Source organism: Pseudoalteromonas sp. 1CM17D, from assembly GCF_023161805.1.
GTDB lineage: Bacteria > Pseudomonadota > Gammaproteobacteria > Enterobacterales > Alteromonadaceae > Pseudoalteromonas > Pseudoalteromonas atlantica.
Genome location: NZ_JALNTP010000007.1, coordinates 1 through 230,686, shown reverse-complemented (window position 1 = coordinate 230,686; position 230,686 = coordinate 1). Strand labels below are relative to the sequence as shown.

Sequence of the window (230,686 nt, the reverse complement as noted above, 5' to 3'; positions counted from 1 at the left end):
CAGTAATGGTCGCGCTAGCAGGTTGTAGTGACGACGACAAAGACGAAAATAATATTCTCGCGGTAGATAACACCATTGCAGTAGGCTCTGAGCAATGTGTTAATGGCGGCGTAGAAACCCAAACTGGCGTAGATACAAACGGCAACGGCGTGCTAGATAGCGACGAAGTTACCTCTTCTAACTTAGTGTGTAATGCACCTGCTACGTCACTTACCAGCGAGCAACTTGCCACCCTAACTACTAACGCATGGTATGGCGATGCACAAACAAAGCTTGCGGCAACACAGCAAGCTAATAGCGAAGTGGTTACTGAGTCTGGCAAAGCGAAAAACGTTATATTATTCGTTGGCGACGGCATGGGTATTTCTACCGTAACAGCTGCACGTATTTTAGCAGGCCAGCTTGAAGGCGGTTTAGGTGAAGACTACCAGTTAAGCTTTGAAAAAATGCCGTACTCAGGTTTTGTTAAAACTTACAACGTAGATGCACAAACGCCCGATTCAGCAGGCACAATGACGGCAATGGTATCAGGTGTTAAAACCGATGTGGGCGTAATTGGTGTAGATGAAGACATTGAACGCGGCGACTGTGCCACGGTAACAGGCAACGAACTGGTTACCTCGTTAGAGCTTGCTGAAATAGCCGGTAAAGCAACAGGTCTTATTTCAACCGCACGTATTACCCATGCAACACCTGCAGCAACGTATGCTAAATCGGCTGACCGTAACTGGGAAGATAACTCAGATATGCCAGAGGGCACAGAAGCCTGTGAAGATATTGCATCGCAACTTGTTAACTTTGAAGCCAACTTAGAGTCGCGTTATGCGGGTATTGATGTTGATGGCATTGATGTTGTAATGGGCGGCGGACGTCGTCACTTTTTACCAAAAGATGAAGCAGCAAACTCAGCCGATGCAGTAAGCGCAGTAGAAGGCGACCGTACTGATGGCCGCAACCTAGTAACCGAGTGGCAAACAACTTACCCAAGCGGCACTTACGTTATGGACCAAACCGGTTTTGATGCAATTAGCGACGATGCCACTAAAGTATTTGGTTTATTTAACGAATCGCACATGCAATACGAAGCCGACCGCGCAAACGATGTAGCGGGCGAGCCGTCGCTTAGCGAAATGACCGAAAAAGCAATTAACGTACTCGATAACAACGACAATGGCTTTTTCTTATCGGTAGAAGCAGGTCGTATTGACCACGCGCACCATGCGGGTAATGCCTACAATGCCCTAAACGACACAGTAGAATTTGCAAAAGCTGTGCAAGTGGCAATGGAAAACACTAACCCAGAAGAAACGCTAATAGTAGTAACTGCCGATCACAGCCACGTATTTACTATTGCAGGCTACCCTAAACGTGGTAACCCAATATTAGGTAAAGTTGTTGCCGTAGGCGAAACCGAGCCAAGCCTAGCTGCCGACGATATGCCATATACCACAGTTGGCTACACCAACGGTGGCGGCTTTAGAGATTTAGGCGATGAAACCGATGCCGATGCAGGTTATGCATTTGCACCTGTTACAGGGCGTGTAGATTTAACCGATGTTGATACAACTTCAGCGGGCTTTCACCAAGAGGCACTTGTACCACTTGGCTCAGAAACTCACGCAGGTGAAGATGTTGGCGTATACGCAATGGGCCCAGGCGCTCACTTAGTTACAGGCACTAACGAGCAAAGCTTTTTATTCCATGTAATGGACTTTGCGGCTGATTTAGTAACTACCGCTGATGAAAAAGTAACGCCATAAGTAATTTAATACGTACGCTCAGCACATAAAGTACGTATTAAAAATGAGGTATATAAAACAACTCGTACGCTGTGCGAGTTGTTTTTTTATGTCATAAAAATGCCACTGTAAATGGGTATGGTAATGCCTATTACAGTGACGTTTAAATAAGAGATAATTTAATGAAACTAGCATTATTTTTAATGGCAACACTTGCCAGTACCAGTACCCTAGCGCAGCAATGTAATATTGATAGCGCGCATTTAAAAGCCGACTATAAAATTACCAATACTCATAAAAACGAGCAAAGCACGCAGTCACTTACGCTTTGGCGAAACAACACACAAGTTGCGCATCAGCGTGAGGTAATTACTGAGCTTTGGCAGCACTTAGCTAACAAGCAAATTCGCCCAATTCGTTATTTTAATGCCCAACAACGCGGTATTGAATATCAGCCATCTGAGGTACTCGGTGTACAAAGTTGGAGCGCTAAAAATCAGCTGGTGGATACGCATTTAATCGAAAAAATGACCCTAGTTAACACCCAAAGCAGCGGCTGCGATGAAGTAAAAAACTACACACTTTCTGAGGGCGGCAACCAATTTAAACTCGCTTTATTTACCAAATCAAACTTGGTTAAAAGCTTTAGCGTAACCAATAAAAAAAGCGATACCCATACTTTACTAAGCCTTAATGAAGTAAACAGTAATAAAGCAGAAATAACCGCACAGTTTGCCAAATGGGATCGCTTTCAAACCACCGATTATGCCGACATTGGCGATAACGAAAACGACCCGTTTTTAGCAAAAATGATTAACCTTGGTTTTATAGAACACGGCGCAACGGGGTTTTATAATCAGCAAGGTAAAGTGATTCAAGGCGGGCACCATCACTAGGTTTTAGCGTTTTTAAATGCAGTAGCTCATAGCTGAAAGGATGATCGGTTATGAGTTACTTCACGAGTTAATACAGTCGCAACCATCAAGTAATACTTTCGGCTACCTTCCTCTTACTTCTAAAGCAACTCTTGATTTCCAACATATTTATAGTTGGCAATAATTTATACAATTTGATACTAATACAGGTTCATAGAAATGCTTTCTAAAACTAAATGATAGAGCACTTAAATTTATTCATTAGTTTTTTATACAAAGGCATTAATGCCTCCTTGAGTAATTTACCATGAAAACATTTAGTCAGAAGACACGAAAAAACATACAGGCTTGTTGCATGGCTCCATTTGTAATTTTTCCTGCACTATTAGTACTATTTCTGATTGGATATGGTTATTCGCTGGCTACCGGTTACGTGGTCTCTACAACAGGCTTTGAAGCTGGGGTTTTGATGGCGTTTATTGGATGGCTTTTAGCTGGCTTATTAACTCTTTGTTATGGTTTGCCGATAGCTTTGTTGCTTCAACATTTTAATAAATTCAAACTTCGTTTTTTACTCCCTTTAAGTTTAGTACCCACTTTCATAGTATTTTTAGCCAGTAAATCAGAGCATGGGGTGCTATTTATCTATGCTTATAGTTCAGCTATTGTGGCTTTGGCTTACTGGTTTATATTCACAAGGCAAAAGGTGTGGGGCGTAAAATAATGCAAAAGTTAAATGTGCCAGTAGATTGGATTGAAAGCTCTACTCCCGTTCAGCCTGGTCTCTATTTCGTTGCATGTAGATATAAGACTGGGTTCGGCTCTTACGATTATCTAAATTGGGATGGAGAGAAGTGGCTTAAAGCTGACTCAATAAAGGTTGTTGGTTGGGTTTCCCTAGGAGATTTTTTGGGCTTAATAAATGCTGGTTGGCCTATGAGTGATGACTTAGATAAAGAGCTTGAAGAGCCTAGTAATAAAAATAAAGAAAAATTTAAAGGACATGAAGGTGAATTTTTTGAAGTTGAGTAACATACAAAGTTAATTATTTAGAAGTTTTGCCTCTTAGCGAGGCAATACCATTATCTCTAAAAACTCAACTACCTAGCACTACTCAATATGAGAATCATCAGGCTTTTTAGGTCTATCAGCTAGCTCTGTTAGGCCGTCTTCACAGTCGCCGCTATCGCAGGTATTTAAATCACTTTGTGCCTGCTTGTCTTGTTGCAGTACTTGTTTTAAATCTTCCATACGTTGGCGCACGGCTACGCCGTAGCTGGCGTCGTCGCCCCACAGTTCGGCTAGTTGCAATACAGCAGCGCGGTCGTGGTCTCTAAATAGTTTTCCGGCGCGCTGGGCATCTTCTTTATTGTTACCTAATAGCTCTAATGCATCTACCGCTAGGTTAATGGCCGAGTCGACCGTTTCACGGTTAAAGGCATCTACTTTTAAATTAAGTAATTGATAGGCGTGGCGGCGGTCGATAGCGCGGGCAACAATTTTAAGCTGCGGGTAGTTTTTATGCGCAAGCTTAATAATTTCGAGGGTTTTGTCTGCATCGTCTATTGCCACAATTAGCATTTGTGCGGTGTGCGCGCCTGCGGCTTCAAGAAGTTCTTGGCGGGCAGCATCACCATAAAATACGGTATTGCCAAAGCGGCGTAGGAGTTCTATTTGGCTTGGGCTGTGATCAAGTACAGTAATGTCGTAGCCTTGGGCGTGTAATAAGCGCCCCATAATTTGCCCAAAGCGCCCGTAGCCTGCAATTATAACGTGTTTAGCACTGCTAATTTGCTCGGGCTTATCAAACTCGGGCGCGCTGTTACTGGTACGTTTTTGTAGCTGCTCGTAAGCCATTAATAACAGTGGCGCAACCAACATTGAAACAGCCACCACTAACGTCACTAGGCTTGTTTGCTCTGGCGTTAATATGCTTAATGTAGTGGTTACACTTAAAAGTACAAAAGCAAATTCGCCGCCTTGAGCCAGCGCTAGTGCAAACAGTAAACGCTGCTTTTTACTAATATTAAAGGTGATGGCAAGGGCAAATAAAATGCAGGCTTTTACTACAATAAGCAGCGCAACGAGTGCAATAACGGTTGTAAATTCATCCGCTAATAATTCAAAGTTGATTGATGCGCCAACAGTGATAAAAAATAGCCCTAACAGTAGGCCTTTAAAGGGTTCTATGTCGGCTTCTAGCTCGTGTCTAAACTCGCTTTCGGCAAGGACTACACCGGCTAAAAATGTACCGAGTGCCGGAGATAAACCAATACTTTGCATTACAAGGGCAATCGCCACCACTAAAAACAGCGCAAAAATAGTAAATATTTCACGCATGTGGGTTTGTGCTATGTATCTAAATAATGGCGCCGACACATATTTTCCGCCGGCAATAATAGCGGCGATAACCGCTACCGATACGCCAACTTGTTGCCATACCGGCCAGCTTGCAATAATGGAGTCGCTAATGTCTTTTGAGCTACTTTGCGGCGCAAAAGCCAGTAGTGGTAGGAGCGCTAAAATAGGAATAATGGCGATGTCTTGAAACAGCAAAACCGAGAATGCATTTTGCCCGGCTTCTTGCTTTAGCCAGCCTTTTTCTTCAAGGCTTTGCAGTACAATAGCGGTTGATGACAGCGCCAGCATTAAGCCAATGGCGAGGGCGGTTTGCCAATGCATGGTAAAAACCCAATAACAAAACGCAAAAATAGCCGCGGCGGTAAGTACGACCTGTAAGCCGCCAAGCCCTAATATTGAATGGCGAAGCTTCCATAAACGGGCTGGTTGTAGCTCAAGGCCAACCAAAAACAGCATCATCACTACGCCAAACTCGGCAAAGTGCATTACATCTGTTTGATCGCCCACAATACCCAGGGCGTAAGGGCCAATTAGTATGCCCGCAATTAAATAACCAAGTACCGAGCCAAGTCCCACTCGCTTGGCAATAGGTACAGCCACTATGGCCGCCGCTAAGTAAATTAAAGCTATTTCTAACACGCGTATATCCTAATAGTATCAAGGCTTTTAGCATGGCTTAGTGGCTTTAAAAATACAATGGGTCATGTGGCTGAAAATGGATCATTTAGTCATAATTAATCGGCGACTTTTACTGGGCCGTTAATGTTATCAATGCTTACATCGCCAGAGCCCGATTCGGTAATGGTAAGCCCCTTAGCGTGGTTTACACGAATGTCGCCCGAACCATCTTCAATGGTTACGCTTGCTTGCACGTGCTCAATGACTAAATCGCCAGAGTTATCGTCTACATCAACCGCACCATTAATATTATTAATGGCAATGCTGCCTGAGCCGTCTTCAACAGTTAAGGTGCCGCGCACATTACTAATACGCATATCGCCCGAGCCATCATCAACAACTGCATTGCCGCTAACATTATTAATATTTACGCTGCCAGAGCCATCGGTAATCGCTAAGTTACCGGTGATGTTTTCAAGGGTTATATCGCCTGAACCATCTTCAATAGTAAGGTTTTTAGCGCTGTTGATAGATAAGCTACCTGAGCCGTCTTCTATATCTATATTATTTTGCATGGCGCTTATTGCAATGTCGCCAGAGCCATCATCAATATCGAGCATTAAATTACTTGGCACGGTAACCACTAAATCAATGTGTGGCGATTGGCCGCTGTAAAAACGCATACCGCTGGCAGTATTATTGTTAGCAACTAAGGTAGCTTGTTTGCCGTTTTGCTCAAGGGTAAGCGTGTATTCGTCTTCAATGTCGGCGGTAAAAATTGTGGCATCTACACTTATGCTGGTGGCATTGGGCGAGCCTTTTATTTCAAGAGAGCCTGCACCGCTTAATACGTTTAAGTATTCTAGGTTATTACTTGGCAGTGATAACTGCTGAGTTTGTTTTACTGAGGCAACGCTTGGCGATATATGAAACACACAGCCGCTTAATAATAAAATGCCGCCAATAAGTGAAAGTGGTTTTGTAATGTTAGATACAGTTGATGAACTCATGTTTAGTCCTTTGTGTTTGTTATTTATGCATGTTTTGTATAAGCATAGTAGAGCAAAAACGAGACCAATTGTAAGTCATTGATTTTATTGGGGCGAGATGTGTTTATGAAAAGTGGATTTACTAATAAGTGGTTAAATACACTAAGAAGTAATTAAAAAAGGATGCACATGGCATCCTTTTTAAGTGTTTGCTTTTAGGTTATTTATTAAAAGCTGTAAGTAATATTACCGTATAGGAAACGTCCGTCTAATCCGTACGGTGCATATGGCGTGTACGGGAATATTTGGCCAAAGTCAGAGTAACCAATGTTATCTACTGTTGCTTGTGGGTACTGATCGAACAAGTTATTTGCACCTACTGCAAACTTCCAGTATTCGTCTGGGCGGTAGGCCACTTCTAGGTCGGTGATCCATTTAGGGTCAATGTACTCATCGCGATCGGCGGTAGTTGAAATATCAGCCACTTCACCGTAGCGCGTTGCACGAAGGGTGGTTTGCCATTCGTTAAAGTTCCACACTGCTGATAGGTTCCATTTGCTATCTGGTGTGCCTTCTTCAAAGCGGCCTACTTCGCGACGTGCAAATACAACGTAGTCGTCACCTAGTGAGTTTAGCTCGCTTGGGTTGTCGTCTACGTGCGTTACTTCGGTATCGTTAAAGTTAGCCGCTACGTTTAAGCGTAAGTCACCTAAATCGCTTAAATCTAAGTTGTAGGTAGCAACAATATCAACACCTTGCGTGCGCGAGTCGATAGCGTTAGTAAAGTAACGTACGCTTTCTGTGTTTAGCTCGCCGGCATTTTGCAGTATTTCTACTACAGCATCGCCCTCTAGGTTTTCAGACAATACAATACGGTCATCAATATCAATGCGGTAGGCATCTACAGTTAGGCTAAAGCTGCCTTGTGTGTACATAAAGCCTGCCGTTACGTTTACTGACTCTTCGGCATCTAGTTGTTCAGCACCTAGCGCTTGCGCTGCCGCTGAATCGGTAGGGAATAAACCCACTTCAAACGGTTGGTTGTTCTCAAGTACGGTAGAGATTTGGCGGTACGAGCTTTGCGCAAGTGATGGCGCACGGAAACCTGTGCTAATTGCACCACGCAATGATAGGTTTTCGTTAATGCTGTAACGTGACGCAAGCTTTGATGTAAACGTATCGCCAAAGTCGGTGTAATCTTCGTAGCGACCCGCTAAAACAAGGTTCCAGTCTTCTGTTAGGTAAGTATCAAACTCAACAAATACCGCTACGTTATGGCGGCTTTCATCGGTTACGCTTTCTGGGCCAAAACCAGCTAATACTTGAGCGCCACCGGCAGCAATTGGATTGCCATCGCTATCTAAAGCGGTAATGTAAGAGGCTTCTTCGCCTTGCTCAATTTTGTAGCTTTCGTGACGGTATTCTGCACCTACAGTAAAAAATACGTCATCTGGCAAGCCAAAATCTAGCACTGTATTTGCCGTAGCGTTTACTAAAAACTGATCGTAAACCAATGCACCGTTGTCAAATTCGGTTGGGCTGTCGGCACCTAGAGATGTATTTATACTATTTACAACCCCAAAGCCAAAGTCGTTGCGGCCGTAGTTGGTACTTACATCCCAAGTCCATTCGCCAGTTTCGCCTTGCAGGCCTAGGGCAAATGAGTAATCTTGTACGTCGGTTTCAATTTGCGGTAAAAAGCCATCCGGATACACTTCTAACACGTTGCGGCTGTCTTTTGCACGGCGGTAAAAACCACCTGAGTTACCTTCGCGTTTTGAGTAGCTACCAAACGAGTACAGGTTATAGCCGTTATCAAAGTCGTAACCCATGTTGTAAAACAGTGCGTAGTCTTCAAGCTCTGCTTTACCAAAGCGGTGGTTGTAACGGTCGATAGTAAATTCGCGTGGGTCTAGGCTGCCATCTTCTAGGCGGTCGTATTGCTCGCGCGGGTCAAAGCCTGAGCGCTGAGTAGAGTCGTTATCGCGATACTCAATTGATACGTTTACAAAGCCGTTATCTAAAAGCTCAAAACCAGAGTTTGCGCTAATTGTACGGCTTGCGCCGTCGTTTACTTCGCGGTCGGCACCGGTATTAAAGGCAAGGTTGCCATCGGCATCTGCGTAGGTGCTTTCTAGCTGAGGTACGCCAGCCATTTGGGTGTCGTACTCGCCGTAGGTTACGCTTACGCTGCCCCCTTCTGAGGCATCTTTAAGTACAATGTTAATTACACCGGCAATGGCGTCTGAGCCGTATTGCGCTGCTGCGCCATCACGTAGTACTTCTACGCGTTTAATGGCTGAAGTTGGGATCATGTTTAAGTCAACAGCGGTAGAACCACGGCCAACAACACCCGCTAAGTTTAATAGCGCACCAGCATGGCGGCGTTTGCCATTAATAAGCACTAGGGTGTGATCGGGTGCTAAACCACGTAATACAGCCGGTTTAGCGTGGTCTGTACCATCACCCATGGTGGCGCTTGGGTAGTTAAAGCTAGGTACTTGGTTTGCCAGTATTTGGCTAATTTCTAGCTGACCCGTGCTTTGCATATCACCACTGGTAATAATATCTACAGGTACGGTACTTTCGGCAATACTGCGCAGGCTTCTGCGGGTACCGGTAACCGAAATTACTTCAATACTTTCTTGTGCTTGAGTGTCTTGTTCTGCAGCGAATGCAGGAGAATAAGACGCGCCAAGCGCAGAGGTAACGGCCAGGCTAAGTGCTACTTTTTTGGCTGATAATTGCTTTAACATGATGTTGATTCCCTTAAGGGCTGCTGACTATTGATTTTTCAAAGGAGCGCATAATATAGAAGGCACTACCTGTGTGCAAAGATAAAAACTGTCTAAGTTATTCTAAGTTGTTAACAACTAAAATGACAGTTTACGCCCGCTATAGACGTTTAGATCGCTCGAGTTGCAATCTTGTGTCGAATGGCTGCAAATTCAAGGTAAGTTGTAGGTTTTTTTTGAAAAAACAAAAAGGCCAAATTAGGGCGTGTTGCACTTTGCGGATTGAAATTTGTTCAATCTAGGGGCGATTAAATCGCGGCGCGAGGTTTGTAACCTAGTGGGCTCGATAACTGCTCCTGCGTTATTCTAATGACTTACATCCCTGTAAGAATAAGTAAAAATCGAGTAAAGCTTCCGCGTCCTGCTCACGCCCCTTACCTACATCCATGTAGGCAACAAAGAGTTTATCGCCCCTAGGCAGAACCCGAAGGGCAGCACATGTTTGGCATTTATGCTGCGTTATCGCCTATTTATGGGGGATAACCACACTTCATAGACTCTGCCTTGCCTAAAAACCAAACACACTGCTGCAAGTTCAACCATCAAAGCTCAACACGCCCTGAAAACTTGGCCTTAATTTATTGTGTAAATTGCGTGAAAAAAATTATTCAGGTGCTACTTCTAACGTCGTGAATAGAGCATAACGACCGGCATCTACGCCTTCTTCGTTTACTTTAACTTTGTTAGAGGTTTCGATTAGGTATAGGCCTGGCTCTTTCCAGGTTGTGCTAAACATGCCGTTTTTGTCGGTTGTTACTTTTATTTCGCCACGTTCGTTACGGTAGCGTGTATCGCCTTTTAAAATGCTTACTTCAATGCCTTCGCCCGCTGGCTTGCCATCTTGTAGTAACTGAAAACGCGCTTGCTCGCCAACAAATAAATCGTTTGGATGCGTTGGGCCGCTAAGCTCAAGGCCTAAGCCAAGTTGTGCAGGCTTAGAAGTACCGTTACGGCTTACAAATGTATCTACTGTAGATATAACTTTAGTTGTGGTTACATCTTTTGCATTGCTTGGTAATTTAGCTTCTGACTTTTTACCAAATACGCGCTTGCGCTTACCTTCTTCGTTTTTGTAGAAGGTCATGTACATTGGCTTTTGCGTCATGGCAATGTGGTAAGTACCTTCTTCTTTTAGGCTTACTGCCGCTGAGCTTTTACGCTTTAGGTAATAAGCACGAATGGTCTCAGACACTTCTTCACCGTTTGGTGCAAGGGCCATAAGTAGTGTGTCGTCGTACTCTGCGCCTTTTTCTTTTGGTTTAAAGGCTTTGTCGGGGGCAAATATTTCGTTAGAAATACTCGCGTCAATCATTACGTAGTGCGCTTTGTCGCCAGATAATGACGTGTGCGAAGGTAATAACCAGCGCCCATGTGCACTTGCCGATGTAGATACCAGCGCCGATAAGCTAAGTGCGCCAATTAAAGCCGTTTTTAATAAATTAATTTTCATTGTATTTCCTTAAATTCAAATGATTAAGTAGCAGCTACTTAGTGCTTACGGTTACAAAACTTGTCGAAAATTCTTTTTTACCTTCAATGGTCACTTTGCCAGCTTGCGATAAATCAAGCTCTACGCGGCTGTAATCACGGCCGCCTTCTTCGCGCACAACCTCAATGTTTAAAAGGTATTTGCCAGGCTTTACGGCATTGCCGTCTAAATCTTTACCTTGCCAGTTAATGGTGTAAGTACCTGCACGCTTAGTTGCACCACTTATGCCGTCAAAGTTAATGTCGGTTTTACCCGCTTTACGCCACCATTGGCGCAAATCTTTAAACCATTCTGCTTTTTGAACCCATAGCGCAAGCGTCGTTACGTGTTTACGCTTTGGCGTTTCTAGCCAAACAGCTACGTATGGGCGGTGGTAAGGTTGTACATCAAGATCGGGTAGGGTTAATTCAATCTCTAGCTGTGGCGTTTGTGCCTGCGCAGTTGTTTGAAATAATGCGGCAACCATTAATAGTGCTGCACTTAGTACCGTACTTACTTTTAACATTAAGACACTCCTTTAATTTGTGGCACCCAACATAAATAAATAACCAAAGGCGTTGCTATGCCTAAAACGGTTATCCATATTCCTGCTAAGCGTTTTTTTCTGTTTTGAAATAAAATAATCATCCCGGTGATTGAAAAAATAATCATCAATACCGCTGAAATATCAATAACCCAGCTCCACACAGCGCCACTGTGGCGGCCTTTGTGTAAATCGCCAATCAGGCTTAAAAAGCCACCGGTTTGGTAATCTAGGTTTAGCTCACCGGTTGTAAAATCAAGCTCTGCGTAAGCAAAACCTGCCGGTAGTGGGTAGTCGAGCATAACCAGCGCGTCTTCTTTTTCCCACTCAATGCTTTTAACTTTAGTGAGCGCGTATTGCTCGGCAAAAAACGCTTCTATGTCTGGGTAGAGGGTGGGTAATGTATCTAGTTGAGTATTCGCTTTAGCCATTAACGCTTGAGGAATAGCGGTGCTTACTTGGCCGTTGTTTTTGTCGTTTTTAAGCCAATCAACATGGTTAAGTACAATGCCGCTAACGCAAAATAAAATAAGCAAAAAAAACAAAGCTGTAGAAATATAAATATGGAGCGCACGGCTTGTGCTGTACAAAGCCCGCTTATTAATAAACGCCATAGAAACAGTAATTAAATTAAATTTAGAATATGATAATCATTTGCATTAACCATTACAAATTTACTTACTTAACTTTACATTAAATTTTTGCCTAAACGGTGTGTGCATGCAAAAAAGGGCGGTTATTTAGCACTTGGTGGGTGCGAGGGCCTTAAAATTAGGTAAATTATAACGGCTATTTCAATTACGCCAACAAGGTAAATAACCCAAACAGGGGCGTTTGAGTAAAGCAAAAATACAAAACCAATAAGCATACCAATCGCGGCGTAGCATTTTGCTTTTACAGGCACTACTTTATGCGCTTGCCATTGTTGTAAGGTAACGCCGTAACGAGGGTGGCTAAGTAGCCAGTGTTCAAGCGCCGGTGATGAGCGAGTAAAGCAGGTAAGCGCAAGAATAAAAAAAATGGTGGTAGGCATAACCGGCAGCACAATACCAACAATGCCAAGAGCCACTAACAATAACCCGAGTGCTTTAAGCCATAAGTTTTTATAACAAATAAATACTGCTTTTATATTCACTTAGGCTCTTTTAAGTAATGGCTGTTAGTTAGGATTGTAGGCCAAATAGTTATAAAATCGAACCCTATAAACGCAAAAAAGGGCAAACTAAGTTTGCCCTTTTAAAATACTAAATATGTGTTACTTATTTAGAAGTAGTAACCTACGTTGATGTTAAAGCGACGTTCTGTGTCGCCATCACCTGCAACAGAGCCACCAATAAATGGCTGGTTACGTGCTTGAATAAAGTCAAAGTAAGTAAATAATGCTCCGGCCGATACGCTCATGCCTGTTACGTTCATCCACGTATCTGGGCTGTCGTCAGACTTGTCGTAAATAATGCCGTAATCGTTGTAAAATTGAACGCCTGTTACTGGGCCCCAATCAAGCGATAGGTCGTAAGCTACGTTAAAGTTGGTCATGGTTGCTTCGCTTGATACGGTATCGTAGTAATCAAACGCGCCAACTACAAAGCGGTTGCTGTTGTCATCTAGGTCGTAGTCGTACTCGCCGTGCTGAAATTGAATATTCCAGTTATTAATTTGGCTATTTACATGAAACGCCCACGCACCGTAGTTACCCGCACGGTCGTTACCGTCGTGTAAACCACCGCTTAGTAGTGATACGCCAATATCGGTTTTAGCGTTTTCACTGTGCTCAATTTGATACACTGTACGACCAGCAAAAGTATTGTACTCACCAAGGCGAGAACCTGGTGCGTCGTAGGTGCCTTCGGTTGTTGCACGGCTACCAACAATATCGTAAGAGTAACGTTCGTTAACTTCTGAGCTGCCATCAACGCCGCCTACTTCATCATTTTTGAAAAAGCCGAGGTCTAGTTTCCAGTTGTCTTTAAGTTTACGGTTTACTGTTACACCTAAATCAAAGTCATCTTCTAGGCCAACGTAGTAGTTGGTGCTAAAAAAGTAGCTGTGTGAGTTGTATGGGCCGTTACCAAACGGTACAGGTGCAATACCGGCTTGCGCTTCCCAGCCATCTGTAAATTCGTAACCTAAGTATGCATACTTAACAATGGTCATGTAATCGTAAAAACGAAAATCACCATTTACAGAAATATCGCTAATTTCACCCGATAAGTTAAGGCGAAATACTTCAAAGTCTAAATCGCCGCCACGGTCTTGCGTGTCTTCATCGTAGGTGTTTGTGCTGTAGTTAAAACGTACGGCACCGCCAATTTTAATGCCTTCATCTTCTTGTTCAGGCGCAGCTGCGGCAACAACAACTTCTTTGTTGTCGGCCTTTTTACTGATCTCGGCAACTTGTTGTTCGTGTTGCTTGTTGATTTGGCTTTGCTTTGATTTTTCATCAGCAAGCTGCTGTTCAAGCAACTGCATTTGTTGCTTAAGCTGCTTTAATTGGCTTTGCAGTGTGTCGAGATCGGCTGCATTAGCTGTGCTTGCTGCACCGCCAAGCATTAGTGCTAGCGTTAATTTTGAGAGTTTAGTCATTGTTGATGCTCAGGTTTTGGTTAAAAAATAAAAAAATTCAAGGCGCCCAAAAGCCCCTTACGAATGATGTAAGAACTAATTTAAATTTATTTTTTATTTTTTTTATTTATTTGGTGTTTGAGTTAACGCGCCTACCTCTAATAGAGGTGATGCGTCTAACTTATCAGCATCCATCATTGCTGCAACGCGTTGCATAGATGAAAGCAATAAACTTTGCTCCCACTCTGCAAGTGCAGAAAACTTTTCAATAAAGTGTTCTTGCAGTGGCTGAGGTGCTTTTTCTAGTAACTCTTTCCCTTGCTCGGTGAGGTATAAGCTCACTCGGCGTTTATCCATTTGACTACGAACGCGTGTTACAAGGTTTCTGCTTTCTATTCTATCAAGAATATTAGTTACAGTAGCCGGGCTTAAGTTAACATTCTGAGCGATACGGCTTGCTGTTATTCCATCGGTGTGCGCTACTTCTTGCATTATAAGCAATTGTGGGCCTGTTAAACCTGATGTTTTATTTAGCTGCTTAGAATGTAAGTCAATCGCGCGGATTACTTTACGTAAAGAAACTAATAATTCGTCATATTTTTGCATTTGCTTATCTCGTCGATGGGCCAAAGGTGTGCCGTAATCGCGAAATGTTACACATCAAATAAATTGAATTCAAATAATAAATTAAGCTTGAGCCCATGTTTATTGGTTTTTATTAGTTTGAGCAGAAACTAAAATAGTATAATTTTGTTTAAAACTTATTAAATGTTATTAGCATATTGTTTGCATTGTGGTGCGCACACTACGTATGTTGTGAATAATTGGCAAGTCTTATGGTTTAGACTTTAGTATTATACCCACCTGCATTAATACCTTAATAAATTTAACATGCGTTTGCCTAAGCTTAGCCGCGGTTTTACTACCCTAAAGCATGGCCATTATTTATACGCATTAGTGTTATTTATAACAGCTGTTATTAATTGGTAATTGTTTGTAAGTTAGCTGTGTATGTATTAATCGCCAATGAACAAATTATGCACGCAATGTTTAGTGAGTATAGCGTATACTTTGCACATGCATTATTGTTTATATGCACATGTTAAAAATCTTTAATATCAGCATTGTAGGGAAAAACATGAAATTATCGCCATCAGTTAGCATTGAACAAAGCGAAACCGGCCTAGAGTTTATAAAAGTTGCGAGCTCAAAGTGTGATGCAAAAATATTTTTGCAAGGCGGGCAAATTACCGAGTTCATCCCAAAAAATAACAAACCACTTATTTGGGTCTCTAAAAATGAGACGTTTCAAGAAGGGGTGAGCATTCGCGGTGGTATTCCTATTTGTTGGCCTTGGTTTGGTAACCATGAAAACCAAGATTGGCCAGCACATGGCTTTGCACGTACCAGTTTATGGCAAGCTGATGCTGTGCATGAAGATGATGAGCACATTACAATTAGCTTAAACTTACCCATGAAGTTAGTTAACCCAACGTATTGGCCGCACCACTCGGCGTTAAAGGTTGAGTTTGTATTGAGCGAGCAATTACAGGTGCGTTTAACAACCACTAATTTAAGTAATAGCCCTTTTAGCTATACGCAGGCTTTGCACAGCTATTTTCCTACCTCAGATATAAAACACACCCATGTAGAAGGTTTACAAGGCGCGCAATATATTGAATTTGGTGAAGGGCCGTTTGCGCAAAATGCGCCAGTGGAGTTTACCCGCGAAACCGATATGGTTTATACCCAGGCCGCTAAGCAGCAACACATTCACACCCCAGATGGGATTATTAATGTAAGCCGCGAGAACTCAAGCTCGTGTGTGCTGTGGAACCCATGGATAGAAAAATCTAAGCGTTTATCTAATTTTGCTGACGATGAATACCTGAGCATGGTGTGTTTAGAAGCCGCCAATGTGTTAGAAGATAACGTGACACTTGAGCCTAAACAAAGCCATACGTTAGTTACTACAATCAGCTGGGCTAACAGTCAGTAAATAGGAAAGGTACTTAAAATCGTGTTTGATAATCAGCAAGTAATGGATTTACCAAAGCATAGCGAAATACAGCTCAACCCCTTGGCCGATAAAGCGTTACTACACGTGCAACTTAATTGGCTGGCGTTTTACATTCCTTTTTGCGCGGTACTGTTTGCTGTTTGTTACTTTAACGAAGCGTTTGCTAACAAAGCGCAAACCTACTTGCTGATAGGCGTGCCTATTTTAATATTGCTTTCAATGCTTTATAACGCCCTGAGTATTAAGCTGCAGGGCTTTGCGCTGCGCAGTCACGATATTGCGTTTAAAAAAGGGGTTATTTGGCAGCAAATAACTATTTTGCCCCTCGCGCGCGTACAGCATATGGAAATTCACCAAGGCCCCATTGAGCGAAAACTAAAATTAGCCAGTTTAAAGTTATTTAGTGCCGGCGGGGTCAGTGCTGATTTACAAATAAGTGGTTTAACCCACGAGCAGTGCAAAAACATACGCCAATATGTACAAAATTATCGCCAAGACGGCACACCCGCGCAGGTTGAATTAGCAAATGAGTAATACCATTAGCGAGGAGCAAAGTAGCTCACTACATTGGCAAAAAGTATCGCCTTGGGCGGTGTTGTATTTTGTGGTGTATTTTAGTGTGCGCTTTGTAAAAGACGGGCTTTTAAACCTGCTGCCTATGCTTGTGGTGTTTGTAACACAAGTAGAAAACAAGCTGTTTTGGACGCAAGTTGCAGGTGCTATTGCGATAGTGACACTGCTAATATATTCAATTTTATATTACATAAATTTTAAGTTTTGCATTAGCGACGATCACGAAATTTTGCTTAACAAAGGGGTGTTTAAAAAAGAGCGCCTAACGCTAAAATTTTCGCGCGTGCAAAACGTTAATATTGCTGAGCCCTTTTATTTTACGCCCGTTAATTTGGTTAATTGTATTTTTGATGCCGCAGGCAGTGTAACCCAAGAGGCGGTATTGCCAGGTGTTACCAAAGCCTATGCACAGCAAATGCGTAAACAAATTTTTGCCTTTAAAGCGCAGCAGCAACCCGACGAGCAAACACCCTCAAGCGAGCATTTTGAAGCAGAAAATAGCTTACGTATCAGTAATAAAGAAATCGCTAAATTTGGCTTAATGTCTAATATGGCTATATTAGCAATGGCCGCTATTGCGCCTTTTATAAATGTGTTGGTTGATTTTTTAGAGCAGCAAATTATTGCTAAGGTAGAAGGGTTTTATCAGCAAGAGCTTGGTTTACTGGCAAGTGCTGCAACCTTTGCCATGATAACGCTTATTGCTTTGCTTGTTTTAACGGCTGTGATGTTGTCGGTAGGTATGTCGCTTATTCGTTTTTATAACTTTGAGCTTTACTTTAAAGGTCAAAAATTTAAACGTATTGCTGGCTTATTAGAGCGTCATCAGTTGTCTATGAGCATGGATAAAGTGCAATCTATAGTTATAAAACAAAACCTAATGGGGCGGTTACTAAAGCGTTTTACCGTTGAGTGCTTACAAGCAAGTAGCGGCGGTATAGCGGCGGGCGTGGCTGCTAAAAAAAATAAACAAACCTTAGTGTTACCCGTTTTAAATAGCGAGCAAGTAGATAGTGTTTGCCAATGGATTTACCCGTGGTTTAATAGCAAAAAATTGCAGTTTAACGGCGCAGAACGTGCCTTACTTTATAAAAACTTGAGCTTTTATGCCTTAATTCCAAGCGCTATTGTACTGTTAGGCTGTTACTTAGGCGACTTTAATGCCTGGCTTAGTTTGGGAGTATTACTTATTTTAGCGGGGTTGGTAACGCTTGCTTATCAGCGTTATGGCTATTATTTGCATGAAGACAACGGCCGTTTTTACATGGTGGTACGTAAAGGTATGATAGGTGTGCATTACCGTGTGTTTGAACTGTATAAAGCACAAAGTGCACGCAGTATTAGTACCTACTTTATGCGCCGCGCAGGGCTTAAAAGCCTGTATATACAACTTGCATCAGGGTTTGCCTTTATGCCCTATATAAAGCAGCAAGATGCTGATTACATAATTGATTTTACTCTTTATCAGGCGGAGTCAACGCAGCGCAATTGGATGTAGTTATACCAATCGACTTACATATTTAGCCTTTTTAGGTTGCCAAATAAAGCGTTAACGGCGTTATTGATTTTTCATGTAAAACAAGGCATTGCTAAATTTAAAAGCTTATAAATTATACACTTTCATAAGCTTTGTTACATTTTTTTACTGCAACATTAGTTGGTTTAATAATACTCTAAGTGGTATCAATCATTTAAAGGATTATTATGAAAAAATCACTCATCGCTGCCTCTTTGTTATTAGCCACACCTACCTTAGCTGCTGATTGGCAAACTATTCATACCGAGCACTTTAATGTGCATTACAGCACCGAAAACGCCGATTATGCTAAATCGACAGCGGTCGAACTTGAAATAGTGCGCACCAAAGTGCTTGAGCAGCAAAACCGAGCGCTCGATAAAGTAGTTGATGTGGTGGTGTTTGATCCCCTAAATGCGCCCAACGGCTTTGCTTTACCTACTTCTAATAATCCTTTAATGGCCCTTTTTACCACGCCCCCGCAATCAGATACGGTGGTTTCTAACATTAGTGGCTGGCAGCAATTGCTGATATTGCACGAATATATTCACTTAGTGCATTTAGCGCAGCCCACACGCAACACGTGGCAGCAAAAAATACGGGGTGTGTGGGATATTTACGACTTAACTTACAGTGATATGCCGCGCTGGGTAGCCGAAGGTTATGCAACCTTACTTGAGTCAAAAATGACGGGCCGAGGGCGACTATTTGATAACTACACTGAGTCAATGCTAATTGAGTTTGCTCAGCAGGGGGCATTGCCTAGCTATAGCCAGCTAAGCGATACAGAGGGCGGTTTTATGGCTGGCTCTATGGCGTACTTAATGGGCAGCCGGTTTTTAAATTGGCTAGAGCAAACTTATTCAGCGCAAATGCTCGATGCCGTTTGGACACGTATGCAGGCAGTTAAAAAGCGTGATTTTAACGAGGCCTTTACTGGGATATTTGGCCAAAGTGCGGCTAAGTTATATGGCCGCTTTATTGCACAATATACCTATAAAGCGATGGCAAAAGAACAGCATGAGCCTGCGCTTAACAGCGAGCTGTGGTTAAAGCTTAACTTATACGCAAGCAACCCTGCGCTTTCAAAAGATGGCAGTAAACTTGCGATTGTTGAGCGCGATAAAGATAAAAAAACTAAGCTTATTATTTATAGTACGCAGGATAATACTAAAGCTGAAGATGAATTTACAAAAGCACAAAAAGCGCTATTAGAAAACGATGCATTGGATATACCCGATAACGCCCCGAGTGTATTTAAACGTGAGAAAAAGCACGTATTAAATCAAATAAACAGAGCGGGAATTGCTAATCCACAATGGGTAAATAACAGTACACTTTACTTTAATGCTTATACACGTGAAGAGACGGGTATTTATAACAAAGTGTCTGATATTTTTAGTTATAACACCGAAACCGGAAAAGTTGAGCAGTTAACTAAACTTGCTGGCTTACGCCGCTTTAGTGTTACAAACAATGGAGAAACCCTTTACGCCGAGCAAGTACGTGGTGGCTACTCAGAATTAGTAAAAGTAGACTTAACAACACAAACCATTACCCCTTTATTTACTAAAAGCTTAAAAACAGCTTACGACTACCCAACTTTTAGCCCTGATGAAACCCAATTAGCTTATGTATCAGCCAATTTAAATGAGAATTGGCAATTGTATATACAAGACGTTGCCAATAATACTCGCCAAGCCGTGCCTATGCCAAATGGGTATCAATACCTTAGCCAACCCAGCTTTAGTAAAAACGGAGAAAAAATTTACTTTGTAGCCGGCTTAAAAGGCTCAACTGATATTTATAGCTACCATATTGCAAGTAGCACATTAACTAAATTTACCCAGGGCCAAGAAGCCGTTGCCCACCCGCTAGAAACAAACGAAGGAGCATTACTTTATTTATCTATTACTGCTGATGGGCCTAATGTAAAGCGACTACCGAGTACGCTAGAGGGTGAAATAATCACTGATTTAGCACTTGATAATAGCGCGCCACTGCTTTTGGTTGATCAGTACACTTTGCCTAAAGCAAAAATATATAGCGAAAATGTAGGTAAACAAAGCAGCTACGATGTGCTTGATCAGCATGCGAGCCTAGCGCTAGGCGCACAGTATTACTCGGCCGCTTCAAGTGCTTTAAATATAAATATTAAAAGTAGTGACTTACTTAAACAGTTAGACCTTCAAGCGGGCTATAGTGTTGATTTAAATGATGATGCTTTGCATGGCGGATACGCCCAGGCAAAATACAATGCACTGCCAGTTAAGCTTAAATTGAGTGTATTTGATTATGATTTAAATACCGCAAAACAATACCAAGCGAGCGAAAATGCAGATGTATCTGCACGAGGTGGTTTTGCAGCCTTAAGTTACCCGATTAAATACGCGGCGTTTAGCATAACGCCAGAGCTGGCTTATAACTATACCGATTATAAGCAAGACTATAATAAATGGGCACGTATAGGCATTACACAAAGCTGGCAGTACGACCGCCAAGCATTTGCTATAGGGCAAAGTGTTAATGCCCAGTATTACGATGGCAGCAGTAAAAACAATAATTGGGATGGCTATGATTTAGCGGCCAAAGTATTTGGTAAAGCGTTTGATGTGCCGCTTTATATTAATTTTACTCAAAAGCAGCGCGATGATAGCAGCTTAGCGCTAGGCGGGTTTAACTCAAACCTAATTAGCGAGCACCAAAATAGTGAGTTTGTGCTTTCATCAGAGCTGCCATTTTATAGCACAACTGCTGAGCGCTACATGGGTTATGGCGGTGGTTTTAGTTTTAAAGAAGGCATGCCATGGCTTTATTACAAACAGCATCAGGTAGATGATGCGGTATACGCACAAAGTTATGGTTTAAAGTATCAAGGCAATTTTAGCTTTGGATTAGGCCCAGTCGGTGTGAACGATTTAACCTTTAATATGGGATTATCCCGCGTAGAAGGCGATAGCTTTGAGGATGAAATGCGCGGCTGGTTTAGCTTTTACTACTCGCTTTAAGTAAATTGCTATAACACGCTAATGCACTTGTGTAATAAGTGCATTAGCAAAAGCCGCGTTTAAACTAATTTAAAATAAAGGTGGTTAATTGTGCTTGTTTAGCGACGCAAGCTTAGCTTGATATACGTTTAGCCTTTCTTTATTGCGCTCATACTGGATGGCTTTTTCAAGCAAGCTTTGTGTTTGCGCTGTGTTACCTTGTTGGTAGCGAATTTTAGCCAGCTCTAAATAGAGCTCCGATATATAAGGGGCTTTTGCAATGGCAAGTTCGAGTTGTTTTTTAGCTTGAGTGACCTTGCCCTGATGTAAGTTATTTTTAGCAATAACGAGTAGCTCGTAGGGATCTTTTTCTTTATCAACAAGCTGGCTTGTAAGGCGTTTTTCTAGTGTTTTATCTCCCAGCTCTTTTGCTAATATTCGATAGTTATTAATTAAATTTATACTTATATCGTTTCTATCAAGCGCGGTTTGGTAAATCATGTGAGCGCTTTTTAAATCGCCTGCACGGCGGTGCAGCACGCCGGCTATATTAAACAGCTCTGCATCGTTTGGGGTAAAGCGGTTGGCTTGCATAATTAAAGAGTAAGCCTTATTGAGATTGTTTTCGGCTAGTGCCGTGGCGGCTAAGTTGCTATAAAAATTAGAGAGTAAATCGTTATACGTAGCGCTGCCTGAATAAAAGCTGCCACGGGTGGGGAAGTAATCAATTAACGTGCCTGCGCGAATTATTACAATAATATCTTCATCTGTTTCTTTTTTTGGGGCGTAAATTTTCGTTCTAAAGTGGTTAGCAACATAAATTACATTGCCTTCTTTGGCATACACAGGTTCGCTCGTCATTTCTTGAAAGCTGGTTTCGAGATTTAAAAGCTGCGCATAGCTTTGCGTAAGTATGGCTAAACTAATGCAGTTACCTTCTGAGCGTTCAATCGCTTGTTGGGCTGTGAGGGTGGCGCCATCATACTTAAAGTTGGTGAGCTGGTTTTGCAGGTAATTAAAAATAATTTCATCAGCGCGAACATTGCTTAAACGTGAGTGTGCGTAGGCTAAAAACGCGCTTTTTTCAGGCTCCGACAGCTCAAAAATACTGTGCTCGCTAGGTGTTTTAACCTGCTCGAACAGCGAGTGATTTATTATATGGGTAAGTTGTACTTTTTTAATTGGCGCTTCGGGCGGGGTGCTACTGCAAGCAGTTAGCAATAAACTAAGTGTAAAAACTAAATATTTCATATATCACCTCACTGTGATTTTTAACATTACAGTGAGGTGATTTTTTAATCAAGCACTTACAGTGCGGTGTTTACTTAAGCGGTTTTTTTGAGACTGTTTTTTACGCTTACGGCGAGTAAACCATAAATAAAAGCCAGTACCGCCAAGCCAAACGGGGCTTAAACCAATAACACACCAAATTATTTTACTAATGAGCCCTGCAAAATAACCAAAGTGTAGTTTTCTAAAGCTATCAATTACTTGCCAACCTACACCCACTTCGCGAATGTCCCAGTTAGCCATATGCTCGCCCGTTAGCTTATTGTAAGTCACGGTATTGGCATATTCACTGGCAAGCGGGTTGCTGGTATCAACCTCACCAAATAACGTTATGTTTTCGTCTGGCTCAAGCGGCATTACTAAAAACGTACCATTAAAGGTGGGTATTTGCTTTTGGCTGTCATCAAGTACGTGCTGAAAAGAAATCTCTTCATTGTATAAATTTTTAGTTAATACAAAGTGCTCTTCTTCTGCGTGTTCAATTACTTCGTGATACCACACCGCGCCATTAAAGTAGCCGCCGGTGATGGCTAAAATTATAATAATTGGCGAGCCAATTACACCGGTCATTTTATGAATGTCGCTAAGTACTATTTGCAGAGTTGCACGCCAGCGTACGCTAAATAACCGCTGCCAAAACTTACGATAAATAATAAGACCTGTAATACCCAGTACTAAAAAAAACACCGCAAAAAAGAACCCTAAAACAGTGCCAGTTTGCCCTGGTAAGCTTTTTAAATCGTTAAGTAAAAAGGTGTAATGCAAGTCTAAAAACCAGTCGGTAAAGTAATGGCTAGTGCCTACTGGCTCCGATAAAATATTGCCCGTGTATTGATCTAAATGAAATTTATACCAGTCCTCTGTACCGCGTTTAATTAAATAAACCCGATCAGCAGTATCATCGTTAAATATTTCCCAGCTACCTACGACATACTCAGGGTAGGTTTTTTGAGTTTTTGTTATAAGTGTATCAATAGGTAAGCGGTTGGCTTGTTGTTGTACAACAAAGTGACTGTCTGGCATTAGTAAGCCGTCAATCTCGCTTTTAAATACCAAAACGCTACCAGTTATACTGATAACAAGCAGCGGAATAAGCGCTATAAGGGCTACCCAGCTGTGAATTTTAAAAAGTGTTTTTCTCATAGTTTATTTTTTGTGTAATTGCCACGGACCTGCGTATGATAACAATTATCAGTTCTATTTCATAGTTGTGCGATGAATGCACAATAATTGTTTTAGAGCGAGCCGATCTCTAGAGTAAAATGTGTTTAAGCTGTGGTGTAAGGTTGGTAACTTTTAAATGCAAAGAGGCTCTGGTGTTCACTTAAAGTAACGCTTTTTGTACAGCTATCTTGCCAGTGCCTAATATAGGTTTACGCTAATTTGTTGAGTAAAATGTATTCATCATTACAATGCGCGCTCACTTTAAAACCCTTTTAAAAACATATGTTTATTTATTGTTTCAGGCGGGTTTTATATTAACATTTAAGTAACGAGCGAGGTTGTTTTGGCGCACTATCTACCTATTTTGTCGGCTTTTATTTTAGTTTTTAGCTTTTTACCGCTATTGAGCAAAATTAGAAAGAATCGCAGTGTGTCGGGGTTATCACTATTAATGATGACCTTTGGTTTAGCGCAAAGCCTCTACTTTATTACCTACAATATTTATTTTGAACGCTACTTTATTGCTTTACCATTTTTTGTAACTGGGGCGCTAAGTGGCTTAATTTTATATTACTTTGCACGCTATAACGCCGCAAAAGCAGAACGTATACAGCTTGTGGCTATGCTTGGCTTTTCGTTATTACCTTTTTTATTGCTGTTAAATAAAAGCTTAGAAACATCATCGGTGCTCAACGCCCTTACATACGTAGGGCTGGTAATGAGCTCAGTGCGGGTTATGCCGCAAACGTACAAAACCTTACGCAGTGGCAATATTAGCAATTTAAGCGCCCGCTACTTTAGCTTGCAGTTTGTAGCAGGTACCTGTGGCTTATTTGTAGAGCTAAGCAGTGCTATGCCCAGCACCTCGCATATTTTAATGTTTGTTATGCTACTACTTACAAATGCCGTGCAATTTGCATGTATGCAATATTATAAAATGCGCCCCGCAATGGCTTAAAAAACAATCGTCTTCTATTTATATTGTGCTAAATATGTGGCAAGTTACTTTATCAAATAAAAGGATAAAGTATGAATTGGAATCAGTTTGGCTACATTTGCCGTGTCTATAGTTCTAAAACATTAAGTGCCGCACAAAAAGAAGAGCTAACCACACAATCGTATTTAGCCGTTTATGCTAATAAATACGCAGACAGTAAATTAGCCAATTGCCTTGCAGCAAAATTTGCCCTGCAAGATGCAGGTATTTTGCAAAAACAAGCCCTGCATTATCAATGTGTACCGCAGCTAGTTAGCGGGTATAAATTTGAGCACAAAGGCATTTTTAGCTATTTAACTGCTGTTTTTTTTATTTATGTTTTTTCTTCGCTTTTATATCAGTCTTTTGTTGTTCCTACATTTGTAGAGATATATAGCAATCATATGGCTTCTTCCGCGCACACCTTAGGTGATTACTTTTCTTATTGGTATGTGCCAATTATTCTATTGGTTTTACTGCAAAGCATTATTTTTATAGTAATTTTTAAAATTAAAAATGCATGCGCTTTAACCGACTCGCAGCCTTTTATTGGTTTATCAAAAGCTTTACTTCCCCGCAGTTTAATTAAGAAATACGATCGCCTAATGACAACGCTTAACTTTGCGGTAAATTTCAAAGAGGATGAAAACGCCGCAATAGTCGAAACTAAACATTTGGCTAAGTGTGATTCGTTAGGCTACGAAACTCATGAAGAGTTTAAAGTGTTACTTGAGCAGCTGCTGGAACAATTTAATTTGCAGGCTAAAGGCTTTATAAATAAGCTAGTTATTCTGTATGGATTAGTCATTGTTGTGTCAATTTACTTATTTGTGAAAGCGGCTTATCAACCAATTTTTATGCTAGGAGAAGTGTTATGAAGTCAAAAGGATTTACGCTAATTGAATTGATGGTCGTAATTTCTATTATTGGTATTTTGGCGGCCGTTGCTTTACCTCAATACAGTAAATATATGCAAAAAGCTGAACTTGTTGATCCGCTTGCTATGGCCGCAGTAATTAGAGAAGACGTAACTACGTATTACATTGAAAACAGAGAGTTTCCTAAAAATAATAAACAAGCAAACGTGCCTGAAAGTAAATATTTAATAGGAAATCGAGTGACAGGTATTTCCATAGAAAACGGTGCAATTAACATTAGCTTGGGGAATAAAGCCTCGCAGCCTTTGCAAAATACAGTTTTAACTTTTAGACCCGCAGTCGTTACTAATAGCCCCACAAGTCCTATTGCATGGTTATGTGGTTTTGATGAACCTGTTGTAGGGATGCAAGCTGTGGGTGAAAATAAAACGACAGTACCTAAAGATGTATTACCTTCGGCTTGTTTATAACTAATTTAGGGGGGAACCTATGCAACTCACCATCCATCAAATTGATGCGTTTACCAGCGAGTTATTTAAAGGCAATTACGCGGCTGTGATCCCGCTTGAGTCGTGGCTTAGTGATGAGTTAATGCTTAATATTGGCGCTGAAAATAATGTTTCTGAAACTGCGTTTACTTGCCCTTTGGCAGATGGCAGTTTTGCAATACGGTGGTTTTCGCCATTAATGGAAATAGATTTTTGCGGCCACGCTACGCTCGCTGCCGCGTATGTTTTATGCGAGCAGCACAACCTTAGCCAAGTGCGCTTTAACGCCGCGGCTGTAGGGGAGCTTATTGTTAATAAAAATAGCGATGGCAGTTTTGCTATGACCTTTCCTAAACAAGCGCCAGATGAAGTACAAGCGGTACCCGATGCGCTATTGAAAGGGTTGTCTATACAACCAGTTAAGGTGCTTAAAAATCGCCAAGCATATTTTGCTATATACGAAAATGCTCAACAAATTAATGATTTGACCACTGAGTCTGATTTGTTAAAAGCCTTATATCCACTTGATGTGGTCGCCACAGCGAGCTCTGCTGAGTACGATATTGTGTCTCGTTATTTTTGGCCAGCAAGTGGCGGCGAAGAAGACTTTGTTACGGGCTCTATTCATACCGGCCTTGCCCCTTACTGGGCGCAGCAATTAGGTAAAAATAAATTAAATGCGTATCAGGCTTCAAGCCGTGGTGGTTTTATACAATGCGAAGTAGGCGAAAATACAGTGACCTTAACCGGTAACGCTGTGCGGTATTTAAAAGGCACAATTTATTTATAAATAAACAGGCCACGTATTACGTGGCCTGTTTGATTTAGTTAATTAAGCTTCTAACGCTTTAGCTATTAAGTGATCAATATACTTTTTATGCGCTTTAGTTGCTGTATCGGCTCCCCATCCTACGCTTGTATCAGCTATTTGTGTTAGCTGATAGAGCGCGGCAGTTTTTGCCAAATTGTCGTGTTTACTGGCTTTGCCTAGGCCTGCAATAGCAATAAGCTGATTTACATACTCTATTTGTAGATTGCGGCTAACAGACGTGCTCTCTTTGCTATCAACAAAAATACTGGCAGTTAGGTCGTCCATAAATTGCGTTAGGCTATATTCGTTACCGTACAGCGCGGTGTCTGAAATACGCAGCATAACAGCAGGGTGCAGCAATTGCGCAAGTACTGTTTTTTGCATGCCTAAAATCATTTTGTGCGCTTTAGGGTCTTCATTTTTACCATAATGGCTAAAACCACGACGCTGTTGCTGTAAATAGTTATACAGTGGTTGCATGCTAGTGAGTACATCTGGCGCAAATACATATTTAGCAAGTATGTTCATTGCTTGTGTTTGGCGCTCAAGCGGTACTGGGGTAAAGGGTTTATCAGCATGCTTGTCGCCCACAACTGCACGTTCAACATATACGCCACCTATTTGGCGAGAAACAATGCCCGCTTGCGAGCGGTATTGGCCAAATAAACTATTAGCTGAGGTAACCAGTTGTTGGTAAGACTCACCCTTTACTGTGGCTTTATCTTTTAGCTCAGTAAATAACTTATTAATTAGCGCCATACGGTCGGCGCCATAGGCTGCAGGGTTTGATGAAAGGTCGCCTATCATTACCCGTGGGTCTATATGGCGACCCGGTGCGCGCATGTCGTCGGCATCGTTACCAAAGGCAAGCGTATGCTCGCTAGAGCGCGCTAATATAGTATTTAGGCGTGCGCGCTCTGCGGCTTCATCTTCAAGGGCTGTGCTGTAGCCATAGTTTATAGCCCAGTCGTCATAAGGGCCTGGCTTGGTTTGAAAAATATCGCCTTGCTGCACACCAATGGGTGCTATGTTGGCCGGCGCATAATCCATCACTGAGCCTGTAACTATGCCTTGGGTTTTGGTTTTATCATGAACCTCTTTTTCATCCCACAAAATAGACGATTTCATATTGTGGTTTAAGCCTAGTGTATGGCCTACTTCATGAAGAATTAACTGAGTTAAACCTTGGCGAATCATTTCATTGTCATCAATCGAGGCACCTGTTGCTAAGCCTTTAGCAAGTAATAGGTTTTGTTGAATTTCATGGCCTAGTGAGCAATTTAAATCGCCACTTGTGTGCAGGTTTTCGCCGTGGCTCATTGTGCCTTGTGTGTAAAGCGTGTCGTAAATCCAGCGGTTTTTCATAAACACAAACTCAAGCATAATGTCTGAGCCAAGTATTTCACCTGTTAGCGGGTTGGCAAGAGCCGGCCCGTAGCCACCAAATGGCGGTTTAGGTGATGATGTCCAACGTAATACGTTGTAGTTAATATCACCAGCATCCCAGGTTGCGTCATCGGGCTGTACTTTAACTTCTAGTGCGTTTTTAAAACCGGCTTTTTCAAAAGCGCTATTCCAGGTAAGTACGGCATCGCGTATTGTGTCGCGCCACTCTACTGGGGTGGTATTTTCTATCCACCAGGTAATTGGCTTTACTGGCTCAGAAAGCTCAGCACTAGGGTTTTTCTTTTGTAGGTCCCAGCGTTTAATAACATCTTCATACGGTGCCCAATCGGTCGAGGTCATTAGATCAAATTGATTGGTGAAATAGCCTATGCGCGCGTCATCTTTACGTGGTTTATAGTCGTTTTTTGGTAATGCAACAAAAGAGTGCTGCACCTTTACAGAGACATTGCGCGGGTCGCTTACTGCGCTTGTACCACGCACGGTGGGGCTGGCATTACTAAATACGTAATCTACAACCACATCTAAGTTATTTGGGTAAGGACGCTGCTTAACAATACGCGACTTTTTGCTGTTTAATTTACCCACTTTAAAGCGTTTTTTAGCTTTTTTATCGGCTGGGTTTGGCGTTGGCGATACCTTGTGTAGCGCCTCACTTAAAAATAGCTTGTTGACCTTAAAGGCTATTTTTCCTTGTTCTTCTTTTTCTATTTTAATGCTGGCTAAAACGGCTTCGCTAATATTGGCATTGCTTGCTTTGGCAATGGCACTGTTTTGATCAAATTTATAGCGAGGGGTTTTGCTAACTATATCTATGCGGTCAAAGTATTTTCTAAACTCAATAAGCTTGGTTTCTCTATAGGCACCGCGATAATGCCCAGCATCAGTGACACCGTCGACTGTATGGGCAAAGTATACAAAAGGGGTATTAAGCTGCGATTCGGTGATCACCATTAAGTGCTCACCGGTTTTTGGGTCTTGGTATAAATTAAAAATACCTGAAAATTCGGTTTGCCCTTCGACCATTTCGCTTAGGGTTGGTGGTTTTTTGTCTTCTTTTTTATCGCTAGCCAATGCGTGGCCGCTAAGCGCTACACTAAGTGTTAGCGCAAGGGTTGTTAATTTCATTGTAATAATCTTTTTCGCTGTTATTTATTTAGTGTGACTGTACGTAAATTAAAATTTGTTCGCACACCTTCTCGATGAAATAATAGCTTAAACCTGTAATTTGTTGATTTTAAATAGTAAAAGTTTGTAACAAAATATAATAAATGCGATGAATAGCAGGTGTTTGTTAACGGGTACACAGCTATATTTAGTTCCCAATTTGATTTGTAACAGTTGCTTACAAATGTCAGGTTAATGTTTTATTGCGCTCTGTTATTATAGTGTTAGTAGAAATATGAGGTAATTAGGATATGCAATCAAATTCACTGAGATGGGTGTTCCCATTTGTAGCATTAGCCATTGGTGTAGTGGGCTTTATGGGAATAAACGCTATTGCACAAGAAGATCAAAGTAAAACAGCAGTAGATACACGCCCCACCGTGCAAGTTGAGCCTGTAGAAGCTAATAATCATCAAGTAATAATAAACAGCTATGGCGAAATAAAACCATTAGAAAATACGCAGTTGGCGGCGCAGGTGTCGGGCGAAGTAATTAGCTGGCACCCTAACTTTGTAGCGGGTGGCGTGGTTTCTCGTGGCGATACACTTATTAGCATTGAAAAAGACAACTACGAAGCAGCCGTATTGGTAGCCGAAGCCGATTTAGCGCGCGCAAAAGCGGCCTTAATTGAAGAGCAAGCGCAGGCAAAAGTAGCCGAAGACGAAGCAAAGCGTTTTCCGAGTAAGGCACGTACTGACTTGTTTTTACGTAAACCGCAGGTGCTAAGCGCCCAAGCCGCGGTTAAATCGGCGCAAGCCGCATTAAAAAGAGCGCAACGCGATTTAGAAAACTGCGATATAAAAGCACCTTACGATGCGCTTGTTATAAGCCGCAATGTGGGGGTAGGCCAGTTTGTGGCTATGGGCGCACAAGTGGCCGATTTAAATAATATAGAAACAGCAGAGGTTATTATTCCTATTGCTGGTTTTGATAGCGTATTTTTACCGGAGCGAATTAAGGGCATTAAGGCCACTATTATTCAAAAAGGTTTAAACAGTTTTACACGTGAAGGCGTGATTGACCGCGACTTAGGTATTGTAGATAACGCGACGCGCATGAGCAGCTTAGTGGTACGTATTGAAGACCCTTACGCCTTAAAAACACAGCAACCGGCTATTAAATTTGGCAGCTACGTGCAGGTTAATTTTGCAGGTGCCATGCTTAATAATATTTACCGTTTGCCGCAATCATTAGTTAATAACCAAACGGTGTGGATAGTTAACGAAAACCAAGAGCTTGAACCGCGCAAAGTAACCGTAGTGAGAGAAGAAGGCGAGTACTTTTATATTAGCAGCGGACTTAACGCCGATGATAAGTTGGTTACCACGTTACCTGAGTACCCACAAAAAGGCATGCAGGTTAAAGTGGCTGGCATGGGCGAGCCAAGTAACGCTAATACAAACACCGAAAGTAGCGCTGATGCGCAACAGTTGTAAGGTGTAAATTAATGAGCGAATCAATTGAAAAAAAACAAACAGGGCTAATAGCTTATTTTGCTAAAAACTCTGTTGCAGCCAACCTAATGATGGTTTTTATCATCATCATGGGGATTATTAGTTACTTAACCATTCAGCGCCAAATGTTTCCTAATGTAGAAATTAACTACATTAATGTTGAGGCAAATTACCCCGGTGCCTCACCACAAGAAATTGAAGAAAGCATTCTTATAAAAATTGAAGAATCACTAAAGGATGTGACCGAAATTAAAAAGGGCGTGTACCGCGCCTTTAGAAATGGCGGTAGAGCAAGCCTTGAAATTAACACCGATGCAGAGCTTACCGATGTACTTGATAAGGTAAAGCTGCGCGTTGATGGTATTGCAACCTTTCCTGCAGGTATGGAACCTGTCACCATAAGTCAGATTGAGTTTAGACAAGATGTTATAGGGATGACCTTAGTTGCTGATTTGCCGCTGACAGAACTCAAACCAATTGCCAATCAAATTGAAGATGAGCTATTACAGCTATCAAACGTGTCGTTGGTAGAAAACGATGTGCCGCTTGATGAAATTGCCATTGAAATCGAACCAGACACTTTGCGCCAATACAACTTAACCCTAAGCGATGTAATGACCGCTGTGCGTAATTACTCTGCTAATTTTTCGGCGGGGCAACTAACAACAGATGCAGGGATTATTTCTGTTCGGGTTGAAAACCAGTATTACTCCGGCGATGAGTTTAGGCAAATTCCGGTAAAAATAGGCGAATACGGCGCTAAAGTATTGCTTCAAGACATTGCTGTTATTAAAGACCAATTTACCGAAGGCGAGCGCTACTTTAAATTTAATGGCGAAAACGCAGTGTATATGTCGGTAAAGGCAACGCAAGATCAAAACATGATCCCCGTTGCCGATTCGGTTAAAGCATTTATTGAGCAAAAAAATACCCAGCTGCCACCGGGCGTTAGGTTAGAGCCATTAATGGACATGACGTACTACCTAAATGCGCGCCTTGATATGATGAAAGCTAACTTGTTTCAAGGAGCAATATTAGTCGCTATTATGCTTTCGTTATTCTTGCGCTTTAAATTAGCGCTTTGGGTAATGATTGGCTTACCAGTGTGCTTTTTAGGCGCCATGATGCTAATGCCTTTATTTGGTATAAGCATTAATATTATTTCGTTGTTTGCTTTTATTATGGTGCTCGGGATTGTGGTAGATGACGCCATAGTAATAGGTGAGGCCGCCTATACTGAGGTTGAAAAAAGCGGAGGCGGAGTTGAAAACGTCGTCCGTGGTGCTAACCGTGTAGCAACCCCTGCTACATTTGGTGTACTAACAACCATTGCAGTGTTTGCCCCGTTTACACTTTCAAGCGGGCCAGAAAGCGCCTTCTTTTACGGTATTGCTGTAGTAGTTATGCTGTGTTTAGTATTTAGCTTAGTTGAATCAAAACTTATTTTACCGGCGCACATTGCCCACACGCACTTTTCACCTATTAAAAAAGGGGGCTGGCGCGATAGGTTTAATACCCGCTTTTTTGGTTTTGTAAATGGCCCTTATAAGCGTTTTATATCGCGTTGTGTAGATTGGCGTTGGACAGTATTGTTTGGCTTTATTGCTATGTTTTTTATAAGCATTGCGCTGATCACATCAAATAAAGTACGCACTGTACCCACTCCTAAAGTGCCGCATGATTTTCCGCAAATTCAAATAGAAATGAATGACAATGTGTCTGATTTACAAACTATTGCAGCTATTCGTGAAGTAGAAGCCATGGTGTTAAGAGTTGATGAAGAAACAGAGCGTGAATTTGGCCAAAAAATAATTCGTGATGTACTGGTATTTAACCAAGGCAGAACGGAGTCTCAGTTACTTGCGCCGTTGGTTGATGAAGATTTACGCCCTTATAACGCGTTTGAACTTTCGCGCCGCTGGCGAGAAGCTATGCCAACCATTGCCGGTATTAAATCACTCACTATTGAAGATGATGTTGGCGGCGGTGGCGGCACCGGCGAAGGCGAATTTGGTTATTTACTGTTTGGCTCTGATATAGAAACGCTTAATGCGGCAGGCCGTCGTTTTATTCAGCTATTGCAGCAACAAAAAGGCTTGTTTGATATAAGCTCGACCATTGACCCTGCTAGCAAAGAAGTGCAAATGAGCTTAAAACCTGTAGCTTACGATTTAGGGCTCGACCTTGCTAACATTGCAAACCAAGTAGGCGCTAGTTTTTATGGTGGCGAAGCGCAGCGTGTAATACGTAACGGCGAAGAAGTAAGAGTAATGGTACGTTACCCTAAACTGACTCGCGAAGCGTTTTCATCGCTAAAACACACTGTAGTTACTACACCGCAAGGGCGTGAAGTACTTTTAGGCGATGTGGTTGAATTAACCGAAACGCCGGGTATTAGCTATATTCGCCGTGAGGGCGGTTATCGTACTGTTTATGTGTACGGCAGTATTGATGAAGAAGTTATAGAGCCAGGCGAAGTGGTTTCGCAAGTAAAAGAAAACTTACTGCCGCAACTTAAAGAAGAATACCCAAGTGTTAAATCAGAGCTAGGTGGCGCAATAGAAGAGCAACAAGCGCAAGCTAATGAGCAGCTGCTGTTTTTTGTAGGCGGCATGATTTTAGTTTATATATTGCTTGCTGTACCACTTAAAAGTTATGCCCAGCCGCTTATTGTTATGTCGGTTATTCCGTTTAGTTTAACGGGGGCTATTTGGGGGCACTTTTGGTTTGATTTAGACATTAGCTTAATGTCGGGCTTTGGTTTAATAGCCGCGGCCGGCGTAGTAATAAACGACTCGCTGGTAATGACCGACTACGTAAACCAAGTACGCCGAGAGGGTGTAAGCGTTAAAAACGCGGTAATAGAAGCCGGTTGTGCACGCTTTAGGGCAATATTATTAACCTCTATTACAACCTTTGCAGGGGTTTTGCCCATAATGTTTGAAACCAGCTTACAAGCTAAGTTTGTAATCCCTATGGCAGTAGCGCTAGGCTTTGCGGTAATGTTTGCAACACTAATCACCCTTATATTGGTGCCGTGCTTGTACATTATTTTAGGCGATATTGGCGGCGTGTTTAAAATGGCTTTTCGAAAAGTATTTAGGCGAAAAGCCCCTATAAACCAAACCTCTTAAACTATTAAAAGCCAACTTTAACAAGTTGGCTTTTTAGTTATTTAGGGTTATATAAAAATCTCGGTTACATTCTTTTGTTTGAATAAGCTTTGCGCACGTTTTATAATCACTTTTTTCTGTTGGCAAATTAGTCGAAAGGCTAAGACGCAAAGTTTCCGGTCTAAGGTGTAAACTACGATAGCGGGGCTGCTGCATGATTTTTATACGGTATTGCTTGCCCTCAGTGTCGTTTTTGTGTATCCATATGATATGGATAAAATTTTGTGACTCTTAAGGTGTTACTGTGTTTATGCATACGTCGTTGGCCTGTGGAAAATGGTCAACTATAGGTTGTTTAAACCATCATACTCAATTATTCATTGGGGATGTGGTTAGTGTAACCTTTTCAGACATGCAAGGAGTGCTTGTTGATTTATCGTTTGATTATAAAATTACCTCTTTAGAACAAGGTGAGCCTCATGCTTGGCCACGCTTAGTTGCTGAGTATATAAACGTGCATGTGCCACTGGTAAGTGCAGGTAGAATGACCAAGCAAGGGTTGGTTGTTGGCTATAGAGATAACGAAATATTTGCCCTAGAAAGTAGTGGTATTAACAAGGCAAAGGTTGATTTTCATTGCATTGCAAAGTGCGATACCCCCGCTAAGTGCGCCAACCAAGCATATGATTTTGTATACCCTAATGGGGGTGAACAATACAACGCGGGGACTCGCGTACTGCAGCCTAAAACCGGTTATATATACCAATGTAAGGCATGGCCATTTAGCCAATTTTGCAGAACTAATAAAGATCCAAGCTTTGAGCCTGGTATCGGAAAAAGCTGGGCAATGGCCTGGACTAAGGTCTCTTAACGCTTTTAAAATAAAAACCATCTTCCCATGGGTGTAATGACAAGAATAAGATTGCAGTAATTTTAAAATTTGGACTTATACCTCAAGCCCACTCTCTATGAGTGGGCTTTTTTATTTTTATGATAAACTGCCTGCATTGTTATTTTTTATACGGTTTTGCTGTGTCTTTAAGTGAATTTTCTTCTCAATCATTAGCTCGTTTTCCTGTTGCTAAAAAGCAACCTCATCAATTAACTATGCACAATAAAACGCGCACCGATAACTACTACTGGATGCGCGATGATGAGCGCGAAAACCCAGAAATACTCGCCCATTTAGCAGCCGAAAATACATACTGCGATGAGCAACTAGCCGCAATAAAACCACTTCAAAACAGTATTTTTGAAGAACTAAAAGGGCGTATCGTAAAAGATGACAACACGGTGCCGGTTAAAGATGGTAAGTACTGGTATCACTCAGAGGTACGTGGTGACGATGAGTATTCGCGTCATTACAGAAGCACAAGTATTAACACCGATAACAAGCAGTTACTACTTGATGTAAATGCTTTAGCTCAAAACCATGAATTTTACGAACTAGGTGAAGTCGCGCTAAGCCCATGCGAGCAATTAATGGCATACAGCGAAGATACCGAAGGGCGCAGAATTTACAGTGTACATTTTAAAAACCTGCAAACAGGTGAAATGCTCAGCGATGTTTTAGAAAACACTGAAGGGCAAGTTGTTTGGGCTAACGACAATAAAACCGTATTTTACGTTAAAAAAGACTTACAAACGTTACTGGGTTTTCAGGTGTTTAGGCATGAACTAGGCACAGCGCAAAGCCAAGATGTCATGGTGTATGAAGAGCACGATAAAAGCTTTTTTATGGGCTTGGGTAAAAGCCGTGACGAGAGCCTTATTATTATAGATTTGGCCACCACCGAAACAAACGATACCTGGGTGCTTGATGCCAATAACCCGCAAGGAGAATTTAACGCATTACTACCGCGCGAAGAAGGGCATGAGTTTGATATAGATAAACACGGCGATACTTATTACATAGTAACTAACTGGCAAGCTAAAAATTTCAGACTGATGACGGCAACAAGCGAAACGATTGCAGATAAAACGCAGTGGCAAGAGCACACCGCGCACCGTGAGCATGTATTGCTTGAAGGCGTAGAGATATTTGACGACTTTTTAGTATTAACTGAGCGCGAGCAAGGTCAAGCTCGCTTTGTTGTTATTAACCAAGCTCAAGAGCGCATGGCGCTTGAATTTAGCGACCCATGTTACTATGCCGCTGTGGCGATGAACCCCGAGCCACAGGCGCGTTCGGTACGTATTTATTATTCAAGTCTAACCACGCCAGGAACGTTGTACGATGTTGATTTAGCCACGGGCAAAAAAACATTGTTAAAACAGCAGCAAGTACTGGGCGGGTTTGATAGTGCACTTTATGCCTCTGAGCGCTTATTCGTGACAGCACGCGATGGCGTGCAAGTACCTGTTTCATTAGTTTATAGAAAAGACACCTTTACCAAAGATGGCACTAACCCACTGTTTCAATATGGCTATGGTGCATATGGTTACACGATAGATCCGAGCTTTTCGAGTACCTCATTGAGTTTGCTAGATCGCGGTTTTGTGTATGCGATTGCACATGTTAGAGGCTCCGAAATGCTAGGACGCCATTGGTACGAGCAAGGTAAAAAAGAGCATAAACAAAATAGCTTTAGCGACTTTATTGATATTACAAAGGCTCTTGTAGAGCAAGGCTACGGTGATAAAAACAAAGTATTTGCCTCTGGCGGCAGTGCAGGTGGTTTGTTAATGGGCACTGTATTAAACCAAGCGCCAGAGCTTTACTTAGGTGTAGGGTGTCATGTGCCATTTTTAGATGTGTTAACCACCATGCTAGATGAAAGTATTCCACTTACCACTAACGAGTATGATGAATGGGGCAACCCAAACGATGAGCACTTTTATGATGTAATAGCCGCGTACTCGCCGTACGATAATATTAGCGCCCAAGATTACCCGCACATTTTAGTCACCACAGGCTTGCACGACTCTCAAGTACAGTATTGGGAGCCTATGAAGTGGGTAGCAAAAATGCGAGAACTCAAAACCGATAACAATATACTGGTATTCAAAACCGACATGGATGCAGGGCATGGCGGCGCATCTGGGCGTTTTAAAAGCCTTGAAGAAAAAGCCCTCGAAATGGCCTTTTTTATTGCGCTTATAAATTAACTGCAAAATACGCAAAATGTATTAAGCTTTAATGAAGCACTGATATATAAAAGGTTATTTATGTTTAGAGCACATGGAGAGTTTTATATTTGCTCTCAGCCACCCACCATGTATTTAAAGCTAATGGGTAGTTTTAATAATGAAGGAATTACTTTACTAACTAATGGCGTGGTGAACGAACTAAGTATGCACCCCAAAGGCGCACTAAAGTGTGTTGTGGTTAATTTAGAAGAATTTGAGTTAATAACTGTAGATAGCATGGACTCGTTAGAGGCGTACTTTGCCAGCGTAAAAGAGCGTGGCTACGAACGCGTAGATTACTTATATGCAAACATTATTGCTAAAAATATGTTCGAGAAGGTCTGGAACAACAGCGATATTGAAGTTAACTTTTATAAAGACTCAGAAAGTTACCTACATCAACACCCAGACGATGAATACATTAAAACCTACTGGTAAATAGAATTACAAGCCCCTATGCTACGGGGCTTATAATGCTCTCTAGGCAGTTTTTGTACCTTCTTGATAAATTTAACGAGATATTGTTTTTAAGCTTCACTTTATAGTCACCGCTGTCTGTTGACATAAGCTCTTTTATGGCATGTTTTCTAACTAGCGTGGAGCGGTGAATACGTATAAAACCTTCAGGCTCTAGCTGTTGCTCAATGTTTTTCATGGTTTCACGGTGTAAAACGGGGGCGCTGTTACCATTAAAGTGCAGCTCTACATAATTACCCGCACCGTTTATCCATACAATATCGTTAATATCTATTAAACGTACCTTACCTACATCTTTAACAACAATATGTGCAGCAATGGGTTGCTCGTTTTCAGATGCGGCTTTAAACAAGCGCTCGGCTTGTGTGGCTAATGGGCATAAATGAATAAGCTTATCGAAGCATTTTTCAAGCCTTGAAGCGGTTGCATCGACGGTTAAAAAATAGACTGCGCCGACTTCAAACGCAAAATTAGCAAATTCAGCCGACCTAGCAATCACCACCACTTTCATTGTTTTAGCCAATTCAGTTAGGTGCACTATTTGAGTAGGATCATTTAAATTAGATAATTCGTAAAAAAGCACATTAAAACGAGAGGTATCTATTTGATCTAAACGCTGCTCGGGCAGTTGCGTTTGCGAATCAAAGTGACGGTGAGCTTGCACCTGCTGAGTTAAGAATGTTGCAAATTTGCTCGTGCTAACTCTAATTAGTGCATGAAAGTAAGTAATCATAAAAAATCCATCTCTAGAGTGTGTAGTTATAAAGACCGTGTATTTAATAAAAAATGTTAAAAAATTTAATCTAATTTATAACAATCTGGGATAAGTACCTTCATCCCATATATCCTGCTGCTTGTACCTGACTAAGTGCCTATTAAATAATGCGCATAGTGTCTTAAAATTATTCCACTTAATGTTGAAATGTTTGTAACCAACCAGTTACAAAAATAACATTTCAGGGGCATTATAGTATGAAAAAAATAAATAACTTAGATAGTCGTACATTTAAAAAATCTTCATTGTCTTTAGCACTTAGTGCGACAGTGCTTGCTGGCTTTTCTTTTCAAGGTATAGCCGCAGAAGAAGACGAACTAGAAAAAATAGAACGCGTGCAAGTAACGGGTTCTCGTATTCGTTCAGCCGAGGCGATGTCATCTGCACCTATACAGGTTGTAAGTGGCGAGGCAATTGATGCATCGGGTTCTTTAAACATTCAAAACCTACTGCTAGAAAACCCAGCATTTGGTTCTCCAGCTATTAGCCGTACTAACTCTAACTTTTCAACTGCAAGCGCGGGTGTAGCTACTGTTGATTTGCGTAACTTAGGTTCAAACCGTACTTTAGTACTTGTGAATGGGCGCCGTTATGTATCGGGTGTACCTGGTAGCTCGGCAGTTGATTTAAATACCATTCCTAGTCAATTTATTGAGCGCGTGGAAATTATGACCGGTGGCGCATCATCAGTATATGGCTCTGATGCGGTTGCAGGTGTAGTTAACTTTGTACTAAAAGATGACTTTGAAGGCGTAGAATTTGAAGGCCAATACGGCGAATCAAGCGAAGGCGATGATGAATCGCGCCAGTTTTCTTTTACCTCGGGTTTAACTACGGGTGATGGCAAAGGTCAAGCCATGTTCCACTTAGGCTACTCAGACCAAGGAGCTGTGTTTTCACGCGATCGTGAGCGCTCTGCAGTAGACCAATTTTCAGGTATTTATTTTGAAGGCGATCCGGCGGCAAACCCGGGCTCTATTTTTGAAGCCGTTAATCCGTTTTTCTCATCATTTCCGCCACAAGGGCGTTTTGATGCGGGCGATACACGCTTTACTTACGATCCAAACAACAACTTACAGGACTCGTTTAGCACCAATGGCGGTGACGGTATAGATGCCAACGGCTTTAACCGAAGCGGCGTACGTACCATTGCTATACCAACAGAGCGCTACTTATTTGCCTCAAATGGTAGTTACGAGCTAACAGATAAACACAGCTTCTTTTTTGAAGGGACGTACGCATCTAGTACCACTATTTCAGAGTTAGAGCCTTTTCCGTTAGCCTCAGATGACATTTATGCCAATGGCCGCGTGCCAATTGAGTTTGACGTAAATGGCGAAATGCTCAGAAATGCCTTTGTGTCAGATGATATTTACAATGCAGCAACAGACACCGACGGTGATGGTGCTAGAGATATCTTTTTTGCAAAACGTTTAAGTGATGTAGGTAACCGTGGTGCCCGTGCAGAGCGTGATACATTCCGCTTAGCTGTGGGCTTTCAGGGTGAGATTAACGACAGCTGGTTTTACGATACCTACTATGTGTACGGTAAAACGAAAGAGTCGCAAGTTTCAGGTGGCTTAGTAAATGTACAAAGCTTTCGCCAAGGTTTAGAGGCGGTAATTGATAGCCAAGATTTAGATGCGGATGGCATTACCGATGAAGCGATTTGTATTGATGCAACAGCGCGTGGCTTTAATTGTGCGCCAGTAAACATTTACGGATTTAATTCACTATCGCAAGGTGCAATTGACTTTGTTAGTGCGCCAAGTACGCTTTCTACGTCGGTAGAGCAAGAAATTATTGGCGGTAATGTCTCAGGTGATTTATTTGAGCTGCCTGCGGGTATGGTAGGTATTGCGGCTGGTTTTGAATACCGCGAAGAGTTTTCTCGCAGTGAATTTGATGCCCTACAGCAAGCAGGCTTAAATGCCGGTAATGCAATTCCTGCAACCGAAGGTTCTTTTGATGTAACTGAATACTATGTTGAGGCTAACATTCCAGTGCTGGATGCGGTAACAATGAACGCCGCAGTCCGTTTATCTGACTACTCAACAGTAGGTAATACAGAAAGCTGGAACGTAGGTGTTGATTGGGAAGTGATGGATAGCTTACGCCTTCGTGCTACCCGTGCTCGTTCTACACGTGCGCCTAATATTGATGAGTTATTTTCACCGCCTTCGCAAACATTCCCAAGTGGTTTAAACGATCCATGTATAGGTGTTACAAACAGTGGCGGTGGCGCTGTAGGTGATGCGTGTCGTGCCGATGCGGGTGTTACAAATAATATTGCAACAAACGGTGAGTTTACCCTTAACCAGTCTGATTTACAGGGTATTAGTGGTTTTAACCGTGGTAACCCAGACTTAAAAGAAGAAGTGGGCGACTCTGTGACTGTGGGTGTGGTATTTACCCCAGAGGAGTTAATCTCGGGCCTTGACGTTACCCTTGATTACTTTGATATAGAAATCACTGATGCGATTGTATCTACACCGCGCCAATTTATTCTAGACCAATGTTATGGCGGTGGTGATGATAGCTTCTGTAGCTTTATAACTCGTCGTAGCGGCCCTTCTGGTAATAATAGCGCAGGGTCACTTGAGTTTATTGACAGTGGTGTATCAAATAGTGGTGGCTTAGGAACTGAAGGTGTTGATTTAACACTAACTTACTCTGCCGATATTGGTCCATGCGCATTTAGAACTCGCCTTGCATACACTTACTTGATTGACGGTTACACTATTCCGTTACCGGGTGCGGATAAAGATGAGTTTGCAGGTGAAATTGGCGCATCTGAGCACAAAGCTAACTGGAACTTAGGCTATAAGCTTGATGACTTTGATTTTAACTGGAGCATGACCTACATAGGGGCTGCTGACTTTGATGATCAATTCTTAAGTGGCTTTGGTATACCTGCTGGCGGCGTGGGTATTGGCTCAGTAACCTACCACGATGTACAAGCAAGCTATCATATAAGTGACGCGGTAGAGCTATACGCCGGCGCTAACAATTTATTTGATAAAGAGCCTCCACGTATACTTTCAGGTGTAAGTGGCTCAAGCACAGGCACTGAAACCGACGCAGGTACGTATGACCCAATCGGACAAACCTTCTATATTGGTTTTAGAAGTAAATTTTAAGCAGTTAATACTGCACAATTGTAGTTTTTCCAGCTTCACTTAATTAAGGAGCTGGTATTAACAAAAGCCCCAGCCGTTGCTGGGACTTTTTAATGCAAGCGCGAAAAGGGTGGGCTAGTTTGCTTTAAAATTATTTATGCTCCGCTTAAACCAAAAACAACGCCACTGGTAACAGTGGCGTTGTTTAGTCAATAGGGGGCGCTAATATAGTATCCGAATCGCAAAGAAATTTACGATTCTCCCTATTTGTAGCCCTCCCCTTTTGAGGGCTTATTTTTTAGCTTAGTCTAAGTACGCTTTTAACATCCATACTAGTTTTTCTTGCTCTGAAATATAATCACCCATTAATGACGCTGTACCTTCATCATCTGCATCGCCTGCTTGAGTAAGTACTTCACGTTGCATTTTAATTAGTGTGCTGTAGCCAGCTAATAGGTTTTCTACGGCTGCGGTACCATCGCTAATGTTTTTAGCTTCTTTAATTTCACTTACTTCTAAGTAATCAGAAAACGCATGTAGTGGCGCGCCATCTAACGTTAAAATACGTTCAGCAATTTCATCTACTTTTTCAAGCAGAAGATTGTAAATCTCTTCAAATTTAATGTGTAATTCAAAAAAGTTACGGCCTTTAATATTCCAATGAAAACCGCGCGCATTCATGTATTGAATTTGGTAGCTGCTCAATAATGTATTGAGTGACTTAACAATGTCTTCGCTTTTTGCGCTGTTTAAACCAATTGCATTTACCTGTGACATACCTTGCTCCTTGATGAACCGTTTATTTATGAACTGATGATCATTATTGCTCAGTGCTATTAATTAGTAAAATTGTTTAAACCAGTCAATGCAATAGGTTTTAACTATTAATAACGTGCAGCGCAATAAATCACTCATACAATATAGATGGGTTGAATTTATTAAAATTCTACCCCTTAACAATAAAATAAAGACAAAACATGGATAAATTATGATCTAAAACAAGTTTTCTACAAGGTTGAATATTGGCTATTTGATGTATTGATCTAAATCAGTAAATGCTTATGGCAGTAGCGCATAATTCACTCAAGCAAAATAAATATCTTAAATTTATTGGAGAGCGATTATGGATGCAAAAACAGTAAAACAAAATAAAGCAGAGTTAATAGTGGTAGGTATAGCCGTTATAGCATTTGTATTGGGGCTGGTGGCGCATTTAGCAGGCGCAAGTTTTGCCAATGCCGACACGTTTGGCTACATTGCCGCACCCATGCCACTTATTTTAGGGGTGATATTCTTAATCAGTTATAAAATAGCAGAGGCGGGCGAAGACTAGGCTGCTTCGTTAAGGCACTTAATAATGTACTCAAGCACTTGGCGAGAGTAAATCATACTGGTATGGCTTAAATGAAATACTTTATGCTCAGCCATGCCTTTAAGCTTGGTTTCGTCTAGTAAAACGGTGCCATCGGACTGACTGCCTTTGACAATTAACGGCATTAAACCAATGGGCAAATCGCCAGCAATACTGTAAAGCTTGGCCTTAAACGGCCAGTTACCATTTTTAGTGAGTAAAAACTCGACGCTGTTTTTTAAAAAGGTTTCAAACCCTTTTTGCTTCATCTTTTGCGCTATGTGGCTGCCTTGATGGGGTGTGCCAAGCGTAATCACTTTAGTGACATGGTGACTCGCTGGCGTGCCTGCCTCTAAGTAGGCGCGGGCAATTAATCCGCCCATAGAGTGACATACTAATGCAGAGGGCTCATCACCAATAAACTCATCAATTTGTTTAAATATGGTGCTTAAGTTAGGGTCGAGCGTATTGTAAGTGAGATTCAGTACTTTAACTCCAGACTGTTCAAGACGAGAGCAGAGCGGGCGCATAACAAAGCCCGACATATAAAGGCCGTGTAATACAATAACGTGGTTTATTTTCATACGCCCTTACCTACAATTTACATTAACTGTTGTGGTTTTATTTCGATATTAGCCGTATCAGAACTGACCCACACATCACCATCTTGAACGGTAATGGTAAGTTTTATATTGCGGTCGGCTAAATCTGCAAGTGCCTGAGTAGCAGCGTAATCAAGGCTAAAAATACTTAAGTTTTTAAAATCGTACAACTTAGGTTGATGTTTTTGCCACCAAATAGCTTGGTTGTTTTCGCCATAGGTATAAAGCACCACTTTTTTAGCTTTATTGCAGGCTTTTTTAAGCCGCTTTTCATCTGGCAGGCCCAGCTCAATCCACAGCTCTATCTCTTCACTGTAGTTTACATGCCAAAGCTCAGGTTCATCGTCGGCACTTAAGCCTTTGGTAAATTCTAAGCCATCACAACTATTTAGCGCATAGGCTAATAAGCGAATCATCAACCGTTGCTCGGTTTCAGAGGGATGCTGTGCCAACGTTAAATTAAAATCTTGGTACACGTGGCGGTCCATATCGCTTAACGATAATTGCGCTTTAATAATGGTAGATTTAAGAGCCATAATATCTAATCTAAAAAAATTTGCGCCAGTATAGCGCAATTAAATGAATTGCCAGTTAAAATAGCGTCAAATTATATGTTAGGAGTTAAAAATGGCTATCCAGTGGTTCCCTGGGCGCTTGTATTAACTTCCGTGCCGCTCCGTAGTGTTACTTAAACTCCTTAAAAAACATGTGTTTAATCTGTTTTTATTCCGTATTTGTCCAGTCTAATCTTGTTGCTTCTACTATTTTTAGTACCCACGTTAGTACCCATGAGATTATGTTTTATATATACTAGCCTTAATCATCATTATGGAGCTTATTATGGCTAGGCCTGTAGTTCGTCTAACGGATAAGAAAATAAAATCAATTACTAGTACAGGCAAAGAACAAACGCTTTCTGACGGTGGCGGTCTTCAACTGCGTGTTTTACCTAGTGGTACTAAATCTTGGCAATTTAAGTTTAAAGATCCAATAAGTGATAAATTTAATAAATTACCCCTTGGGCTTTATCCAGCACTATCGCTTGCTAACGCACGTACTAAAGCTATTGAGTATCAAGAACTACTAGCGCAAGGTATTAACCCAAAGGCATATGAGCTTGCAAAAAAGCGAACAGAGAGCCGAAAAGCTGCGAATACTTTTTTAGCTGCCGCAGAGCTTTGGTTTGAACGAAAAAAGCCAACTGTTACACCTCATCATGCAGCTAGAGAATGGCGAACGCTTGAGATGTATATTTTCCCGAAAATGAAGGGCATGCCTTTAGAAAGCATTACAGCGATTGATACCATTGAAATTCTCAGGCCACTTGAGGCTGACGGTAAACACTCTACAATCAAGCGTATTTGCCAAAGCCTGAATCAAATCATGGATTACTCAGTAAACCATGGTTTCATCAATGCCAATCCACTAGCAAAAATCATAAAAGTATTTACTAAAAATAAAGTAGAACATATGGCTACTATTAAGCCTGAAGAGCTCCCTGATTTTTTAACTGCTTTGAATAACTCACAAACTATTCAGAATAAAACTAAACTTTTAATCTTGTGGCAATTGCACACTATGACTCGCTCAAAGGAAGCCGCAGGCACTAAGTGGGCTGACATTAATATTGAAGAGGCTGTATGGGCGATCCCAGCCGAAGAAATGAAACGCAGAAGAGCGCACCGAGTACCTTTAACGTCTGCTACTTTGGCAATACTTGAGCAAATGAAGCCACTCAGCGGTCACCATGAATATGTATTCCCGAGTGAACGTAATGAGAAGAGTCATGCAAGCACCTATACGGTCAATGCAGCCATTAAACGCAGTTTAGGCTACAAAGGTAAGCTGGTAGCCCATGGACTGCGTTCTGTCGCCTCTACAGCACTTCATGAAAAAGGTTACGATAGTCTGTTAGTTGAAGCCTGCTTAGCCCACGCAGATGAAAATGAAACAAGAGCGGCATATAACCGCTCTGATTATTTAGAGCAACGCAGGCCAATAATGGGCTGGTGGAGTGAGTTAATTGAGCAGGCTAGTCTCAAATAAATGTACTTAATCAAGTTTTGCTTTGACTATTTCATTGAGAGCTTTTCTCTCTGTAGTATTTAGTTTTTTAGCGTAGTTGGTTAGTTTTTTTTGGTTGGCTTTGGTTAAACCAAAGAGGTTATTATTCTTTTGGCGAAGTATATTTTGTTTGTGTGCGTTGTATAATGCTGTAGTTAGTTCACTTGTTGTTGGTAGCTTGTCTTTTTTTAAACCAACAAAAACTATATTTAATTTCAATGCATTAGAGTGAACGGGTATATCCTGATAAGTATTTATACCGTCTATTGTAAATCTTATACCGTTATATTTTCTTTCTACATATCCCATGATTGCGCTATTAGGATATGGATTAACTTTGTAATGTGCATATTGATCGCAGTTCAATGATTTTAATGAGGCTTTTTTAAGAGCAGCTTTGTCTTTGTTTTTTAATTCTAGATAATGCGAATATAATTCTAAAAAAGGTGTTTTATTTGTGACCTCAGAGCTGTTTTCTGTGTTCAGGTCGATGAAGGGCGCATTTCTCGCTGTAATATTTACGGTATTATTGTGATTAGAAACCTTCTTTTTAGAAAAGTACTTACTAACTAGAGTAATACTTGTTAGTGGTGCAGTGAAACGCTCTAAGTAGCGACCGTTTAAAAAATTCCAATTACTTATCAACGCAATAACAGACCAATAGATTGTCTCATTATCAATTGGTTTTATGAATTGGAGCGTATCTTTTTTCCCTGAAGCTACCTCTAGTTTCTCTATTAGATAACGCCAAACCCAGATACATGTTTTTTCATCTTTTATATCTAACCATGGAAATGGTGTTTTACCTGTTACAAACTGTGAATAGCTGCGCTTCATAGTCAGTAAGTAGTCTTGTTTAACTTCTTCGCCGCAAAGTGTAGCATCAAAAATTCTAATGATTAGAGGGTAAATCTCTTTAACGTTACAAGCAAAATCTCGAAAGTACTTATTTGGGGGGGCGTAGTAATAGCGTTTAGGAGGGTTAAATTTCAAGTAAAAAAATACCCAGCATAACTGTTTTGGCTCACTATCTGACAGCCAATTGAAACTCTCAATAGGTAGCATATTTGCAAAGTAACTCTTCATTAACTTTCTCAATTCATACTTGAGACGACACCCTGTTTCATTAATGGATTCATTTTCCCAACACTGAATAATATAGCGAGCTTCTTTAATGTTTTTAGGGAGTTGATTTACCTGAAACAACTCAGTGTGATGAATATATTTAACTAACCACAAGAGTGATCTTTCATCATTTTTGAATGTGTCTAGCCATGACATTTTTGTAATTCCTTATTAAGTGAAGTTCATTTATAGCATAACTAAAGCATAATTTATAAGTGATTTATTCATAAAAAATCAAACTATATATAGTAAAAAATACGTAACTAAGATGCTTTTTATGGGCACGTTTTTACTGGGGTAAGCTGTTCTTTGGTGTTTATTTTCTTAGTTTTGATTTTATGATCTATCGCATGCTAGTTTTGAAAAAGCAAATATTAAGCTTTGTAGGTAGATGAATTGATCCCACATCGGTACTACTTTTCTCTTTTTTCTTTCTGTTAAATTCAACTCAACAGCCTATGATTTTTTGATTCATACTACACAAATCTGATGGGTTGTTTTTCTGTATAGGTAATATATACACGGCACTATCTCTCCAAACATATTAAGGAATAATGGATAAATAATTACTAAGGAGACACCTCTTATGTGACTAATTAAATTAAGAGGAAATTATGAATAAACGTCATCCAGTTAATAGGAACTTAGTGATAAACAAAGTAGGGTTCTACAAAAATATTCCTGTATGGAATAAAGGAGACTTGATACAAAATTATTTAATATCTATTGAGCAGGTTCTAACTCAAAGCCTGAATGAACATCCTAGGACTTTGGCTATTAGATTTGATTTAAGATTTCCAGTTAGCTTTGGGATTATTGATCAAATCGCAAGTTTACAAACATCGCATATATCGAGCTTTTTTAAGAATCTTGATCTAGAAATAAAGCGTGACATTAAAGATAAAATTAAAAGAAACGGTAATGCTCACCATAGTAGTTTGAGATACATATGGGTTAAAGAGCAAGATAGCTCTTGCATGCCTCATTATCATGTTGCGATTTTTCTGAATAAAGACACTTATTATGGTTTAGGTAATTATCAAGGTAATGGTGATAATATGGCTTCTCGTATAATAAGGGCTTGGGCCAAGTCTATAGGTATTGAAACCTATGATGCAGGTAAGTGTGTAGAATTTCCTGATAATCATACATACAGGCTTAATAGGAACAGTGAAAACTTTGCAGAGGATTTTGAACAGCTATTCTTTAGAGTTAGTTATTTTGCAAAAGTTGATACAAAAGCTTTTGGTAGTAAAGATAATTACTTTGGTTGCAGCAGAAGGTAATCAACTTCCCATTAAGCTACTTAACAGTGTTTTGAGACCTTCAACTAGCTAAATAAGCTCAAACCCTTAGTATATAAGGGATGGCAAGTTCCCAAAATACCATTATGAGAACTTGCTTTTAATATCTAGTTATTAAGTATTGTTTCTGTTGCGGCGATGCATCATTTTGTATTTTTATATTTACCAATATCTTCTTTATAGGTACTATTTTAATGAATGGAGTATGAATGCTTTTGCTCTATTGCTTATTACTTAGGAGGAGAATGTTTTGAGCGAAAAAATATCTGAAGGGAAGATTATGCAAGTGCTTGAGTGGAGCTACGAAAAAGCTATCAATGGTGTTGCAGGTTTAGATTCGGCGAGTGAACTCGCTCAAAGCTATACGCAATCTGATAAAGACCGCAGCGGTCAGGCAAATTCATTAATCCGTTGGCAAAATACTAAAGCCGGTACATCAGGTTTTCTAAGTGGCCTGGGCGGCATACTTACGATGCCTGTTACAATACCTGCGAATGTAGCAAGTGTGATATTTGTTCAAATGCGGATGATAGCAGCAATTGCACATATCGGGGGGCATGATATTAGAGATGATCGTGTTAAGGCTCTTGTTTATGCTTGTCTAACTGGCAATGCAGCGAAGGATATACTTAAAGATATCGGTATAGTCGCGGGAACAAAATTTACAACTAGCGCGATAAAGAAAATATCCGGAGAAACAATTAAAATTATAAATCAAAAAGTAGGATTTCGTTTAGTAACCAAATTCGGAGAAAAAGGTGTTATTAATTTAGGGAAAGTAGTACCACTTGTTGGTGGTATTATTGGTGCTACTTTTGACTCGGTAGCGACTAATACGATTGGAAATATAGCCAGAGATACCTTCATCGTAGAGCAGAGATAATTTAAAAGGAATTAAATATGGGGTTTTGGGATAAAGTTAAAAGTGCTGCTACATCAGCTAAGTGTTTAACAGGGTGGCATGCAGGACAATATACACCGATTGCGGGTAAACCATTGTGCAACGTTGAAAAAACGTGCCCTGATTGTAAGAAATACATTACTGCAATTAAGCATAAATTTAATGATTGGCAATATATCAACTCTATTAGTAGCCATAGGTGTGACTCATTTAGAAGTTGTGTGCACTGCGATGTGCAAGAGACTAAAAGAATTCATAAATTTGAAGAGCGGGGTAAAGACTCTAACTGTAGAGTTATTGAAAAATGCTCAAATTGTTTTGAAGAGCGCCGAGGCCGAACAACACATAATTGGGCTCAGCTTATGGGGCGAGATATAAAAGTTCAGGGAAAAAGAAAATGTCGTGATTGCGGAGTTATTGAAGGGTAGCCATTCAAAATTATTAAGCAGGCGCACTTTAAAGTGCGCCCTTTATACTTTAATCAAACAAACTAGCAATGCCAGCAGCTAATCCACCAGCTACCGCCAAAGGGATTGTAACAGGCGCAGATACAACGCCTGCACCAATTACTATTGCGCCAGATGTAAGCGCTCCAGCGGCTGCACCGGAGCCTATAGCCACAGCTGTTCTGCTTACGCTAGAATCATTACTGCCAGTTATCTGTTTAGATAACTCATTACCAACCACGCCGCACGAAACGGCCTTATCTAAAGACATAATGTTTTCCTTTTAGTTAAGTATCACGAGCACCAGAATGGCGCTGTTAGGGTTTATAGCTCTAGTTCTTCAAAGTCTTTGTCTATTTCCTCCTGTGTTATGCCTATATAACGAAGTGTGGTTGCTTCGGAGCTATGGCGGAGCATTTTCATTACTCGGGCGATGTCATGGGTTTTCTGATATAAGTGATAACCGCGTGTTTTACGCATTGAGTGAGTCCCCAAATGAATATTTAGTTCTTCACCTACTAGCGCAAATGCTTTTGTGACAGCTCTGCGTGATAGCGGTCTAGGCTTTGAATTAATCGCTTGTTGATTGTGGTATGATTGAAATAAGTAGATGTGGTGTGGATGAGTTAGTTTAATTTCGTTGATCAAGGTAAGCGCCTTATCATTTAGCTTTATTTCAGCTAATTTCGAGGTCTTTGACTCATAAATAATCAATCTATTGTTACTTATGTCAGTAAACTTCACTGCAAGTAAGTCAGATATTCTAAGCGCGAGGTTTAAGCCAATATTCCATATTTGGCTCATTTGTCTTGAACAACGCTTGTCTAGTAAATAGCTAACGAGCCTTACTGTATCAAGGTCTTTAACTGCTTGTACTTCAGCCATAAAAACCTCCAGTTACTCAGTCGTAATCGTTACCTGATAACAACCTGTGTTGTAGTACTCAACAAAGTTTGAAATGAACAAGGCTAACAACTCTTTACCTTCCCTAGCATTCAACCAACCAGCTAGAAAGTGATAAACCTGCTTAATGTTAAAGCACACATCAATTTCTTTTATTAGCTCAGGGGTATGGCGACCCTGATACGAAAAGTCAGTAATATAAACAAGCTGCCAGCTGGTGGCCTGCTTTTCTAACCTAACCTCTACAGGGTGAAAGCCTCCAGCTTCGGGACTGTAGTCTGGATCTCTAAAGTTTAGAGTAACCGCCTTTGCCTCACCTACAGAATCACCTCCATCAGTAACAGCACTTACAATCACACCAATAAAAGACTCAGGCACTTTTAAGCCTGATACTTGCTCTATTTTTAACGCCATATTTAACTCCTTTTAAATTAAGCCATGTTCAGCAAATGAATACGTGCTCTCGCCAATGATGATGTGATCAAGCACAGATACATCAATTAGGTTTAAAGCTTGCTGTAATTTGGTAGTAATCAGCTTGTCCGCTTGAGATGGGGTAGTAACGCCGGAAGGGTGGTTATGCGCCAGGATAACGGATGCAGCATTAAGCTCCAGCACCTCTTTAACGACTTCTCTAGGGTAAACACTAGCTGCGTTAATAGTGCCTCTAAATAGCTCTTTAAACTCTAGTATGCGGTTTTGGCTATCTAAAAACAGTACGGCAAATACTTCATGTTCATGTATCGCTAATTTATGTTTTAAGTACTCTTCGCAATCATTAGGGCTATTCAATACGCCATCTCTAAACTGCTTCTTAGCGATGATATAAGCAGCTGCTTCAAGTATCTGCTCATCATTTACGGGGTGTTTAAATTCGTATAACGACTGTTGACCTTGCATTGTAAATTCCTCTTAAGTGGTTCATGCAAGTTAGTGATGTATATGTGTAAGTTTTTTGTTTGAAGAGCATAAAAAAATACTGACCCCGGAAAGGTTATGTACTAATAACCAACCGGAGAAATTCCATGCGTTTAATCAAATTAAAAGAAGTAATCGAAAAAACATCACTTGGCCGCTCAACAATTTATGAGTTTATGACTAAAGGCACATTCCCAAAACAAGTACCGCTTGGTGCAAAGTCAGTTGCTTGGTTAGAGTCAGAGGTTGATGATTGGATAATGGAAAGAATTGGTGAAAGGGACGTTTAGTGGCAAATGAAGACTGTATGATAAATTTATTATTTGCTCGTGGTTGGAATTGATATTAAAGCTAATATTTAATCTTTCTTTTTGGTATATTGGAGGGATAAAGCGTAATAACAATTTAGAGTAAAAATAATGGAGTATCAAATGCTCAAAACGGTTAAACAGGCATGTAGTTTCAATCCTGTAATTAAAGATTACAGGATGAGTCAAGGGATTGAAAACCTCGCAGACCTAATCACTGATGCTGGTGATGGAAGTGAGTTCTTTTCTCGTAACTTTGTTACTCACGGTATGGAGCAACTTTTTCGCGAAGGCATGCTAAGGTTGTCAGGAAAGTCTGATCAAGCTGTTTTCGAATTAACTCAAGCAATGGGTGGTGGTAAAACCCACATGATGATCGCCTTAGGTTTACTTGCTAAACATGCTCACCTAAGACCTTCTGTTTTGCCAGAGTCCCTTAATAGTCGTTTAGATTTTGGTAACGCTCGCATTGCTGCTTTCAATGGCCGAAACAACCCTAGTAATTATATCTGGGGTGATATCTGTACTCAGCTAGGTGCTGAAGAAGAAATCAAAGAGCACTGGTTTAATGGGCCTAAACCTGTCGATCAGCAAAAATGGAAAGACATCATCGGAGACACGCCAACTCTGATTATGATCGATGAGCTACCTCCTTATTTGAACGTTGCTAGCACGCAGGTTCTAGGTTCTGGCACGTTAGCAGATATGGTGGTGTATAGCCTAAGTACATTAATGAGTGCGGCTTTAGAACTACCAAATTGCTGTATCGTTATGGCGAACCTTTCAGGCAGCTATAAGGCTCAGACAAAAGCGCTTGCAGACTCTATTTCTAACCTGCAACAAGAAACTCGCCGTCAATCAATGACTATCACCCCGGTACAATTATCGGGCAATGAAATCTATGACATTTTGAAAAAGCGACTTGTTGATGAAATGCCTGATGACCAAGTAATCAATGATATTGCAGAAGAGTATGCACAGCAAATTAAGAAGGCTGAAGACGGCGGCTACATTATTGCATCAAGTATTGAGCAAATTGCTGACCAAATTAGAGAAACATATCCGTTCCACCCTTCTTTTAAGCATTTAGTTGCGTTATTCAAAGAAAATGAAGGTTTCCGTCAAACCCGTGGTTTGATGCAGTTTACTGCTCGACTCCTAAAAAGTGTTGACCAGCGGAAAACTGATGACGTGTTCCTGATTGGTACTCAACACCTAGATTTAAATGATGAGCAAGTGAAGGATGAGATTGAGAGAATTTCTCCGAAGCTAGTCCCTGCAATAACACGAGACATTGCAGACAAGGGTGATTCAATTTCAGAGATTATCGATGCAGAACAAGGTAATGATGCTTCTGCTCAATTAATGACCTTATTGTTAGCTTCGTCTCTCTCTAGAGCGGTTGGTGGTCGCATTGGTTTATCTGAAAGCGAAATCATCGAGTTTTTAGCAGCACCAAACCGAAAAGCAGATGAATTTTTAGAAGCTATTCAGAAATTACGTGAACAAGCATGGTACTTACACCGTGAAGATGAACGCTTCTTCATTAAAGAAACAGAAAATTTATCTCGTCAGATAGAGCGAAGTGCAAAGGAAGTTCCACAACCAAAAATTGACCAAGCGTTGATCAATCGCCTTAAAGGGATATTGCAGCCTAACACTCGCAATACCTATCAAGATGTTCAGATTTTGCCTCGAATGGATGAGCTTAAGCTTAGTGGTCCTCGTACTCTCATTGTTATTAAACCTGATGGCAGAGTGCCACCAAACGAACTAATGAACTTCTTTGAGTTCCAGCAAGAGAAAAACAATCTTTTAGTACTAACGGGACAAGACAGCATCATGGCGGATGCGGTCGAAGAGAGATTACGTGAGCTGTACGCTATAGAGCTAATTAACAAAAAGCTTAAATCTGGAGATACCTTATTTGAAGAAGCTAGGGATCGGCTAGAAGAGGCAGAGAGCCGTTTTTCTAAAGCTCTATCTGCGTCATACAACACCATTTTATTTCCTGGAATAGATCCTATAGATGGTGCTGAGCAATTGTTAAAGGTCACTATCGATAATGGATTAAAAATCGGCGATGGTGATCAGTCTGCCGAAGTCCAAATTGACAAGTTAATGGCTGATCCTCGCGCCAACTATAAGTTAGCCGCTGATCTAAAAGATGATTTTACTCAGTACTTTTCAATGGCAGAAGCGGAGCTATGGCCTTCAGGTGCTGGGAATAGACGTACCCCTTGGAAAGATGTTGTTAGTAAAGCTAAGTGTAACCCTGCTTGGCCTTGGATGCCTGGTAACAGTGGCATGGATACACTTAAAGCAGAAGCACTTAAGCAAGGTCGCTGGCGCCAAGGTGAAGATAGTTACGTTGAAAAAGGGCCATTCCCTAAAGAGAAAACTAGTGTGAACGTATCTTTACTAAGTACACATCCAGATACTGGAGAGTCAGTACTTAGCCTAACACCACGAAATGCAGGTGACAGTCCTGTTATTCACTATTCAACAAAGGCTGAGGTTTTAGAAACTGACGTGCAAATTGAAGATAGTGAAAGCTTTAGCACAACTGAAAGTACGCTGTATTTTCAAGTAAGAGATCCAAGTGGCAAATACGAAGCTGGCCCAGCTACTCGTTGGGTTGCAGACCTTAAAATCAGGCATCAGGTTGAGGCGTTAGCAGATAAACGAAAAATCACTCTGCAATGTACGCCAAATGCTGACATGTTTTACACTTTGGATGGCTCTAACCCTAAAGATGGCTCAGCTTATGACAAGCCATTCGATATCGGTTCGGATGCATCGCTGTTATTAGTTTACGCCAAATCAGGTGAAGCCTCTAAGACAGTGGAATTTTCCATACCCCATGTTGGCGATAAAACTGTAAAGATTGACGACACTAAACCAGCACAAATCAGTAGTACAAGGCGTGTATCGCTTGATACCACCGATAAGGTTTTCTCAGTTATCAATCGTTTTAAAGATCAGGCTTCAACTCAATTCAAAGGCGTTAGGATTGAAATTGGTGAAGGTGAGAACACCGTTGGTATTCGTTTTGGTGAACGTCTAGTTACAGCTAGCATGATAGAAAAAACAGTTAACAGCCTAAGAGAGCTACTTAATGAGGAAGATGCAGCAGTCACAGTCAACGTAAGGGATGGCATCGAGTTTGAGAATGGTTTTGAGGCAAAAGAGTTTGCTAAGTTAGCCGGTATAGAGCTTCGTCCTGGTGATGTGGCGCAGGAAGAATAGCCCTGTATGTATAAAGTAAACAGTGATGAGGAGAAATAGATGTCAAAGGTAACAGCAAAACAAAATGCGCCTAAGTATTCGACGCTTGGTTTTGGGGTTCCAGCATCCAGTGATCCCCATCACTTTAAAGTCATCATTCCAAAAGCGAATAGTGGCAAAGTAGAAATTAGTGAGCATCTGGGTATGCAAGCTCAGAGCGAAGAGCACTCAGTCGTTGAGCGTGTAGTTTTAGAGCGTCCTTGCTGGACTGCAATACGTGCTGAGGTACAGCGAGCATTCAATGCTCGATTAAAAAGCTACGATCTAAAGCCAAGCTCTTGGAAAGTCGGTGAAAATGTTGTCGACCGTTTGCTAGGTAAAGAGCTTTGTGTACTTGCTTGGGCAGTTGAGAGTATGGATGTTGAAAATATCTCTGTGGCTGTTCGTAACTGGTTAGCCCTTCGTCCTGAAGAGCGCTGGTGGTTATTTGGCATGACAGCAATGAGTACCGGCCATAAGGATGACCGCGATGTTGGTTGGCGTATTGCGCTGCGCCATGCTCTTGGTGATATTGTACAAACAGAGTCATCGGAAAAAGACAAGCAAGTTCGTGAGGTACCACCAAGTTACTCATTGGTTCAAGGCGATAGTGAGGACAACCTGCAACTATCTAATGATAGTTCACAGGAGCCTGCTGAAAGTTTAGCTGAGTTGCCAACTGGCAATGTAAACCCAATAGTACAAGATGAAACGCCATTGCCTGCTACTGAACCTAAAGAAGAGAGTTCATTGGCGGAGGATGTCCTATTCCTATTTGAAGCCAAGAAGGCTAAAGCAGGTGGCCACCCTCTTGGTGATATGAGTAAGCCCGAATTTGTTGTTGGAAAAGGCTCGACGGCAAACATAGCTGTGGCAAAATCGTTACGACCGGCTATTCGAGAACTACGGCAAAAGCTTTTAGATGAAGGTGCTCTTGTCGAAGACGGAGAAGTTTATTCTTTTACACGCGAATATACGTTTAAAAGCCCAAGTTTGGCTGCTTGTGTGATTGCAGGTAATCCTCGCAGTGGCATGGATGCTTGGCGGGACTTAAAAGGGCGCAGCCTCAAAGAACTGGGTTACGGTAAAAAAACTAACTAATTTTGCATCGGGGCGGCGAAAAAGCTGCCCCTTTAAATGCATCGCAATAAATATAGAGCGATTTTCTAATATATCGCTCCTTTGGAGATAAAAATAAATGGCTCAACTAACGCCTTTTGCATTAAAAGATGCCCCTGCTCTTATCGAAGCAGCCTTTCCTGCACAAAAAGTTTCCTTTGAAGCTCAAAAAGAAAGAAAAGCAAACCTTGGACAGACATTAACAGGCTTGGGTTCATACTGGAAAGGGCGTAAGCCTCTTATTTTAGTGCGCTCTGTGGTACTTGGCAGTTTGTTGCCACAAACAGGTGATACCGAGAAAGATTTAGAAATCTTCGAGATGCTGATGGCATTCGATAATCAGAGCCTCGCCAAAAGAGCCTTAATTCAAAACGTAATCAAACCTAAAGATATCGCAGAGAAAGTAAGCCTGCATAATCCGTGGGATTATTTTGCTCACAATATTAAAGCAGATCATGAGCGCTTCAGAGAAGTTGACTCTTTAATCTTTCCGTTAATGCCTGATGAATTAGGTTTAAAGCTACGTTGGCGACGAGATATAGAAGAAAAGGATAAGATCAATTTATTTACCTTGTATCTCGAGCGGATAGGTACTTATGATGAGAAGTCATTACTTTGTAAAAGACCAGAAGAAATTGACCAAGAATGGCTTTACGAACACGTATGGCTAAAAGTAAATAAGCATTATCAAGGGTTCGGTGTAAAAGCATTCTCTCACAATGAGCTTATGAAACAATTGGGCGTGTTAAGATATGGACATAGGCCAAAAGTTGGGGATACGTTTAGCGGTGGTGGCTCTATCCCTTTTGAGTCAGCGAGATTAGGGTGTGATGTTTATGCTTCTGATTTGAACCCAATTGCATGCATGCTGAGTTGGGGCGCACTAAATATCATTGGCTCCTCAGAAACTAAAAGGCAAGAAATCGAGGAAAGTCAATTATTAGCAGCATCGAACGTCAATCGACAAGTCACAGATCTTGGTATCGAGCATGATATAGATGGTAATAGAGCAAAGTCTTATCTTTATTGTCTAGAAACTCGTTGCCCAGAGACAGGCTGGTTGGTTCCTCTTTCTCCGAGTTGGTTAATATCAAAATCCAAAAATATAGTCGCTAAACTAGTCCCTAATTACCAGAGTAAATCTTTTGATATTATCGTTGAAACCGCAGCGAATAAAAATGAATTAAAAGTAGCCAAATCCGGAACGATTCAAGATGGTTCATTGGTTTATACGCTAGATGGAAAAACATATCGCACCCCAATAAAAACAATACGTGGCGACTATAAAGAAGATGGAAAAAATAAAAATAGATTAAGAAAGTGGAAAAAAGAGGACTTTAAACCGCTTAAAGACGATATTTTTCAAGAGCGTCTTTATGCTATTCATTGGATCTCAAGAGAAACCCTAGATCAAACACGGCAGGAGACATACTTCACAGGTGTTTCTCATGAAGATATTTTAAGAGAGGAAAAGGTTAATCAGATTGTTGCCGACAATCTTGCTAAATGGCAGCAAGAAGGTCTTGTCGCTGATATGGCTATTGAATCAGGTTATAACACTGATCAGCCAATTAGAGAGCGTGGTTGGACTCATTGGCATCATTTATTTAACCCTCGCCAGATATTATTGCATGCTCTCTACGCTGCCGAGCTTAAAACTCCAGAATTGTATCTAGTCCGTGCTAAAGCGCTGGATTGGAACTCGAGAATTTGTCATTGGATTACCGATTGGGAAAAAACCGCTGCAGTATTTTACAGTCAAGCATTGAATACTTTTTACAATTATGGGTGTAGAGCATATTTAGCAGATCTAAATGCACGCATAGCAACGGGTAAGATTTCAGACGAAATATTAACAAAGAGAGAAGTTAGTTGTCTGGAGGCAAATAAAGTAAATCAAGAATGCGATATTTGGGTAACAGACCCTCCATATGCAGATGCAGTCCATTACCATGAGATCACAGAGTTTTTTATCGCGTGGCTAAGAAGGAATCCACCGAAGGAGTTTTCAAACTGGACTTGGGATTCACGCCGAGCACTTGCCGTTAAGGGGGCTGGTGATGATTTCCGTACAGGGATGGTTAAAGCTTACTCTGCAATGACTAGCCACATGCCTGATAATGGCATGCAATGTGTTATGTTTACCCATCAAGATACAGGTGTATGGTCAGATATGGTTAGCATATTCTGGGCCGCAGGACTTCAAGTCGTTGGGGCTTGGTATATAGCTACAGAAACAACTTCAGAGCTAAAGAAAGGTGGTTATGTTCAAGGCACCGTGATTTTGATGCTACGTAAACGCCCTGCTGGTGAAAAATCTGGTTTCAAACATCGAATACTGCCAGCAGTTCGAGCTGAAGTGAAAAATCAGATCGAAACCATGATGCATCTAAATGATGAAGTGAAACAGAAGATGGGCGAGCCTGTTTTTAACGATTCTGACTTGCAAATGGCAGGTTATGCAGCCGCATTAAAAGTGCTTACATCTTTCACCCATATTGGTGGTGAAGACGTGACAACATTTGCGCTGCGCCCCCGTACTAAAGGCGAAGTAACAGTTGTTGATGAAATCGTCCAACAAGCGGCAGAGGCTGCAAACAGTCTTTTAGTACCTGAAGGATTAAGTGCCGATACATGGCAGAAACTAAGTGGTATTCAACGTTTTTATTTAAGAATGATGGATATTGAGACCACTGGAGCCGGTAAGCTAGACAACTATCAAAACTTTGCTAAGGCATTCCGCGTTGAAGATTACACTCGCGTAATGGGAAGTATGGCTGCCAACAAAGCTCAACTGAAACGAATCCCAGAATTTGTATCTCGTGATTTAACAGAGAGCAACGAGATAGGATCCACTTGGTTAGGGCAGTTAATTATAGGTTTACAGCAACTATTAGCCGAAGCAGAACCTCAAACTGTGATTAGTTATTTTCAAGAAGAACCAGATTTTATAGAGATTCGGCCAGTTTTGATTGATGTACTGAAGTTCTTTGAAAACAAAGCACCGGAGAAAGCTACCCGTGATGTTGCGGAAGTGCTGGGTGCTCGTTTACGCAATATGCGAGCATTAGGGAACTAAGCGATAGATGATGAGAGACTTATGGAGTAAGGGAAAATAATATATGGCAATCAGACGATTTTCTTCACGAACTCATCGGCTTGATAGTAGTTTTTTACTTGAACATCTAAAAGGCGCTCGCAGTTATAAACGCATAGCGGGCTACTTTACCAGTTCTTTATTTGAAGTTGCTCATGAGCTAATTGAGGCGATTCCTGATGTGAAAATCGTCTGTAACGTTGATATTCATCCTGACGACTTAAAAGTAGCTCAGCTTAGAGAATCTAAGATGATTGGCCGTTGGAATGAGCAAGACATAGAAACGGAAGCTCTGCTTAACCGCGATCGTTATCGAAGGCTTGATAGCTTTTTAGCTAAGCACGGGCAAGTCATTCGAGTTGCACCTGATAGTGTGTGTGGTTTTCTGCATGGTAAAGCCGGGGTCATCGAGTGTGCGGATGGCAGAAAGCTGGGCTTTATGGGCTCAATGAATGAAACGAGCAGTGGCTGGCAAAGGCACTATGAGATCCTTTGGGAGGATGATTCTCCTGAGGGGGTGGCATGGATAGAAGAAGAGTTTGAATACTTATGGAACGCCGCTCGTCAGCTACCCGATGCAGTAATACGTGAGGTTAAGCGACGTGGATATCGCCATGAAATCGAATTTGATGAGATTGATGATGAAGATGACGTAGCACCTGCTGCATTGATTGAATCACCGCTCTATCGACAGGGTTTTTCACTAAGGCCCTGGCAGCAAGGTTTTGTTAGCGAGTGTATTCGTCACTATCGTAATCATGGAATTGTACGTTTGCTTATTGCTGATGAGGTTGGTTTAGGGAAAACGCTATCAATGGCAACAGCCGCATTGAGCCTTTGCCTTCTAAGTGATAAAGAAAACAAAAAGCGTAAACCCGTTATTATTTTTGCGCCAGCAACACTGTGCGAACAGTGGCAAACAGAGATGATCGATAAGTTAGGTATTCCTTGTGCAAGATGGCATACACAAAAAAAAGCGTGGATTGATTCGGATGAGCGAGTGCTATCGCCTTCAGGGCAGGAGTTTATCGCCAAGTGCCCTTTGCGTATTGGTATAGTGTCTACTGGGTTGATGATGCAAGAATCGTTAGAGAAAGAGCATCTATTGGGTTTAAGGTTTGGCCTTACCATTCTTGATGAAGCACATAAGGCTCGGAGCAGACAAGGCTTTGGAAAGGAAGCAGGTACCCCTAACAATTTACTTGCTTTTATGCGTGATATCGCTGCACGTTCTGATCATGTTATCTTGGGCACAGCGACGCCTATTCAAACTCGTTCAGAAGACCTTTGGGACCTTATGGGTATACTGCATCAAGGGGAAGGTAACTTTGTACTAGGGAATGATCTGGCCAAATGGCATCGTCCAAAAGATGTACTACCTATTTTGTCTGGTGAGCAGCATGTAAGCTCACCTAGTTTTGCATGGGAGTTGTTACGTTCACCGCTTCCGATGGTTGATTCTAGTAACGAAAAGCATTCAAGGAAGCTGGTTCGCTCCATTCGAGAGGATCTTGATCTCCTAAATAATCGAAAGTCAGATATTAGAAATCCATTAACTGATCTATCCGAGGACTCTAGGGACTACCTAGAAGACGAGCTTGATCGTGATATTGCAGGGGCTGGCTTCTTTCAGCGCGAGAATCCATTTGTTCGTCATATTGTTCTACGTAAGCGCGTGACACTAGAGGATGCAAACTTACTCCCTCGTATTGGCGTACATGTTCACCCAGATAGGAAATTAGCCAAGAAAGAGCATAAATTTGGCAGTTTGTTTACGGGCAAGGCGCTAATTACAAGTGAAGAATTCCGCCAGGCTTATACAGAAGCTCGACATTTTGGTAAAGCACTTTCGCAAAGTGGCAAAGGCAGTGGGTTTATGAAAAACCTTATGGAGCAACGTATTTGTTCAAGTATTGTTGCTGGATTAAATACAGCCAGAATGTTGCTAGAGGGACGAACCGTTCAAGAAGAAAGCGATGAGCAATTGATTGAATTAAAAGTGGAAAGCCCAGAAGAAATAGCGGTTCTTGAACGGATGATTACCAGTTTAGAAAGTGTTGATGAAGATCCGAAACTACGTGCTGTACTGCATTACTTAGAGCAGGAGGATTGGCTCAAGCATGGGGTTATTATTTTCAGTCAGTACTACGACACAGCAAAATGGGTTGCAGACTCTTTAGCTGAGCGATATCCAAATCAAGCAGTAGGTTTATATGCTGGTGCAGGGAGAAGTCGTTTATACCAAAAAGGTGATAGCGTGAATATCGAGCGTGAGACCTTAAAGAAAATGGTAGCAGAGCACCAATTAGAAATTATGGTAGCTACAGATGCAGCTTGTGAGGGCTTGAATCTACAAACGTTAGGCACACTTATAAATGTTGATCTCCCTTGGAATCCAACCAAGCTGGAGCAAAGAATAGGTCGTATTAAGCGTTTTGGACAAGTTCGTGAGCAAGTGGATATGCTTAATTTGGTCAATGAACAAACTGTTGATGAAAAGGTATATGACAAGCTTTCTGAGCGTATGCAGGACCGTTACAACTTGTTTGGCGCATTGCCAGATACGATTAAAGATGAGTGGATAGAAGATATTGAGTCGATGGGCGAAAAAATGGATGAATACATCGACGCGCAAAAGAAAGCTAATGGTTTTGACCTTCGTTATACGAGCACTATGGAACCTTCGGATAAAGATTGGCGAGATTGCTCTAACGTTTTATCCAGAAGAGACTTTAGTGAGTTAATGACTTCTGGATGGAGTGATACTAAGTAAGAAGTTATCGTTTTTAAGTTCAATTTTATTAAATTAGGAAAGGGAATGACAAAAGAATTTATAAGGAATTGCTCTTGGGGCTATTCATGCGATCAAAAATGGGAAAAATTATCATTAACGCATAACACTGGAATAAGGTTTTGTGGAACTTGTGAAAAGGAAGTGTACCGTTGTGAAACTCAAGAAGAGCTTGCTGAAAATATCACTTTAAATCGATGTGTTAACTTTTCGAGTGATATAACAGACATTATAAATACTAAACATCTACAAGAAGATACACCTAAGCGATATACAGGATATCCTGCATCACTTGCTAAAGAACAAAGCCATAAACCCTCAACTCAAAGAACAGCTCCTGCAAATAACCCAATGCTGCCGACTATAGATTTTGATGACGATATTCCGTTCTGAGGAATATGTAAATAGTGGAAGGATTAAGAGTTTTATATGGGTATAACTAGGATATGTTGGGTAATTAAATGAAATGGCTAAATGCTCTTTGGGCTAAGACTAAAAAAATTGCCAGTTTATATACTGGTACATTTATTTTTGTAATGTTTATTAATCAATTACTTTTTTTTGGTTTGTGTTTAAACCCAATCTGCTTGATAGCAGCCATGCCTCATGTTTTATTAATTACAGTTGTTTTAGGCACCCTAATTAATAAGCTCTCAAAAAATCCATCAGTTGATAAAGAAGCGCACAAAAATAACACGAGGTCTTCTAAAAGTATATATTCTCATACTGAAGATGGTACTAACTCTACCAAAATACCTACTTTAGATCGTTTGGTAAATTTTGCTGAATCTTTTGATGAAAAGGCAGCAAAGTTTGAGAAAGATGCTGAGGCTTATAAGAGGAGAACTAAAGGAGAGATTAATAGGTTAGAGTTAGAGGCTTTGAGGGCTAGGGCAAAGGCGTCTATAGTAAACGTACCTGAAAGCAAGAAAGAACCTAAACAGATTAGACCGCAATCTAAAAAAGATGAGTTATTTAATAAAATAGCCAGTGATGAAAATAGTCAGGATGATCATGTTGAAAGAGGTGGGGGACCAAATACTCATAGTGTTTCTACTGTTAGAAAAGAAGTAGGAGAATTAACCTATAATTTTAATGATGAGCTTCACAAGTTAAATATCTCAAAAAATGATGAGCTGTCAAAGCTTGGAAATGTAGGTGGTAAAAACAGGTTAGCTATTAATCCTCAAGGCGATTCTTCGGAACTACTTCAACAAAAAAAACACCAGAGAGTACAACTAGCTAAAAGTAAGCATTATATTAATACCAAATATAAATTAAGGCAGACAATACTAAAGCATAAAAAAAATGTTGAAGCTAAGAATGAAAAAGAGCAAGTAGCTACAGACTTACTATCTACAACAATGCTATGCAAAGCTAATGGAATAAAAAGCACATCTGATTTTTTTAAATACCTAATCGAATACGAGCTACTTTTTTTTAAAGATAAGAAATATCACTTAACTGATAAGGGAAAGCTGTTTGGTGGTAGGTATCGAACAAATGGCCAAGGTGAACGGTGGGTTGTGTGGTCATCTGATGACCTCCATACTGTGCTATGTAATTTCAAACGTCCTTTGTTTGATCGATTAAACATTAACTATTTAATGCACATTACACATACTGCCAATCTCCCGGGCATACTCTCTAAAGGCTTATTGCCTCACAATAATAAAGCACAAAAAGTTGATATCAGTAATAGTTTAGTAAATGCAAGAAGATCAAAAAAAGAGCCTATACATAAACACTCAATACATGACTACGTACCTTTTTATTTTAACGTTAGAAATGCGATGCTATTTCAGGTTCAAAAAGAGTTTGGAGCAGAAGTTATTATTTTATCTTTTTATAAGGAAGCTATAGCATCTCCCAAAACTATTTTTTCGAACGGTAATGCTTCTACCATAGCTTCTACATTTACACCATATATACATGAATTAGCGTCATTTAATTGGAGTGCAATTTTTAGTTCGAGTTGGAAGATAAATGGGGTTGTAGATTTAGACCTAAAATCAAAAATGATGAGTGAATGTTTGATTTATGAGAAGGTAGCTATTGATAAGCTTCATTGTATTTACTGTCAGGATATAGAAGTACAGCAGCGCATAATAAAAGTATGCGAAGACAAAAAAATACATATCAACGTTGCTGTTGATCCCATGCTTTTTTTCTAATAGTAAAAAACATAAAAAATTAAGGCCATAAAATATGGGTGTTGAAGTAATAAATGGAAATATATTCAATTCTAAATGCAGTTACCTAGTAAATCCCGTTAACTGTGACGGCGTTATGGGGGCGGGGTTAGCCTTAGAGTTTAAATTACGTTATCCAGACATGTTCATAAAGTACGAGGCTCTATGTGATGCAAAAAAACTAGATGTAGGGCTCCTTTGGATATATAAATCAGAGCTAAAATCGATTCTGAATTTTCCGACTAAGTTGAGCTGGAAATACCCGTCAAAAGAGTCATACCTTCACCAAGGCCTTAAAAAATTTGTAGATACCTATCAAAGTAGAAATATAGAATCGATAGCTTTTCCTATTTTAGGCGGGGGGCGAGGTGGGATAGATAGTGAAGTTAGCCTTACTATTATGCAGTCATACCTATCAGAGCTTAATATTGATATCGAAATTTATGACTATTCAGTAACGGCTAATGATGATTTGTATGTTGAATTCGCTCAAAAAATAATGCCTTTATCGAGTGAGCAAATATCTGCTGAGAGTGGAGTAAAAATTATCTATATTGAAAGAATTTTAGAAGCAATTAAGGAAGGCCGTATATATCAGTTGAATCAGCTTTTATCGATACAAGGCGTTGGGATCAAAACAGTTGAAAAAATATTTGCATACAGTCAAAAGCTAGATGTGTGTGTTAAGCAAAATGATTTATTTTCTTAAGAGTTAACTAAAAGAGAAGCTAAAAGCTTCTCTTTTATGCCACAATTTTTAAGCTGCAATGTAACTTATTGGATTTATGCAAATTATGGAAAGTCCAAATAAAGGCATAAATTTAATCAAGAATTAGAATGCTATTTTGTAGTAAACTCTACCAATAAACCAAAAGTACGAAAGCATAGTTTTACTTTTAGTACCCACATTAGTACCCACGGCCTAAGGCCTGAAATTAAAGGTCATATAAATCAAATGAGTAGATCAGGAATACAGTGGTTCCCTGGGCACATGAATAAAGCCCGTAATGAGATTAAAGAAATAATGCCGCAAATGGATGTGATCATTGAAGTGCTTGATGCACGCATTCCTTACAGTAGTGAAAACCCGATGGTAACCACGCTTCGTGAAGGCAAGCCGGTCATCAAAATTTTAAATAAGGCTGATTTAGCCGACCCTAAAATGACCCAAGCGTGGAAAGACTATTTTGAGCAAGAAAGTGGCGTTAAAGCGATTGCGTTTGGTCATGATAAAGCTGCTGAGGTGCACCGCATTAATGAGCTGTGTAAAAAATTGGTGCCACACAAAGTAGGTGCTGATAAGCAAATTAAAGCCATGATCATGGGTATTCCAAATGTGGGTAAATCGACATTAATTAATGTACTAGCCGGTCGTATAGTGGCAAAAACAGGAAATGAACCTGCGGTTACCAAGGCGCAGCAGCGCATTAAGCTTGAAGACGGCATTATGCTTTACGATACGCCAGGCATGCTTTGGCCAAAAGTAGAAAACGAGAACTCGGGTTATCGTTTAGGTGCCACCGGTGCAATACGTGATACAGCGCTTGAATACGAAGATGTGGCAAGCTATACGGCAGAATATTTATTGAAAGCCTATCCTGAACTTTTAAAAGCACGCTACAAAATTGATGAATTGCCAGAAAGTGATTGGGAATTTGTTGAAATGGCGGGTAAAAAGCGCGGCTGCATTCGTGGTGGTAACCAAATAGACACTTACAAAATGTCTGAAATACTCATAAATGAACTTCGTGATGGCATTATTGGCCGCATCACCATGGAAACCCCTGCCATGCGTGAAGAAGAAGAAATAATGGTTGCCGGTCTTCGCGCCGCGGCAGAAGCTAAAAAAGCCGCTAAAGAAGAAGAGAAAAAACAGCGCCGTGCACGTGCACGCAAAAACCGCCGTTAATGGATTAATTTATGTGAGCATGTTGCTCACTAAATTACAGACATAAAAAAAGCCCGTAAGGGCTTTTTTAGTTTCATATCTACCGTCACCGATATGAGCAATGTAGCAAGTAAAATAGTAGGGCGGTTACTCATCATCAACATCAAGGGGCGTTGCGGTTCATAACAAGTAACCATAGCTGTTTACGTGCGCCACACGTTGTTTCAGGGTCGAGAAACAAATTAGTTCATTCCGTCACAAGAGGGTATGCATTCCCGCCTTGTTGATATTGATTATCAGTTAGATCTAATAAACTGTCAACACCCAAATGCAAATAATTCTTATTTTATTTCGTGCGTTTTTTATTCTCTCTTTAATGCGGGTTGGTCTGTGTTACATAAATTGAAAGCTTTTGATGGGGTAAAAATCTAACTATCATAAGCAAATATTGACTAGAAATTGAAATTTGTATTAAAAGAAAGTAACTATTTAAAAATGAAATAACACTCAAAAAAATAGGGCCGAGTTTTGCTAAGAAATGATTAGTCTAATAGTTTAGGAGAAGGTTACATTACTCGCTCCATGCGACTAGGTTTGACATACAAAGGCTCGTTAAACTTTAATTAGTGACGAAATAATTAATAAAAGAGTAGTTAAATTATTCTTGATAGCCTACTTACTAAAATTCAATTGTAAGTTTTGCGCTATAGTTTGCTTATGTACAAGATGATTATTTTTAATAATAAAGCATTAACCGCTATCAGTTGGCGTGATCTCATATTGTTTTAATTTGTTTAATCGGTATACTAAATTTTCTAATTTAAGGGATCTCATGTCTAGAAAACAAACAATCAACATTCTTAAGAGTAATCTTCTTACCTTCCCAAGTTAAGCCGAGCGTACCCATTACGCTCGGCAGAAATTCTATTTCTCAATTTAAATATTTCAGTATTTGGTAAATCTTTTCGTAGATTTGCAGCGACTTTCGCCATTTTGCTTTTATCACCAGCTTAGTGTCATTTTGCATATCTAAATATTCAATATAAAACCAAACCTGACATTTTATCGGCTAATAAACGTTTGTTCTGAATTTTATAAGTAAGCTAAAAAGCTCAAAACTTGTAGAAGTTCTTTGCCGTGGAAAATAGAGAAATCACCACTTTTATCTTTTGCATTTTTTGATGCTATGGATATGAATAAATGAAAATTGGCCTCACTAAACTTTGAGCGCTAACAATAAAAACCTGTTTTACGAAGGAGGTAGTGACTATTTTAGATAAGACTTTTTATAGATTGAATATTTTTAGTGATTCAAAAGAAACACATCCCACGTAACTTTTATAGATAGATGAAAAATGGAAAATAAACCTGAAATTTTTATTTCACTTACAGATCTTGCTGAAATTGAAAATCAGCTTGAAAGTAAAAAATTACCTATTGAAATAGCTAATGCTTTAGAAGATGAGATTGTGCGAGCAACAATTCTTCCTAATAAAGAAATGCCAAACGATGTAGTTGCTTTGGGCAGCAAGGCTGTCTTTAAGGTAATTGAAACAAATCGCTCTTTTACAAAAACTTTATGTTTACCAAAAGATATAAATAAATATGAAGATGGAATCTCCATATTTGCACCTATAGGCTCGGCAATTATAGGTCTAAGCACTGGACAGAAAATACAATGGAAAGTTCAAGGGGTAATGCAAACAGTGGAAGTTATTGAAGTAAAAACAAATTAATTAGCATGACTTAAGCGCAGAGTATAACTGCGCTTTTAATAATAAGGAGTTAACGGAATGACATATATACAGGATACAATTTCACAATTAAAGCTTAGCAGCCCCGCCCAATCTGAATTTTATCAAGCTGTTGAAGAAGTCTTAACTACATTGTCACCACTTTTAGAGAAGAATGACACATATAAAGCTCAATCTATCATTCAACGAATTATAGAACCAGAACGCCAGATTTTTTTTAAAGTTCCTTGGGTCGATGACATGGGCAAAATTCAAGTTAACAAAGGCTACAGAGTAGAGTTTAATTCTGCATTGGGCCCCTATAAAGGGGGATTGAGATTCCACCCTTCGGTTAATGCCAGTGTAATTAAGTTTTTAGGCTTCGAGCAAATTTTTAAAAATGCACTAACAGGCCTACCTCTAGGAGGCGCTAAAGGGGGTGCAAACTTTGATCCAAAAGGAAAATCTGATGGCGAAATTATGCGCTTTTGCCAATCATACATAAATGAGCTTTATCGTCATTTGGGCCCTGTGGTTGACGTTCCTGCAGGGGATATTGGTGTTGGGGCCAGAGAAATAGGTTATATGTTTGGCCAATATAAACGGCTAACAGGTCGTTATGAAGGTGTATTTACAGGTAAAGGTCTAGCCTGGGGTGGCTCATTGGTTAGAAAAGAAGCTACAGGATATGGAACTGTTTACTTTGCTGATTTTATGCTTAACGAACGAGGCGACACACTACTTAACAAAAAGTGTTTGGTTTCTGGCGCAGGAAATGTGGCTATATATGCTATAGAAAAGCTATATCAACTTGGTGCTTTACCTATTACCTGTAGCGATTCAACGGGCACTATCTACCATAGTAAAGGTATTGATTTAAAGTTGCTTAAGAGAATAAAAGAAGTTCAAAGATTAAGCCTTATACAATACCTTGAAACATACCCCGATGCTGAATTCACGCCCACATCGGATTATCCAAAGAATGGCCATGCTGTATGGCGCTACACTGCAGATGCAGCTTTCCCTTGTGCAACTCAGAATGAATTAACTGAAAATGATGCTCAACTACTTTTAGAAAATGGTTGTAAGTTAGTAAGTGAAGGAGCAAATATGCCAACAAGTCGCGCAGCGGTTAGCCTGTTTATAGAAGCAGGTATTGCTTATGCTCCGGCTAAAGCTTCAAATGCGGGAGGGGTTGCAACTAGTCAGCTAGAAATGGCTCAGAATGCAAGTATGCAATCATGGACTTTTAAATCAGTTGATGATCAGCTTAAACAAATTATGAAAGGCATATTTATAAGAAGTAACGAGGCGAGTAAAGAGTTTGGTATGCAAGGTAATTTAGTTTTAGGCGCTAACATTGCAGGATTTAGAAGAGTTGCAGATGCAATGATTGAGCAAGGAGTAGTCTAAAAATTATTAATGCTAGGTTTATTGTACGGGTCCATCACTGGCTCCGTACGTCTAAACCAATTTTTTAGAATACTTATATGTAAATAAATGATCTAATTAGGAGTATTGAGTGATAGAAGCAATCCTTGCGTTGGTATTAAGCACGATCGTTTTAATTGGGTCACCTGGTCCTACCCCATTAGCTTTAGCTGCGGCAGGAGCAACATTTGGAATAAAGAAAGGATTACCATTTTATTTTGGAAATTTAATAGGTTTAATATTAGTTCTCGCTTTCGCATCATTTGGTGTAGTAACCCTTTTTGACAAATTTCCGAGTCTGGAGAGCACTTTACAGCTTCTAGGCGGCATCTACATTTGCTATTTGGCTCTTAAGATAGCTACCTCACCTATTATTGCTAATCAACAATTACATAACCATGTGCCTAAATTTAGAGACGGCCTTATATTAAGCATGTTGAACCCTAAAGCTTATGCAGCATTTTTAGCTATAGTTTCTCAATTTCTATTACCTATAACACCAGCGTTTTTGGGAATTATTGTAACAGCACTAATATGTTTGATATTTACAGCGATGATCGATTTTGGTTGGCTTTGGTTAGGCACATTAATAACTCCTGTTATGAATAACCCTATCCAAGGGCGTATATTACGTATTTTATTTTCTGTATTGATGGTATTTGCTGTATTGTGGGTTTTTACTGTATAGAATAACTATAAAACTCGGGGTTATATACCCCGAGTTTGCGACTTTTAAGAGAGTTTATCGATTAACTTATTTTAATTTTAATTTCTCCTCTTTATCTCTTCTTTTTTCTTTAAGTGTTTTTTTTAGGTTGCTTTTTAGCTTTTTCTTTACTCACAATAAATAACTCCAATAAAATATATAAAAATAAAAAACTGAAATGATTTATTCTATATTTTCTCCTTAATATTAATTGCTATAATTTTCCAAAGGGTACTTACTTCACCTTCAGTGCACTCTATTATATGGTTTATTTTATGTCCTAAAAGTGCAACTCCAAGTTGTGAACTAAAGGACACTGCATTTGGACTTGTTTCTTTTTCAAATGGTGAAACCAAATTAATACGGCGTCTATCACCTGTGGCAATATTCCATATAACTACTTCACTATCAATTTGGACATGTGGATTAAATTTAGATAAAGGACGCTGAGAAAATTCTATTTCTTGTAATAAATACAACAACTTTAATGGCTGCATTAACGTTGACACTTTATTAAATTCACTTTTCAATAAATAAGGTTTCTTATAATCTTTTACAAAAGGAAACATGGGTGAGCCCTTAATCAGATTAAGTAAAGTTAAAATATAAATACAATAAAACTGCCGAGTGCAGGGGTTGCACTCGGCTTAAATGCCGAAGGTGAGATTCGTTTTATGAAAAAAACTATACTTTAATGACATGACTTCCTCTTTTATTTAAAACAATCATATGGTTTATAAATATTAAGTCAACCGTCATTTTTGATATTTAACCTTTCACTTATGGCGGTTTAATTTTATTTAATTTTCAATACAATAACTCACCAGTTAAACCTTGGTGTTTAATTAAATATCAAGTCACTACCTTAAAAATATAACATCTGCTATTTTTAATTTAATGCATGAAGAAAATTAAAATAATAAACAACTTTTTGTATCAAAAATTAAGAAAGTAAAAAATGGAACTCATTAATTATGTGGATTATTTTTGCATTGCTTGCGACATTCTTTTTTGGTTTACGGGGCATTTTGTATCAATGGACATCTCAGAAAAATCTAAATCGGGATCTTCTCTTATTTGGTGTGTTTTTTACTGGCTTTATAATTAGCATCTTGGGGGTTCTACTATTTAACCAGCACTGGTATGGATGGTCAGATATTGCGGTTGGCTTAGGGCTTGGGATTGGTTCTTTTGCGGCTAATGCATGTCTGCACAAAGGTTTTTCTGAAGGAAAGGCTTCACTGATTAGTGTGCTCTCAGGACTGACACCTTTATTTGTATTAATGTTTGCATTTTTATTGTGGAAGGAAACCTTAACGGGCATTCAATTGTTAGGCTTCTTTATTATTTTTTGTGGACTTTGCCTCATTAGATATTCGTCAGATATTTCCATTGATAATTTAAAAGGTGCTCAGTGGGGCTTACTTGCTGCACTGTTTTTTGCTTTCAATGATTTAATGGGTAAGCAATCAACACTTATTGGCGCAGATATACTTGCAACGTTAACTTCTATGTTTGGCTTTGGCAGTATGCTTTTTGCTGTTAGTTGGTTAGCAAAACGAAAAAGAAATCATTTATATAATACATCTGCAGCGGCTACTTGGTCCGAAGTAAAGACTTTCTCTTACGGGTTATTAATAGGACTAGCAAATGTGACGGGAATGATAGCGATAATCTCTGCATTCGCTATTGGCAATACAGGGTTAGTCTCTGCTATTTCAGGGATGAATATTTTAATTATTTTACTCTACTCTCGACTTGTTCTAAAAGAAACATTCAGCCGTCAGGAAGTTTGGGGCTTATCAGCTGCTTTTATAGGCGTAATCTTACTTAGGCTTAGTTGAGATTAATATACAACCCTACACTACAGTATTTACTGAAAATACTGTAGTGTATACTCAATTAATAACCTCACGCGTTTAGGTATCTGGCTCCTATTAAGGTATAGCATAGAAAAAGATTGCGCTTCACTTTGCCATTCGGGGAGAACTTGCTCAAGCTCTCCAGCCTCAATTAATGGATGTGCAACGTAATCAGGTATGTAACCTATACCTATATCCGACTCAATAGCTACCCTCAACATTTCAATTTCATCAACTTCAAACCTAACTTGCTTAATGGGCTGGTAGCTATATTTCTCATTCGTAAGTTTATTTTTTAATTCCCAAGGAGTTAGGCCTAAACAAATAATCTTATCGTGTTCATCTAATTGCTTGGGATGTGTTAGTAAACGATTTGAATTCTTTGGATGTGAGCATAAGATATTGTGTGTGGGCTTAAGCTCTCTACTTATCCAATTATCTAGCGTCGAGTTTCTTGCTCTAAAAGCAATATCAATCCCTTCTTCTTCGAGATCGAGCTGCGTATTAGTGAGGCGTAAGTCTAATTTAATCTCAGGGTATTGCTTTAAAAAACCACAAAAAATTGGGCTTAAAAAGTGTTTACCTAAAAATATTGGTGCTGTGATCCTAATTAGCCCTTCGGGCTTATGCTTTTGATCTGAAAGTTCTTGCTCTATACAAGCTACGTCATCGAACAATTTACCGTAACGTTCGTAATATAGCTCACCAATATTAGTAAGTGTTATTCTTCGTGAGTCTCTATTTAATAAAGTTAATTGAAGGTTTTGCTCTAAAAAACGTATTTTACGACTCAAGGTAGATAACGACACACCTAGGCTTTCAGATGCTTTTTTATAACTACCTAACTTTACTACAGTACAAAAGTACCTTAAATCATCCAAAGAGTAATTGAACATAGTCCTAGTCGCTTATATTAGTAGTGCATTACTTCATAGGTTGACGTTAAGCAGCGAACTAATTGTTAGTAGCTTTAATCATTCTTATGTGAGATTAGTTCATTAATCTGCGTTCAAGTAAGTCTGAATACCTTACCCTCAAGCTGTAACATATCAACTACTTCAAAATAAGCATCCTTACAAAGAAATCAAATAACTTACTAACTACGTAAACATATGGGTACTACAATAAAATTAAATTGTTTAATAGCTATAAGCTAGGAGTTTATATTATACAGGCATTAATACTACCTCTTTCATTCTATTTAAAAGAACTATTGGTTCGTATCTTACTAATTTTCAACCAAGTAGAATGCTTTAAAATAGGTCTCAATGAATTCACTACTTGCTGCTAGTATATCTTTAGGTTTTTCGGGGGCGGGCAAAGTAGCAATCGATAACCTTATTAATGACAAGCTTTCATAACAGCTAATCCAGATTTAGCAATTGTAGCGACAAAGGTAGAACTAGTGATATCCCATAACTATAAAGTATGGGGTATCACTATTTAAGTTGTTGTAAAATAAATTATCCAGCTTTAACTAAGCGTTTTATAAATAAAATGCTCTCATGCTGCCCTAAACCAAGTACGGTTGAATCAAAGCTAACCCTACACCGTTGTGCTTCAACCACTTTTTAAACTTCAAGTAACCAAACTCACTAGTTTATTAAAACTCAGCGATAAATCTTCAGTAGCTATGTTTACAATTACAGTCGGCGTCTAATACCAATCCGCAATAATACTTAATCATTTTTAAGGGTTAAACGTGTCGCTATCTGCGTTAAAAAATTCTCATTGATAGATAAAATAAACAGGAGCGGGTTTGATTTGCTAAAATCAGAAATCGGCGAATGTTGTTTATGAGAAAGGTATTTTTTGATTTAAGGAAAAATAATTAAATAGCCGCTGTTAGATGATATATGGAAAGCTTTTGAATGTGTTTAATTAGAAATAACACGTTGTTGGCAGAATAGAGCGGCGGCAACATTGTGCATCATGAAGGTAGTTACAAAAAATAATTAAGTAACTAAGGAACTGTAGATAAAAAGAATAAAATATAACATTTTTAATAGGTTACATATTGGCCAGTGCTATTTAGCCTGTGCTGAATGTAAATCTTAAAAAATTTTATTGAATTGATTGCATTTTAAGCGACTTGCATGGTGATGTTCGCTTTAAGTAATGCTATACTCCCGCCGAATAATTTATCGACTTTATTAAGAGTAAAATAATGGCAGATTTATCGAAGTACAGAAACATTGGTATTTTCGCGCACGTTGATGCGGGTAAAACCACGACTACTGAGCGTATCCTGAAGCTTACAGGTACTATCCATAAAAGCGGTGAGACACATGATGGTGAATCGACTACTGACTTCATGGAGCAAGAAGCTGAGCGCGGTATTACTATCCAGTCTGCGGCAGTAAGCTGTTTCTGGAAAGATCACCGTTTCAACGTTATCGATACTCCTGGACACGTTGACTTCACCGTTGAAGTTTACCGTTCACTTAAAGTATTAGACGGCGGTGTTGGTGTATTCTGTGGTTCTGGTGGTGTTGAGCCACAATCAGAAACTAACTGGCGTTATGCTAACGAATCAGGTGTTGCACGTATTATCTTCGTAAACAAATTAGACCGTATGGGTGCTGATTTTTACCGTGTAAATGAGCAAGTACGTAAAGTACTTGGTGCTGTTCCACTAGTTATGACTCTACCAATCGGTATCGAAGACGATTTCGTTGGTGTTGTAGACGTACTAGAGAAAAAAGCATACGTTTGGGATGAAACTGGTCTTCCTGAAAACTACGAAATTCAAGACGTTCCTGCCGATATGGTAGACAAAGTTGAAGAATACCACGAGATGCTTATCGAAACTGCTGTTGAGCAAGACGATGACCTAATGGAAGCGTACATGGAAGGTGAAGTACCTTCTATTGAAGATATCAAACGTTGTATCCGTAAAGGTACTCGTGATCTTGCTTTCTTCCCTACATACTGTGGTTCTGCATTCAAAAACAAAGGTGTTCAACTAGTTCTTGACGCTGTTGTTGATTACTTACCATCTCCTACAGAAGTTGATCCTCAACCTCTAATGGATGAAGAAGGTAACGAAACAGGTGAGCATGCAATCGTATCTGCTGATGAAACGTTTAAAGCATTAGCATTTAAGATCATGGATGACCGTTTTGGTGCATTAACTTTCGTACGTATTTACTCTGGTAAACTTAACAAGGGTGACACTATCCTTAACTCGTTTACTGGTAAAACAGAGCGTGTTGGCCGTATGGTTGAGATGCAAGCTGATGATCGTAAAGAGTTAACTTCAGCACAAGCTGGTGACATCATTGCAATCGTAGGTATGAAAAACGTTCAAACAGGTCACACTCTTTGTGATCCGAAAGACAAAGTAACATTAGAGCCAATGGTATTCCCAACGCCAGTAATCTCGATTGCAGTACAGCCTAAAGATAAAGGCGGTAATGAGAAAATGGGTGTTGCTATCGGTAAAATGGTTGCAGAAGATCCGTCTTTCCAAGTTGAGACTGATGAAGATTCAGGCGAAACTATCCTTAAAGGTATGGGTGAGCTTCACTTAGATATCAAAGTAGATATCCTTAAGCGTACTTACGGCGTAGACCTTGTTGTTGGTCAACCACAGGTTGCTTACCGCGAAACTATCACTCGTGAAATCGAAGATAGTTACACGCATAAGAAACAATCTGGTGGTTCTGGTCAGTTCGGTAAAATTGATTACCGTATTAAGCCAGGTGAAGTGGGTTCTGGCTTTACTTTCTCTTCATCAGTTGTTGGTGGTAACGTACCTAAAGAATTCTGGCCTGCAGTTGAGAAAGGCTTTAAGTCAATGATGGGTGAAGGTGTTCTAGCTGGCTTCCCTGTACTTGACGTTGAAGTAGAGCTTTTCGACGGTGGCTTCCACGCGGTGGATTCATCTGCAATCGCATTCGAAATCGCTGCTAAAGGCGCTTTCCGTCAGTCTATCCCTAAAGCGGGTGCACAGCTTCTTGAGCCAATCATGAAAGTTGACGTGTTCACTCCAGAAGATCACGTGGGTGACGTAATCGGTGACCTTAACCGTCGTCGTGGTATGCTAAGCAACCAAGAAGCTGGTTTAACAGGCGTTCGTATTAAAGCAGACGTTCCGTTATCAGAAATGTTCGGTTACATCGGTTCACTACGTACAATGACATCTGGTCGTGGTCAGTTCTCTATGGAGTTCTCACACTACGCACCATGTCCACAAAACGTTGCTGACACTGTAATCGCTGCAGAAAAAGAGAAAAATGCAGCTAAGTAATTAGCTCTGTAACTCTTTAAAAAAACCCGCACATGTTGCGGGTTTTTTATTGCCTAAAGTTATAGTTTTTTAGTATTGGGTCTAGCTTAATTAATAATTCTATAAGATTAGTAAATGAAGTGCCTTATTTATTAACTTATTATGCACAAACGTAAATTGTTGTAATTAAAGTAGTATTTTTTATTGGTTATTACTTGTTGTATTTATTTAGACTTATTGCCGTGTGCAAGTGTCTAATGTAGAATACCGGCACTTTTAGATGAGTAATCTAAAAGTTGATAAGGAAGTCTCAGAAGAAGAGGCGTTTACTATATTTCATTTTATATAAGACGTAAATTCATGAACTCGATTAAACTTACCCCTAACTGGCCGCTGCAATTTACAAAGTGTGCTGTGGTACTCGTACTTTTGTTTGTTATAAAAAGCGTGTTTGCGATTACTCTAAAAGCGGCTTTTCTATTATTATTACCGTTAATAGGAGTAATAATAATCTTTAATTTTATCCACCTTCGATTCTTACACTGTTACCAAGCAGGTATAAACTATACGCGCTTTATGCGCGAACAATATATAAATAGCGAAGAAATAAAGTCTATTTCATTTAAATCATTATTTATTAGTACCATATTTAAGGTTGAGCTAGAAAATGGTAAAAGTTACCACTTTTACAATTGGCGATTATCAGCAGATGAAAAAGCGAATATAGCTAGGTTATATGAAAATAAGGTAGATTGTAAAGTCCACTATAATAGCTCATGCAGAGCGTGATGTTAAACTGTGTATAATTGGCGTTTTATAAATAAAAAGGAGCGTTCATGCTCCTTTTATATTTAATACGAGTACATTGCGCTAATTAAACTTTTTAATCGCTTTAGCTCTTAGCGCTTTCATCTTTGGCTGGCGAGGCTTATTAAAGCTTTGTATTGGCATAACCACTAAATGCTCTTTTGGCAGGGCTGGCACCGTTTTAGGGTATTGCCCAGGCTCTGGTACCGAAATCTCTTTTAAATGTACTTTAAGGTTGTTTAGCATAGGGTCGTTATCAACTTCGCTAGGGCAAATAAATATTCCCATTTTACGCAGTTGCACACCTAACTTAATGCTACTGGTGTAGCGTATTATTGGCGCTCCAAGTAATAGACCGAGTAATATAGGCGATAACCACCAAAAGAACACTGGCGTAAAGTAATAGGCTGTAGCACCCCATACTATGGCAACCAAGGTAGAAAATAGTGTGTAATTAAACGCCTCTTTCCACGGTACCATGCGGCCTTCGCGCGGTTGTGCATCCCACTTAACTTTTTTACCTAAAAATACACACACTACAAAGTAAGCATGAAACACCATCATAAGTGGTGCCACAATAATGGCAAATACAGTCTCTATTATTGAGCCTAGTATTAATTTAAACGAGCCGCCAAAGCGCTTATTTCTGTGCACTAGCGTGACAATTACACCCATTAATTTAGGCACCAATAATATAATAATGGTTAAATAAAGTAGTGAATCAATTAGGTCTGTTTTAGCTATTTGCCACGTTGGGAATAACTGATAAACCCGATTAAAGTACACATCGCTATTTAATGCACGTGTTACCGCATCTATGGTGCTTAGTGCCAGCATAGATAACCAAATAAGCGATGAAATATAAGCGGTTGCGCCTAATAAAAAGTGAAACTTACTCATTAACTTTAATTTAGACGAGCCTAATAAACCAAGATGCTGAATGTTACCTTGAACCCAACGTCTGTCGCGTATGGCATAATCTAAAATGTTACTTGGTACTTCTTCGTAGCTACCTTCAATATCGCTAAGTAATAGAACATCCCAGCCTGCACTGTGCAGTAGTGAAGCTTCTACAAAGTCATGACTTAAAATTTCGCCACCAAAGGGGGCGTTGCCTTCAAGCGTAGGTAAACCACAATAGTTAATAAATGCTTCAACGCGAATAATGGCATTGTGGCCCCAATAATTAGCTTTGTCGGTTTGCCAAAAAGCAGACCCCGTTGCCAGCATTGGGCTGTAAAGCACAGAGGCAAATTGTAAAAAACGACCAAAGTAGGTGTCTTGACGAACTGGAATAGGGATAGTTTGAATTAAACCAGCTTGCGGGTTGTTGATCATGCTTGTGGTCAGCTCTAGCATACATTTACCCGTCATTACGCTGTCGGCATCAAGTACAATCATGTGATCGTATTGGCTGCCCCAGCGCTCGCAAAAGTCGGTTAAGTTACCTACTTTACGGTGTTTATTATCTTCGCGGCGACGATAGAAAACCTGTTTTGCATTATCGCCTAAACGCTCACATAAAGCATGCCATGCGCTTAGCTCGTTTTGTGCTATTTCAGGGTCTTGCGTGTCGCTAAGTAAATAAAAGTCAAAATTGGCAAGTTGCCCTGTCTCTTTTAGCGATTGTAAGCTCACTTCAAAGCCGGCAATAACACGGTGCGTGTCTTCGTTATAAATAGGCATAACTACCGCGGTTTTTTGCTGTGCAAGCGCGGTATTGTCAAACTCAATAGGCTTAATGCGTCTTAGGGTGAGCGGGTCAATACGAAATAATTGCAGTACAAATCCTATCGTGCCGCTACAAAATGCCGTAACAATCCATGCAAAGGTTATTGAAAATAAAACCAATAGCGCATATTCAAGCAAGGTCATTCCGTTTGAGCTTAAAATTTCAAACATAATGGAGATGCCGTACCCTGAAACAGTGAGTGCAGCAATAGCAAACAACCATACGCGCAGTGTTTTGAATGGCATTGGTGTGCCCTTTCCTTTATTACTTGATGTCATTTGGGTACCAAACATAGCTCCATACCTCACTAATTTCTTTATCACGAAGTTTTAACGATAAACGCATATCTACGGGTTGATCGTCCTGTGGTGCAATTTTAAACGCTACTCGCCAACCAAGAGATTTAGGAAGTTTTTGCACTGTTACATCTCTTACTTCACCTGTTGTAAGCTGAATGTCGGCTTCAAGTGTTAGCTTTTCAGACAGGTTGTTTAAATCGGGGCCTGCAAAGTCGACGGTAAACTGGCGATGGCTTTGCGGTGGTGGATTATCTTCACCTGGCAGCGCTGCGCTACCAATACGTGTGCGTGTTACACGCGCCTTTTGGTGTTGAGTTAAATGGGCGTTAAAGGTGCTCATTTTGTAGCTTAGCTTTAATGAATCACCAGCTTTCATTGGCTTTTCAGGCACCCAGTAACTCACTATATTGTCGTTCGTTTCTGTATCTGTTGGTATTTCTACTAGCTCAACTCGGCCATTTCCCCATTCACCTTTTGGCTCTATCCACAGGCTTGGACGGTCGTGGTAGTGCGCTTCAGTATCTAGGTAATTGTTAAAGTCACGGTCACGCTGTGCTAAACCAAACCCCTTAGGGTTGGTGTACGAAAACGAGGTAACGCTTAACTGTGTTGGGTTGTTAAGCGGGCGCCATACCCATTTGTTATCAGCTGACTGTGTTAACAAGCCGTCTGAATCATGCACTTCTGGGCGGTAGTCATCAAAAAACTTAGTGCTGTTTTCACCGTGGTAAAACATACTTGTTAAAGGGGCTACGCCTAGCTTTTTAATATCTTTACGGGCAAAAATTTGCATATCAACATCAACTAACATGCTGGTTGTTGGGTCAATATCAAATTTGTAAGCGCCTGATACCGAAGGGCTATCAAGCAATGCAAAAATAGTGATGTTAGTTTGCTCAGCCTGGGGCTTAACAAGCCAAAACTCTTTAAACATAGGGAACTCTTCACCCGATGTTTCGGCGGTATCGATTGCTAATCCGCGTGCTGATAAACCATATACTTGATTAGGACCAACAACTCTAAAATAAGAGGCCCCTTGAAACACCATTACCTCATCTTTGTATTCGTTTGTGTTAATTGGGTAATGTAAGCGAAAGCCTGCATGGCCTAGTTGCGTGCCGGCTACGCTTTTTGCTATTTCGTCTTTTAAAGGGGCGGCTGTGCCATCGTATTGATAAAAATCAGTACTAAAAGGTAGGCGATTACGTTTTGAGTCGCCTTCTACGGTATTAATTGTTACCGGAGTTTTATATAAAAAACCAGGGTGAAAGAGTTGTAGCTCATACAGGCCTTCATCTTTCCACACTGATTTGTCCTGCTTAAATCGAATTGAGCGGTAATCTTGGTAATCAATATTATTTAATGCTTCTAGCTCTATATTTTTTGGAGGTGCATATTCTTGTTCGGCTAGTTTTTTAGCGCGGGCGCTTATTACTTCAAATAGGCTTTCTTGCGGAATTGCTGCATCAACACTTGCTGCTATTGCCTGCGTGCTATAGCCCCAGCCAGAAAAAATAAAAAGTAGACCCAATAATGGCGTTGCTTTTTTCTGCCAAGTAGGAGGTGTTTGGGTTAATTGTTTCATTTCCATTCCTTTATAAAAACACGACTTATTTTTACGCTTAGGGTTTGTTACTTAACTACTACACAAGGGTGACGAACTTATAGTGCAACTTTTAATCCGTAAATAAAGTGTTTACATTTCAACAGTTAAATTTATTAAAAAGGGTTTTAACTACGGCTTATGTGTAAAAAATACTCATTTAATGTATTTGTTGCGCGGCTAATTCTATTAATAGTTAATAAACGGTATGGAAGATATTAAGGGTTGTTTACTGAAGCTTGTCTGAATTACATTTTTATAAGCATAAAAAAAGCCGCAAAAATGCGGCTTTAAAACAAATCACTCGTTATTTTTTCTTAAACCTGCGCACTAATGAAAGTGGCGCTAATAAAAGAGATAACCAAAGCAATGAGCCTGAGTCGTTATCGTCATCACCACGTAGGTTGTTTACTCTTACTACAACCGTTTGTGCTTCAGATACGTTACCTACACTATCCTCTGCTTGTACTGTAAGGGTAATACGATTTTCAAACTCGTAATCTACTTCGCTTGCAACAATTAACTGACCTTGCTCGTTAATTGATACAGAATCGTTACCTGATACGATAAATTTAACCACAGGTGATACATCAGCGTTAGGGTCACTAAAATCAAGTGTGCCAATCACAGTGCCTACAGCGCTGTTTTCATCTACTGTGAATATTTGATCAGGTGCAATTACCGGTGTTTGCTCTTCAGGGGTAAGTACTACTTCAGATTTTATATCAACAATAACTGGGTCGTGATCAGATGCACGGTATGGGCCTTCTGCGTATAGCGTAGATTGATGACCTTCGCTCTTAAACTCTAGGTTGTAATCAAGCACGATAGGTTCATCAGCATTGATATGCCAATCATTTGCTGCAACAACTTTGCTTAGTAAAGACTCGGTTGCTAAAGCATGGTCAAGGCTACCTGCACGGCCAGAGAAGCTATAAGAGTAGCTTAGTGTATCGCCATCAAGCTCTGCGACTACGTTTTTATAGCCTTTTTCATCAAACTTACGGATTGGATCTTCCATTGCATAAGCGTTCATATCACCAACAAGAATGATATCTTCGTCATCTACGCCAGTAGGTTTGTTGTCTAACCAATCAGTAAACGCATCAGCAGCTTCGGTACGAATTTCATTCCAACAGCCTTGGCCATCACCTAGGTCGTCGTTGTTATCATCACCACAGCTACCTTTAGATTTAAGGTGGGCTACAGAAACAGTAAATACTTCATCTGTTGAAAGTGACTTAAAGCTTTGTGCAATTGGTGCACGGTTGCTGTAATCAAACGGGTAATCAGTAGTAATAGCGGCTGTGCCTACTTCTTCTATTTTATCTGCGCGGTAAATAAGGGCTGTGGTGATTTCGTCGGTACCAATTTGGGCTACGTTAAAATCTACAAACGCGTAGTTGTTAGCGCTGTCAGCATCGTTTAATGCATTTACTAAACTTGCTATAGCACTGAACTCACCAAAGCCATCATTTTCAATTTCCATTAAGCCAACAACATCAGCTTGCATTGCACTAATAGCACTTACAAGTTTTGCTTCTTGACGTACAAACTCTTCTTCTGAGTCTGCACCACGGCTAGTAGGGAAACCACCGCCTTGGCCATCTCCGTTAAAGTAGTTAAGTACGTTAAAGCTGGCGATTCGTAAATCGGCTTCTTCACTTTGCTCAGGCGCATCTTCACGCGCATTAGTCGCTATAAACTGTGGTGTAACTGTTGGGTGAATGCGATACGTGCTAAAGCTGTATGTAACTACCCCTGTTACCGCATTTACAGTATCGCCGGTACGTAGAGTATTTTCTGCCGATAGGCCTGGCGCTGGGTAAGCCGATGGATCTGAGTTTTGAGCTGTAGAGCCATCATCTAATAAGATTTTTTTAGTCAAGTTAGCCGCTTCAACAGCATTGGCTGCATCACCTGGCAATGCAACTTGAGTGCCTTGGTATAAACGCTCAGTGGCTAGTTCTACTTCACCATAGCGACCTAAGCCGTAGTTGTTAGTAACTACAAGTGTTTGATCTAGGCTTACTAGCATACCTTCATAAGCTTCTAGGTCAGCTTGGCTCTCTAAAGGTAAACTTATTGAGGTTGCAGAGGCCACTTCGTCAGTACCACATACTGCAATTTGTGTTACATCTGCAAGTTGTGTTGAATCATAGTATTCATCAACTGTGCCCTGTACGCGCACGTGGTCACCTACATTTACATCGGTATCAGTAAAGTAAACAAACAAACCTTCAGAGGTCATTGGATCGTTATCTACATCTGCAGCAAGCGAGGTCACAAAGAAACCATCTAAGCCATCTTCACCTTGAAAATCGGCAGTGACAACACCTTCAATTTCAACAAGGGTATCTACTAACGGGCTTGCTTCACCAGAACCTTGCACAGCGCTAATTAGCGTTTTATCTGCGCCACATACAAGCGGTTCTAATGGTTCTGGCTCAGGGTCTGGCGCAGGAGCCGTACCACCATCGCCAGCATGCGAGCCTAAGCCGTCAAAGGTGTCAATATCAAACTGTTCCCATTCATCGCTAGGATTAAAAGTTGCAGTTGAGTCAGTTCGACCCGTTGTGATGCTATTTTTTCTTCGTAAGGTTTTATTTTGAGTTTGTACGGTATCATCAGACCAAAAAGAGCCAGGATCAACACCCACTTGGCCAAAGCTATCAACTACCACACCATCTTTAGTTAAAACAAGGGCATCGTCACCATTGTAGTAAGTTACTGTGCTGGTTTCATCTGCAATATCAAGAATGGCAGCGGCTGCACTAGGGTTTGAAATTATATAGGTGGTATTGGCAGCCAATGTGCCTGATAAATCAATTGAGTTACCTACCGAACTACTACCATTTGAATAAAGTCCTAAGGTATAACCTTCAAGAGAAAGCTCTGTATCAGCATTGTTATAAAGCTCAATCGCTTTATTGTTGCTGCTGCCTTCGATGTATTCAGAAATGATTAGATCGGCGGAGGCTGGTGCACTGAGGCTTGCTAATACAAGCGCCAGTGGCGTTATTTTCGTTTTTAACATTTTTTATTATTCCCGTGTATTTAAATCCCAAAATGGGACACCAGTTTAGGCAATCTAAATGACAAAAAGAATACAAATATGTTAATGATTGTAAAAAAATTAAGGCGGCGTACCGCCTTTGATAACATGTTTACTTATTTTGCAGCCATTGCGCGGCCTGCTTGGCAAAATACGTTAAAATACCATCCGCTCCGGCGCGTTTAAATGCCAGTAAAGATTCCATAATTGTGGCCTCTTCACTCAACCAGCCGTTATCGATTGCCGCTTTGTGCATTGCATATTCACCACTGACCTGATATGCGAAAGTAGGTACACCAAACTCATCTTTAACACGACGAACAATATCAAGGTACGGCATACCGGGTTTCACCATCACCATGTCGGCGCCTTCTTGTAAATCAAGTGCCACTTCACGAATTGCCTCATCAGAGTTGGCAGGATCCATTTGATACGTTTTTTTGTCGGCCCCTTTCAAGTTACCTGCAGAGCCAACAGCGTCTCTAAACGGCCCGTAATAGCTAGAGGCATATTTAGCTGAGTAAGCCATTATGCGTGTGTGAATATGTCCATCTGCTTCAAGTGCTTCGCGAATAGCACCAATACGGCCATCCATCATGTCAGAGGGTGCAACCACATCTGCGCCTGCCTCGGCGTGCGAAAGCGCCTGCTTAACAAGAATTTCAGTGGTTATGTCATTAATTACATAACCTTCATCATCAATAATGCCGTCTTGGCCATGAGTAGTAAATGGGTCAAGGGCTACATCGGTAATAACCCCAAGCTCAGGAAAAGCTTCTTTTAAAGCACGAACTGTGCGTTGTGCTAAGCCATCTTCACTGTAGGCTTCTTCGGCCATCAAAGACTTTTTGTCAGCAGGGGTTACCGGAAAAATAGCGACGGCAGGTACACCTAAATCTACAAGCTCTTTAGCTTCTTCAAGCAATAAATCAATTGATAAACGCTCAATTCCTGGCATTGATTCAATTGCTTCGCGGCGGTTTTTACCTTCAAGTACAAATACCGGAAAAATTAAATCGTTTACCGATAGTTGGTTTTCGGCCATAAGACGGCGAGAAAAATCACTGCGGCGCATTCTACGCATGCGGGTATATGGGAAAAGGTCGAGTCCTGATTGGGCCATGTTACTAAGCTCCTACTGTGGAATTGGAAAACTAATTACTTGATTTCGGCCATGTTGTTTAGCGAAATAGAGCGCTTTATCTGCGTCGTCTGTAAATAGCTCAGGGTTACTAATATCGTTTACTACAGCGCTGTTTACGCCAGCACTAATGGTTACTTTTACGGATGTTCCGGCTACGTTTACGGTATTACTCTCTACGGCTTGGCGAATTTTTTCAGCAATATCAACAGCCCCCTCTTTTGGAGTGTTAGGTAGCAAAACAACAAACTCTTCGCCGCCGTAGCGAGCCACTTCATCCAACGGGCGTTTTAAATGCTGTTTTATAATGTCGGCTACAGCGCGTATTACTTGGTCGCCGGTTAAGTGCCCGTAGTTATCATTTACGCGTTTAAACCGGTCTATATCGAGCATAATCATACTCAAAGGCGTTTGTTCACGCCGAGAGCGACGCAGTTCCATCACTAATTTTTTATCAAAAAAGCGACGATTTTTAACGCCACTCAGCGCGTCTTCCATATTAAGTAGCTCAAGCTCGCGGTTTTTATCTTCTAGTTCACGCAAAGTGACTTGTAACTCAAAGGTGCGCTCATCAACTAACGACTCTAATTCTTTTTGTGTTTGGGCTTGCAGCGCGAGTCGCTCATTTAATAGTGTATCTTGGGCTGCATTTTCAGCAATCAAGGTTTGTTGAGCAATAACTTGTTCATCACGCTCTAAAATAAAGCGCTTCATAACGCCATAACATAGGCAAAATGTACTACCAAAAAAGCATATAAAAACAAAAGCTAAGCTACTTCTACCTAAAGGATATAAGCCAAATACAGCAATAATAAGGTACACCATAACAAGTAAAAATAGCATGAGTGCAATTAGCAGTGCTTGAATTGGTTTTGAAGGCGCGCTTTGCTGGCAGATGTAGGCGCTTACCAAGCAATAAACAATAACAATCGGGCTCGCCAGTAAGCTAAATGGGGTAAACACTGTGCTAGGTAAAGCCCACATAAACAGCAGGCTAATTGCGTAAATATTAGCAACAATGGTTTGCCATTTTAGTAGTTTAGAGGCTTTAGGTTGGCACAGTTGTTTTTGTAGCGGCACAAAAGCAAGCGTAGTGAGCATTAGTAAAACAGGTATCATTACTTGCTGTAATGAAGGCGAATTTGGATGAAAATAACGAGCGCCAAAACCGCATAAATAAGCCAGTAGCACACCTAAGGTCAGCGTAATAATGCCTGCATAAGCAAAATACAACTTGCGCGAAAACCCATACAAAACCAAGCAACTTATGGCCAATGAAAATAAAAAACCAATGAGTAAGCCATAAATTAAATTAAGTTTACCTTTATGTGCTAGGTAGGCATCTGGTTGCCATAAAGTCAGCGGGATGCGTAGCCCAGCACTGTTGTTAACCTTCATTATTACGGTGCTAATACTATTTGCCGGCAGCCTCAAGGTTGCTAATAAAGATTCGCTTTTTATTAGCCGTGATGAGAGCTTAAAGTTATCGCCAGTTTGCATGTGTGAGAGCAGTGCTGAATTATAAAAATGAAAAATTTGCGCTTCATTTAACAGCGGGTTATCGAGCGATAAAATAGGGCTTATATTGTTATTTAAGGTGTTTTTAACTGTAAACTTGACCCATACAGGGCGTTGTTCAAACCCTAAATTTAATGGCTTATCACTTACTGTTTGCCAGTCGTTAACCTCATGGTAGGCATTGTTTGCTGTGGTGGGCGTAAACGAATAGCTCAGGGTGTCTATTTTTATTGCTTTAAAATTTTCAGAAATTACGGGGTTTGCAACACTGCAAAATGAACAAAGGAGCATAAATAGGCTAAATAGCGCCTTTGGGCTTGTCATTAGCGACCTGCTATATCAAATAAGCTATAAAAGTTAGCCGTACTATGGGTGGCAATAGTACTTGGTTCAACGTTATAAAGCTTAGCGAGTGTTTCACACACATAGCTAAGATAAGCGGGCTCATTTTTACGTGATTTTGGTTTAGGGCTTATTGTGCGTGGAATTAAAAAAGGCGCATCGGTTTCTATTAATAACCGCTCAAGCGGGATACTTGGCACCAATTGTTGCAATGCTTTACCGCGGCGCTCGTCACACACCCACCCAGTAATGCCAATATAAAGGCCTAATTCTAAATAGTCTTTAAGTGCTTGGGCATTGCCTGTAAAGCAATGCAGCACGCCACGTACGTTATAGTTAGCCAAAATATCTAGCATATCTTCGCTTGCGTCACGTTCGTGTAAATAAACAGGTAGGTTTAGTTTTTCAGCTAACGCTAACTGGCGTTTTAATACGCTGCGCTGAATATCGCGAGGAGAAAAATCGCGATTATAATCAAGCCCACACTCACCAATGGCCACAACGCAATCGTTACTAGCAAGCTGCGTTAAAGTGGTTTCAAGTTCATCGGTGGCGTCTTTAGCGTCATGTGGATGCACGCCAGCAGTAGAAAACTGATTATATTGTTTTGCTAATGTAAGCGATTGTTCGCTACTAGGCACATCGCAGCCGATCAGTAACATAGCTTGCACGCCCGCGGCATTTGCGCGGGCAATAATGGCCTGATGCTCACCTTCAAACTGGTGATTGGTTAAATTAACGCCGGCATCAACTAACGTGTAGGTCATTACTGAGTGCGCTTCACACGGATTGAGCGGTTTTGACCATCTTTACGAAGTAAAAAAGAATTAAATACACCGCGGCTAATAACCACTGTGTCTGACTCTTTTAATTTAAGGCTGTCAGAGCCAATTTGACGCCATTGCTGATCGTTATCAAGGGTAATAATGAGCTCGCCATAAGGAGCTTTTCTAACTGATGATACTGACGCTGTGATATTTTCGTCTTTATCTTTAGTGATCTCTTTATGCTCAAGGCCAAAATCATCTGCTTTAGCAGCAGGCGCCGCTTTAGAAACAGCTGCAACAGGTGCACTTACGTTTGGCGATACATTGGTTACGGCTTTTGGTGGGGTAAGGGTTTTTTTCTCACTAGGTTTAGTAAGCGGTTTACCTGCCACTGTGTTGTCATAACATAGTAAACGGTTAAAGTCGTTTTCAATAAAGCTACATGCTTGCAAAGCTTGCACGTTAATTTCTTGCGCTGCAAACGTCGGTGCGCTTAGTAAAACCAGTAGTGAGAGTAGTTGTTTTTTCATTTTATTCCTCAGATTCCTGTTGTTCTTTAGCGCTATAAAATTTCGCTAAAATTAACCCTAGCTCAAATAAAAGCAGCATAGGAAGTGCTAATAGTGTTTGTGATAACACATCGGGCGGTGTTAAAAACATCGCCACAACAAATACACCAACCACAATATAAGGGCGTTTTTGCTTTAAACTCTGCGTGGTTGTAGCGCCACTCCAACATAGCAACATTATGGCTACGGGTATTTCAAACGCCACACCAAATGCAAAAAATAGCTTAAGTACAAATCCTAAATAGCTACTAATATCCGGTGCTAGGGTCATCATTTGCGGCCCTACACTAGTAAAAAAGCCTAATATAATAGGGAGCACTATAAAGTAGCAAAAAGCGATACCGCCATAAAATAGCAAAATACTCGAGGCCAAAATTGGCATTAGCATGCGTTTTTCGTGTTGGTATAAGCCAGGTGCTATAAATCCCCAAATTTGATGCAATATCCACGGAATAGCGCCAAACAAAGCAACAAATAGCGTTAGTTTAAACGGTGCAAAAAACGGTGCCGTAACATCGGTAGCTATCATAGTGGCAGTGCTTGGCAAATGTGCGACTAAAGGGGCGGCTACAAACTCATATATATCATTGGCAAAATACACTAGGCCAATAAATATCACTAAAATACTAAAAAGTGATTTAATAAGCCGATCGCGCAGCTCAATTAAGTGAGCGACGAACCCTGATTTAGCTTGTTCAGACATTATTTTTTATACCACGTAATAAGTTGACCACAAATAGGGGAATTAATTTCACTTTTTTTCATCGAGTTGTTCGTTAGATGACGTGCTTGAAGTGTTTTTATAGCTATGAGTAACCGACTGCGCTGCTTTTTGCAGTTCATCAACCGATTGTTGTAGCTCAGGGCTTAAATCTTTAAGCTCTTGTTGCTCTGCTTTTTTTAGGTTTTCGTGAAGCTCGTGTATGCGTAGCTCTTCACTCACTTCTGCTTTAACTGAGTTGGCCATCGACTTAACGGTTTTTACCCAGCGCATTACGGTGCGAATGGCAACCGGTAACCGCTCAGGGCCAAGTACCACTAGGCCAACAATAAAAACAACAACGAGCTCCCACATTCCCATATTGCTTAAACCTTAGTATCGTCTTTGGTTTTTTCAGTGCTTTGTGTCTGTGTTGGCGCTGCTTTTTGAGACTCTTGGATTTGCTCAGCTTTTTCGCTTTCAGTCTCTTTAGTTTGGTCATCAGACATGGCTTTTTTAAACCCTTTTACTGCACCGCCTAAATCACCACCCATGCCGCGTAGTTTTTTAGTACCAAAAAGAAGTACGATAATCGCTAAAACAATCAATAATTGCCAAATACTAATGCCACCTAAACCCATGGTTATCTCCAACTGATAAATGCTTAAATGTTTATTTTAAGTACTAATTATACGCCCTGTGGCATAAATAGCACTTAGTTTATGTGTTACGCCACGCCACAATAAAGCTAATTGCAGACGCTGCTAATGTTACGCCTGCCGCTATGAGATCGTGCTGCAGATAACACAGTGCCGATACAATCAGTGTAGCACTGCCAAATAGGCTAAGTACTAGCGCTTTGTGTGACACTTTACTTGGCTGAGAATGCTGCATTTGCGGACTACGTTTTAAATTTTGATAAATTAAATCAGGTAGTTCTGGCATTTTTTCAGCCCAAAATGGCAAGTTAGCATACATTTGTTTCATTACTGATAACGGTCCAACTTGTTGTTTTACCCAATCTTCTAAAAATGGCTTAGCGGTTTTCCACAAATCAAGCTGAGGATAAAGCTGACGCCCTAAGCCCTCAACGTATAATAACGTTTTTTGTAATAATACTAACTGCGGCTGTACTTGCATATTAAAGCGGCGTGCGGTGTTAAATAAATTAACGAGTACATGACCAAACGATATCTCAGCCAGTGGCTTATTAAATATAGGTTCGCATACGGTACGAATTGCAAATTCAAACTCTTCTATGCTGGTATCAGGCGGAACCCAGCCCGAGTCAACATGTAGCTGAGCAACTTGGCGGTAGTCACGATTAAAAAAGGCGATAAAGTTTTCTGCGAGATAGCGTTTATCTTCTTTGTTTAATGTGCCAACAATGCCACAGTCGATACCAATATACATGGGGTTTTCAGGATGCTCGCGAGAGACAAATATATTGCCAGGGTGCATATCAGCATGAAAAAAACTGTCTCTAAATACTTGCGTAAAAAACACTTCTACACCGCGCTCAGCGAGTAATTTCATATTGGTATTTTGCGCAATTAACGACTCAGTATCTGAGACCGGGATTCCGTAAATACGCTCCATAACCAAAACGTTACTGCGGCTATAATCGCTATAAACAGCCGGGATATATAACGAATCAGAGCCTTCAAAGTTACGCTTAAGTTGGATGCCATTTGCGCCTTCGCGCATTAAATCGAGCTCATCTAACAAGGTTTTTTTATACTCTTTCACCACCTCGACAGGGCGTAACCTTTTTGCTTCGCTGTGTACATTGGCAAGTACTTTAGCGAGCTTTTCCATAAGTGCTAAGTCGGCATTAATTTGTGTTTTTATGTTTGGCCTAATCACTTTTATAACAACATCTTGAGTATTGTTATGGGCATCAACTAGCTTAGCAGTATGCACTTGTGCAATAGACGCTGAGGCCAATGGGGTTTGCGAAAACTCACTAAACAACTGGTTTATATCGCTAATTTCGAGGGCTTTTTCAATTATTTTTTGGGCAAGTTCGCCTTCAAAAGGCTCGACTTGGTCTTGCAAAAAAGCAAGCTCTAACGCAATGTCGTGAGGAAGTAAGTCTCGGCGGGTAGAAAGCATTTGGCCAAACTTAATCCACACTGGGCCAAGCTCTTGCAAGGCTATGCGCAGGCGCAAGCCCGCTGGTTTATTTTTGTGCTGGTTACGTAACCAAAACAAGCTACCACGCGCAATTTTAGCGTACCAAGGTATTTTTTGTTTTGGTATTAACTCATCTAATCCGTAGCTAAGTAATGTTTTAGTGATGTAATACAATCGAGCAGTCGACACAAAAAATCCTTAGCGGCTGTTGGTGTTAGAAGAGTTGATTAATGCATTTATGCGTTGTTCAATAGCGGCCACTTGCCCTTTTAACACTCGGTTTTGTTGTTTAAATTGTTCAAGCTCTAAAGGGTGAATAGTTACAGCGAGCTCATCTTGGCATAGGCTGGTTAATGTGGTGCTAATTTGCTGACGTGCTTTACGTTCTTTACTGCGTAAAGCGTTTAGCTGTATGTAAAGTTGTTGTGCGGGCGCATCGCCAATATAGTGCGATAGTTGCTCAGGCCAATCTATATCTAGCCCAGAAAATGCGGCGCTGTATGCCTGAGCGACGTTTAAGTCGCCTTGCAGGTCTAGCTTATCTTGACGAATGAGCTGTGTAAGCATGGCTGGGTCTTTAAGCGCCATGAGTGTATCTATATCTGCGCTGATCATACACTCCGCGCTATCTTCATCGCTGGCACTGTAAAGGTGTAATAGTTTACCATCAAAGGTTAATACTATTTGCTGCTGCCAATTGCGGATTTCGACCTTTAATGGTTTGTGTTTAACGGCACTGAGCTTATCTATTAAGGTGGCGTCGAGTTGCAGTACCTTATTAAGCACTCGCTCTATAAGCGAAAGTACAAAATTAGGTAACATAAAAAACTGCGAATCGGGTTTTGCTGCGATTACATGCTCGCTTTTTTGCTCAAACGCCATAATTGCCTGCCTTAATATTTAAAACCACGGTGCAGTGCAACAATACCACCGGTTAGGTTTTGATACGTTGTTTGTTCAAAGCCTGCTTCTTCCATCATTGCTTTTAAGGTTTCTTGGTCTGGGTGCATACGAATCGACTCAGCTAAGTATTGGTATGACTCGCTATCGTTCGCCACTACTTTACCCATAGTTGGTAATAGATTGAACGAGTAAAAATCGTACGCTTTACTTAAAATTTCATGCTCAGGTTTGGAAAACTCTAATACTAATAAACGTCCACCTGGCTTTAAAATACGGTACATAGAGCGAAGAGCTTTGTCTTTATCGGTTACATTACGTAGGCCAAAGGCAATCGTGATCACATCAAAGCTGTTATCTGGAAATGGCAGCATTTCGGCATTCATTTGCACGTAGTCGATATTGCCGACTAAACCCAAGTTGTGCAGCTTTTCACGGCCCACTTTTAACATTGATGAGTTAATGTCGCCTAAAACTACTTGGCCAGTGTCACCGACTAGCTGACTAAATTTTGCTGTTAGGTCACCAGTGCCGCCTGCTAAATCAAGGACGTGGTGGCCTTTGCGCACACCTGAGCTGGCTATAGTTTGACGTTTCCATAATCGATGTACACCAAAAGACATTAAATCGTTCATTACATCGTACTTTGCTGCAACCGAGTGAAATACGTCTGCAACCATTGAGGCTTTATCGTTTTCGGCTACGGTTTTATAGCCAAAATGCGTGGTCTTTTGCTCTGTTTCGTTCATGGTTAGTCTCTATCGTGGCAATAAAGACTAGTGTACTTGATTGTATACTGCAGGTGCAATTTGAATATGATTTATCAGGTAATTTAGCGTAAAACCTAGTGGCCAGCTGTAAAGCTACTTTGCCCCAGTGAGCGTGCTTTAAATGCCGCTTGCGAGGCTTTTTTAGCTAACTGGTTAAAGTCATCATTTTTGAGTTGCTGCGCTATGCCTAAAGATAAGTTAATGCCAGGCAGCTTAGTGCCGCTTTTTGAGCTAACAAAACGAAGTTTTTCTACGCCATTACGCACTTTTTCAGCAATAACATTGGCGGTTTCGGGGTCTATATCTGGCAGTAATACGGTAAATTGGTCCTTTGCTGTACGCCCAGGTAAACCACTTTGAAAGACATATTTTTTTACTTGTTTAGCCACTTTGTTCAAAATAACTTCGCCAATTATATCGCCGTAATTATCTACAAAATGATCTAAATTATCTATTTGAATAGCAATTGCGCAAATTGATTTGTCTTGGTTGCTCCATAGTTGGGTTTGCTGCGTTAAATAATGACGTTTATACAGCCCCGTTTGTGAGTCAATAATGTGCTGCTTACGTAATTGCGCAAGCTGTTTTTGGGTTTTTTCGTGTAACTTTTTAGCTTTATATAGCTCGTGTTTGAAGTGCTTGTGTTGCTCAAGTAACGTGGCTGATTGGGTGTTTAACGTATCGAGTGCTTGGCGGCTTTGCTCTATATTATTCTCATCAAGCGTGTGCATGCACTCACTTACTTGGCCGGCAAAGCTAACAATTTGTTTTTCGGTTGATTGCGCATTGCGCGACAGTGAATCAATAACCCCATTTACGTTATTAATCATTGCCACTTGCGTGGTATGCCCTTCGTTTAAAAACTCAAAGTAGAGCTGCTCAATCAAAATACTATCAATTTGGGCTTTATTAGTGATGGCCTCGTCTATGGCGTTATTTAGCTGAGGATTTACTTTACTAATATAGGTATAGGCAACGTGGTAATTTAACGGAGAGGGAGGCAGCGTATGACGTTCTAAAAACAGGCATACATTCGTCATTTTTTCTTGAGCTACAGCCATGGAATCATGGAACATCATTTTAACTACCAACTAAGTACGCATTAAATTACACATTAAAATAACTCTTCAATGAGGCGGCAATGCATCCAAGCTTTATTATTTTTTTACTACAATAATCGTTAAGCAGGCTATTTAAAAGTAAAAACCAGTATTAGTGAACTTAATTTTTTACTTTTGCTGCCTAATAGCTGATTTTATCATCAAAGAGCACGTATTTAGCTTAATTTAGGCGGGTTCAGCTTATTTTACGCGCTCCAATTAAGCGTGTGTTATTGAGATTAATCGCATTTATCTTGCTATTTACTCAGCCTACGATAGTTTTGTGAAATCTATTGTATGGTTAAGTAAAACTAAAATGAATTATTCCTTACCCCCGCGAATTTGCCGCACACTGCTTGTGCTATCACTTTTTGGCACGCTAAGCGCATGTACATTAACAAGCCGCAACGCAAACACACAATTTGAACAAGTGGCTCAAAGTATTGTTGATTACCGCAAACGTGTTAATCCCTACACTCAGCCTGAAGGGGTTGATGGCTATTTATTACCTAATTTATCGGCTGAATTTTTAAAGCGGCAATATGAGGAAAAAACAGCATTATTAAGTCGTTTAGATGCAATTGATAGCGATGAGCTTTCAAGTGAAAACAGTATTAACCTCAGTATTATTCGTGCGCAAGTACAAAATAGTGTTGATGAATATGTATTTAATGCGCACTACATGCCGCTAACTTCTGAGTATGGGTTCCATTCTAGCTTGTCTTATATGATTAATAGTTCGCAGTACAAGCAACCGCAACAGTTAGAAACGTATTTAGCCCGCCTTGAACAAGTGCCGCGCTTTTTTGAGCAAAACATACACTGGATGAAAAAGGGGCTCGAAACGGGGCTTACTCAACCACAAGCGGTATTAGCCGGGTATGAAGACTCAATAAGCGCATACATAGTAGATGATGTAACGCAGTCAGACTTTTACACCCCGTTTAAAACGAACACGGCAGGGCTAAGTGAAAACGACTTTAAAGCGATACAGCAAAAAGCTAAACGCATCATAAAAAATGATGTTATTGCCTCTTACAAAGCGTATTTAACATTTTTTACTACGCAATATCAGCCAGGTGCACGCACTACGATTGGTATTTCGCAAACCCCTAATGGCAAGGCATTTTATAAAAACCGCGCACAGTATTACACCACCACAAATATGAGCATTGATGAAATACATCAGCTGGGGTTATCTGAAGTGGCGCGTATCCGCAGTGAAATGCAGGCAATAATTAAAGAAGTAGGTTTTGAAGGCACGTTTGCCGATTTTATCCACTTTTTACGTACCGATCCGCAATTTTACGCCACCACTCCAGAGCAGCTATTAAAAGAAGCTGCTTATATAGCTAAAAAAATGGACGCGCAGCTGCCTAAGTTATTTCATACACTGCCACGTATGCCCTATGGCGTTGCACCTGTACCTGCAAATATAGCCCCTAAATATACAACCGGTCGCTATGTTGGCTCGAGCCGAAGCGATCAAGCAGGTTATTACTGGGTTAATACATATGCGCTAGATAAGCGCCCATTGTATGTATTAGAGGCGCTGACCTTACACGAAGCCGTACCAGGGCATCATTTACAAATATCGCTTAATGCAGAGCTTGAAAACTTACCAAGCTACCGACGTGATGCCTACCTTTCGGCTTTTGGCGAAGGGTGGGGGCTTTATTCTGAATACTTAGGTATAGAAGCAGGCTTTTACCAAGACCCATACAGCCGATTTGGCCGTTTAACCTATGAAATGTGGCGTGCAGCTCGTTTAGTGGTTGATACAGGCATGCACATGTACGGCTGGAGCCGCGAGCGCGCTATGAACTTTATGAGCGAAAACACGGCGCTTTCATTACACAATGTTAAAACCGAAACCGACCGCTATATTTCGTGGCCGGGGCAAGCTTTGTCGTACAAAATTGGCGAGCTGACTATCAAGCGTTTACGCACAGAGGCCGAGCAAGCGCTTGGGCCACGTTTTGATATTCGTGAGTTTCATCATCAAGTATTGCGTCATGGTTCTGTGCCGTTATCAGTGCTTGAAGAGCAAGTTCGTTTGTATATAAAAGCTGAGCTTGAAAACGCACAAAGCTAATTATCTAAAGGTATAAACCTTGAACAACGAAAGGTGTTGTGTCATTTTGACGCAACACCTTTTTTATTTTTAAAAACAGCCATCAAGGGGCCTTGGATGAGCGATTTTATTATTTTTAGTATTGATGTATTTGCGAGTATTTTTATTGTTGCATTAGGATTAATTGTACTTACCGTTATTGTTTTTTATTTTCGTGATATTACTCAAACAAAGCATGCAATTAGGCGAAATTACCCGGTTATTGGCCGCTTTAGGTACTTTTTTGAGCGCCAAGGCGAGTTTTTTAGGCAGTACTTTTTTGCCCTCGATAGAGAAGAAATGCCGTTTAACCGAGCAGAGCGTAGTTGGGTGTATCGTGCGGCAAAAGATGTCGATCGTACCGCTGCATTTGGTTCCACGCAAAGCTTAGAGGTAACAGGTACAGTGATGTTTATGAACTGTGCTTTTCCTACCCTAGATGAAGAGGCGCTGGACCCAAGTAATGTAACTTTAGGCCCATATTGTAAAACGCCGTACACCACTAATTCCTTGTTTAATATATCGGGAATGAGCTTTGGTGCGCTCTCAAAACCGGCTGTCAGAGCGTTATCAAAAGGGGCAAAATTAGCCGGCTGCTGGATGAATACCGGTGAAGGCGGGCTAAGCCCTTATCACTTAGAGGGCGGAGCCGATTTGGTGTTTCAAATTGGTACGGCTAAATATGGTGTGCGCGACGAGCTTGGAAATTTAAGTATTGATAAACTTAAAGAAATTGCGGCGCATAAAAACGTAAAAATGTTTGAGCTTAAATTAAGCCAAGGTGCCAAACCAGGTAAAGGCGGTATGTTACCTGGTAAAAAAGTTAATGCTGAAATTGCTAAAATAAGGGGCATCCCTGAGGGTAAAGATTCAATTAGCCCAAATGGGCACCCAGAGATCAAAAAGCCAAGCGACATATTAGATATGATTGCCACAGTACGAAACGCCACAGGCAAACCTACCGGCTTTAAAGCCGTTATTGGTGATTACACTTGGCTAGAAACACTATTTGCAGAAATAAACCATCGCGGGCTTGAATCAGCACCGGATTTTATCACTATTGATAGTGCCGATGGCGGTACGGGCGCAGCGCCACAACCCTTATTAGATTCGGTAGGTTTACCGCTGCGCGAAAGCTTACCGCTGGTTGTTAATATGCTTGAAAAACACGGCTTAACAGGGCGGGTTAAAGTCATTGTATCGGGTAAGTTAATTGTGCCCTCTAAGGTGGCATGGGCGCTTGCTTTGGGTGCTGATTTTGTTGTTTCTGCGCGTGGTCATATGTTTGCGTTAGGCTGTATACAGGCCATGCAATGTAATAAAGACACCTGCCCAACCGGTGTAACTACCCATAACGAGCGGCTACAGCGTGGGTTAAATGTTGCCGATAAAGCCCAGCGAGTTGCCAATTATAATAAATATATTCATTACGGTGCTGGCTTAATTGCCCACTCATGTGGTGTAACGAGTGCGCGGGAATTAAGGCGTAAACACGTGCGTATAGTGCAAGAAAGTGGGCTGTCGGAGCCGCTCGATAAAATTTACGAAAACTACCAATAACGGTATTAGTATAAAAAAGGCGCTTTGGCGCCTTTTTTAATTTAGCTGGCTTATTAATAAACTAAAAAAGGCATCTTTGTTGTCGCAGCTTTTGGCATTTAAAATAAGTTGCTCACCTAAGCTCAGCGCTTGTTTTTGTACTGCAAGGCGCGTATTTTCATCTTCAATGCTGTCAATATCTACCACATGCGCGAGCCCTATGGTGCGCCTAATTAGTTCTGTTCCACAATAACCTATGGCGTCTTGTAATACGGTTTTCATAAAGTACTGTGGGTAGCCCTCGGTATTAAGGGTGTTATCTGTGCTGTGGTTGGCAATTAAAGTTAACCATTGTTGCTCAAATAAATTATAGCTTTCAACAATGCAGCTAAGTAAATGCGTTTGATAGTTTCGCCGTGCTACAAACTCTTCAATATGCCCTGCTTGTGCGCAGTAATTTAATAGTAAATTGCCAATAAAAGAGCCTATATCAAAACCAACAGGGCCAAAAAAGCCAAACTCGGGGTCAATCACTTTAGTGGTATTGGTATCTACAAAAATACTGCCGCTGTGCATATCGCCGTGCAGCAATGTTTGCGGGTTAGATAAAAAATTAGCTTTTAATTTCGCAACTTCTAACTTAAGTACCGTGTTATCACGCAAAGCGTGTACATGTGTAGTAAGTTGCTCGTCAAAGTGATTGCGTTCGTGATCTGTATACGGATCGCTAAAAAATAAATCTTCTGTAATTTGGCAAAGCTCAGGGTTAGTAAATTGCTGTACGAGGGCCTTTTTATGCTGGGCGGTTAGGTAAAAATCTGAATTATAAAACCCGGTATGGCTTAAATACGTAGCTACGTGCTCAGCTAACTTAGGAAATTGCTCCGCGTTATTTTGCGCAGTGCGCAATATTTTTAAGTGACCTAAATCTTCTAAAATAGTAAGTGCGTAAGCTTGGTTATAGTGCAGTACTTTAGCGGTGTTTTGTGGGCAAATAGCGCCATGGTTAAGTAACACTTGCGCCTCAATACGGGCTCTATCAAGCGTGAGCGGCCATGATTCACCTACACAACGAGCATAAGGCAGTGCTTGCTTTAAAATAATGCTGTTATGGTGCTCATCGCTAATTCTAAATACCAAATTAAGGTTACCGTCACCAAATTCGTACGCAGTTAAGTGTGCGCCAGCATTAAAAAAATCATACTGCTTAGAGTCAATTAGCGAGTTTACATATTCAATTGCGCGTTGCGCATTAAACGCGACATAGTTAGCCATAGTGAGTTCTCAAATAACCTTTTTGGGCATTCTATACCTTTAAATGTTTAGATGTCTACAAGTCTAACTTGAGAGTTATTCAAACTGATGTAAAATACCCTTACGCATTTTATTTAAGCAGCCTCACCATGCAAAACCTTATCGCAAGCAGTTTAAAATATGAAAACGGCACATTAAGTGTGCTTGACCAGTATTTACTTCCTCATCAGCAGGTATGGCACGAATGCCATAGTGTTGAGACGATGAAGGAGCTGATCATCAGTTTAAAAATTCGTGGCGCACCATTAATAGGCTTAGGGGCGAGTTTGCTGGTTGCTCATTTAGCGCAGCAGGGGACAACTCAAGCGGCGCTTGCAAAAGCAATTGATGAGCTTGAAGCCACAAGGCCAACCGCTGTTAATTTAATGCATTGCATGGCTACATTAAGAGAGGCCCTTAAAAGCGATGACTTTGTAGCAGCAGTGGTGTGCAGCGCTGAGCGCCTTTTTATTGAAGACATTGCCCTATGTGAGCGCATGGCAACGCGCGGAGCTGAGCTTATAAACAGCGGCGACAATATTTTAACCCATTGTAATACCGGCGCATTAGCGACTGCTGGTATTGGTACAGCATTAGGCGTTATTTACAAAGCGCAGCAACAACACGGCAATATACATGTGTGGGTTGATGAAACGCGGCCCTTGTTGCAAGGCGGGCGTTTAACCGCGTTCGAACTTGAGCGCTGGCAAGTACCGTATACGCTTATTTGCGATAATATGGCAGCAAGCTTAATGGCCGCAGGCAAGGTAGATAAAATAGTGGTAGGCGCCGATCGTATTGCTGCTAATGGCGACTTTGCTAATAAAGTGGGAACTTATAATTTAGCTGTATTGGCCCATTTTCATGATATTCCTTTTTATGTTGTCGCGCCTTTAACTACGCTTGATACACAAACAGCTTGCGGTAGCGATATAGCAATAGAGCAGCGAAATAGCGCAGAGGTACGCGGCGTAAGTGGCAGTTTTGGTGAGGCGCTGTGGGCACCCACTAATGCCAATGTGTATAATCCCGCATTTGATGTAACACCTGCAAAACTAATAACAGCTTGGGTGTTAGATACCGGTGTTTACAATAAAAGTGATGTAGAGAGTGGGGCGTTAACAGCGCTTAAGTAGTTTTTAAACAGCGCTCCACTTATCCCTTTGTGGAGCGTATTACTTTTGCTATGCGAGCAACGGAAACTGCTTCGCAATTTCAGACTCGGTGCTTTTTGCAACCCAGCCCTCGGTATTATTAAATAATCGAATGGCGGTAAACTCTGGGTCGCTCCCCATATCAAACCAATGTGGGGTAAGAGTTGGGACCGAAATTAAGTCACCTTGCTGGCATAATACTTGGTAAATTTTGGCATCAATATGTAGGCAAAATAACCCTTGGCCTTTTACAAAAAAGCGAACTTCGTCTTCACTATGAGTGTGCTCAAATAAAAACTTTTCTCGCATTTGTGCCGCTGCAGGATTACCTTTTGCAAGCGAAATAACATCCACCGTTTGGTAGCCATTTTGCGCTTTTAAGCGCGCTATATCATTTTTATACGCTGCAATAATTTGCTCATTTGTGGTGTGCTCATTAATGGGTGCGGTTGCTTGCCATTGTTCAAAACGTACATTTACCTTTGCTAATTGCTGAGTAATTTCGCTTAAATCACAGGTGTTTACCAGCGCATTACTTGGATTGTTGTTAGCATAAATTGTTAATTGGCTCATGCAAATTGCTCCAATTTAACTGTGCTAAAGTCATGTACGTATGGGTGCGCGCTATGTGCTTGGCCATCACGGATTAAGTGCAAGGTTTTAAGCCCTGCGGCTTTGGCTGCATCAAGCTCATCTGCAACATCACTTAAAAACAAGATTTCGTTAGCACTAAAAGGGAGCTGATTAACTATAGTGTTATAGGCTGCTTGCTCTTGCTTTGCGCCGACTTTGGTATCAAAAAAATCGTTAAACAGGGGGCGAATATCGCCATAGTCACTGTATTTAAAGAGTAACTGCTGCGCCCTTACCGAGCCTGATGAATACACATAGAGTGCGGTACCTTGAGCGTGCTGAGCTTGTAAAAACTCAAACGCATCTGCGTATAGGTGGCCTTTAAAATCACCGTGCTCGTAGCCCGTTTGCCAAATTAGCCCTTGTATTTGCTTTAAAGGGGTAATTTTTTTATCTTCTTCAATCCACTTTAGTAACACGCTAATGACATTTTCTATATCGGCATCTGGCTCATTAATAATGGCTTTAACAGCCGCTATTTGCTCAGCGACATGGGTTTTATTTTCGTTTAAGCGCATAAACGTTGCTAGTTGTTTAGCTGCATACGGAAACAGCACCTCTTTTACAAATGAGATACGTGTTATGGTGCCTTCAATATCAGTTAAAATTGCTTTTATCATTATAGCTGTGCCCCAATACCTTCTATTTTTAACCGTTCCAGCTCGCAACTAAATAAAAACTCTAACCCTTCTAAATGGCGAAGTGCTTGCTTGTAATTACGCCCTACTACATAAACGCCATGCCCACGAATTAACACTGCATGTTCAATGGGTGTATGTAAGTGGTGATCGCTAAGCAGCAAGCTTAAGCGGTCTATGTCTTGGTCGTTTTCAAAAATAGGAATGCTGAGCGTATCTAAATGCGAAGTTACCCCACTGAGTGACTTTTGCATTTCGTAACCGCTTAAATTTAATGCATGGCTTTTAATTACACGCGATAGTACGGTGGCTGCTACTGAGTGAGTATGCAGTACCACGTTTGCGTGCGGAATAAGCTTATACATGCCTAGGTGCAGTTGCGTTTCGGCCGATGGGTTGCCAGCACCTTTAGTGCGATTACCTTGATGATCAAGCTCAATGAATGTGTGTGTACCGAGTTGACCTTTATCAAAGCCGCTAGCGGTAACCACATACCCTGTTGCGGTGCGCGCCGAAAAATTTCCGCCAGTGGCGGGGACCCAGCCTTTTTGACTGATCCATTTTCCGGCTTCAATAAGTTGCGAAATAGCGGTATTGTTGTGCATACATTCCTCACCAATGAGTGTAATACCAATGCGTAATAATACTTACATGCATTTGAGGCGCTAAACCAAACGCGAGCTGCGTTTTTGCTACCTCAAAATAGCTCAGTTAATTAAGCAAATTGATATAAAGCTATTTAATTTTAGACGGCTATACTTCTGTTTTAAGCAATGATAGCATCGCTTTAAGCGCAAAACCATCATTAAGGGCCTGTCGTGTTTGAAAGTAAATTACCAAATTTAAGTATTAGTATATTTAGCCAAATGAGTGGCTTGGCAAGTCAGCATTCGGCAATAAATTTATCGCAGGGTTTTCCTGAGTTTGATGCGCCAGAATTACTAAAAAACCAGCTAAATTTTTATGTTCAGCAAGGGGTTAATCAATATTCGCCATCCAGTGGTGTGCCCCGTTTACAGCAACAAATAGCAAATTTAGTTTCGCGTAAATACGCGGCTAATATTGATGCAGCTGAGCAAGTTACGGTAACGTCGGGCGCCACCGAAGCATTATTTGTGGCTATTCAAACTATAGTACGCCCCGATGATGAAGTCATTGTGTTTGACCCTGCTTATGACTCTTACCAGCCTGCCATTGAGCTTGCTGGCGGTAAAACAGTTCATATTGCATTGCATGCCCCCGATTATGCTATTGATTGGCAAGCTGTTCGCAGTGCAGTGAGCAAAAGCACGCGCGCTATAATTATTAATACGCCACACAATCCAAGCGGAAAAATACTTAAAAGCCATGATATAGACGCGCTTAAATCGTTAGTAAGCGATCACGATTTATATGTAATAAGTGATGAAGTTTACGAACACATTACCTTTGATGGCGATAAGCACTTAAGCATGCTTTGTGATGAGCAGCTGCGTGAAAAAAGCTTTGTTATATCAAGCTTTGGCAAAACGTTTCACAGTACCGGCTGGAAAATGGGGTACTGTGTTGCGCCTGGACCACTTGCTACTGAATTTAGAAAAATACACCAGTATGTTACTTTTTCAAGTTTTACACCTGCACAACACGCTTTGGCCGACATGCTTGAACAACAAGGCGAGCATGTCGATGAGCTGAGTAATTTTTATCAGCAAAAGCGCGATTTACTGGCACAGCACTTAAGTGACAGCCGTTTTAATATTTTACCAAGCCAAGGTACGTACTTTTTATTACTCGATTACAGTGAAGTGTCTGATCTTAATGATGTAGATTTTTGCCACTGGTTAGTAGAGCAAGCTGGGGTTGCTGCTATTCCTTTAAGTGTGTTTTATAAGCAACCTTCAAATGATAAAGTGATTCGACTGTGTTTTGCTAAAAACGATGAAACCTTAATAGAGGCCGCGCAAATATTATGTCAACTTTAACGCTTACACTCGTTCAAAGTGCGCTGCATTGGCTTGATAAAGACGCCAATTTAGCCATGTTTGATAAAAAATTAGCAGCGATGAGCGCTCAACCTGATTTAATTTTACTACCCGAAACCTTCGCCACAGGCTTTGCTATTAACCTTGATTGCGCAGAGCCCGAAAATGGCAAAGTGTTGAGCTGGCTAAAAACCCAAGCACATAAACATAAAGCCATTATTGCAGGTTCGGTTTTGGTTGCTCAAGGCGATAAAAAAGCGAATCGCTTTTATTGGGTGACCCCAAGTGGCGAGGTAAATTATTACGATAAACGTCATTTATTTCGCTTAGGCAGTGAGGGCGATTACGTTGTCGCAGGGCAAGCACGTAAAACGTTTGAAATTAACGGTTTTAAGTTACTGCCGCAAGTATGTTACGACTTGCGCTTTCCGGTTTTTCAGCGCAACAATAATGATTACGATGTAATGATAAACGTTGCTAACTGGCCTGCAGTTCGTCGCCATATTTGGGATACGCTATTAATGGCGCGCGCTATGGAAAACCTATGTTATGTAGTAGCCGTTAACCGTGTTGGCGATGATGGCAATGGTGTTGCGCACAATGGCGGCACGGCTGTATACGACTTTAAAGGCGATACAATCGCCAAAGCAAAAGACAATACACAAGAGTTACTTACCGTAACACTTGAAAAAGCACCGCTCGATGATTTTAAAGCCTCGTTTCCTGCTTACTTAGATGCCGACGCGTTTACCTTGGTATAAATCGTTAAGCATTAGCGCCTAGCCAATAAAGTGCTAAAATAGCCGCTGATATGTTTATTGGCGGCTTTATGAATACAACCCTTATTACACCGGTAATTTTAGCGGGCGGCATTGGCACACGGTTATGGCCGCTTTCTCGCCAAGCTATGCCTAAGCAATTTTTATCTCTGCTTGATAACAAACACTCACTATTACAAAGCACGTTAGCGCGTGTGTCGGGCAAGGGGTTTGCAAAGCCAATACTTGTTTGTAACGAGCAGCACCGCTTTATTGCTGCTGAGCAAAGTGCACAGGCCGCTCCTCATGCACTTTTGTTAGAGCCGCAGGGTAAAAATACCGCGCCGGCCATTGCGCTGGCAGCACACTACGCTTTACAGCAAGGCATAACAGGGCCAATACTGGTGATGCCTGCCGATCATCATATATCCAACTTTACTGAGCTCACACTTAAATTAAACGATGCAATTGAATTAGCCCAGCAAGGTATGTTGGTCACGTTTTCAATTACACCAACACAGCCCCACACTGGGTTTGGCTACATTAAGCAAGGTAGTAAAATAGTAGGCTCAAATTGCTATAAAGTGGCTGAGTTTAAAGAGAAGCCAAGCTTGGCTACCGCTGAGCATTATTTAACTCAAGGCGGTTATAGCTGGAATAGCGGGATGTTTTTATTTACACCACAAGCCTATTTAAATGAGCTAGAACGCTTTGCACCAAAAATTGCACACAGTGTAAGCGCGGCGGCTAATTTCTCTGACGATTTAGGGTTTACAAGGCCGGTAAGTGAGCCACTTCAAACCTGCCCAAGTGACTCTATCGATTACGCCATTTTAGAGCGCAGTAATAATGTAGCAGTGCTGCCTGTTGCTCTTAATTGGAGTGATGTAGGCAGCTTTAGTGCCTTGGCTAGCCTTATTAAAAAAGATGCACATGGCAATAATGAAAACGACAGCCATAGCGCGCAGAATAGTACTAATAATTTTGTTATAAGCGAAAACGATCACAGCGTTGCTACCCTTGGAGTTAGCGACTTAGCTATTATTCATACCCACGATGCCACCCTCGTTGCCAATAAAAACAAGCTCGATGGTCTGCCTTTATTGCTCAAGCAATTAGCGGTTAGCCAAAGTGATAAATTCAATCACCATCAGGTTGTGTATCGGCCATGGGGCAATTACCGCACTTTAGTAACAGGGGCAGGGTTTAAAGTTAAAAAAATAACCGTAAACAGCGGCGCTAAACTTTCAACGCAGCGCCATCAGCATCGTGCAGAGCATTGGGTGGTGGTATCGGGGATTGCCGATGTACGTATTGATAAGCAAGCATTAACACTTAGCCACGACCAATCTTGCTACATTGCAGCAAAACAAATACACAGCTTAGCGAACAATCAAAAAGAGCCGCTAATTGTCATTGAAGTACAAACTGGCGCCGTACTAGATGAAAGTGACATAGAGCGTTTTGATGATAAATATGGAAGAGAGTAAACAGCTTAATCTGCAATAGAAAAGCCCATTAACTCAACTGCCCGCGCACATACTTTAAGTATTGTTCTAGGCTTCGCTGCCATAGCTCTAACGCCTCATCTAACAGGTTGTTATGGGGTTTGTTATCAAGCAAGCGGCGCTCTATTTTTTTAAGCTCAATACCGTAACGGTTAAAGCCTAATTGCAGCGCGGTGCTTGCTTGGCGGTGCAATAATTTAATGCACTGCTCTGGTTGCTGGTCAATAAGTTCTTGGCATCGGGTTAGTTTAGTCCGTGCTGAGAGTACAAATTCATTGTAAATCGACGACACTTCATCCTCACTAAATGAGCTAGTTAGCGTTTCTGCTGCGGTTTCGTCGTATAAGGTATCTACTAGCTCTACAGCTATATTTGCAGTTTGATTGGATTGTGAATCACTCAGTGCTTGGCGAAGCTTTTGCTGCTTAATTGGTTTGCCTACTATGTCTTTTATTCCCAGGGCTAAGTATTCTTTTACCTCGTCAGGGCTTAAGCTTGCTGTAAAAGCCAGTACGGGCGTTCGCTGGTTTTTATGCTCCAAACGCTGCAAACGTTTTAATACTTCTTGGCCGGTAAAGTCTGGCAGGTTCATATCCAGTAAAATAACGTCAAAGTGATGCGTTTGCAGCAGTTCAATAGCGCTTTTGCCATCTTTGGCGAGCTTTATTTTATGCTCATCTTCGGCCATAAATTCAATGGCAATTTTTTGATTTAAATCTAAATCTTCGACTAGCAGTACTTCAAGGCCGGTTAAGTAGTCTTTGTTTTGATGTCGCTGCCCTACCAAACTAAGTTCCCCTAGCGTAAAGGTGGTAGTAAAGCTAAATACGCTACCAGTGCCTAGTTGACTGGTTATTTCTAAGCGGCTGCCTAGCTTTTCTAGTAAGCGGCTGGTGATGGCAAGCCCAAGGCCGGTGCCGCCTTTTTCTTTGCCGGCGCTACTTTGTACATAGGGTTCGGTTAAGTAGGCTATTTCGTCTTTTTCGATACCAGGGCCTGAGTCTTTAACGCTAATTTTAATGGTGTGTTCAAGTTGCCTGTCACTTATTAAATCAACCTGAATTTTTACTATACCGTGGTCGGTAAACTTAATGGCGTTACCAACAAGGTTAATAATAATTTGCCTTAATTTTTGCTGATCGCAGTAGTAACAGGCTTGTTCAGGGATATTACATACCAGTTCAAACTTAAGTTGTTTTTGCTCCGCTAATGGGCTGAGCAATAAACATAAATTGTTTAACCAAGTTTTAAATTCAATGTCTTCTTCGTAAAGTGCTTCATCACTTTGATCTAGGCTTGCGTAGTCGAGCACTTTATCAACCAGTAAATTTAACGACTCGGCTGAATTAATGATGGCCTCACAATAGGCTTTATTGCGGGTGTCGGTGCTTTGGTTCATAACCAATTGGGCGCTGCCTAATATGCCATTAAGGGGAGTGCGAATTTCATGGCTAATTGTTGATAAAAACAGGCCTCTAATTTCTAAATCTTTTTGGGCTTTGTCGGCCAGCTTGTTAAGGTTTTTTTCTCTGCGTTCATTACACAAAAGCGCCATACCGGCGGCATAAAACATAGGTGCAATAACGCCATTTAAAAACAGTAAGCTGCTAAACCATGGGCTTTGCAATAGCAGGGGTTGTTCAATATTAACCATAAATAGTGAGCGGCTAATAAAGCTCAGGCCAACTAAAGTTAATATTAAAATATAAACAATAGTACCGTTAGGATAGGGCTTTCGAGCATATTTAATAAATAAAAACAGCAAAAAAGCGGCTTCTGCAATGTGCTGTACATCCGAGACGTAAATTCGCTCGCGTAAAGAAGGGTCAATAAAAGAATAATACCCCAACATTACGGCGCTAAACGCGGTAAAGGAGCACAGTAGCTTAAAGCCAATACCCCGATAATCTAAAAATTGGCATATAGCCAAGCTGTGCACAATTGATGCGCCAAACATCATACTGCTGGCAATACTAATCACAATAAGGTTGTGCGTTTTGCCAATAAGCGTAAAGCCAATTACTGCGCCTAGTAATAAAACCGGGTAAAAAATATAAAGCAGAGTACCTGGGGTACTTTTGTTGGTACGCCATGTTAAAAAGTTAAGAAGGGTCATTACAATAATAACGGCAATGCTGGCAAAAAAGAGGGTAAATGAGTCGAGCATAGAGGTTCCAGCAATGGGTACTTTAAATAGAGTAATAAAAAGCGATTAATTTAACAAGCATGCAGCATAAACAAAAACAGGCACCATAAGTGCCTGTTTTTAAATTACGAAATTGATTAACGAATTTCGTCTGGAATGTTTTGTTGAGCCCAAGATAGTAGCTCAATACGGTTACGACATTTAGTTTTTCTAAATGCGCTGTATAAATGTGTTTTAACTGTGTGCGGGCTGATGCTTAAATCTTCAGCAATTTCTTTGTTTTTAGAACCCTTACTCATTAACGAGATTATTGCTTTTTCTCGTTTAGTGAGTTTAATTGGCTCTATGTCACCTTCGGTCAGCTTGTGTAGTGCGTCTTTATTAAACTGCAGCATGCGGTTTAATGCATTACACATAATGTCACGTCTGTACCAAAGCTGATCTTCTAAAAGTAAGCGAATACCTTTCATTAATACATCAGCGTTATCTGTCGTATAAAACACGCCACGAATACCGCTCAACAGCGCGCGGTTAGCGAGCTCTGGGTTTTCGTCTAGGTTAAATAATACGATATCGCACTTGGTGCGCAGGTTAACTAGCTGTTCTTTTAGTTTACCCCATGCATCGTTACTTGATGTTTCAATGAACAGTAATCGAGTCCCTTCTGGTACATCTAAAATATTTGTACCCGTGGTTACGTCAAGGCCTTGCGTTTTTAACAAAGGTTCTAAAACGTTAATGCCAATGGTGTTAATTGGCTCTTGATCTAATAACAAAAAGGCTGAACTGCTCATGTTTTTATACTCTTTTTATAAAGCTGACTAGTTAAGTTTATCACGACTTCCACACCTTTTGTATTAGAAAGTCGGGTTTCGCCTTGTGAACAAGTACGATTTTACGATTATTTAAACATAAGATGTTGCAAATAAGTAATTATTTTTCACTTTATATACATGATAAACCATAACATTTGTAACTAGCTAAATACTAATAATTCCAGTGAATTTTTATTATTAAATTTTTAATTTTTTAGCTTCTTGATACGGAGGCCAGCCCATTTCTTTGCCTGCAAGCATATGTAAATGTATGTGATACACGGTTTGCCCGCCGTGTTTATTGCAGTTCATTACTACTCTGTAGCCATCGTCACTAAAGTTAAATTGCTTGGCTAATTTAGCAGCAACCTCGTATAAATTTCCAACTAAATGTGAGTTTTCGCTGTTAATATCATTGATAGTGGCAATTGCTTTTTTTGGAATAATTAACACATGAAAAGGGGCTTGCGGGTTTATATCTTTAAATGCAAGGGTGGTGTCGTCTTCGTAAATAATGTCGGCAGGAATTTCGCGGTTAATAATTTTTGTAAATATTGTTTCTGTGCTCATAATCGTTTCAGTGTAAGGTTTGAATTTAAAGTCACTAATGACAAATTTTGTTTGCAGTGTCAAACTCAAAACAAATAAAGGAGTTTTTATGCGTAAACCAATGTTAATAACTGCAGCTGCGGCACTATTGATGAGTATGTCAGTAAGTGCCGGGAATATTCACTTTCCTGAAGAGTTAGTGCCTTTACAAGTCGGCGAAAGAGTGATTGAAAGCTCTTTATTTAGCCGCGTTGACGACATTGAACTTGCCCCTGGGTCTTATCGATTAAAATTAAAATACACCGATTTATACGAGCTAGGCTTTGACGACCATGAGGTAATAGAGTCTGAACCGTTTTGGGTAGATATTACTATTGACGATAACAAAGACTACGACATGGTGTTTAATCGTGCCGATAACGCGGTATCAGCGAAAATATTTGCTGAGGCACCACAGGTAAGTTTAAAAGCAAAGGGCGCGTCTGTGGCACAGCCGCTTAGTGTTATTTCAAATACACAGCTTGCAAGTCAAAAGCCTGCTTTACAAAATACGGTGCCAGCGGGTCCAACGCGTCCAAGCCAACCTATAAAGCCTATTGCGCCTATTAATGGCAAAGGCATGCCAAGTGCACCGCAAATGCTAGAATTTTGGTGGCAGCAAGCAACGATTGCTGAGCGAAAGGCCTTTTTAGAAAAGGTGACGAACCAAGGCGCTGAATAATAAACTTATCTCAAGCTACTAATGTTAAGCGCTAACTGCGCTGAACTTAGTTACAGTTTTAGTTTGAGAAAATTACAGTATTAAAAAAGGCCGATAAATCGGCCTTTTTAATGGTTTTGCTGTTTTACCCAAAAGGTCTAAACACCTTTTGGGGTGGCACAGGTTGCTTATTTATCAAATAAAGCGTCAATGGTGCCTTGTGCAAGTGGGTGGTAGCCTGGACGAGCTTTGATGTATACATCATGTGCCCACTCACGCTTACCATTTTTAATAAGTGCTTTGTATAACGGCACAATTAATTTACGGCGGCCAATACCTGATAAGTGCTTATCAAGCGCTGGGTAAATAGGTTGGTAACCATTACCTACCGCTAACATAAACCATGCAAACGCGCGCTCTGCATTGGTTGATTTCGTTAAGTTAAATTGCTTATCAAGCTCGCTCATTTTATCTAAGCTTAAATCACGTGGTAGGTTATTTAAAAAGTGTAACCACTCGTGCACTGTCCATTGAGCCGTAGGTAATTGTGCTGCGCTTGTTTCACCTTTTAACCATGCTGCGCTTGCTGTATCTACTTTATCAAACGCATCCGATGTTGGGTTAGGTGCATCGCTTGGTAAACCTGGCTCAAAAATCCACTCATTCACTTTATCCATGCTTACAACGCCTGGATATTTTTCAATTAAGTTAGCTTTTAAGTAAGTAACAAATTGCGCAGTAGTCAGCGATTTAAATGCAAACTCATTAAAGTAGGTCTTAACAAAGTCATCAAACTTATCTCGGCCGTATTTTTCTTCTAGGTAGATTAAAAATAGCTGCCCTTTAGTGTATGGCACTGAGCTAAATGCATCATCTGGATCGCGGCCATTAAGTATTAAATTAAGGCGAGTATCGGGTGCATCAATGGTTTTAAGCTGAGCACGTAAGCCTGCTGCATCTAAAGCTTGCTCCATTACGGCGCGGTCGCGGCCAAACACTTCTTCCATGATGCGGTTTTCAACGTACGAGGTAAAACCTTCGTTTAACCATAAATCTTCCCACGTAGCGTTGGTAACTAAGTTACCAGACCAAGAGTGTGCAAGCTCATGGGCAATAAGGTTTACTAAGCTTTTATCGCCAGCAACTACGGTAGGGGTAATAAACGAAAGACGCGGGTTTTCCATACCACCAAACGGAAAGCTAGGCGGTAACATTAATAAATCGTAACGGCCCCATGCATACTCACCATACATTTCGTTGGTTTTGTCGATCATGGCTTGGGTGTCGTTAAACTCGGCAACCGAAGCGTCTAAAATTTCAGGCTCGGCAAATATACCAGTTTGTTTTGACATGGCTTTAAATTCTAAATTACCTGCACCAATCGCAATTAAGTACGGCGAAATAGCTTGTGGCATCTCAAAGTGGTAGTCGCCATCTTTGTATAGTGCGTCTTTGTTATCGGCGCTCATTACGGCACGTATATCTTTTGGTGTATGAATACGGGCAGAGTAAGTAACGCGCATGGCAGGGGTATCTTGTACTGGCAACCAGCTACGAGCGTGAATAGCCTGCGATTGGCTGTACATAAACGGGTGCGTTTTGCTAGCTGTTTGCTCTGGTGTTAACCATTGCAGGCCAGATGCTTCTGGGCGGCTGTTGTAGTAAATACGTACTTTTGGCGCTTGGCTTTTTAAAGTAATTGTTAGTTTTGAGCCTTTAACATCATCGCGATCTGCCAGTGTAAATTTAGCTTTGTGCCAATCGCCCGAGGTGTCTTGGTACATTACTTTATCAATGTCTAAGTCGCGGGTATCAAGTACCAGCTTTTTACTCGTGTCATTGTTCCACTTTAGCGTGTGCTCAACAAAACCTTCTAATTGCTTGTCGGCAAAATCGACATCTAAATCAAGGTTTAAGTGTGTTGTTACCACATCATCTAGGTTGGCGTATGAGTTTTGATCAATCGCGTTTGCCATTGCTTGCGAGCACATACCGGCCATAGCGAGGCTTAAAAAAAGAGGTTTAATTTTCATAAAATACCCTGAACACTAATAATAAGTGCAGGTTTTATATCATGATTGATACAGCGGGTTGAGTGATTTTTACATTCTTTGCGACAATAAGGTAAACTACTGCGATTAGTTACCAGTACACTCAGAGACCTTTGTGGCGCACTCATTAAAACCTTTACATACCTTTGCACTAAACAATCAATGCCAGCATTTTGTTGATATAACCTCGGTTGAGCAACTTAAAGCACACCGTTTTAGTGCTCCGTTTTGTTTATTAGGGGAAGGTAGCAACACAATATTTTTAGAAAACTACGCAGGCACCGTAATTAAAATGGCCACTAAGGGCATTACTATTACCGAGCGTGAAAATGACGTATTAGTGAGTGCAGCTGCGGGCGAGAACTGGCATAAGCTAGTAAGCTATTTACTTGATAAAGATATTGCAGGGCTTGAAAACCTAGCCCTTATTCCGGGCACCGTTGGGGCGTCGCCGGTACAAAACATTGGTGCTTATGGTGTTGAGCTTGCTCAATTTGTAGAGTCGGTTGAATACATTGATATAGCCACAAAAACCAAGGTGACTTTAACTAACGCACAGTGTGAGTTTGCTTATCGTGACTCTATTTTTAAACATGCTTTAAAAAACAAAGCGGTGATCACTCAAGTTAATTTAGCGCTCCCTAAGAAGTGGCAGCCAATTTTAAGTTATGGCCCACTCAAAGTATTGCAAAATCCCACCCCTAAAATGGTATTTGAGCAGGTTATTGAAATTCGTAACGCTAAGCTGCCAAACCCATACACTTTAGCCAATGCGGGTAGTTTTTTTAAAAATCCGATTATTAGCAATGCGCATTTGGAAGCGCTGCTCGTGCGGTTTAATGATTTACCGCATTACCCCTATGGGGAAAGCCATCACAAAGTGGCGGCAGGTTGGCTAATTGACCAAGCGGGCTTGAAGGGCTTTACAGTAGCAGGGATTGAGGTGCACCAGCAGCAGGCGCTGGTATTAGTTAATCATGGTGATAGTAAAGGAAGCGATTTAATTACTATGATCACGCATATACAAAATACGGTGTTTGCACGTTACGGCATAATGCTAGAGCACGAAGTAAGGCTTATAAACACAAAGAGTGAATGCCATATTATTACGGAGCACGCGTAATGAAAGCACCAGATGGAAATAAACTAGCTATATTAAACGCACTTAACCAAGGTGGCTTTGTATCGGGCCAAGTCCTTGGCGAGCAGCTGGGTATAAGCCGTGCTGCAGTAAGTAAACATATTCAAACACTGCAAGACATGGGGCTCGATATATTTAAAGTGACGGGTAAAGGTTACAGTTTAAACAATGCGGTGGGTTTGCTAAACCAAGCCGATATAACCAAACATTACCATGCATTAGGTGCCAATACAGCCCAAGTAGAAGTACACCCTATTATAGATTCAACCAACAGCGAGCTAATGCGCCGTATTCAAAATAAAGTCGCGCTTGAGTCTGGCACTGTTGTGGTTGCCGAAATGCAGCAAGCCGGGCGCGGAAGGCGAGGGCGGGTATGGCAATCTCCATTTGGGGCTAATTTATATTACAGTTATTTTTGGCGCTTAGATGATGGTCTGCAAGCTGCTATGGGTGTATCAATTGCAGTAGGGCTTGCGGTATACGATGCTATAAAAGCACTTTACGATATAGACATTGAACTTAAATGGCCAAACGATATATACATAAATAAGCAAAAACTAGCCGGAGTATTAGTTGAGCTAGATGGGCAACCGCAAGGCCCTTGTCAGCTAGTCATTGGTATTGGCATAAATCTACACATGCCGCAAAACACCAGCGAACACATTGACCAAGCATGGACAGATTTAAGCCAACACACCACCGCGCTTGATAAAAACCAGTTAGTTGCTTCGCTTACCTTTTATTTAGAGCAGCGTTTGTCAGATTACCAGCAAGACGGGCTAAACAGCATGTACGCACAGTGGAACGCCCTAAACGCCTTTGCAGGAGAATGCGTAGAGCTAAATACGGGGCACAGAAGCTGGCGGGGTATTTGTGAGGGTATAGATCAGCACGGCGGAATACGTATTCGCCAAGACGGCGAAGTTAAAAGTTACTATGGCGGCGAAATCTCGTTAAGAAAGGCCGAATTATGAAACTGCTAATAGATGTAGGTAATACGTCATTAAAAGCGGCCTTATGGCGCGAGCAACAAGCAAAGCCCGTTTCTATGAGCGACGTGCCGTGGCAAGCAATAACTGAGGTTGTGTATGCTTGTGTAGGTAACAGTGAATTATTAAATGACGCGCTCACATTAGCCGCCAAAAAAAGCATTCCGTGTTGTGAGGCGCATGTTAGTAAAAATCTCAGTGGCTTAAGCTGCGCATATGAACAGGTTAGCAATTTAGGTATTGATCGCTGGCTTGCGCTGGTGGCAGGTTTTACCCTTTTCCCTAACACACCATGCATTATTGTTGATGCTGGCACTGCAACCACTATTGATGTATTGAGCGGCGAAGGCGAGCACTTAGGGGGCTGGATATTGCCCGGCCTTGATTTAATGACTCGCTCATTAACACAAAATACTCAACGCGTGTTTGATGATGCCAATACCCCCTTTTTAAACGAGCTAGGTAAAAACACACCCAACGGATTAAAAAATGGCGCACTGGTGGCAACATTAGGCGCTATTGAACAGGCCAAATATCAACTCAAACACGTAACAGGCGAGCAAAAACCACAAATTTTGTGCGCAGGTGGTTACGGTTTACTGTTACAGCAACAAATAAGTGGCAGTATTTTTGATTCTTTATTGGTTATGAAAGGATTAAATTATTGGCATGAGCTAAGTAAAAACGACGAAAAACGGCAAAATTAAGCACTTTTGCATGAATTGTGAGCATTTAAGCTAAAAAATTACATTTTTTTTAATTTTATAGTTGCATCATAATAAACCTTACTCTAATATCTCGCCCCGTACTAAAGCAGTGCCGACTTAGCTCAGCTGGTAGAGCAACTGACTTGTAATCAGTAGGTCAACCGTTCGACTCGGTTAGTCGGCACCACTTTCCTTTTACCGAAAGTGAATTAGTAAAGAATTATCGTGGAGGGGTTCCCGAGCGGCCAAAGGGATCAGACTGTAAATCTGACGGCTCAGCCTTCGCTGGTTCGAATCCAGCTCCCTCCACCACTTTATTCTTGACGGTTAGAGGTAGTTTAAGAACAGGTTCCTAAAGCGGGCATCGTATAATGGCTATTACCTCAGCCTTCCAAGCTGATGATGCGGGTTCGATTCCCGCTGCCCGCTCCAATTATGGTGTTGCTGATATAGCTCAGTTGGTAGAGCGCACCCTTGGTAAGGGTGAGGTCGGCAGTTCAAATCTGCCTATCAGCACCAGTCATATGAATCTCCTTGAATACTTCCTTTATCTGTCAGAAAAAACTATTTGAAATTTGAAAAAATTAAATTAATCTACCTCTGGTGGATTATTTTCATATGTAATCTAGATACACAAAACTGATAGGTTCCGTCATGGCAAAAGAAAAGTTTGAACGCGTAAAACCGCACGTAAACGTTGGTACAATCGGCCACGTTGACCACGGTAAAACTACACTAACTGCAGCAATCACTAACGTACTTGCAAAAGTATACGGCGGTGTTGCTAAAGATTTCGCATCAATCGATAACGCTCCAGAAGAGCGCGAGCGTGGTATCACAATCTCAACTTCTCACGTTGAGTACGATACACCAACTCGTCACTACGCACACGTAGATTGTCCTGGACACGCCGATTATGTTAAAAACATGATCACTGGTGCTGCTCAAATGGACGGCGCTATCTTAGTAGTAGCTGCGACTGACGGCCCTATGCCACAAACGCGTGAGCACATCCTACTTTCTCGTCAGGTTGGCGTACCTTACATCGTTGTATTCATGAACAAATGTGACATGGTTGACGACGAAGAGCTACTTGAGCTAGTAGAAATGGAAGTTCGTGAACTTCTTTCTGAGTACGACTTCCCAGGTGATGACTTACCACTAATTCAAGGTTCTGCTCTTAAAGCACTTGAAGGCGAAAAGCAGTGGGAAGACAAGATCGTTGAGCTTGCAGAAGCACTAGATTCTTACATCCCAGAGCCAGAGCGTGACATCGATAAGCCATTCATCATGCCTATCGAAGACGTTTTCTCAATCCAAGGCCGTGGTACAGTAGTAACTGGTCGTGTTGAAGCTGGTATCATCAACGTGAACGACGAAGTTGAAATCGTTGGTATCAAAGAGACTACTAAGTCTACTTGTACTGGTGTTGAAATGTTCCGTAAGCTTCTTGACGAAGGTCGTGCTGGTGAGAACATTGGTGCACTTTTACGTGGTACTAAGCGTGAAGACGTTGAACGTGGTCAAGTACTAGCTAAGCCTGGTTCAATCAACCCACACACTACATTCACTTCAGAAGTATACGTACTTTCTAAAGATGAAGGTGGCCGTCATACTCCTTTCTTCAAAGGTTACCGTCCACAGTTCTACTTCCGTACAACTGACGTAACAGGTGACGTACAGTTACCAGAAGGCGTAGAAATGGTAATGCCTGGTGATAACGTTAAGATGACAGTAACTCTAATCGCGCCAATCGCGATGGACGAAGGTCTTCGTTTCGCTATCCGTGAAGGTGGCCGTACTGTAGGTGCTGGTGTTGTAGCAACTATCGTTGAGTAATAGTTAACGTTTTAGTTAATTAATACTAAAAAAGCCCGAGCTTAGCCTCGGGTTTTTTAATGCCTGAAGAAAAGTGTTTAGCTTTCAGCTATCAGTAGCTTGGTGTTAAATTATACTTAACACATAAAAAAGCACGACTCTAGGCCGTGCTATTAATTAAACTTTTTGACAACTGACAACTGACAACTGACAACTGACAACTGACAACTGACAACTGACAACTGACAACTGACAACTGACAACTGACAACTGACAGCTTACAGCTTACAGCTTAGTGCTTTTTCGCATATGCTTCGGCTTGCTTCCAAACCCTTAGCGTATTTTCGCTTAAAATCTTTTTAATGTCTGAATCGCTGTAACCTCTGTCCATTAAGCCTTGTACTAGGTTAGGGTAGCTAGATACATCCTTTAAGCCAATCGGTAACGAATCGCCAACACCGTCGTAGTCAGAGCCAATGCCCACGTAATCAATGCCAATAAGCTCTACAACGTGATCAATATGATCAAGTACTTGCTCAAGGCTTGCAAACGGGAATGGGTTTTTAGCGCGGTACGCTGCATCAAAGTCTTTACTTGGCTTAGTCCCTTCTTTTTTAACGGTCTCTTTAGTGCTTTTAAGGTCTTTGTACCACGCACCGGCTTTAGAGGTTACAAAGCTTGAACCAAAGTTAATTTGAATAACCCCGCCATTCTTTTTAAGCGCTAATAACATGTCATCATTCATATTACGCTCAAAGCCTGGCGTGTATTTGCGCAGTGATGAGTGTGAAGCAATAACCGGCGTTTTAGATAGCTCCATTACCTGATAAAACGCATCATCTGATATATGTGATACGTCAATTAGCATACCGACGTTGTTCATTTCAGTAATTAGCTTTTTACCAAATGGGCTTAAACCTTTCCATTTACGGCGAATATCGTATGACGAGTCAGAAATATGGTTGCTTTGCGAGTGCGCAAGTGTGATGTAGCGTACACCGCGGTCAAAAAAGTGCTGAAGGTTTTCCATTTTTCCTTCAATTGGCGAGCCATTTTCCATGCCCATCGCAATTGACAGTTTACCTTGCTCAAATTGCGCTTCTATATCCGCTGTTGAGCTAGCAATAGCAAATTTTTCAGGGGCACGCTGTGCAATGGCTTCCATGCTATCAATCATTTGGTTGGCTAGCTGGTAGCTTTTACCTTTGCCTTCAAATTCTAAGTGAGCAGGAATATAAATCGACATAAAAGGGGCGTTTAACCCCCCTTGTACTGCGCGAGGGTAGTCAAAGTCGCCGCCGTCGGTGGCTTTAGTTACATCAACCCATTTTTCGTGGATACGATAAGGTACATCAATATGGGTGTCGATTAAAATAGTGTCTTTTGCTAGTTTTACTGCTTTGTCTGACGGGCTTTTTACTTGCTCTGCAAAGGCTTGTGGTGTTAAAGCTAGTGATATGGCTACCACTAGAGTGCTGAGTTTTATCATGTTTTGGCTCTTTGGGTAAAAAGCCATTGTGTACGTTCAGCTCAAAAGTTACAAGTGTTAGGCGTTAATCAAACGACTGTGCTTCATGCTCTTCGCTTTGCAGTGCTTTAAATTCATTTTTTGAAATAATAGTGACCGACTCATGTAGCTCAGAAAAAAACACCATCGCTTCACCATTTCTAAGCTGCTGATTAACCTGCGCTACTTTACTTTGAATACTCACTTCTTGCTCACCATAATCGGTGCCTTCACGAAGCACGTAGCTTTCAATTAGGTTATAGAGGGTGTCTTTATCAAGTTGTTCAAAAGGGATAATCATAACTGCTTACTGCTCGCTTTAGTGGGGACGTGCTGGCCAAAATAATGAGGGACGGCTTGTTCAAGCCAAAATACGGGCCTAAACGGATTATTACCGCTAATAAACCCTACGTGGCCGCCTTTCTCAGAGACGCTCAGGGTAACATGCTCACTCACATCTTGCCTACTTGGCACGGCTTTAATCGACAACATTGGGTCGTCTTTGGCATGAATTATTAACGTAGGAATCGCAATATGCTTTAAGTAAGGCATTGCGCTGGCTTGGCGATAGTAATCATGTGCGTTTTCAAAGCCATGCAGTGGAGCGGTTAGTTGATTATCAAACTCTAGCAAATCGTCAATTTTCATTAACTGCTCAGAGGTAATAGGTATTTGCTGCTTAATTTGTGGCAATTTACGCTGCATTGATTTTTTCATTCTATCGAGCAAATACTTTTGGTAAATTTTGCCTAAGCTTTTACGAATAACATCGCTTGATGATGATAAATCATAAGGAGCCGAAACCACGGCTGCAGCACTTAACGGGCAGTTTTCTCGCTCTTCGCCTAGGTATTTAGCCAGTACATTGCCCCCTAATGAAAAACCAACAGCCATAATAGGGCGGCTGGGAAATTGCTCCCTTAAATGATTTATAAAAAAAGCTAAGTCGGCGGTATCACCACTATGATAAGCACGCGGTAAGCGGTTAACTTCGCTTGAGCAGTTTCTAAAGTGCATAAGTACTACGGCATAGCCTTGCTTTTTTAAGGCTTTCATCATGCCTTTGGCATAAAAGCTATTTATGTTGCCTTCAAGGCCATGTAAAACCACAGCAAGGGGAGCGCTTTCGTTATGAGGCAGCGACCATGCAAGTTCAATAAAATCGCCGTCGGGCGTATCAAGTTGCTCAAGTTCGTAGGACGTATTGTGAAATGGACGGAAAAAACGCGGCATTATGGTTTGAACGTGACGATTGGTCATCCACCATGCTGGTTTAAACTTATTGATCATGTTTGTACTACGCACTATGAAAAAAACGAAACGTTAGTGTACCAAATTTTTCGCTTTATAAAATAAAAAGCGCCTAATCAGTAACCTGAGTAGGCGCTTTGTGCGTCGTGCTTAATGATGCTCGGGAACTTCAGCCTCGCTAATTTTTTTAATAAAGTAAAAAGCGTAAAATAGGCAAAGAGAAATCACTACGCCTAAAATCCCAAAAGACATAAATAAAACAGGGTCGCTAAAAAAGTCTCTAAAGAATACGTTCATGATTAATCTCCTCGTTCAGTTGATGGAGACATCATAAAGTGACTTTGCAAAGCATAATGTGATCGAGATCAAACTATTTCCCTGCGTGGAAAAAGTAACCAAGTAAAGTTGATGTAGATCATGTTTTAGGGGCCTAAATATATTGGTGTTAAGCAAATTTATATAGCAATGTATTTTAATTTTTGTTAAAAAGGGGTCCAAACAAACATTAGCTTAACTTTAACTGAACGGTGTTCTTTCTATGCTGTGGGGTTGTTGAGCTAATTTATTAATCTCGTAAATATTCTCAATTACGGGGTAAAGCTAAATGAGTGAAAATTAAAAAGGACAATTTTATGAAAATCTCTATACCTGGACTTATATTTGCTATTGCTTCTATTGGTTTAGCTAAGGCCTCTACAGCATTATTGGCTCCATTTTTATATGATTTATTTGGCCTGACAGCAAAACAGGAAGAGTGGTTGTTTTTACTTATGGTTTGGGCTGTGGGTTATTGGGGATACGCTTTGAAACAATGGGCTGTAAATGAATACACAAAAAGTAAGGAGGACAAAAGCTCCAAGCTAGCCTGAGGTTTATATATCTTAACTCTACAGTTTGAAACAGTATAATTGATTAAGGTAACTTGATTTTTTGTATAGGTTAAAATTTTCAGGCTTTGCCGTTAAGATAAACGTAAATTTATTCGCTGTATCAATCAGTATTTGCTGTTGTTGCTTTTCAAGCTTTAACTCGGCGTTTAATAGTTCTTGGCGTATTTTTTCATAGTCGCTGATACTTTCTTGATTGGCTTTTAAATAACGACGAGCGGCGCGCAGTGGCTTAAGTACTTGCGTATCAAACTCACTAATCGACGCTATTAACGTACTGAGCTGCTCGGCATTAATGCTTAGCTTAAGTGAGTCTAAATAAAGCAGTAACAAGCACAAATTAACGTTTTTACCTTGCTGGTTTTGTAGTGCCAGCAAGGTTTGTTGTTGCCCAGGCTTTGCGTACAAAGCGCAGGCAAATTGCCAAAAGTCGTTTTTATTGAGCAAGTTCATCGGCAAAGGCCTGTTCTTTTTCTTCCATTTCTTCAAGCGCCATCAGTAGCTCTTCTTCAGTGTCGTTTACTTTAGGGGTAAGCGTTGCTTGCTTAGCGATTAGCTCTTTTAACTGGGCTTTGTTATCGTCGTTGTAGAGTGTGTTGTCGCCAAGGGCTACTTCAACTTCGCTAAGCTCTGCAGTAAATTTATCGAGCTGCTTTTCAAGCTTTTCAATTTGTTTTTTAAGCGGTTGAATGGCTTTTCTAAACTCAGCTTCTAGGCGCTTTTGCTCTTTACGATTAACGCTTGGATTTGCTTTTGGCTCGTCAGGCTGCTGGCTTTTAGCGGCTTCTTTATTGGCATTGAGTAACCATTGGTAATAGGCATCTAAATCGTAACCAAATTGAGTGACTTTGCCATCATCGACTAAATAAAATTCATCGGCGGTGTTTTTAAGCATGTGGCGATCGTGCGATACGGTAACCATGGCGCCTTCAAAGCCTTGTAGTGCCATTACTAGCGCGTGGCGCATTTCTAAATCAAGGTGGTTAGTTGGCTCATCAAGTAGTAGTAAATTGGGTTTTTGATACACTAACATGGCTAGCACTAAGCGGGCTTTTTCACCGCCCGAAAACGGCGCCACGGGCTCAAGTGCTTTATCGCCAATAAATGCAAAGCCACCTAAAAAGTCACGCAATGATTGCTCTGTGGCCTGTGGGTTTAAACGTTGAATATGGGTCACTGCGCTGGCTTTTAAATCAAGAGATTCAAGTTGGTGCTGCGCAAAGTAACCAATATTTAAGCCATGGTGCTGAACCACTTTACCTGCTTGCGGCTCAAGCTCGCCCGCTAATAGCTTTATAAGCGTTGATTTACCCGCGCCGTTACGACCGAGTAACGCAATACGACTGCCAGGAACTAGGTTTAGCGCGATATTATTTAAAATAGTAACATCGCCATAACCTGCTTTTGCTTTATCTAGGGTCATTAGCGGGTTAGGCAGGGCTGTTGGCTCGGCAAATTCAAAGTCAAACGGTGAGTCGGCATGCGCAGGTGCCAGTTTTTCCATACGTTCGAGTGCTTTTACACGGCTTTGTGCCTGTTTGGCCTTACTGGCTTTGGCTTTAAAGCGAGTTATAAACTGCTCAAGATGGGCAATTTGCTCTTGTTGTTTTTCAAACATTGCTTGTTGTTGTAACAAGCGCTCTGCTTTTTGGCGTTCAAACTGTGAGTAGTTACCTTTGTACACATTAATAAGCTGTTTATCGACATGCCAAATTTGATCAACCACGGCGTCTAAAAACTCGCGGTCATGAGATATAAGTACCAAGGTGCCTGTGTAGGCGCGTAAAAAGCGCTCAAGCCAGTAAACGGCATCTAAATCAAGGTGGTTGGTAGGCTCATCGAGTAATAGTAAGTCGGCATCGCGAATCAGTGCTTGTGCAAGGTTTAAACGCATACGCCAACCCCCAGAAAACGCGCTTACAGGGTTTTCTATTTGGTGATTAGCAAAGCCTAAGCCGTGCAGTAATTCGCCCGCTTTTGACTCTATGCTGTAGCCTTTAATATTTTCAAGCTGAATATGTACTTTGGCTTGGGTGTCACCATCGTTTGTTTGCTCAGCTTCACGCAGGGCAATGCGCAATGCATAGTATTCAGGGTGGCCTTGAAGTACATAATCAATGGCGCTTATTTCAAGGGCTGGGGTTTCTTGTTTTACAGAGGCAATAGACCAATCTTTCGGTATATTGCAATCACCCGCATCGAGTTGCAGCTCAGATTTTAATAAACTAAATAAGGTAGATTTACCACAGCCATTAGCGCCAACTAAGCCCACTTTGTGCTGTGGAAATAAAGTAGCCGAGGCATTTTTTAATAAGGCTTTTCCGCCACGAAGTAGTTCTATTTCTGAGATTTGGATCATGAATGCGTTACTTTACTGTGCCCTGGTTAAGTTGGCGCTATCATACCATAGAACGTATTGCTCTTATCAAGCGTATCAACATAGGAAGTTATACGATAAAATATGTGCAGTTCAAACCACAGGAAAAATGTTGTGAGACAAAAGAAGCGATTTATTGCTGGTGCATCGTGCCCTGAGTGTAAAGCCATGGATACCATGATGCTGTACAGAGAACATGATGTTGAAAAAGTAGAGTGTGTAGAGTGTGGCCACAAAATGGCGCAACCCGATAACGCTGTTCAGGCATCTACTCGCCAATTTGAACAAGTAATTGGTGTATTTAAACCGGGCGATTAACCCGGTTTTATTTTGCCGTGTGTTTAGGGCGTGTTGATCTTTGATGGTTGAATTTGCAGCAGTATGTTTGGTTTTTTAGGCAAGGCAGAGCCTATGAAGTGTGGTTGTTCCACATGAATAGGCGATAACGCAGCATAAATGCCAAACATGCGCTGCCTTCGGGTTCTGCCTAGGGGCGTGAGCAGGACGCGGAAGCTTTGCTCGGTTTTTACTTATTCTTACATGGATGTAAGTCATTAGAATAACGCAGGAGCAGTTATCGAGCCCACTAGGTTACAAGCCTCGCGCCGCGATTTAATCGCCCCTAGATTGAACAAATTTCAATCCGCAAAGGTTAACATGCCCTAGTAATGTGGCGGAGGCGGCTCTTGCATTTGCGACATTAGCGACGGCTGCTGCGCTTCTTTAAGTTTTTCTGCTAGTAACTCAGTTTGGCGCTTCATTTTTGCAAGCTGCTGTTGGTGTGCCTTTAGCTCGTCATTTAATATTTCTATTGTTTCGTCTTGAAAAGCAACTTTTGCCTCAAGCTCCATTAAACGATTTTCAATTGTGTTCATTTGCTTCTCGTATTGTAAAGTGCTCTGCAATTCCGCTCGAGCTCTCGGTTAACAACGACTTGCCGTTATCTATAAACGTTACATCTAGCACCACAGCCGATTTAGGCTTACTGCCTTCACGTGGTGTGACTTGCCAAGTTTGAATTTTTTCTCCGCTGGGTAACTGCCATAAGTCAACGCGCTTATTGGGCGAGCCTGTGGCCAGCAATGTGCCTTGTTCGTTAAAGCGTACCGCAGTAAAAATTTTCTGACGCGCAATATACGCCAGTTTACTCACAAGATCACCTGTAGTCAGCTTCCATACATGTGCTTGCTTCATACTATCTGCGGTAAATGCGTAGCGACCTTGTGGGTCTAGGGTTACTTGGGTAACACGTGTCGGGTGATTAAAGCGATGAATTACTTGCCCTGTTCGTGTATCCCAAAAATAAGCAACGTAATCGTTTGAGCCGCTTAAGGCATAGCGTCCATTAGGCGATAAATCAACGGTGTTTACTTTGTCTTGGTGGCCTAAAAACTCAATGCGGCGTCCGGTTTCTAGGTTTAAAAATACCACTACGCCGTCGCTTCTGCCGTATAAAACACTGCGGCCTTGGTTACTTATCGCAATATCGCGAATAGTGGCTTGTTGAATTTTATAATAGCCGCGGTTTTCGCCGCTGCTAATATCCCACACGGCAAAGGTGGTTTTTTCGGCGGTAACGGCCACGCTATTATCAAAGGCAATAGCCACAGCATACACTAGGCTTTCTTGTGATTGCTGTTGAAACCATTGATATTTTAGTACCTGCTGTTGATTATCCCACAGGGCGACCCCATGGTGAATGGAGGAGACTAGGCTGTATTTACCATCGTTAGATACTGCCGAGGAAAACGCACCCTGTGCTGCGTGTTCAAAGCGTTGTGCAGCTTGCTGTTTTTGATCGCTACAAGCTAGGGCTAATAAACAGCTAAAAGCGATTAAAAAAGTACGAAATATCGACATATTACAGGTATTTCCTCTTAACTCTTAGTGACTGAGAGGTTAGACTAGGTCACGTTGAAGGCCTAGGGTGTTTGTCTAATCACTATAATAGGTTAGGTTTTAATTTAGTTAGTTATTAAACAAGCAGCCTATCATGTAGGCCGTTAATCTTTAACTAGTAATAATACAATAAATGACAACTGCAAAGTGTGTCGGAGATTTAAAATGAAAAAGACGATTAGATTGTCATTGATTGCAGCGTCGGTTTTAGCGCTTACAGCTTGTAATCAAGAAGCAAAACAAGAACAAGCTGAAGTTAAATTAGACACTGTAGAGCAGCAACAAGCATACGGTATTGGTGCATCAGTAGGTAACTTTTTAAATAAAGACCTAGCTGATAAATCAGAGATTGGTATTGAACTAGACCAAGCACTATTAATTCGTGGTTTTGAAGACGCGCTTGCTGGTAATGCAAAAATCGATGAAGAAAAAATCCGTGAAGTGCTAACTGAGCTAGATACATCAGTGCGTGCAAAGCAAGAAGCTAAAGCTAAAGTTGAGTCTGAAAAAAGCAAAGAAGCAGGTAAAAAATACCTAGAAGAAAATGCTAAAAAAGAAGGCGTAACAGTAACTGAGTCAGGTCTACAGTACGAAGTACTTAGCGAAGGCGAAGGCGAAAAGCCAGCAGCAACAGACGTAGTTAAAGTACATTACAAAGGTACTTTATTAGACGGCACTGAGTTTGATAGCTCTTATGCGCGTAACGAGCCAACTACTTTCCCTCTTAACCGTGTAATTGCGGGTTGGACTGAAGGTTTACAGCTTATGTCAGTAGGGTCTAAGTACAAGTTCACTATTCCTTCTGAACTTGCTTACGGCGATCGTGACCTAGGTAAAATTCCAGCTAACTCAACGCTTGTTTTTGAAGTAGAACTACTTGAAATACAAGATGACGAAGCACCTGCGCAATAAGCGGTAGCTTATAACGCAAAAAGGGACCATAACGGTCCCTTTTTTGTTGGCTATTTTATTAATCTGTGTGGTTAGAAAACAAATTATCTATTAGCTCATCTTCTAGTTCAAAACGCGCTTCTAACGTTTCGCCAAGTACCGACAAATCGTTATCAAACTCTGCTAATAAGTCCTCTTTATCTACTTCTGCGTATTTATCGTTAAAGTCTAAAGCAATATCTGTTGTGCTAGAAATGCGCGGGTAAATTGTATTTGCCAGCTCTTGGCTTTCAAGGCCTTTGCTTTCACAGGCTTTTGCAATGTCATCGTACACTTCAAAATGGCCGGCAGATAAGTAATCCATTAAAATTTGGCAAAATGATTGAATTTGTTCTGGCTCTGGTAAGGCGTGATCTTTTTTGTCGTATGGCGAAAACCCAGCCATTTTACAATAAAGTACAATTAACTCTTGGCGCTCGTTTAACCATTTATCAATGACAGTATGGCTACCACCCCATTTTTGTTGAGCTTTCTCTACGCGCGTCAGCATTACTGTTCTCCTAAGCTGGGTCACTTTTATGGTTAAATTTAAATTTTCTTATACATCAAGATATATTTTATTTAAGTGTATATCAACAAGTAAAAGGTATGAGCTGGTGCATGTGTGTATTTATTGTAGGTAAATTATTATTTTATTGCAGGCAAGAAAAAACCACCGGTTAAGGTGGCTTAATTTCTTGTTTTGGCCTGTTAATACAAGCTTTCTTATTGTTATAGAAGATTTTTGTTATTTTTATTATAAATATTTTTGTTATTGTTGTTTAAGATTTTTATTATTGTTCTTGTTAACGCGGGACAAACAATACCAAGGTTTTTGTTATGTTGCAAACATATTAACAAAAAGTTTTTATTGTTAGTTCTTTTTGGTTATTTAACACTCAAATGTGACTAAATAAGCAACAAACTAGGTTCTGTTAGCTGTAACACATGTTTTAAGAGCTTAGCGATAGAGAGCCGGAGAATATGGTGGTACAATCTTGAACAATTTCTATAAGCCTCAGGATTATTTACGCTATGAGCGAATTAAAAAACGACCGTTATTTACGTGCACTTGCAAAACAACCCGTTGATGTAACACCGGTATGGATGATGCGCCAAGCAGGACGCTATTTACCAGAGTACCGTGCTACACGTGCACAAGCGGGCGATTTTATGAGCCTGTGCCGTAATGCTGAGCTTGCGTGTGAAGTAACACTACAACCACTTCGCCGTTACCCGTTAGATGCTGCTATTTTATTTAGTGACATTTTAACTATTCCCGATGCTATGGGTTTAGGATTGTACTTTGAAACCGGTGAAGGCCCTAAATTTGAAAACCCTATTTCGTCACTTGCTGATGTTAAAAAGATTCCTAAGCTAGACCCAACTGACGAGCTTGGTTATGTAATGAACGCAGTAAGTACTATTCGCCGTGAACTTAAAGGCGAAGTGCCACTAATTGGCTTTTCGGGTTCGCCGTGGACACTAGCAACTTACATGGTTGAAGGTGGAAGCAGTAAAGTATTTGGTAAAATTAAAAAAATGGCGTTTGCAGAGCCGCAAACACTACATTTATTACTAGATAAATTAGCTGATTCAGTCATTGATTACTTAAACGCGCAAGTAAAAGCCGGTGCGCAATCGTTAATGGTATTTGACTCGTGGGGCGGCGTATTAAGCCCGCGCGATTACAACGAATTCTCACTGCAATACATGCATAAAATTGTTGATGGTTTAATTCGCGAATACGACGGCCGTAAAGTGCCGGTAACGCTATTTACCAAAAATGGTGGCCAGTGGATTGAAGCAATTGCAGCAACAGGCTGTGATGCAGTAGGTCTTGATTGGACTATTAATATTGGCGACGCTAAACGCCGTGTAGGCGATAAAGTTGCATTGCAAGGTAATATGGACCCGTCAATGCTTCACGGTACGCCTGATCGTATCCGCCAAGAAGTAGGCACTATTTTAGAAGACTTTGGCACAGGTGATGGCCACGTATTTAACCTAGGCCACGGTATTACACCAGATGTAGACCCAGAAAACGCCGGTGTATTTATCAATGCAGTACATGAGCTAAGCGCGCAATACCACAAATAACAGCAGTGGTATTAATAGCTATTAAAAAGCCCGCTAATTAGCGGGCTTTTTGCTGTGTAGTAATCGGGTTAAGTAAATAACCTATTTAATCCATTTAACGCCGCAACACGGTAGGCTTCTGCCATCGTTGGGTAGTTAAATGTGGTATTTACAAAGTAGTCAACAGTGTTGCCTGCCCCTTTTTGTTCCATAATGGCTTGACCAATATGAACAATTTCTGAGGCACGCTCACCAAAGCAATGCACGCCAAGTACTTCTTTAGTTTCACTGTGAAACAATATTTTTAAACTACCAACTTCTGTACCCGCAATTTGCGCACGAGCTAAGTGCTTAAACTGAGCACGACCAACTTCATACGGTACTTTTGCAGCGGTTAGCTGTTGCTCTGTTTTACCTACCGAACTCATTTCAGGAATGGTATAAATACCGGCCGGTATATCTATAATTAGCTTATCTTCGCAATTACCGCAGGCAATAGCATCGGCAGCTATACGGCCTTGATCAAATGCAGCACTCGCTAAGCTTGGGTAGCCAATTACATCACCTACTGCGTAAACGTTGTCTACCTCAGTTTGGTACATTTCGTTGACTTTAAGCTGGCCTCGACCATCGGCTTTTAAACCAATAGCTTCAAGGTTTAGCGTATCGGTATTACCTGTGCGTCCGTTAGCAAATAAAATACAGTCGGCTTTTACACGCTTGCCCGATTTTAAATGCATTACAACGCAATCTGAGCGCGTTTCTATACGGTCAAACTCTTCGTTATGACGAATAACAATACCGCTATTCCAAAAGTGGTAGCTAAGCGCATCAGAAATTTCTGCATCCATAAAGGCTAATAAGCGGTCGCGCGTGTTTACTAAATCTACCTTAGCACCTAAGCCTTTAAAGATTGAAGCGTATTCACAGCCAATAACACCCGCACCGTATATAAGTACACGTTGTGGGTCGTGCTCTAGGCCTAAAATAGTATCGCTGTCGTAAATACGTGAATGGCTAAAGTCGACCTCAGGTGGGCGGTATGGGCGTGAGCCAGTAGCAATTACAATGGTTTTAGCGGTAATACGCTCTGCTGAGCCATCAAGACGCTTAATTTCAACCGTGTGTTTATCTACAAAGCTCGCATCGCCTTGGTACATATGAATGCGGTTACGGTCGTAAAAGCTGCTACGTAAGTTTGACTGCTTAGAAATAACAGAACTTGCATGACTTAAAATATCAGGAAACGTTAAGCGGCTAGGGCGCTCGCCAACATTAAAAAGTGGGTTTGCTTTGTATTCAATATAGCGGCTAACCGAGTGGCGTAATGCTTTTGAAGGAATTGTTCCCCAATGTACACAGCCACCGCCAACAGCTTGTTGGCGCTCAATAACCGCTACTTTTTTATCGTTTTTAGATAGGTTCATGGCGGTGCCTTCACCGCCAGGGCCCGTACCAATAATTATTGCGTCATATTGGAAACTTACGGGTGCTTTTTTCTGTTCTGGTTGTTTGGCCACAGCCACTCCTAAATTAATTAAAAGAGGCTTTTAATAACCTCGCATTAAGTGCTAGCCATGCCTGTTTTTGATTTTCCCAGGCGGCTTCCAGCTCATGGTATTGTGTCATTAATGCTGATTGTTCACACTGCTTTGCCATGTTATTTTTTTTAGCTTCTAACACTTGTTTTTGTAGTGAACAGTAATTTTGCAGCTTTTTCAGCAGTAAATCGTACTCTTGTTGTAATAATGTAAGCTTATCTTGCGCTAAAGGCAATTTTGAAAGGCGCGTTTGCGTTTTACTCATTAGCGTTTCGGCTTTGGCTTTTTCTATGCGCTCAACCGGGGTGCGCTTTAATTTACTGGCTAAACCGAGCGCTGCTAAAGAGCGGATCATCCATTTTGTTGGGTCGTAATGAAACCACTTAATACCGTTACGGTAATCGCTTGCAAAAATATGGTGGAAGTTATGGTAACCCTCGCCATAAGTAAATAACGCTAAAAAGCCATTATCGCGCGCAGTGTTTTTCTCAGTGTATGGGCGTGAGCCCCAAATATGAGCCAATGAATTAATGAAAAAGGTAAAGTGCTGGCTCAATACTAAGCGTAATAAACCTGCAAGTAGTAGCATGCCCCACACATCGCCCACTAATAAACCAAGCATAAGCGGTAAACCGACATTCATGGCTATAACAAGCTTTAAGTAGTGTTTATGCTGCCACATAACAATTTTATTGCGCTGTAAATCGCGACAATTACTGTAATCGTTATAACTATCGCCTTGGTAATCACGGAGCATCCAGCCAATATGGCTGTACCAAAAGCCGTTAGTTGCGGCGTAAGGGTCTTTTACTGGGTCATCTACTTGGCCGTGGTGTATACGGTGATCGCTACTCCAGTGCAACGCACTGTTTTGCAAAGCAAATGCGCCACCAAGAGCAAAAATAAATTCTATTGCAGGGTGTACGTTATAGGCTTTATGCGCCCATAATCGGTGGTATCCGGCAGTAATAGATAGGCCTGCGTAAAACATACAGCCTACAAATGCAATCCAATGCGCGCTGGTAAATCCGTAATTAATGCCGTACCAAGGTACAAGTGTGACAGCCGCCAAAAAGGTTAGGCTAAAAAATAGGACGTTTGTCCAAATAATCGGTGGTTTATTCATCGTTTTTACTCTCAGCGTACAACTGTAAGCTAAAATAGTGTTTCAATCTCTTGGCGTCAAGTATTAGACTAGACAATTCGGCTAATTATCATTAAAACTTCATATAAATTTACTCAGGGAGCTGTGGATGTCGGGTGTTAGAGCACAACAGAAACAAAAAACACGACAAGCCTTAATAGAGGCGGCATTTAATCAGCTTAGTGCTGATCATAGTTTTTCTAATTTAAGCTTACGCGAAGTTGCCCGCGAAGCAGGTATTGCCCCCACCTCTTTTTATCGCCACTTTAAAGATATGAACGAGCTAGGTTTAACCATGGTCGACGAAGCAGGCTTGACCCTTCGCCAGCTTATGCGCCAAGCCCGCAGACGTATAGCCAGTGGTGGTAGCGTAATAAATACCTCGGTTGTTACCTTTATGGAGTTTATTGATAACTCAAGCAACCAATTTAGATTACTGCTGCGAGAACGTTCAGGCACCTCAAAAGCCTTTAGAGCCGCCGTAGCTCGTGAGGTAAAGCACTTTATTTTAGAGCTTGCGCATTATTTAGAAAGCGAAACCAAGTGCGATTCGATCCACGCTTATATTCAGGCCGAAGCCATGGTAACACTGGTATTTAATGCCGGTGCAGAAGCACTTGATATAGAAGGTCAACAACGCGAAGAACTCATTGAGCGGGTTATTTGGCAGCTGCGTTATATTACCCGCGGTGCAGGTCATTATATTCGTGAAACAAATAATCAGGTTTAGCTTAAAAAATTAGCAATAAGTTAATCTAAGCACGCAAGTTTACTCAACACATTAATTTAAGCTAAAAAGTGTATCTGTGTGATTTATAAAACCTGAATATGCTATTTTTAGGTATATAAATTTCTTCAATGTGGGGTTTTTATTCCTTTGTTTGGAATATTTATGCTTGCACCAACTCCTTTGTAATGTTAAAAATAGGCCTCACTGAACACACACACAAGAAACAAGATGCAAAATATTCGTTTAATTACACTAAAACTTAACCTCTTACTGCTATGGTCAGTGAGCGGGGATTAGTGTGTTTGCATCGAGTTAAACACTAAAAACCCCGCAATTGCGGGGTTTTTTATTATCTCGCGGCTGGGATAAATTGAAATTTGGGTAACAGAGGAATGAGGGGCAGTTATGCAAGACAAAGATAAAGTATGGATTTTTGATACCACCTTACGTGATGGCGAGCAGGCACTTAAAGCAAGCCTTACAGAAGACGATAAAATTCAGCTAGCGCATACTATTAGCCGCTTGAACGTGGATGTGATGGAAGTGGGTTTTCCGGTTTCGAGCCCCGCTGATTTTCGCTCGGTGCAACGTATTGCAACCGAGGTTAAAGGCCCAATTATTTGTGGTTTAGCACGTTCAGTAGCAAAAGACATTGAAGCCTGTGGTGAAGCACTTCGCACAGCACAGCAAAGCCGTATTCATACTTTTATCGCCACAAGCCCTTTGCACCTTGAACACAAATTACGTATGAGCCTAGACGATGCAACGGCCATGGCGGTTAAATCAATTAAATTAGCGCGTAACTACACTGATGATGTTGAGTTTTCGTGTGAAGATGCAGGGCGTACGCCGCACTGGGATTTATGTAAAATTGTTGAGCAGGCAATTAACGCCGGTGCCTCTACTATTAATTTACCTGATACCGTTGGCTTTGTAACGCCAGACGAATACGCCGCAATGATCCGCCATTTAATGAATAACGTGCCGAATATAGATAAAGCGCGTTTAAGTGTACATTGTCATAACGATTTAGGTTTAGCTGTAGCTAACTCGGTAGCCGCGGTACAAGCCGGTGCTCGCCAAATTGAATGTACAATAAATGGTATTGGTGAGCGTGCGGGTAACTGCTCGCTTGAAGAAGTGGCGATGATCATGAAAATGCGCAAAGACCACTTAAACGTACACACCGATATTAAAAGCGAAGAAATTTATCGCGCATCTCGCCAAGTGGCAAAAATATGCAATATGCCGGTACAGCCAAATAAAGCTATTGTGGGCGAAAACGCCTTTGCACATAGCTCGGGCATTCACCAAGATGGCGTATTAAAAGCGCAAAATACTTATGAGATTATGTCGCCAGAAAGCGTCGGTGTGCCAAATAACCAATTAAATATGACCTCGCGTTCGGGTCGTCATGTTATTGAGCACCGCTTAGAAGAGTTAGGTTATCAAAAAGCTGACTACGATATGGACAGCTTATACGAGAGCTTTTTAGCGTTAGCTGATCAAAAAGGCACCGTATACGATTACGACCTTGAAGCCATGATTTACTTTAATCAAATTAACGACAAAGACGAAAAATACCAATTAGAGTTTGTAAACTCAGCGTCTAACTCACAGTCGGTAGCCAGCTCTACCATTGGAATGTTAATTGATGGCGAAGCAAAACAAGAAGCTGCTACAGGTAATGGCCCTGTTGAAGCCTCATTTGCGGCTATTGAGCGCTTAACTGGTATGAGCGTTGAAATGATTGAATACAATTTAGAAGCCACTGGTCAAGGCGCAAGTTCGCTTGGTCAAGTAAACATTATTGCTAAATACGATGGTCGCCCTTATCACGGTGCGGGTATTGCTGCGGATGTGGTAGAGGCGTCGGTACGCGCCATGATCCGTGTTTACAACTTAATTTATCGTGCACAAAAAGTGTCTGATTTAAAACAACAAAGGAAAGCAGGATGAGTAAAACAAACTACAGCGTTGCCGTATTAGCAGGCGACGGTATTGGCCCAGAAGTAATGGCAGCAGCAGAGCAAGTACTTGATGCTGTAAGCAATAAGTTTGGTTTTACCCTGAACCGTCAGCATCATGCTATTGGTGGCGCAGCTATTGACGAATTTGGTGAAGCATTACCACCAAAAACGCTAAGTGCGTGTGAAAACGCCGATGCCATTTTATTTGGCTCAGTAGGTGGCCCAAAATGGGAAAACCTACCACCTAACGAGCAACCTGAGCGTGCATCGCTTTTACCGCTTCGTAAGCACTTTGGTTTGTTTTGTAACTTACGTCCAGCACAACTTTTACCAGCGCTTAGCGCAGCATCGCCATTACGTGCAGATATTAGCGAAAAAGGCTTTGATATTTTATGTGTACGCGAACTTACTGGCGGCATCTACTTTGGTGAAAAAGGCCGAAGTGGAGAGGGCGCTGAAGAAGCTGCATTTGATACACAAACTTACTCGCGTAAAGAAATTGAACGCATTGCCCGTTTTGCCTTTGAGGCAGCAAAATTACGTAGTAACCATGTAACGTCGGTTGATAAAGCAAACGTACTTGCATCAAGCGTATTATGGCGTGAAGTCGTTACCGAAGTAAGCAAAGACTACCCAGAAGTCAGCCTAGATTACATATACGTAGATAACGCAGCTATGCAATTAGTTAAACAGCCTAGCCAGTTTGACGTGCTACTTTGCGATAACTTATTTGGTGATATTTTGTCAGATGAGTGTGCGATGATCACAGGCTCAATGGGCTTATTACCATCGGCCAGCTTGAATCAATCGGGCTTTGGTTTATACGAACCAGCCGGTGGGTCAGCGCCAGATATTGCTGGCAAAGGGGTTGCAAACCCGATTGCGCAAATTTTAAGTGCTGCACTTATGCTACGTTACTCATTAGGGCAAGACGAAGCTGCGCGCACCATTGAAAAAGCCGTAGCCGAAGCTGTAGAAGCAGGCGTTGGCACGCCAGATATCTACCCACAAGGTGGATACAGCACAAGCGATGTGGCAGCTGCCATCGTTTCACGTATTTAATATATAAATCGCAGCACCGTTATGCTGCGACTTAACAAAGTAGGGAATTAGCAAGTGGCCCAAACGTTATACGACAAAATTTGGCAAGCACATACCGTTGCCAGCATAAACGAGCAAACTGATTTACTTTATATTGACCGTCATTTAGTACACGAGGTGACATCACCACAGGCTTTTGCAGGCCTACGTGAAAAAAACCGTACGGTACGTTGCCCAGAAAAAACCTTTGCAACAATGGATCATAACGTATCGACTAAAAGCCGATCACTTGATGCCGCAAGCGAAGTATCTAAAAACCAGTTAATGGCACTTGATGCTAACTGTAAAGAGTTTGGCATTGTACTTTACGATTTAAACTCAATTAACCAAGGCATAGTGCATGTAATGGGGCCTGAACAAGGTATTACCTTGCCTGGCACTACCATTGTATGTGGTGATAGCCATACTTCTACGCATGGCGCGTTTGGCGCATTAGCGCACGGTATTGGTACGTCTGAGGTTGAGCACGTATTAGCAACGCAAACGCTACAGCAAAAGAAGGCAAAATCGTTAAAAATTCAAATTAACGGTGTGCTTCGCCCAACTGTAACCTCTAAAGATTTAATTATGGCGGTTATTGGTAAGTTAGGTACAGCTGGCGGTACAGGTTATGTTGCTGAATTTTGTGGTGAAGGCATTGAAGCACTTTCAATGGAAGCCCGCATGACGTTATGTAACATGAGTATTGAAATGGGTGCAAAAGCAGGTTTAATAGCACCAGATCAAATTACGTATGATTACTTAAAAGGTCGCCCATTTGCACCTAAAGGCGCTGACTTTGACGCTGCAGTTGAATACTGGGAAACCTTAAAATCAGATGAAGGCGCAGAGTTTGACTTGAGTGTTGAGCTTGAAGCTGACGACATTCAGCCGCAAATTACGTGGGGCACAAGCCCTGAGCAAGTAATTGGCGTTGATGAATGCATACCAGATCCTGACCAAGAACCAGATTTAATTAAAGCCGATGCTATACGCAGCGCACTTAGATACATGGACTTAAAAGCCGGCGATAAATTATCAAGCGCGAAAGTAGATACAGTCTTTATTGGTTCGTGTACAAATAGTCGTATTGAAGATTTACGTGCAGCGGCAAAAATTGTTGAAGGCAAGCAAGTAGTAGCAGGCATTGAAGCACTTATCGTACCGGGCTCTGGCCTTGTTAAAAAGCAAGCGGAAGACGAAGGCTTAGCCGATATATTTAAAGCGGCAGGTTTTGAGTGGCGCGAGCCGGGCTGTTCAATGTGTTTAGCAATGAACGACGACCGCTTAGAAGCGGGAAAACGCTGTGCATCTACCTCTAACCGTAACTTTGAAGGCCGCCAAGGCCGTGGCGGGCGTACGCACTTAGTAAGCCCTGCAATGGCAGCCGCTGCTGCAATACATGGTCACTTTGTTGATATAAGAGGAGAAGCCTAATGAGCGTATTTTTTAGTGGCTTAATGGCCCCACTTGATAAAAACAATGTAGATACAGACCAAATTATTCCTAAGCAGTTTTTAACATCAACTAGCCGTGATGGTTTTGATGCAGCACTGTTTTACGATTGGCGTTACCTAGAAAACGGCGAACCAAATCCTGATTTTATTTTAAACCGCCCATGCTACCAAGGCGCGCAAATATTATTAACCCGCGACAACTTTGGTTGTGGCTCATCACGAGAGCATGCACCATGGGCGCTTAAGCAATATGGTTTTGAAGTAATTTTAGCGGAAAGCTTTGCTGATATTTTCTTTAATAACTGTGGCAACAACCAAATGCTAGCCATTGCGCTACCGGCTGATACGCTTGAGCAATTGTTTGTACTTAGTGAGCAACACGACGATATAAACATTCAAATCGATCTTGAAAACCAAACACTAACAAGCGATAAGTTTGCGCCAATTAGTTTTGATATTCGTAAAGACGTAAAAGAGCGTTTATTAAGTGGCTTAGATTTTATTGGTGTGACCGAAACGCTAAATCCACAAATTGATGCGTTTGAAAAACAACTTGCTGCTGAGCGCCCTTGGCAGTAACGAAAAGCAATTAATTACATATGAAAACAAAGCGCGGCTGAGTATATAAGCCGCGCTTTTTTATGTTTAAGTTTTCTAATTATTAATGTCTAAAATCTGCCATTAGCGCAGGTATGCCTGGCAGCATACCAACAATAGCCATAACGGTGGTTAAAATAACAAACATAATTAGCGGAATAACCCAGCGGCTCATTTTAGTTAAATTAGCACTGCGCTCTTTACAGCCAATTAAGCCTAAGTTATCAAGCAGCATAGTCAGTGACCAACCAAAAGCAGGGTTAACCAAGCTTGAGGCAAACACAACAATAGCGGCCGATTGCGTTGTTTTACCTTCGCGTGTCATTTCCATACCCGCCTCAAGCAGCGGAATAAACACACCTACAATAAGCGCAACACACAGCACAGGTTGCCAAATGGCTAAATCCATTGGGTAGCCCCATAAACCCGCAATAATACAAAATACGGCTGTTAAAATGGCGCCCGCCGGGATAGGGCGTTTAGCAATAGCGGCAGGGACAATGTAAGTCCCCCAGGATGAGGTAAAGTTAGCACCACCGGCCAGCGAGCCAAAGGTTTGTCTAACCGATGCGCTTAGCATGGTGTCGTCTATGTTCATTTGAACTTTTTCAGTGCGTTGCGGGTAACTAATTTTTTGAAATACTTGATGCCCTAAAAAATCCGGTGACCACATAGCGACAGCTAATACCGCAAACGGCAGCACAACCACAAAGCTTTCAAGCGTAGGTAAGCCAAGCATCCAGCCTGTGTTTTCGCCCCACCAATAAGCTGGGTTCATATTTGGTAAGCCCGGCGCGGTATTAAATTCAAACGGCGCACCGAGTGCAAATGCAACCACACCGCCAATAAGGCAGCTAAGCGGCACAGCTAACCAGCGCTTTTTAAAATGCTCAAGTAACGCATACAATAAAATGGTCGCCAAAATAACAATAAATGCGATGTGCGCCATATCAATGGCCTCAGCCCATGCAAACAGCTTTTTAACCTGTGAAATTGTGCCAATAAAGCCTAAATATATAAGCAAGCCCCCGCACACGCCTTTACTGGTTAAGCGTGCCAGCAAGCTCCCTCCTTTGGTTATGGCTAAAATAAAGCCAAAGGCACCAATCAGCAAGCCAAATGCCATAGGATGGCCGCCAGCGGCAACCACAATTGGAATAAGAGGAATAAGTGGCCCATGAGTACCCGCTAAGTTAGCGGTGGGTAAAATAAAGCCCGAAAACAAAATAATAAAAATAGAAACAATCAGTAATTCATAGCGTACGTTTTCTAACACAAACGCATCGCTTAAACCTAGTGGCGCTGCAAAAGTAGCGGCAATAGCACCCACCATAACAACTTTACCAATGGTGCCCGCCATGGCAGGAATTGTGTCTTCAAATTCAAAGCGGTAGTCTCTAAATGGTAAATTAGGCCGCCATCGCTTAGGCTGCATAATTTGCAGCTCGTGCTCTAGGTATTCGTCGCGGGTATTAAACTCTGAACTAGCTCTATGCTTATTTTGATAGCTGTTGGCATCATCTACGTGGGATGCGCTTGTTTTTTCTGGCTCGTTACCCTTTGGGGTTACTGACATAGTCCCTCCTGTTACTCGTTGCTTATTTATTAATACGGCTTTTGTTAAAGCAAATGAATAGTGAAGGAGCAGAGTAGATCAGCTTTTACTCAGGAATGTATAGGCAAAAGGTCGTGTATGGCTTTATTTTATGCTAAATCATTGTGTTGGCATTCTTAAATGTAAAGTATATTTTGTTTAGAATCAGTGTGTTGATTTGTTTTTTATGTGTTCTAATTTGGAGAAACATTGTAAAAACAAGGCTGTTATCCTTTAGTCTAAGCAGTGGTTTATGTATTTTAATTGAACTGAAATAGCGCATCTGCTAGGTTCAATGGTTACTCAAATAATAAGAAATTCAATGCAAATTCAATCTCCTAAATCAATTGGTATTTTACTTGGTACGCTTTACGGCATATTTATGCGGCTGTTTGTGGAGCTGCTTGATACTTATAATTTAAGTAGCCTTGTATCTATTTCATTTATGTTTTTAGTGCCCGTTGCAATTGGCTATATTCGTATTCATTTTGAATTTAAAAGCTCAAATACATTAACTAAAAGGCAAATGGTGACAATTGCTTGGCAGCCAATTTTTGTTTTTTTACTTGTAAGCGTTATTACACTGCTTGAAGGCAGTATTTGTGTGGCAATGGCTTTGCCTGCCTTTATGCTCTTTGCAAGTATGGGAGGTTTACTGGCAGGCTTTATTAAAAACCGCCAAACAAAAAACGCTAACAGGCCTTTACTTTCAATAGTTTTGCTTCCTGTATTGCTCTCACCTATTGAGGTAAATTATTTACACTTATCAAAAACGTATGAAGTCACCAACTCTATAGTTATTGAAGCGCCTATAAACCGTGTGTGGCAGCAGCTTGCAAATGTAAGCACCATAGAGCCACAAGAATTGCCATTTTCGCTTACCCAATTAATAGGTGTACCTAAACCTTTAGAGGCAAATATGAATGCTACGGGGGTTGGGGCTGTTAGAACCAGTAAATGGCATAAAGGAGTTAAATTTAAAGAAGTGATTACTGATTGGCAGCCAAATAAACAGATGCTTTATAGATTTGAGATAGACCCTGATGCTATTCCCGATGACGCACTCGATAAACACGTAAAACTAGGCGGCGAATACTTTTCACCTCTGTATGGTGGGTATGCGTTAAGTGAAGATAAAAGCGGCAATACGATTTTAACTTTAAAAACGACTGTGCAAGATAATACAAATTTTGGTGTTTATTCGCGAATATGGGGTGAAGTGATTTTTCAAGACTTCCATTATTCACTTTTAACATTAATGAAAAACAGAGCAGAAAAGCCACTTGTCGCAGCTATTTCCCATTATTAACTTAAACCGCTATGGTATGAAAAAACTATTATAAGAGTACTTTATGAAATTATTAACGGCAGCAACGTTATTACTTGCCTCATCAGCGGCTATTGCGCGCCCTGCGCCTTTGGTATCTATACCAACACACGATGCGTTTTTTAATAATATAGCTGCGCATTGTGGTAAAGCGTTTGAGGGCAAAGTAAGCGTAGATAACGCAAAAGGCCCAAGCTCATTTGAGAATAAAAAACTAATTATGCATGTTCGTAAATGCACAGATAGCGAGCTACAAGTACCATTTCATGTGGGAGATGATGCATCGCGTACATGGATCATTACTAAAACGGGCAGTGGTTTGAGCTTAAAGCACGATCATCGCCATGAAGATGGCAGCGACGATGCCTCAACTATGTATGGCGGTCATACTCTTGATGCGGGTTTTGCACAAATGCAGTCTTTCCCGGCCGATCAATACTCTAAAGAGTTATTTGTAGCACAAGGGATAGCACAGTCGGCAGGTAATACATGGCAAATGTATATTTATCCTGAGGTATTTACGTATCGGTTAATTCGCCAAGGGCGCGAGTTTAAGGTGGACTTTGATTTAACTAAACCAATTACTCCACCAGCAGCGCCGTGGGGCTACGAAAAATAAACTATTTTTCTTTTTTCTCGGGTGCGTCACATTGTAGTAAAACGTTTAATGGTGGTTGATAAGCGCGTGGTTTAGTAGGAAAACGTTCGTACTCTTGCACGCCTTCAAGCACTTTTAACATAAAGGTTCTGCCGCGGCATAATCTGTCTGCGTGGCGCAGTAAAAACATACTTTGATTAGCAAAGTGTTTGTAGTCGTCTGATTGTATTTCTATTTTATAGTTGTCTTCACCAATTTTGGTTTGGTAGTAATGTACTTTGTTATCAAAGTCGTATGACTTTTCTTTTTCGCCCACTTCTGCAAAGGCGCTCCCTATACCAGAAAAGGCTAGCAATGCAGCGCCAACAACTAAATGCGGTGTGTATAAGCCTTTCATAAAAATGTATCCTTTAATTTGCGAACTTAATACCCATTAATAAAGCATTAAGTGCGATGTATTTAAGTTAAGTCTAACACCCAAAAAGAGAATATGTGATGTTCAAACAAATAAAACAACTGTTTGCCGCTTTTGACGAGCAACAGCCAAGCATAGAGCAGCATGATCTAAAAACAGCGGTTGCTGCGCTGCTTATTGAAGTAATGCGTGCTGATTCTAAGCTCGACCATAATGAACAACACACCCTGACTGCAACCTTAAAAAAATACTTTAATTTAACAGAATCGGAAGTTGATGAGCTCACCAACAATGCCGCTGGTAGCTTAGATGGGGCTATTGATTACTTTCAATTTTCTAAGCAGATTAACGATCACTGCAGTGCGGCGCAGCGCATTGAAATAATTGAGCTATTATGGCGATTGGCGTATGCCGATGGAGAGATAGACCCTCAAGAAGAGTATGTAATACGTAAAGTGGCTGGGCTTTTATATGTAGCGCACACCGATTTTATCGCTGCTAAATTAGCAGCGACACAATCGTAAAAATTAGCTTAATTTACTAGCAACAGAAACGAGCTGCTGCGTTAATACGCTCACTTTTTCTGCAGTGGTTGGGTCGCTAATTTTTCCATCTTCGTCAAATACAGTAAATGCTGATGGGATAGCGAGCTGATCGGCAAGTACTAACGAGCCAATCCCACTTAAAATATCGCGTACATGGTTTAAGCCGCGCAAACCACCCAAACCACCTGGTGATGTAGCAAATAACGCCACTACTTTGTTGCGAAATGCGGGGACTGCGCCTTGTTCAGTTCGCGATGCCCAATCAATTGCATTTTTAAGTGCAGCAGTAATTGAGCCGTTGTACTCTGGGCTTGCCAGTAAAATACCATCAGCATTACGCAGTTTATCTTTTAATAGTTGTGCATCGGTAGGTGTGCCTTGCGCTTCAATGTCTTCGCTAAATAATGGCAAATTTAACTCGGCGAGTGTAATTACTTCCACTTCAGCACCTGTTTGCAGAGCAAAACGAGCTGCTTCGTTAATGAGTTTTTGGTTAAAGCTATCTTTACGCAGGCTACCCGCGAGCGCGATAATTTTTGGTGCTGACATGATTAAGACCTTTTATTAGTTGGGTATGACACTAATGTAGCAAATTTTTGCTTGTAGAAAACCCGAATAAACGCAACACTTATGTGCGTATATGCACATAAGTAGAAGGCGGGTAGCGTGGCAATAAAATTTGACGACTGGCAAGACGTAAAAGTTGCCTTTGAAGTGGCAAGGCTAGGTACTTTGACCGCCGCAGCAGAGGCATTAAGTGTGCACCATAGCACAGTGTTGAGACGCATAAATAACTTAGAGAAAAACTTAAATGTACGGTTATTTCATCGCCATGCGCGCGGATATAAAGTAAGCGAAAGCGGGGCAAAATTATTTGAAACCGCACAAGCGATAGATAACTCACTTGAAGGTTTACATAATGCCATTGCCGCAGCCGATAGTGAACTCAGAGGGAGCTTGTTATTGACTACCGTAAGTGGTTTTATGGATATGCTAAGCAACGTGTGTGAGCAGTTTCAAACATTGCATCCGCAAGTGCAGCTAGAAGTGATTTTAGAGCAAAAGCGCCTAAGGCTTGACCACGGACAAGCTCATATAGCAATACGAGTAGGCCCCAAACCAGATGAAGGCGACTATATAGCGCAGCACTTAGCTAAGCTATCGGCCGGCCTCTATGCCCACAAACGTTATATTGCTAAACACGGCATGCCAAAAACCTTAGAAGACTTAAAGCAGCATAATTTTATATCGGGTATTGCGGGATTTAATGCGCGTGTACCGTACTTTAGCTGGGTTGATGAGTTTATTCCTCAGTCGCAAATTAAATTAAGAGTATCAGAAACCTCAGAAGCGGCGCGCGCGGTTATTAAAGGCTTAGGCATAGGGGGGTTGCACCAAAGCGCGATAGAAAATAACCCCGACGTAGTGCCTATATTGCACGACAAATTACATTGGGAGTTTGACTCTTGGTTGGTTACTCACCATTTAGTACACCGCACCGCGAAAGTACAAGCTTTTGCAGGCTTATTAAAAACCTACTTTAGTAACATGCCACACGTTAAATAGTTTTTTTAACTTTAATGCCTAAGCGTTTGGCAAGCCTAACTAGGTTGGCTCTGTCGAGTTCAAGGGTTCGTGCAGTAGCTGCCCAATTATAATTATGCTGTTTTAATTGCTCGGTAATAACCGTAAATTGCAAAGATTCAACGGCCTGTTTTAAGGGCTGATGATGGGCAATGTGGGCGGTAATTGGCGTGCTAACGTGCGCGTTGTTGTTTGGTTGTTGGGCTAAATCGCAGTGCTCGCTTGTAATTGTTATTATTGGGTTTTGCCACTGGCTTTGTTTAGCTTTTAATGCGCTGCGGCTAATAACATGCTCAAGCTCGCGTACATTACCAGGCCAACTGTATTGGTTGAGCAATACTTGCGCTTCAGTGCTTAGCTTTAATTGTTTAATACCTAATTTACGGGCAGTTTGTTCAATAAAATAACCAGCCAATAAAGTTATGTCGTGCTCGCGTTTATTAAGTGGCGGCACGCTAATAGGGTAAACACTTAGCCGGTGATATAAATCGGCTCTAAAGCGGCCTTGCGCTACCTCATGTTTTAAATCACGATTAGTGGCTGCTATTACCCTTACATCCACATATTTTGGCGTGTCTTCTCCTACTGTTTGTATTTCACCACTTTGCAACACCCGTAATAGTTTGCTTTGCATAGCCAATGGTAGCTCGCCAATTTCGTCTAAAAATAACGTGCCACCATCAGCTAACTGAAACTTACCTTGGCGGGCATTTTGTGCGCCAGTAAATGAGCCTTTGGCGTGGCCAAAAAACTCACTCTCTGCAAGGTTTTCGGGGAGTGAGGCACAATTTAAGTGAATCAGCGGTTGATCTTTTCGGGCAGAATTTAAGTGAATATTACGCGCTACTAGCTCTTTCCCTACGCCCGTTTCTCCTAACACCAATACACTAAAATTAGAGGCTGCAACGAGTTTTATTTCATTTTTTAGCGTTTGCATTACAGGGCTTTGGCCAATAATTTCGCCGCCATCGCGAGTAAGTGCATCACGCGTTAGCGCTTGTACAAGGGCGTTTGAATGCTGAGCATGGTGTTTGTAATGGGCAAGCTCTAGGGCTGTTTTAAAATGCGCACTGCACAGTATTTGTAAGGTGCTGAGTGTATCTGCACTAATACTGCTAAAGGCATTTGCGTTTAAGCTATCGAATGTAAGCACGCCTAGCAAAGTGCTTTTATCGTAAAGGGGTAAGCCTAAGCAAGCATGCACAGGAATATCGCCCGTTTTGGCCAGCAGCAGGCCGTCGTATGGGTCGGGCAGGGGGCAGTCGTGTGCAAACTGTAATGCGTGGTTTGCACTACAAATGGCCGCTAATCGAGGGTGCTCTGCTATTTTAAAGCGCCTACCAAGGCTGTCGGGCATCAGACCTTTGATGGCTAAGGGCTTAAGTTGCTCGCCCTGCACCACAAGTAATGCACTGGCATCACTAGGTATTACACGTTCAACCGTTGCCAATAATTGATCAAAGCTGTGCTCGTGCAGCGTGCTTTGGGCAAGCTCTAAAGCCACTTGGGTAAGGTTGAATTGCTGATTCATGTCAAAATGACCTATTCGTGTTTTTATGATTTAAATTAGAGTGTGTCATAAAGACTCAATTTGTAAAGTGTTTATGTTTAACTTACTGAATATTAGTGTTTTATTTTATTGGCACACTATGTGTAATAGCTAAGTAACGTTAATGGTTGCTGAGGTAGTTATGAACACACTTACACTAAATAATGTAAACAACCAGGTTGAGTTAGGCGCATTTTTTAAATCGCTATTATTTACTGCTAATGCAGTATTAGGGCTTAGCGCTATTTGTATGGTTGTGAGCATTTTAATTAGTTACCCGTACGCAGAGCACTTTTCGATGCAGGTACAAATATCAGCGCATATTAGTACGATTGTAGTGGCAGCTATTTTAAAAGTTAGTTATGTGCTGCGTTGTGTTGCTCAACATGGTTTAGGGCAGGAAGTACGCTAATGCGCCCACTAAATTTAACAGAGCCAATGCCAGCGCACATAGCTATTCATCACGTAACAAAATGGCCGTTATGGATGCTTGCATTTAGACCCTACTTTTTAGCAGGCGGTTTGCTGGCATTTTTATCGATAGGGTATTGGCTACTTATTTTAACGGGCTATGCTAGTTGGCACTTAACCATGCCAGCCACACTTTGGCACGCGCACGAAATGCTATTTGGCTTTGCAGGAGTGGTAGCAGTCGGTTTTTTACTTACGGCGGCACAAACTTGGACGGGCGTTGAAAGTATAAGTGGCAAAGCACTTATGCTACTTACTTTTGTATGGATAAGTGCTCGTTTAGCATTTTTTATAAAGCTGGCTGATTTTGCTAATGCTAATTTATGGCTTGTTACTTTGCTACAGCTAGCATGGTGGCTTGGGGCAATTACGGCACTGGCTAATATGCTATTAACAGCACGCAGTAAAAATAATTACCCGTTTTTAGTTATTTTAAGCGTGTTGTGCGCCCTTAATACTCTTTATTTACTACTTGTTTTAAATAACAACATGCAGCTTGCATTAGCTGTGGTTGACACTGCGGTACTGGTTGTCAGTTTACTGGTCGGCATTGTAGCAGGGCGGGTTATTCCTTTTTTTACAGCTAAAGGCTTAGCGCTTAGCGAGCAAGTACGCACTCCTAATATTGATAAAGCACTGCTGTATTTATCAATATTGGCAATTACTTTATTTTTTATCAGTAAATTATTTTTAAGCTCAATTAGCCCTGCATTCATTGTTGCAATAGTGGCTGTGCTTCACTTAATTCGAGCAAAACTTTGGTGGCATGCAAACGTGCTAAAAGTGCCTTTATTATGGTCTTTGCATTTTTCTTATTTTGCTTTAGGTGTTGGCTTAATGATGATTACACTGAGCTTTTACACAAGCGTAATCCCCTTCAAAGATGCGCTCCACCTTATCACTATTGGCACAATAGGGATGATGATTTTAGCCATGATGACCCGTGTATCACTAGGGCATACAGGGCGTACGCTTAATACACCTAAATATATATCTGTTGCTTTTGCGCTTGTGCTGGTGGCAGCTATTACTCGCTCCATACTCCCTTTAATTATTGCGCCACACTTTGCTTGGCAGATCAGTGCCTTGCTGTGGTTAGTGGCTTTTTTGTTATTTTTAATTTACTGCACACCTATATTAACGCGCCGTCGTGTTGATGGGCGCCGTGGTTAGTTTACCTACAGGACTACATTATGTTATCTGATAAAACCATTGAGATTGTTAAAAGCACTGCTCCGTTAATAGCGCAAGCCGGCACGGTTGTGACCGATCATTTTTATAAGCGACTATTTAGCCATAACCCAGAGCTTAAAAATATTTTTAATATGGCGAATCAAAACACCGGGCGCCAGCAATTTGCTTTGTTTAACGCCTTAGCGGCATACGCTCAAAACATTGATAACTTAGCGGTGTTAAAAGAGGCATTAGCGCGCATTAACCATAAACACACCAGTTTAAATATTTTACCAGAGCACTACCCCATTGTTGGTGCTCACTTAATTGGCACCTTAAAAGAGCTAATACCAGAGCAGTTTACGCCGGATGTAGAATACGCTTGGCGTGAAGCTTACGCACTGCTTGCTGATATGTGTATTACCGAAGAAGCGGCTTTATATGAGCACAGTAAAAATAAACACGGTGGTTGGGCGGGCACGCGCCAATTTGAAATAACCAACAAACAGGTTGAATCAGCACTCGTAACAAGCTTTACACTTACGCCTGTAGATGGCAAAGCGGTGATTACCCATAAACCAGGCCAGTATTTAGGGGTTAAAGTTAAACCGGCGGGCGCTGAATATGAAGAAATTCGCCAGTATTCTATTTCACAAAAAGCCAATGGTAAAAACTACCGTATTAGCGTTAAAAAAGAGCTGCAGCCAAAGCCTGGCATGGTGTCTAATTATTTACACTCACTAGCTCAAGGCGACGTAGTTGAACTATACCCGCCTGCAGGTGATTTCTTTTTACGAAATAGTAAAAACCCAGCGGTACTTATTTCAGCAGGTGTAGGGCAAACCCCAATGCTTGCGATGCTCGAAACGCTATTAAGCGATAACCCTAAGCAAAATATTATGTATTTACATGCGTGCGAAAATACGCAGCAGCACTCATTTGCACACTATTTAAATGAATTAAGTACGGCTTATAACAGCTTGCAAACTATTACGTGGTTTAATCAAAGTAGTGATGGGGCTGATTTTACAGGGTTAATGGACTTAACTGCCATAAAAACACAGTTACCTCTTAAAAATGGCGATTTTTACTTATGTGGCCCCACTGGGTTTATGGCGTTTGTGAAAAGCCAGTTACTGGCACTAGGTGTTAAAAACGAGCATATTCATTACGAAGTGTTTGGTCCGCATCAAGACTTATAAACCAAGTGAAAAACGATAAAGGCACACAGCATAAATGCTGTGTGCCTTTTTAATAGTATTTTATTGTGCTTTACAGCTTACGTTTTTAAGCTCAATAGACATATCTTTTTTTGGATAATAAAGCACGCACTGTTTGTCGATTATTTGTAAAACAAACTTTTCTGGCTTGATATTATGCGCGCCCATTATGGGCATACCATTTGAGTCTTTACTATTCCCATGGCTTAGTAATAACTCGCTGCGTTTAGTAAAAACGGTGTCGGCCAGCGTAACTAGTGTGCCGCCCTTTGCTTTTATAATCGCTTGCTGGAGCGTGGCTATAACGCCTGGGTTTACCTCGGTAAGTAGTGCAGGCTTAGCAGTGGCATTACTCATACTGTTACAGCCTCCAATAAATAATAAGGTTAATATTGCCAGTAGTTTAGCCATTACTTATCCTTATTTAACGTAGGCCAGGTTAAATCCATATTGCCACGGTTAACGTTATTAGGTGCGTTTAAAGGTAATAGCTGCTTGCTATCGCCAGCAGCGCTTTGTACTTGCGTTTTAATACTTGCAGAGGCGGTGCTAACAGGGCACGTGCCGTTATTATCAATATGATAAAGCGCAGTAGAGAGTATCCCTTCGTTTGGATCGCCTAGTTGATTATCAAAGTCGTCACTGACTACACAGCCTTTTACATCAGCATCAAACTGTGGTGTAGGCGTTGGCGTAAAGCCTGCTGCATATTCACCAAACCCTTTACTGTTAATACCGCTAAATTGAATGGTGTAATAGGTGGTGCCACAGTTATGTGTTGGGGTAAAACCGTATGGTTTACCGCAGGTTGTGTCGCCAATGAGCACTACCTCGGCGTCAATGCCTTTTAAGCCATTAATAAAGGCTTCTGAGGCTGAACACGTACCCGCTGTACTAAGCACATACACCTTAGATAGGTTTAAATCGGGGAGGCTTTCGCCAGTGCTAAAAAAAGTTGAGTAATCAATTTCTTCATCTATAAACGGAAAAGGCGACTCTACCGGTTGTTTATCGTTTTGCTGAGTTTGGTAATAAATACGGTTTTGAATGTTGGCGCTGCCCGCCACCATGTAAGCCAGCTGCGAAGAAAGCGCTAATAAACCGCCTCCGTTATATCTAAAGTCGATAACAAGCTCTTCTACGTTATCGGTTTTAAATTTATTAACTGCAGCAATTAAGCCTTCTTGGGCAATACCTATATGGCTATTAAACTGCATGTACCCTACGCTAGTGCCATTTGCAGTGGTAATGGTTTTTACGTTTTGAACCGGCGTTTGCTCTATGTTGCCGGCAGTTACGTTAAATGTTTTTTCAGCGCCATCGTTACTGCGCACAACGATGGTGTGCGAGTCGCCATTAGTGGGGCTAAATAAGCCTTCGTTTAAGGTATCTACGCCTGCTTGTGTGCTGGTATTAATGTTTACGCCATCAACTTCAAGTACGGTATCGCCACGTTGAAAACCAATTTGGCTTGCTGGTGAGTCGTCTTCTAGGTAGGCAACACGTAAAATTCTATCAGCTGGGTCGCCAATAAATGCCCAATTTATACCATAGCCTGAGGTTACACCTGATTGCGCTTCTTGAAAGTAGTCCTCAGAAGGCTCTGAAAAATGAAAATTATCTTTTTTAGCGCCAGAATCGGTTAGTTCTTCGGTTTTTAGTTGGGCAAAATAATTGGCCACTGTAGCAAAGTTTTCAGGGTCGTTATCGGCTATTTCATCATACCAAAGGTAGGTTTCGTCGCTCCAGGAGCGAAGCCAAAGCTTTTCGTAAAGGGCCGAACCGGCTTGGTCAGGGTAGGGCTCATTATTATTAAACGGATCGTTACCTGTGCGTGGGTTTTCGCAAAAGTTTTTTAACTCATCCGATGGCTCAAACACACCTGCCGTCCATGTCGGGGCTGTGTTTGCAGGAGGTGTGACGACTGGGTCGGGCGTTTCATTCATGCTGCTACCACCGCCACAGCCCACAAGCGTTAGGCTTGAAAGTGCAGCAATAATAGCGAGTGTTGCTTTATTATTTTTAAACATACAAAACTACTTTTTGTAAATAAGTTGTTTAAAATACTACAACACCCGCTCATTTATTCAACGTATTCGCCCCTAAATTATGTAAATGAGTGTATACACTTAGGTGTGCTACAGCTTACTTGCGCTGCTTTTATCTGCAAATGCTTGTTTTTGCCAGGCATTAAATAGCTTTTGTTGTTTAGCTGATATTTTTAAGCCGTATGTTTTTTGCATATAGGCGTAGGTGTCGGCAATGCGCTTACGGGCATAAAAAGGAGGCTCTACAACGCGTTGTTTAAAATTAACCTTTACTTGGCAGCGGCCATATTGGGTAGCGTTTTCGCTAAGCATACCAAAGCGATAGTTAGAGCGATCTGCGTTAATTTCGCCAATAGCAGGGGCTAAATTGTTTATATCGGCTTCCATTTTTCTAAATTTAGCACTGACCTTTCGACAGTTTTTACGACCACCGTTTTGCCAGCATTGTAGCTGGTGACCAAATTCCCACGCCGGCACTATATGCTCCCACTCTATACGCAGTGCACGTACATTAACCTTGCCAGAGGAAGTTAACGTATTACGTGGAATATAACCACAGTTGCTAGGGTCGGGGATTAGCTTTTTACCTTGCTTTTTAATGTCGCAGCCGCAGTAAAGGCTTTTGGCGTTTTCGGGTAGGGTTTTAATTAAGTGCCTTTTAGCCGTTGAAAAACGGGTAAATTCTTCACTCGATGCAGAAAAACAAATACAACAAGCCACAAAGGCCAAAATAAATTTAAGCATATCCATCACATACGTGAACTACAGGAGGCGCTAGTCTAAAGTTTTGCTGCTAAAAGATAAAGCCTGAACAAATTTTAATCCGCAATGCTTAGTACACTCTATACTGATATAAAAAATAGCGAGGAGATGACTATGCTAGGTGCTTTTTCAATAAGTTTAACGGTTAAAGATATTAGAGCCTCAAAAGCGTTTTACGAAAAGTTGGGCTTTAGCGAGTTTGCAGGTGAGATAGAGCAAAACTGGCTAGTGATGAAAAACGGTGAGCATTTAATTGGCTTGTTCTCGGGTATGTTTGATAAAAACATGCTGACCTTCAATCCTGGCTGGGATCAAAACGCACAAACCGTTACAGAGTTTAAGGATGTTGATGCGCTTAGCGAATATTTTCAAAACGCTCATATCCAGGTTGAACCTGTGGGTGATAAAAGTTTTATTATTACCGACCCAGACGGCAACCCTATTTTGATTGACCAACACGTGTAAGTTTTTTTAGCCTAACGTTTTGTATTAATAAAATAATACCGCATAAACAAAATAGTACGCTGGTGGCTGCAAAACTGATGAGAAGCGGGTTGTTAAAATCTTCACGCTCGTCGTAATCCATTATGTGTAGCATCCAAAAAAAGTCGAATATGTGCCATAGTGTGCTGCGAACGGTGATAACTTTGCCGTTAATTGCATTTAAATACAGCGTAGTATTAAAGGTGTCGTTAAATTGTACTTGCCACACATTTGTTTTGTATCCCACCTCTCGAGTGCCTTGTTTTAAAAGCGTTGTGCTAATTGGCTTAGCATCGATGAGTAAATGCGCTTGTGCATTAGCGGTAATTTGTATTTTAGTCGGTGGCTGAAAAGGGCGGCCCGTTAAACCATTAAAGCTTTGCTGCTCGCCACTATTAATAACAGTAATAAGCGGGGTCGTTAAAAAGTGCTCAAACACTATTTGCGTGGGGTTAGGCACTTGCGCAGTAATATTATCGAGTGATGTGGGGTAATCTGCTTGAGTAAATGGGTTTGTAAGTGTGCGCTTAGCAAGGTGCTTACCGTGTACGTATTCAAGTGGTATCGCGCTCATTACTAAGCCGCCTAAAAGCCAAGCTAAAATTTGTAAGGCAAGTAAATAGCCTAGCCACTTATGTAGTTTTCGAGCGCGCTTAAATAGTTGTTTTTTCATTTTGTGCTTCTTATTATTTTTAGCGTTAGTGTATTACAGCAGCCCATGCTTTTACTGCGGCATTTTGTCGCAGTTATTCATAAGCTTACTCTAACTTTATAAAAATAATAAAAAGGAGCGATAAAAAATCAGTGAGGCTGTGTTTAATGCTCACGTAAGGCATTTATTAGCCCTTGTTTGCTCATTTTAGAGCGGCCACTAATGCCGAGCTCTTTAGCTTTATTGTACAGCTGCTTTTTAGTGCGCTGCTCATACTTTGAGGCTTTGCCGCCTTTGACAGCGGTTTTATGAGTATTGCTATTAGCAATGCGCGCGGCTTTTTGTTTGCTCATGCCTTCATCTCGCAGCGCATCGTACTGATCGTCGTTTTTAATTTGCGGGCCATGATCTACCATAATTGTCCTCCTGAAGCGGTTAATTACACAGTGTGTGTATAACTTTCATACATAATCGGTAAAATTAAGCGTAACTAGCCTAACCCGTTTTATAAGGCAAATTAGGTGCCAATGGCGCTTAAACAGGTATTTTCTATTAATAAAGCCATGTTTAGCGCTTTGTTGATTTGGTATAAAAGTAAAACTGCGTTAAAGTTTGCGATGAAACTATAAGAGGGTAAAAAGCAGACAATGTCGGAAATTCAATTTTTAAATGTAGATCTAGAGCTTGAGTCTAAACAAGATATTAGCGCCCTGGTGGCAGACTTAAAGAAAAACGCGATGGTTTTGCATTATGACAAAGACGAATATCGTCAATTGGCGCGTATTGAAGCCTCAGGTGATATAACCACGCCAGACAAAGCAATCAACCACTTATGTGAATTAATAGAGTCGTGTTCACGTAATGCGCTTAAGCAGTGGCTAAGCTGTTCGCGCAGAACGTTTGATATAGGCTTTGAGTCGGGCACGTCACCTAAGTGTTTTAACCAAGCTCTACATGCAGATACACTGCTACGCATATCTGCCATTGGCGCTGGTATGGAAATAACGATTTACCCTATCGAAAAGTAGCCATAGTTAATTATTTGCGCTCGACAACCGCTGCGGTCATTTTTGATACGCAGCAAAGCTCGCCGCGGCTATTGGTTATTTTTATTTCCCATACAGAACTGCGCTTACCAATATGAAATGCACGAGTAACGGCGGTTAAAGTGCCATTTCGAGAGGCCTTTAAGTGGCTGGCGCTAATTTCCTGTCCAACACAATAAAATTTTGTAAAGTCCACTACAAAGTTAGCGGCGTAGCTTGCTACGGTTTCGGCAAGTACCACATTTGCGCCACCATGTACCATACCAATAGGGTTATGATGCTCAGGAATAGCAGGCATGGTAGCCACTAGGTAATCATCTCCTATTTCGGTTATTTCTATGCCCATGGTTTTCATCAGCGTGCCTTGGCCGTTTATTCCCTCATCTAACTGTTTGCAAAGCTCTAATGTGATGGGTTGATGCCAAATACTCATAATTACTCCTTTATATTGAAAGCAAATTTATAGCATTTTAAATACTGAACGTCTGTAATTACCTAAAATTTATCCAGGTGCGGAGTATTTAGCTATTTTAAAGCACAATTTAAATTTGCGATTTTTATTTAACTGTATATACTCACAGTTAAATGTACTGTATGGAAAACCAGTTGTATGCGACCATTAACTAAACGCCAAGCTCAAATACTCGAACTAATAAAAGTTTTTATTAAAGACACTGGTATGCCTCCTACACGTGCCGAAATTGCGCAAACACTCGGTTTTAAAAGTGCCAATGCCGCAGAAGAGCACTTAAAAGCGCTTGCCAAAAAAGGTGTTATTAAAATGAAACCAGGCGCAAGCCGTGGTATTCAATTGGTTGAAGAAGAAGAGCCAGAGCAACTAGGGCTACCATTAATAGGTAGAGTTGCAGCGGGTTCGCCTATTTTGGCGCAAGAACATGTTGAGAGTCACTGTAAAATAGACCCACTTATGTTTAAACCAGCCGCCGACTTTTTACTGCGTGTTAACGGCATGAGTATGAAAGATATAGGTATTATGGATGGTGACTTACTTGCCGTACACCGTACTCAAACTGCAGAAAACGGCCAAGTTGTGGTTGCACGAGTAGATGAAGACGTAACCGTAAAACGCCTAGAAAAAGCAGGCCGAAAAGTATTATTACACGCTGAAAACGAAGAGTTTACGCCTATAGAGGTAGACCTTGAAAACGAATCTTTTAATATTGAAGGGTTAGCCGTTGGCGTAATAAGAAATGCCGACTGGATGTAATTTTTAACTATTTTTAAGTAATATCTATAAATGCGCACTTTTTAGTGTGCATTTTTGTTTTAAAAACAAACCTTCCACCATCTCAAAGCGCCCTAAAATTATTTAGGCTGTAAACTTTTTTTCACTCATACTTTTATCTTCCTAAGCGTGTTACATCCCTTAATTTTGCTCGTGTCTTGGCTGTTAAATAACAATTTAATACGCCGTCATTTAGTCAATCTTAAAATATCACTTGATTGTTTTTTATACTAAAACTTGCTTGTTGTACGTTTTTTAGCTAATCATTAATGTGCTGGACTAACAATAACTCACAGCTTTTTAGTTATGAGAACACACAATATACACAAACCTTTTGTTGTCCTAGCGATACCAATCAAAAATAAGATTGGTTAAAAAATAAAAATAACGAATTGGCGTTTAAGCCGTATGCCTCTTCGCTTTGCATTCGCAATAGCATCAAAGGAGCCGTCACATGGGTAAACTGACCTCTACCTTGTGGCTTGTGTTGATTATGTTCCCGCAGCAAGTGCTGGCTAATAGCCAATACAATATGCGCAAGGGCGTAACCGATATAAGTAATAATGTATATCAGCTACACATGACCATATTTTTAATATGTTGTGTGATTGGGGTGATAGTGTTCGCAATAATGTTTTGGGCACTGATTCATCACCGTAAATCTAAAGGGGCAGTTCCTGCCCAATTTCATGAAAGTACCAAAGTAGAAATTCTTTGGACTGCCATTCCGTTTGTTATTTTAATTGCCATGGCAATCCCTGCCACTAAAACCCTCATTGCGATGGAAGATGCCAGTAAGGCCGATTTAACCATTAAAATTACAGGGTCACAGTGGAAGTGGCATTATGAATACATGGGCGAAGACGTAGAGTTTTACTCTATTTTATCTACCCCTCAAGACGAAATAGCCAACCTTGCTAATAAAAACCCTAATTACTTACTTGAGGTTGATAAACCTTTAGTACTGCCAATTAATCAAAAGGTGCGTTTTTTAATGACCTCTGATGATGTTATTCACTCTTGGTGGGTACCCGATTTTGCCGTTAAAAAAGATGCCAATCCGGGGTTTATCAACGAAACGTGGACCAACATTAACGAAGAAGGTATTTACCGAGGACAGTGTGCAGAGCTGTGCGGTAAAGATCATGGCTTTATGCCCGTGGTTGTTGAAGCTAAATCGCAAGAGGACTTTAACGCATGGCTTGCAGATGCTAAGCAAGCTAAGCAAAAAGCCGCACTTGCTGATGCAGCATTGCTTGATACAACAATTCCTAAAGAAGAGCTAATGACACTAGGTGAGCAAGTGTATATGGCAAGTTGCGCTGCGTGTCATCAACCTACAGGTATGGGCTTACCGGGCGTATTTCCTGCGCTAAAAGGCAGCCCCATTGTTTTGGGTGATATAAAAGATCACATTGATGTAGTGATTCATGGCCGCCCAGGAACTGCAATGCAAGCATTTGCAAAGCAGCTCTCAATTAAACAACTTGCAGCGGTAATTACCTATAAACGTAATGCGTGGGGTAATGAAACGGGTGATGTCATCCAACCTAGTGAAATTCAGGCAGCACTTGATGCGGAGGCGAACTAATGAGTAGCATAGTAGAACAACCTAACGCCAATGACGCTCACCACGGCCATCACCCAGCCAAAGGTTTTAAACGTTGGTTATACACAACAAACCATAAAGATATTGGCAGCATGTACTTAATTTTTTCGCTGACTATGTTTTTAATTGGTGGTGCAATGGCCATGGTTATTCGGGCTGAGTTATTTCAGCCAGGATTACAATTGGTAGACCCACACTTTTTTAACCAAATGACCACAGTACACGGTTTAATTATGGTGTTTGGTGCTGTAATGCCAGCCTTTACGGGACTTGCTAACTGGATGGTACCGCTCATGATTGGCGCGCCAGATATGGCACTGCCCAGAATGAACAACTGGAGCTTTTGGATTTTACCCTTCGCTTTTTTAATTTTATTGGCCTCGTTATTAATGCCTGGAGGCGGCCCCGCATTTGGCTGGACGTTCTATGCGCCGCTTTCAACAACGTACAGTAACGATAACACCGCAATGTTTGTGTTTGCAGTGCACATTATGGGGATTAGCTCAATTATGGGCGCAATAAACGTTATTGTGACCATTGTTAATTTACGTGCCCCAGGCATGACATGGATGAAGCTACCATTATTCGTTTGGACATGGCTAATAACCGCATTTTTATTAATTGCTGTTATGCCCGTATTGGCCGGAGCGGTCACTATGGTGCTCACCGATAAATACTTTGGAACCAGCTTTTTTGATGCGGCAGGCGGCGGCGATCCGGTGATGTTTCAGCACATATTTTGGTTTTTTGGCCATCCCGAAGTGTACATCATGATTTTACCCGCCTTTGGTATTATTTCGACCATAGTGCCTACATTCTCACGTAAAAAACTATTTGGTTATGCCTCAATGGTTTACGCAACCTCCTCTATTGCATTACTGAGCTTTATAGTGTGGGCGCATCATATGTTTACGACCGGTATGCCCGTTGCTGGCGAGCTATTTTTTATGTACGCGACCATGCTGATATCGGTGCCTACAGGGGTAAAAGTATTTAACTGGGTAGCCACTATGTGGCGAGGGTCAATAAGTTTTGAAGTGCCCATGCTATTTAGTATTGCCTTTATTGTGCTGTTTACTTTAGGGGGCTTTTCGGGGCTGATGTTGGCTATAACCCCTGCTGATTTTCAGTATCACGATACTTACTTTGTGGTGGCGCACTTTCATTACGTGTTAGTTACGGGGGCAATATTTTCGATTATGGCGGGGGCTTATTATTGGCTGCCTAAGTGGACGGGCAACATGTACAACATGGCCTTGGCTAAGTGGCACTTTTGGTTGTCGCTGGTAAGCGTAAATGTATTGTTTTTCCCTATGCATTTTGTAGGGCTGGCAGGCATGCCGCGCCGTATTCCCGATTACGCCCTGCAGTTTGCTGATTTTAACGCAATCATAAGCATAGGTGGGTTTGCCTTTGGTTTATCGCAGTTACTCTTTGTGGCGGTGGTAATTAAATGTGCCAGAGGGGGCGATAAAGTCCCTGCAAAAGTATGGGATGGTGCTGAAGGTTTAGAGTGGGAAGTGGACTCTCCTGCGCCGTATCATACTTTTTCTACGCCGCCGGAAATTAAATAATGACACATGCACCGCTATTAAAGCGCCTAATTCTTATTTGTATAGGTATGTTTGCTTTTGCATTTGCCTTAGTGCCCTTATATGACGTGTTTTGCGACATAACTGGGCTTAATGGCAAGCCATCACTTGAGCAAGCTAAACAAAGTACACAGGTTGCACAAAACCGAGAAATAGGTGTGAGCTTTACAACCCATGCGCAAAGTGGTGCGCCGTTTATTGTTAAATCTAAAGAATACAGTGTTGATGTGAAACCAGGTGCCATGCGAGAGGTAATGTTTAGCGCAAAAAACACCAGTGATATTGATAAAGTAATGCAAGCGGTACCTTCTGTATCGCCCGGAAAGGCAGCCAAGTACTTACATAAAATAGCGTGCTTTTGCTTTGATCAACAACCCCTAAAAGCGGGTGAAGAGCTTGAGTTTAAGCTGCTTTTTTATGTTGATACCGCACTGCCGAGCGATGTAGAAGAGCTAACTTTATCGTACACCGTATTTGATATTAGTGAGCAGCTAGTAGCAAGTAATAACTAGCCTGCATGTCTAGTGTAAAACTAGGAGCAAGTAACATGAATCAAGATTATGAAAACTACTACGTACCCGAGCAAAGCCCGTGGCCCATAGTGGGCGCGGTGGCGTTATTTTTTATTGCAGTGGGTGCGGCTTTAACAGTCATGAACTTAGAAAGTGAAGGGGGCAGCGGTGTGTACCTGCTATATGCAGGCATTGCAGTGCTGCTGTATATGATTTTTAGCTGGTTTAAAAATGTAATTAGCGAGTCTGACCAGGGCTTATATTCAGCGCAAATGGACCGCTCATTTCGACAAGGAATGAGCTGGTTTATATTCTCTGAAGTTATGTTTTTTATGGCCTTTTTTGGCGCATTATTTTACGCCCGCATATTGTCGGTGCCTTGGCTTGGCGGCGCTGGGAATAATACGATGACCAACGAGGTGCTTTGGCCTACCTTTGAGGCCGTATGGCCACTACTAACCACACCAGCAGGTGAAACCACGCAAGCTATGGGGTGGCAAGGCTTACCCCTTATTAATACGCTTATTTTATTAGCGTCTTCGGTTACTTTGCATTTTGCTCACGTAGCCATTGAAAACAATAAACGTAAACCGCTAAAAGTGATGCTGGGGGCAACCATTTTATTGGGTGTGTGCTTTTTAGCATTGCAGGTAGAAGAATATATTTATGCCTACAACGACTTAAACTTAACACTAGATGCAGGCATTTACGGGAATACATTCTTTTTGCTGACAGGTTTTCATGGCATGCATGTGACCCTTGGCGCCATTATTTTGTTTGTTGTATTTGTGCGTATTTTAAAAGGCCACTTTACGAAAGATAAACATTTTGCGTTTCAAGCAGCGGCTTGGTACTGGCATTTTGTTGATGTGGTGTGGCTGTGTTTATTTGTTTTTGTGTATGTGTTGTAACGGCTAATGGTGAGTGATTAGCCTTTATAAAACCAAGTTTTACAGCGGCTATCACCATCACCAAAACCACCACAGAAAACAGCACGCGACGGCCTAAAAAATGCGACATAGGCCGACCGCCAGATTTATCGGTCACCATAATAAATAGCGCTCTAAACAAGTTGAAAAGTATAAATAGTAACAGCAGCACAATAATAATTTTAATAATCACTGGGTTGACCCTTTATGCAGTTAATTTTAAGGCGTAAACAAAAGCTTAGCTCATTTATCGCACTTTGCGTTGTGGTAGCTGTGGTGCTGGTATGTGTACGTTTAGGGTATTGGCAATTAGCAAGGGCTGAGCAAAAGCAGCAACAGCTAACAGCTATAGCTAACATGCAAACCCAAGGCGTAATGAGCTGGCAGCAATTACAGGCAATGCCTTCACAGTGGAATAAAACAGGTGTAGTGGTTGAGCTTGTCGGAAAAATAATAAATCAGCAATACTGGCTTTTAGATAACCAAGTTTACCAAGGGCAAGTTGGTTACGATTTATTGGTGTTATTTAAGCCAAGCCAAGCAAGTGACGCTTTACTCGTTAATTTAGGGTGGGTAAAAGCACCTATTTCACGCAGCGAACTACCTAACATTCAACTTCCTAAACGTAATATTACGCTTAAAGCGCAGATAAAAGAGCGAAATTTAACGAGCTTTAACTTACAAACCAATTCGACAAAACAAGACCTTCAAAAACGAATCCAATCAATAGATTTACAAAAGCTCAGTGAGCAGAGTAATCAATCGTTATTTAATTTTATGGCTTATCGTCAAGGTGCTGGAGATGCGCTAGCTATACCGCATTATAAAGCGGTGGTGATGAGTCCGCAAAAGCACCAAGTGTATGCAGTGCAATGGTTTTTAATAGCCTTAGCCTGTGTAGTGGTGGCCATTTTTGCCAGTAAAAAGAGGACTAACAATGAAAAATAACCCCTTAGTTTTGTTTGTTGTATGTTGCGCTGTACCGCTAGTACTTGCATACGGTGCGCTAAAACTAGACTGGTTGCCGAGCGCCATTACCAATAATGGCGAGTTTTTACAGCACGAAGTAAAGCTTGAAAACTGGCAGCAGCATAACCCTAAGCAATGGACAATTGCGCTTAATTACTCCAATAAATGTAATGCTTCGTGCAATGAGCAGCTCAATGCGCTTGATAACTTATATATCGCCTTAGGAAAAAATCAGGGCAAAGTTGATATGGCTGTAATGGGGGCGCCTAAAGTTAAAAATATTCCTTGGAAAACCTTTAACGCGCAACAAAATTTGCAGCCCGCTAGCCTATATTTAATCGATCATATGGGTTTAGTGGTGCTTGAGTATCCGTTTAAAGAGCAACCACAAGAAAACCGTTTAGTGCAAAAAGGTTTATTAAAAGATTTAAAAAAACTACTTAATTATTCTCGTTCAAGCTAATTAATAGCGCATTGTTAATGGGAGATTCCTATGTATAAAAATTATAAAAACTGGGTACTTGCAACGGGGTTACTTGCGCTGTTAGTAGTAGGGCTAGGTGCTTATACACGTTTAAGTGACGCAGGTCTTGGTTGCCCTGATTGGCCCGGTTGCTATGGCTTTTTAACTGTACCAAAGCATGAAGCCGATATCGCACTGGCTACCCAAAGTTACCCAGATATGATGTTTGAAACCGCCAAAGCGTGGAAAGAAATGATCCACCGTTACTTTGCAGGCGCGCTGGGGTTGCTTATTTTAGCGCTATTTGTGTTGGCTTTTGTAAAGCGCCATTACTCAAACACGCCGGTTAAATTACCGCTAGCCTTATTGTTGTTAGTTATATTTCAGGCTGCGCTGGGTATGTGGACCGTTACAATGAACTTACAACCGCTCATTGTAATGGGGCATTTGCTGGGGGGATTTAGTATTTTATCGCTAATCACTCTTTTATACCTGCGTTTAACTACTAAACCCATAGAGGGTGGAGATAGTAGCGCTAAAGGCTATTTTTCATTGAGCTTAGTTGCATTGGCTGTGTTGGTTATTCAAATTGCATTAGGTGGGTGGCTTGCAGCAAATTATGCAGCGCCACACTGTAATGGCTTACCGCTGTGTAGTTATGCGCAGCCATTTTCACTCAGTAGTGTGTTTCAGCTGCCGCTTGAGCACAGTAATTATGAGTACGGAGTGCTATCGCAACAGGCGCGTATGTCTATTCATCTACTACACAGAATTTGGGCGCTAGTTACATGTATTGTGTTGGCGCTAATTATGTGGCGTATATACAGTCAGGCGCAATCTGCAAAAATAAAACACTGTACTGTCAGCGTGCTTGTTGCGCTACTTTGCCAAATTAGTTTGGGGCTTGCAGTGGTGCATTGGCACTTTCCGCTTGGAGTAGCGCTGGCGCACAATTTAATGGCAGCTATCTTGTTATTGACTATGGTTAGGTTGTGTTACTACTTAAAAGCACGCACTTAAAGGGGAATAATTATGGCACTCACACTCGACAAAAAAGAACTACAGGTTATTAGCGCACACCCTTTTATTCAACGTGCTTATAATTTACTGCAAGATTACTTAGCTATTAGCAAGTTTAAAGTAGTGGCTATGTTGGTACTTACTGCCTGGGTTGGCTTGGCACTGGCGCCTGATGTAGGGCGAGGCATTGCAGTACAATTTATTAGTTTATTAGGCATTGGTTTGCTCTCTGGCGCTGCGGCGGTAATAAATCATGTTGTTGATAGCGAAATAGATACAAAAATGGCGCGTACACGCCACCGCCCTGTAGCCAAAGGCCGGCTTAGTAAAACCCATGCGCTAAGCTTTGCAGGCGTGATAGGGGTTGCTGGTTTTATAATGCTAATGCTTTGGGCAAACACCCTAACAGCCGTACTTACTTTGTTTGCATTAGTTGGGTATGCTTTTATTTATACCTCTTTTTTAAAGCGTGCCACACCGCAAAACATTGTGATTGGTGGCTTGGCTGGGGCAATGCCTCCTTTATTGGGCTGGGTTTCTGAAACCAATCAAATGGCAGCCGCGCCATGGTTACTAGTAATGATTATATTTACGTGGACCCCACCGCATTTTTGGGCACTGGCAATAGCACGCAAAAGCGATTACGAACGCGCTAAAATTCCTATGTTGCCAGTGACTCACGGTATCGACTTTTGTAAAACGTGTGTTGTGGCTTACACCATATTACTGGCGCTTGTATGTGTATTACCTTATTTAATTGGTATGTCGGGCGGCATTTATTTAGTCGGCGCATGTGTGCTCAATGCACTCTTTTTGTATAAAGCGGTTAAGCTTAAATTAGCCCCTAGCGATGACACCGCAATGGACTTATTTCGCTTTTCAATTGTGCATTTAATGGTACTCTTCGTGATCTTATTTATAGATAAATGGCTCCCTTTATGAAGCAGTTACGGATTAGCTTAGTTGTAATTTTTTCGTTTTTATTAGTCGCTTGCTCAGAGCAAAATAGTGCACCCGATGTGCAAGCCTTAGTGTATGAGCAAGCAAAGCCTCTTTCTGATTTTACACTTAACGACCAAAACGGTGAGTTAGTCACCAAAGCGCAATTTTTGGGGCAGTGGAACTTAGTGTTTTTAGGCTATACCAGTTGTCCAGATATTTGCCCATTAACGCTTGCTAAACTAAACAGCGTGTATAAAAAGTTACATAACGAATACCCACTGCAAATTTGGTTTATGTCGGTAGACCCTCAACGCGATACGCCGGAAAAACGCAAAGCGTATATTGATTATTTTAACCCTGACTTTTTAGCTGTTTCGGGTGAGCACAAAAACCTATTCCCGGTGGTTAGAGAGCTTGGTCTAATTTATGCCATTAGTGACTCGCAAGAATCAGAATATGCGGTCGATCATAGTGCTTCGGTGGCTTTAGTTGATGCAAATGGAGCGGTAAGAGCCATATTTAAGCCTGAATTCCAACAAGGAAATGTGCCCCTTATTAATACCACTCAACTTATTAGCGAATTTAAACAAATAGCGGATTACTATAAAAACTAGTTTTAAACTTTTCACGCATTTTAAAAGGAGCTTAGGCTCCTTTTTTGCTTTTTAGCGCCACTTTTAAAAGTTTTATTAATTTTTTTGAGCCTTTTATGGCAATTTTAATAACTAAGGCTAAGCTTTTGTTATGAATTGAATTGACAGGGAAAGTCCTGAAAAAATGCTAAAACTTCCAAGCGAACTTGCGATTATGCAAGTAGAGACTCTTCACCAAGATTTATTACAAGAACTCAATAGCAACAACGATATTTGTTTAGATGTCAGTGAGGTTGTTTCAGCCGATACCGCGTCAATTCAACTTTTGTGTGCCTTACAAAAACACCTACTTACCATACACCATAAAATTGTATGGGTAGGCAGCAGTGATGCACTTCAAAACGCCATTAATCAACTTGGCTTAAGTCAATATTTAACACTTGAAAGTAAAGGTTAGAGGTTTATATGAAGAAAATTTTAGCGGTTGATGATTCTGCGTCAATGCGTCAAATGGTGAGCTTTACGCTTAAGACCGCAGGTTTTGATGTTACAGAAGCAAAAGATGGCAGCGAAGCCCTCGCGATTGCCAAGCAGCAAAGTTTTGATGCGGTAATTTCAGATGTAAATATGCCCATTATGGATGGCATTACGCTTATCAGAGAGCTCAGAGGCCTTCCTGATTACAAATTTACGCCGCTACTTATGCTAACCACAGAGTCAGGATTAGATAAAAAAGTAGAAGGTAAAGCAGCTGGCGCAACAGGCTGGATTGTAAAGCCTTTCAACCCGGATCAGTTACTAGCGGTACTTAAAAAAGTAATTCGTTAACTGAGGAGTGCGGCGTGAGTATAGATTTAAGTCAATTTTTTGAAGTGTTCTTTGAAGAAAGTTTTGAAGGCCTAGATACAATGGAGGCCGAGCTATTAAATTTAGAGCCCGGCGAAGAAGACTTAGAAACAATAAATACTATTTTTAGAGCTGCGCACTCAATTAAAGGGGGCAGTGGCACCTTTGGCTTTAACTCTGTTGCTGAGTTTACCCATGTGCTAGAAACCCTACTGGATCAAATACGCCAAGGTGAGCGCGAACTCACCACCGAGCACGTTAATTTATTGCTTAAAGCTGTTGATTGCTTGCGTGGGTTACTCGGTGAGCTGCAAGCAGAGCAAGAGCCTGATTTATCACACGCTACAACCTTAAAAAAACAGTTTGAAATTGTACTGGAAATGCAAGCCGATTCAGCCCCAAGCGAGGCAAGCGAAGTAACGGCTGCTGCTGAGGTAAATACCTTTCAAATTGATTTCAAACCGCATCATCACCTTTTTAAAACAGGCAACGAGCCTTTATTTATGATCAGCGAATTAGCTGAACTCGGCGAGCTTGAAACACAGGCATTTTTAGACGACATCCCAGATATTAAAGACTTAAGCAGTGACGAGTGCTACTTACACTGGCGCTTTTTTTTAAATACCAGCGAAAAAGAAGCCGCCATTAAAGAGGTATTTGAATGGGTAGAAGATGATGCCGATATAAAAATAGAGCTCTGTGGCGGGTTATTTGATGAAGACACTTCTCACGCCGCAAACGCTGATGAAAAGAGCAACGACAGCACAGCTCAAACACCGCCTATTAGCGATGCTCAAAAAGCACCCGACAAACCTAAAAGCAAACCCACAGCCGATAAAAAGCCAACATCAGCACCAGAGTCTACCTCCATAAGAGTAGGAATAGACAAAGTAGACTCGTTAATAAATATGGTCGGTGAGCTGGTGATAACACAAGCCATGTTAAATCAGTTGAGCGAGCAAGAAATTAGCGAATCAACCATTACGTCATTACAAGAAGGTTTGGCACAACTGGCGCACAATACCCGAGACCTGCAAGAAAATGTTATGCGTATTCGTATGTTACCAATTAACTTTGTATTTAGCCGGTTTCCGCGTTTAGTGCGCGATATAGCGCAAAAACTAAATAAGCAGGTGGAGTTAAAATTATTAGGTGAGCAAACCGAGCTAGATAAAACGGTAATGGAAAAAATATCTGACCCTATGGTGCACCTTGTCAGAAATTCGCTCGACCATGGCCTTGAAACAATTGAACAGCGGGTTGCCGCAGGTAAAGACCCAGTGGGCACCGTGACCTTAAATGCCTTTCATCAAGGCGGCAATATCGTGATAGAAATAATGGACGATGGGCAAGGCTTAAATACGCAAAAAATTAAAGAAAAAGCCATTGCTAATGAGCTGATCACCGCTGATTGTAATTTAACAGATGATGAAATTAACGAGCTTATTTTTATGCCCGGCTTTTCTACCGCCGATGCGGTTAGCGACTTATCTGGGCGTGGTGTAGGAATGGATGTTGTTAAGCGCAATATTCAATCTTTAAATGGCTCGGTTGAGGTTTCATCAGCGCCTGGCGTTGGCTCTACCTTTACAATTAGGCTGCCCCTTACACTTGCCATTTTAGATGGTCAATTAGTTAAAGTTGCCCAGCATACTTATATTATTCCGCTTATTTCTATTGTTGAATCACTACAGATTGATATCACTAAAGTAAGCCGAGTGGGTAAAGACTTAGATGTACTAAGGCTGCGTGACGAATACATTCCTATTTTACGCTTATATCAAATTTTTAATCATCAAAACGCCATAGAGTCATTAGACAAAACCTTGTTGGTGGTTGTTGAAACCGACAACCAAAAAGTGGGTTTGCTGGTAGATGACTTACTTTCGCAGCAGCAGGTAGTCATAAAAAGTTTAGAGGCTAATTACCAAAAAGTAGATGGGGTGTCTGGAGCAACTATTTTAGGCGACGGGCGTGTATCGTTAATTGTTGATATTAGCGGCTTAATAAAATTATCAGGGCTTAAAAAACCAGGTAGCCAAGAGTTAATCATAGAATCTAAAACACCTCTGGAGGCTTCATGATTAGTGAACAAAGCGAGCTAAACAACAAAATTGATTTAGGGCAACAGCAAGGCGTTAAGCAGTTTTTAACCTTTATTATGGCTAGCGAAGAATACGGCGTAGATATATTAACCGTGCAAGAGATCAGAAGTTGGGAAGAAATTACCGTACTGCCCAACGCGCCGGATTTTGTTAAAGGAGTGATAAACCTTCGCGGCACCATAGTGCCAATAATAGATTTACGCTTACGTTTTGGCTTGCCAAGCACTGAATATGGGCCATTAACGGTTGTTATTGTTGTAAAAGTTATTTTTGAAAACGATTCAAAAATAATGGGCATCGCAGTAGATGCGGTGTCAGATGTTTACAGCATTGCAGAGCAAGACGCCAAGCCCGTCCCTAGCCTGTCTGATTCGAGTAATTGTGAATATGTCGCAGGGTTGGTGAACGTGGGCGAAAAAATGGTCTCGTTAATTGATTTACAAAGAACAATGGATATATAGCCACAGCGCTATGTAGCAACAAAAACAAACATAAAGGTGGTGATGGGCATGGGATGGTTTAGTAATCCGAAGCAGTCAGAATCAAGTAATGACTTAATCGTTAATGCATTAAATAAATCATTAGCGGTTATTGAGTTTGAACCCAGTGGCAGAATAATTACGGCTAATTCAAACTTTTTAAATGCAATGGGATACCGTTTAGAGGAAGTGCAAGGGCAGCACCACTCTATGTTTGTTGAACCAGATGAAGCACAAAGCAGCGAGTATAAAAATTTTTGGCAACGCTTGCGCGGTGGTGAGTTTATTTCTAATGAGTTTAAGCGTCTTGCTAATGGAGGGCGAGAGGTATGGATCCAAGCTACCTATAACCCAATTATTGATAGCCAAGGGCAAGTGCTAAAAGTAATTAAATTTGCTACCGACATTACCGAACAAAAGAAACAGGCCGCTGAAGCGCAAGGCCAACTTGAGGCAATTAGTAAATCTCAGGCGGTGATTGAGTTTAATCTTGATGGCACAATTATTACTGCCAATGATAATTTTTTAAATGGTTTAGGCTATCAACTTAGCGAAATAAAAGGCCAGCATCATAAATTATTTGTTGACCCAGAATACGCTAAAACAAACGAGTATAAACAATTTTGGGATAAGTTAGGACGAGGCGAGTACGACTCGGGCGAGTACATGCGAATAGGCAAACAAGGGCAAGAAATATGGATTCAAGCCTCTTATAACCCTATTTTCGATTTAAACGGCAAGCCTTATAAAGTTATTAAATACGCCAGTGATATCACCGCGCAAAAACAGCTAGAGCGCGAGTCTAAAAAGGCTGCCGATTTAGCAAGTGCGTTAACTGTTTGCCAAGCCAACGTAATGATTGCCGATAAAGACCTAAATATTGTATTTGTAAACGATCAGGTTAAGTTAATGCTCAAAGCGCGAGAAACTGAGTTGCAAGGTGTGCTACCTAGTTTTTCTGTTGATAATTTAATAGGCACGTGTGTTGATGATTTTCATAAGCACCCAGCTCATCAACGCGAACTATTAAAAAACTTAAAACAACCTTATAAAACTGAGTTACGTTTAGCGGGGCTTATTTTTAGTTTAATTGCTACACCGTGGATAAACCATGAAGGTAAGCATTTAGGCACTATTGTTGAGTGGGAAGATATTACCGATAGCGTAGCAAAAGCAGAGCAAGAACGTGCTGAAGCACAAGAAAACTTACGAGTAAAACAAGCGCTTGATACCGTAGCAACAAACACCATGATAGCCGATGCTTCAAATGTAATTGTATACATGAACAACGCGGTTAAATCGATGATGAGTATTGCTGAAGATGATTTGAAAAAGGAGCTGCCAAACTTTGATAGCACCAATTTAATGCAGCAAAACATTGATATATTCCATAAAAATCCGGCTCATCAACAAAACCTACTAGCTAAGCTTACAACAACTTACCGAGCCGAAATAAAAGTAGGCGTGCGCACCTTTGGTTTAGTTGCAAACCCTATTTTTACACCAGAACAAGAACGCATAGGCACCGTAGTTGAGTGGGAAGATAGAACGGGCGAAGTTGCAATAGAAAAAGAAATTGCACAATTAGTCAGCGATGCAGGTAATGGCGATTTAGAAACCCGAGTAGATGAAAAAGGTAAAGAAGGCTTTTTCTTACGCTTAGCGCAGGGCTTAAACAGCTTAGTTGAAATTGTTGATGATGCCGTTAGTGATACCGCACAAATGCTTGATGCAATGGCCAATGGCGACCTATCAAAACGCATAGAAAAAGAGTATCAAGGCTCGTTCGATAAGCTCAAGCAAGATGCTAATACCACAGCAGATAAATTGACCGATGTTATAAATCGCATAAACTCATCAGCTACACTTGTTGCCAGTGGCGCAGAGGAAATTTCGCAAGGCAACGCCGATTTAAGCCAGCGTACCGAAGAACAAGCCTCATCACTTGAAGAAACCGCGTCAAGTATGGAAGAAATGACCAGTACCGTAAGGCAAAATGCAGATAACGCAAAAGTCGCTAACGATTTAGCCGAAGAAACCTGCGAGAAAGCAATTCAAGGTGGTGAAGTAGTTAATAGAGCTGTAACGAGTATGTCGGCCATTAACGAGTCGAGTAAAAAATTGCAGACATTATTGGCGTGATTGATGAAATTGCCTTTCAAACTAATTTACTGGCACTTAACGCCGCCGTTGAAGCAGCTAGAGCGGGTGAGCAAGGCCGTGGCTTTGCCGTTGTTGCTGGTGAGGTGCGCAATTTAGCGCAGCGCTCAGCTGGAGCAGCCAAAGAAATTAAAGAGCTTATTAGAGACAGCGTTGCAAAAGTTACCGATGGCTCTGTGCTTGTAAATGAGTCGGGCGAAACACTCAGAGAAATTGTTTCAAGCGTACAACGTGTTACGCAAATGATTTCGGATATAACCGAGGCCTCTGAAGAGCAAAGCGCAGGCATTGAGCAAGTTAATAAAGCGGTTGCCCAAATGGATGAAATGACCCAGCAAAATGCGGCACTTGTAGAAGAAGCGTCTGCGGCGGGCGAGTCAATGGCTGAGCAAGCAAACGAGATGCGTCAGTTATTGCACTTTTTTTCACTCGGGCAGCAAGGCATAAACACATTGCCAAATACGCACTTTGAACGCTCAGCGCCCCCTGCGCGCCAACCTAGTGGCTATTTAAAAAATACCCAACCCAAAGGCGAAAACTTTATAGACTCAGCAGATGAATGGGAAGAGTTTTAGTCATTACTGGCTTGCTAGTTAATATCCTAGCAAGCCTGCTTTACAAGGGATGGTATGACAATGAAAGAATTTTTATGTACCGATAAAGATTTTAAAGACATTGCCACTTTAGTTTATAACGCGTGCGGAATTGTGCTTGGCGATCATAAACGCGAAATGGTGTATTCCCGCTTAGCAAGAAGGGTAAGAGAGCATAAACTTAAAAACTTTTCTCAATACTTAGAGTACTTACACAATAATAAAGAGGCTGAGTTTGACGCATTTATTAATGCTATTACCACTAACTTAACCTCCTTTTTTAGAGAGCCCCACCACTTTGAGTTTTTAAAAAACACCATAGTGCCGCAGTTACTTAGCAGTAACAAAGTAACAAAACGAGTACGCGTATGGTCAGCGGGTTGCTCTACAGGCGAAGAGCCTTACAGCTTAGCAATAACCCTTGCCGATTTATTCCCAAGTTCTTGGGATGTAAAAATTTTAGCAACCGATTTAGATTCTAATGTATTAGCCAAAGCACAAGCGGGTATTTATACCGCGGCTAATGTAAATGGCTTAGAAAACAATGTACTTAAAAAGTGGTTTTTAAAAAGCAAAGATGGGCAAACATATAAAGTAAAACCACAGTTAAATAAACACATTTTTTTTAAACGCCTTAACCTTTTACAAGAATGGCCCATGAAAGGGCAGTTTGACTTAATTTTATGTCGTAACGTGGTTATTTATTTTGATAAAGAAACAAAAGACACCTTATTTAAACGTTATGCAAATGCACTTAATCGTGACGGTTATTTGTTTTTAGGGCACTCAGAGAGTATGGGAAAAGAGCATTCTGAGTTTAAAAATTTAGGGAAAACCATGTATCAAAAGCAACACAATGCACGCACAGTTTAGGCCGGTGCTCCCAGGGTTTGAACATATAAAACGTTACTGGGATGCAGGGCGCACAAGCGTGGTGGCAAAAATATTACCTGGCGAATTTTATGTCTCAAAAAATGATGAGCTTATTTCTACAGTGCTTGGGTCGTGTATAGCCGCGTGTGTTTACGATGAAAAAGCCGGTATAGGTGGCGTAAATCATTTTATGTTGCCGGTAAAAAAAGGCCTAGAATTAAACAGTGCCCATAGTTTGAGCTGCCGCTACGGAAATTGGGCAATGGAATACCTGATCAACGAAGTACTCAAAGGTGGTGCTGCGCGAAAAAATTTAAAAATAAAACTCTTTGGTGGCGGCAAAATAATTAGCGCAATGACCGACATAGGGATAGGTAATATTAGCTTTGCCAATGCGTATATTCAGGAAGAGTCGCTCAATCTTGTTGCACAAGATATGGGGGGGCCGTGGCCTCGAAAAATTTTTTTTCATCCGCATACGGGCAAAGTCCACGTAAAAAAGCTGAAGAATTTGCACAACAATACAATTGAAAAACGCGAAGTGCGCTACCTGCAAAACCTTAAGCAACAAGATAAAGCCACCGAGACTAACATAGAGCTGTTTTAGGAGCCGTAATGGTTAAAGTTCTGATAATAGATGATTCACCACTGATAAGGCGTTTGCTGAGCGAAATATTATCTCAGGCTAGCGATATCGAGGTTGTTGGCTGTGCTGAAGACCCTTATCAAGCACGAGAAATGATTAAATTGCTCAATCCAGATGTGCTTACCCTCGATGTAGAAATGCCAAAAATGGACGGCATTAGCTTTTTAAAAAACCTAATGCGCTTAAGACCTATGCCCGTTGTGATGATTTCTACACTAACCCAGCAAGGCTCACCTATCACCTTAGAAGCGCTTGAGCTTGGTGCAGTGGATTTTATTGCCAAGCCAACTGTGAATGTTAAGCAGCAAATGAGTCAATATGCATATGTTGTGCAGCAAAAAGTGCGTGTGGCGGCAGGTGCAAGGGTAAGAAGTTTTAAAAAGGTAAGCACCGTAAGTGAGCCTTTACCTAGCAATGCACAATTTTTATTAAACAAGGTAATAGCGATAGGGGCTTCAACAGGGGGCACAGAAGCAATAAAAGAAGTGCTTATAAAAATGCCGACCAATTGCCCTGCGATTGTGATTACCCAGCATATTCCTCCGGTATTTAGTACCTCGTTTGCCCAGCGTATGGACCGCACCTGTGCAATTAACGTAAAAGAAGCGCAGCACGGCGACAAGCTCACTGCGGGATGGGCTTATATAGCCCCAGGTGGTTTGCACTTAAGCATAAAAAAAAGAGGGGCAAGTTTATATTGCGAGCTTGATGATTCTGAGCCTGTTAACCGCCATAAACCGGCGGTAGATGTATTATTTAACTCGTTACTTGAGTGCGGTGCAAAAAACATTGTGGCAGCGCTACTAACCGGTATGGGGAGCGATGGAGCAAAGGGCTTGCTTAGCATTAAACAAGCGGGTGGTTACACCATTGCACAGGATGAGTTTTCTTCTGTGGTGTGGGGAATGCCCAAAGCGGCGGTTGATTTAGGTGCCGCTCACGAAATTGTTGCGCTTGATAAAGTAACCCAACGCTTATTGCATCAGGCTATAAAGGTGTAATTGCTACTGAATAACCCATGGCTGCGAAAACCAATAGTAACTACCAGGGTGCTCAATAGAAGGGGCGGTACAATTAAAGCGTGAACGGCCTTTATTTAGCGCCTTTGGAGAGTCAATTTTTACAGTTGTGTCGTTTATCCAAGTTAACTTAGCCTGCCCCACACTTGAGACATAACACGCAAACTGACTTTTATGAAAATCACCCATTTCAAACTCAATGCTGAGCGTTGGTGGGTTTTGTGAGGTTACACTGTCTTGGTAATCTAGGGTTTTAATACTAAACGCCCGAGAGTTTAATTTTGTAATTAGCGTATCTAATTTACTGTAAAAGCCGGAGGCTGGAAAACGCGGTAAGCGGGTAAAGTTAGCGTTTTTATTTACAGCGCCTGAGTGCTGACCAATGCCAATAAAGCCAAGCTCTTCTACAAGCGCTTGTAGTTTGTTATTAAACTCACCATACGGGTACGCTAGGTATTTATAGTCGTGGCCTATTTCTTCTTTAATACGCTGTTGAGAACGCAAAATATCTTGTTTTATACGTGCTTGCCATTGTGCATCGCTCTCACCTTTTAGCTTAATATGCAGGTAGTCATGCTGGGCAGTGTGATTGGCAATTAACGCCCCTTTGCCTGCGAGCTCTTTTAATTTATCCCACCCCATTACGTAGCCTTTACCTTCATCAATAAGGGTCGGGTTTACAAAAATAGTATAGGGGTAAGCAAATTTTTCTAAAATAGGCGCTGCCTGTTCGTAGTTATTGTTGTAACCATCGTCAAAGGTGATAGCGACTGTTTTCTCAGGTAAGGTTTTGCCTTGTTGTATAGCGCTTATTAGCTCATTTAGTGCAATAACATTAAAATTATGCTCTTTTAAGTAGCTCAAATGCTTGGTAAACGTATTTGCGCTTACACTGGTCACAGCCGGAAGGGTTTCGCTTACATGGTGATACTGTAAAATAACCGCCGCATGAGCACGTACTGATAAACAAATGAGAGTAATTAAAACTAAATGAAACAATTTCTTAAACATAATAAGGCACACCATAAAAGCTTGCTGTTGCTAGCGGGTCCAATGATATTATCAAATATTACTGTCCCACTGTTAGGAATTGTTGATACCGCTGTTATTGGCCACTTAGGTAGCGCACATTACTTAGCGGGCATCGCACTTGGCTCAGCTGTTATTTCTATTTTATTTTGGCTCGCCGGTTTTTTACGTATGAGCACCACAGGGTTAGTGGCCCAAGCATACGGGCAAAATAACTTAACACAGTTAGCAGCGCTTTTAAAACGCAGCTTATTACTTGCCGTGTGTGTGGCGTTAGCGCTTATTGCCTTATCGCCTTTGATAAAACAAGCCATTGCATTTTTATCAGGCGCAAATAGTGAGGTTCTTGCTCAAGCATATCAGTATTTTAGTATTCGTATATTTAGTGCCCCTGCCGCACTTTGTAATTTAGTGCTGCTTGGCTGGATGCTTGGCGTACATTATGGGCGTGGGCCTTTTTACTTGCTGTTAGTGACCAATATTACCAACATAGTTCTCGATATATATTTTGTGGTGTATTTAGACTGGGCAGTAGCGGGAGCAGCGTGGGCGTCGTTAATTGCAGATTACAGCGCGTTGGCTTTTGCGTTGCTACTAGTGATTAAGCTCGCTAAAAAGCAAGGCGTGGAGCTAAGCGTGCCTAACTGGCTCAGTGTTAGCAAAATGGCAGAGCTACTTAGTTTAAATAGAGATATATTTATTCGCTCTTTAATTTTGCAATTATGCTTTAGCTTCATGACCTTTTATGGCGCCCGCATAGGTGAAACAACGCTTGCAGCGAATGCCGTGTTACTTAACTTTTTAATGTTAGTAAGCTTTGCGCTTGATGGAATAGCCTATGCAAGCGAAGCCAAAGTTGGTCAAGCTAAAGGTCAGCGAAGCGTTAATAACATTAGATTATGGGTAAAAATAAGTGTGTTTTGGGGGATGCTTTTTGGCGTGTTATACAGCGTATTTTTTGCTGTATTTGGCAGCGCTATTATTAAGCTTTTAACCAATGTACCCGAGGTAATAGAAGCTGCGACAAATTACTTACCGTGGGTAATAGTATTGCCTATGTTAGCAATGAGCTGCTTTTTGTTTGATGGCGTATTTGTAGGGCTTACACGGGCAAAAAATATGCGTAACAGTATGATTCTTTCTGCTGCTGTTGGCTTTTTTGGGGTGTTTTGGGTGTTTATAGAGTGGCAAAATAATGCGTTATGGCTGGCTATGAGTTGCTTTATGCTTATGCGCGGCGTTACGTTAATTATTAAGTATTTGCAGTTAAAAGCAACTAATCAGCTGCTAGATTAAGCGAACGTGTCATTTCCATAGGTCGGGGTCGTGATCTTTTGGCCCCATATCTTTTAAAACTTGCGAGAAACGATTGGCAAAAATACCGCTATAACCCCATGCAGCAAAAAATAATGCCGGGATTAAAATAACCACACCTATAATTTGTAAACTAAAGTGCGTGTAGTAGCCAAGAGCAATAAATATCACGGCTAGCACAAACAGTGCTAAGCCGCGAAAAAAGCGCGTTAAACTCAACTTAGGGTTACTCCCTAAGCGATAAATAAGCGGCTTTAACATTATTGCTTAGTAATAAGAGTGATCGCCCGCTTGGTGCTCGGTAATGTCGGCAACACCGGTGATTTCATCAAACTTTGCAATCATTTCTTTCTCGATGCCTTCTTTAAGCGTTACATCGATCATAGAACAGCCATTACAACCACCACCAAATTGAAGTACTGCAATACCTTCAGCGGTTACTTCAACTAGGCTTACTTGGCCACCGTGGTTAGCTAGCTGCGGGTTTACTTCGGTTTCTAGCATGTGTTGAACACGCTCATTTAGCGATGCGTTATCGCCTAGTTTACGTGCCTTTGCATTAGGCGCTTTTAAAGTTAACTGAGTGCCCATTTTGTCGGTAACAAAATCAATTTCAGCTTCTTCTAAAAAAGGAGCGCTTTCTGTATCTACTACGGCATCAAAACCATTAAAGTTAAGACGAATATCGCTGTCTTCTACGGCGTCTTCTGGGCAATAAGAAACACCACATTCCGCTTGTGATGTACCAGGGTTTACAACAAACACACGAATATTAGTTTGTTGTGCTTGATCTGCTAAAAGTTTAGCAAAATGCGCTTGTGCTGTTTCGGAAATAGAAATCATAAAACCGTCTATACTTGACTAAATTACTCGGATACTGCATATCATACTCCGCTCATCGTGTTGCGGCTAGTGTTGAGCGTAAAAAGTTGGCATCTATTTTAAGCAATGCTAGCGTGCAAATAACAAACATTTTTAGAGTGATTTATATGCGCTGGATAGTAACTATAATGGTGGCAATACTTAGCTTTTCAAGTATGGCAAAACCACTTTCGTATTATTTTGAACAAGATGTAGAGTTTGATAAAACAATACCCACCCCACAAGACGTACTTGGTTACGAAGTAGGTGAGTGGCATGTAAGGCACGACCAACTGGTGCGTTACATGGAAATTCTAGCGCAAAAAAGTAATCGTATAAATTTTGAAGTAATAGGGCGCACACACGAGCAACGTCCGCTTGTGATGCTAAGTATTAGCAGCGCTGAAAAGCTAGCTAACTTAGAGCAAATTCGCCAAGCGCACTTAGCCCGTTTAACAAACAGTGAGCAAGCTAAAAACACACAAAATGAGCCTGTTGTAGTTTGGATGGGATACAGTGTGCATGGCAATGAGTCATCAGGCAGCAATGCCGCTTTATTGGTTGCGTATTACCTTGCTGCAGCGCAAGGCCCAGAAATAGAAAAACTATTAAATAATACCGTTATTTTGCTCGACCCTTCACTTAACCCCGATGGCTTGGCTCGCTTTGCTAATTGGGCTAATAGTAATCGGGGGATGAACTTATCAAGCGACCCTAAAACGCGTGAACACGTAGAAAGCTGGCCAAGTAGCCGTACAAATCACTATTGGTTTGATTTAAACCGCGATTGGTTATTACTACAACACCCAGAGTCGCGTGCACGCATTGCTAAATTTCATCAATGGAAGCCAAATATTCTTACCGACTTTCATGAAATGGGCCCAAACAGCAGCTACTTTTTTCAACCTGGCATTGCCAGTCGCAAGCACCCAATTACCCCAGATGAAAACGTAACACTTACTAAAGCCATAGCCAATTACCATGCTAAAACTTTAGATAAAAATAATGCCCTTTATTTTACCGAAGAAAGCTTTGACGACTTTTATTACGGCAAGGGTTCAACCTACCCCGATGTAAACGGCGGTATAGGTATTTTATTTGAGCAAGCCAGCTCGCGTGGGCATGTACAAGAAACCATAAATGGTACGCTTACGTTTCCTTTTACTATTAAAAATCAGTTATTAACAAGCCTATCAACCTTTAAAGCAGCGGTAGATAACCGCGAGGCGCTATTAACCTATCAGGCTAAATTTTATAACCAAGCAGTTGATTTAGCTGATGATGAAAGTTTTGAAGGCTATGTGGTTGAGGGCGCTAAAGACAACACCCGGATTAAACTATTTTTAGACCTGTTAAAGCAGCATCAAATTAATGCCTATCCACTTACAAAAGCGCTAAAAGCCAATGGCAAAAACTTTAGCACTCAGAGTTATTTTGTGCCGTTAGCTCAGCCACAGTTTCGTTTAGTAAAAGCTATTTTTAGTGAGCAAAAAAGTTTTGCCGATAACACATTTTATGATGTGTCGGGCTGGACACTCGCCCACGCTTTTAATTTAGAGTTTGCACAAGTAAAAAGTAGTTGGGGCTTAGAAGTAGCCAGCACTGCGTGGCAAAAAGCAGTTAAACCATCATTTGCTGCGTTAAAGCAAAGTTATGCATTTGGCTTTGCTTGGGACGATTACTTAGCGCCTAAAATGCTAAATAGCTTGCTAAAGCAAGGCATTAAAGCGCGTGTCGCGTTAAGCGCCTTAACAGCTAAAAGCAGCACCACCGAAATAGACTTTGCACCTGGCAGCATTATTGTCCCCGCAGGGCTGCAAACAAACCCTGATTGGGTGGCTATTTTAAACGATGCTCAAACCCAGTTTGGTATTGCGATAAAGCCTATTACCACTGGTCTTACAGGGAAAGGCGCCGATTTAGGCTCGCGCACTATGGCGGTATTAAACGAGCCAAAAGTACTGCTTGTGGGCGGTAAAGGCGTAAGCCAATACGAAGCGGGTGAAGTATGGTATTACCTTGACCGCTTTGTTGGTATTTCTCCGACCATAGTAGAAATGGAGCGTTTAGGTAGCTTAGATTTAAATAATTACAGCCACATTGTACTAGCTAATGGCAATTATTCGGGCTTACCCGATAGTGATAAAGTTGCTATTAAAAGCTGGGTAAGAAAAGGCGGCGTAATTTGGGGCCACAAAGGCGGCGCTAAATTTTTAGCTGATCAGCAATTACTCAAGGCTAATTATTTATCTAGGCAAGATGTAGCCAGCGCTTTTAATACTCAAGGGCTAAATTACGCAGATAAAGATCATTTAGCAGGGCGACAACGTATAGCCGGCGCTATTTTTAATACCGATGTAGACACCACGCATCCACTAACGTTTTCGCTTAATCGCGAAACGCTGCCTGTATTTAAAAATAGCACCTGGTTATTAGAAAAATCATCCGCCCCGTTTGTAAACATACTCACTTACCCGCAAAAACCACTATTAGCAGGGTTTACCGATGGCGTAAATGAGCAGCAAATTGCCGGTGCAGCAGCCATGATGGCCCACTCATACGGGCGTGGCAGTGTTATTGCGATGACAGATAACCCTGTATTTAGAGGATATTGGTACGGCACAAGCCGATTACTCAGTAATGCTTTATTTTTTGGTCACACATTTAGAGTAAGAGGTGATTAACTACCCCTTTAAAGTGGCGTTAAACACGTAGCAAAAGCCCAGACTTGTTTAGCGCCCGCTTGTTTTAATACTCGGGTAGCCGCGTTGAGCGTGGCGCCTGTGGTCATTACATCATCTACAATAACCACCGTTTTACCGCTCATATCTTGTGTACATACAAAGGCATTTTTTACATTTTTAATCCGCTTAGCTCTAGATAATTGTGACTGTGCTTGCGTGGCTTTATTGCGTATTAGCGCATTACTTATACAAATATGTTTTGCCAAACACGGTTGCCACACTTGGCTTACCTGATTAAACCCGCGTGTTAAAAAGCGCCCTCGGTGCAAAGGTAAAATAATCGCTATGTCGGGCTGGGTAGTTAAATTTTCAAAAAACACCGTTAGCTGGCGTTTAATTACTTGTTGCAGCGCTTTTTTATAGTGAATTTGATTATTAAATTTGAGCCGTTTTAGCCAATGCTCAAAAGGGGGCTGATAAAAAGCACAGGCAAAGAGCTTATCAAATTCGCAATGCGGAAACATTTCTACAATATCCGGGCGGTGCAATAAATTACTGTGTTTATTTAAATCAAACACGCTTAAATCCGTTAAGCAATAGTCGCATAATCCCTCTTGAGTACTAATAACTCCCTGACACTGCACGCAATAAGAGGGGAATAACCAATTAAAAAATGAGTGTTGCATTGGCTGCTCCTTGCGTTGCTTTCGTCAATGTAAGCGTTATGATGTGGCTAAGTTTGGTTAAGGTTAGGCAAATATGCAAAGCGAGTTAGTTTTATTACATGGTTGGGGCATGAACCAAGGCGTATGGCAATTAGTGCAGCCAGAGTTAACGTTTTTATACAGTGGCTCGGTACGCAGTATTGACCTGCCTGGCTTTGGCAACAGCAATAGCTGCCCAAGCCCTTATAATTTACACGATGCAGCTGAAATCGTAAGCGAGCAACTTAGCCCTGGCTCTATTTTAATGGGCTGGTCGCTAGGAGGATTGTTTGCACTTTATATTGCTAAACATTGGCCAAATAAAGTATCAAAAGTAATTTTAGTTGCCTCAAGCCCTTTTTTTGCCGAGGCAGATGATTGGCCTGGAATAAAAGCCAGCGTGCTTGAGCAATTTAAAGAGCAATTAGTTAATCACCGAGAAAAAACCATAGAGCGCTTTTTAGCTATTCAGGCCATGGGTAGCGAGTCGGCACGCGATGATATAAAGCAGCTAAAGCACTTGCTAAATCAGTACAGCGCGCCTAAAAGTGAGGCATTAAGTGCGGGCTTAAATATTTTACAAAATGATGATTTACGCAATGTATTTGCGCATTGCCCAGTGCCTGTAAAAGCGATATTTGGCCGTTTAGATGCGCTGGTACCTTACAAAGCAATTAATAAAATGGCAGCACTAAATACTGAGTTTGAATACGAAGTACTAGACAAAGCCTCCCATGCACCGTTTATTTCTCATAAAAAAGAGTTTTTATCTGCCGTTAAATCAATGCTTTAAAATAGCCTAAAGAAAGGTACTGTTTAAAGCTTTATTTTGCCCATGAAGTGAGCGATAATTAAACAATATTTATTTTTTGGAGGTACAGCATGGCTATTGGTTCAGTATTTAATAGTGGTGTAGAAGGGTTTAATCGTGCAAGCCAAGGTATAGAACGAGCAAGCGCAGAGATAAACCGTGCCACCATTGAAGAGCAAGACGATACGCAACTAGCCCAACAGCGCCAGTTAACAGCTGCGCGACCTGAAGAGGCTGTAACAGCGCCTGTTGCTCAACCAGCTCGGGTTGACGAAGCGCTTGTTAATTTAAAAGTTGAAGAGTTTAATGCCAAGGCAAACACGCAATCTATTCAAACTGCAGATGAAGTGCTTGGTACGCTAATCGATATTAAAGTTTAAACGTTATGAATATTGTCACGCCATTTCCGTCTATCAATATAAACACCGCCAATGTTTATACGGAAACCGCTCGGCGTGACAACCAACTGCGCGAAGTTATTCCTGCCCCTGCACCCAATAGCGCCAGTAATACCGAAACCAAAGCACAAAGCGATGCTGATAAAGCAAAACTGCCAAGCAGTGCAGAAGCCGCCACCTACGATGCAACCGGTAAACTCAGTGATGAGCAAGCTGTTGAGCAGCGCCAGCAAGGCAGCGCAGATTCAGATAGCGAACAGCAACAAAACCAACAAGCAAGCGAAGACACACCCGAAGAAGAGCAAGATCAGCAACAGCTAGAATTAGAACAACAGCAAATTGAAGAGCTTAAAGCGCGCGATACTGAAGTGCGTGTGCACGAACAAGCTCATGCATCGGTGGGTGGGCAGTATGCAGGCTCACCAAGTTATGAATACCAACGTGGACCAGATGGCACTAATTACGCTGTTGGCGGTGAGGTACAAATTGATGTATCTGAAATCCCTGGCGATCCGCAAGCCACTATAGATAAAATGCAAACGGTACGAGCAGCCGCACTTGCCCCTGCTGAACCTTCTAGTGCAGATAGAGCCATTGCCGCTGATGCAACCCAAAAAATGGCCGCAGCGCAAGCTGAATTATCAGCCCCTGCTGACGATGAAGCGCAAGCACAAGAGCCACAAAGTGCGTTATCAATAAACGAAACCAGCACTGCTGAGTCTCAAAGCGATACTAATACCGAGCAATCACGCGACCCAGAAGTAGACGCACGAGCTGGCCGTATAGCTAATTTTTATCAAATGACTAGCTCACCCCAAAACGAGAGTGGTTTTTCTGCGTTTGGTTAACACCAGCTAAGCATTATTAAAAAAGCCGCTCAATGAGCGGCTTTTTAGTTTAAGGAGTCATCACTTAATGAAGTAAACGGGTATTATTTTTTTACTTTTGCATTAGCAAATGCATCGGCAAAGGCATTACCCATCATGGCGTTACCGTTATCGCGCTTTGGTTTTGCTGCACGCGGTTGCTGGCCCTGATTACTGCGTTGCTTTTGTGGCGCGGCAGCGGGTTTATTGCTTGTGTCTATTTCATCATCTAAGCGCATAGTAAAGCTAATGCGCTTACGTGGGGCATCTACCTCAACCACTTTTACTTTTACAATGTCACCGGCTTTTACTACTTCGCGCGGATCAGAGATAAACTTATTAGTAATTGCCGAAATATGTACTAGGCCATCTTGGTGAACACCTACATCAACAAACGCACCAAAGTTAGCAACGTTAGAAACCACACCTTCTAAAATCATACCGGGTTTTAGGTCTGTGATTTTTTCTACACCGGCTTTAAATTCAGCAGTTTTAAACTCAGGACGAGGATCGCGCCCAGGCTTATCTAGCTCTTTAATGATGTCGGTAACGGTAGGTAAACCAAATTTCTCGTCGGTGTAGTCATTAGCAACCAGCTTATTTAAAAACTCGCTATTGCCTATTAAGCTATTTACATCAAGGTTGTTACGCTCACAAATAAGTTTAACAACAGGATAAGCCTCAGGGTGAACTGATGAGTTATCAAGTGGGTCTTTACCCTGATTAATACGCAAAAAGCCTGCTGCTTGTTCAAACGCCTTTGGTCCTAAACGCTCAACTTTTTTAAGTTCGCTACGCTTAGTAAACGTGCCGTTAGTGTCGCGGTAATTTACTATATTTTGCGCTAAGGTTTTATTTAACCCCGATACGCGTGTAAGAAGCGGCACCGAGGCCATATTTAAATCAACACCCACAGAGTTTACACAGTCTTCTACCACTGCGGTCAGTGTTTGGCCTAATTGACTTTGCGATACATCGTGCTGGTATTGGCCTACACCAATTGATTTTGGCTCAATTTTAACAAGCTCGGCAAGTGGGTCCTGCAGGCGACGCGCAATAGATACCGCGCCACGCAAAGACACATCTAAGTTAGGAAATTCATTCGCTGCAAATTCAGACGCAGAGTAAACAGACGCGCCGGCTTCGCTTACCATAATTTTGTTTAATTTAAGCTCAGCATTGGCCTTAATAAGTTCGCCTACTAGCTTGTCAGACTCGCGTGATGCGGTTCCGTTACCAATCGCAATAAGTTCTACTTTATGCTGGCGACATAGTTGCTCTAATGTACGTAACGATTTTTCCCAGTGATTTTGTGGCGCGTGAGGGAAAATAGTTTGGGTTGTAAGCAATTTACCTGTGCCATCGACTACGGCAATTTTACAGCCAGTTCGCAAACCAGGATCTAGACCAAGCGTGGTACGCGGCCCAGCAGGGGCGGCCATAAGTAAGTCTTTTAAGTTTTTAGCAAATACATCTATAGCGCCGGTTTCGGCTTTTTCTCGCATGGCTGCTAAAAATTCATTTTCTAGGTGTAGGCCAAGCTTTATTTTCCATGCCCACTGCACAACACTTAATAGCCATGCGCTAGCTGCTTTATATTTCACATCTAAGCGGTAGTGATCAGCAATCATTTGCGCGCATAGCTGGGCTGCATTTTCGCTGCTCGGCTCTGGGTTAATACTCAGCTGCAAAATACCTTCGTTACGCGCGCGCAACATAGCAAGTGCGCGGTGAGAAGGGATCTTTTTAAGAGGTTCTTGATGGTCAAAGTAGTCGCGGTATTTACTACCGGCTTGCTCTTGACCGTCAATAAGTGTGCTTTGTATAGCGCCGTGTTGGCTAATGTGGCTTCTAAATTTAGCTAATAACTTGGCATCTTCTGCAAAGCGTTCCATTAAAATAAATTTAGCGCCATCCAGGGCTGCTTTGGTATCAGCAATGCCTTTGTCGGCATTTATAAACTGCTGCGCTTGTTGCTCTGGCTCTAAGTTTGCGTCGTTAAATAGCGCATCGGCAAGTGGCTCAAGGCCTGCTTCAATGGCTATTTGCCCTTTGGTACGACGCTTAGCTTTATAAGGAAGGTATAAATCTTCAAGCTCAGTTTTACTTTGTGCGCTGGTTATATCGGCACTCAGTGCTGGCGTTAATTTATTTTGTGATTCGATGGTTGATAAAATAAAGCTGCGGCGCTCTTCCAGCTCGCGCAAGTACGACAAACGTTGCTCTAAAAGGCGTAATTGCGTGTCGTCTAATCCACCGGTAATTTCTTTACGGTAACGCGCAATAAAAGGAACCGTTGCGCCTTCATCAAGTAATTTTGTAGCAGCAACAACTTGTTGCTGTTGTGCATTTAGCTCAGTGGCTAAACGTGCAGAGATATCGCTCATGCATAAACCTTTTAATACAAAAAATAAAACCAGAAAATCCCTCTGGTACTGTTATACCCAGCTTATTAAAGTTGCTATTTAATGAGTTTGGTAGGTATTTATTAGTTGAATAATATCACAGCAGGTTGTAATAAAAAGCTCTTAAAGCAAGCAATTTTGCTTGCTTTAAGATGGTTGGCTTGGCTGAGCTTACAAAGCGTAAAAGCGCGCTTTAGTGAGGGTGCTCTACGCTTTCTAAAACATCACTAAACGTGTGAGCAATAGGGGTAATATGCACTGGAATGTGTAACGTTTTAGCTATTTGACGCGCCGAAATTAACCCGCATATTTCGTTATTAGTGGTTGTTGCTAATAAAAACATGCTGCCTTGATGCTCCATTGTTTGTAGTGCATCGCCAATACTTGCATAGCTTAGGCTTTGCATACTTACGCCATTAAGTTGGCTAATAGGTGTCATAATGTAGCGTAAGCTCACTTCATTGCGGCTGGTATTTAAACGCTGTGCAATGGCCGTAATTTTAGCGCTTTGTAGGTCGGCACTTGAAACAATACCAATTAATTTTTGCGCATCATCAGTCACCAATACATAGTCAGAATGCTCTGCTAGTACTTGTTTAAGCGCCTCGCTGATAGGAGTGTCGTATTGAGCGCGAATTGGCGTTTTTTGGGTAAAGTTATTGATTACGGTTAAAGCCGGAGATGTTAAATCAATAGTGGCTTGTTGATCTTCAAACGTGCTTGCAATAACGCCATGAGAAATATTTTGGGTACGTAATTCTTTAAAGTTAGACATAGTAGTCACCTTATTAGTTATAAAATTTAATCAAAAAGTAAAATTGTGAATTAAATTAAATAGCTAGGTGGACCACGTTGATATGCCGTACTAAAAGGACGGTTTAGGTTTGTACTTTGGTAAAAAGATGAAACAGCATTAGGTAGCGGTTGAAACAACCTAATAGCAAATGCATTAACATGAGAATCTAAGTCAATGTCGGGGGTTGCTTGGTCAGGAAATTCACAAGCGATAAAATGATTAGATATACTGGCGTTATCTATACTTACTTCGGTGGTATTGGCATGCAGAGTCAAACTCACACTCATTAAAAGTGCAAACAATACGGCATTACTACATATGCGCTGTACTAAGTTTGACATAGCCACTACCTTAAAAATCAGGTTAAAGATAAACCTGCTAAACCAATATATATCCTAATGAGATATATTACACAATAAAAAATTTACCTGATCTGAATCAAAGTAGTTATCTATTAATAATGTTATGGGGGACTATTTTTGATATTCAATACTATTTACATACCATTCTTTTTTACCTTGCGGTGTAGGTACCTCAAAATCATCGTCTACTTGTTTTTTTATCAGGGCGCGCGCCATAGGTGAGTCAATTGATATGTAGTCTTTACGGTCGTATATTTCATCAGGCCCTACAATTCTAAATTTTTTAACCTCGCCTTGCTCGTTTTCTATTTCTACCCATGCGCCAAAAAATACTTTACCGTCTTGCTGCGGCGAGTAATCAATAACTTTTAAATCGGGTAGGCGTTTGCGCAAATACCGAACACGACGATCAATTTGGCGCAGTAAGCGTTTATTATATTGATAGTCTGCGTTTTCTGAGCGATCGCCAAGGCTTGCTGCCCAGCTCACTATTTTAGTGACTTCAGGGCGTTTAACGTTCCATAAATGGTCGTGCTCTTGCTGTAATTGTAAGTAACCTTCGCGGGTTATTAAATTTGTTTTCATGGGCTTTTATTCATTAACTCTAATGCTATGCACGTTATTAAAATTGCTAAAATTTGTCGAGTGTAAACTTTAGGGCGTGTTGTTCTTTGATGGTCGAATTTGCAGCAGTATGTTTGGTTTTTAGGCAAGGCAGAGCCTATGAAGTGTGGTTATTCCCCATAAATAGGTGATAACGCAGCATAAATGCCAAACATGCGCTGCCCTTCTGGTTCTGCCTAGGGGCGATAAACTCTTTGTTACTCGGTTTTTACTTAGCCCACTAGGTTACAAAGCTCGCGCCGCAATTTAATCGCCCCTAGATTGAACAAATTTCAATCCGCAAAGGTCAACACGCCCTAATATTATAACTTTGAAATGTTCAGTAACAATCTAAGCGCGCAATTAGATTTTGATTATTAAGTTTTTCATTTATATTAACTATTAATTGGAAATAAAAATAAGAAACACGCAATGGGACACGAAACCACAAAAGTATTAGTTGTAGATGACGATATGCGCCTGCGCAGCTTACTAGAGCGTTATTTAGTAGAGCAAGGCTTTATTGTTAGAACCGCCGCAAACTCAGAGCAAATGGATAGACTCATTGAGCGAGAAAACTTTCACTTAATGGTGCTTGATCTAATGCTACCAGGCGAAGATGGTTTATCTATTTGCCGTCGGCTACGCCAAAAAGAAAACGAAATCCCTATTGTGATGCTGACAGCAAAAGGTGATGAGGTCGACCGTATTATAGGCCTTGAGCTAGGCGCAGACGACTACATTCCGAAACCGTTTAACCCGCGCGAATTACTGGCTCGCATAAAAGCTATTTTACGCCGCCGCGCCAAAGAAGTGCCGGGCGCACCCGCAGCGGAAGAAAACTTAATAGCCTTTGGGCAATTTACGCTTAATTTAGCCACGCGCGAAATGAGTGAGGGCGATAAAACCATTTCGCTCACCAGTGGTGAATTTGCCGTACTTAAAGCCCTTGTATCGCACCCGCGCGAGCCACTGAGCCGCGATAAACTAATGAACCTTGCCCGTGGGCGAGATTACAGTGCGCTTGAGCGCAGTATTGATGTGCAAGTATCGCGACTGCGCCGCATGATAGAAGTAGATGCCGCCAACCCGCGCTATATTCAAACTGTATGGGGTTTGGGTTATGTGTTTGTTCCTGACGGTGATAAGTAGTTTATATGGGATTTTTTCCGCGTAGTGCGTTTGGCCAAACTGTATTTTTAGTGGCCGCTTTACTGCTAATTAACCAAATAGTGTCGTATGTAACGGTGAGCTTTTACGTTGTAAAACCAACCATAGAGCAAGTAAATTTAATGCTCGCTAAGCAAATTAAAACGGTATTTATAGACTGGGAAGACGGCGTAGAAATAAACGACGAAGTATCTGAAAAGTTTTTTGAAATTACAGGTATAGAAGTGATGACGCAGCGCGAGGCAATGCGCCAAGGGCTTGGTCAAACCCGAGAATACTCGATGCTGTCGCGTAGTATGTCTGAGCAATTAAATGGTTCTGCTCGGGTGCGTATTAGTCAAACCGACCCGCTGATTTATTGGGTAGAAGCGCCGCAAGCACCCGGTTACTGGGTAAAAGTACCGCTTAGCGGGTATCAAGAAAATAACCTAGAATTTTTAACGTTTTACTTATCAAGTATTGGTTTTTTAAGTGTGTTAGGCGGCTGGCTATTTGCTCGGCACTTAAACCGCCCATTAAAGGCGTTGCAGCAAGCAGCCGTGAAAGTGGGTAAGGGCGATTTTAGTAGTAAGCTTGAAGAAGAAGGCTCCAGTGAAGTAATAGAAGTTACCCGTGCATTTAACCAAATGTCGCGCGGTATTGCTGCTCTTGAAAACGATCGCCGTTTACTCATGGCCGGTGTTTCTCACGATTTACGCACCCCGCTTACTCGTATCCGCCTTGCCACCGAAATGATGAACGATGAAGATGACTACCTTCGCGAAGGCATTATTTACGATATTGAAGATATGAACGGTATTATCGATCAATTTATTGAGTATTTACGCCACCACAAAACAGATGAGCTTGCTTGCGAAGATATAAATGCGCTAGTGACTGAAGTGGTTAATTGTGAGCTTAAACAGCAACGCGTTATTACCTTTAAAGGCAACCCCAGCGTAGGGCTTGTTCCGTTAAGTAGTGTGGCTATTAAGCGTGTAATTACTAACATGATTGAAAACGCGCTGCGCTATTCAGACGGCGATATAGAAGTATTAAGCTACTTTAATTCAAACAAAAAATACGTTGTGATAGCGGTAAACGATAACGGCCCCGGTATACCAGAAAGCGAACTAGAATCGGTGTTTGAGCCTTTTAAACAAGGTGATACCGCGCGTGGTAGTGAGGGGAGTGGTTTAGGCCTTGCCATTATTAAGCGTATTATTGATATGCACGATGGTAAAGTTAAGCTAGAAAACCGCCCAGAAGGCGGCCTAAGTGCACAAATTTATTTACCTATAAAAATACAAAACTCTGCACAGTAAGCTGTGCAGAGTTGGCTATTTTCATAACGTTAGTAGTGTTAAAACTTAAAGTGCTTTAAAGCGGATTGCTGTACCACCACTTGTTGCTAGTTTTAAAGTTAGCTTATCGTTTGCGCTAACTACGCGCTTTTCGATATCTAAATCGTACGGATTGTTTTTCCATTCAGCGTTTTTACCGTCTTGGTATATGTGCGCTTCAAACTTTTTACCCTTTTCTAAAAAGTCGAGTTTTACCTCAATAGTTCGGGCTTTCTCGTCGGTTACGGCGCCTAAGTACCAATCGTTTCCTGAGTATTTATCGCGTTTGCGCTCTTTACGGGCAAAAACAATAAAGTCGCCCACTTCGCCATCAAGCGCAATACTTTGCTGCCAATCGGTTGGTACGTCTTGAATAAATTGAAATGCATCAGGCTTGGCTAAATAGTTTTTAGGTAAGTCGGCGGCCATTTGAATCGGGCTATACAGCACAACATAAAGTGCAAGCTGCTTGGCAAGCGTTGTTTGTGGGCGGTTTGTATCATCGCCTAAGCCATTAAAGCCCATATCAAAAATACCAGGGGTAAAGTCCATAGGCCCTGCCAGCATTCGGGTAAACGCCAGCATAGGAATGTGCTCTGGTGGGTTAGGCGGCGTGCCCCATGCATTAAACTCTTGGCCGCGTGCCCCTTCGCGCGCAATCCAGTTTGGGTAGGTACGGCGCAGGCCGGTGTCTTTTATTGGCTCGTGGGTGTTAATACTAATTTTATGTTTAGCAGCCAGCTTTACGTTGTAAAGGTACTCGTTAACCATAAATTGGCCGTCGTGCCACTCATGACGGGCAATGCCGTTTTCGTCTATGCGTTTTATGTTACCGCCATCCGCTACATAGCCCGTTTTAACTTGGCTTACGTTTGATTTTTCGTAAAGGGCAAAGGCATCCTCCATTTGGTCGCGATAGTTACTTACATTACCCGATGTTTCGTGGTGGCCAATTAACTGCACGCCTTTTTGTTTGCCGTATTGAGTAAGGGCCGCTATATCAAAGTCGTCGTAGGGTTGTGTAAAACTAAATACATCGCCATTAAAAAACCAGTCACCATCCCAGCCTATGTTCCAGCCTTCTACTAGTACGCCATCAAAGCCATATTCTGCGGCAAAATCCATGTAGTACTTAGTGGTTTGTGTAGTGGCCCCGTGTTTTTCGCCGCTGCCCCAGGTTTGCGTGTTTATATGCATGCCCCACCAAATACCCACGTATTTGCCAGGTTTTACCCACGACACATCGCCTAGTTTATTAGGCTCGTTTAAATTTAATATTATGTCTGAATTGACTAAGCCTACCGCGCTGTCGGCAATTTGAATGGTGCGCCAAGGGGTATTAAACGCACCTTGTTTTTTAACGGCAATGCCGTCTGACCACGGTGTTAAATCGGCATTAAAAGTGCCTGGGCGGCGCTGATTAAGCACCATGCCTGCGTAATCCACTAAGGCTGCTTCATGAATGCTTATATGGGTACCGTCATTGGTTTTTAAGGTAAACGGCGTGTGTGCAAGGGGGACGTCATTTAATGCAGTGGTGTTGTAAACGTATTCGTATCGGTTCCAGCCGCGGGCGGGTATCCACCAGGCGGTGGCATTGTTGTTATTGTTAATGGCAAATTCGGTGAGCTCTTTGGTAATGTGTGTTTGCTCAAAGCCTGCTTGTTTTGGTACTTCGTATCTAAAGCCAACGCCACTATCAAAAGCTCTAAAGCGCACTGTGTAGGTTGCACCATTAGGCTCGTTTTTTGTAAACGTAACCGCAACTTCGTTGTGTTTATCAGTAACCGTTTGTCGCTCGCCCCAAGGTTGTTGCCACTGGGTACTTACGCTTTGCTGCTTAACATGGGTAATTTTAAAACCATCTCTAAATGCGGCTTGGGTTTTAAATTCAAAACCCAGGCGCGATGCGTTTATAGCTGGTTTGTTTTTAAAGCTAATAGCGTAGCTGGGTGTGCTATTTTCATCTGAAATAGTCACTTTTATTTGTGAGTTTGGTGATTCAACTACAGCGGTTTGTGCAAAGCTATTGCCAGCAAACGCCAGTAGTAAAAGTCCGGATGTTCTCATTGTGTGTCCTTTGATGAGTCGGTGGTGACCTTTAAGGATAATGGCAGTGAGTTGTTAATACGACTGTATACATACGTATTCAATGTTTTAAAAAATAGAAAGAATTTAACGGTTTAATCGGTCTATAATGTAAACAAATTGATAATAGCGATTAGCCCCCATGATAAAACCTTTACTAAGTGTGTTACTGCTATGTATGAGTACTTGCGCAGCAGCAACAACTATAACTATAAAAAATGCCAATAATCAGCCTTTAGCAAATGCGGTAGTGTGGCTAAGCGGGGCATCAATTCAGGCCGGCAATCAAGAAAGTAAAACCTACGCAATGAGCCAACAAAACCGCGAGTTTACGCCGCGTACGTTAGTTGTTCCGCAAAATGCAAAGGTAGAGTTTCCTAATGCCGACTCTATCATGCACCACGTTTATTCGTTTTCTAAAGCTAAAACCTTTGAGTTGAAACTTTACAAAGAGCAACCTAAAGCCCCCATAACGTTTGATCAAACTGGGGTGGTTGAGCTTGGCTGTAATATTCATGACTGGATGTTGGGCTATATTGTGGTGGTTGATAGCACCGTTTTTGCAATTACCGACGACAACGGTATGGTTAATTTAACTGCCCCTAATGGGCAATACAGCATGAGTGTATGGCATTCTGGCTTTAGCGATATAAGCAACGTAGAAACCCACAGCGTTAATGTAAGCGATTTACCTATACACTACACCGTAAAGCAGGCCATAGCCGAGCAAATAGACTTTGCTACGGATGAATTTGATGACTATTAAGCGCAAAAATACAGTATTACTTGGCTTACTTTTTATGAGCCTACCGGCTTTTTCGCAGGTTAAAGGGCTTATTCAGGTACGTGCGGTTGCAAGCGACGATACACAAAGCTTTCAAGATGGCGGTATTGGTTTATATCGCCATGGAGATAGCAGTGATAGCATTTTGTTATCGCAAGGAATTATAGACTTTAAGGCCGATTTAAGTAGTGCCTGGAGCGCACATGCCGTTGTTAATGCTAATCAAGAGCCGAACACCACATTAGGTTTAAGCCAAGCGTATTTACAGTATCAGCCGTTAGTAAACAGCCGTTATAAATGGCATGTAAAACTTGGTGGGTTTTATCCTAGTATGTCGCTAGAAAACCCCGATATAGGCTGGACCTCGCCTTACAATTATACTAATTCGGCCATAAACAGTTGGCTTGGCGAAGAGCTTCGCACCATAGGTGGTGAGCTTAGCATTAAGCGCCCAGGTAAACGTTTTAATTCTAAGCATAGCTTTAGTGTGAGCGCTGCTATTTATAAAGGGAACGACCCAACAGGGACGTTGCTTTCGTGGCGCGGCTTTGCGCTGCACGACAGACAAACAACATTTAACGAAAGTGTACAATTTGCACCTATTGCGGCATTAAATAGTGACGAATTACGTTGGCAAGCTAACCAAGTGCTGCCTTTTGAAGAAGTAGATGGCCGCTTTGGCTACTATGCCGGTGTGCATTGGGATTATTTAAAACGCTCGCAGTTTAGGTTTTATTATTACGATAATAACGCCGATCCCAGCATTTTTAATCGCACAACAGGGCAGTATGCTTGGCATACTCGCTTTAGCAGCTTAGCGTGGTTATATAAATTTACAGGTAAAACCCGTTTGATTGCCCAGCTACTCGATGGTAAAACCGAAATGGGGGCTAATAAGCTTATTTATAACCGTTTTTATAGCCATTATTTAATGCTCAGCCATAAAGCGGGTAAGCATAGGTTATCGCTTAGGTATGATTATTTTAAAGTAGATGACGATGACACCACCGCGTTTGATCCTAACGCCAGCCATGGCGAAGGCTTAACAGCTACGTGGCGTTACCAATTAACCGATACGCTACAAATAGGTGTTGAAGGCTCGGCGTTGCATAGCTTTGTACAAAATAGGCCGGGTAGTGGGTTTGCTCAGCGAATATCGCAGCAGCAACTTATGGCTAACGCTCAATGGCGTTTTTAAAGTACAAAAAAGGGAGCTTTTAAAGCTCCCTTTTAGTTTCAAAAAAAGTGTGAATTATTTTTTATCAAATGCGCGTTTCATAAAGTTTGGTGTAGCAAGTGCGCCGTGATGAATACCGCTGTTGTAGTATTCGCTTTGCTGTGCAACTTGCTCGGCATCGGCTTCTCTAAAGCCATTAAATGCTTGTGATTTACGAGCAAGCGTTACTGACCATAAACCGCTTGGGTAAATTGGCTGTGGAAATGGCAGTGTTTGTAAGTCGTTAAAGCCCACACTTAGCATGGCCTCGCGCATTTCTACTAGCAGTGGCATATGCATTAATGGCGATTCGCTTTGCTGCACTAAAATACCACCAGGGCGTAATGCATTTAAGCAGCTAGTGTAGAACGCGTGGTTAAATAATCCCTCGCCTGGGCCTACTGGGTCTGTACCATCAACAATAACAACATCAATAGACTCGCCCGCAGCGTCACGCATGTATTTTATACCATCATCAAACATAACCGTTGCGCGTGCATCGTTGTTAGACTCACAAAGCTCTGGGAAGTATTTTAACGACATTTGCGTGACTACTTCGTCTATATCTATTTGCGTTACGGTTTCTACACCTGGGTGTTTTAAAACTTCACGTAATGTACCGCAATCGCCGCCGCCAATAATTACCACGTTTTTAGGGTTTGGGTGCGCTAAAAGTGCAGGGTGGCTAATCATCTCATGGTAAAAAAAGTTTTCGCGGGTAGTTACCATAGTACAGCCATCGATGATCATTAAATTACCAAAGTCTGTGGTTTCGAACATTTCTACCTTTTGAAAAGGAGACTGTTTTTCATCCAACTTTTTGTTAATACGTAATGAAAATGCGCTGCCATCGCGGTCGCTAATTTCTGTAAACCACTTACTTTGATCTAAATTTGCCATAGTTGCTTTTACACTTTTTAAGTTGAGTATGAAAAAGGGGCAATTCTGCCAGTGCTTCGCGTTTTGCTCAATGAAATTTTAACTGCTTTGCCAATAAAGTTAGCCAGTATCGAGTTAAAGTTCAATTTTTGTTAGCGTAGGGGGTAGTGACGTATTAAAATGCGCCTTTATAGCTAATTGATTAAAGAAGAGTTGCCATGACTTGGGGTTTAGAAACAGCACGCGCTACATATAATGTTGCTCATTGGAGCGATGGCTATTTTGATATTAACGCACAAGGCGAGCTGGTTGCCTACCCAGATGGTGACCAATCTAAAAATGCGATTTCTTTAACGCAGCTCACAGAGCAATTTAAGCAGCAAGGTTTAACATTGCCGGTGTTGGTGCGCTTTACCGATATTTTAAAAAATAGAGTAGATACACTCACCAACGCATTTACCTTAGCGCGCAGCAGCCGCGAGTACCAAGGCAAGTACACGTGTGTATACCCTATAAAAGTTAATCAGCAGCGCTCGGTGGTCAGTAAACTATTGGCGCACCCAAGTGGTTTAGTTGGCCTAGAGGCCGGTTCAAAGCCTGAGCTTATGGCAATTTTAGGGGTAGCCGATAAACCCATTACTATTGTGTGCAATGGCTATAAAGACAGTGAATTTTTACGTTTAGCCTGTATTGGTCAAGCCATGGGACACAGCGTTAAAATAGTCGTCGAAAAACTCTCAGAGCTGACGACCTTACTTGAAGAAATAGATAACCTAGGCATAGAGCCTGCCATTGGTATACGTATTCGCTTAAACTCAGTAGGCAAAGGTAAGTGGCAAAATACCGGCGGCGAAAAAGGCAAATTTGGCTTAACTGCAGGCCAAGTGCTTAGTGCTGTTGAGGTGCTTAAAAAGCATAATAAATTGCATCTAATGCAAATGGTGCATTTTCATATTGGCTCTCAAATTGCCAACATACGCGATATACACCGCGCCCTGCGTGAATGCGCGCGCCACTTTGCTGAACTTACCCAGCTAGGAGTGCCGCTTAATACCGTTGATGTAGGCGGTGGCTTAGGGGTTGACTACGAAGGCTCAGGCTCACGCAGTGCTTGCTCGATGAACTACACCGTTGAAGAATACGCACGTAATGTGGTTAATGCTTTTGCTGAGGTGTGCGACCAACATCAACTTACGCACCCTGCCATTATCACCGAATCAGGGCGTGCTTTAACAGCGCACCACGCGGTGTTAATTACCGATGTAATAGACGTAGAAAAAGCGCCAAATCATCCAAATCCAGAACCGCCATTTAAAAACAGTGCGCTAGTGCTTGATGAAATGTGGCAGTGTTTACAGCGTTTAAACCCGCGTATGGCGCTAGAGATTTACCATGATGCGATGCACTTATTTAGCGAAGCGCACGACCAATACGTGCATGGGTTAGTAAGCATGCTAGAGTGGGCGAAAATAGAGCAATTATATTTTACTATTTTGCACCGAGTACGCGCATCACTTAGCAATAACGCGCGTGCGCACCGTGAGGTACTTGACGATTTACACGAAAAGCTAGCCGATAAGCTATTTGTTAACTTTTCACTGTTTCAGTCGCTACCTGATGTATGGGGCATTGAGCAGTTGTTTCCGGTTATGCCTATCGAAAATTTAGATAAACCGCTTACCCAGCGCGCTATTATTCAAGATATTACCTGTGACTCAGATGGACAAATTCGTGAGTACGTAGAAGGCGCGGGCATAGAAACCAGTTTACCTATACCTGAGTACCAGCATGGCGAGCAATACCATATAGCCATGTTTATGGTGGGGGCTTACCAAGAAATTTTAGGTGATTTACATAACTTATTTGGCGACACCGACTCAGTGCATGTAGAGCTTAACGACGACGGTTATGTATTAACCAATGCCATTAAAGGTGATAGCGTTAAGGATGTATTAAAGTTTGTTGACTATGATAGCGCCATTTTGGCACAAAACTTTGAATTATTGGTCAACAAGCTAGCAGTGTCTGAGCAGTGTAAAGCTGGGTATTTAGCCGAGCTTAATGCCGGGCTTGAAGGTTATACTTACTTTGAAGATTAACCGTACACTCTCAGAATTAAAAGCGTCGCTGTTTGGCGCGCATTGTTTAAAGGAAAGTAAATAAATGTCAGTAATCCGCAGTGTATTAAGTATTATGCTTTATACAATAAACACACTTATTTGGTTTGTGCCTATTTTTGTTTGTGGGCTATTAAAATTAATCCCTATCAAGCCTATGCAAAAGCTTTTAAGCTGGGTTGCTAAACAGTGTGCCACTATTTGGGTGACGGTTAATAGCATTAACCAACGCTTATTCACGCCAACAAAAATTAACGTTACCGGCCTTGAAGAAACCAAATTAAAAGACTGGTACTTAGTGATTGCTAACCACCAAAGCTGGGTAGATATATTAGTACTGCAACGTGTATTTAATCGAAAAATACCTTTTTTAAACTTTTTTTTAAAAAAAGAGCTTATTTACGTGCCAATTTTAGGTGTGTGCTGGTGGGCGCTCGACTTTCCGTTTATGACCCGCACCAGCAAAGCGCAGCTAAAAAAGAACCCAAAGCTACGTGGCAAAGACATAGAAACAACCCGCAAAGCCTGCGAAAAATTTAAAGAAATGCCAGTAAGCATTGTTAACTTTGTAGAAGGTACACGTTTTACTACGCAAAAACATGCTCGCCAAAATAGCCCTTTTCCGCATTTATTAAAGCCAAAAGCAGGCGGGATCGCATTTGTAATGCAAGCCATGGGTGAGCAAATCTCTAAAGTGGTTAATGTGACCATTCATTACCCCGATGGCATCCCTACGTTCATGGACTTTGCCGGCGGCAAAGTGAAGCAAATTAATGTGCATGTAGACATTCGCCCAGTAAGCGAGGAGTTGATCGGTGATTACACTGGCGACTCTGAGTTTAGAGTCGGCTTTCAAAGTGAATTAAACCGTTTATGGGAAGAAAAAGAGCACACGCTTTTGCAGCTCGAACAAAACCATAAATAATAAGGTAATAAAAAATGGGCTTACAATTATGCTAAAAAAGTGGTTACCAAATTGGCTCAACGGCTTAATTGTAGGCTGCGTGATTTTTTCAAATGTAATCATTTTTGGCACCTTAGTATTACTGCTAGGGTTAATAAAGCTTGTCCTGCCTTTTTCTATAATTAACACCATACTGCATAGCGTGTACCGAGGCTGGTGTAACGGCAATCGGTTTGGCTTGTGGCTGGGCTGCGCCAACATAAAAGTAAACATAAACGGCGATGTAAATTCAAAAAGTTGGTACTTACTAATTTGTAACCACATGAGCTGGTTAGATATTGTGGTACTTAGCTCAATTAATGTATTACCAGCACCAAAGTTTTTTTTAAAAGACGAATTAAAGTATGTGCCATTTATTGGCTCTGGCGCATGGGCTATGGGCATGCCTTTTATGAAGCGCGTAACTAAAGCGCAGCTTGCTAAAAACCCCAAGCTTAAAGGGCTAGATGTTGAGCGTACCAAGCAAAGCTGTCGTAATTTTAGGAATAATCCCACCACCATAATTAATTTTGTTGAAGGCACCCGCTACACGCACGCAAAGCATGCAAGCCAGCAAAGCCCGTTTAAACATTTACTCAAGCCCAAAGCGGGCGGGATTGCCTTTGCACTTGAGGTACTTGGCGAGCAATTTGACGCCATGCTAAATACCAGTGTGGTGTACAGCGGCAGCACAAGCCATGTTTGTCGTAATATTTTAAAGGGCGAGCTTGATTCAATTTATGTTTCTATTGACGTAGTTGCTATAAACCAGCAAATGTTAGGTAGTTACCAACACGACAAAGCATTTAGAAGCCACTTTCAAAAGTACGTTAATGAGCTATGGGTTGCTAAAGACGCGCAACTTGCCAGCATTTATGCCCAACACGATTTACCTGAGCCACCCATTTGTAAGGAAATAGAAACACTATGACCAATACCCACCTGCAGGAGCTAATCGCTCCTTGGTTTGAAAAAGTACCCGACGCAGATTTTTTAAGTGCAATTACTGCAGCATCTATTGGTGTATTTTCGTTGTTAGTGGTGTATTTATTTACACGCCGATTAATGCTGCCAGGCATTCAAAAAGTGGTGACTAAATTATCTCCAGAGCGCATAGGGTTACTTTCTCCATTGCTCACAAAACTTAATAAGCGCATAGCCGGTATGCTATGTAGCGTGCTTTTTTTAGCAACCTTCGACAGCGTTTACCCTGTTAATGAACTTAGTGCAGAAATACTAAAAACCATTGGCCAAGGTATATTAATTATTCATGTAGGCTTTATTTTTAGCAGTATTGTAAGCATTGCCGGCGCTATTTATAACCAGCTAGATTTTGCCCGCGAAGTGCCAATTCAGGGCTTATTACAAGTTGTTAAGCTGATCACCTTTATTGTGTGTGCAATTTTAATAGTCAGCATTGTGCTTGAAAAATCGCCTACCTATATTTTGTCGGGTTTTGGTGCGATAGCCGCTGTTACTTTATTGGTTTTTAAAGACACTATTTTAGGCTTTGTAGCCAGTATTCAAATTGCGGCAAACCGATTAGTTACTTACGGCGATTGGATTCAAGTAGAAAACTACGGCGCCGACGGTGAAGTAATAGACTTAGGGCTAAACACCGTAAAAGTGCGTAACTGGGATAACACCATTACGACTATTCCTACTTATATGCTGGTAGCAGGGTCGTTCAAAAACTGGCGAGGAATGCAAGAGTCTGGCGGCCGACGTATTAAGCGCTCACTTAATATTGATATGCACAGCATATGTTTAGTAAGTGACGAATTTAGAAAACAAATAGATGCAGCTATACCACTGCATGAATATATACGTGTTGCCTCGCTGCCTGATCCGGTCTCTAACTTAGGCTTGTTTCGCCGCTACGCCGAGGGCTATTTAAAGCAGCATAACAGAATAAATACCTCACTTACGCTTATGGTGCGTGAGCTACAACCAATGAACCACGGCTTACCAATTGAGTTTTATTGCTTTAGTGAAGACAAACGCTGGATATCTTACGAGCATTTACAAGCCGAAATTATGGATCACTTATTGGCAGTGTTGCCAGTATTTGGCCTTAGAGCGTATCAAAGTGTTAGCGGGCAATTAAGCCCGCCTAATGCACAGCAAACCGATAAGCCGACCTTTAAAGTAATGGCAAATAGTGCTGAACAAGGCCCACACTAATAAATAAAGCTAATAGCCACCAAATAGGTGGCTTTTTCATTCTTAGCCATGCAAAAGCGGCAATAACCAGTGCAACCTGCCATAGGTTGTGAACGGCTGATGTCCAAATAGGTGAGTACAAAGCCGCCGCTAAAAAGCCAACTACGGCAGCGTTAAGCGCCGCAATAGAGCTTGCAAAGCGAGGTTTACTTGCCAGGTTTAACCAGCTTTTTTGAAACGCCAGCATTAATAAAAAACCCGGTGTAAAAATAAGTAGGGTTGCAGCTATGGCCCCTATTAAGGGTTGCTCTGAAGTGAGTTGCGCGCCTAAGTAAGTGGCTATTGTAAACATGGGGCCAGGGATAGCTTGAGCACTGGCATACGCACTTAAAAATTGATCGTTACTTAGCGCCGGTACGCCAGCTTGCAATACAGGCAATACCACATGCCCGCCTCCAAATACCATAGCGCCCGCTTGGTAAAAAGGAGCAAACAAAGTAAGGTCATCACCTAAAGGTATAAAGCTAATAGCGAGTAGCAATACAAATAAGCCTAAAGGGAGCCACCTAAACGCGCTTTTAGTATCTGCTTTAGGCTCAGTCTGGGTGTTGAGTTGTAACAGAGGCCAAATTGCGCCTATAGCAGCGGCACTCACCAAAATAGCTATTTGCGTGCCAAGTAAAGGAAATAGTAATAAAGCTAAGGTACTCATTACTGCGATAAGCTTGAGCGCTGCGCTGGTACAAAAGCTTTTTGCCATAGTGAGTGTTGCATCGGCCACAATAACAACCGCAAACAGTTTTAAGCCCGCAATAATAGCAAAGTAAACAGCATCAAACTGATGCGCGCTTACCGCTAATAACAACATGATCAAAAAAGACGGTAAGGTAAAAGCGATAAATGCGGTAATGCCACCAATAACCCCCGCGCGCTCAACACCAATTGCAAAGCCCACTTGGCTTGAACCTGGCCCGGGCAGCGCTTGGCTTAAACTAATGAGCTGCGCGTAGCGGGTATCGCTTAACCAGTTTAATGTGTCTACAAAGTGGCGTTTAAAATAGCCTAAATGGGCAGCAGGGCCACCAAAACTCATGCAGCCAAGTAAAAAAAACTGTCTAAAAATAGCGACTAACATTGAGCTTATATCCTTTTTAAAAGTTCATTAAATTGTCACAAAGGAGTATGACACTTTTATTAAATGCATACATTAATTCGTAATCTACAAATAATACCAATCCACTTAATTAAGAGGATTGGTATAAAGCGAACTGCTTTTAACATGCTCTTCATAGTTTGTTCATACATATATTTGCATACTCGCTTTATAATTCTTAATGAATAGGACATCACATGACTTTAACTAAATCACTTTTAAGCGTAACCGTAGTAGCTGTATTGCTAAGTGGTTGCGAAATGAACAACACCGGCAAGGGCGCCGCAATTGGTGCAGCCGCTGGTGGCGTATTAGGTAAAGCAACGGGTAATCATAAAGACAAGCGTATCTTTATTGGTGCAGCTATTGGCGCACTAGCGGGTGCTGCTGTAGGTGATTACATGGATAAGCAAGAAGAAGCGTTTCGTGATGAGCTAGCAGGCTCAGGGGTTGAAGTTGTACGTGAGGGCGATAACTTACGTTTAGTTATGCCATCTAATATTACCTTTGCGACAGACCAATCTTATATTTCATCAGGTTTTAACGATACTCTAAACGCTATTGCTAAAGTAATGAACAAATACGAAAAAACCTACCTAAGCGTGGAAGGCCACACAGATAGCACAGGTAAAGACAGCTACAATATGAACCTGTCGCGCGAGCGTGCGCAAAGCGTTAAAAATTACTTAGTGAACCAGCAAATTATGGCTGCACGTATTAGCACTACAGGCTACGGCGAAACCCGCCCAATAGCTACTAACGATAGCGCTAAGGGCCGAGCTCAAAACCGCCGTGTAGAAATTCAAATAGTGCCAAACACAGAAGGTTAGTTTTTGTTGAACTGCAATTCACAAAGACGCTGATACAAAGGGGAGCTTGCTAGCAATTGCTGGTGGCTCCCTGTTGCTTTTATTTCCCCATTTTCCATTACTACAATCACATCGGCATGTTTAACCGTCGCCAGCCTATGGGCAATAATTAACGTTGTTCTATTTTGCATTAAATGCTCAAGCGCGGCTTGTACGTGGTGCTCACTTTGCGCATCGAGTGCACTGGTGGCTTCATCTAAAAGCAGTATTTCTGGGTCTTTTAAAATAGCGCGTGCCAATACAATACGCTGCTTTTGCCCACCCGATAGCCTTACGCCTTGCTCACCTAAAAAGCTGTGATAACCTTGCGGTAATTGCTGAATAAATTCATCGGCATGAGCATGTTTGGCGGCCGTATATACTTGCTCGTCAGTGGCGTTTGGGTTGCCGTAACGAATGTTATGCATTACATCTGAGCTAAATAAAATAGGGTTTTGTGCCACCATGCCCATTTTGTCCCTAAGGGTGGTAAGCGATATGTCTTTAATATTTACATCATGAAACTTAATCGCGCCGAGAGCAGGGTCGTAAAAGCGCTGTAGTAATTCAAATAACGTCGTTTTACCTGCGCCAGAGGGGCCTACAATAGCCACTGTTTTACCTTGCTCTATTGTTAAACTTATTTTGTTAAGTGCGCTTACATCGGGGCGAGATGGGTAGTTAAAGCTAATATTTTCAAGTGCAATGGCGGGGCTGTCAGTCTTTATTAATAGCTTTTCGTCTTGTGGAGTGACAGGGTTTTCTATTTCACTTTTAACGGCCAGTAATTCAAGTAGGCGCGCTGCCGCCCCAGCAGCTCGTTGTAGCTCGCCGTATACCTCGGCTACGGTAGCCACCGACATGGCCACCATAATGGCGTAAAACACAAATGCACCTAGCTCACCGCCAGTCATAGTACCTGCCAGTACGTCACTACCGCCTACCCAGAGCATTACGCTAATCGCACTAAAGGTTAAAAATATTACCGCAGCAATTAAAAAAGAGCGCTGTTTAATACGGCTTTTGGCAACGTTAAAGGCTTTTTCGGTTTCAAGTGCAAAGGCGTGTTGCTCACGCTGTTCGTGGCTATAGCTTTGTACTACTTTAATATTTTGAATGATCTCGCCGGCATAGGTGCTTATATCGGCTATTGCATCTTGGCTAGAACTTGCAAGTTTGCGAACCTTTTTGCCAAATACCATCATCGGCACTAATACCAGCGGCACACACGCAACCACTACGAGCGTAAGCTTTAAGTTAGTCACTAATAGCATTACCAAGCCACCCACTAACATTAATGCACTGCGCAGCGCCATAGAAAAGGAAGAGCCAATAATCGATTGCAGCAAGGTGGTGTCGGTTGTTAAACGCGACATAAGCTCGCCACTGCGGTTTTCTTCAAAGTAACTTGGGTGCAAGGTAACAATGCGATTAAACACCGCTTTGCGAATATCGTTACTAACTCGTTCGCCAATCCACGACATTAAATAAAAGCGGCTAAAGGTGCCCACGGCCAATAAACTAATTAAACCAATAAGCACTAATACAGCTTGTTGTAGCTGCGCTTGGGAGCCAGCAATAAAGCCATGATCTATGACAAACTTAACCCCTTGGCCCAATGATAAGTTAACACCAGCGGTGACTAAAAGGGCGCCAAGTGCGGCCACTACCATCCATTTATACGGTTTAATAAACGCAAAAATAGGTAATAAACTACTAAAGGCGGCTTTTTCGGGCTTAGGGCTTGTTTTTGACATAGTGGATTCTTTTTAAAGGTTAAGGTATAGATATGGCACTAAGATAATAAAAATCAATACTTTTAAACATTAGCATCAATAAGGAAACGTTATGACTACTGCAACCGTAAGTGGAGAATTTAATGTAAATCTGGCCCCAATAGAAGGCTACGCAAGCGGCCAAAACGGCGTTAATTTAGGGCGTATGTCGATAGATAAAACATTTAAAGGCAGCTTAAATGCCACCAGCCAAGGCGAAATGTTAAGCGCCATGACTCCTACACAAGGCAGTGCCGGTTATGTTGCCATAGAGCAAGTAATAGGCGAGCTTGAAGGTAAGCAAGGCAGCTTTGTATTACAGCATTTTGGTACTATGGATAAAGGCCAAGACAGCCTAATTTTAAATGTAATTCCCGATTCAGGCACTCATGAGCTAGAAGGGTTAACGGGCAGTATGAAAATACGTATTGAGCAAGGGATTCACTACTACGATTTTGAATACACCTTATAATACCAATCCGCAATATTACTTAATCATTTTGCGGGCCTAAACGTGTCGCTACCTGCGTTAAAAAATTCTAATTTAGAACAACTAAATAGCGAATTTTTTGCCTAGCTATCAACACGTTTTTCCGTCCTCAAAAAAGATCACTTAAATAAGCGAATAGGTATAAGCTACACAAGGATTAAAATGCAAAAAGTAATCGAATTTAGAAAGACCCGTTTTTTGGGTGGCGTAGATATAGCCGCATTGAATGACCGCATACAGGAATTAAATCAAGATGGCTGGAAAGTAATAAACGCAGTGCCATTGACAGGTTTTTATGGCCAAGTGCACGGTTATACATTACTTATTGAAATTGACGAGCTTTAAATGACATTTACAGTATGGTTAAGCCTAGCGGCTATTTGTATGATGGGCGCAATGTCGCCAGGGCCAAGTTTAGCGGTGGTTTTAAAGCACTCACTTAACGGCAGTATGAAAAACGGAATGCTTGCCGCGCTCAGCCATGGTACCGGTGTTGGGTTATACGCAGGTGCATCGTTATTAGGGCTAGGCGCTTTAATGATGCAGTTTCCGACTGTTTATCAAATACTGGTGTATTTAGGCGCAGCCTATTTGGCGTATTTAGGTATAAAAATATTGCTAGCAAAACCCAGCAATAACGAACTTGAAGTACAAAAAAGTGAAGTAAGTGCTGGCCAAGCTTTACAAGATGGTTTTGCTATTGCCTTTTTGAACCCCAAGCTCGCTATTTTCTTTTTAGCTTTGTTCTCGCAGTTTATTGATCCTCAGCTACTTACTTTAAACGTGGGTATAATTATGTGTTTAACCGTGTTTGTAATTGATACCGGCTGGTATTTGCTGGTGGCGTTGCTGACAGAGGTTTCAAAAAATCGCTTTGGCTTTACCAAGCAAAGTCCGTGGCTTGATAAAATACTGGGAGTCGTATTTATTGCCCTTGCGATAAAAGTGGTGCTAAGCCTTTAAATCGCGTTCCCGATGCAGGGGCGCGTGCCTATATGCCCCTGCAGCCTAACCCTCATGCCCTGCATACGTATTCATCACATTAATTTTACCTTTTAGTTACAATTTGTTGGTTGTGTTTTAAACAACACAGCAACACCTGACAACAATAACTCAAAGGTTCACACACATGGACAAGTTTAAACTAAGTGCACTTATGCTGGCTTTATTTGCCGCTAATAGTGCATTGGCTGCAAACGAAGACTCAACAAATCAATCACCCAGCACACAAGCTGAAGATTTAGAAATTATTGAAGTGCGAGGCTTTAGCCGCAGTTTAATTCAATCTTTAAATCAAAAGCGTTTTAGCGATACGGTGTCAGAACAAATTTCTGCCGATGATTTAGGGGCACTGCCTGATATTTCAATGGCCGATGCACTTACACGATTACCTGGTATTTCAGCGGTGCGAACGGGTGGGCAAGCGGCGCAAATTAATATACGCGGGCTGTCGGGCGGGTTTGTATTTTCAACACTTAATGGCCGCGAGCAAGTATCTACAAGTGGCAGCCGCAGTATTGAGTTTGACCAATATCCGTCAGAATTAATTAGCTCTGCGGCGGTATACAAATCGCCAAAGGCATCGCTTATTGAAGGTGGCGTGGCCGGTACCGTAGAGCTTGAAACCGCCAGTCCACTTAATAATGATCAAACGCATAAATTTGTAGCTAATGTGCGTGGTATGTATAACGACCGCGCCTCAGAGGTATCGGATGCCACAGAATTTGGCGACCGAATTAGTTTTTCGTATCAAGGCAAATACCTAGACGACACATTAGGCGTAGCGCTGGGCTATGCGCGTTTGTTTCAGCCAAGTGTAGCAACGCAGTTTATTGGCCTTGCGTACAACGACACAAAAGACGTTGATGGCGCAGCTAACGACACCAATGGCCCTTTAGCTAACCCTGAGAACGAATACATTAGCGAAGGTTTTGAGCTACAGCATTTAGGCGGCGAAGAAACCCGTAATGGTTACTTAGCAGCTATAGAGTGGGCGCCGGTAGATAACTTTAAATTAAAAGGTGATGCGTTTTTATCGCGCTTTGATAAAGAGTCATTTGCCCGCGGCCTGAGGGTTAAATTAGGCGGGCCAACAGCTGCATATGCTAACGCTCAGCTTGATGGTAATGCCGTAATAGGCGCAGCGGTTAACCGCACTTCGCAAAGTTATACCCGTGTTGAAATAGTGAACGACGACAACCAAGACTTTGACGAAGTAGACAGCTTTGGCGTTAATGCCGATTGGCAGGTAACCGATAGACTAAACGTAAATGCCGATGTGTCGCTTTCTCGGGCAAAAAGTAATTTTAGAAATGGCTTACTGTGGAGCTTAGTAGCAGAAGATGCCAATGCAGAAACGCCAGTATTTGATAACAACGTAGCAATTAACTATCAATTAAACGGCTTAAATTTACCTGACGTTGGGTTTAATCAGGCGGCCGCCTTTAGTGATATAGACCGTGTAATGGTCAGCAAATATGGTATTTACCCAGATCAAACAGAAGATGAAGTAACTGCATTTAGGCTCGACTTTAAATACGAGCTAGAAAGCGACATATTTAGCTCAGTAGAGTTTGGGGCGCGCTACTCAGATAGAGAGTACAGTCGTAAACGCTCGGTATTTGAGTACGGTAACGACGGGGCGTTTTCAGCAACGCAACCCCCTTTGCGTTTAACCGACGATATGGCGTCAGTGGTTGACTGGCAGGGCGAGTTTAGTTACTTCCCGTCGTATTTAGCCATTGATTTAGACAAAGCACTTAACGCATGGTTTCCTGATGGTACGCCTGAGCCTGTTCAAACATGGGGCAACGCCGATGGCGTAGACGACGCGCAAGGTTACACAACTAACTATTCGTGGTCAGTGCTGCAAAGCGGCTCGGTGTTTGAAGATGTGCTAGCTGCGTACGTTATGGTAAACATTAACACGCAAATTGCTGGGCTCGACTTATCGGGTAATGTGGGTGTGCGCCGCGTTGAAACCGACCAATCGGCAACCGTACTAGAAAACGTAGCAGGCGATGCGCGCTTAGGTGCACAAAATATTGTTGATGAGAACGGCATTGTAAATAATTTATACGCACCTAATGTATTAGGCACTAAATACACCGACTACTTACCATCATTAAATTTAAACCTGCAACTTAACGACAATTCACTTGTACGCTTTGCTGCGGCTAAAGTAATGTCGCGTGCGCCAATTAACCGCTTAGCGGGCGATGCCAGCGCAAACGTAAGTGATGATGGTGTTATTAACGGTTCAAGTAATAACAACCCATTTTTAAAACCCTTCTATGCTGACCAGTACGACTTATCTTACGAATATTATTTTGAAGAAGGTAACGGCACTGTCGCTGCGGCGTTATTTTATAAAAATATAGACTCGTTTGTTGAAATCTTATCAATCGAAAACTTCGACTTTAAAGGCAATGGCTTTAATGTCCCTGACTTTATAGAAGACCCTGTCAGTAGCGAGCAAGTTGCCACAACTAACGGTATTTACACCACGGCAGTTAATAACGGTGAAGGTGGCTACATTAGAGGGCTAGAGCTTGCGTATACGCAAGTGTTTACCTTTTTACCTTCGCCATTTAATGGCTTAGGCGCTAACGCAAGTTACTCATACACCGAAAGTGAAATTGAATCGATTACCAGTTTAGGGGGCGATACATTAGCGCAATCTTTACCAGGGCTCTCTAATAACGTGCTTAATGCCACGGTGTTTTACTCAATGGATGATTTTGAAACCCGCCTTAATGTGCGTTACCGCGATGAATTTGTATCGGAGCAGGTTGCCATTAACGAGCAAGTAGTTAATTTTGATGCCGAAACCGTAGTCGACTTTCAAACCTCTTATCGCTTTAGCGACTCGCTAACAATGCTTTTGCAAGTTAATAACTTAACCGATGAACCAACCCAAAGTTACTTTGGCTCAGAGCAACGAACAGGGACGACTCAGTACTTTGGTCGTCAGTTCTACCTTGGTTTTACATACAGTCATTAATTAGCAAACGGAGCGTTTAAAAATGAAAATTATAACAATGTCTAAATATTTGCTAATAGCCTTAGGGTTAATGATATTAGCAGGATGTGGTGGGACAGATGAAGTTGAGTCGGGGCAGCAGCTTTTAACCTGTAATGTGCCACAAGTACCAAACGAAGCAGGCTCGCAATGTGTGGACCCTGAGCCTATAACGTGTGCAGCGCCTACTGTACCGGATGATAAAAACGAAAGCTGTGTAGTGGGCGCCGACCCAACATTGCCTGATCCTATTGTATTTGCTGGTGAAGGTGAGGCAGTTTTATTTTATAACCGTTTAGCCGACGATAACTACGAAGGTTACCGATTACATTCGTGGAATAACGATGTGTGTGATGCTTACGCACCTCCGTTTGACACGAGCGATTGGGCTAACGGCCACGAGTACGATGGTATTGACCCTAACTATGGTGCGTACTGGATAATTAACCTTAAAGAGGGTTATAACGAATGTGCCAATTTTATTATTCATATTGGTACAGAAGGGTCAGGTAAAGCGTTTGGTGATGTGGATTTAACCATGCCGCTGATGCAAGACGATGAAACCTTTCAACGTATGAACTTTACCATTCATGGTGAGCCTTCGGTGTTTGAATACCCTATTTTAAGTTTGGGCGAACGCGCAGTTGCTATAACAGGTGCTTCAGCGCATTGGATTGATTTAAATACTATTTTGTATAAACCAAGTAACGAGCTTACAAGCCTAATTAAGTTGCATTCATCAGCTACGGCTGAGCTTGAAGTGGATATTGATACTGGTTTAAACGGCGATACTGTTACGCTGCAATCAAGCAGCTTAACTGATGAGCAAGCGGCAAAAGTACCGCATTTAACCACTTGGAACGCATACGAAGGAAGTTGGGATACAAACACGGCTAAAGCGCTTATAAAATCGCAGCTTGTTATTGCCGGTTACGATAGTGAAGGTAAGCTGCTAGAAGCAAGCTATGTGCAAACCGCTAAAGCACTCGATGCCCTTTACACACAAGGCGAAGATGACGCTAACGAAGCTGTACTTGGCGTAACTTATGGCAATAACGCGATTGATGTAACTGTGTGGGCACCCACCGCTAATAACATGGTGCTAAACGTGTTCGATGATGCCAAAACACAAGTGCACTCTATACCAATGGCATTAAATACACAGACGGGTATTTGGCAAGCAAGTTTAGATATGCAATACGACCGCCACTACTACCGCTTTAATTTTGATGTTTACCACCCACTGACTCAGCAAATAGAGTCGCTTTGGAGTACAGACCCTTACTCACTCAATGTATCTACCAATGGTTTATACAGCCAGCTGATTAATTTAGCCGATGATGACACTAAGCCAGAAGGCTGGGATGAGCGTATCGTGCCTACTATTACTAACCCAGAAGATGCGGTTATTTATGAAGGCCACGTACGTGATTTTAGTGTGCGTGATCAGTCAGTAAGCGAAGCAAACCGTGGTAAATACCTTGCATTCACTGAGCTTGAAAGCGTGCCAATGCAGCACCTTAAGCAATTAGCAGATAAAGGCTTAACACACTTTCATTTACTGCCATTGACTGATATTGGCACCATTGAAGAGGATGCCTCACAGCGTGTGGAAATTACAGACACCTTAGGTAAATTATGTGAGCGTATTAACGATGAAGCTGATGCATGTAAAATCGAAGATAAAAGCAGCACCATTGTCGATATTATGCAAAGTTACCTACCTGGCTCAGATGATGCACAAGCATTAGCCAGTGCGATGCGTGATTTAGACGGCTTTAACTGGGGTTACGATCCGCATTACTTTATAGCGCCTGAAGGCTCGTATGCCTCAAGCCCAGAGGGCATTGCCCGCGTTAAAGAAACCCGCGCTATGGTGCAATCACTGCAAGAAGTAGGACTTCGTGTTGTACTGGATGTGGTTTATAACCACACAACATCATCGGGTATTTGGGATAAGTCGGTATTTGATAAGCTAGTACCGGGTTACTACCATCGCTATAACGAAGTAAGTGGTGAAATAGAGCGCTCAACGTGTTGTGAAAATACAGCTACAGAGCATGTAATGATGGATAAGTTTGTTACTGATTCATTGGTTATTTTAGCGCGTGAATTTGGCTACGACAGTTTTAGATTTGATGTTATGGGGCATATGCCTAAATCATCAATATTAGCTGCGCGTGAAGCCGTGCAAGCAGTTGACCCAGATAACTATTTTTACGGTGAAGGCTGGGATTTTGGTGAAGTAGCTAACAATCGTTTATTTACACAAGCTAAACAGGCTGATATGGCAGGCTCAGAGGTGGGTACATTTAACGACCGTATTCGTGAAGCCGTGCGTGGTGGTGCAATGTTTAGCAATAACCCGACAGATGGCAATTTAGCAGAGCAAGATACTTTACGTTTGTCGCTCGCGGGCAACTTACAAAATTACATTTTAAAAGACTTTAAAGGTAATTCATCTAAAGGTAATAGCTTTACTTGGAACACTCAGCCAACGGCGTATGCACTAGACCCAGCAGATAGCATTCATTACGTATCAAAACACGATAACGAAACACTGTGGGATCAGTTGCAATACAAACATGCATCAAGCATGAGTATTGAGCAACGTGTGCGCGCGCACAACATGGCATTGTCTATTCCACTTGTGAGCCAAGGCATTCCTTTTATGCAATTGGGCGCTGATTTACTGCGTTCAAAGTCAATGGATCGTGATAGCTATAATGCCGGTGATTGGTTTAATGCTGTTGATTTAACCAAAGAGAATAATAACTGGAACATTGGTTTACCAAACGCAGAGAAGAACCAAGAAAAATGGTCTGAAATTATGCCTATTTCTGCTAATCCAGATGCACAGGCAATGCCGCAAGACATAGCCTATGCAGGTGATGTATTTAACGAGTTTTTACAAATACGTAGCAGCAGCCCACTATTTAGATTAACCACAGAGCAAGATGTCATTGAGCGAGTGGGTTTTCATAACGTAGGTAAAGCGCAGCAACATGGCTTAATTGTAATGAGCATTGATGATGGCGAAGGATTAACAGACTTAGACCCAGCATTTGACGCGCTTGTAGTGATGATTAACGCAACCGAGCAAACCCTTAGCCATACTATTGCCACCGCAGCGGGTTTTGAATTACACGACGTATTAAAAAACAGTGTTGATGCAAGCATGGCCAGCGCCAATTTTGCCCAAGGCGATAACGAAGGCACATTCACAGTACCTCCTTATACGTTAGCTGTTTTTACTAAAAACCAAGGTGAGAGCCAAGGTACTGGTTTAAGTGCAAATGCAACCGTAGGCGCACCTGATGTAGTACCTTATGGCAGCACCGCTGTGTTTGTACGCGGAACTTTAAACGACTGGGGCACACGTGATGCATTTGAATATATTGGCGAGGGTGAATACCGTATAGCAATTGCGCTAAGCGCTGGCGACTACGAATTTAAAATTGCCTCAGAAGATTGGTCTACAGTTGATTTTGGTGCGCTTACTGACGCTGATAAAGAGGTAGTTGAAAATCAAAGTGAGCCATTAACGCGCTCAGGTGCAAACATGACCTTTAGCGCTGCTATTGATGCAACCTATGTATTTTCGCTTGACGCTTCAAACCCTGAAAATCCAACGCTTACTTTATACAACGAAGAGCCATTTGTAGGCACTGCCATTTATGTGCGCGGTACGCTTAATGATTGGGGAGTAACCGATGAGCTAAGTTATAAAGGTAAAGGCATTTACACCTTTACTAAAACACTGAGCGCTGCAAGCTATGAATTTAAAATAGCGTCAGAAGATTGGAGCACGGTTGATTATGGCTCGGCTGAGGGAGATGCCAGTGTAATGGTTGGCACCGCTGAGCAGTTGTCGGTTGCGGGCGCGAATATGACCATAGACATTGCCGAGCAAGGTGAATACCAGTTTATATTTGACGCCAGTGATTTAAATAACGTAACGCTAAAAGTGCTCAATGGAGAAATGTTTGCACAAACACCGGTATTTATTCGCGGCAGCTTAAATGACTGGAGTACTGATAACCCACTTATGTACGAGGGTGATGCAATTTACTCTGCTTCTATTGAGTTAGAGGTGGGCGACTACGAATTTAAAGTAGCGTCTGAAGATTGGAGTACAGTGGATTACGGTGGAGCAGGCGATACGCCGGTAGTGGTAATTGATGAACTAACACCACTTGAACCGGTAGGCGCCAACATAACACTGAATATTACCGAACAAGGTACCTACACGTTTAATGTAATAGGCCCAGATAGAGAAAATGTAAGCATACTTATTAATAAGCAGTAGCAGTTATATTTTCCCAAACCTAAGCCGAGCATAGCCCTGTATGCTCGGCTTTTTTAATGCCTAATTAATACCTAACAAAAGGGAGGATTAAAAACGATAGTTAACCGACATCATAACAGTCGTGGTGTTATCGGTATCAATAATGGGTGAGTCTTCAATATCAGAGTCGAGCTGCTTATAGTTAACCATGGCATTTACGTTCCAGTTTTTATTAATGTAATACATTAAAAATAAACCCGCATTGTAGTTAACCGTAGAACCAAGTTCGTAAGGCGCATAGGTGGTAGATTCGCCCTGAGCTACACCATAATAATAGTTAGATACATCACTGCTATTTAGCTCAACACCCACAGAAGGAACGAGCATTAGTTGTTTAGATAACTTAATAGGGTAACTGTAATTGGTTTTAAATTTAGCGCCATCGCCGTGGCCTATTACATCATGAGTAGCACTGGCGCTTATTTTACCAAAGCTTGCAGTGTAGCTAACCTGCGTGCCTGCGTAGAGTGATAGCTTTCTATCGTCTAAGGCTTTTATGGCTGCAAGGTCTGAATCTGAGGTATCAAAGTTATCGCCTGGCTCTAAAACTAATGACCAGTTAAAACCTTGCTGCTCCACTAACTTATAATCAAGCGACAAACCTTTAAAACTAAGTCTTTCGCCTTCGTAAGTAATGATAGGTAAAAATAGCGTTTCACTGTCGGTACCCGCATAAGGTGAGCTGGTAGAAATGACACCGCCCCCTAATGAAAACTGCGACTCAGCTTGAGCAGTAATACTGCCAAGTGCAAGTGTGCCAACTAATAACCGGAGTGAGTTTTGTATATAAGTGTTCATAGGAGCCTTGGTGTTAAGTAAAAAGTGAAAATTGTTTGCGATAAGTAAAGTGTGCCGCAACGCTATTAGGCTTTAGTGTAGCTATATTTTTGATTGGCGTTTGTAAGAGAGTGTATGAAAGTTTATCTGAATGTAAGTGGCTAAATTGCATTGAAGACGTTGATCACATAAGTTGAATAAAGGCATACGTTTGATTAGATTAATAAAATGGGAATGAGGATAAACCAATGAGCAACTCTATTTTAAAAAGTGCCAGCTTTGATCCCAAAGTGAAGCAATACTGGATGACCATGGCATGCTTTTTTAGTGCCGTTGCATTAGTGACCATTCCACTTATACCTGTGGTGTTATTTGTTGTATGGCTGGTGGCAGGTAAAATATTGGCTGCTATGTCGGCGCAATTACTCACGCAAAAGCTGGTGGTTAAACGCGGCATTTTATTTAAAGAAGAAAAATCTATACCACTTGAAAAAATAACCGATGTGGGGCTGAACCAAGGGCCACTTATGCGCTTTTTTGGGTTATACCGCTTAAGCTTTGAAACTGCAGGGCAGTCGGGTCATGGCGCATTGGTGTCATTACTTGGTGTTGAAAATGCCAGTGAGTTTAGAGAAGCCATACTTGAGCAAAAAGATAACTTAGCTGCGCAAGCCCCTAAAACACAGGAGCTTGCTGAAGATCACCTCAACCAAGCATTACTTGCTCGCTTAGTTGAGGTAGTAGAGCGCATAGATACGCGTTTGGCAGCTTTAGAGGCGAAGCGTTAAGCGTTTTGTAATTGAGCCTGACCTGCCAGCATACTTAGCTCTTTGGTACGGCTTTCAACAACCTGATATTCGCGCGCTTTAATTGTGCTTATATAATTCCACTTAGCACTGGCTTTTGCAGGTGTAAATGTAACGGTTAAATAGCCGCGCTCTACTAAATTATTATAAGCAAGGTCATCAACTAATAAGGCAATTACTTGCTCTATTTGCGCTACGGTTTGCGCATCTTGTGTGTTTAGCGCTAAATATTCTTCAAGCCCTGGTGATGAAACCGATGCCGTTGCAAATTCCACCCCAGCATTTTGTGAGGCTGCAATAGGGTTACTGGCATCAGTTTTAAGCTGTCCCGCCCAGCCGTTATGAGTATCTCCGGCTAAAACTACTAAGTTTTTTTGTGCTGCAATAGCGGTACCTAATAATACTTCTCGCTCGTAGGCATAGCCATCCCACGCATCAAGGTTATACGGTATGGTGGTTTGAACACGGGCAAGCTCTGCCTCGGTTACACTTGGGTCGCCCGCTAATACACGGCCTTTAATTTGCGCCAGCTCTGCAAATAATACATTGGCCTGTGCGAGCAATTCACTTGGATCGCCTCCGTTTGACTGTGCACTTTGTAAGCTAGCAAGTAGTAACATGACCTCTACTGGTAAGTGCATTTTTGTCATTAGCACTTGTTGCCCTAACACTTGCCACTGTGTGCTTGAGGTAGTGATGGCATCACTAAGCCATGTAAGTTGTTCACTGCCTAATAATGCACGATCTGTTGCGCCTATTGCTGCAGCAAATGCGCTTTGCCCTGCAGGGGAGGTAAGATCAAAATCACTATAGTTAAGCTGCTCATCACGCGCTAATACACGAGTATCTAGCATGTATAAAGAGACTAAATTACCAAACTCAAAGCGTCGGTAAATACGTTCTTTGTCGGCTACATTACGAATTGGCATCCACTCAAAGTAGGCTTGTAGTGCATTGAGTTTACGTTGGCTAAATTCGCCTTCACCTTCGTTATGGTTTTCTGCGCCTTCGCGCCATGTGTCGTTGGTGATTTCGTGGTCGTCCCACACTGTTATAAATGCACAGTGGCTATGGGCTGCTTGTAAGTCGGCATCGAGGCGATAATTTGCATAGCGTTTTCTATAATCGGTCAGTGCGATAATTTCGCTGCTGTTATCTAATGGTAGCAGTCGCTCTAACTGTGCGGCGTCTTCGGTTGCATAACCCGTATTGCTGTATTCGTATATGTAATCACCTAAGTGCAGTACCGCATCTAAATCGCTTTGCTTAGCAATTTCGCTATATACATGAAAATACCCCGCAGGGTAATTTGCGCACGATACAACGGCTAATTTCACCTGATCAACCGCACCGACAGGAAGCGTTTTTCCTTGTCCGATAGGGGAGGTTTTTCCATGTGCATTAAAGCGATAGTAATAAACGGTGTTGGCATCAAGCCCTTGTAAATCAACTTTAAGAGTAAAGTCGGTGGTATCACTGATATGTGTTTCACCATCGTGAACAATATTTGTAAAGCTTTGGTCGGTGGCGGCTTGCCATTGTACTTTTAACGATTTAGTTGTTACATCGAGTGGGGTTACACGGGTCCAAATAATTAAGCTATCGCTTAGCGGGTCGCCGCTGGCAACGCCGTGGTCAAAGCTAACGGGAGTGTCGTCATCATCGTCAAAACGACAGCCTGTTAAACCAAGTGATAATACGGCAGCGCCAAATCCTGCTGCCGATGCTTTTAAAAAACTTCTCCGTGTAAATGCCATTGCTTTGTACCTGTAAAGTGTAAAAAGCAAAGTGTAGGCAATTTAGGTTACTTTTTTGTGAAGCAATTAAAAAACTTCACTTACTTGCGTTGCATTACACGTAATAACGGTAACGTTTTCGTAGCCGACGCGGGTTAGCGCTTCTGCACCTAAAGTGGCGCGGGCACCGCTGGCACAATGTAAGTAAATAGGGCGTGCAGCGTCTTTTTCTATTTCCATTAGCTTCATTTCGAGTAATCCGCGTGGAATATTTATTGCCCCTACCGCAGCTACATTGGCATGCTCAGCGGGTTCGCGTACATCAATAAGTAAACCTTTATTTTGTTCTAACTCTTGCTTAGCTTGCGCTGCATCAATACGGCGTTGGTTAGGTGTGATAATTTTTAGTAAATCAGGAATTGAAGTAAGCATTAGTCTGTAAATCCTCTTTTGCGCAAAAAAGTCATTAATGGGCACCATTTAGTGTAGGCGGATTGCACTAAGTTAATACCAATAAATAACGTTAAAAATTGAAAGTTACTATCAACAAAGTAGCTTAAAAGCACAGAAATTGTAACGGCACTTCCGCCAATTAAGAGTATGGCGTCACTTATTTTCATGAATTGACCTTAATATTAGTTTTTCCTAATGTTAATTATATTAGAACTTACTAATGTAAAAGTCTATAATTAAAACACGCAAAATAATTAAGTATCACAATGAATATTGAACAACTTGCAGAAAACGCTCAGCAGGCAGAGCAATTTTTAAAATTAATGGCAAATAAAAACCGTTTAATGATTTTATGTAGTTTATTGCAAGGTGAACAAAGTGTAGGTGAGTTAAATCAAAATGTTCCGTTGGCACAGTCTGCTTTGTCTCAGCATTTGGCGAGTTTACGTAACGCCCAGCTAGTGGCAACTCGCCGTGAGGGACATACAATTTATTATTCGTTAATCGACCCAAAAGTTGAGTCGATTATTACGTTACTATACGAGTGGTTTTGTAAGCAAAGTACCGCTGAGTAATTTGCTTTAAATAAAAGTGGCAATCTCATCAAGCGACTTTTTATCAAGTGCATGGGCAGGTACAGTTGCATCGTCACTTGGGTAGCCCGCAATAAGTAACATGTAAGGACGTTCGTTGTCTTTGTCGCGCTTACAAATGTCGGTTAAAAAACTCATTGGTTTAGGTGTATGGGTAAGCGTAGCTAAGCCACAGCGGTGCAGGGCTTGTATTAAAAACCCAGTAGCCAGCCCTACTGATTCGTGCACATAATAATTGGTGTTTTTATCATCCGTATTCACACCGCCTTTTTTTTGACTAAACACTGCAATAAGCCAAGGCGCATGTTCTAAATAGGGTTTATTGGCGTCGGTACCTAATGGTTTTAGCGCATCAAGCCACTCTTCTCCTGCTCTGCCTTCATAAAAAGAGCGCTCTAGTTTTTCGGCGGCCTCTCTTATTTGTTTTTTTACATCGCTACTGTTTATAGCCACAAAATGCCACGGTTGATGATTCGCTCCACTTGGCGCGGTACCTGCTGCTTTTATACAGGCTTCAATTATATTTTTAGGCACAGGTCGGTCGCTAAAGCTGCGAATACTATGGCGGCGCTGGCTGGTTTGTAAAAATTCGGTTGCGCGTTTTAGCATTTCATCGTGAGGGTATTCTATAAAGTCGTTTAGTGGTTGGCTTTGATGTTTTTGCATGGCTTTACGCTTCTTATAAAGTGTGTGTGTGGTTTTTATACCGACTGAATAAATGCGAGGCAAGTATTATTACCTATCGTGTTTATTTATTGTTACAAAATTAACCACTGCGTAACTTATGTTCCTTTTTTTAATGTGATATAAAAAGCGCAATAAAAAAACTATTAAAATTCAAGGAAGTAAAAATGCTATCAATAACAGGGTTATCTAAAACCTACGATAATGGCGTACATGCACTACAAGGTGTTGATTTATCTATAGGAAAAGGAATGTTTGGGCTGCTAGGGCCAAATGGCGCGGGTAAATCATCACTAATGCGTACTATTTCTACGTTGCAATCTGCCGATTCGGGTTCAATTACTTTTGATGGTATTGATGTTTTTAAAGACCCACAGGCTCTGCGCCAACGTTTAGGTTATCTACCGCAAGATTTTGGTGTATACCCTCGCGTAAGTGCTTACGACTTGCTAGACCATATGGCTGTTTTAAAGGGCATTCATAACAAAGGCGAGCGTAAAGAGTCGGTAGAAGGCTTGCTTGCACATACTAATTTATATCAACATCGCTCAAAAGCGGTAAGTGGCTTTTCGGGCGGTATGCGCCAGCGTTTTGGTATTGCACAAGCCTTACTAGGTGACCCTGATTTACTAATTGTTGATGAACCAACAGCAGGCCTAGACCCTGAAGAGCGAAATCGTTTTCATAACTTGTTAGTAAGCTTAGGCGAGCAAAAAGTCGTTATATTATCGACCCACATTGTTGAAGATGTGGCAGAGCTTTGCCCAAACATGGCCGTACTGGCAGGCGGAAAAATACTATTAGAGGGTAACCCCATTGCCCTTACCGATAAACTCCAAGGCCAAATTTGGCGCAAAGCCATGAGCCAAGAAGAAGCACTAGAGCTTGAGCCGCAACTGCCTGTTATTTCAAAACGCTTATTTGCAGGGCAAACCATATTACATGTATTAGCCAATGAAGCCCCTGAAGGTTTTGAGCTCAGCAGTGCAAACCTAGAAGATGTATATTTTTCTACGTTGCTTAATCATCGTAACAGCCAAGTAGCATAAGGGGGCGCTATGTTTTTTAATATGCTCGCGTTTGAGCTGCGCTATTTTGTGCGCCAGCCTTCGTTTTATGTGACCTCATTAATCTTCTTTTTTATGGCGTTTTTTATAAGCTCCAGTAGTAAGTTTCCGCTAGGTGGGGCTAATGTTCATATGAACTCGCCTTATACCATTATGGTTTTAACGGTTACCTTTTGTACGCTTGCTATGTTTTTAGTGGTTAACTTTGTTGCAAGCTCAGCGATTCGCAACAGCGAGACCAAAATGGATGAGCTGGTGTTTAGTAAGCCCGTTAACCCGCTTGCTTATCAATCAGGGCGTTTTTTTGGTTCTTACTTGGTTGTGCTCGTTGTTTTTTTAACTGTGCCACTAGGCGTATTTTTGGGATCTCAGTTTGGCTTGTTGGTTGGCTGGCTCGATAGTGAACTAGTAGGCCCTAATAAGTTTATATATTACGCTGCGCCTTTTTTATATTTGGCGGTGCCAAGCTTATTGGTGCTCAGTGCTATTTTTAATAGTGTGGCGGTTTATTTTAAAACCATGATGGCGGTATATGTAACGGCCGTGGTGATCTATATAAGCTACCAATTGGCGAGTATCTATTTTGACGATTTAGCGTTTAGAAATATTGTTGTTTACGCAGACCCATTTGGCACTGGGTCGTTAATTGACTTAACCCGTTACTGGACTGTAAGTGATAAAAATACTGAAGTGTTAACGCTTTCGGGCGATTTTTTAATTAACCGTATTTTATGGGTAGCACTAAGTTTAGCGATGTTTTTTGGCCTCGGAAAGTTAGGTAACCGCGTAGTCACTAAAAAACAGAAAAAGCAATTTGCTGTTTCTACGTTTGTAAAAAACAAACAAGCAGCACTTATTAGCAGCGCTAAAAATTACAAGTCAAAAGGGGTCAATACGCAATCGCAATTAGTAATGCGCAGCTTATTTGAGCTTAAGCAGGTTATATTAAGTGCTCCTTTTATGATTTTAGCGGGTGTCAGTATTATTACGTTACTCGCACCACTTTTTGCGCCTATAGGCGCATATGGCACAACAGATTGGCCGCTCACACAAAACATGGTGGGCATTATTCAAAACGCCTCCGCTATATTTATGTTTATTATTATTGCTTATTACAGCGCAGAGCTGGTTTGGCGAGAACGCCACAGTGGTATGGGCGATATTGTTGACAGCTACCCGGTGCATAACAGTGTGTTTTGGGTATCTAAAATTATTGCGCTAATCACTGCGGTTTGTGGCCTTTATTTAGTAGGTATGATGTTTACCATTGCGGTGCAACTATTTAAGGGGCAATTTAACTTAGAGCTTGGCCAGTACTTATTTAGGTTGGGTTACATTACATTATTGCCTTTAATTATGATGGCTATTTTGGCGTTCTTTTTACAAATAATTAGCCCTAACAAATACATAGGTATGGGTTTATTTATTCTGTATTACATTGCTCAAATGGTAATGGGTGCTTACGGGTTTGAGCATCATATGTATCATTTTTCACAAAGCAGCAGCGTACCGTATTCAGACATAAACGGTTACGGGCATTTTTTACAAGGCGCGCATTGGTATACCCTATATTGGGGCGCATTGAGTGTGTTTTTAGCTATTGTAGGGTTTGCTTTATGGCATCGTGGTCCATCGCAAACATTGCGTACGCGTTTATCTTTAGTGCGTTACAACATGTCTTTAAAAGGCCAGATTGCAGCCGTTATAAGTTTATTGGTATTTGTGGGCGCGGGTTATAACATTTATTACAACACCCGTGTAATCAATGAGTTTGTAACAAGTGATGATAACGAAGCGCTACGAGTAAGGTATGAGCAAGAGTTCTCACAATACAAAGACTTGCCACTGCCTATAATAACTGATGTTGATTTACACATTGATATTTATCCTAAAAAACGTGCTTTAAATGCCGTGGCTAAAATTAAGTTTACCAATACCGCAAACGAGCCAATAACCCGTGTGTTAATTAACGAGCCTAGCCAATCTAAAAGCTGGGATGTAAAAATGGCGGGTGGAAAAATAGTTGAGCGTTTAACCGATTTTGGCATGGTATGGTTTGAGTTTGAACAACCGCTAATGCCTAATGAAGTACGCGAAGGTGAGCTTTCAGTTTCTCGTGAACACGACGGTTTTGTTGATAGAGGATCTGATACTCAACTCGTGCATAACGGTACATTTGTAAATAATAGAGAATTATTACCAAATTTTGGTTATCAAAAGTATTTTCAAATTGCGGATAAGTATGAGCGCCGTAAGCACGATTTACCCGAGCTTGAACGTGCACATAAACTAGAAGACAGCCGCTATTATACGCAAAATGAGTTTGGACCTGCTAATGGCTTTATAAACTACGAGGCAACAGTAACCACCGATGAGTCACAATTTACTATTACACCCGGTTATTTAAAAAGTGAAAGTGTAAAAGACGGACGACGTACTTTTGTTTATAAAATGGATGCCCCTATTTTAAACTTTTATTCTGTTCTTTCGGCGGAGCTTGAAAGCAAAAAGGTTGAACATAACGGTGTAAATATTGAGGTGTACTACCACAAAGATCATGCATGGAATGTTGACCGTATGATTGAGTCGGTACAAGACTCAATAGATTACTACACGCAAGCCTTTGGGCCATATCAGCATAAGCAGTTACGTATTATCGAATTTCCTAAGTATCGCTCGTTTGCGCAAAGTTTTGCCAATACGGTACCTTACTCAGAAAGTATTGGCTTTATTACAGACTTAAGAGATGAGAGTAAAGTTGACCTACCTTACTATGTAACCGCACATGAAGTTGCACACCAATGGTGGGGGCATCAAGTATCGGGGGCTAATGTAGAGGGCAGTGCCGTTATTTCTGAATCGCTCTCCCAATACAGTGCGCTTATGGTGCTAAAAAAACGCTTTGGCGCCGAGAAGCTTCGTAAGTTCTTAAAGTACGAGTTAGATAGATACTTAATGGGCCGCACAGGCGAAGCCTTTGAAGAAATGCCGCTGTATAAAACGCAGTCTCAACAATATCTTCATTACAATAAAGGCTCGGTTGCGATGATGGCTTTGTATGACCGATTAGGTGAAGAACGCTTAAATGCCGCACTTAAAGCATTTTTGAATGAGTTTAAATACCAAGCAACGCCATACCCAACCACACTTGATTTACTTAGTTATTTAAAGCGAGATGCAACACAAGCTGAACAACGTTTTATTGATGATCAGTTTAAATATATAACGCTTTATGAGCTTGAAATGAAAGAAGTGTCGGTTACAGATGATGCTGATAGCGAAGGTTTTTATACAGTAACACTGAGCGTTGAAGCAACTAAGCAGCATGCCGATGGACAAGGTGAAGAAACCGAGCAGCCGCTCGATGAGCTAATTGATATTGCATTATTTAGCGATGATCCTGAAAACCTACTCGCTGAAGACTTTGTGATTTACTCGCAAAAGCATCAAATAGTGTCTGGTACTAATACTATTGAGCTAAAAGTAAAAGAAAAGCCAGTGTACGCGGGGGTAGACCCGTACATTAAGCTTGTAGATAAAGACAGTAAAAATAACCTAGCTAAGTTTTAACGATTAACGATTAGCAATTAACGGAAAGGCCGCATTTAATGCGGCCTTTTTTGTTTTAGCGAATTGCTAATAGCAATGCGGATTAAAGCTTAATAAAGCGAATTAGCATATTGGTAAAAAGAGGTAATAGCAGCGAGGAGCTCGGCGATTAACCGAAGTGGGTTTTATAGTAAGGTGCTTTAGTCGCTAAAATTAAAAGGCGCTGTGAGTATTTAGGTGCCCTAAACGAGAAAAGGGCCAAAAGGCCCTTAGTGTTGCAGCAAGTAACACATTTTGTTTTAAAGCGTAAAGTCTACAGCGTAGCCTACGTAAACTTTAACATCTGACTCATCCATGTCGGTGTCAGATACGCCAAAAGTAAAACCATCTTTTGATACAGAGATACCGTAATCAATAATATTATCATCACCTATAAAGTCGCCAGAGTAGTGACCTAAGTGCAGCGCAACCTCAGTACCATTGCTGCCAACAGCAAAGCTGTAATCGGCATTTAGGTATAATGAATCGCCAAAGTCGGTGCCATCGCCATCTGCCGCTGAAGTGGCAAGGATTGCAGCGCCAAAGGTGAAACCTTCTGCGCTGATGCTACCGTAAATTTCAGAGAAATCAGCATCTGCCTCAGAAGCTGCATCTGGGTAAGCGTAATAAATGTAACCTACATCGTAGCTAAATGTGTCGTTAATATCGCCACCAAAACCCGCGTAAACATCAAGCTCATAAGTCATTTCATCGGCCCATGAAGCATTTGATGCCCAGGTACCTACATAAAAGCCTGACTCGTCAGCGTAATCAATACCGCCAGAAATAGCAGCATCGCCCCCAGTTTGCTCTTGACCACGCCATAAGTAGTTAGACGTAGCCGCTGCGTTTGCTGTTACTTCTGCATGTACGGCTGTTGATGTTAAAGATGTAGCACCTAATAAAGCTATTGCGCTAATTGCGATGGTTTTTTTTAGTTTTAGCATGTCCATTTCCCGTTATATGATTTTTATCGCCTAGGTTTTTATTCTCTTATTGGCAACCCTTTGACTGGCGGTGTTTTATTGTTTAACTGGGAATGCAATTGCACTGTATGTGCCAGCTTAAAATAATTTCTATAAAACTGTTTTTTTACTTTTATAAAACAATATGTTGAGGAGTTCTAGAAGAGGGGATGATTGAGGGAGTTAATTAAAAAACGCACACTGCTGGTGCATAAATTAACCTAACTGCACCAGAAAAATACAGTTAGGTTAGGTAAATTTAGCCAAATATAGTGCGCATAAGACTAATTGTTTCGTTTACTCCGCGGCCTTTTTGTACTTCGCTAATAATAGAGTCGCGTTTGCTACGAATATGCTCGGGAATGTCATCGGCTCCAAGTGCACGGTCTACAAGTATTTCGGCTGACTCTTTACCTCTGCGCTGTGGTTTTCCCGCACTTGTTGTGCTGCGTTTAGGTTTATTTAATAGCTTAATATAATTTGAGTTGTCGGCCGTGCTGGCATCTGCATAGTAAAAAAAGCACGGTAATAATGCTTTTATACTAACTAGTTGCTCTTCTAGTTCATTGCTGCCATTAGCCATTTTAAACCACGACATAGCATGAATGCTTTGTACTATATCTTGCCAGTAGCGCTCAAAGTCGCGATTGTTTAATTTTGTAATACCTAAAGCTGCGCATAATGCATCAAGACGGCTATTACTAATTGGCGTAAATACATCTGGGCGGCGCATTGCTAATAAACGTGTAGCAGGAGCAAGGGTTGGTTTTTCATCGCTACCGTTAAAGGCAAGTAAATAAGCAACAACAAACTGTTGGTAATCAGCTTCGCTCACATCACCTTCAAGCGGGATGTTAGCAAGTGCATCGTCAAACGCGCCAGGCAAGTCGGCTAGCATTTGATGAAAACCCTTTGCACTTTTTGTTGATGCGAACCATTCAACATCAAAGTTATAGGTGCTTGGGTCGAGCGTGGCAGTGTGTTTACCACTAAATGCCAGTAAATCCTCTGGGATCATATCTTTTAGTGCTTGCTCACGAATGCTGTGCAAATACGTGGTAAGGCGAAGCTGTTCGTCCAGTGCAATAAGTTTTTTATGTTGCTCTACAAACATACTAATAACAGGCCAAGGTGCTACACGTAGTGTTTTAAGCTGTAAAAAGCTAATTGCTGAGGTTAGCTGGTCGTGCAGCTTTTTTAAAACTGGCAGTTGTTGTGGCTCTAGTAAATCGTAATTTATACGGTCTTTACTTGCACTTAGTAGCTCGTAACACCAGCCTAAAAAATCCTCTGGGTGGTTTTCTACTTTCACGGCCATTAGGTTTAGGCTTAGTTCTGAAGCTTGCTTCAAGATGTTTTGGTAAATTTGACTTTCTTGTTCGCCTAGCGCCATTTTTGACGGTGAAATTAGCAGTTTTTTCATGCCTTGTAGAGTCTCCGAGTAGATACATTTTTTAGCTGCTTTATTTTAGCGCAAATACGCCAATAGCAACAGGGCCGTGCATCATACCTAACAATTCAAGGGATGCAATGTTGTAGGGTTTAATACTTGGTTAGATTTAAACTTGATGAACTTTACTTTTAGTCACCAATTTCGCAACGTTTACTTTTAAGCATAAATTCATTTCAAATTAAATAAATTACAATAAAGTGCTTTTTTGTCACAACGACAATGATTTTAAAGCTAACACTCGCTATGATAAGAACATTATTTGCACGTTTGAAAGGATGATCATGAAGACCTTACTCAAAATTGTTGGTGTAATACTCTTACTTTGTATTGCGTTAATTATTGCCGCTCCGTTTTTAATCCCAACCGATACTATTTTTAATAAAGTATCTGAGCAGGTTGAAAAAACAACAGGGCGCACACTTACTATTAAAGGTGATAAAACGCTTAGTGTATTTCCTGCATTAAAGTTAGAGCTTAACGATGTGCACTTTGCAAACATGCAGACAGGCTCACGCGACTACATGGCAAGTATGGAGCAATTAGCTGTGCATATACCATGGTTATCGTTATTTGGCGGCGAATTCAAACTTGATAAGTTTGTTATTAACGAGCCCAATATTTTATTAGAAACTGATAAAAACGGTAAAGCTAACTGGCAGTTGTTTGATGCTGTAGCAGAGCAGCCGCAAGAGCAAACTCAATCAGGCGAGTCAGTTAAACTACCAGAGAACTTTGATATAGAGTTAGGTGAAGTGGCTATTTACGGTGGTACGTTTACTTACCTAGATGGGCAAACAGGCGCTAAACAACAAATTAGTGACTTGGAATTGGCTATTTTACTTCCTTCACTACGTAAGACACTAGAGATCAAAGGCGGCATTACATATATGCAAGAGCGCTTTGAGCTTGATGTAAAACTTGATACGCCGGCAAAGGCAATTGAAGGGGCGACATTTGAGGTTGCTCAAAGCGTAGACTCTCGCTTGGTCGATCTTACTTTTAACGGCAGTATTGCTCGCCAAGGTAAAGATATAAAAGGCGAGTTAGCGCTAAGTGGCGACTCTGTTAAAGAGCTAGCAACTTGGCAAGGGGTAGACTTAAACGCTAAAGAAAATGCATTTAATGCGTTTAGTGTAAACGGTAAAATGCATCTTATAGATGATACGTTTAACTTAGAAGAGCTGATTGCTACCCTAGATGAATTAGAGATTAAAGGAAAAAGTGAAGTAAACTTAGGAAATAAACTAGCGGTTAATGCTGATATAGACCTAGGTATGCTTGATTTGAATCCCTACTTACCGGAGGTAGTCGCTAAGCAGCAAGCGCCGCAAAGCGAAGAACCTAAAGCCGCGCAGCCGATTGTTTGGGACGATACTAAAATTGATTTAAGCGCATTAAATGCACTTAATGCTAATGTAGTTATTCGCTCAAGCGGTTTAAAAGCTAACGATATTGAGCTAGGTGCTAATCAATTTACAGTCGATTTAAACAACAGCGTTGCTAAATTAAGCTTAGATAGCTTTAAAGCATATGAGGGCACTGGTAAAGGAGTTATCAACATAAATGCGCAGCAAACGCCGTATAAAATAAGCACAAATTTTGATTTAGCCGACATAGACGCACAACCGTTACTCACTGATGCAGCTGGCTTTGATAAGCTCATGGGTAAAGGGTCATTAAATTGGAATTTAACCACAACTGGGCAAAGTCAAAAAACCTTTATTAATGCATTAAATGGCAAGGTTGGCTTTGAATTTGCCGATGGTGCTGTTAAAGGCGCAAACGTGGCTGAAATGGTTCGCAAAGGCAAAGAGCTTATTACTGGTAACCTTGGAGCTGTGAGTGAAGGGCTAGATACAGGCTTTGAAGAATCAGAGCAAACAGATTTTTCTGCGCTCACCGGTAGCTTTAACTTTACTAATGGCGTGGGCCATAATAACGACCTATCGCTGATGAGCCCACTTATTCGTATTACAGGTGAGGGCGATGTAGATTTGCCTAAAACCAATGTTGATTATCGCTTAGTGACCGGCATTGTTGATTCGATTGAAGGGCAAGGCACTACAGATGATAGTACAGGCTTTAAAATCCCACTGCGTATAGAAGGCCCATTTCATGACGTTGGCTTTAAGCTAGATGTAAGCAACGCGCTTAAAGATGAAGCAAAGCAAAAGCTCGATGATGCCAAAGAGAAAGCAAAAGAAAAAGCCAAGGACAAAGTCAAAGATAAACTAAAAGGCTTATTTGGCTAATACTATTAAACCCCACAAATAAATAATTAAGGCGCTATTTGCGCCTTGATTGTTTTATAACCACTTGTAAAATAGCTACATAGCGGTTTTTACTCAGTTTTAATCTGTCCTTCCCTTAAATTAATTAAAAAATAACCTACCACTCACTAGCCAATGCTGGTACAATTGCCCGCCCTTAAGAGACAACTCTGTTGTTTTTTGAGTGGGATTTAATCGAAGTGCCTTGATTTTAAACAAATTTAAGGCAAGTTGTAATTACTACACCGGAGGTCATTAACATGATCCAAATGCAAACTCAGCTGGAAGTTGCTGATAACAGCGGCGCTCGCAAAGTGCAGTGTATAAAAGTCCTTGGTGGTTCACACCGTCGCTATGCGGCAGTTGGCGATATCATTAAAGTTTCTGTGAAAGAAGCTATTCCTCGCGGTAAAGTGAAGAAAGGTGATGTTAAAAACGCGGTAGTTGTGCGTACCAAAAAAGGCGTTCGTCGTCCGGACGGTTCTCTGATCCGTTTCGATAGCAATGCGGCTGTTATCTTAAATGATAACTTGCAGCCAATTGGTACTCGTATCTTCGGCCCTGTGACTCGTGAACTTCGTAATGATAAGTTCATGAAAATTGTTTCACTAGCCCCAGAAGTACTGTAAGGAGTCTATCATGGCAGCAAAAATCCGTCGTGATGACGAAGTAATCGTACTAGCAGGTAAAGACAAAGGTAAGCGCGGCAAAGTGCTTTCAGTTGTTACCGAGTCTGGTCGAGTATTTGTCGAAGGCATTAACTTAATCAAGAAACACCAAAAGCCGGTTCCACAATTGAACCAAGCTGGCGGCATTGTTGAGAAAGAAGCGTCTATCGACGTATCAAACGTTGCGATCTACAACTCGGAAACGAGTAAAGCAGATCGTGTAGGTTTCAAGATTGAAGATGGTAAGAAATTACGTATCTTTAAATCTACTGGTAAAACTATCTAATAGTTGGAGTAGAATGATGGCGAAACTGCATGAAGTATATAAAGACAAAGTAGTTGCTGAGCTTCAAGAGAAGTTTGGTTTCAGCTCTGTCATGCAAGTCCCTCAGATCGAAAAGATCACATTAAATATGGGCGTGGGCGAAGCCCTAGCTGACAAGAAGATTTTAGATAACGCTGTTGCGGATCTAGAAGCTATCGCTGGTCAGAAACCTTTAATCACTAAAGCACGCAAATCTGTTGCTGGCTTCAAAGTGCGTGAAGGCTACCCAATAGGCTGTAAAGTAACCTTACGCGGCGAGCGTATGTGGGACTTTTTTGAGCGTTTGGTATCAATCGCTATCCCACGTATCCGTGACTTCCGTGGTGTGAGTGCTAAGTCTTTTGATGGACGTGGTAACTACAGCATGGGCGTACGTGAACAAATCATCTTCCCAGAAATTGATTACGATAAAGTAGACCGTGTACGCGGTATGGATATCACAATCACAACTTCTGCGAAATCTGATGAGGAAGGCCGTGCGTTGTTAGAAGCGTTTAACTTCCCATTCAAGAAATAAGGGTAGGGTTATGGCAAAGAATTCTATGAAAGCGCGCGAAGCAAAGCGCACTAAACTAGTTGCTCAGTACGCTGAAAAGCGTGCAGCACTAAAAGCTATCATCAGCGATGTTAACGCATCTGAAGATGATCGTTGGGACGCGGTACTTAAGCTTCAAGCTTTACCACGTGATTCTAGCCCTGCACGTCAACGTAATCGTTGTAACATTACGGGCCGCCCACATGGTTTCCTTCGCAAATTCGGCATGAGCCGTATTAAAGTTCGCGAAGCAGCTATGCGCGGTGAAATTCCTGGCCTTAAAAAGGCTAGCTGGTAATAGTATCACGGGAGTAAGACTATGAGCTTGCAAGATCCTATCGCGGATTTGTTTACACGTATCCGTAACGGTCAATCAGCGAAGAAAGTATCTGTAACGATGCCAACTTCAAAGCTGAAAGTAGCAGTAGCTAAAGTATTAAAAGACGAAGGTTACATCGCAGATTTCGCTGTAAACAGCGAAGCGAAACCTGAGCTTTCTATCGAGTTGAAATACTTCGAAGGCAAAGCTGTAATTGAAAATATCCAGCGTGTTAGCCGCCCTGGTCTACGTATCTATAAGAAACGTGACGAATTACCGAAGGTAATGGGTGGTCTTGGTATCGCTATCGTATCAACTTCTAAAGGCCTAATGACAGACCGCGCAGCACGTAGTGCTGGTGTTGGTGGTGAAATCATTGGCTTTGTAGCTTAATCGGAGGGGAACTATGTCTCGCATAGCAAAGGCACCAATCAATGTTCCTGCCGGTGTAGAAGTTACATTAAAAGGCCAGGACATCACAGTTAAAGGCAAAAACGGTGAACTTACTCGTACTATCAACAACGCTGTTGAAGTACAAGTTAACGACAACGTTATTACAACTTTACCTCGTGAAGGCGTAGCTAATGCATGGGCACAAGCAGGTACTGCTCGCGCTCTAATCAACAACATGGTTGTTGGTACGCATGAAGGTTACGAGAAGAAACTTCAGTTAGTAGGTGTTGGTTACCGTGCTGCAGCTAAGGGTAAAGTTTTAGACTTAACACTTGGTTTCTCGCACCCAGTTAATTTCGAAGTTCCTGAGGGAATTACGATTGAAACTCCAAGCCAAACAGAAGTTCTAGTTAAGGGCGTAGATAAGCAGTTAGTTGGTCAAACAGCTGCTAACATTCGTGCATACCGTAAACCTGAGCCTTATAAAGGTAAAGGTGTTCGTTATTCAGATGAGAATGTACGCCGTAAAGAGGCTAAGAAGAAGTAAGGTAAGACGATGGATAAAAAAACAGCTCGTCTACGTCGTGCTAAACGCACTCGTAGAAATTATATTGAACAAGGCACAACGCGTCTTGTTATCCACCGCACGCCACGTCACATTTACGCTCAAGTAGTTAATGCTGAGGGTACTGTACTGGCTGCTGCTTCTACTGTTGAGAAAGCTATTAGCGAAACAGTTAAAGGCACAGGCAACGTTTCAGCTGCACAAGCAGTTGGTAAAGCGGTTGCAGAACGTGCGGCTGACAAAGGCATCGAAAAGATTGCTTTTGATCGCAGTGGCTTTAAATATCACGGCCGTGTGAAGGCGCTAGCTGATGCTGCGCGTGAAGCCGGTTTGCAATTCTAGGAGTAGACAATGGCTAACGTAGAAGCAAAGCAACAACAGCCTGATTTAGCTGAAAAGCTAATCGCGGTAAACCGTGTGTCTAAAGTAGTTAAAGGTGGTCGTATCTTTAGCTTCACTGCACTAACTGTAGTTGGTGATGGCGCAGGTAAAGTAGGTTTTGGTTATGGTAAAGCTCGTGAAGTTCCAGCTGCTATTCAAAAAGCAATGGAAAAAGCACGTCGCAACATGATCAATGTAGACCTAAATGGCAACACATTACAGCATCCTGTTAAAGGACGTCATGCTGGCTCACAAGTGTTCATGAAACCAGCATCTGAAGGTACTGGTATCATCGCAGGTGGTGCTATGCGTGCAGTACTAGAAGTTACTGGTGTGCAGAACGTACTTTCTAAATGTTACGGTTCTACCAACCCGATCAACGTAGTACGTGCAACGATTCAAGCTCTAGAGAACATGAATTCTCCGGAGTCAATCGCTGCTAAACGTGGTCTGCGCGTAGACGAAATTCTGGGGTAACCATGGCAAATAAAACTGTAAAAGTAACACAAGTAAAGAGCTCTATCGGTCGTTTACCGAAGCATAAAGCTACATTACGCGGTCTTGGTTTACGTCGTATCAACCACACTGTTGAGTTAGAAGACACAGCATGTGTGCGTGGTATGATCAACCGAGTTTCTTACATGGTTAAGGTAGAGGGTTAATTTCATGCATTTGAATACACTTTCACCTGCTGCAGGTTCTAAAACTGCTCCAAAACGTGTTGGTCGTGGTATCGGTTCTGGTCTTGGTAAGACTGGTGGCCGTGGTCACAAAGGTCAAAAATCACGTTCTGGCGGTAAAGTACGCGTTGGTTTTGAAGGCGGTCAAATGCCTATGCAACGTCGTCTGCCTAAATTTGGTTTCACTTCACGCAAATCGTTAGTATCTGCAGAAGTAAACCTTTTTGAAATCGCTAAAGTTGAAGGCGATGTGGTAGACCTAAACGCGTTACAAGCAGCTGGTCTAGTTAAAAAGAACGTTCTGTTCGTTAAAGTTGTTAAATCTGGCGAAGTTTCACGCGCTGTTACCGTTAAAGGCCTTAAGGCTTCTAAAGGTGCTCGCGAAGCTATTGAAGCTGCCGGAGGCAAGGTAGAAGACTAAGGAAGTACTAATGGCTAAACCAGGTCAAGATACACAAAGTGCACAAAGTGGACTTTCGGAATTGAAGCGTCGATTACTATTTGTTTTAGGTGCTATCATTATTTACCGTCTAGGTTCATTTGTGCCAATCCCTGGGATTGACGCCGCTGTACTTGCCGATTTCTTCGAGCAACAAAAGGGCACCATTGTTGAGATGTTCAACATGTTTAGCGGTGGTGCGCTTGAGCGAGCTTCAGTGTTAGCACTGGGTATTATGCCGTATATCTCGGCTTCGATTATTACGCAACTATTAACGCATATGTATCCTCCGTTTATAGAGCTTAAGAAAGAAGGTGAGCAAGGGCGTAAAAAAATTAGCCAGTACACACGCTATGGCACGCTTGTGCTTGCTACTATCCAATCAATCGGTATTGCAACTAGCTTACCGGGCATGATGGAAGGGTTAGTTGTTAACCCGGGTCTCGGTTTCTATTTCACCGCAGTGGTGAGTTTAGTAACTGGTACTATGTTCCTAATGTGGTTGGGCGAACAAATAACAGAACGCGGTATCGGTAACGGTATCTCAGTTCTTATATTTGTTGGTATTGTAGCTAACCTGCCGTCTGCTATTGGTTCGACAGCCGAAATGGCGCGCCAAGGTGATTTGAATGTTTTTGTACTGTTGATGGTTGCGGTTATAGTATTCGCTGTTACTTATCTTGTAGTGTTTTTCGAACGTGGACAACGTCGTATCGTTGTTAACTACGCTAAACGCCAACAAGGTCGTCAAGTATTTGCTGCTCAAAGCACGCATTTACCACTAAAAGTAAACATGGCGGGTGTTATTCCACCAATCTTCGCTAGCAGTATAATTCTGTTCCCTGGTACAATTGCAAGCTGGTTCGGCCAGGGTGAAGGTCCGGTCGCTGATGTGCTACAAGCTATTGCAACAACGTTGACTCCAGGTCAGCCTTTGTATGCGATGGTGCTAGCAGCAGCTATCATCTTCTTCTGCTTTTTCTACACAGCGTTGGTTTTTAACCCGCGTGAGACAGCAGACAACCTGAAGAAATCTGGCGCATTTATCCCAGGTATTCGTCCAGGTGAGCAGACATCTAAATACATTGATAAAGTGATGACACGCCTGACATTGGCAGGTGCTTTGTATATAACCTTTATCTGTCTGGTGCCCGAATTCATGACTATGGCATGGCAAACGCCATTCTATTTCGGCGGTACATCAATTTTGATTATCGTTGTAGTAATCATGGACTTTATGGCACAAGTACAGACTCACCTGATGTCACATCAGTATGATTCTGTGCTGAAAAAAGCGAACCTTAAAGGCTACGGCCGATAAGGTCAGTTTACGGAGTTGAGCAATGAAAGTACGTGCTTCCGTTAAGAAAATATGCCGTAACTGTAAAGTTATTAAACGTGCTGGTGTAGTACGCGTAATTTGCAGTGAGCCTAAGCATAAGCAAAGGCAAGGCTAAGTAAACAGTCGTGCAGGCTGAGATTTCTCGGCCTGTGTTTTTAGTTGTGATTTGGTCTTCGTTTGAGTATCCTTACGGGCTTTTCAAACTTTTGATTACCAAATTCAAATATAGGAGATGTGTTAGTGGCCCGTATCGCTGGCATTAACGTCCCTGATCATAAACATGCAGTTATTGGTTTAACAGCTATTTATGGCATAGGTAAGACTCGCTCTAAGGCTATCTTAGAAGCGACTGGTATCGCCGAGACCACAAAAATCGGTGAACTTTCAGACGAAACTCTTGACGTACTGCGTGATGCAGTTGGCAAGTACACTGTAGAAGGTGACCTTCGTCGTGAAGTTACTCTAAATATCAAGCGCCTTATGGACCTTGGTTGTTTCCGTGGCCTACGTCACCGTCGCTCTTTACCACTACGTGGTCAAAGAACAAAGACTAACGCGCGTACCCGTAAGGGTCCTCGTAAGCCTATTAAGCGATAAGGGGATAGTATTATGGCTAAGACACCAATTCGTCGTAAAAAGGTTAAAAAGCAAGTTGCTGATGGTATGGCTCATGTTCATGCGTCTTTCAACAACACTATTGTAACAATTACCGACCGTCAAGGTAATGCACTATCATGGGCTACTGCCGGTGGTTCAGGTTTCCGTGGTTCACGTAAATCTACACCATTTGCTGCTCAGGTTGCTGCAGAGCGTGCAGGTACTGCTGCTCAAGAATACGGTTTAAAAAATCTAGAAGTTTTCATTAAAGGTCCAGGTCCAGGTCGTGAATCTGCTGTACGTGCTTTGAATGCTGCTGGTTACCGTATCACCAACATTACTGACGTGACGCCAATACCACACAATGGTTGTCGTCCACCGAAGAAACGTCGCGTTTAACAATAGGTTAGGAGAAATAACATGGCAAGATATTTGGGCCCTAAGCTCAAGCTGAGTCGTCGTGAAGGTACTGACCTGTTCCTTAAGAGCGGCGTAAGAGCTATCGACTCTAAGTGTAAACTTGAGACTGCACCTGGTCAGCACGGCGCTCGTAAAGGTCGCTTATCTGATTACGGTTTACAATTACGTGAAAAGCAAAAAGTACGTCGTATCTACGGTGTATTAGAAAAGCAATTCCGTAATTACTACAAAGAAGCTGCTCGCCTTAAAGGTAATACAGGTGAAAACTTGTTACAGCTTTTAGAGCAACGTTTAGACAATGTTGTATATCGCATGGGTTTTGCTAGCACACGCGCTGAAGCACGTCAGTTAGTAAGCCACAAAGCGATTTTAGTTAATGGTCGTGTTGTGAACATTCCTTCATACGTAATTGCTCCAGAAGATACTGTAGTAATCCGTGAGAAGTCTAAAACACAAGCACGTATCATCGCTGCTCTAGAGTTGGCTGAGCAACGTGAAAAGCCGACTTGGGTTGAAGTTGACGGTAAGAAATTGGAAGGTAGCTTTAAGCGCCTACCTGAGCGTTCAGATCTGTCTGCGGACATTAATGAACAACTAATCGTCGAACTTTACTCTAAGTAAAGTTAAGAGTTAAGAGAGGATAAAATGCAGGGTTCTGTTACAGAATTTCTAAAACCAAGGTTAGTCGATATCGACGCTATCAACCCAACGCGTTCTAAAGTAGTTTTAGAACCACTAGAGCGTGGCTTTGGCCATACTCTGGGTAATGCCTTACGCCGTATACTGTTATCATCTATGCCTGGATGTGCAGTAACTGAAGTAGAAATCGACGGTGTATTGCATGAGTACAGCGCGAAAGAAGGCGTACAAGAAGACATCATTGAAATACTACTAAACCTAAAAGGTCTAGCAGTAACGTTAGAAGGCAAAGATGAAGTTTTTCTGACCCTGACTAAATCTGGTGTAGGCCCTGTGACTGCGGCTGATATTCAGCACGATGGCGATGTAACAATTGCTAATCCAGATCACGTTATTTGTCATTTAACGACAGATAGCAGCGAGATCAGCATGCGTATTCGTGTTGAGCGTGGTCGTGGTTATGTGCCGGCATCTAGTCGTTTATCCTCTGATGACGATGAGCGTCCAATTGGTCGATTGCTGCTTGATGCATCATTCAGCCCAGTTGAACGTATTGCGTACTCGGTTGAATCAGCCCGTGTTGAGCAACGTACAGACTTAGACAAGTTAATCATTGATATGGAAACAAACGGCACCTTAGATCCTGAAGAAGCGATCCGCCGTGCGTCTACTATCTTAGCTGAGCAATTAGATGCATTCGTAGATTTACGTGATGTAACTGAGCCAGAAGAGAAAGAAGAGAAGCCAGAATTCGATCCTATTCTACTTCGTCCAGTTGATGATCTTGAACTAACAGTACGTTCAGCAAACTGTTTGAAAGCCGAGCAAATTCAATATATCGGTGATTTAGTTCAGCGCACTGAAGTTGAGCTTCTTAAAACGCCTAACCTAGGCAAGAAGTCTCTAACTGAAATAAAAGACGTGCTAGCTTCACGTGGTCTTTCTCTAGGCATGCGCCTAGAAAATTGGCCGCCTGCAAGCCTAGCTGAATAATCTAAATCACTATATTAGTTTAGTTAGAAGGATAGGGTCATGCGCCATCGTAAGAGTGGTCGTCAATTAAACCGTAACAGTAGCCATCGTAAAGCGATGTTCAGCAATATGGCAGGTTCTTTGGTGAAACATGAAATCATCAAAACTACTTTGCCTAAAGCGAAAGAGTTACGCCGTGTAATTGAACCTTTAATCACACTGGCTAAGACTGACAGTGTAGCAAATCGCCGTTTAGCGTTTGCTCGCACGCGTGATAATGAAGTAGTTGGTAAATTGTTCAGCGAAATCGGTCCTCGTAATACAGACCGTCCAGGTGGTTACACTCGTATTCTTAAGTGTGGCTTCCGTGCTGGTGATAATGCACCAATGGCTTATATTGAACTAGTAGGTCGCCCAGCGACTAACGAAGAAGTTCAAGAAGACGCGCAGTCTGCAGAGTAAGTCTTTAAAGAGACACCAAAAAGCCGAGCTTAATGCTCGGCTTTTTAATGCCTAAAATTTGATATCCCTCCAAATAGTTACTTGATAATTACCTATTACCTATTACCTTCATTCTGTTAAACCAATGTAGTTATAAAGCCTGCACTCTCAAAAAGCTTAATTAAGCGGTAACCCTATAAGTCGAGTGTATAAGGTTTGTAAAACATACCCCAGGCTGTAGATGTACAATGTAATTTGGATAATGATAAAGCAAATTGGCCAATCAAACAGAGATATATAATTTTAACTCGCTAATTTAGTGGGCTTAAGGCTACTTTTAGTAGGGTTTTTGAGCGTTTAGCTCAAATACTCAGCGAACAGTCATTTATTTCAAGTTTTCTTCAAAAAAGGGTTGATCTGTTTTCGGATCTCC

The 230,686-nt window shown here is 41.5% G+C and carries 209 protein-coding genes, 4 tRNA genes, 2 pseudogenes and 1 riboswitch (1 of these 216 cut by a window edge); of the genes and pseudogenes, 129 read left to right on the top strand and 86 right to left on the bottom strand.

The window, feature by feature from the left end; translation table 11 throughout:
• The 4 genes from MSC25_RS13900 to MSC25_RS13885 all read left to right on the top strand — a co-directional run.
• Nucleotides 1-1,760, top strand: the 3' portion of a protein-coding gene (locus MSC25_RS13900) for an alkaline phosphatase (RefSeq protein ID WP_024034005.1). Its footprint begins 28 nt before the window's first position; the window shows 1,760 of its 1,788 coding nt (coding positions 29-1,788); the start codon falls outside the window, past its left edge; the stop codon is at nt 1,758-1,760.
• A gap of 161 nt (nt 1,761-1,921) precedes the next feature.
• On the top strand, nt 1,922-2,635 hold the full coding sequence (locus MSC25_RS13895; RefSeq protein ID WP_248443771.1) for a hypothetical protein: 714 nt from the start codon (nt 1,922-1,924) through the stop codon (nt 2,633-2,635).
• Nucleotides 2,636-2,969: 334 nt separating this feature from the next.
• Entirely contained in the window at nt 2,970-3,338 is a 369-nt protein-coding gene (locus tag MSC25_RS13890; protein ID WP_248443770.1) for a hypothetical protein, read from the top strand.
• Nucleotides 3,338-3,646, top strand: coding sequence for a hypothetical protein (locus MSC25_RS13885; RefSeq protein WP_248443769.1), 309 nt, complete (start codon nt 3,338-3,340; stop codon nt 3,644-3,646). The genes MSC25_RS13890 and MSC25_RS13885 overlap by 1 nt, the downstream gene beginning before the upstream one ends.
• A 78-nt stretch (nt 3,647-3,724) precedes the next feature.
• Here the strand turns inward: MSC25_RS13885 and MSC25_RS13880 are convergent, their stop codons facing one another.
• The 9 genes from MSC25_RS13880 to MSC25_RS13840 all read right to left on the bottom strand — a co-directional run bounded on the left by MSC25_RS13880 (nt 3,725) and on the right by MSC25_RS13840 (nt 14,557).
• On the bottom strand, nt 3,725-5,614 hold the full coding sequence (locus MSC25_RS13880; protein WP_121638168.1) for a monovalent cation:proton antiporter-2 (CPA2) family protein: 1,890 nt from the start codon (nt 5,612-5,614) through the stop codon (nt 3,725-3,727).
• A gap of 95 nt (nt 5,615-5,709) precedes the next feature.
• Complete coding sequence (locus tag MSC25_RS13875) at nt 5,710-6,603, bottom strand: DUF4097 domain-containing protein (RefSeq protein WP_248443768.1); 894 nt, start codon at nt 6,601-6,603, stop codon at nt 5,710-5,712.
• Between the two features lie 206 nt (nt 6,604-6,809).
• Nucleotides 6,810-9,341 (bottom strand): TonB-dependent receptor, encoded by a 2,532-nt coding sequence (locus MSC25_RS13870; protein WP_095206689.1) that lies wholly within the window; start codon nt 9,339-9,341, stop codon nt 6,810-6,812.
• A 640-nt stretch (nt 9,342-9,981) separates the two neighbouring features.
• A complete protein-coding gene (locus tag MSC25_RS13865) occupies nt 9,982-10,827 on the bottom strand; it encodes a DUF4198 domain-containing protein (RefSeq protein WP_024033999.1) in 846 nt (281 codons plus the stop codon).
• Between the two features lie 34 nt (nt 10,828-10,861).
• Nucleotides 10,862-11,371, bottom strand: coding sequence for a DUF2271 domain-containing protein (locus tag MSC25_RS13860; RefSeq protein ID WP_054983579.1), 510 nt, complete (start codon nt 11,369-11,371; stop codon nt 10,862-10,864).
• On the bottom strand, nt 11,371-12,003 hold the full coding sequence (locus tag MSC25_RS13855; RefSeq protein ID WP_029773070.1) for a PepSY-associated TM helix domain-containing protein: 633 nt from the start codon (nt 12,001-12,003) through the stop codon (nt 11,371-11,373). The genes MSC25_RS13860 and MSC25_RS13855 overlap by 1 nt, the downstream gene beginning before the upstream one ends.
• A 122-nt stretch (nt 12,004-12,125) precedes the next feature.
• A complete protein-coding gene (locus MSC25_RS13850) occupies nt 12,126-12,524 on the bottom strand; it encodes a YbaN family protein (RefSeq protein ID WP_248443767.1) in 399 nt (132 codons plus the stop codon).
• 128 nt (nt 12,525-12,652) lie between these two features.
• Complete coding sequence (locus MSC25_RS13845; protein ID WP_054983581.1) at nt 12,653-13,972, bottom strand: hypothetical protein; 1,320 nt, start codon at nt 13,970-13,972, stop codon at nt 12,653-12,655.
• Nucleotides 13,973-14,074: 102 nt separating this feature from the next.
• A complete protein-coding gene (locus MSC25_RS13840; protein WP_004586011.1) occupies nt 14,075-14,557 on the bottom strand; it encodes a MarR family transcriptional regulator in 483 nt (160 codons plus the stop codon).
• Between the two features lie 532 nt (nt 14,558-15,089).
• On the opposite strand from MSC25_RS13840, the gene MSC25_RS13835 reads away from it, so the two are divergent.
• The 4 genes from MSC25_RS13835 (at nt 15,090) to MSC25_RS13820 (ending at nt 21,068) form a co-directional block, all read left to right on the top strand.
• Nucleotides 15,090-15,950: a D-hexose-6-phosphate mutarotase gene (locus MSC25_RS13835; RefSeq protein WP_248443766.1), complete on the top strand. Its 861-nt coding sequence runs from the start codon at nt 15,090-15,092 to the stop codon at nt 15,948-15,950.
• A gap of 21 nt (nt 15,951-15,971) precedes the next feature.
• Nucleotides 15,972-16,505 (top strand): PH domain-containing protein, encoded by a 534-nt coding sequence (locus tag MSC25_RS13830; protein WP_248443765.1) that lies wholly within the window; start codon nt 15,972-15,974, stop codon nt 16,503-16,505.
• Entirely contained in the window at nt 16,498-18,042 is a 1,545-nt protein-coding gene (locus tag MSC25_RS13825; protein ID WP_248443764.1) for a PH domain-containing protein, read from the top strand. Before MSC25_RS13830 ends, MSC25_RS13825 begins: the two co-directional genes overlap by 8 nt.
• Nucleotides 18,043-18,248: 206 nt before the next feature.
• Nucleotides 18,249-21,068, top strand: a complete 2,820-nt coding sequence (locus MSC25_RS13820) for a hypothetical protein (RefSeq protein ID WP_248443763.1) — start codon at nt 18,249-18,251, stop codon at nt 21,066-21,068.
• 84 nt (nt 21,069-21,152) lie between these two features.
• On the opposite strand, the gene MSC25_RS13815 is transcribed toward MSC25_RS13820, so the two are convergent.
• Nucleotides 21,153-22,298 (bottom strand): hypothetical protein, encoded by a 1,146-nt coding sequence (locus tag MSC25_RS13815; RefSeq protein WP_055255440.1) that lies wholly within the window; start codon nt 22,296-22,298, stop codon nt 21,153-21,155.
• Nucleotides 22,299-22,346: 48 nt separating this feature from the next.
• Nucleotides 22,347-23,480 carry a PepSY-associated TM helix domain-containing protein gene (locus MSC25_RS13810; protein WP_024033989.1) on the bottom strand — a complete coding sequence of 378 codons (1,134 nt, stop codon included), beginning with the start codon at nt 23,478-23,480 and terminating at the stop codon, nt 22,347-22,349.
• 364 nt (nt 23,481-23,844) lie between these two features.
• Between MSC25_RS13810 and MSC25_RS13805 the strand changes: the two genes are divergently transcribed.
• The 4 genes from MSC25_RS13805 (at nt 23,845) to MSC25_RS13790 (ending at nt 26,633) form a co-directional block, all read left to right on the top strand.
• On the top strand, nt 23,845-24,459 hold the full coding sequence (locus MSC25_RS13805) for a PQ-loop domain-containing transporter (RefSeq protein WP_029773076.1): 615 nt from the start codon (nt 23,845-23,847) through the stop codon (nt 24,457-24,459).
• Nucleotides 24,460-24,530: 71 nt separating this feature from the next.
• Entirely contained in the window at nt 24,531-25,355 is an 825-nt protein-coding gene (locus MSC25_RS13800; RefSeq protein WP_138577363.1) for a hypothetical protein, read from the top strand.
• A complete protein-coding gene (locus tag MSC25_RS13795) occupies nt 25,352-25,825 on the top strand; it encodes a pilin (RefSeq protein ID WP_004586002.1) in 474 nt (157 codons plus the stop codon). Before MSC25_RS13800 ends, MSC25_RS13795 begins: the two co-directional genes overlap by 4 nt.
• Before the next feature lie 19 nt (nt 25,826-25,844).
• A complete protein-coding gene (locus MSC25_RS13790; protein ID WP_248443762.1) occupies nt 25,845-26,633 on the top strand; it encodes a PhzF family phenazine biosynthesis protein in 789 nt (262 codons plus the stop codon).
• 42 nt (nt 26,634-26,675) lie between these two features.
• Here the strand turns inward: MSC25_RS13790 and MSC25_RS13785 are convergent, their stop codons facing one another.
• A complete protein-coding gene (locus tag MSC25_RS13785; RefSeq protein ID WP_248443761.1) occupies nt 26,676-29,186 on the bottom strand; it encodes a zinc-dependent metalloprotease in 2,511 nt (836 codons plus the stop codon).
• Nucleotides 29,187-29,476: 290 nt separating this feature from the next.
• On the opposite strand from MSC25_RS13785, the gene MSC25_RS13780 reads away from it, so the two are divergent.
• The 5 genes from MSC25_RS13780 to MSC25_RS13760 all read left to right on the top strand — a co-directional run bounded on the left by MSC25_RS13780 (nt 29,477) and on the right by MSC25_RS13760 (nt 37,359).
• A complete protein-coding gene (locus tag MSC25_RS13780) occupies nt 29,477-30,661 on the top strand; it encodes an efflux RND transporter periplasmic adaptor subunit (RefSeq protein WP_004585999.1) in 1,185 nt (394 codons plus the stop codon).
• Between the two features lie 11 nt (nt 30,662-30,672).
• Nucleotides 30,673-33,813 carry an efflux RND transporter permease subunit gene (locus tag MSC25_RS13775; protein WP_004585998.1) on the top strand — a complete coding sequence of 1,047 codons (3,141 nt, stop codon included), beginning with the start codon at nt 30,673-30,675 and terminating at the stop codon, nt 33,811-33,813.
• 111 nt (nt 33,814-33,924) lie between these two features.
• A riboswitch (cyclic di-GMP riboswitch) is annotated at nt 33,925-34,007 on the top strand.
• Between the two features lie 95 nt (nt 34,008-34,102).
• A complete protein-coding gene (locus tag MSC25_RS13770; RefSeq protein ID WP_248443760.1) occupies nt 34,103-34,663 on the top strand; it encodes a chitin-binding protein in 561 nt (186 codons plus the stop codon).
• Nucleotides 34,664-34,824: 161 nt separating this feature from the next.
• Nucleotides 34,825-36,900, top strand: coding sequence for a S9 family peptidase (locus tag MSC25_RS13765; RefSeq protein WP_248443759.1), 2,076 nt, complete (start codon nt 34,825-34,827; stop codon nt 36,898-36,900).
• A gap of 60 nt (nt 36,901-36,960) precedes the next feature.
• Entirely contained in the window at nt 36,961-37,359 is a 399-nt protein-coding gene (locus MSC25_RS13760) for a hypothetical protein (protein WP_004585995.1), read from the top strand.
• A gap of 16 nt (nt 37,360-37,375) precedes the next feature.
• On the opposite strand, the gene MSC25_RS13755 is transcribed toward MSC25_RS13760, so the two are convergent.
• Entirely contained in the window at nt 37,376-38,131 is a 756-nt protein-coding gene (locus MSC25_RS13755; protein WP_248443758.1) for a LytTR family DNA-binding domain-containing protein, read from the bottom strand.
• Nucleotides 38,132-38,370: 239 nt separating this feature from the next.
• Between MSC25_RS13755 and MSC25_RS13750 the strand changes: the two genes are divergently transcribed.
• Entirely contained in the window at nt 38,371-41,313 is a 2,943-nt protein-coding gene (locus MSC25_RS13750; RefSeq protein WP_248443757.1) for a TonB-dependent receptor, read from the top strand.
• A gap of 282 nt (nt 41,314-41,595) precedes the next feature.
• Here MSC25_RS13750 and MSC25_RS13745 read toward each other — a convergent pair whose 3' ends face one another.
• Nucleotides 41,596-42,069 carry a Dps family protein gene (locus MSC25_RS13745; protein ID WP_004585992.1) on the bottom strand — a complete coding sequence of 158 codons (474 nt, stop codon included), beginning with the start codon at nt 42,067-42,069 and terminating at the stop codon, nt 41,596-41,598.
• A 346-nt stretch (nt 42,070-42,415) separates the two neighbouring features.
• Here MSC25_RS13745 and MSC25_RS13740 point away from each other — a divergent pair, with 346 nt between their 5' ends.
• On the top strand, nt 42,416-42,625 hold the full coding sequence (locus MSC25_RS13740) for a hypothetical protein (RefSeq protein ID WP_024033977.1): 210 nt from the start codon (nt 42,416-42,418) through the stop codon (nt 42,623-42,625).
• Here the strand turns inward: MSC25_RS13740 and MSC25_RS13735 are convergent.
• Together MSC25_RS13735 and MSC25_RS13730 are read right to left on the bottom strand one after the other, a co-directional pair.
• On the bottom strand, nt 42,622-43,227 hold the full coding sequence (locus MSC25_RS13735; protein ID WP_004585990.1) for an alpha/beta hydrolase: 606 nt from the start codon (nt 43,225-43,227) through the stop codon (nt 42,622-42,624). The two genes, MSC25_RS13740 and MSC25_RS13735, sit on opposite strands and share 4 nt — an antisense overlap.
• A gap of 17 nt (nt 43,228-43,244) precedes the next feature.
• A complete protein-coding gene (locus MSC25_RS13730; RefSeq protein ID WP_024033976.1) occupies nt 43,245-43,781 on the bottom strand; it encodes a YaeQ family protein in 537 nt (178 codons plus the stop codon).
• 304 nt (nt 43,782-44,085) lie between these two features.
• Between MSC25_RS13730 and MSC25_RS13725 the strand changes: the two genes are divergently transcribed.
• On the top strand, nt 44,086-45,291 hold the full coding sequence (locus MSC25_RS13725) for a tyrosine-type recombinase/integrase (protein ID WP_248443756.1): 1,206 nt from the start codon (nt 44,086-44,088) through the stop codon (nt 45,289-45,291).
• Nucleotides 45,292-45,297: 6 nt separating this feature from the next.
• On the opposite strand, the gene MSC25_RS13720 is transcribed toward MSC25_RS13725, so the two are convergent.
• Nucleotides 45,298-46,590 carry a hypothetical protein gene (locus tag MSC25_RS13720; protein WP_248443755.1) on the bottom strand — a complete coding sequence of 431 codons (1,293 nt, stop codon included), beginning with the start codon at nt 46,588-46,590 and terminating at the stop codon, nt 45,298-45,300.
• A 458-nt stretch (nt 46,591-47,048) separates the two neighbouring features.
• On the opposite strand from MSC25_RS13720, the gene MSC25_RS13715 reads away from it, so the two are divergent.
• The 3 genes from MSC25_RS13715 to MSC25_RS13705 all read left to right on the top strand — a co-directional run bounded on the left by MSC25_RS13715 (nt 47,049) and on the right by MSC25_RS13705 (nt 49,067).
• On the top strand, nt 47,049-47,720 hold the full coding sequence (locus MSC25_RS13715; RefSeq protein WP_182760924.1) for an inovirus Gp2 family protein: 672 nt from the start codon (nt 47,049-47,051) through the stop codon (nt 47,718-47,720).
• A gap of 268 nt (nt 47,721-47,988) precedes the next feature.
• Nucleotides 47,989-48,621 (top strand): EcsC family protein, encoded by a 633-nt coding sequence (locus MSC25_RS13710; RefSeq protein ID WP_248443754.1) that lies wholly within the window; start codon nt 47,989-47,991, stop codon nt 48,619-48,621.
• A 17-nt stretch (nt 48,622-48,638) separates the two neighbouring features.
• On the top strand, nt 48,639-49,067 hold the full coding sequence (locus MSC25_RS13705) for a hypothetical protein (protein ID WP_248443753.1): 429 nt from the start codon (nt 48,639-48,641) through the stop codon (nt 49,065-49,067).
• 49 nt (nt 49,068-49,116) lie between these two features.
• On the opposite strand, the gene MSC25_RS13700 is transcribed toward MSC25_RS13705, so the two are convergent.
• From MSC25_RS13700 to radC, 4 genes are read right to left on the bottom strand one after another with little or no spacing between them, the layout of a single operon-like run.
• Nucleotides 49,117-49,356 (bottom strand): hypothetical protein, encoded by a 240-nt coding sequence (locus MSC25_RS13700; RefSeq protein WP_248443752.1) that lies wholly within the window; start codon nt 49,354-49,356, stop codon nt 49,117-49,119.
• 53 nt (nt 49,357-49,409) lie between these two features.
• Entirely contained in the window at nt 49,410-49,970 is a 561-nt protein-coding gene (locus MSC25_RS13695; RefSeq protein ID WP_248443751.1) for a tyrosine-type recombinase/integrase, read from the bottom strand.
• 12 nt (nt 49,971-49,982) lie between these two features.
• Nucleotides 49,983-50,402: a DUF2787 domain-containing protein gene (locus tag MSC25_RS13690; protein ID WP_248443750.1), complete on the bottom strand. Its 420-nt coding sequence runs from the start codon at nt 50,400-50,402 to the stop codon at nt 49,983-49,985.
• 12 nt (nt 50,403-50,414) lie between these two features.
• The gene (gene radC / locus MSC25_RS13685) at nt 50,415-50,888 is read right to left on the bottom strand and encodes a DNA repair protein RadC (protein WP_024595466.1); all 474 of its coding nucleotides are present in this window, start codon (nt 50,886-50,888) and stop codon (nt 50,415-50,417) included.
• A 125-nt stretch (nt 50,889-51,013) separates the two neighbouring features.
• On the opposite strand from radC, the gene MSC25_RS13680 reads away from it, so the two are divergent.
• The 12 genes from MSC25_RS13680 (at nt 51,014) to MSC25_RS13625 (ending at nt 69,420) form a co-directional block, all read left to right on the top strand.
• Nucleotides 51,014-51,196: an AlpA family transcriptional regulator gene (locus MSC25_RS13680; protein WP_248443749.1), complete on the top strand. Its 183-nt coding sequence runs from the start codon at nt 51,014-51,016 to the stop codon at nt 51,194-51,196.
• A gap of 141 nt (nt 51,197-51,337) precedes the next feature.
• On the top strand, nt 51,338-54,463 hold the full coding sequence (locus tag MSC25_RS13675) for an anti-phage-associated DUF499 domain-containing protein (RefSeq protein ID WP_248443748.1): 3,126 nt from the start codon (nt 51,338-51,340) through the stop codon (nt 54,461-54,463).
• A gap of 39 nt (nt 54,464-54,502) precedes the next feature.
• A complete protein-coding gene (locus tag MSC25_RS13670; protein WP_248443747.1) occupies nt 54,503-55,582 on the top strand; it encodes an anti-phage-associated DUF3780 domain-containing protein in 1,080 nt (359 codons plus the stop codon).
• Between the two features lie 97 nt (nt 55,583-55,679).
• Complete coding sequence (locus MSC25_RS13665; RefSeq protein WP_248443746.1) at nt 55,680-58,679, top strand: anti-phage-associated DUF1156 domain-containing protein; 3,000 nt, start codon at nt 55,680-55,682, stop codon at nt 58,677-58,679.
• Between the two features lie 43 nt (nt 58,680-58,722).
• A complete protein-coding gene (locus tag MSC25_RS13660; protein ID WP_248443745.1) occupies nt 58,723-61,470 on the top strand; it encodes a phospholipase D-like domain-containing anti-phage protein in 2,748 nt (915 codons plus the stop codon).
• A gap of 45 nt (nt 61,471-61,515) precedes the next feature.
• Nucleotides 61,516-61,881, top strand: a complete 366-nt coding sequence (locus tag MSC25_RS13655) for a hypothetical protein (RefSeq protein ID WP_248443744.1) — start codon at nt 61,516-61,518, stop codon at nt 61,879-61,881.
• Nucleotides 61,882-61,949: 68 nt separating this feature from the next.
• On the top strand, nt 61,950-63,662 hold the full coding sequence (locus MSC25_RS13650; RefSeq protein WP_248443743.1) for a DUF4433 domain-containing protein: 1,713 nt from the start codon (nt 61,950-61,952) through the stop codon (nt 63,660-63,662).
• A 34-nt stretch (nt 63,663-63,696) separates the two neighbouring features.
• Entirely contained in the window at nt 63,697-64,389 is a 693-nt protein-coding gene (locus tag MSC25_RS13645; protein ID WP_248443742.1) for a macro domain-containing protein, read from the top strand.
• A 246-nt stretch (nt 64,390-64,635) separates the two neighbouring features.
• Complete coding sequence (gene ylqF / locus MSC25_RS13640) at nt 64,636-65,589, top strand: ribosome biogenesis GTPase YlqF (protein WP_248443741.1); 954 nt, start codon at nt 64,636-64,638, stop codon at nt 65,587-65,589.
• Between the two features lie 1,334 nt (nt 65,590-66,923).
• Nucleotides 66,924-67,304, top strand: a complete 381-nt coding sequence (locus MSC25_RS13635) for a GreA/GreB family elongation factor (protein WP_248443740.1) — start codon at nt 66,924-66,926, stop codon at nt 67,302-67,304.
• A 57-nt stretch (nt 67,305-67,361) separates the two neighbouring features.
• Complete coding sequence (gene gdhA / locus MSC25_RS13630) at nt 67,362-68,714, top strand: NADP-specific glutamate dehydrogenase (RefSeq protein WP_248443739.1); 1,353 nt, start codon at nt 67,362-67,364, stop codon at nt 68,712-68,714.
• A 109-nt stretch (nt 68,715-68,823) separates the two neighbouring features.
• Nucleotides 68,824-69,420 carry a LysE family translocator gene (locus MSC25_RS13625; protein ID WP_248443738.1) on the top strand — a complete coding sequence of 199 codons (597 nt, stop codon included), beginning with the start codon at nt 68,824-68,826 and terminating at the stop codon, nt 69,418-69,420.
• A gap of 206 nt (nt 69,421-69,626) precedes the next feature.
• Here the strand turns inward: MSC25_RS13625 and MSC25_RS13620 are convergent, their stop codons facing one another.
• A complete protein-coding gene (locus MSC25_RS13620; protein WP_248443737.1) occupies nt 69,627-70,007 on the bottom strand; it encodes a GreA/GreB family elongation factor in 381 nt (126 codons plus the stop codon).
• A 405-nt stretch (nt 70,008-70,412) separates the two neighbouring features.
• Between MSC25_RS13620 and MSC25_RS13615 the strand changes: the two genes are divergently transcribed.
• The gene (locus MSC25_RS13615) at nt 70,413-71,282 is read left to right on the top strand and encodes a DMT family transporter (RefSeq protein WP_248443735.1); all 870 of its coding nucleotides are present in this window, start codon (nt 70,413-70,415) and stop codon (nt 71,280-71,282) included.
• A gap of 29 nt (nt 71,283-71,311) precedes the next feature.
• On the opposite strand, the gene MSC25_RS13610 is transcribed toward MSC25_RS13615, so the two are convergent.
• On the bottom strand, nt 71,312-72,196 hold the full coding sequence (locus MSC25_RS13610) for a LysR family transcriptional regulator (protein WP_248443733.1): 885 nt from the start codon (nt 72,194-72,196) through the stop codon (nt 71,312-71,314).
• 1,271 nt (nt 72,197-73,467) lie between these two features.
• Here MSC25_RS13610 and fusA point away from each other — a divergent pair.
• Nucleotides 73,468-75,552 carry an elongation factor G gene (gene fusA, locus MSC25_RS13605; RefSeq protein ID WP_248443731.1) on the top strand — a complete coding sequence of 695 codons (2,085 nt, stop codon included), beginning with the start codon at nt 73,468-73,470 and terminating at the stop codon, nt 75,550-75,552.
• Nucleotides 75,553-76,401: 849 nt separating this feature from the next.
• Here fusA and mdoH read toward each other — a convergent pair.
• From mdoH to MSC25_RS13535, 14 genes are all read right to left on the bottom strand, one after another.
• Nucleotides 76,402-78,363, bottom strand: a complete 1,962-nt coding sequence (gene mdoH, locus MSC25_RS13600; protein WP_248443730.1) for a glucans biosynthesis glucosyltransferase MdoH — start codon at nt 78,361-78,363, stop codon at nt 76,402-76,404.
• A complete protein-coding gene (locus MSC25_RS13595) occupies nt 78,335-79,954 on the bottom strand; it encodes a glucan biosynthesis protein G (RefSeq protein ID WP_054983610.1) in 1,620 nt (539 codons plus the stop codon). Before MSC25_RS13595 ends, mdoH begins: the two co-directional genes overlap by 29 nt.
• A 325-nt stretch (nt 79,955-80,279) precedes the next feature.
• Nucleotides 80,280-83,009 carry an ExeM/NucH family extracellular endonuclease gene (locus tag MSC25_RS13590; protein ID WP_248443728.1) on the bottom strand — a complete coding sequence of 910 codons (2,730 nt, stop codon included), beginning with the start codon at nt 83,007-83,009 and terminating at the stop codon, nt 80,280-80,282.
• 130 nt (nt 83,010-83,139) lie between these two features.
• Nucleotides 83,140-84,150 carry a porphobilinogen synthase gene (gene hemB, locus MSC25_RS13585; protein ID WP_029772896.1) on the bottom strand — a complete coding sequence of 337 codons (1,011 nt, stop codon included), beginning with the start codon at nt 84,148-84,150 and terminating at the stop codon, nt 83,140-83,142.
• Nucleotides 84,151-84,162: 12 nt separating this feature from the next.
• Entirely contained in the window at nt 84,163-86,010 is a 1,848-nt protein-coding gene (locus MSC25_RS13580) for a diguanylate cyclase (protein WP_248443726.1), read from the bottom strand.
• The gene (locus MSC25_RS13575) at nt 86,010-86,795 is read right to left on the bottom strand and encodes a TatD family hydrolase (protein WP_248443724.1); all 786 of its coding nucleotides are present in this window, start codon (nt 86,793-86,795) and stop codon (nt 86,010-86,012) included. Before MSC25_RS13575 ends, MSC25_RS13580 begins: the two co-directional genes overlap by 1 nt.
• A complete protein-coding gene (locus MSC25_RS13570; RefSeq protein ID WP_096042484.1) occupies nt 86,795-87,325 on the bottom strand; it encodes a hypothetical protein in 531 nt (176 codons plus the stop codon). Before MSC25_RS13570 ends, MSC25_RS13575 begins: the two co-directional genes overlap by 1 nt.
• A 1-nt stretch (nt 87,326) precedes the next feature.
• Nucleotides 87,327-88,067 carry a twin-arginine translocase subunit TatC gene (tatC, locus tag MSC25_RS13565; protein WP_004587473.1) on the bottom strand — a complete coding sequence of 247 codons (741 nt, stop codon included), beginning with the start codon at nt 88,065-88,067 and terminating at the stop codon, nt 87,327-87,329.
• A gap of 48 nt (nt 88,068-88,115) precedes the next feature.
• On the bottom strand, nt 88,116-88,445 hold the full coding sequence (gene tatB / locus MSC25_RS13560; protein WP_004587474.1) for a Sec-independent protein translocase protein TatB: 330 nt from the start codon (nt 88,443-88,445) through the stop codon (nt 88,116-88,118).
• Nucleotides 88,446-88,450: 5 nt separating this feature from the next.
• A complete protein-coding gene (tatA, locus tag MSC25_RS13555) occupies nt 88,451-88,705 on the bottom strand; it encodes a Sec-independent protein translocase subunit TatA (protein WP_004587475.1) in 255 nt (84 codons plus the stop codon).
• 79 nt (nt 88,706-88,784) lie between these two features.
• Nucleotides 88,785-90,389, bottom strand: coding sequence for a ubiquinone biosynthesis regulatory protein kinase UbiB (gene ubiB / locus MSC25_RS13550; RefSeq protein WP_248443722.1), 1,605 nt, complete (start codon nt 90,387-90,389; stop codon nt 88,785-88,787).
• 9 nt (nt 90,390-90,398) lie between these two features.
• Nucleotides 90,399-91,082 carry an SCP2 sterol-binding domain-containing protein gene (locus MSC25_RS13545; protein WP_121638145.1) on the bottom strand — a complete coding sequence of 228 codons (684 nt, stop codon included), beginning with the start codon at nt 91,080-91,082 and terminating at the stop codon, nt 90,399-90,401.
• Between the two features lie 11 nt (nt 91,083-91,093).
• Entirely contained in the window at nt 91,094-91,849 is a 756-nt protein-coding gene (gene ubiE / locus MSC25_RS13540; protein WP_004587478.1) for a bifunctional demethylmenaquinone methyltransferase/2-methoxy-6-polyprenyl-1,4-benzoquinol methylase UbiE, read from the bottom strand.
• A gap of 95 nt (nt 91,850-91,944) precedes the next feature.
• Entirely contained in the window at nt 91,945-92,931 is a 987-nt protein-coding gene (locus MSC25_RS13535; protein ID WP_055019619.1) for a GGDEF domain-containing protein, read from the bottom strand.
• Nucleotides 92,932-93,286: 355 nt separating this feature from the next.
• Here MSC25_RS13535 and MSC25_RS13530 point away from each other — a divergent pair, with 355 nt between their 5' ends.
• A complete protein-coding gene (locus MSC25_RS13530) occupies nt 93,287-95,065 on the top strand; it encodes a DUF885 domain-containing protein (protein WP_248443720.1) in 1,779 nt (592 codons plus the stop codon).
• 96 nt (nt 95,066-95,161) lie between these two features.
• Nucleotides 95,162-96,643, top strand: coding sequence for an FMN-binding glutamate synthase family protein (locus tag MSC25_RS13525; protein WP_004587481.1), 1,482 nt, complete (start codon nt 95,162-95,164; stop codon nt 96,641-96,643).
• A gap of 36 nt (nt 96,644-96,679) precedes the next feature.
• On the opposite strand, the gene mtnK is transcribed toward MSC25_RS13525, so the two are convergent.
• Complete coding sequence (mtnK, locus tag MSC25_RS13520) at nt 96,680-97,897, bottom strand: S-methyl-5-thioribose kinase (RefSeq protein ID WP_248443718.1); 1,218 nt, start codon at nt 97,895-97,897, stop codon at nt 96,680-96,682.
• A gap of 128 nt (nt 97,898-98,025) precedes the next feature.
• Here mtnK and mtnA point away from each other — a divergent pair, with 128 nt between their 5' ends.
• A complete protein-coding gene (gene mtnA, locus MSC25_RS13515) occupies nt 98,026-99,051 on the top strand; it encodes an S-methyl-5-thioribose-1-phosphate isomerase (RefSeq protein ID WP_248443716.1) in 1,026 nt (341 codons plus the stop codon).
• Nucleotides 99,052-99,099: 48 nt separating this feature from the next.
• On the opposite strand, the gene MSC25_RS13510 is transcribed toward mtnA, so the two are convergent.
• Genes MSC25_RS13510 through MSC25_RS13500 form a run of 3 tightly spaced genes read right to left on the bottom strand, consistent with a single transcriptional unit; the run spans nt 99,100 to nt 100,945 of the window.
• On the bottom strand, nt 99,100-99,642 hold the full coding sequence (locus MSC25_RS13510; RefSeq protein ID WP_029772882.1) for an acireductone dioxygenase: 543 nt from the start codon (nt 99,640-99,642) through the stop codon (nt 99,100-99,102).
• Nucleotides 99,639-100,322 (bottom strand): acireductone synthase, encoded by a 684-nt coding sequence (gene mtnC, locus MSC25_RS13505; protein WP_138577409.1) that lies wholly within the window; start codon nt 100,320-100,322, stop codon nt 99,639-99,641. The genes MSC25_RS13510 and mtnC overlap by 4 nt, the downstream gene beginning before the upstream one ends.
• Nucleotides 100,322-100,945, bottom strand: a complete 624-nt coding sequence (locus MSC25_RS13500) for a methylthioribulose 1-phosphate dehydratase (protein WP_004587487.1) — start codon at nt 100,943-100,945, stop codon at nt 100,322-100,324. The genes mtnC and MSC25_RS13500 overlap by 1 nt, the downstream gene beginning before the upstream one ends.
• Nucleotides 100,946-101,158: 213 nt before the next feature.
• Here MSC25_RS13500 and MSC25_RS13495 point away from each other — a divergent pair, with 213 nt between their 5' ends.
• From MSC25_RS13495 to MSC25_RS13485, 3 genes are all read left to right on the top strand, one after another.
• A complete protein-coding gene (locus tag MSC25_RS13495; RefSeq protein ID WP_248443714.1) occupies nt 101,159-102,301 on the top strand; it encodes a methionine aminotransferase in 1,143 nt (380 codons plus the stop codon).
• Nucleotides 102,289-103,062 carry an amidohydrolase gene (locus MSC25_RS13490; RefSeq protein ID WP_248443712.1) on the top strand — a complete coding sequence of 258 codons (774 nt, stop codon included), beginning with the start codon at nt 102,289-102,291 and terminating at the stop codon, nt 103,060-103,062. The genes MSC25_RS13495 and MSC25_RS13490 overlap by 13 nt, the downstream gene beginning before the upstream one ends.
• A 68-nt stretch (nt 103,063-103,130) precedes the next feature.
• The gene (locus tag MSC25_RS13485; protein ID WP_248443711.1) at nt 103,131-104,549 is read left to right on the top strand and encodes a mannose-1-phosphate guanylyltransferase/mannose-6-phosphate isomerase; all 1,419 of its coding nucleotides are present in this window, start codon (nt 103,131-103,133) and stop codon (nt 104,547-104,549) included.
• Nucleotides 104,550-104,577: 28 nt separating this feature from the next.
• Here the strand turns inward: MSC25_RS13485 and MSC25_RS13480 are convergent, their stop codons facing one another.
• From MSC25_RS13480 to MSC25_RS13470, 3 genes are all read right to left on the bottom strand, one after another.
• Nucleotides 104,578-106,734, bottom strand: coding sequence for an ATP-binding protein (locus tag MSC25_RS13480; protein ID WP_248443709.1), 2,157 nt, complete (start codon nt 106,732-106,734; stop codon nt 104,578-104,580).
• 116 nt (nt 106,735-106,850) lie between these two features.
• A complete protein-coding gene (locus MSC25_RS13475; RefSeq protein ID WP_004587492.1) occupies nt 106,851-107,507 on the bottom strand; it encodes a response regulator transcription factor in 657 nt (218 codons plus the stop codon).
• Nucleotides 107,508-107,726: 219 nt separating this feature from the next.
• Nucleotides 107,727-108,098: a histidine triad nucleotide-binding protein gene (locus MSC25_RS13470; protein ID WP_004587493.1), complete on the bottom strand. Its 372-nt coding sequence runs from the start codon at nt 108,096-108,098 to the stop codon at nt 107,727-107,729.
• A gap of 88 nt (nt 108,099-108,186) precedes the next feature.
• Between MSC25_RS13470 and MSC25_RS13465 the strand changes: the two genes are divergently transcribed.
• On the top strand, nt 108,187-108,798 hold the full coding sequence (locus MSC25_RS13465) for a DUF2057 domain-containing protein (RefSeq protein WP_029772876.1): 612 nt from the start codon (nt 108,187-108,189) through the stop codon (nt 108,796-108,798).
• A gap of 167 nt (nt 108,799-108,965) precedes the next feature.
• Here MSC25_RS13465 and MSC25_RS13460 read toward each other — a convergent pair whose 3' ends face one another.
• A complete protein-coding gene (locus MSC25_RS13460; RefSeq protein WP_248443708.1) occupies nt 108,966-110,810 on the bottom strand; it encodes a M1 family metallopeptidase in 1,845 nt (614 codons plus the stop codon).
• A 133-nt stretch (nt 110,811-110,943) separates the two neighbouring features.
• On the opposite strand from MSC25_RS13460, the gene murB reads away from it, so the two are divergent.
• From murB to tuf, 8 genes are all read left to right on the top strand, one after another.
• Entirely contained in the window at nt 110,944-111,951 is a 1,008-nt protein-coding gene (murB, locus tag MSC25_RS13455) for a UDP-N-acetylmuramate dehydrogenase (RefSeq protein ID WP_248443707.1), read from the top strand.
• Nucleotides 111,951-112,943 (top strand): bifunctional biotin--[acetyl-CoA-carboxylase] ligase/biotin operon repressor BirA, encoded by a 993-nt coding sequence (gene birA / locus MSC25_RS13450; protein WP_248443706.1) that lies wholly within the window; start codon nt 111,951-111,953, stop codon nt 112,941-112,943. The genes murB and birA overlap by 1 nt, the downstream gene beginning before the upstream one ends.
• On the top strand, nt 112,940-113,665 hold the full coding sequence (locus tag MSC25_RS13445) for a type III pantothenate kinase (RefSeq protein WP_248443705.1): 726 nt from the start codon (nt 112,940-112,942) through the stop codon (nt 113,663-113,665). Before birA ends, MSC25_RS13445 begins: the two co-directional genes overlap by 4 nt.
• A gap of 111 nt (nt 113,666-113,776) precedes the next feature.
• Nucleotides 113,777-113,852 (top strand) — tRNA-Thr (locus MSC25_RS13440).
• Between the two features lie 40 nt (nt 113,853-113,892).
• A tRNA-Tyr gene (locus MSC25_RS13435) sits at nt 113,893-113,977 on the top strand.
• Between the two features lie 45 nt (nt 113,978-114,022).
• Nucleotides 114,023-114,097: transfer RNA gene (locus MSC25_RS13430), tRNA-Gly, on the top strand.
• Nucleotides 114,098-114,108: 11 nt separating this feature from the next.
• A tRNA-Thr gene (locus tag MSC25_RS13425) sits at nt 114,109-114,184 on the top strand.
• 135 nt (nt 114,185-114,319) lie between these two features.
• Nucleotides 114,320-115,504 (top strand): elongation factor Tu, encoded by a 1,185-nt coding sequence (tuf, locus tag MSC25_RS13420; RefSeq protein WP_004589660.1) that lies wholly within the window; start codon nt 114,320-114,322, stop codon nt 115,502-115,504.
• Nucleotides 115,505-115,775: 271 nt separating this feature from the next.
• On the opposite strand, the gene MSC25_RS13415 is transcribed toward tuf, so the two are convergent.
• The 4 genes from MSC25_RS13415 to MSC25_RS13400 form a co-directional block, all read right to left on the bottom strand.
• Nucleotides 115,776-116,972: a dipeptidase gene (locus MSC25_RS13415; RefSeq protein WP_029773025.1), complete on the bottom strand. Its 1,197-nt coding sequence runs from the start codon at nt 116,970-116,972 to the stop codon at nt 115,776-115,778.
• 64 nt (nt 116,973-117,036) lie between these two features.
• Nucleotides 117,037-117,291, bottom strand: coding sequence for a YheU family protein (locus tag MSC25_RS13410; RefSeq protein WP_004589625.1), 255 nt, complete (start codon nt 117,289-117,291; stop codon nt 117,037-117,039).
• Entirely contained in the window at nt 117,288-118,280 is a 993-nt protein-coding gene (locus MSC25_RS13405; protein ID WP_248443704.1) for a hydrolase, read from the bottom strand. The genes MSC25_RS13410 and MSC25_RS13405 overlap by 4 nt, the downstream gene beginning before the upstream one ends.
• 111 nt (nt 118,281-118,391) lie before the next feature.
• Nucleotides 118,392-118,538, bottom strand: coding sequence for a hypothetical protein (locus tag MSC25_RS13400; RefSeq protein WP_004589623.1), 147 nt, complete (start codon nt 118,536-118,538; stop codon nt 118,392-118,394).
• A 335-nt stretch (nt 118,539-118,873) separates the two neighbouring features.
• Between MSC25_RS13400 and MSC25_RS13395 the strand changes: the two genes are divergently transcribed.
• Complete coding sequence (locus MSC25_RS13395) at nt 118,874-119,110, top strand: hypothetical protein (protein WP_248443703.1); 237 nt, start codon at nt 118,874-118,876, stop codon at nt 119,108-119,110.
• An 18-nt stretch (nt 119,111-119,128) separates the two neighbouring features.
• Here MSC25_RS13395 and MSC25_RS13390 read toward each other — a convergent pair whose 3' ends face one another.
• Nucleotides 119,129-119,581, bottom strand: a complete 453-nt coding sequence (locus MSC25_RS13390) for a TIGR02444 family protein (RefSeq protein ID WP_248443702.1) — start codon at nt 119,579-119,581, stop codon at nt 119,129-119,131.
• Nucleotides 119,565-121,487 carry an ATP-binding cassette domain-containing protein gene (locus MSC25_RS13385; protein WP_064384660.1) on the bottom strand — a complete coding sequence of 641 codons (1,923 nt, stop codon included), beginning with the start codon at nt 121,485-121,487 and terminating at the stop codon, nt 119,565-119,567. The genes MSC25_RS13390 and MSC25_RS13385 overlap by 17 nt, the downstream gene beginning before the upstream one ends.
• A gap of 132 nt (nt 121,488-121,619) precedes the next feature.
• Here MSC25_RS13385 and MSC25_RS13380 point away from each other — a divergent pair, with 132 nt between their 5' ends.
• Complete coding sequence (locus MSC25_RS13380) at nt 121,620-121,823, top strand: YheV family putative zinc ribbon protein (RefSeq protein WP_004589620.1); 204 nt, start codon at nt 121,620-121,622, stop codon at nt 121,821-121,823.
• A gap of 344 nt (nt 121,824-122,167) precedes the next feature.
• On the opposite strand, the gene MSC25_RS13375 is transcribed toward MSC25_RS13380, so the two are convergent.
• On the bottom strand, nt 122,168-122,380 hold the full coding sequence (locus MSC25_RS13375) for a SlyX family protein (RefSeq protein WP_004589619.1): 213 nt from the start codon (nt 122,378-122,380) through the stop codon (nt 122,168-122,170).
• The gene (locus tag MSC25_RS13370; RefSeq protein ID WP_024033936.1) at nt 122,367-123,365 is read right to left on the bottom strand and encodes a hypothetical protein; all 999 of its coding nucleotides are present in this window, start codon (nt 123,363-123,365) and stop codon (nt 122,367-122,369) included. Before MSC25_RS13370 ends, MSC25_RS13375 begins: the two co-directional genes overlap by 14 nt.
• Nucleotides 123,366-123,569: 204 nt before the next feature.
• On the opposite strand from MSC25_RS13370, the gene fkpA reads away from it, so the two are divergent.
• Nucleotides 123,570-124,316: an FKBP-type peptidyl-prolyl cis-trans isomerase gene (fkpA, locus tag MSC25_RS13365; RefSeq protein ID WP_004589617.1), complete on the top strand. Its 747-nt coding sequence runs from the start codon at nt 123,570-123,572 to the stop codon at nt 124,314-124,316.
• Between the two features lie 58 nt (nt 124,317-124,374).
• Here fkpA and MSC25_RS13360 read toward each other — a convergent pair whose 3' ends face one another.
• On the bottom strand, nt 124,375-124,845 hold the full coding sequence (locus tag MSC25_RS13360; RefSeq protein ID WP_004589394.1) for an Rsd/AlgQ family anti-sigma factor: 471 nt from the start codon (nt 124,843-124,845) through the stop codon (nt 124,375-124,377).
• A 524-nt stretch (nt 124,846-125,369) separates the two neighbouring features.
• On the opposite strand from MSC25_RS13360, the gene hemE reads away from it, so the two are divergent.
• Entirely contained in the window at nt 125,370-126,434 is a 1,065-nt protein-coding gene (gene hemE / locus MSC25_RS13355) for a uroporphyrinogen decarboxylase (protein ID WP_024033935.1), read from the top strand.
• 68 nt (nt 126,435-126,502) lie between these two features.
• Here hemE and sthA read toward each other — a convergent pair whose 3' ends face one another.
• Nucleotides 126,503-127,933, bottom strand: a complete 1,431-nt coding sequence (gene sthA / locus MSC25_RS13350; RefSeq protein ID WP_055255264.1) for a Si-specific NAD(P)(+) transhydrogenase — start codon at nt 127,931-127,933, stop codon at nt 126,503-126,505.
• Nucleotides 127,934-127,946: 13 nt separating this feature from the next.
• The gene (locus tag MSC25_RS13345; protein WP_248443700.1) at nt 127,947-129,080 is read right to left on the bottom strand and encodes a fatty acid desaturase; all 1,134 of its coding nucleotides are present in this window, start codon (nt 129,078-129,080) and stop codon (nt 127,947-127,949) included.
• A 127-nt stretch (nt 129,081-129,207) separates the two neighbouring features.
• Between MSC25_RS13345 and fabR the strand changes: the two genes are divergently transcribed.
• The 5 genes from fabR to leuD all read left to right on the top strand — a co-directional run bounded on the left by fabR (nt 129,208) and on the right by leuD (nt 134,914).
• Nucleotides 129,208-129,828, top strand: a complete 621-nt coding sequence (gene fabR, locus MSC25_RS13340) for an HTH-type transcriptional repressor FabR (RefSeq protein WP_004589390.1) — start codon at nt 129,208-129,210, stop codon at nt 129,826-129,828.
• A 405-nt stretch (nt 129,829-130,233) separates the two neighbouring features.
• Nucleotides 130,234-131,787 (top strand): 2-isopropylmalate synthase, encoded by a 1,554-nt coding sequence (gene leuA / locus MSC25_RS13335; protein ID WP_004589389.1) that lies wholly within the window; start codon nt 130,234-130,236, stop codon nt 131,785-131,787.
• Nucleotides 131,784-132,860, top strand: coding sequence for a 3-isopropylmalate dehydrogenase (gene leuB, locus MSC25_RS13330; protein WP_004589388.1), 1,077 nt, complete (start codon nt 131,784-131,786; stop codon nt 132,858-132,860). The genes leuA and leuB overlap by 4 nt, the downstream gene beginning before the upstream one ends.
• Nucleotides 132,861-132,914: 54 nt before the next feature.
• Nucleotides 132,915-134,315, top strand: a complete 1,401-nt coding sequence (leuC, locus tag MSC25_RS13325) for a 3-isopropylmalate dehydratase large subunit (RefSeq protein WP_024033932.1) — start codon at nt 132,915-132,917, stop codon at nt 134,313-134,315.
• Nucleotides 134,315-134,914, top strand: coding sequence for a 3-isopropylmalate dehydratase small subunit (leuD, locus tag MSC25_RS13320; RefSeq protein WP_004589386.1), 600 nt, complete (start codon nt 134,315-134,317; stop codon nt 134,912-134,914). The genes leuC and leuD overlap by 1 nt, the downstream gene beginning before the upstream one ends.
• 82 nt (nt 134,915-134,996) lie before the next feature.
• Here leuD and MSC25_RS13315 read toward each other — a convergent pair whose 3' ends face one another.
• Nucleotides 134,997-136,508 carry a DUF3360 family protein gene (locus tag MSC25_RS13315; protein ID WP_248443698.1) on the bottom strand — a complete coding sequence of 504 codons (1,512 nt, stop codon included), beginning with the start codon at nt 136,506-136,508 and terminating at the stop codon, nt 134,997-134,999.
• Nucleotides 136,509-136,848: 340 nt separating this feature from the next.
• Between MSC25_RS13315 and MSC25_RS13310 the strand changes: the two genes are divergently transcribed.
• Both MSC25_RS13310 and MSC25_RS13305 read left to right on the top strand, forming a co-directional pair.
• Nucleotides 136,849-137,835: a hypothetical protein gene (locus MSC25_RS13310; RefSeq protein WP_248443697.1), complete on the top strand. Its 987-nt coding sequence runs from the start codon at nt 136,849-136,851 to the stop codon at nt 137,833-137,835.
• A gap of 43 nt (nt 137,836-137,878) precedes the next feature.
• Nucleotides 137,879-138,472 carry a hypothetical protein gene (locus tag MSC25_RS13305; RefSeq protein ID WP_029773333.1) on the top strand — a complete coding sequence of 198 codons (594 nt, stop codon included), beginning with the start codon at nt 137,879-137,881 and terminating at the stop codon, nt 138,470-138,472.
• A 1-nt stretch (nt 138,473) separates the two neighbouring features.
• Here MSC25_RS13305 and MSC25_RS13300 read toward each other — a convergent pair whose 3' ends face one another.
• Entirely contained in the window at nt 138,474-138,848 is a 375-nt protein-coding gene (locus tag MSC25_RS13300; RefSeq protein WP_004589382.1) for a hypothetical protein, read from the bottom strand.
• Between the two features lie 98 nt (nt 138,849-138,946).
• On the opposite strand from MSC25_RS13300, the gene MSC25_RS13295 reads away from it, so the two are divergent.
• Nucleotides 138,947-139,390 (top strand): TerB family tellurite resistance protein, encoded by a 444-nt coding sequence (locus MSC25_RS13295; protein WP_248443696.1) that lies wholly within the window; start codon nt 138,947-138,949, stop codon nt 139,388-139,390.
• A 3-nt stretch (nt 139,391-139,393) separates the two neighbouring features.
• Here the strand turns inward: MSC25_RS13295 and MSC25_RS13290 are convergent, their stop codons facing one another.
• Entirely contained in the window at nt 139,394-139,960 is a 567-nt protein-coding gene (locus MSC25_RS13290; protein ID WP_029773331.1) for an NAD(P)H-dependent oxidoreductase, read from the bottom strand.
• Between the two features lie 117 nt (nt 139,961-140,077).
• On the opposite strand from MSC25_RS13290, the gene MSC25_RS13285 reads away from it, so the two are divergent.
• The gene (locus MSC25_RS13285) at nt 140,078-140,977 is read left to right on the top strand and encodes a LysR family transcriptional regulator (protein ID WP_248443695.1); all 900 of its coding nucleotides are present in this window, start codon (nt 140,078-140,080) and stop codon (nt 140,975-140,977) included.
• On the opposite strand, the gene norR is transcribed toward MSC25_RS13285, so the two are convergent.
• Entirely contained in the window at nt 140,970-142,526 is a 1,557-nt protein-coding gene (gene norR / locus MSC25_RS13280) for a nitric oxide reductase transcriptional regulator NorR (protein ID WP_248443694.1), read from the bottom strand. The two genes, MSC25_RS13285 and norR, sit on opposite strands and share 8 nt — an antisense overlap.
• Before the next feature lie 160 nt (nt 142,527-142,686).
• Here norR and MSC25_RS13275 point away from each other — a divergent pair, with 160 nt between their 5' ends.
• From MSC25_RS13275 to hmpA, 3 genes and pseudogenes are all read left to right on the top strand, one after another.
• Complete coding sequence (locus MSC25_RS13275) at nt 142,687-142,956, top strand: hypothetical protein (RefSeq protein ID WP_054983355.1); 270 nt, start codon at nt 142,687-142,689, stop codon at nt 142,954-142,956.
• The gene (locus tag MSC25_RS13270; RefSeq protein WP_248443693.1) at nt 142,956-144,188 is read left to right on the top strand and encodes an NnrS family protein; all 1,233 of its coding nucleotides are present in this window, start codon (nt 142,956-142,958) and stop codon (nt 144,186-144,188) included. The genes MSC25_RS13275 and MSC25_RS13270 overlap by 1 nt, the downstream gene beginning before the upstream one ends.
• Nucleotides 144,189-144,199: 11 nt before the next feature.
• Nucleotides 144,200-145,390: pseudogene (hmpA, locus tag MSC25_RS13265) on the top strand (NO-inducible flavohemoprotein); the annotation flags it as partial.
• A 60-nt stretch (nt 145,391-145,450) separates the two neighbouring features.
• On the opposite strand, the gene MSC25_RS13260 reads toward hmpA, so the two are convergent.
• The 3 genes from MSC25_RS13260 to MSC25_RS13250 all read right to left on the bottom strand — a co-directional run bounded on the left by MSC25_RS13260 (nt 145,451) and on the right by MSC25_RS13250 (nt 148,206).
• A complete protein-coding gene (locus MSC25_RS13260) occupies nt 145,451-145,819 on the bottom strand; it encodes a hypothetical protein (RefSeq protein WP_248443691.1) in 369 nt (122 codons plus the stop codon).
• Entirely contained in the window at nt 145,819-147,438 is a 1,620-nt protein-coding gene (locus tag MSC25_RS13255) for a S41 family peptidase (protein WP_248443690.1), read from the bottom strand. The genes MSC25_RS13260 and MSC25_RS13255 overlap by 1 nt, the downstream gene beginning before the upstream one ends.
• 108 nt (nt 147,439-147,546) lie before the next feature.
• A complete protein-coding gene (locus tag MSC25_RS13250) occupies nt 147,547-148,206 on the bottom strand; it encodes an endonuclease (RefSeq protein ID WP_248443688.1) in 660 nt (219 codons plus the stop codon).
• Between the two features lie 126 nt (nt 148,207-148,332).
• Between MSC25_RS13250 and MSC25_RS13245 the strand changes: the two genes are divergently transcribed.
• Nucleotides 148,333-148,683 carry a VOC family protein gene (locus MSC25_RS13245; protein WP_054983318.1) on the top strand — a complete coding sequence of 117 codons (351 nt, stop codon included), beginning with the start codon at nt 148,333-148,335 and terminating at the stop codon, nt 148,681-148,683.
• On the opposite strand, the gene MSC25_RS13240 is transcribed toward MSC25_RS13245, so the two are convergent.
• Together MSC25_RS13240 and MSC25_RS13235 are read right to left on the bottom strand one after the other, a co-directional pair.
• Nucleotides 148,658-149,374, bottom strand: a complete 717-nt coding sequence (locus MSC25_RS13240) for a hypothetical protein (RefSeq protein ID WP_248443687.1) — start codon at nt 149,372-149,374, stop codon at nt 148,658-148,660. The two genes, MSC25_RS13245 and MSC25_RS13240, sit on opposite strands and share 26 nt — an antisense overlap.
• 143 nt (nt 149,375-149,517) lie before the next feature.
• Nucleotides 149,518-149,772, bottom strand: a complete 255-nt coding sequence (locus MSC25_RS13235; protein WP_024033916.1) for a Rho termination factor N-terminal domain-containing protein — start codon at nt 149,770-149,772, stop codon at nt 149,518-149,520.
• A 228-nt stretch (nt 149,773-150,000) separates the two neighbouring features.
• On the opposite strand from MSC25_RS13235, the gene MSC25_RS13230 reads away from it, so the two are divergent.
• On the top strand, nt 150,001-150,381 hold the full coding sequence (locus MSC25_RS13230; RefSeq protein WP_004589368.1) for a hypothetical protein: 381 nt from the start codon (nt 150,001-150,003) through the stop codon (nt 150,379-150,381).
• A 10-nt stretch (nt 150,382-150,391) separates the two neighbouring features.
• On the opposite strand, the gene MSC25_RS13225 is transcribed toward MSC25_RS13230, so the two are convergent.
• Nucleotides 150,392-150,832, bottom strand: coding sequence for a hotdog fold thioesterase (locus MSC25_RS13225; protein ID WP_004589367.1), 441 nt, complete (start codon nt 150,830-150,832; stop codon nt 150,392-150,394).
• 177 nt (nt 150,833-151,009) lie between these two features.
• Between MSC25_RS13225 and lexA the strand changes: the two genes are divergently transcribed.
• The 5 genes from lexA to MSC25_RS13200 all read left to right on the top strand — a co-directional run bounded on the left by lexA (nt 151,010) and on the right by MSC25_RS13200 (nt 156,269).
• Nucleotides 151,010-151,627: a transcriptional repressor LexA gene (gene lexA / locus MSC25_RS13220; protein ID WP_004588213.1), complete on the top strand. Its 618-nt coding sequence runs from the start codon at nt 151,010-151,012 to the stop codon at nt 151,625-151,627.
• 472 nt (nt 151,628-152,099) lie between these two features.
• The gene (gene coxB / locus MSC25_RS13215) at nt 152,100-153,236 is read left to right on the top strand and encodes a cytochrome c oxidase subunit II (protein ID WP_138579335.1); all 1,137 of its coding nucleotides are present in this window, start codon (nt 152,100-152,102) and stop codon (nt 153,234-153,236) included.
• Nucleotides 153,236-154,828, top strand: coding sequence for a cytochrome c oxidase subunit I (gene ctaD / locus MSC25_RS13210; RefSeq protein WP_248443686.1), 1,593 nt, complete (start codon nt 153,236-153,238; stop codon nt 154,826-154,828). The genes coxB and ctaD overlap by 1 nt, the downstream gene beginning before the upstream one ends.
• Complete coding sequence (locus tag MSC25_RS13205) at nt 154,828-155,358, top strand: cytochrome c oxidase assembly protein (RefSeq protein WP_004588216.1); 531 nt, start codon at nt 154,828-154,830, stop codon at nt 155,356-155,358. The genes ctaD and MSC25_RS13205 overlap by 1 nt, the downstream gene beginning before the upstream one ends.
• Before the next feature lie 35 nt (nt 155,359-155,393).
• Nucleotides 155,394-156,269: a cytochrome c oxidase subunit 3 gene (locus MSC25_RS13200; RefSeq protein ID WP_248443685.1), complete on the top strand. Its 876-nt coding sequence runs from the start codon at nt 155,394-155,396 to the stop codon at nt 156,267-156,269.
• Here the strand turns inward: MSC25_RS13200 and MSC25_RS20350 are convergent.
• The gene (locus MSC25_RS20350; protein ID WP_085065488.1) at nt 156,169-156,480 is read right to left on the bottom strand and encodes a DUF2909 domain-containing protein; all 312 of its coding nucleotides are present in this window, start codon (nt 156,478-156,480) and stop codon (nt 156,169-156,171) included. The genes MSC25_RS13200 and MSC25_RS20350 overlap by 101 nt on opposite strands.
• 14 nt (nt 156,481-156,494) lie before the next feature.
• Between MSC25_RS20350 and MSC25_RS13190 the strand changes: the two genes are divergently transcribed.
• From MSC25_RS13190 to MSC25_RS13130, 13 genes and pseudogenes are all read left to right on the top strand, one after another.
• Nucleotides 156,495-157,235, top strand: a complete 741-nt coding sequence (locus MSC25_RS13190; RefSeq protein WP_248443684.1) for an SURF1 family protein — start codon at nt 156,495-156,497, stop codon at nt 157,233-157,235.
• A complete protein-coding gene (locus tag MSC25_RS13185) occupies nt 157,225-157,719 on the top strand; it encodes a hypothetical protein (RefSeq protein WP_004588220.1) in 495 nt (164 codons plus the stop codon). The genes MSC25_RS13190 and MSC25_RS13185 overlap by 11 nt, the downstream gene beginning before the upstream one ends.
• 30 nt (nt 157,720-157,749) lie before the next feature.
• Nucleotides 157,750-158,739 carry a COX15/CtaA family protein gene (locus MSC25_RS13180; RefSeq protein WP_024033913.1) on the top strand — a complete coding sequence of 330 codons (990 nt, stop codon included), beginning with the start codon at nt 157,750-157,752 and terminating at the stop codon, nt 158,737-158,739.
• 12 nt (nt 158,740-158,751) lie between these two features.
• Nucleotides 158,752-159,681: a heme o synthase gene (gene cyoE, locus MSC25_RS13175; RefSeq protein ID WP_024033912.1), complete on the top strand. Its 930-nt coding sequence runs from the start codon at nt 158,752-158,754 to the stop codon at nt 159,679-159,681.
• On the top strand, nt 159,678-160,295 hold the full coding sequence (locus tag MSC25_RS13170; protein WP_248443682.1) for an SCO family protein: 618 nt from the start codon (nt 159,678-159,680) through the stop codon (nt 160,293-160,295). The genes cyoE and MSC25_RS13170 overlap by 4 nt, the downstream gene beginning before the upstream one ends.
• Before the next feature lie 163 nt (nt 160,296-160,458).
• A complete protein-coding gene (locus MSC25_RS13165) occupies nt 160,459-160,731 on the top strand; it encodes an STAS domain-containing protein (RefSeq protein WP_004588224.1) in 273 nt (90 codons plus the stop codon).
• An 8-nt stretch (nt 160,732-160,739) separates the two neighbouring features.
• The gene (locus MSC25_RS13160; protein WP_029773320.1) at nt 160,740-161,102 is read left to right on the top strand and encodes a response regulator; all 363 of its coding nucleotides are present in this window, start codon (nt 160,740-160,742) and stop codon (nt 161,100-161,102) included.
• A 14-nt stretch (nt 161,103-161,116) separates the two neighbouring features.
• Nucleotides 161,117-163,204, top strand: coding sequence for a chemotaxis protein CheA (locus tag MSC25_RS13155; protein ID WP_248443681.1), 2,088 nt, complete (start codon nt 161,117-161,119; stop codon nt 163,202-163,204).
• Nucleotides 163,201-163,686, top strand: coding sequence for a chemotaxis protein CheW (locus MSC25_RS13150; RefSeq protein ID WP_248443680.1), 486 nt, complete (start codon nt 163,201-163,203; stop codon nt 163,684-163,686). Before MSC25_RS13155 ends, MSC25_RS13150 begins: the two co-directional genes overlap by 4 nt.
• 48 nt (nt 163,687-163,734) lie before the next feature.
• Nucleotides 163,735-166,439 (top strand): annotated as a pseudogene (locus tag MSC25_RS13145) (methyl-accepting chemotaxis protein).
• Nucleotides 166,440-166,499: 60 nt separating this feature from the next.
• Nucleotides 166,500-167,330 carry a protein-glutamate O-methyltransferase CheR gene (locus MSC25_RS13140; RefSeq protein ID WP_054983326.1) on the top strand — a complete coding sequence of 277 codons (831 nt, stop codon included), beginning with the start codon at nt 166,500-166,502 and terminating at the stop codon, nt 167,328-167,330.
• Complete coding sequence (cheD, locus tag MSC25_RS13135) at nt 167,314-167,937, top strand: chemoreceptor glutamine deamidase CheD (RefSeq protein ID WP_029774194.1); 624 nt, start codon at nt 167,314-167,316, stop codon at nt 167,935-167,937. Before MSC25_RS13140 ends, cheD begins: the two co-directional genes overlap by 17 nt.
• A gap of 8 nt (nt 167,938-167,945) precedes the next feature.
• Entirely contained in the window at nt 167,946-168,977 is a 1,032-nt protein-coding gene (locus MSC25_RS13130) for a chemotaxis response regulator protein-glutamate methylesterase (RefSeq protein ID WP_248443678.1), read from the top strand.
• 3 nt (nt 168,978-168,980) lie between these two features.
• Here the strand turns inward: MSC25_RS13130 and MSC25_RS13125 are convergent, their stop codons facing one another.
• Nucleotides 168,981-170,006 carry a polysaccharide deacetylase family protein gene (locus MSC25_RS13125; RefSeq protein ID WP_248443676.1) on the bottom strand — a complete coding sequence of 342 codons (1,026 nt, stop codon included), beginning with the start codon at nt 170,004-170,006 and terminating at the stop codon, nt 168,981-168,983.
• Nucleotides 170,007-170,048: 42 nt separating this feature from the next.
• Between MSC25_RS13125 and MSC25_RS13120 the strand changes: the two genes are divergently transcribed.
• The gene (locus MSC25_RS13120) at nt 170,049-171,320 is read left to right on the top strand and encodes an MATE family efflux transporter (RefSeq protein ID WP_054983329.1); all 1,272 of its coding nucleotides are present in this window, start codon (nt 170,049-170,051) and stop codon (nt 171,318-171,320) included.
• A 9-nt stretch (nt 171,321-171,329) separates the two neighbouring features.
• Here the strand turns inward: MSC25_RS13120 and MSC25_RS13115 are convergent, their stop codons facing one another.
• Both MSC25_RS13115 and nfuA read right to left on the bottom strand, forming a co-directional pair.
• Entirely contained in the window at nt 171,330-171,599 is a 270-nt protein-coding gene (locus MSC25_RS13115; protein WP_029774191.1) for a hypothetical protein, read from the bottom strand.
• Between the two features lie 6 nt (nt 171,600-171,605).
• On the bottom strand, nt 171,606-172,181 hold the full coding sequence (gene nfuA / locus MSC25_RS13110; RefSeq protein ID WP_096042447.1) for a Fe-S biogenesis protein NfuA: 576 nt from the start codon (nt 172,179-172,181) through the stop codon (nt 171,606-171,608).
• A 146-nt stretch (nt 172,182-172,327) separates the two neighbouring features.
• Here nfuA and MSC25_RS13105 point away from each other — a divergent pair, with 146 nt between their 5' ends.
• Nucleotides 172,328-174,883 carry a M14 metallopeptidase family protein gene (locus MSC25_RS13105; RefSeq protein ID WP_248443674.1) on the top strand — a complete coding sequence of 852 codons (2,556 nt, stop codon included), beginning with the start codon at nt 172,328-172,330 and terminating at the stop codon, nt 174,881-174,883.
• A gap of 8 nt (nt 174,884-174,891) precedes the next feature.
• On the opposite strand, the gene MSC25_RS13100 is transcribed toward MSC25_RS13105, so the two are convergent.
• Complete coding sequence (locus MSC25_RS13100; protein ID WP_248443672.1) at nt 174,892-175,569, bottom strand: ComF family protein; 678 nt, start codon at nt 175,567-175,569, stop codon at nt 174,892-174,894.
• Nucleotides 175,570-175,642: 73 nt separating this feature from the next.
• Between MSC25_RS13100 and bioH the strand changes: the two genes are divergently transcribed.
• The 3 genes from bioH to MSC25_RS13085 all read left to right on the top strand — a co-directional run bounded on the left by bioH (nt 175,643) and on the right by MSC25_RS13085 (nt 177,644).
• Entirely contained in the window at nt 175,643-176,380 is a 738-nt protein-coding gene (gene bioH / locus MSC25_RS13095; protein ID WP_096740280.1) for a pimeloyl-ACP methyl ester esterase BioH, read from the top strand.
• Nucleotides 176,381-176,469: 89 nt separating this feature from the next.
• Nucleotides 176,470-176,778 carry a hypothetical protein gene (locus MSC25_RS13090; protein ID WP_004588240.1) on the top strand — a complete coding sequence of 103 codons (309 nt, stop codon included), beginning with the start codon at nt 176,470-176,472 and terminating at the stop codon, nt 176,776-176,778.
• 5 nt (nt 176,779-176,783) lie between these two features.
• Nucleotides 176,784-177,644, top strand: coding sequence for a putative metalloprotease CJM1_0395 family protein (locus MSC25_RS13085; protein ID WP_248443670.1), 861 nt, complete (start codon nt 176,784-176,786; stop codon nt 177,642-177,644).
• Between the two features lie 83 nt (nt 177,645-177,727).
• Here MSC25_RS13085 and MSC25_RS13080 read toward each other — a convergent pair whose 3' ends face one another.
• The 4 genes from MSC25_RS13080 to greB all read right to left on the bottom strand — a co-directional run bounded on the left by MSC25_RS13080 (nt 177,728) and on the right by greB (nt 181,810).
• On the bottom strand, nt 177,728-180,049 hold the full coding sequence (locus tag MSC25_RS13080; RefSeq protein WP_248443669.1) for a Tex family protein: 2,322 nt from the start codon (nt 180,047-180,049) through the stop codon (nt 177,728-177,730).
• Between the two features lie 211 nt (nt 180,050-180,260).
• On the bottom strand, nt 180,261-180,842 hold the full coding sequence (locus MSC25_RS13075; RefSeq protein WP_004588243.1) for a CBS domain-containing protein: 582 nt from the start codon (nt 180,840-180,842) through the stop codon (nt 180,261-180,263).
• A gap of 50 nt (nt 180,843-180,892) precedes the next feature.
• On the bottom strand, nt 180,893-181,204 hold the full coding sequence (locus MSC25_RS13070) for a hypothetical protein (protein ID WP_064384617.1): 312 nt from the start codon (nt 181,202-181,204) through the stop codon (nt 180,893-180,895).
• 132 nt (nt 181,205-181,336) lie between these two features.
• A complete protein-coding gene (gene greB, locus MSC25_RS13065; RefSeq protein WP_004588245.1) occupies nt 181,337-181,810 on the bottom strand; it encodes a transcription elongation factor GreB in 474 nt (157 codons plus the stop codon).
• Between the two features lie 450 nt (nt 181,811-182,260).
• Here greB and ompR point away from each other — a divergent pair, with 450 nt between their 5' ends.
• Nucleotides 182,261-182,980, top strand: coding sequence for a two-component system response regulator OmpR (ompR, locus tag MSC25_RS13060; RefSeq protein ID WP_004587537.1), 720 nt, complete (start codon nt 182,261-182,263; stop codon nt 182,978-182,980).
• A gap of 5 nt (nt 182,981-182,985) precedes the next feature.
• Complete coding sequence (gene envZ / locus MSC25_RS13055) at nt 182,986-184,302, top strand: two-component system sensor histidine kinase EnvZ (protein ID WP_024033891.1); 1,317 nt, start codon at nt 182,986-182,988, stop codon at nt 184,300-184,302.
• A gap of 45 nt (nt 184,303-184,347) precedes the next feature.
• Here envZ and MSC25_RS13050 read toward each other — a convergent pair whose 3' ends face one another.
• A complete protein-coding gene (locus tag MSC25_RS13050; RefSeq protein WP_248443668.1) occupies nt 184,348-186,390 on the bottom strand; it encodes a glycoside hydrolase family 97 protein in 2,043 nt (680 codons plus the stop codon).
• A gap of 160 nt (nt 186,391-186,550) precedes the next feature.
• Between MSC25_RS13050 and MSC25_RS13045 the strand changes: the two genes are divergently transcribed.
• Both MSC25_RS13045 and MSC25_RS13040 read left to right on the top strand, forming a co-directional pair.
• The gene (locus tag MSC25_RS13045; RefSeq protein ID WP_248443667.1) at nt 186,551-187,174 is read left to right on the top strand and encodes a methylamine utilization protein; all 624 of its coding nucleotides are present in this window, start codon (nt 186,551-186,553) and stop codon (nt 187,172-187,174) included.
• The gene (locus tag MSC25_RS13040) at nt 187,164-188,390 is read left to right on the top strand and encodes a hypothetical protein (protein WP_248443666.1); all 1,227 of its coding nucleotides are present in this window, start codon (nt 187,164-187,166) and stop codon (nt 188,388-188,390) included. Before MSC25_RS13045 ends, MSC25_RS13040 begins: the two co-directional genes overlap by 11 nt.
• Before the next feature lie 54 nt (nt 188,391-188,444).
• On the opposite strand, the gene speE is transcribed toward MSC25_RS13040, so the two are convergent.
• Nucleotides 188,445-189,308 (bottom strand): polyamine aminopropyltransferase, encoded by an 864-nt coding sequence (gene speE / locus MSC25_RS13035; RefSeq protein WP_054983340.1) that lies wholly within the window; start codon nt 189,306-189,308, stop codon nt 188,445-188,447.
• A 197-nt stretch (nt 189,309-189,505) separates the two neighbouring features.
• On the opposite strand from speE, the gene speA reads away from it, so the two are divergent.
• The 4 genes from speA (at nt 189,506) to MSC25_RS13015 (ending at nt 194,531) form a co-directional block, all read left to right on the top strand.
• Complete coding sequence (gene speA / locus MSC25_RS13030; RefSeq protein ID WP_248443665.1) at nt 189,506-191,386, top strand: biosynthetic arginine decarboxylase; 1,881 nt, start codon at nt 189,506-189,508, stop codon at nt 191,384-191,386.
• A 64-nt stretch (nt 191,387-191,450) separates the two neighbouring features.
• The gene (locus MSC25_RS13025; protein WP_054983342.1) at nt 191,451-192,329 is read left to right on the top strand and encodes an acyltransferase; all 879 of its coding nucleotides are present in this window, start codon (nt 191,451-191,453) and stop codon (nt 192,327-192,329) included.
• Between the two features lie 28 nt (nt 192,330-192,357).
• Nucleotides 192,358-193,278, top strand: coding sequence for an acetyltransferase (locus MSC25_RS13020; protein ID WP_024033886.1), 921 nt, complete (start codon nt 192,358-192,360; stop codon nt 193,276-193,278).
• The gene (locus MSC25_RS13015; protein WP_029773670.1) at nt 193,275-194,531 is read left to right on the top strand and encodes a mechanosensitive ion channel domain-containing protein; all 1,257 of its coding nucleotides are present in this window, start codon (nt 193,275-193,277) and stop codon (nt 194,529-194,531) included. Before MSC25_RS13020 ends, MSC25_RS13015 begins: the two co-directional genes overlap by 4 nt.
• On the opposite strand, the gene chrA is transcribed toward MSC25_RS13015, so the two are convergent.
• On the bottom strand, nt 194,491-195,645 hold the full coding sequence (chrA, locus tag MSC25_RS13010) for a chromate efflux transporter (RefSeq protein ID WP_248443661.1): 1,155 nt from the start codon (nt 195,643-195,645) through the stop codon (nt 194,491-194,493). The genes MSC25_RS13015 and chrA overlap by 41 nt on opposite strands.
• A 215-nt stretch (nt 195,646-195,860) precedes the next feature.
• On the opposite strand from chrA, the gene MSC25_RS13005 reads away from it, so the two are divergent.
• Nucleotides 195,861-196,493 (top strand): OmpA family protein, encoded by a 633-nt coding sequence (locus MSC25_RS13005; RefSeq protein ID WP_248443660.1) that lies wholly within the window; start codon nt 195,861-195,863, stop codon nt 196,491-196,493.
• Here MSC25_RS13005 and MSC25_RS13000 read toward each other — a convergent pair.
• Entirely contained in the window at nt 196,490-198,268 is a 1,779-nt protein-coding gene (locus MSC25_RS13000) for an ABC transporter transmembrane domain-containing protein (RefSeq protein ID WP_248443659.1), read from the bottom strand. The genes MSC25_RS13005 and MSC25_RS13000 overlap by 4 nt on opposite strands.
• 91 nt (nt 198,269-198,359) lie before the next feature.
• Here MSC25_RS13000 and MSC25_RS12995 point away from each other — a divergent pair, with 91 nt between their 5' ends.
• From MSC25_RS12995 to MSC25_RS12975, 5 genes are all read left to right on the top strand, one after another.
• The gene (locus MSC25_RS12995; protein WP_029773150.1) at nt 198,360-198,758 is read left to right on the top strand and encodes a DUF3224 domain-containing protein; all 399 of its coding nucleotides are present in this window, start codon (nt 198,360-198,362) and stop codon (nt 198,756-198,758) included.
• Between the two features lie 180 nt (nt 198,759-198,938).
• On the top strand, nt 198,939-199,121 hold the full coding sequence (locus tag MSC25_RS12990; RefSeq protein WP_008168146.1) for a hypothetical protein: 183 nt from the start codon (nt 198,939-198,941) through the stop codon (nt 199,119-199,121).
• On the top strand, nt 199,122-199,739 hold the full coding sequence (locus tag MSC25_RS12985) for a LysE family translocator (RefSeq protein ID WP_138541018.1): 618 nt from the start codon (nt 199,122-199,124) through the stop codon (nt 199,737-199,739).
• Nucleotides 199,740-199,905: 166 nt separating this feature from the next.
• A complete protein-coding gene (locus tag MSC25_RS12980) occupies nt 199,906-202,779 on the top strand; it encodes a TonB-dependent receptor (protein WP_055255296.1) in 2,874 nt (957 codons plus the stop codon).
• A 22-nt stretch (nt 202,780-202,801) separates the two neighbouring features.
• The gene (locus tag MSC25_RS12975) at nt 202,802-207,106 is read left to right on the top strand and encodes an alpha-1,6-glucosidase domain-containing protein (RefSeq protein ID WP_248443658.1); all 4,305 of its coding nucleotides are present in this window, start codon (nt 202,802-202,804) and stop codon (nt 207,104-207,106) included.
• Between the two features lie 87 nt (nt 207,107-207,193).
• On the opposite strand, the gene MSC25_RS12970 is transcribed toward MSC25_RS12975, so the two are convergent.
• Nucleotides 207,194-207,943, bottom strand: coding sequence for a MipA/OmpV family protein (locus tag MSC25_RS12970; protein ID WP_064384597.1), 750 nt, complete (start codon nt 207,941-207,943; stop codon nt 207,194-207,196).
• Nucleotides 207,944-208,170: 227 nt separating this feature from the next.
• Between MSC25_RS12970 and MSC25_RS12965 the strand changes: the two genes are divergently transcribed.
• Nucleotides 208,171-208,710, top strand: a complete 540-nt coding sequence (locus tag MSC25_RS12965) for a PH domain-containing protein (RefSeq protein ID WP_055255299.1) — start codon at nt 208,171-208,173, stop codon at nt 208,708-208,710.
• Here the strand turns inward: MSC25_RS12965 and MSC25_RS12960 are convergent.
• The 3 genes from MSC25_RS12960 to MSC25_RS12950 all read right to left on the bottom strand — a co-directional run bounded on the left by MSC25_RS12960 (nt 208,707) and on the right by MSC25_RS12950 (nt 211,084).
• On the bottom strand, nt 208,707-210,485 hold the full coding sequence (locus MSC25_RS12960; RefSeq protein WP_248443657.1) for an alkaline phosphatase D family protein: 1,779 nt from the start codon (nt 210,483-210,485) through the stop codon (nt 208,707-208,709). The genes MSC25_RS12965 and MSC25_RS12960 overlap by 4 nt on opposite strands.
• A 66-nt stretch (nt 210,486-210,551) precedes the next feature.
• The gene (locus tag MSC25_RS12955; protein WP_004589222.1) at nt 210,552-210,896 is read right to left on the bottom strand and encodes a rhodanese-like domain-containing protein; all 345 of its coding nucleotides are present in this window, start codon (nt 210,894-210,896) and stop codon (nt 210,552-210,554) included.
• On the bottom strand, nt 210,896-211,084 hold the full coding sequence (locus tag MSC25_RS12950) for a DUF2892 domain-containing protein (RefSeq protein ID WP_004589221.1): 189 nt from the start codon (nt 211,082-211,084) through the stop codon (nt 210,896-210,898). The genes MSC25_RS12955 and MSC25_RS12950 overlap by 1 nt, the downstream gene beginning before the upstream one ends.
• Before the next feature lie 99 nt (nt 211,085-211,183).
• On the opposite strand from MSC25_RS12950, the gene MSC25_RS12945 reads away from it, so the two are divergent.
• Entirely contained in the window at nt 211,184-211,492 is a 309-nt protein-coding gene (locus MSC25_RS12945) for a metalloregulator ArsR/SmtB family transcription factor (RefSeq protein ID WP_004589220.1), read from the top strand.
• A 6-nt stretch (nt 211,493-211,498) separates the two neighbouring features.
• Here the strand turns inward: MSC25_RS12945 and MSC25_RS12940 are convergent, their stop codons facing one another.
• Nucleotides 211,499-212,176 (bottom strand): nitroreductase family protein, encoded by a 678-nt coding sequence (locus MSC25_RS12940; RefSeq protein WP_029773143.1) that lies wholly within the window; start codon nt 212,174-212,176, stop codon nt 211,499-211,501.
• A 185-nt stretch (nt 212,177-212,361) separates the two neighbouring features.
• On the opposite strand from MSC25_RS12940, the gene MSC25_RS12935 reads away from it, so the two are divergent.
• Both MSC25_RS12935 and MSC25_RS12930 read left to right on the top strand, forming a co-directional pair.
• The gene (locus MSC25_RS12935) at nt 212,362-213,243 is read left to right on the top strand and encodes an ABC transporter ATP-binding protein (RefSeq protein WP_029773142.1); all 882 of its coding nucleotides are present in this window, start codon (nt 212,362-212,364) and stop codon (nt 213,241-213,243) included.
• Between the two features lie 9 nt (nt 213,244-213,252).
• Complete coding sequence (locus MSC25_RS12930; RefSeq protein WP_248443656.1) at nt 213,253-216,831, top strand: M1 family aminopeptidase; 3,579 nt, start codon at nt 213,253-213,255, stop codon at nt 216,829-216,831.
• 278 nt (nt 216,832-217,109) lie between these two features.
• Here the strand turns inward: MSC25_RS12930 and MSC25_RS12925 are convergent, their stop codons facing one another.
• A complete protein-coding gene (locus tag MSC25_RS12925; protein ID WP_004589216.1) occupies nt 217,110-217,796 on the bottom strand; it encodes a TorF family putative porin in 687 nt (228 codons plus the stop codon).
• Nucleotides 217,797-218,073: 277 nt separating this feature from the next.
• Nucleotides 218,074-219,237 carry a hypothetical protein gene (locus MSC25_RS12920; protein ID WP_248443655.1) on the bottom strand — a complete coding sequence of 388 codons (1,164 nt, stop codon included), beginning with the start codon at nt 219,235-219,237 and terminating at the stop codon, nt 218,074-218,076.
• Nucleotides 219,238-219,548: 311 nt separating this feature from the next.
• On the opposite strand from MSC25_RS12920, the gene MSC25_RS12915 reads away from it, so the two are divergent.
• The 18 genes from MSC25_RS12915 (at nt 219,549) to rplQ (ending at nt 230,274) form a co-directional block, all read left to right on the top strand.
• The gene (locus MSC25_RS12915; protein ID WP_248443654.1) at nt 219,549-221,519 is read left to right on the top strand and encodes an AsmA family protein; all 1,971 of its coding nucleotides are present in this window, start codon (nt 219,549-219,551) and stop codon (nt 221,517-221,519) included.
• 278 nt (nt 221,520-221,797) lie between these two features.
• Entirely contained in the window at nt 221,798-222,166 is a 369-nt protein-coding gene (rplN, locus tag MSC25_RS12910; protein WP_004589211.1) for a 50S ribosomal protein L14, read from the top strand.
• A gap of 10 nt (nt 222,167-222,176) precedes the next feature.
• A complete protein-coding gene (rplX, locus tag MSC25_RS12905) occupies nt 222,177-222,491 on the top strand; it encodes a 50S ribosomal protein L24 (protein WP_004589210.1) in 315 nt (104 codons plus the stop codon).
• Between the two features lie 16 nt (nt 222,492-222,507).
• Complete coding sequence (gene rplE / locus MSC25_RS12900) at nt 222,508-223,047, top strand: 50S ribosomal protein L5 (protein ID WP_004589209.1); 540 nt, start codon at nt 222,508-222,510, stop codon at nt 223,045-223,047.
• A gap of 10 nt (nt 223,048-223,057) precedes the next feature.
• Nucleotides 223,058-223,363 carry a 30S ribosomal protein S14 gene (gene rpsN / locus MSC25_RS12895; protein ID WP_004589208.1) on the top strand — a complete coding sequence of 102 codons (306 nt, stop codon included), beginning with the start codon at nt 223,058-223,060 and terminating at the stop codon, nt 223,361-223,363.
• Between the two features lie 21 nt (nt 223,364-223,384).
• A complete protein-coding gene (rpsH, locus tag MSC25_RS12890; protein WP_004589207.1) occupies nt 223,385-223,777 on the top strand; it encodes a 30S ribosomal protein S8 in 393 nt (130 codons plus the stop codon).
• A 13-nt stretch (nt 223,778-223,790) separates the two neighbouring features.
• The gene (rplF, locus tag MSC25_RS12885; protein ID WP_004589206.1) at nt 223,791-224,324 is read left to right on the top strand and encodes a 50S ribosomal protein L6; all 534 of its coding nucleotides are present in this window, start codon (nt 223,791-223,793) and stop codon (nt 224,322-224,324) included.
• A 9-nt stretch (nt 224,325-224,333) separates the two neighbouring features.
• Nucleotides 224,334-224,684 (top strand): 50S ribosomal protein L18, encoded by a 351-nt coding sequence (rplR, locus tag MSC25_RS12880; protein WP_004589205.1) that lies wholly within the window; start codon nt 224,334-224,336, stop codon nt 224,682-224,684.
• A gap of 9 nt (nt 224,685-224,693) precedes the next feature.
• The gene (gene rpsE, locus MSC25_RS12875; RefSeq protein ID WP_004589204.1) at nt 224,694-225,200 is read left to right on the top strand and encodes a 30S ribosomal protein S5; all 507 of its coding nucleotides are present in this window, start codon (nt 224,694-224,696) and stop codon (nt 225,198-225,200) included.
• Between the two features lie 2 nt (nt 225,201-225,202).
• On the top strand, nt 225,203-225,385 hold the full coding sequence (gene rpmD, locus MSC25_RS12870; RefSeq protein WP_004589203.1) for a 50S ribosomal protein L30: 183 nt from the start codon (nt 225,203-225,205) through the stop codon (nt 225,383-225,385).
• Nucleotides 225,386-225,389: 4 nt separating this feature from the next.
• Nucleotides 225,390-225,824, top strand: a complete 435-nt coding sequence (gene rplO, locus MSC25_RS12865) for a 50S ribosomal protein L15 (protein WP_004589202.1) — start codon at nt 225,390-225,392, stop codon at nt 225,822-225,824.
• 10 nt (nt 225,825-225,834) lie between these two features.
• Entirely contained in the window at nt 225,835-227,163 is a 1,329-nt protein-coding gene (gene secY, locus MSC25_RS12860; RefSeq protein WP_004589201.1) for a preprotein translocase subunit SecY, read from the top strand.
• Nucleotides 227,164-227,185: 22 nt separating this feature from the next.
• Nucleotides 227,186-227,299, top strand: a complete 114-nt coding sequence (gene rpmJ / locus MSC25_RS12855) for a 50S ribosomal protein L36 (RefSeq protein WP_002959476.1) — start codon at nt 227,186-227,188, stop codon at nt 227,297-227,299.
• Between the two features lie 125 nt (nt 227,300-227,424).
• Nucleotides 227,425-227,781, top strand: a complete 357-nt coding sequence (rpsM, locus tag MSC25_RS12850) for a 30S ribosomal protein S13 (protein WP_004589200.1) — start codon at nt 227,425-227,427, stop codon at nt 227,779-227,781.
• 12 nt (nt 227,782-227,793) lie between these two features.
• Entirely contained in the window at nt 227,794-228,180 is a 387-nt protein-coding gene (gene rpsK / locus MSC25_RS12845; RefSeq protein ID WP_002959471.1) for a 30S ribosomal protein S11, read from the top strand.
• Nucleotides 228,181-228,201: 21 nt separating this feature from the next.
• The gene (gene rpsD / locus MSC25_RS12840; protein WP_004589199.1) at nt 228,202-228,822 is read left to right on the top strand and encodes a 30S ribosomal protein S4; all 621 of its coding nucleotides are present in this window, start codon (nt 228,202-228,204) and stop codon (nt 228,820-228,822) included.
• Between the two features lie 24 nt (nt 228,823-228,846).
• Nucleotides 228,847-229,833 carry a DNA-directed RNA polymerase subunit alpha gene (gene rpoA / locus MSC25_RS12835; protein WP_004589198.1) on the top strand — a complete coding sequence of 329 codons (987 nt, stop codon included), beginning with the start codon at nt 228,847-228,849 and terminating at the stop codon, nt 229,831-229,833.
• A gap of 39 nt (nt 229,834-229,872) precedes the next feature.
• A complete protein-coding gene (rplQ, locus tag MSC25_RS12830) occupies nt 229,873-230,274 on the top strand; it encodes a 50S ribosomal protein L17 (RefSeq protein WP_004589197.1) in 402 nt (133 codons plus the stop codon).
• The last annotated feature ends 412 nt before the right edge of the window (nt 230,275-230,686 follow it).

Bases quoted from the DNA above. Each gene is read 5' to 3' on its own strand.
- cyoE (WP_024033912.1), top strand. From the start codon at position 158,752: ATGGCACTCACACTCGACAAAAAAGAACTACAGGTTATTAGCGCACAC.
- MSC25_RS13150 (WP_248443680.1), top strand. From the start codon at position 163,201: ATGATTAGTGAACAAAGCGAGCTAAACAACAAAATTGATTTAGGGCAA.
- MSC25_RS13650 (WP_248443743.1), top strand. From the start codon at position 61,950: ATGAAATGGCTAAATGCTCTTTGGGCTAAGACTAAAAAAATTGCCAGT.
- MSC25_RS13815 (WP_055255440.1), bottom strand. From the start codon at position 22,298: ATGAAATATTTAGTTTTTACACTTAGTTTATTGCTAACTGCTTGCAGT.
- MSC25_RS13140 (WP_054983326.1), top strand. From the start codon at position 166,500: ATGAAAGAATTTTTATGTACCGATAAAGATTTTAAAGACATTGCCACT.
- MSC25_RS13390 (WP_248443702.1), bottom strand. From the start codon at position 119,581: ATGAACTTGCTCAATAAAAACGACTTTTGGCAATTTGCCTGCGCTTTG.
- MSC25_RS13785 (WP_248443761.1), bottom strand. From the start codon at position 29,186: ATGAAATTAACAACCCTTGCGCTAACACTTAGTGTAGCGCTTAGCGGC.
- ompR (WP_004587537.1), top strand. From the start codon at position 182,261: ATGGGACACGAAACCACAAAAGTATTAGTTGTAGATGACGATATGCGC.
- MSC25_RS13615 (WP_248443735.1), top strand. From the start codon at position 70,413: ATGTGGATTATTTTTGCATTGCTTGCGACATTCTTTTTTGGTTTACGG.
- MSC25_RS13820 (WP_248443763.1), top strand. From the start codon at position 18,249: ATGAAAAAATCACTCATCGCTGCCTCTTTGTTATTAGCCACACCTACC.
- MSC25_RS13500 (WP_004587487.1), bottom strand. From the start codon at position 100,945: ATGCACAACAATACCGCTATTTCGCAACTTATTGAAGCCGGAAAATGG.
- MSC25_RS13015 (WP_029773670.1), top strand. From the start codon at position 193,275: ATGACCAATACCCACCTGCAGGAGCTAATCGCTCCTTGGTTTGAAAAA.
- MSC25_RS13300 (WP_004589382.1), bottom strand. From the start codon at position 138,848: ATGAAAGGCTTATACACACCGCATTTAGTTGTTGGCGCTGCATTGCTA.
- rpsH (WP_004589207.1), top strand. From the start codon at position 223,385: ATGAGCTTGCAAGATCCTATCGCGGATTTGTTTACACGTATCCGTAAC.
- MSC25_RS13525 (WP_004587481.1), top strand. From the start codon at position 95,162: ATGAGCGATTTTATTATTTTTAGTATTGATGTATTTGCGAGTATTTTT.
- MSC25_RS13760 (WP_004585995.1), top strand. From the start codon at position 36,961: ATGTTTAGAGCACATGGAGAGTTTTATATTTGCTCTCAGCCACCCACC.
- MSC25_RS13245 (WP_054983318.1), top strand. From the start codon at position 148,333: ATGCTAGGTGCTTTTTCAATAAGTTTAACGGTTAAAGATATTAGAGCC.
- MSC25_RS13315 (WP_248443698.1), bottom strand. From the start codon at position 136,508: ATGTCAGTAACCCCAAAGGGTAACGAGCCAGAAAAAACAAGCGCATCC.
- MSC25_RS12940 (WP_029773143.1), bottom strand. From the start codon at position 212,176: ATGCAAAAACATCAAAGCCAACCACTAAACGACTTTATAGAATACCCT.
- leuB (WP_004589388.1), top strand. From the start codon at position 131,784: ATGAGTAAAACAAACTACAGCGTTGCCGTATTAGCAGGCGACGGTATT.
- MSC25_RS13230 (WP_004589368.1), top strand. From the start codon at position 150,001: ATGTCGGAAATTCAATTTTTAAATGTAGATCTAGAGCTTGAGTCTAAA.
- MSC25_RS13720 (WP_248443755.1), bottom strand. From the start codon at position 46,590: ATGTCATGGCTAGACACATTCAAAAATGATGAAAGATCACTCTTGTGG.
- MSC25_RS13025 (WP_054983342.1), top strand. From the start codon at position 191,451: ATGTCAGTAATCCGCAGTGTATTAAGTATTATGCTTTATACAATAAAC.
- MSC25_RS12945 (WP_004589220.1), top strand. From the start codon at position 211,184: ATGAATATTGAACAACTTGCAGAAAACGCTCAGCAGGCAGAGCAATTT.
- MSC25_RS13750 (WP_248443757.1), top strand. From the start codon at position 38,371: ATGAAAAAAATAAATAACTTAGATAGTCGTACATTTAAAAAATCTTCA.
- MSC25_RS13690 (WP_248443750.1), bottom strand. From the start codon at position 50,402: ATGGCGTTAAAAATAGAGCAAGTATCAGGCTTAAAAGTGCCTGAGTCT.
- MSC25_RS12995 (WP_029773150.1), top strand. From the start codon at position 198,360: ATGACTACTGCAACCGTAAGTGGAGAATTTAATGTAAATCTGGCCCCA.
- MSC25_RS12975 (WP_248443658.1), top strand. From the start codon at position 202,802: ATGAAAATTATAACAATGTCTAAATATTTGCTAATAGCCTTAGGGTTA.
- MSC25_RS13445 (WP_248443705.1), top strand. From the start codon at position 112,940: ATGAAACTGCTAATAGATGTAGGTAATACGTCATTAAAAGCGGCCTTA.
- MSC25_RS13000 (WP_248443659.1), bottom strand. From the start codon at position 198,268: ATGTCAAAAACAAGCCCTAAGCCCGAAAAAGCCGCCTTTAGTAGTTTA.
- MSC25_RS13050 (WP_248443668.1), bottom strand. From the start codon at position 186,390: ATGAGAACATCCGGACTTTTACTACTGGCGTTTGCTGGCAATAGCTTT.
- MSC25_RS13595 (WP_054983610.1), bottom strand. From the start codon at position 79,954: ATGAAACAATTAACCCAAACACCTCCTACTTGGCAGAAAAAAGCAACG.
- tatB (WP_004587474.1), bottom strand. From the start codon at position 88,445: ATGGGAATGTGGGAGCTCGTTGTTGTTTTTATTGTTGGCCTAGTGGTA.
- MSC25_RS13510 (WP_029772882.1), bottom strand. From the start codon at position 99,642: ATGAGCCAATTAACAATTTATGCTAACAACAATCCAAGTAATGCGCTG.
- MSC25_RS13835 (WP_248443766.1), top strand. From the start codon at position 15,090: ATGAAATTATCGCCATCAGTTAGCATTGAACAAAGCGAAACCGGCCTA.
- MSC25_RS13790 (WP_248443762.1), top strand. From the start codon at position 25,845: ATGCAACTCACCATCCATCAAATTGATGCGTTTACCAGCGAGTTATTT.
- rpsD (WP_004589199.1), top strand. From the start codon at position 228,202: ATGGCAAGATATTTGGGCCCTAAGCTCAAGCTGAGTCGTCGTGAAGGT.
- MSC25_RS13675 (WP_248443748.1), top strand. From the start codon at position 51,338: ATGCTCAAAACGGTTAAACAGGCATGTAGTTTCAATCCTGTAATTAAA.
- MSC25_RS13590 (WP_248443728.1), bottom strand. From the start codon at position 83,009: ATGTTAAAAACGAAAATAACGCCACTGGCGCTTGTATTAGCAAGCCTC.
- MSC25_RS12915 (WP_248443654.1), top strand. From the start codon at position 219,549: ATGAAGACCTTACTCAAAATTGTTGGTGTAATACTCTTACTTTGTATT.
- MSC25_RS13725 (WP_248443756.1), top strand. From the start codon at position 44,086: ATGGCTAGGCCTGTAGTTCGTCTAACGGATAAGAAAATAAAATCAATT.
- MSC25_RS13080 (WP_248443669.1), bottom strand. From the start codon at position 180,049: ATGAGCGATATCTCTGCACGTTTAGCCACTGAGCTAAATGCACAACAG.
- MSC25_RS13845 (WP_054983581.1), bottom strand. From the start codon at position 13,972: ATGACTAAACTCTCAAAATTAACGCTAGCACTAATGCTTGGCGGTGCA.
- MSC25_RS12985 (WP_138541018.1), top strand. From the start codon at position 199,122: ATGACATTTACAGTATGGTTAAGCCTAGCGGCTATTTGTATGATGGGC.
- MSC25_RS13895 (WP_248443771.1), top strand. From the start codon at position 1,922: ATGAAACTAGCATTATTTTTAATGGCAACACTTGCCAGTACCAGTACC.
- MSC25_RS13205 (WP_004588216.1), top strand. From the start codon at position 154,828: ATGACACATGCACCGCTATTAAAGCGCCTAATTCTTATTTGTATAGGT.
- MSC25_RS13840 (WP_004586011.1), bottom strand. From the start codon at position 14,557: ATGCAAAAATATGACGAATTATTAGTTTCTTTACGTAAAGTAATCCGC.
- MSC25_RS13105 (WP_248443674.1), top strand. From the start codon at position 172,328: ATGCGCTGGATAGTAACTATAATGGTGGCAATACTTAGCTTTTCAAGT.
- MSC25_RS13310 (WP_248443697.1), top strand. From the start codon at position 136,849: ATGCAAATTCAATCTCCTAAATCAATTGGTATTTTACTTGGTACGCTT.
- MSC25_RS13545 (WP_121638145.1), bottom strand. From the start codon at position 91,082: ATGGCGTTTGAGCAAAAAAGCGAGCATGTAATCGCAGCAAAACCCGAT.
- MSC25_RS13735 (WP_004585990.1), bottom strand. From the start codon at position 43,227: ATGAAAATAAACCACGTTATTGTATTACACGGCCTTTATATGTCGGGC.
- chrA (WP_248443661.1), bottom strand. From the start codon at position 195,645: ATGTTAGTCGCTATTTTTAGACAGTTTTTTTTACTTGGCTGCATGAGT.
- MSC25_RS13665 (WP_248443746.1), top strand. From the start codon at position 55,680: ATGGCTCAACTAACGCCTTTTGCATTAAAAGATGCCCCTGCTCTTATC.
- MSC25_RS12930 (WP_248443656.1), top strand. From the start codon at position 213,253: ATGTTTTTTAATATGCTCGCGTTTGAGCTGCGCTATTTTGTGCGCCAG.
- gdhA (WP_248443739.1), top strand. From the start codon at position 67,362: ATGACATATATACAGGATACAATTTCACAATTAAAGCTTAGCAGCCCC.
- MSC25_RS13345 (WP_248443700.1), bottom strand. From the start codon at position 129,080: ATGAATAAACCACCGATTATTTGGACAAACGTCCTATTTTTTAGCCTA.
- rpoA (WP_004589198.1), top strand. From the start codon at position 228,847: ATGCAGGGTTCTGTTACAGAATTTCTAAAACCAAGGTTAGTCGATATC.
- bioH (WP_096740280.1), top strand. From the start codon at position 175,643: ATGCAAAGCGAGTTAGTTTTATTACATGGTTGGGGCATGAACCAAGGC.
- MSC25_RS13415 (WP_029773025.1), bottom strand. From the start codon at position 116,972: ATGATAAAACTCAGCACTCTAGTGGTAGCCATATCACTAGCTTTAACA.
- MSC25_RS13775 (WP_004585998.1), top strand. From the start codon at position 30,673: ATGAGCGAATCAATTGAAAAAAAACAAACAGGGCTAATAGCTTATTTT.
- MSC25_RS13825 (WP_248443764.1), top strand. From the start codon at position 16,498: ATGAGTAATACCATTAGCGAGGAGCAAAGTAGCTCACTACATTGGCAA.
- MSC25_RS13865 (WP_024033999.1), bottom strand. From the start codon at position 10,827: ATGAAAATTAATTTATTAAAAACGGCTTTAATTGGCGCACTTAGCTTA.
- lexA (WP_004588213.1), top strand. From the start codon at position 151,010: ATGCGACCATTAACTAAACGCCAAGCTCAAATACTCGAACTAATAAAA.
- MSC25_RS13400 (WP_004589623.1), bottom strand. From the start codon at position 118,538: ATGAACGTATTCTTTAGAGACTTTTTTAGCGACCCTGTTTTATTTATG.
- MSC25_RS13370 (WP_024033936.1), bottom strand. From the start codon at position 123,365: ATGTCGATATTTCGTACTTTTTTAATCGCTTTTAGCTGTTTATTAGCC.
- MSC25_RS13490 (WP_248443712.1), top strand. From the start codon at position 102,289: ATGTCAACTTTAACGCTTACACTCGTTCAAAGTGCGCTGCATTGGCTT.
- MSC25_RS13115 (WP_029774191.1), bottom strand. From the start codon at position 171,599: ATGTTAAAGCCGCTTATTTATCGCTTAGGGAGTAACCCTAAGTTGAGT.
- rplX (WP_004589210.1), top strand. From the start codon at position 222,177: ATGGCAGCAAAAATCCGTCGTGATGACGAAGTAATCGTACTAGCAGGT.
- MSC25_RS13165 (WP_004588224.1), top strand. From the start codon at position 160,459: ATGCTAAAACTTCCAAGCGAACTTGCGATTATGCAAGTAGAGACTCTT.
- ylqF (WP_248443741.1), top strand. From the start codon at position 64,636: ATGAGTAGATCAGGAATACAGTGGTTCCCTGGGCACATGAATAAAGCC.
- MSC25_RS13180 (WP_024033913.1), top strand. From the start codon at position 157,750: ATGTATAAAAATTATAAAAACTGGGTACTTGCAACGGGGTTACTTGCG.
- MSC25_RS13250 (WP_248443688.1), bottom strand. From the start codon at position 148,206: ATGGATATGCTTAAATTTATTTTGGCCTTTGTGGCTTGTTGTATTTGT.
- MSC25_RS12980 (WP_055255296.1), top strand. From the start codon at position 199,906: ATGGACAAGTTTAAACTAAGTGCACTTATGCTGGCTTTATTTGCCGCT.
- fkpA (WP_004589617.1), top strand. From the start codon at position 123,570: ATGAAAAAGACGATTAGATTGTCATTGATTGCAGCGTCGGTTTTAGCG.
- MSC25_RS12990 (WP_008168146.1), top strand. From the start codon at position 198,939: ATGCAAAAAGTAATCGAATTTAGAAAGACCCGTTTTTTGGGTGGCGTA.
- MSC25_RS13275 (WP_054983355.1), top strand. From the start codon at position 142,687: ATGAACACACTTACACTAAATAATGTAAACAACCAGGTTGAGTTAGGC.
- MSC25_RS13705 (WP_248443753.1), top strand. From the start codon at position 48,639: ATGGGGTTTTGGGATAAAGTTAAAAGTGCTGCTACATCAGCTAAGTGT.
- rplR (WP_004589205.1), top strand. From the start codon at position 224,334: ATGGATAAAAAAACAGCTCGTCTACGTCGTGCTAAACGCACTCGTAGA.
- MSC25_RS13660 (WP_248443745.1), top strand. From the start codon at position 58,723: ATGGCAATCAGACGATTTTCTTCACGAACTCATCGGCTTGATAGTAGT.
- fusA (WP_248443731.1), top strand. From the start codon at position 73,468: ATGGCAGATTTATCGAAGTACAGAAACATTGGTATTTTCGCGCACGTT.
- MSC25_RS12960 (WP_248443657.1), bottom strand. From the start codon at position 210,485: ATGGCATTTACACGGAGAAGTTTTTTAAAAGCATCGGCAGCAGGATTT.
- MSC25_RS13200 (WP_248443685.1), top strand. From the start codon at position 155,394: ATGAATCAAGATTATGAAAACTACTACGTACCCGAGCAAAGCCCGTGG.
- MSC25_RS13130 (WP_248443678.1), top strand. From the start codon at position 167,946: ATGGTTAAAGTTCTGATAATAGATGATTCACCACTGATAAGGCGTTTG.
- MSC25_RS13375 (WP_004589619.1), bottom strand. From the start codon at position 122,380: ATGAACACAATTGAAAATCGTTTAATGGAGCTTGAGGCAAAAGTTGCT.
- tatA (WP_004587475.1), bottom strand. From the start codon at position 88,705: ATGGGTTTAGGTGGCATTAGTATTTGGCAATTATTGATTGTTTTAGCG.
- MSC25_RS13695 (WP_248443751.1), bottom strand. From the start codon at position 49,970: ATGGCTGAAGTACAAGCAGTTAAAGACCTTGATACAGTAAGGCTCGTT.
- MSC25_RS12955 (WP_004589222.1), bottom strand. From the start codon at position 210,896: ATGCTTACTTCAATTCCTGATTTACTAAAAATTATCACACCTAACCAA.
- leuD (WP_004589386.1), top strand. From the start codon at position 134,315: ATGAGCGTATTTTTTAGTGGCTTAATGGCCCCACTTGATAAAAACAAT.
- MSC25_RS13890 (WP_248443770.1), top strand. From the start codon at position 2,970: ATGGCTCCATTTGTAATTTTTCCTGCACTATTAGTACTATTTCTGATT.
- MSC25_RS13410 (WP_004589625.1), bottom strand. From the start codon at position 117,291: ATGATTATCCCTTTTGAACAACTTGATAAAGACACCCTCTATAACCTA.
- norR (WP_248443694.1), bottom strand. From the start codon at position 142,526: ATGAATCAGCAATTCAACCTTACCCAAGTGGCTTTAGAGCTTGCCCAA.
- fabR (WP_004589390.1), top strand. From the start codon at position 129,208: ATGTCGGGTGTTAGAGCACAACAGAAACAAAAAACACGACAAGCCTTA.
- MSC25_RS13730 (WP_024033976.1), bottom strand. From the start codon at position 43,781: ATGGCTCTTAAATCTACCATTATTAAAGCGCAATTATCGTTAAGCGAT.
- MSC25_RS13045 (WP_248443667.1), top strand. From the start codon at position 186,551: ATGATAAAACCTTTACTAAGTGTGTTACTGCTATGTATGAGTACTTGC.
- rplO (WP_004589202.1), top strand. From the start codon at position 225,390: ATGCATTTGAATACACTTTCACCTGCTGCAGGTTCTAAAACTGCTCCA.
- MSC25_RS13255 (WP_248443690.1), bottom strand. From the start codon at position 147,438: ATGTTTAAAAATAATAAAGCAACACTCGCTATTATTGCTGCACTTTCA.
- radC (WP_024595466.1), bottom strand. From the start codon at position 50,888: ATGCAAGGTCAACAGTCGTTATACGAATTTAAACACCCCGTAAATGAT.
- MSC25_RS13020 (WP_024033886.1), top strand. From the start codon at position 192,358: ATGCTAAAAAAGTGGTTACCAAATTGGCTCAACGGCTTAATTGTAGGC.
- mtnA (WP_248443716.1), top strand. From the start codon at position 98,026: ATGCAAAACCTTATCGCAAGCAGTTTAAAATATGAAAACGGCACATTA.
- MSC25_RS13160 (WP_029773320.1), top strand. From the start codon at position 160,740: ATGAAGAAAATTTTAGCGGTTGATGATTCTGCGTCAATGCGTCAAATG.
- MSC25_RS13860 (WP_054983579.1), bottom strand. From the start codon at position 11,371: ATGTTAAAAGTAAGTACGGTACTAAGTGCAGCACTATTAATGGTTGCC.
- MSC25_RS13745 (WP_004585992.1), bottom strand. From the start codon at position 42,069: ATGTCACAGGTAAATGCAATTGGTTTAAACAGCGCAAAAAGCGAAGAC.
- nfuA (WP_096042447.1), bottom strand. From the start codon at position 172,181: ATGATTTCTATTTCCGAAACAGCACAAGCGCATTTTGCTAAACTTTTA.
- MSC25_RS13075 (WP_004588243.1), bottom strand. From the start codon at position 180,842: ATGTCTAACTTTAAAGAATTACGTACCCAAAATATTTCTCATGGCGTT.
- MSC25_RS12950 (WP_004589221.1), bottom strand. From the start codon at position 211,084: ATGAAAATAAGTGACGCCATACTCTTAATTGGCGGAAGTGCCGTTACA.
- hemE (WP_024033935.1), top strand. From the start codon at position 125,370: ATGAGCGAATTAAAAAACGACCGTTATTTACGTGCACTTGCAAAACAA.
- birA (WP_248443706.1), top strand. From the start codon at position 111,951: ATGAAAGCACCAGATGGAAATAAACTAGCTATATTAAACGCACTTAAC.
- MSC25_RS13645 (WP_248443742.1), top strand. From the start codon at position 63,697: ATGGGTGTTGAAGTAATAAATGGAAATATATTCAATTCTAAATGCAGT.
- MSC25_RS13700 (WP_248443752.1), bottom strand. From the start codon at position 49,356: ATGTCTTTAGATAAGGCCGTTTCGTGCGGCGTGGTTGGTAATGAGTTA.
- MSC25_RS13770 (WP_248443760.1), top strand. From the start codon at position 34,103: ATGCATACGTCGTTGGCCTGTGGAAAATGGTCAACTATAGGTTGTTTA.
- MSC25_RS13465 (WP_029772876.1), top strand. From the start codon at position 108,187: ATGCGTAAACCAATGTTAATAACTGCAGCTGCGGCACTATTGATGAGT.
- speA (WP_248443665.1), top strand. From the start codon at position 189,506: ATGACTTGGGGTTTAGAAACAGCACGCGCTACATATAATGTTGCTCAT.
- MSC25_RS13290 (WP_029773331.1), bottom strand. From the start codon at position 139,960: ATGTCAGCACCAAAAATTATCGCGCTCGCGGGTAGCCTGCGTAAAGAT.
- MSC25_RS13715 (WP_182760924.1), top strand. From the start codon at position 47,049: ATGAATAAACGTCATCCAGTTAATAGGAACTTAGTGATAAACAAAGTA.
- rpsE (WP_004589204.1), top strand. From the start codon at position 224,694: ATGGCTAACGTAGAAGCAAAGCAACAACAGCCTGATTTAGCTGAAAAG.
- ubiE (WP_004587478.1), bottom strand. From the start codon at position 91,849: ATGAACGAAACAGAGCAAAAGACCACGCATTTTGGCTATAAAACCGTA.
- MSC25_RS13635 (WP_248443740.1), top strand. From the start codon at position 66,924: ATGGAAAATAAACCTGAAATTTTTATTTCACTTACAGATCTTGCTGAA.
- MSC25_RS13670 (WP_248443747.1), top strand. From the start codon at position 54,503: ATGTCAAAGGTAACAGCAAAACAAAATGCGCCTAAGTATTCGACGCTT.
- MSC25_RS13225 (WP_004589367.1), bottom strand. From the start codon at position 150,832: ATGAGTATTTGGCATCAACCCATCACATTAGAGCTTTGCAAACAGTTA.
- MSC25_RS13885 (WP_248443769.1), top strand. From the start codon at position 3,338: ATGCAAAAGTTAAATGTGCCAGTAGATTGGATTGAAAGCTCTACTCCC.
- rpmJ (WP_002959476.1), top strand. From the start codon at position 227,186: ATGAAAGTACGTGCTTCCGTTAAGAAAATATGCCGTAACTGTAAAGTT.
- MSC25_RS13810 (WP_024033989.1), bottom strand. From the start codon at position 23,480: ATGAGAAAAACACTTTTTAAAATTCACAGCTGGGTAGCCCTTATAGCG.
- MSC25_RS13530 (WP_248443720.1), top strand. From the start codon at position 93,287: ATGAATTATTCCTTACCCCCGCGAATTTGCCGCACACTGCTTGTGCTA.
- MSC25_RS13535 (WP_055019619.1), bottom strand. From the start codon at position 92,931: ATGGCTGTAGCTCAAGAAAAAATGACGAATGTATGCCTGTTTTTAGAA.
- MSC25_RS13620 (WP_248443737.1), bottom strand. From the start codon at position 70,007: ATGTTTCCTTTTGTAAAAGATTATAAGAAACCTTATTTATTGAAAAGT.
- MSC25_RS12970 (WP_064384597.1), bottom strand. From the start codon at position 207,943: ATGAACACTTATATACAAAACTCACTCCGGTTATTAGTTGGCACACTT.
- greB (WP_004588245.1), bottom strand. From the start codon at position 181,810: ATGAAAACAAATTTAATAACCCGCGAAGGTTACTTACAATTACAGCAA.
- rpsN (WP_004589208.1), top strand. From the start codon at position 223,058: ATGGCAAAGAATTCTATGAAAGCGCGCGAAGCAAAGCGCACTAAACTA.
- ctaD (WP_248443686.1), top strand. From the start codon at position 153,236: ATGAGTAGCATAGTAGAACAACCTAACGCCAATGACGCTCACCACGGC.
- rplE (WP_004589209.1), top strand. From the start codon at position 222,508: ATGGCGAAACTGCATGAAGTATATAAAGACAAAGTAGTTGCTGAGCTT.
- MSC25_RS12935 (WP_029773142.1), top strand. From the start codon at position 212,362: ATGCTATCAATAACAGGGTTATCTAAAACCTACGATAATGGCGTACAT.
- speE (WP_054983340.1), bottom strand. From the start codon at position 189,308: ATGGCAAATTTAGATCAAAGTAAGTGGTTTACAGAAATTAGCGACCGC.
- MSC25_RS13005 (WP_248443660.1), top strand. From the start codon at position 195,861: ATGACTTTAACTAAATCACTTTTAAGCGTAACCGTAGTAGCTGTATTG.
- MSC25_RS13185 (WP_004588220.1), top strand. From the start codon at position 157,225: ATGAAAAATAACCCCTTAGTTTTGTTTGTTGTATGTTGCGCTGTACCG.
- MSC25_RS12920 (WP_248443655.1), bottom strand. From the start codon at position 219,237: ATGAAAAAACTGCTAATTTCACCGTCAAAAATGGCGCTAGGCGAACAA.
- rplN (WP_004589211.1), top strand. From the start codon at position 221,798: ATGATCCAAATGCAAACTCAGCTGGAAGTTGCTGATAACAGCGGCGCT.
- rpsK (WP_002959471.1), top strand. From the start codon at position 227,794: ATGGCTAAGACACCAATTCGTCGTAAAAAGGTTAAAAAGCAAGTTGCT.
- MSC25_RS13740 (WP_024033977.1), top strand. From the start codon at position 42,416: ATGGATGCAAAAACAGTAAAACAAAATAAAGCAGAGTTAATAGTGGTA.
- MSC25_RS13580 (WP_248443726.1), bottom strand. From the start codon at position 86,010: ATGACAAGCCCAAAGGCGCTATTTAGCCTATTTATGCTCCTTTGTTCA.
- MSC25_RS13385 (WP_064384660.1), bottom strand. From the start codon at position 121,487: ATGATCCAAATCTCAGAAATAGAACTACTTCGTGGCGGAAAAGCCTTA.
- tatC (WP_004587473.1), bottom strand. From the start codon at position 88,067: ATGTCTGAACAAGCTAAATCAGGGTTCGTCGCTCACTTAATTGAGCTG.
- MSC25_RS13305 (WP_029773333.1), top strand. From the start codon at position 137,879: ATGAAATTATTAACGGCAGCAACGTTATTACTTGCCTCATCAGCGGCT.
- mtnK (WP_248443718.1), bottom strand. From the start codon at position 97,897: ATGGCTAACTATGTCGCGTTTAATGCGCAACGCGCAATTGAATATGTA.
- MSC25_RS12925 (WP_004589216.1), bottom strand. From the start codon at position 217,796: ATGCTAAAACTAAAAAAAACCATCGCAATTAGCGCAATAGCTTTATTA.
- MSC25_RS13575 (WP_248443724.1), bottom strand. From the start codon at position 86,795: ATGACCTACACGTTAGTTGATGCCGGCGTTAATTTAACCAATCACCAG.
- mtnC (WP_138577409.1), bottom strand. From the start codon at position 100,322: ATGATAAAAGCAATTTTAACTGATATTGAAGGCACCATAACACGTATC.
- MSC25_RS12965 (WP_055255299.1), top strand. From the start codon at position 208,171: ATGAGCAACTCTATTTTAAAAAGTGCCAGCTTTGATCCCAAAGTGAAG.
- MSC25_RS13125 (WP_248443676.1), bottom strand. From the start codon at position 170,006: ATGTTTAAGAAATTGTTTCATTTAGTTTTAATTACTCTCATTTGTTTA.
- MSC25_RS13485 (WP_248443711.1), top strand. From the start codon at position 103,131: ATGAATACAACCCTTATTACACCGGTAATTTTAGCGGGCGGCATTGGC.
- tuf (WP_004589660.1), top strand. From the start codon at position 114,320: ATGGCAAAAGAAAAGTTTGAACGCGTAAAACCGCACGTAAACGTTGGT.
- MSC25_RS13655 (WP_248443744.1), top strand. From the start codon at position 61,516: ATGACAAAAGAATTTATAAGGAATTGCTCTTGGGGCTATTCATGCGAT.
- MSC25_RS13120 (WP_054983329.1), top strand. From the start codon at position 170,049: ATGATATTATCAAATATTACTGTCCCACTGTTAGGAATTGTTGATACC.
- MSC25_RS13680 (WP_248443749.1), top strand. From the start codon at position 51,014: ATGCGTTTAATCAAATTAAAAGAAGTAATCGAAAAAACATCACTTGGC.
- MSC25_RS13475 (WP_004587492.1), bottom strand. From the start codon at position 107,507: ATGAGCAGTTCAGCCTTTTTGTTATTAGATCAAGAGCCAATTAACACC.
- MSC25_RS13085 (WP_248443670.1), top strand. From the start codon at position 176,784: ATGAATATTGTCACGCCATTTCCGTCTATCAATATAAACACCGCCAAT.
- cheD (WP_029774194.1), top strand. From the start codon at position 167,314: ATGCACGCACAGTTTAGGCCGGTGCTCCCAGGGTTTGAACATATAAAA.
- secY (WP_004589201.1), top strand. From the start codon at position 225,835: ATGGCTAAACCAGGTCAAGATACACAAAGTGCACAAAGTGGACTTTCG.
- MSC25_RS13170 (WP_248443682.1), top strand. From the start codon at position 159,678: ATGAAGCAGTTACGGATTAGCTTAGTTGTAATTTTTTCGTTTTTATTA.
- MSC25_RS13610 (WP_248443733.1), bottom strand. From the start codon at position 72,196: ATGTTCAATTACTCTTTGGATGATTTAAGGTACTTTTGTACTGTAGTA.
- MSC25_RS13070 (WP_064384617.1), bottom strand. From the start codon at position 181,204: ATGTCAAACTTAGTACAGCGCATATGTAGTAATGCCGTATTGTTTGCA.
- MSC25_RS13295 (WP_248443696.1), top strand. From the start codon at position 138,947: ATGTTCAAACAAATAAAACAACTGTTTGCCGCTTTTGACGAGCAACAG.
- MSC25_RS13090 (WP_004588240.1), top strand. From the start codon at position 176,470: ATGGCTATTGGTTCAGTATTTAATAGTGGTGTAGAAGGGTTTAATCGT.
- MSC25_RS13755 (WP_248443758.1), bottom strand. From the start codon at position 38,131: ATGATTACTTACTTTCATGCACTAATTAGAGTTAGCACGAGCAAATTT.
- rplF (WP_004589206.1), top strand. From the start codon at position 223,791: ATGTCTCGCATAGCAAAGGCACCAATCAATGTTCCTGCCGGTGTAGAA.
- MSC25_RS13795 (WP_004586002.1), top strand. From the start codon at position 25,352: ATGAAGTCAAAAGGATTTACGCTAATTGAATTGATGGTCGTAATTTCT.
- hemB (WP_029772896.1), bottom strand. From the start codon at position 84,150: ATGGCCCAATCAGGACTCGACCTTTTCCCATATACCCGCATGCGTAGA.
- MSC25_RS13405 (WP_248443704.1), bottom strand. From the start codon at position 118,280: ATGATCAATAAGTTTAAACCAGCATGGTGGATGACCAATCGTCACGTT.
- MSC25_RS13395 (WP_248443703.1), top strand. From the start codon at position 118,874: ATGAAAATCTCTATACCTGGACTTATATTTGCTATTGCTTCTATTGGT.
- rpmD (WP_004589203.1), top strand. From the start codon at position 225,203: ATGGCAAATAAAACTGTAAAAGTAACACAAGTAAAGAGCTCTATCGGT.
- MSC25_RS13190 (WP_248443684.1), top strand. From the start codon at position 156,495: ATGCAGTTAATTTTAAGGCGTAAACAAAAGCTTAGCTCATTTATCGCA.
- MSC25_RS13780 (WP_004585999.1), top strand. From the start codon at position 29,477: ATGCAATCAAATTCACTGAGATGGGTGTTCCCATTTGTAGCATTAGCC.
- MSC25_RS13480 (WP_248443709.1), bottom strand. From the start codon at position 106,734: ATGCTCGACTCATTTACCCTCTTTTTTGCCAGCATTGCCGTTATTATT.
- leuA (WP_004589389.1), top strand. From the start codon at position 130,234: ATGCAAGACAAAGATAAAGTATGGATTTTTGATACCACCTTACGTGAT.
- MSC25_RS13100 (WP_248443672.1), bottom strand. From the start codon at position 175,569: ATGCAACACTCATTTTTTAATTGGTTATTCCCCTCTTATTGCGTGCAG.
- MSC25_RS13040 (WP_248443666.1), top strand. From the start codon at position 187,164: ATGACTATTAAGCGCAAAAATACAGTATTACTTGGCTTACTTTTTATG.
- MSC25_RS13470 (WP_004587493.1), bottom strand. From the start codon at position 108,098: ATGAGCACAGAAACAATATTTACAAAAATTATTAACCGCGAAATTCCT.
- MSC25_RS13360 (WP_004589394.1), bottom strand. From the start codon at position 124,845: ATGCTGACGCGCGTAGAGAAAGCTCAACAAAAATGGGGTGGTAGCCAT.
- MSC25_RS13875 (WP_248443768.1), bottom strand. From the start codon at position 6,603: ATGAGTTCATCAACTGTATCTAACATTACAAAACCACTTTCACTTATT.
- MSC25_RS13570 (WP_096042484.1), bottom strand. From the start codon at position 87,325: ATGAAAAAACAACTACTCTCACTACTGGTTTTACTAAGCGCACCGACG.
- rplQ (WP_004589197.1), top strand. From the start codon at position 229,873: ATGCGCCATCGTAAGAGTGGTCGTCAATTAAACCGTAACAGTAGCCAT.
- MSC25_RS13460 (WP_248443708.1), bottom strand. From the start codon at position 110,810: ATGAAAATTAAACCTCTTTTTTTAAGCCTCGCTATGGCCGGTATGTGC.
- mdoH (WP_248443730.1), bottom strand. From the start codon at position 78,363: ATGTTTGGTACCCAAATGACATCAAGTAATAAAGGAAAGGGCACACCA.
- MSC25_RS13855 (WP_029773070.1), bottom strand. From the start codon at position 12,003: ATGGCGTTTATTAATAAGCGGGCTTTGTACAGCACAAGCCGTGCGCTC.
- MSC25_RS13260 (WP_248443691.1), bottom strand. From the start codon at position 145,819: ATGGCTAAACTACTGGCAATATTAACCTTATTATTTATTGGAGGCTGT.
- envZ (WP_024033891.1), top strand. From the start codon at position 182,986: ATGGGATTTTTTCCGCGTAGTGCGTTTGGCCAAACTGTATTTTTAGTG.
- MSC25_RS13270 (WP_248443693.1), top strand. From the start codon at position 142,956: ATGCGCCCACTAAATTTAACAGAGCCAATGCCAGCGCACATAGCTATT.
- MSC25_RS13800 (WP_138577363.1), top strand. From the start codon at position 24,531: ATGAATTGGAATCAGTTTGGCTACATTTGCCGTGTCTATAGTTCTAAA.
- coxB (WP_138579335.1), top strand. From the start codon at position 152,100: ATGGGTAAACTGACCTCTACCTTGTGGCTTGTGTTGATTATGTTCCCG.
- MSC25_RS13240 (WP_248443687.1), bottom strand. From the start codon at position 149,374: ATGAAAAAACAACTATTTAAGCGCGCTCGAAAACTACATAAGTGGCTA.